Here is a 218,244-nt window from a genome sequence, read left to right as displayed (position 1 = left end):
GAGCTGGTGGAGGCCGCGGTGGACGTTCGAGTTGTAGGTGCGGTAGTACTCGACGATGGCGTCGACCACCTGATCGGGCGTCTGACTCGTCGCCGCGTTGTCGAGATAGACCAGCGGCGTCCCGTCGAACTCCCGTTCGAGGATCGGGAAGTCCGCCCGAATATCCTCGACGGCGAGCGGCGCTGATTCAGTGGTTCCCATTACCAGTACGGAGGGGTTCCGGACCCAACACTCCTTCGGTCCCGCCAGGTACTGCTAGCTGCTGGCGGTTACTCGCCGCCCAGACCCGGTTCGAACGCCCGGATCGCCCCGCGCCACTCCGCGGGCAGTGCCGTCGGTGTGCCGTCCTCGCCCATGTAGACCTGTGTCGTCTCCCCCGTCGCCGCGAGGGTCCCGTCCTTTTCCATCCGGTAGGCCAGCGTCAGGCTCGACTCGCCCATCTCGGCGGCCCGGACGGCGACCTCGACGCCGCCGCCCTCGTAGGTGATCGGCGCGTGGTAGTCCAGTTCGAGGTTGGCCAGTACGAAGTTGCGGGTCCCGAGGTCCTCGGCGTCGAACGCGCGTTCGAGGTACTCGCCCCGCGCCTCCTCCATGTAGGTCGCGAAGACGGCGTTGTTGACGTGATCCCAGGGGTCGATGTCGCGGTAGCGGATCGGCACTGTCGTCGTGAACGCGAACTCACTCATCGCGTCGGGAGAACCCTCGGAGACTCCTCTCACTTACGATCCCTGCCGTCTTTGCGGATCGGTGACGCAGGTCACCGCTCTCATCCCTCCAGCAACGAATCGTCAATCTCGACCCCGAGCCCCGGTCCCTCGGGTGGGGTGACCACGCCGTCCTCGTGGTCGACGGTCTCGGACAGCAGGAAGTCCCGCACGTCGGGCGTCCACGGCGGTTCCATCGGGAACTCACACCACGGCGAGTCGTTGGCGGCCATGACGTGGAGGTTCGCGACGAACCCGATCCCGTTGGTCCAGGTGTGGGGCACGTATTCGAGGCCGTGCTGACGGGCCATCGCCGCCACCTCGTCGGCGCGTTTGATCCCCGTCGCCAGCGCGGCGTCCGGTTGCAGGACGTCGAGCGATCCCTGTTTCACGAACTCACGGAAGTGGTGGATGCCGTCGTTGAACTCCCCGCCGGCGATGGGCACGTCCGTCGCATCGCGCAGGCGGGCGTACTGTTCGTAGTCGTGGCGCGGAAGCGGTTCCTCCAGCCAGCGGACGTTGCCCACGTCCTCCAGCCCGCGGGCGAACTCCAGGGCCTCCCGGAACGACCACTGGCGCTCGTGTTCCATCACCCGCACCGCCCACCCCTTGTTCGCGTCGACCATCAGCGGCAGGTCGGGGTAGGCCTCGCGAACCTCGCGGACGATCTCGATGTGATCGGGCTCGGTCACCCGGAGTTTGACCGCGCCCACACCCGCATCGATCACGTCTCCGACGTAGTCGATGCGCTCCTCGGCCGGCATCACTTCGCCCGTCGAGGCGTAGACGGGAATCTCGCTCGCCGACCCGCCGAGCAGTTCGTAGATCGGCTTGCCGGCGTCCTTGCCGATGAGGTCCCACATGGCGATCTCGACGCCCCACGGCCGCGGGCCGACGAGGTTGATGCTGTCGAGTTTTCGCAAGATCCCCTCCACGTCGTGCGGGTCCTCGCCGAGCAGGAAGTACGACAGCGGCTCCGAGAAGTCCATCCCGCCGGCGAAACTCGGCATCGCGCCGTAGCCGGTCAGGCCGGTGTCGGTCTCGATCTCGAACAGTTCGACCTCGTGGGTCCCCTGCGGGTAGCCCGGAATCCACGTCGGTTCGAAACTCCCCTCGGCCTGGTGTTCCAGGTGGTACTGGTCGACGCCAGTGATCTGCATGCGAGGTGGGCCACCCGGCGGGCACAAAAGCGTTCAGCCGGAGCGGTGAGGGACGAAAAGTGGGTGTCGACGGCGGGCGGTGGTCACATCCGCAACAGCTGGGCGTGGCGCGTGTCCTCGATGTCGAGGACGTTGGCCTCCTCGACGAAGCCGTGTTCGATGGCGATCTCGACGGCCCGGGTGCCGACGATGTTGGCCACGGCACAGCGGGCGAGGCTGTCGACGACGGCGTCCTCGTCGACTTCCTCGCCGTCGTAGAAGTCGGCCTCGACGGTGAGGGACACCTGGCCGTTCTCGAAGGTCTCGCCGAGTACGTCGGGGTCACAGACCGATACGAGCAGTCCCTCGTCGGTTTCGCGCTCGTTGAGGATCATTCGAGTTGTTGCTGTTGTTGCTCGTCGACGAGGTCGGCCTCGGCCTCCTCGCGCATCTCCTCGGCCTCCTGGGCGATCTCCTCGGCGCGGTCGAACTCGCCCATCTCCTCGAGTGCGCGGGCCTTCTCCTCAAGGATGCGGGTGTTGCGCTCGCCCAGGCGGATCGCGTTGTCGAAGGCGTTCAGCGCGTCCTCGGCGAGGCCCCGTTCGAGCAGGAAGAAGCCGCGGTTGTACCAGGCTTCGGCGAAGCGCTCGTCGATCTCGACGGCGCGTTCGGCGTGTTCCAGGGCCTCCTCGGTGCGCCCGAACTCCCACAGCGCGTACGCGAGGTTGGTCTCGGCGGTCGCGGCGTGTTCGCTCGAATCGTCGATGTCGATGGCCTCCCGATACGCGCCGATGGCCATGTCGTACTCCTCGAGTTCGGCGTGGGCCGCGCCCTTGTTGACCCAGGCCTCCTGTTCGATCCGGTCGTCCTCGGCGAACTGGGCGACCCGCTCGAAGGCGTCGGCGGCCTGCTCGAAGCGGTTGATCTGCATGTACGACAGCGCCACGTCGAGCAACTCCTCGGCGTCGACCTGATCGCTCGCGAGGTTGCGCTCGTCGAGCATGTCCGTGAGCGCCCGGGAGTCGATGGGGTCGACCTTGTCCGGGTCCACGTCGAGTTCCGGCGGATCCAGATCGAACTCGTCGTAGGGGTCCTCGAACCCCTGCCCCTCCGAGAACTCGTAGTCGTCGGGCTCTCTGTCTGTCATACCGACCGATTGGACGGGCAGGCGGTTAAGGCCTACGTCCACGGGACAGCCGCGAAAAAACGGCGTGTCGAGTTCTCGGCTCGCGGTTTTTACCGCTCGCCCGTTCGGCGAGACTCACTCCGTTCGTCTCGCCTAATCGTCGGCGGGCGCTTCCGTCTCCTCGGTCGGCCCGAGCGGTTCCTTGGGCTTGATCGGGTCGCCCGACTCCAGTCCCTGGTCGGCCAGCGCCATGCTTCCCAGCACTTCGATGATGAGGCGGTTGGCGAAGCCGCTGGTGATCCCGCCGTTGTAGGAGTTGGTGTCGCTCACGTCGTAGGCCGGCGAGACCTCGACCACGTCGAAGCCGAAGTCGTCCGGATCGAGCGCCTTGACGACCTCCCGGACCATGTAGATGGCTTCCCGGGGGATCAGGCCGCCGGGCTCGGGTTCGCCGGTGCCGGGCGCGAAGGCGGGCTCCATCACGTCCACGTCGAAGGACACCCAGACGGCGTCGGTTCCGTCCTGTGCGCGCTGGACCGCGTCGGTCACGATGTCGTCGAGATCCATGTTCCCGACCTCCATCGCGGTGTACCACTTCATGCCTTCCTCGCGCATCTCCTCGTAGATCTCCGGCCCGGGCCAGAACCCGCGCGGGCCGATCAGCGTGTAGTTCTCGCCGGTCACGAGGTCGTCGTCGAACACGCGCTTGACCCACGCGCCGTGGTCGTACTCGAAACCGGTCAGGCCCTCGTCGCCGGTGTCGGCGTGGCAGTCGAAGTGGATCAACCCGACGTCCTCGTAGCCGTTGGCTTCGGCCCACCCCTTGATGTCCGGGTAGCTGATGGAGTGGTCGCCGCCGATCACGATGGGCGTGGCCTGTTCGCTGATCTCGGAGACGGCGTCCTCGATGTTCAGCTGGCTCTGGCGGGTGTCGCCCGGCGAGACCGCCGCGTCGCCCGTGTCGGCGACGCTGAAGTGGTCGAAGGGATCGACGCCCGTCTCGATGTTGAAGTGCTGGTACGGCGGCGAAGGGACCGTGGAGGCGGCCCGCACCGCGCGGGGCCCGTACCGGGTGCCCGGCCGGATCGTCGTCGCCGTGTCCAGCGGCGCACCGATGATCCCCACGTCCACGTCCTCCTCGTCGAGGTTCTCGCGGTCCACTTCGGGGAGTTTGAGGAAGGAGGGGATGCCCGAGAAGATGGGTTCGTTCGCCTCGTCGTACGCCTCGCCGTAGATGTCGCGGCCTGATCTATCGTCGGTCATGGTTTGTGTATCTGAATGCTCGAACGCGAATCGCATGTCGCGTTTTCGTCGACGTTTCTGTGTGATCGACCAGTATGCAAAAGCGTTCCCTGAGATGTGTAATACCGTCCCCCATGTACCGCTGGGTCCAGTGGTTGTCACTGGGTGATTAAGGTCCTAGAGGTAGCCGTCGCTCGGCGTGCGAGCGTCCGGAAAACCGGTCGGGCAGTCACTCGGCGGTGACCAGGTCGGGGTCCTCGCGGAAGGCGAGGTGGGTGGCGACGGCGAGGGTGTCCCGGGTGTGGCGGGCGCTCCGTTCGAGCATGTCGACGGCGCGCTGGAGGACGAGCAGTGGCTCGGGGCGGCGGTCGCGGAGGTAGTCGTTGACTTCGACCACGTGGTCGTCGACACTGCCGAGTGCCGTCCGGGCCTCGCAGGTCGTGTCGTAGTCGGGCGTGACGACCGCGGTCCGGGTGGCCTCCGCGGCCGTGTCGAGGGCGTCCGCGAGCGCGTCGACGTGAGCGGCGGTCCCCTCGTCGAGCGCCGACACGTCGTGGTCCCGGACCAGCGCGGCGATCTCGGTGGCGGCGTCGGCCATCAACACGATGTCCTGGACCGCCGACCGGTAGCCGATCAGGGGAAACCCCGTGTCGAGGCCGACCGCCCGGTTGAGCCGGGGGTTGCGGTAGGTCGCGAAGACGATCCGGAGGAACAAGTAGAACAGTTTCCGGACCTGTGACTGCCGGTCGATGACCCGTTCGGCCGCCGCGGCGTCACCCTCCCGGAGGGCGGTCAGGGCGTCCCGACGCATCGTCGCCTCCGTCCGGTAGAGTCGGCCCAGCAGCGTCGCCAACTCGAAATCGGTCGGCGCGATGGAACACCGGACCGTGATCTCGGTCTCGCGTTCCTCGACGATCCCCAGTCCCATGAGCCAGCGTTCCGCGCTGAGGACGGCGTCGCGCTGTGGTCCGGTCAGGGGTTCGGTCCCGGCGATGCGGATGAGTTGCCGACCGAGGACGTACTGGGTCTCGATGGCCCGCTCCAGGGCGTCGGCACCCAGCGAGTCCGCGTCGACCGTCGCTTCCTCGTCGGCGATGGTCGGGTCCTCGGGGACGAGCAACAGTGACCCACCGCTCTCGTCGCGTTGCATGATGAGTTCGTCGCCCTTCTCGATGCCGTGGTGACGCACCCAGTCGGCCGGCACCGTCACGCCGAGTGTCGACGACCCCAACTGCTGGACCTTCCGCTTCATCCGGATCGGGTCCCGATTCACGCCCGCTCACTCCGTCGGCCGGGAACGCTCGGTCGATGATCGTCCATCTATTCTCGATTTCGTGTTTTGGTCCGCGGCATAAGCGATTACTGGTTCAGGAAAACGTACGAAATGGCCGAACAAATAGACGAACGTGTTATTCGTCGCTGTCGTCACCGCCGGCGACGATGGTCCGGTGACCCTCCTCGTCGAGCGACCGGCTCCCGTAGCTGTCGCGGGTGGCGTAACCGACGGCCACGAAGACGACGAGGCTCACCGCGGCGGCGATGAACGTCGGCAGGCCGTCGAACGACGCCGTGAAGATGTCGTTGGGGATGTACAGCAGCGTGTTCTCGTAGGCGTAGGTCGTCGGGACGAGGACGAAAAAGACCAGGCGAGTGACCGACCCGGCGACCATCGAGGTCAGCGCTGCGGGCGTGTTCGCCAGACTCGGCCAGTAGAGGCCGAACACGAGCGGCACCAGCGCCCCGGCGAGCATGATGTCGAACGCCAGCACGAGCAACATGCCGGTCGCAGAGACGCGCAGCGCGAAGAAGATGCCCAGCAGCGTGATCGGGACGGCCATCAGCCGCGTCACTTTGAGCAGTTTGTCGCTCTCGCCGCTGAAGAAGCCGCTGGAACCGCCGTCGGTCGCCACGGCCTCGCCCGAACGCCGTTCCTCGTCGACACGGATGCCGACGATGTTGCGGGCCATCACCGAGGAGGTGCCGAGGATGGCACCGTCACTGGTCGAGAACGAAGCGGCGACGATCCCCGCGATGACGACGGCCGCGAGCCACGGCGGCACGGCGTTTTGCAGGAGGACGTACAGCACCGCCTGACTCCCGGGTTCGATCCCCAGACTCGCCAGGATCGACCCCGAGGACAGCGCGACGATGGAGAAGGGGATGCCGATGATCAGCGTGCCCGCCGAGCCGATGAAACAGGCCCGCTGGGCCGTCTCGGGGCTGTCGGCGGCGAACACCCGTTCCATGAAGTCGATGGCGACGATGTCGCCCAGCCCCAGCGCGACGATGGTGGCGAGGTTGATGTACGCGCCCTGGCCCGGGTCGGTCAGCTGGCCCAGCGCCATCGGCCCCATTCCGTCCGGGATGGTGATGCCGTACTGGGTCGCGACGAAGACGATCAGGCCGATGGAACCGAAGAAGGCCACGAACGCCTGGATCACGTCGGTGTACGCGACCGCGAACAGGCCGCCGGCGATGGTGTAGACGAACACGATGGCCGCGATCAACACGACGCCCGTCGCGTAGCTGGTGCCGACGAACGTCCGAAAGAGGTAGCCACCGGCCACGAGGTTCCCGGCCAGCAGGAAGGCGTAACTGATGACCATGATGAAACTCGCCAGCATCTCGACCGTGCGGCCGTACTTGCGCCGGAAGAAGTCCGGGAGCGTCGTGAGGTTCATCCGGTTCATCGGCTTGGCGAAAAAGAGGCCCGTGATGAACAGACACAGCGCCAGTCCGATTGGCAGTGCCGCGCCGGCCCAGAACCCGGCGGCGGCCACCAGGTCGGTGTTGCCGAGCGTCGCGTTCGCGTCCAGCGACTGGGCCATCAACGTCGCCGCCGCCAGCGGGAGGATCAACCCCCGCCCCGCGACGATGTAGTTGATGCTGTCGCCGTCGATCTTCCGGGAGACGTACAGGCCGACCGCCAACATCACGACGATGGCCCCACCGACGCCATAGAGGATGACGCTCACACCACCACCCCCCGTCTCACGGTGCCCGAATCGTCACCGAATCCGGTTCGAAATCGAACTTCTCCAATCGTATCGCCGAAGTGCGCCACGTTCAGGCTCATTTTCGCTACAAAACTTAGGGTCTGATCACAACTGAAAGGCTTTCCCATATGATTGTATATCGAATTCCGTACTGATGCAACGACTCCCGTCGCACATGGCGAATACCTGGACGTACGCACAGATCGGGAGGGTACTGTCTCGACAGGATCGATATAAGGTGTGTTAGGACAGTCGCGGGAGCGAGTGCCACTCGCCGGGGTCGGTGCCGTCGCGGCCGACGGGGAGTTCCTGCCAGCGGAGCAGGCCGCGCTGGAACAGCCGGTAACTGTGTGGCGTTCCGTGCGGCGCGAACACGACGAGGGCGTACCGTTCGGGAATCTTCCGGCGGTCGAGGTCCGTCAGGCCCGAGGGGGTCGACGCCGACGTGTGGGAGTGATAGCAGATCCGGGGTTCGGGCGGTGCGCGCTCGTCGACGGTCGCGACGAACCGCCGTTCCGGCGTGGCCGCCTCGTTGGGTAGGGGGACGTGTTCGGTCGCGTGGAGTCGCCCGCCGCGGCGCTCACAGGCCAGGAAGCCGCCGGCCTCCCTGGGGTGTTCGGCCGCGACGTGTTCGTCGACGGCGCGAACGAGTCCCCGCGGGATCGTCACGCGTCTGATACGGGTGAGCGCTACCACGCGGTCGTCCTCGGCGCGATTTGGGACGGCCCACTTAGGACGATTTCGTTCGTGTCACGTGCCGAGTCGGGTCCGAACGTTCAACTCGCCGTCGCCACTGGATCCCGTATGGGCAAACGACTGTTCGTTAGCGTCGATCTCGACGGCCTCGCCGGGGCCGTCGCGGACGTACAGGACCTGTTCGCCGAGGCGTCGGGGCTGAACGTCACCGATCCGGACCAGGCACACGTCACGCTCTTTTTCCTCGGCGACACCGACCCCGCCCGCCTCGACGAGATCACGGCCACACTCGACACCGCGGTCGCCGAGGCCGACGTCGACCCGTTCACCGCCGAGTTCGGTGGTCTCGGTGTGTTCCCCTCACTGGAGTACATCAGCGTCGTCTGGCTCGGCGTCGAGTCCGGCAGTGAGCAGTTGACGGCGCTCCACGAGGCGGTCGCGCCGCGACTGGTCGAGCTGGGCTTCGAACCGCCCGATCACGAGTTCACGCCCCACGTCACGCTCGCCCGAATGGAACACGCCGGCGGCAAAGAACTGGTCCAGGAGGTCGTCCGCGAACGCGAGCCCACGGCGGGCCAACTCCGCGTCGACGAGGTCCGCCTCACCGAGAGCGTCCTCACCGACGCGGGGCCCGAATACGAGACGGTCGAACGGTTCGAGCTGTGACCCCGACGGTGTGGCTACTGGTACCACTCGACAACATATACTGTCGGTGTCAACAATAGCGTCTCTATAGATACCTTACCATTCGGACGTTGAAATAACATTCCGGCTATCGGACGATATAATGCCCGGGGAAGGCCTTTACATCCACTCTCCTGGGCTGAGGACGATGCTCAGTAGGCGAACCGAAGTTCCTGTCGGGGCTCGCGGCGTCACGGGCCGCGATCCGATTCGACGAGTGGCCGCATTCTTGCGAATAGGGTTAGATTGTAGTAATATAGTAGAAATTGACAGTAACTCCCGACCGGACGCCGAGACGGTCGCTCGTCCGGGGTGGCCGTAACCATGGACGGCGACGGTGCCGACGACTCGCGGATCGGCCGCCGGGACTGGCTCAAACTCGCAGGGCTGGCGACGCTCGGCGCCGCCGGGGCGGCCGGGTGTGTCGGCGACGACACGGAGGCACCCGAACGGCCACGGGAACGGCGGTTCGGCTACGGCGGCGTACCCGTCGGCGCGGCGTCGGTGGCCGCCGTCGGCACCGCGACGGCCGAACAGGAACCGAACGACGTTCGCGCCGACGCGACGCCGGTGGCGAAAAACACCGCCATCGCGGGCACGCTGGCGGCCGGCGAGGTCGACTGGTACGCCGTCAGCGTGACTGCCGGCGAACCGCTGACCGTGGAGTACGCCACCGCGGACGCGACGGGGGTCTCCCTCGTCGCGATCTACGACGACGGCGGAAACTTCCTGGATCAGGTCTACGCCAGTTCGTCGACACCGGTCGAACTCGCAGAGACCGCCACGAGCGACGGGACCTGCTACGTCCAGATCGTCGACGTCGAGGACGGTGGCGGGTCCTACACCGTGACGGTCCACTCGGCCACGGACGCGACCACGGAGACGCCGACGACCACGACCGAGGTCCCGCAGACGACGACGCCCACGGCGTCCGATTCCTACGGGACACAGGGGTACGGCGAGTACGGCTACGGCGGGACGGTCTGACGCCCCACTCGGACACGCCGGCCGCTCACACCCCACGAGTCGACGGCCCCATCGGTGTCCGGGTGATCCACGAGCCCGCGGCTATCGAATTCGGAACGAGAGGAGAAGGTGCAGGAACGCCAGTGTGCCACCCCTGGCTGCCGCCGTGACGCCGTCGCGCCGGCGCGTCGCTCAGTCCGCGCCGAATCCCAGCGAGGGCCCACCCGGGAGGAGTCGGGTGAGCGAGTACGTCCCGTCGTCGGTCGGCGTCAGCTCCAGCCGCGCCGTCGCGCCCGGCGAGAGCGTCTTCGCGCGCTCCCGGAGCAACTCGTCGGCGTAATCGACCACTTCGACCGTCTCGCCGGTCGTCGGCTTCGTGACTGTCAGGGTACCGCGCTCGTCCATCGCCGATACGATAGTGACCGTTTCTCCACTTCCAGTCGCCTTCGTCGTTGACATCGAATAGTGAAATGCGAAATCAGAATATAAACGTTGGGTACTAGGCGATAGAAATGCGTGGATGTCTGCAGAACACTCGAAAGGCCCTACGAGTGTTTAAGGATCACCCCGACACGCCCTCCGTCGCCCGTTTAGGTCGACCAAAAACAATCAGGTTCGTGATAATTCTTAAGCCGGCGACGTTCGAAGCTCGCCCATGGGAACGCTCGCGAATCTGACGCTGGTGTTCGTCGCGGGGCTGATCACGGCCCTGGCCACAGGGCTGGGCGCGCTCCCGTTCTTTTTCATCTCGGAGGTGAGCGACCGGTTGCAGGTCGGCCTCTGGGGGCTGGCTTCGGGGATCATGATCTCGGCGTCGACGTTCGGGCTGATCCTGGAGGGGATGGCCGAGGCCGACGGCCGGGGCGACTACCTCCTGATCGCCGTCGGGCTGATGGCGGGCGTCGCGCTCGTGATCGTCGCCAACCGGATCATCTCCGATCACCACTTCGACCCCAAGCAGTACGAGGAGGCCGACTTCCAGAAGCTCGTCCTGATCCTGGGCATCCTGACGGTCCACAGCTTTCCCGAGGGGGTCGCCGTCGGCGTCTCCTTCGCCGAGCTGAACCTCGAAGGCGGACTCGCGTTCGGGCCCTTCGTCGTCCCGCTGTTGGCGGTGTTCATGACCGTCGCCATCTCCATCCACAACGTCCCGGAGGGGCTGGCGATCTCGATTCCGCTCCGGTCGATGGACGTGCCCAGCTGGAAGATGGTCTGGTGGGCGGTGTTCTCCAGTCTGCCCCAGCCCATCGGCGCGGTGCTGGCCTTCTACTTCGTGCGGATCGCCCGCGAGTTCCTGCCGGCCGGGTTCGGCTTCGCCGCGGGCGCGATGATCTATCTGGTGCTCTCGGAGTTCGTCCCCGAGGCTCTGGAGATGGGCAGTGGACTCCCGGGCCGTGGCTATCGGGAACTGGCCACGGGACTGGTTCTCGGCTTCGCGGTGATGGTGCCGCTGGCGTTTCTGTAGGGGGCAGTGCGGTGCGGTTGCTGTGCGGTGGCGGTGCGGTGGCGGTGCGGTCGCGGTGCGGTTGCTTTGCGGTCGGGCACGAAGTCGTCGTACCGGACGCGAGCGGAGCGAGCGTCCGGCTTTTTCGCCCACGTTTTTGCGCGGGGGGTCGCCTGCGACCCCCCGCGGAAAAAGGTGGGGACGAAAGAACACAAATTTAAGCGGCGGCGGGGTAGAAGCGGGCACTATGGGTAAGAAGTCGAAGGCCAAGAAAAAGCGTCTCGCCAAGAAGGACCGCCAGAACAGCCGAATTCCGGCGTGGGTCATGCTCAAGACGGACCGCGAGGTCCAGCGCAACCCCCAGCGTCGTAGCTGGCGTAACAGCGACACCGACGAATAATGAGCGCGAGTGATTTCGAGGAGCGGGTCATCACCGTCCCGCTCCGAGACGTGAACAAGGAACCGAAACACGAACGCGCCGGCAAAGCGATGACGCTGATCCGCGAACACCTCGCCCAGCACTTCAGCGTCGAGGGCGACGCCGTCCGGCTGGACCCCTCGATCAACGAGGAGATCTGGGAACGCGGCCAGAAAAAGCCCCCGAGCAAGCTTCGCGTGCGGGCCGCCCGCTTCGAGGAGGAGGGCGAGGCCGTCGTCGAAGCAGAGACGGCATAGCTTTGCTCCGCGCGGCCTTCGCCGGTTCGGCGTACGTCGGCGTCTTCGCCCGGGCCACCGACGACTGTCTGCTGGTCCGCCCCGACGTCGACGACGACCTCCGCGAGGATCTCGCCGACGAACTCGCGGTTCCGGCCGTCCCGACGACGGTCGGCGGATCGGGCACCGTCGGTGCGCTGGCGACCGGTAACGAGAACGGCCTGCTGGTCAGCGGCCGCGCTACCGACCGCGAACGCGAGGCGATCACCGAGGCCGTCGACCTGCCGGTCACCGAACTCCCGGGCCGGATCACTGCCGCCGGCAACGTCGTCCTGGCCAACGACACCGGCGCGTACCTCCACCCGGACCTCTCCCGTGAGGCCGTCCAGACGGTGAAAGACGCGCTGGACGTGCCCGTCGAACGCGGCACGCTGGCCGGCGTTCGAACTGTGGGCACCGCCGCCGTCGCCACGAACCGCGGCGTCCTCTGTCACCCCAAGACGACCGACGAGGAACTGGACTTCCTCGAGGACTTGCTCGACGTGCCCGCCGACATCGGGACGATCAACTACGGCGGCCCGCTCGTCGGGTCGGGCCTGCTGGCCAACGAGAACGGCTACGTCGTCGGCGAGGACACCACCGGCCCGGAACTGGGTCGGATCGAGGACGCCCTGGGCTACATCTGACGCGCTCAGAACCGCTGTTTTTCGACGCTCTCGCGGATCTCGCGGGCCCGATCTACCTGCTCGCGGTTGGCGGTGGCGATCGCCTCGATGTCGGCGGCGATCTCGTCGGCCTGATCGACGGCCTCGTCGATCATGCTGGCGATCTCCTCGGTCGAGGCGGCCTGGTCGTCGGTGGCGTCGGCCACTTCCTGAATCCCCTGTGAGGCCTCGCTGATCGCCTGGACGATGTCTTCCAGCCGAGCCATCGCGTCCTCGACCTGGCCGTTCACCTCGCTGATTCGGTCGGTCGTCGACGCCAGGTTCGCGACGGTCTCGTCGGTATCGGCCTGAATCCCGTCGATGAGCTGTTCGATCTCCGCGGCGTTCTGCTGGGACTCCTCGGCCAGCTGTTTGACCTCGTCGGCGACGACGGCGAACCCTTCGCCGGCTTCGCCCGCACGAGCGGCCTCGATGGAGGCGTTCAGCGCGAGGATGTTCGTCTGGTCGGCGATGTCGTTGATGACCTCGACGATGTCGTTGATCTCGGTGATGCGGTCCTGCAGGTGGTCCACGTCGTCGGCCACGTCGTCGGCCGAGGTCTCGACCTCGTTCAGGAGGGAGACGGCTTCCTGGGCCGACGCCTGGCCCTCGCGGGCGATCTCCTCGGCCTCCGAGCTGGTGGTGTCGACCTCGGAGGCGCTGGCGGCGACCTCCTCGACGCTGGCCGAGAGCGTCGAGATCTCGCTCGCCAGCTGTGTCATCGTCTCGCTCTGGTCGGCGGCGGCGGTCGTGATGTCGTTCGACCGGTCGGTCACCGTCTCGGCCTGGGCACGGAGGTCGTCGACGTCGCTGGCGACGCTGTCGGCCAGCGACTGGAACTGCTCGGCCAGGTCGTTGAGCGCGTCGACGACCGACACCAGTTCCCCGTCGACGACGCCCTCGTGTTCGAAAGCGGCGCGGGCGTCGTAGTCGCCGCCCTGGATCGCTTCGATGGTGGACTGGAGTTCCACGAGGAGGTCGGTCGTCCGCTCGCGCCGGACGGTATCGGCCGTCCGATCCTGTACCATCTCCACGACGCCCACGAGGTCGCCGTCGCCGGACTGCGTCCGGCTGCCAGAGGGACCCTCTCCCTCGCTGTCCGCGTACAGTGGCGCGGCGCTGAACGAGATGTGCCGTTCCTCGCCGTCCGCGTCGGTCATCGTACTCCGGTCGCGGTACAGCGTGAACTCGTAGTCCTCGACCCGGGGCACGCCGTAGGCCTCGTCGGCCGATTCGGGTGCGTCGAGGACCTTGTCCGCCAGGGTCTTGGCCCGTCGCCCGTCGTGGTAGAACGCCTCGCTCGCCATGTCGGCCGCGTAGGCCTCCTGCGCGGAGACGCCAGTCAACTCCTCGGCGCCGCGGTTCCAGACGACCACGTCGCCCGTCTCGTCCAGCACGAACAGACAGGTCCCGACGTGGTCGAACAGTTCCCGCGCGGCGAGGGGTACCGGCGGCTCCCCGGCGTCCGGTTCCGGTGGCTCCGGTCCCGATTCGAGACCCGTCTCGCCGCCGGCCGGTGCGGTCCCGCCGTCGGCCGCCGCTGTTGGTTCGACGGCGTCGACACCGGTTTCGAGCGACGCGAACAGGCCGTCCAGTGTCGCCGACAGCGAGGCCTCTACCCGGTCGATGGCCGCCTCGTCACCGAGGTCGGCTCTGAGTTCCTCGAAGGCCGCCGCCACCGCCGCCTCGACCGCGACGCCGTGATCAGCGACGACATCGCCGGCCGCCGCGGCGTCGTAGGCGTCCGCGAGCGTCGCCCGATCCGCCTCCGAAGGTGCCGCCAGCACACCGTCGAGATCCGATCCGGTCGTCCACTGGTTCGCGAGTCGATCCGCGAGCGTCGACGCGTACCGCCGCCGATACGTCGATCCCTCGCCCGTGGACCCCGAGGGGTCGGAACGACCGAGCAACCGCCGCAACGTGTCACCTGACATGGAACGAGTACCATTGTGTTGGTCTTGCACTCCTTATGCGTGGCGAGCCAGTTATCAGTCACAATAACTGCGCTGCTATTGTCACATTACCGCAATGTTTCGTGGTGGGGCGAGGATCGTTCGGCCGGCGTCGAGTGACTGCGAGAGTCTGTGAACGTTTTATACCTCGCCGCATATGCGACAGTATGGCCACAGATACGGAGACGAACACCCTCGTCGCGTTCGTCCGTGAGCGAGCGGTCCTCATCGCCCTCGGGCTTCTCGTCGCCCTCCTGGCTGCGGACCTGCTCCGCAAACTCGGGACGGGCGCGCTGACGACCGCGAGCCTCGCCGGATTCGTCAAGGACGGCACCGTTCTCGGGTTGTCGCTCGGCCTCGCTGGCATCGGACTGGCGATGACCTACAGCATTCTCAACTTCGCCAACTTCGCACACGGTGACTACATCACCGTCGGTGGCGTGGTCGGCTGGATCACCGCGTTCCTCGTCACCGGACTGGGTTCGTTCGAGGCCCAGCCACTCGTGTTGTTGCGGGCGTCGTCGCGGACGCTCGGCATCAGCGTCACGACCGCACCGGTCGCCATCGTTCTCGGCTTGCTCGTCTCGGTGGTGGTGACCGCCGGGCTCGCGCTCCTGGTCGACCGGATCGTCTTTCGACCGATGCGGGGCCAGCGCGGGATCGCCCTGCTGATCGCGAGCGTCGGCGTCGCGCTCGCGGTGCGATACCTGCTCGTGTTCACGCTCCAGACGGGGCCGCGCGGGCTGACCGCCGGCCAGGCCACGCCCTCGTGGAGCCTTCCCGTCGGGGCCGGATCGGTGACGATCACCGCTCACGAGGCCACGCTGGCGGTGCTGGCGGTGGCGCTGATGCTCGGTACACACGTCCTCCTGCGGTACACCACGTTCGGCACCGCCATGCGCGCCATGGCCGACAACGAGGACCTCGCACAGGTCAGCGGCATCCCGACCGAGCGGGTGATCCGCACGACCTGGCTGCTGGGTGCCGGGCTGACGGGCGCGGCCGGGTTCCTGATCGCGCTCGAACGCGGTGCCCTCACCATGAGCTTCGGCTGGCAACTCCTCTTGCTCGTGTTCGCGGCGGTCATCCTCGGCGGCATCGGCTCCGTCTACGGCGCGATGGTCGGCGGGCTCGTGATCGGGCTCGCGAGCCGGCTCTCGCTCGTGTGGCTCCCCGAGAGTTTCATCATCGCGGCGGCGTTCGTCGTGATGATCGTCATGCTGCTGGTTCGGCCCCAGGGCCTGCTCGGGGGGGTGACGACCGTATGAGTGTCCTCGACGACGGCAAGGCTGCCGTCTCCGAGTGGTTCGACGGTCGGAGCGACGCCGCGCTCCTGCTGGTGCTGGCCGTCGGACTGTACGCGCTGTTCACGGGCGTCTCGCTCGTGCTGGGATACGATCTCGGCGGGATCGTCAACACGCTCCGCCGGATCACGTTCCTCTCGGCCATCTACGCGATGCTCGTGCTGGCGTTGAACCTCCAGTGGGGGTACACGGGCCTGTTCAACCTCGGCGTCGCCGGATTCATGGCCGTCGGCGTCTACACGATGGGGATGCTCAGCACCGCGCCCACGACGAACCCGCCGGGGCTCGGCCTTCCCCTCCCCATCGGCATCCTCGGTGGCGTCGTCGCCGCCGCACTGGTCGGGGCGGTCGCCTCGTTGCCGGCCCTGCGCCTGCGCGGGGACTATCTGGCTATCGTCACGCTCGCCTTTTCGGAGATCGTCCGGCTGACCTATCGCTCGCCGGTGTTCGAGACGTTCTCGGTCGCTGGCCTGTCGCTCGGGACCGGCGGCTCGACGGGGATGTCACTCCCCACCAACCCGATCCGGATGCTGTTCTACGAGAACCCACAGGAGGTCACGTCGCCGCCCTCTGCCTTCGGCGAGGCGGTGTTCGGGACCTTCGAGGCCCTGGGCGTTCGCGCCCCGGTCGTCGAGGGGACGGCGTACGCCATCGTTCTCCTGTTCGTCGTCGCTGGCGTGTACGCGCTGTTGCGCCGCGTCGGCAACTCGCCGTTCGGCCGCGTGCTGAAGGCCATCCGCGAGGACGAGACCGTCGCCGGTGCCCTCGGGAAAGACACCCGCCTGTTCAAGGTGAAGGTGTTCGCGCTGGGCTGTGCGCTGATGGGGCTGGCGGCCATCCTCTGGCGGATCGGCGGCCTCGCCTCGACGGAGGACTTCCGGCCGATCACGACCTTCTACGTGTTCGTCGCGCTCATCATCGGCGGTGCCGGGTCCAACACCGGGAGCGTGGTGGGCGGCGCGGTGTTCGCCAGCCTGCTGTTCGAGGGTCCGAACTTCGTCCGCCGGGTCGTCACGCAGTACGTCGACATCGGCATCGGCCAGACGCCCAACACCATCTTCGAGGCCGTGGGGCCGCTGGCGTCGCTGGACGTGACGCCCCTGCTCGCGTACACCATCTCGGACGTGAACGTCTCCGCGCTCCGTCTCGTCCTGCTCGGCGTCGTCCTCATCTACCTCATCCAGAACCGGCCGGAGGGCCTGCTCGGCCATCGGACGGAGACGGCCGCGAGCGTCGATCTCGGGGAGCGCCCCGGAGGTGAGGACCGATGACGACCACCGCGCCCGACGCCGACGAGGCGGCCGCCGACGAATCGGCCGCGACGACCGACGCGGACGCCGACGACCCGCTCTTGCAGGTCCAGGATCTGGAGAAGTCCTTCGGCGGGATCACGGCCGTCGACGGCGCGACCTTCGACGTGGAACGGGGCACGATCACCGGTCTGATCGGCCCCAACGGCGCGGGCAAATCGACCACCTTCGACCTCGTGACCGGCGTGCAGACGCCCGACAGCGGACAGGTGGTCTTCGACGGCACCGACATCACGGGATGGCGACCCCACCGGTCGGCCAACCGCGGTCTCGTCCGCACCTTCCAGATCGCCCGTGAACTCGACGAGATGACCGTCCTGGAGAACGCGATGCTCGCCCCGCGCGGCCAGGTCGGCGAGAAACTCTGGCGGGCCGTCCTCCCCGGTGCCCGGCAGGAGGTCGTCCGGCAGGAGGAGCGACTGCGCGAGCAGGCCTGGGAGACCCTGGAGTTCCTCGAACTCGATCACCTGGCCGAGGAGTACGCCGGCGCGCTGTCGGGTGGCCAGCGCAAACTGCTGGAGCTGGCCCGGGTCCTGATGATCGAACCCGAGATGATCCTGCTCGACGAGCCACTGGCCGGCGTCAACCCGACGCTCGAAGAGAAACTCCTCGACCGGCTCCACGCCCTGCGCGAGGACGGGTACACCTTCCTGCTGGTCGAACACGACATGGACGTCATCATGAACCACTGTGAGCCGGTGATCGTCCTCCACCAGGGGTCGGTCCTGGTCGAGGGGACGCCCGAGCAGGTCAAAAACGACGACCGTGTGCTGGAGGCGTACCTCGGAGGTGAGGTCTGATGGCGCTGCTGGAAATCCGGGATCTGGACGCCGGCTACGGCGACCTGCAGATCCTCGACGGCGTCGACATGGACGTGGGCGGCGAGGAGTACGTCTCCATCGTCGGCCCCAACGGCGCCGGCAAATCCACCGTGATGAAGTCCGTCTTCGGGCTGACGACCTACATGGGCGGGTCGATCGAGTTTGCCGGCGAGGAGATCAGCGGGCTGGGCCCCTCCGAGATCATCACGCGCGGGCTGAGTTACGTCCCGCAGACCGACAACGTGTTCGCCGGGCTCACAGTCAAGGAGAACCTGGAGATGGGTGCCTACACGCTCGACGGCGTGCCCGAGTCCCGGGTCGAAGCGGTGTTCGAGCGGTTCCCAATCCTCGAAGAACGGCAGGGCCAGCGGGCCGGGTCGCTCTCGGGCGGGCAACAGCAGATGCTCGCGATGGGACGGGCGCTGATGCTCGACCCCGATCTGCTCTTGCTCGACGAACCCAGCGCGGGGCTGGCCCCCGACCTCGTAGAGGAGATGTTCGACCGCATCGACGAGATCAACGAGGCGGGGACGGCCGTGCTGATCGTCGAGCAAAACGCGAAGGAGGCCCTGCGTCGGTGTGACCGCGGGTACGTCCTAGTGCAGGGACAGAACCGCCACGAGGACACCGGCCGGGCCCTGCTCGACGACGAGCAGGTCCGCGCGGACTTCCTCGGCGGGTAATCAGGGCGTGATCGTCTCGATGGTCTCCACGCCGGAGTCGGTGAACTCGAAGTACTCGTAGGTGGCCGCCGCCAGGTCGCCGGCGTCGTCGAACGCTACCGGCCCGGAGACGCCCTGGTAGTTGACGGCGTCGCCGTTTGCCGCCATCTCGATGCCGTCGACGAGGTTGCTCGGCGTGACCTCCTGGCCGTCACCCTGTGCGACCGTGCGCATATTGTCCCGGACCGCCGCGCCCGAGTTCTCGCCGGCCGCGGCGTTTGCCAGCACCAGCACGGCCGCGGCGTCGTAGGACTGCCGCGTGAACGGCTGTCCCGCCGGGTCCGAGTCGTAGGTGTTCTGGAACTGCTCCGAGAAGAATTCGACGCCGGGCCCCTCGCCGAGCGGCGCGGTCCCGGTGACGTTGTCCATGCTCTGTCCCACGTTGCCCGGGAGATCGGCCGACTGGAGGCCGTCCGAGACGAGGATGTCCCGGTCGGCGCTGTAGTCGTTGTAGTAGTCCCGGAAGATGGTGACGCCGCTGCCGGGGTAGCCGACGACCAGCAACACGTCGGGGTCGTCGCTCAGCGCCTGGCTCAACTGCGAACTGTAGGAGTTCTGCCCCTCCGAGTACGACACCGACGCGGTGACGGTCCCGCCGTACTCGTTCTCGAAGGAGTCCACGAACCCGGCCGAGAGCCCGTTCCCGTACGCGTTGTTGAGATACAGCGTCGCCGCGCTGCTGTGGCCCTGTCGCTCCGAGGCGATCTGGGCCAGAACCTGCCCCTGGAGGGCGTCGGTCGGCGGCGTCCGGAAGAAGTAGTCGTTGTCCTCGAGCGTCGTGAAGTCCGGCGCGGTACTGGCCGGGGAACACATCGTGATCCCGTTGGGGATCGCGACCTGGTTGGCCACCTGCAGGCTGACTTCCGAACTCAGGGCCCCACAGATCATCGGGTAGCCGGCGTTGACAAGCGCGTTCCCACCGCTGACGCCCTGACTCGCTGCCGTGGCCGTGTCCTCGAACTGCACGTCGACCTCGAAGTCCGTGTCGGCGTCGTTGACCTGCTGGGGCACCAGCTGGGCGGCGTTGCGGATCGGCGGCCCGAGGTCGCTCAGCCCACCGGTGACGCCCATCAGCAGGCCCATCCTGATCGTGCGGCCGCTCCCGCCGCCGTCGCCGCCGGTACACCCGGCCAGGCCGGCGACACCGGCCCCTGCGATTCCTCCGAGTACCTCGCGTCTCCGTATTCGTCGTACCATATCCGGTATGTGTTACACCCTCACATTATAAATACTGCCGTGTCACTGGCTCACAATACCCGGTCGAACAGCCCCGGGTAGTCTCGACCGTTCAGTCCGTCACCGGGACCGGGGTCGCGTCGGCCAGGTCGGCCAGCCGTTCGGGATCGACGGGGAACACCGTCCGTGGCGTCCCGGCGGCCGCCCACACCTCGTCGTGGTCGAGCAACGTCTCGTCGATGTAGGTCCGTATCTCCGAGTCGTGACAGAACGGCGGGACGCCGCCGATCCCGTACCCCGTCGCCTCCCGGACGCGGTCGGGGTCGGCCATCGCAACCTCCTCGGCACCGATTTCGTCGGCCAGGTGTGCCTCGTCAACGCGGTTGGCCCCGCTGGTGACGACCATGATCGGCTCGTCGTCAGCGGTGAACACGAGCCCGCTGGCGATCTGCGCCACGTCACACCCGACCACCTCGGCCGCGTCCGCGGCCGTCTTGGTCCCCTCGTCGAACTCGTGGACGTCGATCTCGATACCGTACCGGTCGGCGGCCGTCTCGGCGAACTCCGCGGCTCGGGGATGCATACGCCCGCTGAGGTGTGGGGGGCTGAAAATTCTGCTGGGGTCGATCCCGCCGACCCACCCCACTTAAGTCCGACAACGAGAATCGACGGACGGCAGCGGGGGCCGTTCAGGTGCTGAACGAACTTCGAAATCCGAGATGCAGAATGGATCTGAGAACCGACCACAGAGGGGACGAGGCGGTGACGGTTCGGACTTTTCGGTAGAAGTCCTGAAACGACGGTTTTCGCACGGGCACGGTGGGATATTGAACTACGCGAAGACGGTCACCCTCACTTCGTTCGGGTGCTGCGACTTCTCTCGTTCAAATCCCACTGGCCGCTTCGCTCGGCGCGGTGTGCGCCTCGCAGAAGCGGGCACGGTGGGATTTGAACCCACGACCGTCGGATGGCTTCCACCGGCAGATGACTGCAGGTGATAGAAGTCCGACGCTCTAGTCCGGACTGAGCTACGTGCCCTCGCTTCGGACTGTACCGCGATGGACAAAAAGAACCTCGGTTTCGGGGATGCGTTTCGACCGCCACGGCCAGTCACAGCCCTTAAGCGCGCCTCGGGACTACCGACTGGCAATGACCGTTATCGGGACAGTCGGCCTCCCCGGCAGTGGCAAAGGCGAGGCGGCGGAAGTTGCCCGCGAGCTGGGCGTGCCGGTCGTGACGATGGGCGACGTGATCCGCCGGGAGTGCCGGGACCGCGGGCTGGACCCGGCCAGCCATCACGGCGAGATCGCCCAGACACTCCGCGAGGAGAACGGGCCCGCGGCCATCGCCGAGCGATCCCTGCCGTTGATCGAGGAGCGACTCGCCGGCGAGGACACCGACACCGTCCTCGTGGACGGCCTCCGGTCGGACGTGGAACTCGACGCGTTCCGCGACCGGTTCGGCGAGGAGTTCTATCTCGTGAGCATCGAAGCGCCGTTCGAGGTGCGCCGCGAGCGGATCACCGACCGCGGCCGTGACGACACCGAGGACGGGGAGAGCCTGCGGGAACGCGACGAGCGCGAACTCGGGTTCGGGATGGGGGAAGCGATGGAGCGGGCCGACGTGACCATCGAGAACACCGACACGCTCGAACGGTTCCGCAAGCAGATTCGGACGGTCTTCGACGAGGGACCGGAGGCGATCCGATGATCTACAGCGTCGACGTGCAGATCACCGCGCCGGTCAACGACACGGAGGTCACCGACCGGGTGGCCGACGCGATCCACAATCTCTTTCCGGACGCCGAGATCGAGGAGCGGCCGGGCGAGTTGCTGGCCGAGACCCACAGTCTCGAAGCGCTCTCGGAGGCGCTGCACCGCCAGGAGATCCTCGACGCCGCCCGCAAGGTCTTCTTCGAGAACCGGCAGGGTGACACCTTCAGCTTCGACCTGAAGAAACAGCCGGCCTTCGAGGGTGTGGTCACCTTCGCGGTGGGGAACCCGAGCGAACTCGGCGACCTCCACGTCCGGGTGCGGGTCGAGGAACCGTCCGTCGAGGAGTACATCGACCACGTCGCGCCGCCGACCGAGGAGGGGCGGCCGGTCCAGCCCGACGACCGATGACGGCGGCCATCTTCTTCGCGGTCGACGGCACCCTGCTCTCTCACACTGCCGACCGCGAGACCGTCGTCGAGCGCGGGCTCGACGCGGTTCTCGGGGAGGCCGATCCGGAACTCGTCGAGACGTACCTGGACACACTCGACGAGCGGCGGGCGGCGCTCGATCCCGGGGCCGAGCGGGCGGGTGCGGAGGCGGTCGCGGCGGCGGTCGACGGCGACTTCGCGCCGGAGGCACTCACCGACGCGCTCCGCGAGGCCGAGATCGCGGCGACGACGGTGCCGGAGGCCGCGCCGTCGGCGCTGGCGGCGCTCGCCGAGACCGATCACCTCGGCATTCTCACGAACGGGAGTCGCGACCGACAGACGGCCAAACTTGCGGCGCACGACCTCGACGGATTCTTCGAGACGGTCGTGACCGCGCCGGCGGCCGGCGCGGCGAAACCCGATCCGGCGATCTACGAGTACGCCCGCGAGCAGGTCGACGCCGACGAGTACGTGATGGTCGGTGACGATTACGAGGCGGATGTCGAGGCCGCACGCGAGGCGGGGTTCGTCCCGATCCACTACGAGGACGACGGGCCCAGTCTCTGGGGGGCGCTGGACGCCCTAATCTAGGCCGCTGACGAAGATGGCGACCCACTGGCCCAGATCCTGGCGGTGGGTGACCTCGACGCTTTCGACCCACTTGACCCACTGGAAGCCGCGACGGCCGGGCGCGACGAGTCGGAGCGGGAAGCCGTGGCCGTGTGCGAGGGTCTCCCCGTCGACGCGGGTCGCCAGCAGGGCGTCGCGGGCCTCCTCGATGGGCAGGCTCCAGTAGTAGCCCGTCACGGAGCGAAAGCGGACCCAGGCGGCGTCGTCGGTCGGCCCCGCTCGATCCAGCAGGTCGCCGACACGGACGCCCGCCCAGTCGTGTTCGGAGTACCAGCCGCTGGTGCAGTCCAGGACGGCGCGCTCGCCGGCTCCCTCGACGGGCGTGTCGGCGGCCGATCCGTCGCGTCGGCGCGGTGCCGAGCGGGATTCGGGCGGGAGGGCGTCGAAGTCGAGTTCCAGGGGTGTCTCGACCGCGCCGGCGACGGTGAGAGTCCAGTCGTCCGGGTCGACCGGGTCGGGATCGTCGGCCACCCAGCTGGTGACCGGGAAGGCGTTGCCGTCGTCGCTCCCCTCGGCCTTGGAGCCGGTGAACCGGCGGTCCCGGCCGGGGAGCGAGAGGGCGTCGCCGGCGACCTGCTGGGCCTTCCAGGAGAGCGCACCGAAGCCGAGCAGGGCCCCGTACTGGAGGGTCGTCCGTCGTCCGTCCACGCCGGCGGTCGAGGGGAGGCGGAACCGGTGGCGCAGGTGCCACAGCAAGACGGGGGCGACGAGCGTGCCCAGGACCATGTGGAGAAAGAGGAGCGGCCAGCCGGCGATCCGGACGGGGCCCGACAGCGCCCAGTAGATGCCCGTCGCGAGCGTCGCCAAGACGAGCGTGCCGAGCAGGAGCGAGATGGGGGTCCCGCCGTCCCACAGGTCCCGGTCGGTGACGCGGCGGCGGACGCGGCGGAACTTCCAGCCCAGCAGGGCGACCAGCGTGAAGCCGGCCAGCGCGTGGAGGGTGAACAGCCACGCGCCCGAGGGCTGGCCGACGGTGAGACTCACCAGTCCCGACCCGACCTCGAACGCGACGAGGGCGAGGATCGACCAGTCGACCAGCGACGGGGGCGGTGCCAGGCGGGCGAGGACGCCCATACCCCTCCTCGGGGCTGGACGGGCTTGGATGCTCGGGCGGCTAATAGCCTCGGCGCGCCATCACCGTCCCGTTCTCGGCCCGCACGGTCACCGTGTCGCCGTCGTTGTTCCAGACCGGCGAACCCTGCCCCCAGTACAGCGTGGTCGCCGAGTCGGTCCCGCTCCCGGTCCGGAGCGTGAGCCGTGCGCCGGGGTCGACCGTCGTCCCGTCGGGGAACCGGAAACGGTGGTCGGCCGCGTCGGAGACGGTCCACCCAGAGAGGTCGAGGTCGGTCTCGCCGCGGTTCTCGAAGCGCACGAACTCGTCGTTCAGGTTCTCGCGGTCGTCGCCGGCGGCGTCCGCATGGATGTCGGTGATCGCGAGCGCGCCCGTGACCGTGCCGCCGTCCGCGGCGACGGTGTCGCCGCCCGTTCCGGTCGCTGTCACCGGGTTCTCGGTCGCGCAGGTCCACAGACCGGTGCCGTTGGCCCGGGCCCGCTGTTCGGCGGCGTCGAAGGCCGCCCGTTCGGTGAACTGGCTGTCGTAGACGCGGGCGTGGCCTTCGGTGAGCAACCAGTAGTTGACGTTCTCGCCGTCCTGGTAGATGTAGCCCAGCAGGCGACCGTAGTAGCCCCGGCGGTCGCTCTCGGCGTCGACGCCGATGGTGACGGTCTCACCCAGCAGGCGCTGGGTCATCGCGCGGGTGGCGTCGTGGCCGGCCTCGCCGAGACACGACCGGCCGGCCGCGGTTTCGGGGACGCCCTCGAACTCCGCGGGGTCGTTCTCGCCGCTGGTCTCGGGCGTGTCGACGCCGAGCAGGCGGACGGTGTCCTGCGTGCCGTTGCGATAGCGGATCTTCACGGTGTCGCCGTCGACTACGGCCGTGACGGTCACCGCGTAGCTGTCCCGGAGGTCGGCGTCCGCGGGCGGTGCGGGCGTCCCCGGCGCGGGCGAGCCGTCCGGGGAGAGCCCGAGGCAACCGCTGGCGGCGACGAGGACGACGAGCGCGAGGACGGCACGGTCCATACGTCGCCTGTGGGGGCCAGCTACTTGAGCGGCGAGGCCGACCGGTGGTGGGGTGACCCCAAGGCATAGGGAGAGTGGCCCCGGAGATGTCACCGAATGCTCGTCCCCGTCACCATCCGCGAGGTAATGAACCCGACAGTCGAGACGATCGGTCCGGACCTCGACGCCGCCGCCGTCGCCGAGTTGCTCCACGGGAAAGACATCGGCTCGGCGGTCGTCGTCGAAGATGGCGACCCCGTCGGCATCGTCACCGAATCGGACGTGGTCGGCCTCGTGGCCGAGGGGTACGACGCCGACACGGTGACCGCCGCCGACTGCATGTCCACCCCGGTCGTCACCATCGACGCCGACGACTCCATCGAGGCGGCCGTCGACCGCTTCCGCGAGCACACGATCAAGAAACTCCCGGTGACCGACGAGGGGGACCTCGTGGGCATCGTCACGACGACCGACATCTCCTACTATCTGCCCCACTTCACGCGGCGCACGACTACCAGCAGCGGCTCGACCGCCGACCGTCACCACCGCGAGCGCGTCGACACCGCCTACGAGCGCGAGGGCTGGGAGTTCGAGAGCCTCGGCCCTCACGACGACCGCATCGAAACCGGCGACGTGGTGAAGTTCACCAAGACCCTCTCCCAGGAGGACGTGGAGGCCTTCGCCGAGGCCAGCGGCGACACCAACCGCCTCCACCTCGACCCGGACTACGCCCAGGGCACCCGCTTCGGCCGCCCCATCGCCCACGGGACGCTCGTCGTCGGCGTCGTCAGCGCCGCGCTGGCCCGCCTCCCCGGACTCATCGTCTACCTCTCGCAGGACACCTCCTTCCTCGGCCCCGTCGACATCGGGAGCGAGGTCACCGCCGAGTGTGAGGTCGTCGAGGACCTCGGCAACGGCCGTTACCGGCTGACGACCCGCGCCACCGCCGACGGCGACGAGGTGATCGACGGCGAAGCCGTCGTCATCGCCGACCCCATCCCCGACACGGCCTGAGCGTCCCTGGCCGCCACTCTCCTCGTGGTATTCGCCCGATCAGTCCCCTGTCCCCGAAAACACTCTCTCGGTTCCTCCCGGTTTGTTACTCGATGCCGTGAGACAGTTCACCATACCTATCAGATGCAAAGAATTAAGGTCACCGGTAGCCCTTATACAATCATAATGTATTGCCCACAGTGCGGGACCCGGATGGCTCTGAACGACGAGACGACGAAGTTGAACGAGTACACCTGCAACACCTGCTACAACACGGAAATCGAGACCAAGCAGCCGGTCGCCGGCCACGCGCTCTGAGGGCGACACTTCTCTCCGTTTTTGACGGCCGCGAGCGGCCGCGCCGTACTCCGCGCCCCGCCGCTCAGATCGCCGTCGGCGCGAGCAGGACGACCAGCGCCACGGCGATGAACACGACCTTGAGGACCGTGTTGACGACGATCACTTTCGAGCCGAACTCGCGGCCCCAGATGCCGTACTGGAAGGGGATCGACCGCTTGAACGTCGAGACCGCGAAGGAGACGATCCCGCCCACGAGCATCGTCGCGACCGCCGCCCGCGCGGTGAAGGTCCCGTTCTCGATCAGCGGCGCGACGAAGATCGCCCCGTTGGTCGTGTCGACCGCGAACACCGCGACGGCCGGGATCGCCGCGCTCGGCAACCCGAGCGCTCCGGTGATTGGTGCGACCGCGCCGGCGATGCCGAGCGCGTCCGGACTGCCAAAGAGGACGGTGACGATCTCCTCGTAGTAGGCCACCAGCGTCGCGACGACCAGGTAGACGACCAGCAGGCGCGGCACGATGTCCCGGACCTTCTCGACGGTACTCTCGGCGGCGGCCCGGAGCCTGGCGCGACGGTCCCGCGCCCCGCCGCTCCCGTCGGCTTCGACGGCGGCCCCCTCGTCCACGTCGGCCTCGACGGTAGTGTCGACGTTTCGCTCCGAGAGCAGGAGTGCGCCCGCCAGAACACCGGTTCCGGTGATGGCGAGCGAGATCAGCGCCCGCGCGCCGACGTACATGAGGCCGACCTTCAGGCCGAGAATGGGGATCAACACGGGCGCGTAGAAGGTGAAGATGTGCTGGGCGAACCCGAAGAACGTGTTCATCGTGACGGCGACGAGCGTCGCGCGGTCGTCGAGCAGGCCGGCCTCCCGATACTCGGCGAGCATGCCGTACCCCGCGGTGGGGGAGGCCGTCGTCGCCAGAATCGCCGTCCCGACCTCCGGCGGGAGGTTCGCCGGCTGGGTCAGCGGCCGCGCCAAGCCCGCGATGTACTGGACCGCGCCGAACTCGACGGCGACGCTGGCCAGGCCGACCCCGAGGGCGATGAAGACGGTGATCGACGCCACCCGGACCAGCACCTCCGCGAGCAACGCCGTCGGCTCCGGTGCCATTTGGCGTCCCTTGGAATCTGGCGGTCAAAGCCCTGACTATCCAGCGTCAGACCACCAGCCGGACCACCAGAAAGAGGACCACCACGCCCAGCACGTCACAGACGTTCGTGACGACGGGAATCACCACGTCGTCGGGGTCCAGCCCGAACCGGTAGGCGGCGTAGGTCGTCACCAGCGTCACGAAAACCGCCAGCACCGCCAGCACCGCACCGCTCCCGAACGCCACCAGCACGACGGTCCCGACGCCCAGTCGGGACCCACTCACGAGCGTCTGGCAGACCCACGCGCCGGCCCCGACCAGCGGGAACAGCGTCAGCGCCAGCCCGAACGTCGCGACGGCGTTGCCCAGCAGGTACTCGTCGTCGGGCTCGAAGGAGAGCAGCCCGAGGTGGACCACCGTCGAGAGCCGCGCGGCGAGGATGCTCCCCAGGTTACCCGCCATCCCGATGGTGACGGGCACCAGCACCAGCAGGGAGGGGTACCTGAGGAGCGTGCCCTCGAAGGTATCGAGGACGAAGCCGCTGGCGAGTTCGATGCCCGTCAGCACCAGCAGGATGGGCAGCATCGTGCGCATGATCGCCCGGGGGGACCAGCGCGTCTCCATCAGAGGCCACCCAGCCCGAGGACGATTCGCGTGGCGAGCAAGAGCGTGGCGACGCCGACCACGTCGCCGGTGGTCGTGACCACCGGCCCAGCCAGCGTGTCGGGGTTGTAGCCGCGGCGATACCCGAGGAAGACGACGCCGACGACCGCCGCCGTCAGCAGGAGCCCGGAGATCAGCCCGGCGATGCCGGCGATGCCGAGGAGCGTGGTGACGGGTGCGACCCGCCGCCCCAGCACCGCGAGGACGACGAACGCCAGCACGGCCGCGAAGCAACTGACGAGGATGCCGTTGGCCAGCGCCGCCGCGACCGCACCCCGCAACCGCTCGTCGTCCAGATTCAGCGTCGGCTCGATCAGCCCCTGGTGGAGCGCGGAGGCGAGCCGCGCGCCCAGCGAGCCGTAGACGTTCCCGCGGGTCGCCAGCAGGGCGGGGACGAGCATCAGGAGCCCGGGGACCGCCTGCAGTTCCGCCTCCATCCCGCCGAGGACGACGCCGGCGAACAGGCCACCAACCGCGCTCACGGCCAGCACCGGGAGCGCCTCGCGGTAGGCCTCGGCGGCGACCTCGCGGACGGTCATTGGCGGGCCAACGAACCCCCGAGATAAAAACCCCGGTAGCCCGACCGACCGCCGTGGTGCGTGTGGGCAGGGGTCACGACAGGCCCGAAAGACTGACGCGTCGGGGCCCCAACCACCGACCGTGACTGCCCCCCACGTGCTGTTGACGAACGACGACGGCATCGACGCCCCCGGGCTGGCGGCCCTCTACGAGGAGCTGACGGGGGTCGCCGAGGTGACCGTCGTCGCACCGACGGACAACCAGAGCGGGACGGGGCGGACCCGGACCCACCGCACCACCCGCGAGGACCACCCCTGGGGCTACGCCATCGACGGGACGCCCGCCGACTGCGTGGCCTACGGCGTCGGCGGCCTCGACGCCGACTTCGATTTCGTCGTCGCCGGCTGTAACCACGGCCCCAACGCCGGCAACTACGTCGTCGGCCGTTCCGGTACCGTGGGTGCCTGCATCGAAGCCGCCTTCCTCGACATCCCGGGCATCGCCATCTCCGCGTACCACGCCCAGGACTTCTTCGTCCACCCGCCCGAGGAGTATGACTTCGGCCGCCCCGCGAAGGTGGCCCGGGAACTGCTCGTCCGGAGCCAGAGCGCCCCGGTGTTCGACGAGGCCGACGTGTTGAACGTCAACGCCCCCGTCGACGTGCCCGAGTCCGCGATGCGGCTCACCGAACCCCACCACGACTACGCGGTCGACGTGGAACACGAGGCCACCGACCGCGACGAGGTCGACCTCGGGAAACCACGGGAGGGCGACATCGCCATCCGGGACGTCGTCTGGCCCAACACGGTCGGCTGGGAGAGTCCGTTCCCCGCCGACGAGGACCTCCGGGAGCGCTATCCCGAGGGCTCGGACCGCCGCGCCCTCGTGGAGGGCGAGGTCAGCGTCTCGCCGTTGACCGCGCCCGCCCTGTCCGTCGAGACGGGGTCGCTCCAGCAGGTCGTCGACGGCTACAACGACAGCGAGCGCGCCCGGGAGCGCGCCCACGAGGAACAGCGCCGCGACGACGGGGCCTGAGTCGCGCATTCCGGGCCGCGCCGCGCCCACTCTTATACTGCCCGCCTCACGAGGGGGTTCCTTTACCGGACCGGAGCCGTTCCCGTCCGATAGCATGATACGACGGGTAGCAGGGGAACGAATCGAGCATCGGTCGACGACTGCTGGGGAGGGCCGCTGACCGTGCGCGCCGCACGCTTCCACGGTCCCGACGAGGGGCTGGTCGTCGAGGAAGTCCCCCGGCCGGAACCGGGACCCGGCGAGGTGCTGATCGACGTGTCCGCCTGCGGGCTCTGTCACTCCGATCTCCACCTGATGCACGGCGACCTGCCGATCCCGACGCCGCGGACGCTGGGCCACGAGGCCGCCGGCGAGGTCGCCGCGACCGGCCCCGGCGTCGACCACCTCGACCCCGGCACGAGCGCCGTCGTCTTCGGCGGCTGGGGCTGTGGTCACTGCGAGGTCTGCACTCGCGGGGACGACCAGCTCTGTAACGTGCTGGAGTGGGCCGGCATCGGCCAGGACGGCGCGCTCGCGGACTTCGTGGTCGTCCCCGACGCCAAGTACGTCCTCCCGACCGAGATCGACCCGGTCGAGGCCGCGCCGCTGACCGACGCCGCGCTCACGCCCTACCGCGCGGTCCAGCGCGCCCGCGAACACCTCTCGCCGACCGACACCCTCCTGATCGTGGGGATCGGCGGCCTCGGCCAGTTCGGCGTCCAGTTCGCCGCCATGACCGGCGCGCAGGTCGTCGCCGCCGACCAGGACGCCGCGAAACTCGCGCTCGCCGAGGAGTTGGGCGCGGACGTGACCATCGACGTGACCGAGGAGTCCATCCAGAGCGCCGTCCGCCGGGTCACCGACGACGGGGCCGACGCCGCCATCGACTTCGTCGGCAAAGACGAGACCCTGCAGGCCTGCGGGAACGCGCTCGGCACGCAGGGCCGGCTCTACATCGTCGGCATCGGCGGCGGCTCCTTCGAGCTATCTTTCAACCCCCTCGTGGGCAGCGAACTCGTCTGTACGAACGTGTTCTGGGGCAGTATCGACCAGCTCCGGGACGTGCTGGACCTGGCCGAGGCCGGCCGACTGGACGTGGGCGTCGAACCCGTCGGCTTCGCGGATCTGGCCGCGACCTACGACCGGCTGGCGGACGGCGACGTGGACCGGCGGGCTGTACTCGTGCCCGAGTGACTGAAATTAAGTCCCCGGCGACCCATCGACCGGTATGGTCGACACGAACGTCGGCGGCATCGACCGGACGGGCCGCGCAGTGCTGGCGGTCGTCCTGACGGTCGTCGCCGTCGCCACGTTGCGGAAGGGGAACCGGACGGCTGGACTGCTCGCGGGTATCGGCGCGCTCGCCTTTGGATTCAACGCCACGACCTGTTTCTGTGGCCTGAACGCGGCACTGGGCATCGACACGACCGAGGAGTAACGGAGAGGAGAGGTCGGTACATTCTTCCCCGTCGGTCCCGCACGTCCCGAACATGACCGAGTTTACCGTGAGTGGTCGATGGCAGGCCCGAGATGGGTGGGAGAGCTTCGAGAAGACGATCGAGGCCGAAAACGAGGACGTCGCGGTCGAACACACCTACGCCGAGTTCGGCTCCAAGCACGGCCTGAAGCGCACACAGGTCGAAGTCAGTGAGGTGGCCCAATGAGCCTCGGTGGCGGCGGTGGCGGCGGCCAGCTCCAGCAGCTCGCCGAGGAGATCCAGGCACTCGAAGAGGAGAAGGAAGCCCTCGAAGCCGAGATCGAGGACCTGCAGGCCGAACAGAGCGAGATCGACGAGGCCATCGAGGCTATTCAAACGCTGGACACGGGCGAGACGGTGCAGGTGCCCCTCGGCGGCGACGCGTACGTCCGCGCCGAGATCCAGGACATCGACGAGATCATCGTCTCGCTTGGCGGCGGGTACGCGGCCGAGCGCGACCAGAACGACGCCGTCGACACCCTGGAGAACAAGAAAGACACCCTCGACGACCGGATCGAGGACATCCGCGAGGAGATCAGCGAGGTCGAGGCCGAGAGCGACGAACTCGAGGAGAAGGCCCAGCAGATGCAACAACAGCAGATGCAACAGCAGATGGCCCAGATGCAACAGCAGGAAGGCGACGACGAGTAAGGGGCCATGTTCGACGGACTGAAAGACAAGCTCAACAGCTTCAAAGAGAACGTCGAGGAGGAGGCCGAACCGGCCGAGGAGGCCGCGGACGCCGACGCCGAGACTGAACCGGCGGACGCCGACCAGCCGGCCGAGCGGGAAGAACCGGTCGAGGGGGAACCCGAGACGGAACCCGAACCCGAGGCCGACGCGGACGACGGCGGCAGCGACCGCGGGTTGATGGAGCGGGCGAAACTCGCAGCCACGGGCAAAGAGGTCATCGAGGAAGATGACCTCGAAGGCCCGCTGGAGGAACTGGAGCTGGCCCTGCTCTCCTCGGACGTGGAGATGAGCGTCGCCCAGGAGATCCTGCGGGGCATCCGCGAGAACCTGATCGGCGAGACGCGCTCGAAGGTCAAGACCACGGGACTGGTGGTCGAGGAAGCGCTGCGCGACGCGCTGATCGACGTGATCAGCGTCGGGCAGTTCGACTTCGAGCAGCGGATCGCCGAGGCCGACAAGCCCGTCTCGATCATCTTCACGGGCGTCAACGGCGTCGGGAAGACGACGACCATCGCCAAGCTGTCGCAGTGGCTCGACGAGCGGGGCTACTCGACGGTGCTGGCCAACGGCGACACCTACCGGGCCGGCGCGAACGAACAGCTCCAGCAACACGCCGACGCGCTGGACGAGCGGCTGATCTCCCACGAGCAGGGTTCGGACCCGGCGGCGGTCATCTACGACGCCGTCGAGTACGCCGAGGCCAACGACGTTGACGTGGTGCTGGGCGACACGGCCGGTCGGCTCCACACCAGCAACGACCTGATGGACCAGCTGGAGAAGATCGACCGCGTGATCGAGCCGGACATGACCATCTTCGTTGACGAGGCGGTGGCCGGGCAAGACGCCGTCAACCGCGCCCGGGAGTTCGACGACGCCGCCGCCATCGACGGCGCGGTCCTCACCAAGGCCGACGCCGATCCGCAGGGCGGCGCGGCCATCTCCATCGCCCAGGTCACGGGCAAACCCATCCTCTTTCTGGGGACCGGGCAGGACTACGACGACCTCGAACCGTTCGACCCCGAGGTCATCGTCGACCGCCTGCTGGGCCACGACGAGGAGGAGCCGGGTCCCGACGAAGCCGCGGCCTGACTACTCCTCCCGGTCGGCCGAGAGCCGTTCCCAGACGCCCGTACAGCCGACCCCGTCCTCGAGGTCGTCGAGGTGGTCGGGCCGCTCGTCGTCGTCCACCGGGTCGTCGTCTGCAACGCTCGAATCTCCCGAATCTGCCATACCAGCAGTACGAACGGCACACGCAAAAGGCCTCGCACGAACCGCCCCACTCGCCAGTGCCCACCGGTGGAAGCAAATGTGTCCGGAATGCTGACGCGGGGACGGCGGCCGGACCGACCACGCGCTCCGTCTCCTCTCGGGCGATTTCTCCCGGCGGTGGGTCCGGCGACTGTCACCGGTAACGAACGTCTCGGCTGACGGCCACGGAGCGACCGTGGACCGGTCGACGACGGGGGGTGTGTCGACTGGTACCGCGTCACACATAGCGGCAAGCGCTGTCGGTTTCGTGCGGCACTGGCAGCAGCGGCCGGAAGGCGAGGGCCTACGTCCGTGCGTGGGAGTCACAGCCACACGCGGACGCACGGGAGTCGGTGCTGGAGTTCGGTCGGAACGTGACTGCGTTCGCCCGGAGGCACCATGAACACGGTCGAACGATGGAAACAGGAGAAACACCCGCTGGAAGTGGTCGCGGACGTACGCGAGTACGCCGAGGACGGATTGACCTTCGACGAAATCGAGGCGCGAGCGGGTGACGGCGAGTGGGAACGGCTGAAGTGGGCCGGCATGTACGCCCACGGACGACAGCGCGGCTACTTCATGCTCCGGACGAAGGTGCCCGGCGGGCACCTGACGCCCGAGCAGGCCGAAGTGATCGGTGAGGTAGCCGACGAGTACGCCACCGCGCCCGAGGAGTACGGCGGCGAGAGCCAGAACGAACTGTGGGGTGACGCCTTCCTCGACATCACGACCCGGCAGGACGTCCAGATGCACTGGATCGAACTCGAGGACGTGCCCGACATCTGGGAGCGGTACGGCGAGGTCGGACTGACGACGATCCAGGGCTGTGGCGACTCGGCCCGGAACGTGCTGGGCTGTCCCGCGGCCGGCCTGGCCGACCACGAGTGTTTCGACGCCCAGCCCGTGGTCGAGGCCGTCTCCGACTTTTTCACCGAGAACCGCGAGTACGCCAACCTCCCCCGGAAGTTCAAGATGACCATCACCGGCTGTCGGGCCGACTGCGCCCAGTCCCAGATCAACGACGTGGGACTGACGCCCGCGCGGAAGGAGATTGGCGGCGACCCGCACTACGGCTTCCACGTCCGGGTCGGGGGCGGGCTCTCGGACGGCCCCCGGATGGCCTCGGACCTGGACGTGTTCGTCCCCCCGGCCGACGCCGTGGAGTTCTGCCGGGCCGTCGCCCAGACGTTCAAGGAACTGGGCGACCGGTCGAACCGGGGCGTCTGCCGGATGCGCTACCTCGTCGAGCAGCTGGGCGCGGAGAACTTCGAGGAAGCCGTCCGGGACCGCTGTACCGTCGACCTTCCCGAGCGTGGTACCGACCTCACGGAGGGGTACCGCGGCGACCACGTCGGCGTCCACGACCAGCGCGAAGCGGGCCTGCAGTACGTCGGGTTCAACGTCGTCGGCGGGCGGATGGGCGGCGACGAGTTCGCCCGGGCCGCCCGCGCCGCCCGCGAGTACGGGACCGACGACGCCACCGTCCGCCTCGCCACCGACCAGAACTTCCTCGTCACGCACGTCCCAGCGGGGACCGTCGAGGACCTTCTGGCGGAGCCGTTCGCCGCAGACTACCAGCCCGACCCCGGCCCGTTCGCGCGGGGCGCGGTCGGCTGCACAGGGAGCGAGTTCTGCAACTACGGCATCGTCGAGACGAAACAACGGATCAAGCGGTGGGCGCGCGAACTCGACGAACGGGTGGACACGCCGGAGGACCTCGACGTGGTTCGGATGCACCTGTCGGGCTGTTCGGCCTCCTGTGCCCAGCCACAGATCGCCGATATCGGGTTCCGCGGCGAGACCGTCCAAGTCGGGGGAACGGACGCCGGTGCCGACCCCGGCGAAGACGACATCGTCGAGGGGATGGACTTCGGCCTCGGCGGGAGCCTCGGCGCGGACAACGCCTTCCTCGACTGGGTCGAGACGGCGGTGCCTGCCGACGCCGTCATCCCGGCCATCGAGGAACTGTTCGCGGCCTACGTCGACGAGCGCCGGGCGGGAGAGCGGTTCTACCAGTGGACGCGCCGGGTAGCCGACGACCGCCTCCGCGAGATCATGCGACGGGCCGACGCCAACGTCGCCGGCGGCGTCGCCCACGAGGAGGGTGCGGCCGATGACTGACGACGCCGACCCGCCCGCCGACGCCGCGCCGGAACTGGCCGAGGACGCGGCAGACGACGGTTCTGGTTCCTTCGAGGGCGATAGGAATACGACCGACAGTGGAGGCGACCGTCCACTCCCGGGTGTCCCCGGAGACGGTGGCGACGCCGACGAGTGCTGTGGGACCGGTGCGTGTGCGTGTGGCGTGTCGAGACCACGTTCCGACGGCGGCGCGACGCCGGCCAACGTCGACGCCGACGGGAGCCTCGGGGACGTGACGTTCACCGACCCCGCCGAGGGCGTCAGTCAGGACGTGGACGGACACGACGGCGACCCGCCGGACCAGCGGGTGAATCCGCCCGAAGGGGTCGATCTGGACACGCCCGGCTACGGCATCCGCGAGGAGATGAACGACGTGGAGACGCCAGACGAGAAGACGTGGTTCATGGAACTGGACGAGGCGGTCATCCAGGACGGCCGGTGCATCCAGTGCGGGACCTGCGTGGCGGCCTGTCCCTCAGACTCCATCGGCGTCGGCGAGGACGACCTGCCCGAACTCGTCAAGATGTGTACGGGGTGTTCGCTGTGCTGGGACTTCTGTCCCCGGGGTGGCCTCCGGTACGAGCGCCAGTGGAAGATCACCGGCGGCGAGGACAACGTGAAAGGCGCGGGCGACCCCATCACGGAGTTCTCCGCGCGGGTCACGGACGACTGGCGTGCGGACGCACAGGACGGCGGCGTGGTCACCGCCATCCTGACGCACCTGCTGGCGGCCGACGAGATAGACGGCGCGCTGATCGCCACGGAGAGCGACGACGAGCCCTGGAAGGCCGAGTCGTTCCTCGCGACGACACCCGAGGAGTGCGTCGAGAACGCCGGGAGTTTCTACAACCAGACCCTCGCACTCGGGAACCTCGACCTCGACCGGTGGGCGCACAAACTCGACGTGCCGCTCGACGAGGCGTCCGTCGCCCTCGTGGGCACACCCTGTGAGATCGAGGGGATACGCGCCCTGCAGGACTTCGGGTGGGACTACGGGGGCCAGGAGGCCGGTGTCCGCGCCGTCGAGTACACTATCGCGCTGATGTGTACGAAGAACTTCAACTACCACCGGCTCATCGGCGAGCAACTGGCGGAAAAGCGCGGTATCTCTCCGGAAGACATAGGCAAACTCGACGTGCTGGACGGGGAGATGCGCGTCTACGACCACGACGGCGCGGCGCTACTGGTCGAGGACGTCGAGGCGTTCCACGACGCGGCCCTCAAGGGCTGTGACGAGTGTGCGGACTTCACCGGGTACGCCGCCGACCTGACCGTCGGTTCCGTGGGGTCGAGCGACGAGTACTCCAGCGTCATCGTCCGGACCGAGCGTGGGATGGAGGCCTGGGAACTGACCGAACCCGACCTGGACTACCACGACCTGGAGGACCGCGGGGCCATCGGCGGCCTCCAGTCCTGGGACAAGAAGAAGGCCTTCGAGTCGCTGGAGCGCCCGTTCGACCCGGACGCACCGCGGTTCATCGACTACACCGACCACGCCGACCAGTACGGGACGACCGTGAACCCCCACGAGAGCGACCACTGAGCGAGCGCCACGCCCCGAACCGGCAGTGTTCCGACCCCAGCCGGTGCCTCGATCGGCCCTCCTCGGCGGCCGGGGTCGTCGTGCCCGAGCGGGTCCGCCAGTACGTCACGAGTCCGGTGATGGGACCGGTAGACCACTGCGGCCACACCAGCGTGAAATCGGGCACGGAACGACCGGCACTCGATACGTCCCGTGCTAGCGACACGGCTGCTCGAACTCGTCGGCCTGTGCCTGGAGGAACGCGACCAGGTCGTCGAGGGGGTCCGGGATCTCCGCCGTCGGGTCGAACCCCGTCTCGTGCGGGGTCCCGTCGACGGTGAGTGTGACCCTCGTCACCGGCACGTCGGTCGGGCACGGCCCCTCGCAGTCGTAGTATCTCGCCCACGACGACGGGTCGGCCGCCGCGACCAGCCGTTCGAGTCGGGCGAGTTGCTCCCTGGTCAACCGCCCTTCGAGCCGGTCGGTCTCGCCGGTGTCGGTCAGCAGTCGCCCGCAGTCGTACGTGTAGGTGAGCCGACCGTCCGGGGCAACCGAGAGGGCCTCGTTCCAGCCCGTGTACCCGCTCCCGTATCGGTAGGTCACAGCCACGTCCGACGCTGCCGTGGGCGACCGGACTGTCGTGTCGGTCGGTGCCCGACCCTCCGACGGCGAATCGGCCGCGGGCGCGTCGGTGTCCGGGTCGGTGTCTCCGGCACATCCGGCTGTCAGCGGCAGGGCGACGGCGAGCGCGCCGACGAACGCACGGCGGTTCATGCTCTCACCGAGTCGCGGGGCGAAAAAAGCCGTGGCGGTGGCTCAAACGGCCCTTTGACTCTCCCGCGGGCGCCCGACCCTGTGCCGCCGTCGGTCGCCGACAGAAAAAGCCTTTACCGCTTGGCTAGCGTATCTCGGGTAACTAACCATGGTACTCGATGATCTGGGGAGTTCGCTTCGGGGGACGCTGGACGACCTCCGGGGGAAATCCCGCATCGACGAGGACGACGTGGCCGACGTCGTCAAGGAGATCCAGCGCTCGCTGTTGCAGGCCGACGTGGACACGAGCCTGGTGATGGAGCTGTCGGACAACATCGAACAGCGGGCGCTCGAAGAGGAACCGCCCAGCAGCACCTCCGCCCGCGACTGGGTGCTCCGGGTCGTCTACGAGGAGATGGTCGATCTGGTCGGCGACTCCACCGAGTTGCCCCTCGAAGAGCAGACCATCCTGCTCGCCGGTCTCTACGGGTCAGGGAAGACCACCACCGCGGCCAAGATGGCCTGGTGGTTCTCGAAGAAGGGGCTCCGTCCCGCGGTCATCCAGACCGACACCGACCGCCCCGGCGCGTACGACCAGGCCAAGCAGATGGCCGACAACGCCGAGGTCGACTTCTACGGCGACCCCGACGCCGAGGACCCCGTCGAGATCGCGGAGGCCGGCCTGGAGGAGACCCAGGAAGCCGACGTGCGCATCGTCGACACCGCCGGTCGTGACGGCCTGAACCAGGAACTCATCGACCAGATCGAGCGCATCGACGACGCCGTGAACCCCGACCGGAACCTGCTCGTGATCGACGCCGCGATGGGCCAGTCCGCCAAGGACCAGGCCCGCGAGTTCGAGGAGGCCATCGGCATCGACGGCGTCGCCATCACCAAGCTCGACGGGACGGCGAAAGGTGGCGGCGCGCTGGCCGCCGTCAACGAGACCGGCTCGTCCATCGCCTTCCTCGGGACCGGCGAGACGGTCCAGGACATCGAGCGGTTCGAGCCCTCCGGGTTCATCTCCCGCCTGCTCGGGATGGGCGACCTCAAACAGCTCACGGAGCGCGTCGAGCGCGCGATGGAGGAGACCCAGGACGAGGAGGACTGGGACCCCGAGGACCTGATGGAAGGGGAGTTCACCCTCCGGGACATGCGCCACCAGATGAAGGCCATGGACAACATGGGCCCGCTCGACCAGGTGATGGACATGATCCCCGGCATGGGCGGCGGGCTGATGGACCAGTTGCCCGACAACGCCATGGACGTGACCAAGGATCGGATGCGCTCCTTCGAGGTCATCATGGACTCGATGACCGAGGACGAACTCGAACACCCCCGCTCCATCGGCCAGAGCCAGATCAAACGCATCGCCAAGGGGTCGGGGACCAGCGAGGACCGCGTGCGCGAACTGCTCGAACAGCACAAGATGATGGCCAAGACCCTCAACCAGTTCCAGGGCATGGGCGACGCCGACATGGAGCGGATGATGAAACAGATGCAACAGGGCGGCGGCGGTCCCGGCGGCCCCGGCGGCGGCATGGGCGGCATGGGCGGCGGTGGCGGTCCGTTCGGCGACTAGGACGACCTGTTTTCTGCACTCGGCTGTTCGAGACGAGGTTCAATATGTCTCTACCGACACGCTTAGCGTCTCGAAGTCGCCCACGTTGTCCGTGAGAACCGTGTCGTCGAGAATCTCGGCCATCGCCGCGATGTACGCGTCGTTCGATCCGACGCTTGCGTTCCCGCCCGTCCGGTCGTCTGCCTCCGCGAGTAGTCTCCCGGCGACGCGAGCGACTTCCTCGTCGACTTCGATCCGTGGATAGCCGAGCAGGCGATTCCGAACTTCCTGTTCGGTCGTATCGCTCCGTGCCGTCGCCATACCGTAGTACGTCTCGGCGACGACCGGCGTCGGCAACCACTGCATCTCGCCGCGTTCGACCAGTTCCGTCCCCTTGGCGAACGCGTCGTGATCGTCTGCCATCAGATCGAACAGATACGACGAATCGAGAATCACGAGTCCTCGTCCTCGCTCTCGAAGGCGTCGCTGGCGGCGTCGAACCGACTGCGATCACGGCTCCGGAGATCGGAAACCGCTTCCTTCGCTTCTTCGGCCTCGTCCTCGCTGAGGAGGCCCGCTACGTCTTCGGGATTCGGCCCACGTGTCATCCGCCGGAGCGTCTCCTCCATCGTCTCGTCGTCTCGCTTGTGGCCGCGCAACCACTCGTGGTACTCCTCGGAGACGCGAATCGTCTTGACCATATATCCGGATATACGCCTCTGCGGACTTAGTTTCTCGCCCCACGTCCGTCCCTATCCTTCGAAGCCGTCTTCGAACCGGAAGACGCCGTCCTTCTGCACCACCTCGCCGTCGACTTCGATCCGCGAATCCTCGCTCATATCCACGATCATGTCCACGTGCTGGGCGCTCTGGTTCTGTTCGTTGTCCTCGCCGACGGTCTCCTCGTAGGCTCGGCCGACGGCCATGTGGACGGTGTCGCCCATCTTCTCGTCGAACAGCATGTTGTAGGTGAACTGGTCGATGTCGCGGTTCATCCCGATGCCGAGTTCGCCGAGTCGTTTCGCGCCGGGGTCGGTTTCGAGGATCGACTCCAGCACCTCGCCGTTCTTCTCGGCGTCGTACTCGACGACTTCGCCGTCCTCGAAGACGAGTCGCGCCCCGAGGACTTCCCGGCCGTTCTGGTAGACCGGTTTGTCGAACAGGACCTCACCCTCGACGGAGTCGGGGACGGGCGCGGTGAACACTTCGCCGCCGGGGATGTTGTGGACGTTCGTGTCGTTGAGGGCGTGGTTGCCGGCGATGGACATGGTCACGTCGGTCGTCTCGCCCGAGACGATGCGGACTTCCGCGCCGTCTTCGAGGATGTCGACCATGTTCGACTGGAACTGCTCCTGTTCGTCCCAGTCTTTCAGGATGGCGTCGTAGACGAAGTTCTCGTAGGCTTCGGTGGACATCTCCGCGAGTTGCGCGTTGGCGGGCGTGGGGTGCTGGGTGAGCGTCCAGCGGTCGGAGAGCCGCTCGTTCAGGATGGGGCTGTGGGCCTGCTGGTACTCGGCGGTGGTGTCGCTGTCCACGTCGTCCATCTCGGTGACGTTCTCGTTGGCCCGGATGACGACGTGACAGTCGGCTTCCTCCACGAGGGCCTGCTCGTGGCCGGGCGTCTCGAACTCGACGCCGGCCTGGTCGGCCGAGCGGAGGTAGCCACGGATGGCGCGGCCGCTCCGGTTGGTCCGGAGCGTGACGGGGTGGGCACCGCGGTCGCCGGCGAGTTCGTAGAGAGCGACGATCAGGTCGTCGGCGGCCGGTTCGGCCTTGATCACGAGGTTGTCGCCGGTGTCGAGGTCGATGGCGTCTGCGAGTACCTGCGCGTGTTCGCGGATGCGTGGGTCCATGTCACGGTGGAAGGCCGGTCGCCGGTAATCGGTTTCGAAAGGGGTGGTTGTGGTCGCGTCCTGTGGCTACCGCTTCCCTTTCCCTTCGTTCATCCCTTCTTTGAGTGCCGTGGCGGTCCGGCGGAAAAAGAGGTACACGAGGAAGACGAAGCCCAGCATGACGGCGACCATCCCCCAGAGTACGAGATCGGCCATGTCGCGACGTAGCTCACGCGGCGGCAAAGCCCTTTTCCTCCGGTGGGGGCCGGAGAGACGTAACAAAGTTGATGCCGATTGCTATCATAGCCGGCGAACGATGTCGCTGTTGCCCTCCGAACCCGACACGTCCGCGGCCGAGGAGGCCGAGCCGCGCGTCATCGGCGTCGATTCAGAGGACGCCGACGACGTACTCTCGGCACTGACCTCCGAGACGGCCCGCTCGGTCCTGTCGGAACTCCACGACGACCCCGCCCCGCCCGCCGCCCTCGCCGACCGCGTCGACACCTCCCTCCAGAACGTCCAGTACCACCTCAACAAGCTGGAGGACGCCGGTGCCATCGAGGTGATCGACACGATCTACTCCGAGAAGGGCCGCGAGATGAACGTCTACGCCCCCGCCGACCGCCCGCTGGTCATCATGGCTGGCGGTGACGACGACGACAAGTCCACGCTCCGGAGCGCCCTGTCGCGCTTTCTCGGCAGTCTCGGGATCATCGGGATCGCCAGCCTCGCGATCCAGGCGGCCGTCGGCGACGGCGGCTTCCTGAACCCGATGGGGAGCCGGGATTCCGCCGGCTCCGAGTCGGGTGCCGCACCGCCCGCTGGCAACGACACCGGGACCGCGACGGGGACACCCGGAGCGGAGAGCTATCGCTCGACCGACGGCGGCGGTGGTGGCATGGAGGCCGCCGACGTGACCAGTCAGAACGCTACCGAGGCACCCGTGGCCACCCGGCCGGAGACGGCCAGACCCGAGGCCACCGACGGCGGTACCTTCGACACCGCCACCGAGGCCGCGCGAACGGCGACCGAGACGGCCGCCTCGGGGGCCGGCGACGCCGTGGCCGGCGCGCTCTCGCTCCCGCCGGGGTTGCTCTTCTTCCTCGGCGGTGTGACCGCGCTGGCCGTCGTCGCGGGCGTCTGGTACCTCACGGACTGACGGGGGCAAATCCGACCGCTGGCGGCCGGTTTTCGCGGATGGGTAAAACGCTCGTTTGAGCTTCCGCTGGCTACTTTTAAGTAGGGTCTGTAGTGTGCGGTGCGCCCGCTCGCTTCGGCCCTCCCCACGAGACCTGACTCGTCTCCGACTCGTCTCCGAAGCCCTCCGACTCGTCCCGGGCGCGCCCGTCTTTTCAGACCGTGAACTCCTCGAAGACGGTGCCGTCCGGGTCGACCAGCCGTCCCTCGACCGCGTCGCCGTCGGTCTCCAGTTCCGCGTGGGCCGGTCGGTACCGCCGGGGCTGGGCGTGACTGCCGGGATTCAGCAGCGTCACGCCGTCGCCCTCGTGGACGCCGGGCCGGTGGGAGTGGCCGAAGACGACGAGGTCGGCGGCTTCCTGTCGGCCCAAAAGCGAGAGGGCGGTGTCGCTGTGTTCGTGGCCGTGGACGACGACCAGCCGGAGTCCCTCGTGGTCGACGACGCGCCGGTCGGGCAAGCGGTCCTGGACGGCGGGGCGGTCGTTGTTGCCGACGACGCCGTACAGCCGGTCGGCCTCGGCCTGGAAGGCGTCCAGGACCGGTTCCGTCATGAAGTCGCCCGCGTGGACCACGGCGTCCGCCTCGCGGACGGCTTCGAGGGTTCGGCCGTCCAGCCGGTGGTCATCGCGGCTGTGCGTGTCGGAGACGACGGTGAGCATGCCCGCGCGTACGACGGGGCCGTGTAAACCTCCGACGGATCGGGGCGGTCGGCCCGAGTGGGTCGGTTCGGACGGTGGACTGGTCGGTTCCAGAACAGCTTTGGGTCTGCCGGGGGAGCCACTCCGTAATGGCAGGCAACAGCAAGGGGGTCGTCGTCGCGGCGTTGATCGCCAACGGGGCCATCGCGATACTGAAATTCCTGGGGTATCTGCTGACGCTCAGCCCGGCGATGCTATCCGAGACGTACCACTCCATCTCGGACACGGGCAACCAGGTGTTCCTGCTGATCGGCATCCGCTACGGCGCGCAGGACGCCGACCGACGCCATCCCTTCGGCTACGGGAAGGCCCAGTTCTTCTACAGCTTTCTCGTCTCCGTGCTGCTCTTTGGCATCGCGGGCTGGGAGTCGGCCAAGCACGGCTACGACGCCCTGATGCACGGAACCGAGCACGCGGCCCGCCAGCCGACGATCCCGTTCACCGACATCACGCTCTCCTTTCCGCCCGTCTACGTCAACTACGCCGTCCTGATCGGGGCCATCGTCTTCGAGACCTACGCCTTCTGGAAGGCCCGGAAGGAACTCAAACGCCAGATCGACGTCCACGGCTGGAGCGGGTACAAGGAGGCGTTCCGGAAGACCTCCGACGTGACCACCCTCACGGCGTTCACCGAGGACTTCATCGCGCTCGCGGGCGCGGGCATCGCGCTCTTTGGCATCTATCTCTCACGAGTCACCGACAACCCGGTCTTCGACGCGGCCTCGGCGCTGCTCATCGGCCTCATGCTGATGGGCTTTGCCATCGCGCTGGCCTGGGAGAACAAACGGCTCCTGCTCGGCGAGAGCATGCCCGAGGAGGACGAACGCGAGCTACGGGACCTCATCACGGGCTGGGACGGCGTCGACGAGGTCGTCGACTTCCGCACCGTGTACTTCGGCCCGGGCGAGGTGATGGTCGCGACCGAGGTGGCCTTCGCCGACGACCTCACCGCCGACGTGCGCCCCGACGTGATCGACGACATCGAGGCCGCCATCCGCGAGGCCGAACCCCACGCCAACCGGATCTACGTCGAACCGGTCGACTGAGCTACCGGAACGCCGAGTACCACGTCTCCGCGTGCATCACCGCGACGACGAGCCGGTCGGCCGTCGGATCGGAGAGGGTCGGCCGGAGTGTCTGTTCCGGCCCGCCGCCGGAGCTGTACCTGACCGGCGGCCCGCGGCTGGCGACGGCCGCGTTCGCCTCCGCGTCCAGCGAGGTGTTCAGCGGCAGGTACGTCTGCAGTGACTCGTTGTAGACGAACACGGCCAGCCCCTGCTCGCTGGCACCCTCCGGGAGCGCGGCGGGGTCGTAGCCGACCCTGACGGTCGCGTTCGTGACCTGCCCCGCGATATCCAGGTCGATCAGCGGCGACGCCCGCGACTCGTCGACGTGGTCGCTCCCGAGCACCGCGTCGTTGCGGAGACGTTCGACGCTCGCGTCCACGTCGGTGCCCGTCACGCGGAAACGCGTGTCGAGGTCCGCGTGGTCGACCACGGTCGTCTCCGGCCCGTCCGAGTCCGTCGTCCGGAGGTCGGTCAGCCAGTCGGGTTCGGCGACCGTCGTCGCCCCGACGTTCGAGAGGTCGAACCAGCGCGAGACGAGAAGCCCCTCGGTCGGCCGCTCGCTCTCGGGCGGGACGTACTCCCCGCTCGTGTAGTTGTGGATCAGGCCGCGCTCGTCCACGACCGCGCGGCGATAGGGGAGCGCCCGGTCCGCGCTCTCGTAGTCGAGTCCGGCGGTGAGGACGTACCGCCGTTCGCCGTCCCGCTGGATCGTGTCGGTGACCGTCAGCGACTCGACGCCGACCAGCGCCTGCCGCCCCGTCGGCACCGCGGTCCGGTTGGGCTGGGCGACCGTCTTCGTCACCGGCCCGTCCTCGAACCGGACGTACTCGCGCCCATCGCGGGCGTACAGCGCCGTGGCCTCGCCGCGGAGCGGGTGGTACTGGAAGCGCTCGATCTCGAACAGTCCCTCGTCGGCCCTGACGACCGTCGACGCGCGCTCCCGTGCGCCGGAGGGCAATCCGAAGCCCGACCGGAACACGTAGCTCTCGTTGGCCAGCGCGGTCTCGTGGGCTCTCAGCAGTGCTGACGCCTCGACCTCCGCGCCGACCGAGAGGCCCAGACCCGTCGTCTCGTTCGGTTCGCCGTCGCCGTCCGCGGGCGTCGCCGTCGGGGTCGCGTCGTCGGCCGTCGGTGTCGGACCGCCCGCGCCGCCGGAACAGCCCGCCAGCGCGACCAGCGCCAGACAGCACGCCACCAGCAGTCTCCGGTCCATAGACTGTCACAACGAGCACGGGAAAATCAGTGCTGTGGACGGCGAGACTTTTTGTCCGGGAGCGAACAAGGGGTGAGTGTGTCGAGCGACGGAGACGAGGCCGGCTACGTCCGATTCTTCCCCTACGACGAGCCCTACGACCACCAGCGCGACGCGATGGATCGCATCTACGACGCGCTGGGCGAGGGATCGGACGTGCTGTTCGAGGGTGCGACCGGGACGGGCAAGACCCTGGCCGCGCTGGTGCCGGCCCTGGAGTACGCCCGGGAGGAAGACAAGACGGTCGTCATCACGACGAACGTCCACCAGCAGATGCGCCAGTTCGTTCAGGAGGCCCGCGCCATCACCCAGCAGGAACCGATCCGCGCGGTCGTCTTCCGCGGCAAGGGGTCGATGTGCCACATCGACGTGGGCTACGAGGAGTGTCAGGCCCTGCGGGACACGACCCGCGAGATCGTCGAGAAAGAGCGGGACCTCGCTGAACTGAACGAGCGCGAGTCGACGCTCCTGGAGGACAGTCAGGCCGGGAGCGAGGAGGCCGCCGAGGCCCGCGGGGCGGTGCTGGAGGAACTCGATTCGGTCGAGGCGGAACTCGAAGACCTGCGGGAGAACGGGAACACCTGCGACTACTACTATCACAATCTCACCGGGAATACGGACGACTTCTACCAGTGGCTGTTCGCGGACGTGCGCGACCCCGACGACATCTACGAGTACGCCGAGATGGAGGGCTTCTGCGGGTACGAACTCCTCAAGGAGGGGATGGAGGGCGTCGATCTGGTGGTCTGTAACTACCACCACCTGCTCGATCCGGGCATCCGCGAACACTTCTTCCGGTGGCTCGGCCGGGACCCCGAGGACGTGATCACGGTCTTCGACGAGGCCCACAACGTCGAGGACGCGGCCCGGGACCACGCGACCCGCACGCTCACCGAGACCACGCTGGACAGCGCGCTGGACGAACTCGCCGAACAGGACGACCCCGCGGCCGAAGCCGCACAGAACGTCGTCCGAGCCTTCCGCTCGGCGCTGATCGAGACCTACGACGACGCGCTGGGCTTTGGCGACCGCGAACGGATCGAGGAGAACTGGGAGGACCTCACCATCGCCAACGAGGACGGCCGGGACGATCTGACGATCAACTTCCTGCAGGCCTACACCGGGCCGGGCTACGACGTGGACCTCCAGGCCGCGCTGAAGTTCGCCCGGGCCTTGGACGAGCAGTACGAGGAGGCCTACAAGAACGGCGAGACCAGCACGCGACAGGACTGTCAGACCCTCCAAACTATTCAGTTCGTGATGGCCTGGATGGACGAGGGCGACACGCAGGGCCACTATCCGGTCGTGAGCGTCCGCCGGGACGAGAAAAGCGGCGACGTGTACGGCCGGGCGGAACTCTACCGGTGTATCCCTCAGGAGGTGACCCGCTCGCTGTTCGACGAACTCCACGCCAGTGTCCTGATGAGCGCGACCCTGCGCCCCTTCGAGGTCACCGAGGACGTGCTGGGGCTCGACGAGCCCGAGACGATGGCCTACGGCGCGCAGTTCCCCGAGGAGCGCCGCCGCACCTACGCCGTCGAAGCGCCCGCGCTGTTTTCGAGCGAGCGCGACGACCCCGCGGTGCAGGCCACCGTGACGGACGTGCTGGAGGACGCCATCAGGTTCACGCCGGGCAACACGCTCGCCTTCTTCCCCAGCTACAGCGAGGCCGAGCGCTACCACGACCGGGTGCAGGCCGACGCCGAGTGGTTCCTGGACAGGCCCGCGACCAGCGCCACGGAACTCCGCGAGGCGTTCACCGACAGCGACGAGGGCGTCCTCTTTACCTCGCTGTGGGGGACCCTCACGGAGGGGGTGAGCTTCGACGACGGCGACGCCCGGACGGTCGTCGTCGTGGGCGTGCCCTACCCGCACCTGGACGACCGGATGGACGCCGTCCAGGAGGCCTACGACGAGACCTTCGGCGACGGCGGCGGGGAGTGGATGGGCACGGAGGACGCGGGCTGGGCCTACGCCGTCGAGATTCCGACCGTTCGGAAGACCCGGCAGGCCCTGGGGCGGGTGGTGCGCTCGCCGGCGGACTTCGGGGCGCGCGTGCTGGTGGACAAACGCTACACGCAGGTCGGCGAACGGGAACTGGGCAACTACACGGTCCGGGAGACGTTCCCGCCGGAGGAGCGGGCGGAGATGATCGACATCGATCCCGCGAAGCTGAAGTTCGCGATGCTGAACTTCTACGGCGACATGGACGCCTGGGACGGGGCGCCGCCGAAGCCGTAGCCTGACGACGAATACGTCCGGTTTAACTGGTTCTAGCGCGAAGCGCGCCCCAGCAAATGCCGAGGGAACGTGGATACGGTCGGACACTCCTCGAAGACGCGCCCGACGGGATGGCGCTCGTCGACCCGGAGACCGGGCACATTCGCGACGCGAACGAACGACTGTGTGCGATGCACGGCTACTCGCGGTCGACGTTGCTCGGCCGCCCCGTCGGGACGCTCACCGCCGACGAGTGGACGGCCGACGTGCCGTTACTGGACCGTCTCAGGCGGACGCCCGACGGTGAAGGGTTCACGTGGCGCACCGAACACGAAACCGGGGACCTGCTCCGGGTCGAGATGGCCGTCGCTCACGTCGAGCGGGACGGTGCGACGCGACTCGTCAGGGTGACCGAACGCGACGAGACCACCGACCGGAAGCGACAGAAGCGGGAGCTACAGCGGTTCCGGCGGCTCTTCGACCGACTGCCGGTCGGGGCGTTCCGTGTGACCGATGGCGGCGACGGCGAGTTCGTCGACGTCAACCAGGCGCTGGTGTCGATGTTCCGTGCCGAGTCCGAAGCGGCACTGCTGGGCCGGGAGGCGTCCGAACTGTGTCGAGCCACGGACGACCGGACGGCCATCGCCGACCGCCTCGACGCCGACGGGGAAGTGATCGAACAGGAACTGCGCCTCCGTCGCCTCGACGGTGACCCGTTCTGGGGTTCGGTCAGCGCGGTCCTCGTCGAGGAGGCGGGCGCGGTGTACCTCGACGGCGTGGTCCACGACGTCACGACGCGGAAACAGTACCAGCAACGCCTCGAAGAACAGCGCGACGGGCTCGAAATCCTCAACCGGGTCGTCCGGCACGACATCCGCAACGACCTGCAACTGCTCGTCGCCTACGGCGACCTCCTGGCCGACCACGTCACCGACGAGGGCGCGTCGTACCTGTCGTCGATGAGCGAGAGCGTCGACAACGCCATCGGCCTCACGCGGACCGCACGGGACATCGCCGAGACGATGCTCCGGACCGACGCCGACCCGGAAGCCGTCGCGCTCGGCCCGATACTCGACGAGCAGATCGACGCGGCCGACTCGGCCCACGACGCGACGGTCACCGTCGAGGGATCGGTTCCGGCGGTGCAGGTGCTCGCCGACGAGATGCTGGGATCGGTCTTCCGGAACCTGCTGAACAACGCGGTCCAGCACAACGACACCGACGACCCGACGGTGCGGGTGTCGGTGACCGAGCGCGACGACCGGGTCCGCGTCCGCGTGGTGGACGACGGGCCGGGGATTCCCGACGAGCGAAAGGAGAGCGTCTTCGGGAAGGGCCAGAAGGGCCTCGACAGCGACGGCACCGGAATCGGACTGTACCTCGTCCACACGCTGGTCGAGCAGTACGGCGGCGAGGTCTGGATCGACGACGCGGAGCCACGGGGTGCAGTGATCACCGTCGAACTCCGCACGGCGTAGTTACGCCGGCAGTGAGACGCCGCTGACCTGCGTGATGCGCTCGGAATCCCAGAAGACGAGTTCGTCGACGGTCCACTCGATGGGATCGATCTCCCGGGCCTGCAGTTGCTCGGCGGCGGCCGGATCACCGCCGCGGGCGATGGTGACGTGAGGGCTGTAGCCGTCGCCTTCGATGTCGTCGACGGGATCGAACACCGTACAGAGCTCGTCGTGGAGGGCGTGGAGCCCCTCGCTCTCGACGTTCAGGTAGACGACGGGAGAACTGCCGACGGGTGCCTCCTCGAAGATCTCGATCCCGGTGATCCGGGCGTCGAACGGGGCGGTGCCGGCGAGGGCTTCCCGGGTGCGGGCCTCCAGGCGGGCGTACTCGCTGGGACCGTCGCCGCCGAGTCGCTTGACGCCCAGCGTGTGGCGGCCCCGGTCGCGGGTGTGTGCGGTCGGGAGTTCCGTCGCTAACTCGCCCGCGAGGGCCGCGACGGACGACGGGACCGGAACGTTCAGACTGTACACGCGTGTCTCCATCCACGGCCCTGGCGGTCAAAGGACTGCTGGTCGCGACCGCTCAGAAGTTCGCGATGAACAACAGCCCCGCCGAGACGAACCCCAGCAGGACCAGCAACAGCGGGAACAACGGAATCACGATCCCCCAGTAGTTGGCCAGTCCCTCGAAGATGACCATCAACTGGAGTAACCCCAACCCCAGGAAGATAAAGAGGTTTCTGACCTTCGTCGCCGTAACACGGCCCTCGCTGGCCGTCGTAACTTGCCCCTCGCCCATATCGGTGATATCTACCGGTTTCAGCTTAAATCCCATGGTTCGACAGGCGCGGTCGTCAGATACGGTCGAGGAAGTAGAGGACGATGAGGGCGACGACCACCAGCGCGAGGACGGGGCCCGCGAGGCCGACGACGAAGCCGACCAGTTCCTCGACGACCTCGACGACGAGCAGGACGATCACCAGTATCAGCACGATCTTGAGCAGGTCGTCGGTGTCGAGCGCGCCGCGGAGGTTCATGTCGAGTGCTGGGAGCGATGGGGGCAAAGGGATTGTGGCCATCGGGTGCCGTGGGCCGGGACCGACGCTCTGTCCGGAATCGTGGTGTGTCACCGCGGGCCACGGGCTCGGTATCTCGGAAGGTTTTAATACGAATCTCCGGTAGTGGCGAGTACATGACACGGACCTGTGGAACCGGCTCGCTGGCGGGCGAGACCGGCGGGTCCGTCCACCTTCTCCCGCGACCGCGACGTTTCCGACGACGGGGCCGTTAGGCCCACCTCATTCCCACTTCACCCCACGGTCGTTTCGTCTCGAACCGCCCACTGACTGGTGCCGGGCGGTCCGCACTATACCCCGACTCACCACACCACACACATGCCAGAACCCGACGACATCGAAGGAACCGTCGCGCTCGCCTTCTCGGGCGGGCTCGACACGACAGTCTGTGTACCGCTACTGAAAGAAGAATACGGCTACGACGACGTGATCGGCGTCACCGTCGACGTGGGCCAACCGGCCGAGGAGTTCGACGAGGCCGAGGAGACCGCCGAGGCGCTGGGCCTCGATCACTACGTGGTCGACGCGAAAGCCGAGTTCGCCGACCTCTGTCTGGACGCCGTCAAGGCCAACGCCACCTACCAGGGCTACCCCCTCGGGACCGCGCTGGCCCGCCCGGTCATCGCCACCGCCATCCTCGAAGTCGCCGAGGAGCAGGGCTGTACCGCCCTCGCACACGGCTGTACCGGGAAGGGCAACGACCAGTTGCGCTTCGAGACGGTCTGGCGGGACTCGGACCTGAACGTCCACGCGCCCGTCCGCGAACTCGGCCTGACCCGCGAGTGGGAACAGGAGTACGCCGAGGAGAAAGACCTGCCCGTGGAGGGCGGCGACGGCGGCCGCTGGAGCATCGACACGAACCTCTGGAGCCGCTCGGTCGAGGGCTCGGAACTGGAAGACCCCAGCCACGTCCCCGGCGACGAGATCTACGACTGGACGGAGAGCCCCAGCGGCAAGGAGGCCGAACTGGTCGACATCGAGTTCGAGCAGGGCGAGGTCGTCGCCGTCGACGGCGAGGAGCTGAGCCCCGTCGAAATCATCGAACAGCTGAACGAGCAGGCGGGTGCCCACGGCATCGGTCGCACCGACACGATGGAAGACCGCATGCTCGGCCTGAAAGTGCGCGAGAACTACGAGCACCCAGCCGCGACGGTCCTGTTGGCGGCCCACGAGGCCCTCGAAGGGCTCGTCCTCACCAAGGAAGAACGCAGTTTCAAGACACAGATCGACCAGGAGTGGGCCGAGAAGGGCTACCAGGGCCTCGTCAAAGCGCCGCTGTTCCGCGCGCTCGAAGGGTTCATCGAGGAGACCCAGAAACGCGTCACCGGTACCGTCACTGTCAAACTCGAAGGCGGGCAGGCCCGCCCGGTCGCCCGCGAGAGCGAGTACGCCTGCTACGCGGAGGGCCAGGCCTCGTTCAACACGGAAGCGGTCACCGACGACATCGAACAGGCCGACGCCACGGGCGTCGCCAAGTACCACGGCTTCCAGGAGCGCCTGGCGAACAAGGTCAGCGAGTCCGTCGACAGTGCGGCCGCCGAGGCCGTGACCGACGGCGGTCCCGCGAGCACCGCGAGCGGGACGCCGTCGGACGGAACGTCCGACGGAAGTAACGACGACAACTGAACCATGAGCGAGGAACCCACTGACGGCGGGTCGAACGAGGCGAACACGGACAGCGAGGAGCAAGGCTCCTCGAACCCCCGCTCGCAAGCTCGCGGGGACACCGTCGGAGCAAGCTCCGACGAGCCCCCGGTCGCTGACGCTCCCGGGGACGTGGTCCGCCGGGACCGCTTTTCCGGCGGCCCCGCCCGTGGGTTCCTCTCCTCGCTCGCGGCCGACGAGCGCATCTTCGCCGCCGACCTCGCCGTGGACCGGGCCCACGTCGTGATGCTGGCCGAGCAGGGCATCGTCGACGCCGACGACGCCGGGGCGATCCTCGCGGCGCTGGACGAGATCGAGGACGCGGGCCACGGCGCACTGCCCGACGGCGAGGACGTACACGCCGCCATCGAGACGGCGGTGATCGAGCGCGTCGGTCCCGAGGGCGGGCGGATGCACACCGCCCGCTCGCGCAACGACGAGGTGGCGGCCTGTATCCGCTACCGCCTGCGCGAGGACCTGCTCGACGCGGTCGAGACGGTCGTCGGGGCGCGCGAGCAACTGCTCGACGCGGCCGACGAGTACGCGGAGACGCTGATGCCCGGGTTCACCCACCTCCAGTACGCACAGCCGACGACGGTGGGTCACTACCTGCTCTCCTACGAGCGGGCGCTGGCCCGGGATACGGAGCGGTTGCTCGGGGCCTACGCCCGGACCAACCGCTCGCCGCTGGGCGGGGCGGCCTTCGCCGGGACGCCCTTCGACATCGACCGCGAGCGGACCGCCGAGTTGCTCGGGTTCGACTCCGTACTCGGGAACTCGATGGATGCCGCCTCCGCGCGCGATTTCCTGCTAGAGGCGACGACGGCCTTCGCCAACCTGGCGACCACGCTGTCGGGACTTTCCGAGGACATCGTGATCTTCGCGAACGACGGGTACGTGGACCTCTCGGACGATTACGCCTCGACCTCGTCGATCATGCCCCAGAAGAAGAACCCGGACACGCTGGAACTGGTTCGGGCCCGCGCGGGCGACGCCCACAGCGCGGTCTCCGGACTCCTGACGACGCTGAAGGGACTGCCTCGCGCGTACAACCGCGACCTCCAGCGGGCGGGCCAGTACGGCTGGGAGTCGGTCGATGCAGTGATCGAGGCAACCGAGGTCGCCGCGGGCGCGGTCGCGACCGCCGAGTGGAACGAGGATCTGCTGGCCGCGGAGGCCGGCGCGGGCTTCTCGACGGCGACGGGCGTCGCGGACCTGCTGGCGATGGCGGGGTTGCCCTTCCGGACGGCGCACGAACTGGTCGCAGTCGCGGCCGAGCGGTCGGCCGATCCCGACTACGAGACGCTGGACGCGGCCGCCCGGGAAGTACTCGACGAGTCGCTGTCGGCGCTGGTCGACCGCGAGGCCGTCGAGGACGCACTCGACCCCGCCGCGAGCGTGGCGAGCCGGGACTCGGCCGGCGGCCCTGCGCCCGACGCAGTGGCCGACCAGCTAGACGCGGCGCGGGCGGACCTCGCCACCGACCGCGAGCGGCTGGTCGACGAGCGGAACGCGCTGGCCGACGCCGAAAAGCGGCTCCGCGAGGAGGTGGCTGGCTATGTCTGAGTCCCGACCCGTTCGGCTGCGACGCGAACTCCCGCGAGTCCGGGGCGCAGCGGCCCCCGCACCGCGACCGCCATCCCCGCGAGGGGATGAATTACCAGAATCATGATACAGGATTCATGAAACGCCGCCACGGTCGCTTTTCCTACGGTTAGACGGTAGTTTGGGTCGTTAATTCTTCTCGACAAGTCCGAAGGGTTTAAGTGGTAACGAGCGTGACTTGCAGGTACCAATGACGGAATGCATCGAGTGTGGGGCCGAGGTTACCCTGCACGACGACCTGGAAGTTGGAGAGATCGTCGACTGTTCGACCTGCGGTGCGGAGCTGGAAGTCGTCGACACCGACCCCGTCGAGCTGGACTCGGCACCCGAGCTCGAAGAGGACTGGGGCGAGTGAGCGTGCGTTCGGCCGCGCGGTCCGGTCGCCGCCGGCCGGTGATACAATGAACTTCGGCATACTCTACTCGCGCATCCGCAAAGACGAGAAGCTCCTCCTCTCGGAGCTTCGTGACCGGGATCACGAGGTCACGAAGATCGACGTTCGCAAACAGCAGTTCGGACTGTCCGAGCCGCCTGCTGACTTCGAGGGCGTCGACCTCGTGGTCGACCGGTGTCTCGCGACCAGCCGGAGCGTCTACGCCACGCAGTTCGTGGACGCCTACGACATCCCCGTCGTCAACCACCCCGACACTGCCGGGGTGTGTGCCGACAAGGCCAAAAACAGTCTCGCGCTGGTCGAGAACGAGGTGCCCACGCCCGAGACGACCGTCGCGTTCACCAAGGACGCGGCCATGGAGGCCATCGAGGAGTTCGGCTACCCCTGCGTTTTGAAGCCCGTCGTGGGCTCGTGGGGCCGCCTGATGGCCAAGATCGACAGCCGGACGGCCGCCGAGGCCATCCTCGAACACAAAGAGACTCTGGGCCACTACGAGCACAAGGTGTTCTACGTCCAGGAGTACGTCGAGAAGGGCGGCGAGGACATCCGCGTCCTCGCCACCGACGGCGAACCCGTCGCCGCGATGGTCCGCTCCTCGGACCACTGGATCACCAACGCCGCGAAGGGAGCCGAGACCGACGAATTCGGCCTCGACGACGAGGCGCTCGACCTCGTGGAGCGGGCCTCCGACGCGGTCGGTGGCGGCCTGCTGGGTGTCGACCTCATGGGTACCGAAGACGGGTACACCGTCCACGAGGTCAACCACAACGTCGAGTTCAAGGCGCTGAACGAGGCGACCGACGTGGACGTGCCCGCTCGCGTCGTCGACTGGCTGGAGACGAAGGCCGAGCAGGAACAGGAGGTGAGTGCCTGATGAGTTCGGATACCTCCCTCACTGCGTCGGTCGTGGGCGGCACCGGCTTCACCGGCGGCGAACTCCTGCGCCTGCTCGCTGGCCACCCCGAGTTCGAGATCGTCCAGGCGACGAGTCGCTCGAAGGCCAACAAGACGGTCGGCCACCAGCACCCGAACCTGCGGGATCTGGACCTGCGCTTTTCGGATCCGGAGGACCTCGAATCGGTCGACGTGCTGTTCGCCGCGACGCCCCACGGCGTCACGATGGAACAGATCGACAAGTTCCGCGAGGCCGCCGGCACCGTCGTCGACCTGTCGGCGGACTTCCGGCTCGACACCGAGGCACAGTACGACGAGTGGTACGACGGCCACAGCAGACCCGAACTGCTGGAGAAAGCCGAGTACGCACTGCCCGAGTTGAACCGTGAGAACCTCGAAGGGGCCGAGATCGTCGCTTCGGGCGGCTGTAACGCCACCGCGACGATCATGGGGCTCATGCCCCTGTTCGAGGAGGGCGTCCTCGACGGGGACGAGCAGATCGTCGTCGACGTGAAAGTCGGGTCCTCGGAGGGCGGTGCCGGCGGCGGGGAGGCCTCCAGCCACCCCGAGCGGTCCGGCGTCGTCCGCCCGTACGCGCCCACCGGCCACCGACACGAGGCCGAGATCGAGCAGTTCCTCGGCGTGAACGTCTCGTTCACCGTCCACGCAGTGGAGATGATCCGCGGCGCGAGCGCGACCTGTCACGTCTTCCCGAACGGCCCCGTCTCGAAGGGCGACCTCTGGTCTGCCTACCGGGGCCAGTACGAGGACGAACCGTTCGTCGAACTCGTCGCGGGCGGCGGTGGCGTCTACCGCTACCCCGAGCCCAAGGCCGTCGCAGGGACCAACAAGGCGGAGGTCGGCTTCGAACTCGACCCCGGCAACAAGCGCCTGGTCGTGTTCTCGGCCATCGACAACATGATGAAGGGCTCGGCCGGGCAGGCCGTCCACGCCGCCAACGTCGCCCTGGGGCTGGAGGAGACGGCAGGACTGGACTTCCAGGGCCTGCACCCCGTGGGTTCCCCGTAGCAACTGGAGAGGTGTTTTCGTAATGACTACAGTTATCAAAGTCGGTGGCGCTCGCGCGGTCGACCCCGCGGGTGCCCTTTCGGATGTCGCAGCACTGGACGACGACGGCGAGGACGTGGCGGTCGTCCACGGCGGATCGACCGCTGTCGACGACACGCTGGAGCGACTCGGCATCGAACCGGAGTACGTCGAGACGCCGAGCGGCGTCGTCGGTCGGTTCACCGACGCCGAGACGATGGAGGTGTTCGAGATGGTCTTTGGCCACCTCAACACGCAACTCGTGGCCGGCCTGCAGAGCCTCGACGTGGACGCCGTCGGTCTCAACGGCGTCGACGGGAAACTCCTGCACGGGCCCCGGAAGTCCGCCGTGCGGGTCGTCGAGGACGGCAAGAAGAAGATCAAACGGGGCGACCACTCCGGGACGATCAAGCAGGTCAACGGCGACCTGCTGGAATCGCTCCTGAGTGATGGCTACGTCCCGGTCGCGGCCCCGCCGATGGCCGGCGCGGATGATGGGGACGTGATCCCCGTCAACACGGACGCCGACCGGTCGGCGGCGGCGATTGCGGGCGAACTCGGCGGCACCCTCGTGTTGCTGACCGACGTGGCAGGCGTCTACGAAGATCCCGACGATCCCGACACGCTGATCGAGACCGTCGAGACGAGCGCGGAGTGGACGGCGCTGGAAGACGCCGCCGAGGGCTTCATGAGCCGGAAGATCATGGCGGCCGAGGAGGCTCTCGACGCGGGGGCCGACGAGGTCGTGATCGCGGACGCCAACGCCGACGAGCCGATTCTCTCGGCACTCGACGGTGGCGGTACACACCTGTATCAGGAGGCACTACAATGAGCGGATTCGTCTTCAACGAGAAACCCATACAGATCGAACGCGGCGAGGGAGCGTACCTCTACGGCGACGACGGCACCGAGTACCTCGACATGGGGGCCAGTTACGCCTGCGTCCCGCTGGGGCACAACCATCCCGCGGTCGACGAGGCCGTCCGCGAGCAGTTCGCGGACCTGACCTACGTGCAGGCGTCCTACCCCGTCGAGGCCCGCACGCGGCTGTACGACCTGCTGGCCGACACCGCGCCCGGCGACATCGACTACACGTGGCTCTGTAACTCGGGCACGGAGGCCAACGAGGCGGCGCTGAAGTTCGCCCGCTCGGCCACGGGCAACTCCAAGATCGTCGCGACGATGCAGGGGTTCCACGGCCGGACGATGGGCGCACTCGCCACGACGTGGAAAGACAAGTACAAGAAGCCCTACGAGCCGCTGATCGGCGACGTGGAGTTCGTCCCCTACGACGACTCCGAGGCAATGGAAGACGCCGTCGACGACGACACCGCGGCGGTCATCGTCGAACCCGTCCAGGGCGAGGGCGGTATCAACCCCGCGAGTCGGGACTTCCTCCAGCGGACACGGGAGGTCACCGAGGACGTGGGCGCGGCGCTGATCTTCGACGAGGTCCAGACCGGCATGGGCCGGACGGGCAGTCTGTGGGCCTCGGAGTGGGCCGACGTGGTGCCCGACATGATCACGAGCGCCAAGGGGCTGGGCAACGGCCTGCCCGTCGGCGCGACGCTGTGCCGGGAGTGGATCGCCGAGAACTACGGCTCGCACGCCTCGACGTTCTCCGGTGGTCCCGTCGTCAGCGCCGCGTCCGAGGCGACCGTCGAGACGATCCTCGACGAGGGGATCACCGAGAACGCGGCTCACATGGGGTCGTACATTCAGGAACGCCTCCACGTCGAACTCGACGAGCACGTCCGGGAAGTGCGGGGCGAGGGCCTGATGATCGGCGTCGAGGTCGGCCGCGGGGCCAACCGCGTGCTGAAGGACCTGGCGCTCGACCACGGTGTGCTGGCGCTGCCGGCCGGCCGGACGGTCGTCAGACTCCTCCCGCCGCTGACGATCACCGAGGACCACGCCGACGAGGTCGTCGACGCGCTCACTGCCACCATCGCGGAGGCAGACGGATGAGCGAAACCCAGTTCACCAGCCAGAGCAGTATCGACGTGGACGGGGAGGCCCGCCAGCTGCTCGTCGACCTCGTCTCGACGCCCTCGGTGTCGGGGGAGGAACGCCGCTGTGCGGAGGTGCTGGTCTCGTACTTCGAGGAACACGACCGCGAGGTCTGGATCGACGAGGCCGGCAACGTCCGCGCGCCCGCCGACGACGGCGTCCTGCTGACCTCTCACATCGACACCGTGCCCGGCGACATCCCCGTCGAGATCCGCGACGCCGAGGACGGCGACGACGACGCCCTCTGGGGCCGCGGGAGCGTCGACGCGAAGGGGCCGCTGGCGGCGATGGCCGTCGCCGCGGTCGAGACGGGCGCGTCCTTCGTCGGCGTCGTCGGCGAGGAGGTCGACTCCCGCGGCGGGCGCTTCCTCGTCGAGGACCGGGAGTCGGCACCCGACGCCGTGATCAACGGCGAACCCTCCGGCTGGGAGGGGATCACGCTGGGCTACCGTGGCCTCGTCGCGGGGACGTACGTCGCGACCAGCGAGTCGGGACACACCTCCCGTCCGGAGAACAACGCCGTGCAGGACGCTATCGCCTGGTGGTCCAGCGTCGAGGAGGAGTTCGCGACCGACGAGTGGGAGGCCGTCTTCGAGCGGGTGACGCCCAAACCCACGAAGATCGAGGGCGGACTCACCGACGACGGGCTCTCCGTCGAGGCGACGATGGAGGTCCAGTTGCGCGTGCCCCCGAGCATGAACACCGAGGAGGTCATCGAGATCACCGAGGGGTATCTGGACGTGGCCGACCGGGTCCACTGGAAAGACCGGGTCGAACCCGTGATGATGTCGCCCCGGACGGACGTGGCGCGGGCGTTCCGCGCGGCCATCCGCCAGACCGGGGGCGATCCTCGCCTGCTCCGGAAGACCGGCACAAGCGATATGAACGTGTACGCACAGGAGTGGGACTGTCCCATGGTCACCTACGGTCCCGGCGACTCAGACCTCGATCACGCGCCCAACGAACACCTCGAACTCGCCGAGTACGACCGTTCGGTCGAGGTGCTGGAGACGGTCGCCCGGCGGCTCCTGGAGGAGTAGCCATGGCGCGCGCACTCCTGGACGTCGACGACCTGACGGGCGACGAACTGACGGCGGTGCTCGACCGCGCCGCGGCGCTGAAGGCGGCCGACGACGGCCGGCAACCCCTCGAAGATCGGACGCTGGGGATGATCTTCGAGAAACCGTCGACGCGGACACGGGTCTCCTTCGAGACCGGGATGACCCAGCTCGGCGGGCACGCCATCTTCCTCGGGCCGGACGACATCCACCTCGGCCACGGCGAGCCGATCAAGGACACGGCGCGTGCGGTGTCGCGGTACGTCGATTTCATCATGGCCCGGGTGTTCGACCACGCGGACGTGGTGGAACTGGGCGAGTTCGCGACCGTGCCGGTGATCAACGGGCTGACCGACGACGCTCACCCCTGCCAGACGCTGGCGGATCTGTTGACCATCCGCGAGCGGTTCGGCGGGTTCGACGTGGAGGTGGCCTGGGTCGGCGACGGTAACAACGTCGCCCAGTCGTTCGTGCTGGGCGCGGCGATGGCCGGCATCGACCTGACCGTCGCCACGCCGGAGGGGTACGGCATCGACGACGACGTACTCAAGCGTGCGGCCGGGCTGGGCAGTGAACCCGAGACGACGACGGACCCGGCGGCGGCCGTCGAAGACGCCGACGTGGTCTACACCGACGTGTGGGTCAGCATGGGCCAGGAGGACAAGCGCGAGCAGAAACTCGCCGATTTCGACGGCTTCCAGGTCACGACCGACCTGCTCGGCGACCGGCCGCTGATGCACTGCCTGCCGGCTCACCGCGGCGAGGAAGTGACCGACGAGGCCCTGGAGAGCGAGAACGCCATCGTCTGGGACCAGGCGGAGAATCGGATGCACGCCCAGAACGGCTTGCTGGTGTGGCTGTCCGAGCAGTAGCACCGGCCACGAACGGAGTGAGTGGCCGCTTTTTCGCCCACGTTTTTGCCGCGAGCGGTGGCCGCAGGCCACCCGAGCGGGAAAAAGGTGGAGGTGGAGTACCGGATGCACGCCCAGAACGGGTTGCTGGTGTGGCTGTCCGAGCAGTAGCACCGGCGAGCGGCGTAGCTGCGAGCCAGCGAGCCGTTCGTTTCAACGCTGTTGCTGACGACGTGACGCCCGGAGCGGCCGCACCACGCCTGCCCACGCGACGAACAGGAGCATGAGGGCGATCTCGATGCTCGGCAGCGACACGAGTTCCATCTGTCCTGTCGCGACCAGCCAGGCGAGCGCGCCGCTGGCCGCGAGGACGGAGAGGGCGACCGGGACGGGACCCGGTGCAGGGATGTCCGTAAGCCGCGGGACCATGTTTCCCCATCGTGTTGCTCAAACGATCAATCTGGCGTCTGACTTTTGCAGACGAGGCTCGGCACACCTGAAGCGAAAATCGAATTTATATCGCTGGCGGTGCGACGGGACGGTGAGATGACGCCCGATCCAGCCCGGCGTGTCGAATCTGATCGGGCCAGGCGGATACAGCAGGTGGCGGTCTACGTCGGATCGACCGTCTTCGCGCTCACCATCATCGGCGGGGCGTTCGTCCTCACACCGGGGCTCCCGGACTGTCCGCCGTACGGTCGGTTCGGGTGTCTGTACACGCCCTGGACTCGTCGGTTCGTGATCAACGGGCTCCTGATCTTCGGCGTCTTCGTGATCGTGTTGGTTCCGATCCGGATCGCCCTCAGCCTCGTGCAGGCGGCCCGCGAGCAGTGAAGCTCAAACGTCCGTTTGAGTCTCCGGAACCACTGTTATCCCGCCGCGACAAACGACGAGTGGGTGGGCCACCACCCGCACACCACCCTGCCTGCCCTTCCGGCCCCGCTGCCCTCCTGCCCCGTCTCTCATGGAGGAGTTCCGGGGGCTCGTCCTCCGTTTTTACGCGTGATCGCTCGCAGTGGTCTCCATCTCCACCTCGGGGTGAAACACGTCCTCGACGGGACACTCGAAGAACGCGGCGAGTTTGAAGACGAGTTCGACGGATGGGTCGTACCGGTTGCCTTCGACGGCATTTATGGTCTGGCGCGTGACGCCGACGTGTTCGGCCAGCTCGCGCTGGCTCAGTCCGTACCGTTCCCGGTGTTCCTGCAGTGAGTTTTTCATGCTGATCGCTGGCGTCCGAGTGCGAACGTGAGTGCGCCGTAGGTCAGGTACAGCACCGCGACGAACAGCGCGATGGCGACGCTCCAGGGTTGCCACTCGAACAGGCCGAGGCCCCACGCGACGGTCAGCGCGGGGAACACGCCGGCGGAGGCCCAGCCGAAGATCGTGAGCGTCCAGCGCGCGGCGTCGCGGGAGATGTCGACGTCCCGTTCGTCGAACACCGGAACGTCGGCGGTCGCCTGGAGGCCCACCGCACCCGCCAGTGCGACGGCGTAGACGCCGACGGCGACGAACGGCCGGTTCAGGACGGTAAACGCCGCGAGACCGAGCCCGGAGACGGCCGCCAGCCCCGCGACCGCCGAGCGAATCCGGCCCGCGCGGCCGAGCAGTCCCGTCACGCGGCGGCCCCCCGGACCTGCCGTCCCACTGTGACCGCGCCGTACAGGACGAAGACCGCGGCGATGGTCAGCCCGATGCCGGCCGTGAGCGGGGTCCACGTGAAGTACCCCAGGCCGGTAGCGGCCACGAGGCCCGGGAACACGACTGCGGCTGCCAGGCCTCCGACCGCGAGCGTCGTGTCCGCAGGTGATCGTGCCCGGTTCGGTGTGTCCGAGCCGTCGTCGGTCGCGAACCGGACGGCGGCGGCGAGCAGGGCCGCCACCGCGTAGACCGCCGCACCGACCAGTGGGCGGGTCGGTGCCAGCAGTCCGAGAACGGCCGCTCCAGCGCCGAACAGGAGGCCAGCGCCGATCTGTGCGTTCGCGTCGAGGGAGTGCTGTGTCGTTGCCATGTGTGCCACCTCGTCAAACGCTCTTGTCGTAAAGAGCGTTTTACAGTAAAACGTCTTTGACGTAGTAAAATAAGTTTTACGCCCGGTGGTGTGGCTGGCGAGAACACCGGTAACAGGGGCTTAGGACTGTACTTTGACCCGGTTGGCCGAGAAAAATTGGAGTGCGGTGCGGGTGCGGTGCAGGTGCGGTGTGGGTGCGGTCCACACACCGCGTCGCACCGAGCGCGAACGCAGTGAGCGCTCGGCCTTTTTCCCCAAGTTTTTGCACGAGGGGGTCGCTCTGCGACCCCCTCGTTTAAAAAGTGGGTCTTATTCGTCCATCAGGCCGCCTTCCTCGACGCGCATGACGCCCTCGCCGTCGGGGAGGTTGGGGGCGTCGACGAGTTTGACGATCCGCTTGTCGCCCTTGGATTTCCGGAGGTAGATGCGGAACGTGGAGGTGTGGCCCAGGATGTTCCCGCCGATGGGCTGGGTGGGGTCGCCGAAGAACGAATCGGGGTTGGAGGCGACCTGGTTGGTGACGACGACGGCGGTGTTGTTGAGGTCGCCGACGCGCATCAGGTCGTGGAGGTGTTTGTTCAGCTTCTGCTGGCGTTCGGCGAGTTCGCCACGGCCGACGTACTCGGCGCGGAAGTGCGCGGTCAGGGAGTCGACACAGAGCAGGCGGACGGGGAACTCGCCGTCCTGGCTCTCGCTGGCGATCTCCTTGGCCTTCTCCGCGAGCAGGATCTGGTGGTTGGAGTTGAACGCCTTCGCGACGTGGATGTTGTCGAGGAACCGCTCGACCAGTTCCTCCAGGTCTTCCTCGTTGTCGACGCTCGCGTCCTCCATCCCGAACAGCTCCATCGTGTCCTGGAGCACGTCGTCGTCGTGGCCGCGGACCATCTGGTCGATCCGCTCGGGGCGGAAGGTGTCCTCGGAGTCGACGAAGATGGCGCTGCCTTCGAGGCCGCCGTGTTCCTTGGGGAGCTGGACGTTGACCGCGAGCTGGTGGGTCACCTGGGACTTGCCGGCCCCGAACTCGCCGTACACTTCGGTGATCGACTGGGTCTCGACGCCGCCGCCGAGCAACTCGTCGACCTCCTCGACGCCCCAGGTGAGCTTCCCGATCTGTTCGCGGCGTTCGAGTACCTGCGCGCCGGACTCGAAGCCGCCGATGTCGGCGGCCTCGCGGGCGGCCTGGATGATGTCGGCGGCACTCGATTCGCCGATGTCGGCGGTGTTCGACAGTTCGCCGGGGCTCGCGACCGCGATGCCCTGATAGCCGTCGAATCCGTTCTCTTTCAGTTTCTCCGCTGTCGCCGGTCCCACACCCGGCAGCTCTTCGAGGTCTTCGTTCGTTGCCATACGCCGCCCTTCTGCCCCCTCCCACATAAACCCTCGTTAACACCGTAGTGAAAGTGAAACTGGTGGTCAGCGCCGCGGTGATCGGGAGTTCGACCCGAAGGGTAAGGTGTCAAGAAACGTGCGAGAAGTTCGCATGGCAATTGCAATATTTATATGCATGTCTACTGATAATGGACACTGGGGGATTCGGTGTGGCAATTGAACTAACACCATACACGATACCGCTGTGGGTCGTCGCCGTCGTGGGGAGCGGGCTCGCAGCACTGACCGCGTATTATCACGAACAGAAAGGCGCGTACGCGCTGTTCGCCGTGTTCATCGGTGCCGTCCTCTGGGCGGGCGGGTACGCCATGGAGATGAGTACACCGCCGTCACAGATGGCGATTTTCTGGTACAAGATCCACTTCATCGGGAGTGCCATCGTGCCGACGGCGATCCTCGTCATGGCGTTCCGGTTCACCGGGCGGGACGATTGGATCCGGGCCCGAAACATCGCGTTGCTGGCCGTCATGCCCGTCGTGACGACGGTGCTGATCATCACGAGTCACGACATCTGGATTCAGGGACACATCGCCAACACTGGACCGGAAGCGGTGTTGCCGCTGACCTATCAGTTCGGGCCGTGGTTCCCGATCTACGCCTACTACTCGCTGGCCATCGCGGTCGTCGCCATCGGGATGTTCGCCCAGGCGGCCCTGGAACGGAGCGACGAATCGTGGGTCAACACGACCACCGCCTTCCTGGTCGCCACGATCCTGCCGACGGTCGGGACGGGAATCTACGTGATCGGCAACACGACTATCGACTACGGTCCCTTCGCGTTCCTGGTCTCGGGCGTGTGCATCATGGCCGCGATGTTCTACCTCTAGTCCCAGGGATGACCCCGGGATGATTCGGGCCAGAGCGGGTACCAGTAGCGCTCGTCGTCTTCGACGTCGAGTTCGCCGTCGAGGACGCTCGCGAGTTTGAACTCGGTGGTGTCGTCGCGCTCGTGATCGCCCGCGGGGGCGAAGGGATAGTACGCGCCGCGCCGGAACGAGTACACCCAGTACAGCGGGCGGTCGGCGGTGTCGCCAGCGAGCGCGGTTTCGGGCCGCTCGAAGGCAAAGAGCGCCGCGAGCAACCGGGAGCCGTAGCCCCGTTCGACGAGGGTGTCGGCGGCGAAGTGGATGCTCGTCAGGAGGTCGTCCACGTCGTCGTCCCGGAGGACGACCCAGTCGTAGCCGTGCCGGTCCGCGCGGAACGTCGCGGCGGTGCCGGTCTCGGCTTCGCCGGCGTCGAGGATGGCCGCGACCTCGTCGACGGCGTCGGTGAAGTCGGTGCTGTCGACGCTGGCAAAGCAGAGCGCGGCGACGCCGGCCGACTCGAACCCCAGATCGGCCGCCATCGTGACGTAGGCGGTACTCATCCCGAACAGGTCCTCGGGATCGGCCGGTCGGGTGGCGGCGGCCTCGGCCTCGACCCCGAGGACCCGTCGGAGTTGCTCGAACAGTCCCATACTCACATCGTCGGAGCGGACGCTCTTGGCTCTGCTCACTGTCGTTTCGGCAGTCGTTTCTCGACTCGGGTTTAAGCCCTGTCAGTTCGGGAGTGTTGATACCATGGCCGCACAGGGCGTCCCGGCAGTGACGGCACTCTCGCTGTGCAGTGCCGTCGCGTTCGCGGCTGTCGCGATCCGGGCCGCCCGCCGACGCCCCGGGGCCGGGGCACAGTGGTTCGCGGCCACGATCGGGTTACTGGCCGTCGGCGCGGCCGGGACCGCCGTCGCCTACTACTCGGCGGGGACGGTCGACCTAGCGACGGGTATCTATCCGCTGATCGTCGTCGTGATGCCGGTCGTGTGGGCGCGCTTCGCCTTCGAGTACTACGGGCTGTTCGAGTTCACCTCCCGGCGGCGGACGGTCGCGTTGATCGCGCCGGCCGTCGTCGCCGCCCTGGCCGGGACGTGGGTGGGGCTGGTGGAAGTCGGCCTGTTCCCCACGGTTTCCGAGACACTCGTCCTCAGCGTGTACAGCGGCTACGTGGCGATGCATTTCTACTCGGCGACCGTCCTGCTCGTCGCGGTCGGCCTGCTCGTCCGAACGAGTCTGCGCCGGGACCACCTCGGCCTGTCGCTCGGGGGCGCGCTGGCGGTGATCGTCCTCGGGCCCTGGGTCGGGAACTTCATCCACGGGGCGTTTCGGGTGACCGACACGACCGTCCCGGGCGTCGCCGACGAGATGATCCGTGTCGGCGCGATCGCCGTCGGTGCCGTCGCCGCCGTCGCCGCCGTCTCTCGCTACCGTCTGTTCGAGGGATTGCCCGCCGCCGGGACCATCGGCCCGGAGACCGTCCTCGAGGAGATGGACGACCTCGTTGTCGTCACCGACAGGGCCGGACGCGTCGTCCGACTCAACGAACGGGCACGCCGGGCCTTCGCCGACGACGGGGCGCCCGTCGACCGGACCATCGACGACGTGCTGGGCACCTCGGTCGACGCCCTCGCCGACCGCGACGGCGTGCGTCTGGACACCACGACGGGTCCTCGACAGTTCGACCCCTCGGTGTCCGAACTCACGAACGAACAGGGTCACTGTATCGGCCACGCCCTCGTCTTCCGGGACGTGACCGAGCGGTACACCCGCCGCCAGCGGCTCTCGGTGCTCAACCGGGTCCTGCGGCACAATCTCCGCAACGAGACCGCGACCATCGTCACCCGCGCGGAGGTGATCGCCGAGCAGGTCGACGACGACACCGCCGGGCTCGCCGACGAGGTCGTCGATACCGCGCTGTCGATCGCCGAGACCGGCGACAAGGCCCGCCGGATCGAGCGGATGATGGCCGTCCCGGTGACGCCCGACCCCCGGACCGACGTAGCCAGCGTCGTCCGGGACGTCGTCGATACGATCCGGGAGGAGACGGGGTGTGCGGTCTCCTGGTCGGCCCCAGAGGGCGTCGTCGCCCGGGCCGACCACCGGGTCCTCCACCCCGTCCTCGAAGATCTCGTCGAGAACGCCGTGGAGCACAACGACGCGGTCGACCCGACCGTCGACGTGTCCGTCACCGTCGACCCCGAGGCCGACCTGCCGGTCGAGATCACCGTCACCGACGATGGCCCCGGTATCCCCGAGTCCGAGCGTTCGCCGGTCGTCGACGGGGCCGAGGCCCCTCTCGAACACGGGAGCGGGCTGGGCCTCTGGGGCGTCAAGTGGGGCGTCACCCGGATGGGTGGCTCGCTCACCTTCGAGGACAACGATCCCCGCGGGACCATCGTTCGCGTCCGCGTCCCGACGCCGGCCGACGCCGACGACGCGGCGGCCGTCGACGAGGCGGTCGCGCAGACGGAGGTCCCGCCACGGACGCCGCCGGCGGTCCCGCCCGGCACCATCCGGGACCTGGACGCCTCGACGGACGGGTCGTCCTAGCGACCTGCCAGTTCACGTTCGAGGTCCTGCAACCGCTCGATCCGGCGCTCGGTCGCGGGGTGGGTCCGGGCGAGTCGCCCGATGAACCCCCGGCTGATCGGGATCACGAAGAAGGCGTTCATTTCGGCCTGTTCCCGGAGGTCCTCCTTGGGGACCCGATCCATCCGGCCGTCGATGGTCGCCAGCGCCGAGGCCAGCGCGGCGGGGTTGCCCGTGATGAGCGCGCCGCCGCGGTCGGCCGCGAACTCCCGGTAGCGGCTGAGTGCGCGGATCAACAGGAAGGAGACGACCCACACGACAAGCGAGACGGCGATGGCGACGACGACGCCCCCGCCGCGGCGGTTGCGCCCGCCGAACAGCCAGCCCCACCGGACGATCAGGAAGGCGATGGTCGAGAGGAACGAGGCGATGGTCATCACCGCCACGTCCCGGTTCTTGATGTGGGCGAGTTCGTGGGCCAGCACGCCGTCGAGTTCGTCCGGGTCGAGTGCCGCCAGCAGGCCGGTGGTCACGCAGACGGTGGCGTTCTGCTGGGACCGGCCGGTCGCGAAGGCGTTTGGTACCCCCGACTCGGCGACGGCGACCGTCGGCATCGGCAGGTCCGCCTGCTGTGAGAGCCGCCGGACCGACCGGTAGAGGTCGGGGTACTCCGATTCCTCGACCTCGCTCGCGCCCATACTCCGGAGCGCCAGTTTGTCGCTGAAGAAAAACTGCGCGCCCATGAACGCGCCCATCACCAGCAGGATGGGGAGGATGCCCTGGACGTACAGCGAGAGCACGCCGACGAACAGGACGTAGAGGCCGCCGAGCAAGAGCATGGTCAGCACCATGCGACCCCGGAGGCCCCAGTCTGTCTGCCACTCCATACGGCGTGTAGGGGCCGCGTCCAATTAAGCACCGCGTGGCGGGGGGTAGCCCACGTGATGGTGCGGCCGAGAGCGCGAGGCTTAACCGGTCGAATCGAGTACGAGGGGCCAATGAGCGAGTCACGCGAGTTCTGTCCGCGCTGCGGGGAGACCATCCCGGAGCGGCCGGAACCCCGCCCCGGCGAGCCCAGAGATCCGGACCGCGTGCTCTGTAACGACTGTTACTTCGAGGAGTTCGACCTCGTGGACGCCCCGGATCGCATCGAGATCCGGGTCTGTGCCCAGTGTGGCGCGGTCCATCGGGGGAACCGCTGGGTGGACGTGGGGGCCGACGACTACGTGGACGTGGCCGTCGAGGAGGTCAGCGAAGCCCTGGCGGTCCACCTCGAAGCCGAGGCCGTCGACTGGGAGGTCGCGCCCGAACAGGTCGACGCGACGACGATCAAGATGCACTGCCGGTTCTCGGGGATCGTCCGGGACACGCCGGTCGTCGAGGACGTGCTGGTGCCCGTGAAGATCTCCCGCGAGACCTGCAAGCGGTGTGGCCGCATCGCCGGCGGCTCGTACGCCGCCATCGTGCAGGTGCGAGCCGACGAGCGCGACCCGAGCGACGGCGAACTCGAACAGGCCGAGCGCATCGCCCGGGAGTACATCGCGGACCGGGAGGAGAAAGGCGACCGCAACGCCTACATCACCGAGGTCAGCCACGTCGAGGGCGGCCTCGACATGAAGATCTCGACCACGCAGATGGGCGGCGGCATCGCGGAGCGAATCATCCGCCAGCTCGGGGGGTCCTACACGTCGAACGAGACCCTCGTGACCGAGGACAGCGACGGTAACGAGGTCTACCGGGTGACCTACGCCATCCGCCTGCCTCGCTACCGACCCGGCGAGGTCATCGACCCCGATGACGACGACGGTCCCGTCCTCGTCCGCAGCGTTCGGGGCAACCTCAAGGGGCGGCGCGTCACGACCGGCGAGCCCTTCGAGGCCAGTTTCGAGGACGAGAACGCCCCGGACGCCCGGCGGCTGGGGACCCGCGAGGAGGCCGACGAGACGACGCTGGTCGCCGTCGAAGACGAAAACGCCGTGCAGGTGCTGGACCCCGAGACCTACGAGGCCAAGACCGTCGCTCGCCCGGACTACCTCGACCCCGACGCCGACAGCGTGCCCGTCCTCAAGAGTCGTGCCGGCCTGCACGTCCTGCCCGAAAGCGACGGGGACGCAGAGGACGACGAGGCATGACCGGCCAGACCGACGACGCCGACCCTCTCGCCGCGGTCGTCGCGCGGGGCCGCGCCGAGTCCGCGGCCGACGCCCTCCGCGAGGAAGGGGTCTACGACGACGACCGGAGTGTCAGACCGTTCGGCGAGGACGCCGTCGCGCTCCCGGTGACGGCCCCGCCCGAGGAGACGGCGGTCCGGGAGGTCGTCCGACAGGCGGCCGAGCCACGCCTCCGGAACCTGGACGATCACCTCCGCGAGCGGGGCTGGACGGCCGAGGAACGCGAGCGAGCGCCGAGTTCGTGGGCCGTCATCGGCACTGTCGTCCTCGTGGAAACCGGCGACGCGCCCCGTCCCGAGGAGGTCGGCGAGGCCCTGCTGGACCTGCACGCCAACGCCGACACCGTGCTGGCTCGTCACGGAATCGACGGCCAGCAACGTGAACCCGACGTGGCGGTGATCGCCGGCGCGGGCGACACCGAGACGATTCATACAGAGCACGGGACCCGATACGCGCTCGACCTGGCCGAAGTGATGTTCTCGCCCGGCAACAAGGCCGAACGCAAGCGGATGGGCGAGGTGGTTGCCGAGGGTGATCGAGTCTTCGACATGTTCGCCGGCGTCGGCTACTTCACGCTCCCGATGGCCCGGGCCGGCGCGCGGGTCACCGCCGCGGAGATCAACCCCACCTCCTTCCGCTACCTGCTGGAGAACGCCAAACTCAACGACGTACACGAACGGGTCGACCTGTATCGGGCGGACTGCCGGGACGTGGCCGAGGGCGTCGAGGCCGACCGGGTGGTGATGGGCTACTACGACGCCCACGAGTACCTGGACGCGGCCCTCGACGCCCTCGTTTCCGGTGGCATCGTCCACATGCACGAGGCCACGCCCGAGTCGCTGGTGTACGACCGCCCCGTCGAACGGCTGGAGGCGGCCGCCGCCGAGCGCGGTCGGGCGGTGGAGATTCTGGACCGGCGCACGGTCAAGGGCTACAGCGAGGGGGTCGCACACGTGGTCGTGGACGCGCGGCTCGAGTGACTCTCGGCGATAATTTGGGGGCAAATTACTTTCCGCCGGCCGACGTACCGTCGAACATGTCCCACGACGTGGAGGACGAAACGACCGTGAACGACAGCTACTCCGTCACGGTCCCGGCGGCGGTTCGGGAGGAGGCGGGAATCGAAGCCGGCGACAAACTTCGCTGGCGGGTCGACGACGAAGGACGGCTCTCGGTCGAACTAGTCAAACAGCGGTACGGGGCGTTCTCGGATCTCGAACCGGTAGACATCGGCGAGCAGACGGACGCAGCCGAAGATCACGACCTCGTCGCGGGCGACTACTGATGGCCCGCGTCGTCGTCGATGCGAACGTTCTCATCGCCGCTCGACTGTCTCGTGACCAGAACCACGACCGCGGGAGCAGGATCACCCGCGCGTTCGATCAGGGCTCGCTCCCGACGGCTCTCGTTCTGAGCGACGTTCTCGAAGAGGTCTGTAATTACTTACAGGAGCGTGGAACACACGACGTTGCGACGGCGACGCTCGATGCACTCGTCGAGAGCAGTGGCTTCGAGCTCGTCTACACGCCGAAATCCGACTTCGGGGCCGGACGGTCCCTGTTCCGGAAATACGACTCGCTCTCACTGACCGACGCGGTCGTCGCCGCGTCGATGCACCGCCAGGACCTCGAATATCTCTACTCCTTCGACGACGACTTCGACGCCGTCGAGGGGCTGACACGGCTGACGACACCCGACGACCCGTTCTCTTGAGAGCGCCGTCGGGGCGGAGCTGTACGGCTCGGCCCGAAAACCCTAATTCCCGTGGTCACGAACCGGAGGTATGGACCGAAAACAGATCATCGCGATCATCTTCGTGATCCTGATGATCGGCTCGCCCGTCGCCTACGCGACGGTGTCGTTCTTCTAGCTGTCCCAGACGTCCGACAGGGGGTGGGAGCCGTCGGAGTCACGGGTCGACGAGCGACGCGACCGTGATCGGGACCGCGACCGACTCCGCTCGCTCGTCTCGCCGACCGCCGCCCCCGAATCCAGGTCCGGCAGGTCCGGCTTCGACATCCGGTCGACCTGTTCGGCGAACCAGTCGGGCATGTCCGTGCGAGCGCGCTCGAACAGGTCCAGCAGCGAGGAATCGCCGAGATACGTCGCGCCGTAGTCGTCCGGGGCGCGAACCACGCGGCCACAGGCCTGGATGACCGTCCGGAGCGCCGCGCGGTAGTACCAGCCCCACTGGCCGTCCTCCAGTCGCTGGGCGACCCGCGAGTCTCGCGTGTTGGGGTAGGGCGCTTTACAGAGCAGTTGCCAGCGCGCCAGGTCCCCCTCAAGATCGAGGGCCTCCTCCATCTTGACCGAGAGAAATACCTCGTTGCCGTCGCTTCGCTTCCACGTCGAGAGGACGGCGTCGCGGTTCTCGCGGTCGTGGACCCGGATTCGCTCGTCGACGCCGTACTCGCCGAGCAGGTCGACCAGTCGCTCCTGAATCCCGTAGGAGTGGCAGTGGACCAGTCCCTTCTCCGACGGGTGGGCCTGCATGATCCGCACCAGCGTCTCGGCCATGCGCGGGAGGGTCCGATCCCGTTTCTCGTAGGTCATCTTCCCCTGTGTCACGTCGTACAGCGGGCGGTTCTCGACGGGGAAGGTGTGGTCGACCTCCACGAGCGCCACGCGCGAGGGGTCCAGTCCCGCGCCGGCACAGAAGGCGTCCTTGCTCAAGATCGTGGCCGACAGCAGGGCGAACTTCTGGCCGCGGTCCCAGACGGTGTGTTTGAGGTACCGCTCGGGGTTCATCGGCTTGATCGTCACGGCCGTCCCCGCGCCGTCGGGCTGATCGACGACCCACGTCGTCGCGCTGTCGGGGTCCCGGTAGTCCTCGAGGAACCACTGGAGTTCCGAGATCAACTCGGTCAGGCGGTCGCGTTCGGCCACCTCGTCGGGGTCGAGTTCGGCGTTACCCCGCAACTCCTCCTGGCGGCGCGAGGCGATTCGCATGACTTTCTCGGCGTACCCCTCGGCGTCGTCGGGGCCGTCGATGTCCGGGGGCTGTACGTCGCCCCAGACTGGCACTCTGCGCGGCGAGAGATCGATAGTCGCGTACATCTCGGCCCACTCGGCGAGGCCGTGGGCCTCGTCGATGACCACCACGTCGCGCTGGCCGAACACGTCAGAGCCGGCGGTCTGCATGAAGTACGCGAGCGTCATCGCGGCGATGGGGCGGTTGGCGGCGATGGAGCGGTCCGAGAAGTACGGACAGCGGTGTTTGACCTGGCAGTCGAACATCCGCTCGCGGTTGCAGGGGGCCTGATCGACGGGGGTATCGGTCTCGCCCGGCAGGATACAGGAGTAGTTGTTCTTCCCGCGGATGATCTCCAGGTCTTCCAGCAGGTCGTCCGAGGCCACGTCGTCCAGCTGGGAGACCTGGGGTGTGGTGTAGTACGCGCCGATGGGCTCGTTGGCATCGGCTTCCCCGGCAGTCCGGGCCGCGCCCGCGATGGACCGGGCGAGCAGGGACTTGCCGCTCCCGGTCGGGGCGCGCACCAGCACCACGTCGTTACCGGCCTCGAACGCGGCGCGGATGTCCGCCAGGGCCTGCTCCTGGTTCCCGCGGTAGGCGGGCGCGGGAAACTCCGACTCGATCCGGGCGGGGTTCACGTCACTCGATGGGCACCTCCGGGGCTAAAGTCGTTCGGCTCGGACTACCCACCGGAGTTAAGTTACAGCTAATCGTCACGTTCGCGCATGGACGAGTCCCCGCGCCGTCGCGTCCTCCGAACAGGCACTGCCCTCCTCGCCGGCGGCCTGACGGTCGGCCTCGGCGGCTGTCTGCAGCGTGACGACACCGACACGCCGACCGACGACGGCGGCGACGGCGGCGACGACCTGCCCGCCTACACCGACTGGTTGCCCGCGCCCGACGCACTGAACGGGCAACGGTACCCGATCACGGTGATCGACGTTGCGGCGGCCCGCGACCACGCCGCCGTTATCGAGGGCACGCGGTTCGACGGGCTGACCTCCTCGGGGGTGCAGTACCCGGGGATCGAACCGGACGCGTTCACGCGCATGGTCGGCGTCGGGCAGGTGCAGGTCCTCACCGGCGACTTCGAGTCCGACACGTTCGCCGGGCTCCTCGACGACCGCGCGCTCACCGAGGCGGGCACGGCCGGTGACTACACGCTCTACGACGGCGGTGCCGGTGCCGCCGCTCTCACCACCGACGTGGCCGTCGTCACTCGCAACGGATCGCTCGCCGACGTTCGGGCGGTTCTCGACGCGAAACGCGGCGCGGCCGACCGGTTCACCGCAGTCGACGACGATTGCCGCCGACTCGTGACGGCGCTGGGTGACGCGACGCTCGTGTTCGGTCTGCCACATCCCGGTCCGTCCGGGATCGACGGCGTCGTCGCGTACGGCGGGGCGTTCACCGTCGCGGGCGAGCGAACGACGCTCGACGCACCGCTCGTCTTCGAGAACCGGGGGGCGGCCGCCGTCGACGCGGTCGAGACGGCCCTCGCCGACGAAGACTACTTCGACCCGGCAACCTCGACGAGCGTCACGCGCCGGGGCCGGAGCGTCGTCGTCACGGCCTCGTTTCCGACGGACGCGGTGCAGTCCCTCTCGCCGCCGTACCTGTGGGCCGACCGACAGCGACGGACGCCGAAGGTACAGTTCGCCTACGACTACGACCACCGCGGCGACGACGCGGGGGTCCTCACGATCCAGCACGACGGCGGTGACTCGATCAGGGCGGCCGAACTGTTCCTCCGCGGGGCCGGGTTCCTGTCCGCCGACGGGATTCCCGACACCGCCCCAGCCGATCTGGACGTGAGCGAACCCGGTGCGCAGTGGCCGAACGACGCGGCGTCCGGGGAGATCGACGACGCCCCCGCCGTCGTCGGCGGCGACGAGGTCCGGATCGGTGTCGCCAGCGACTACGAGATCTCGGTCGTCTGGGAACCCATCGACGGTGACACGTCGGCGACGCTCGGTGATGGCGCGGGTCCGGACGCCTGAAGACGGACGGACCGATTCCCCGGCCCGTCCGGTGGAACTAAGTATTTTCTCGCGGTCATGTCTCTTACTATGCACGATGCCCCGCGCCGTCGCGTCCTCCGGACGGGCGGCACCCTCCTCGCCGGCGGCCTGACGGTGGGCCTCGGCGGCTGTCTGCAGAGCGATGGCACCGACACGCCGACCGACGACGGTGACGACGACGGCGACGACGGTGGCGGCGGTGGCGGATCGGTCCCCGCCTTCGCCGACTGGTTGCCCGCACCGGCCGCGATGGGGACCGATCACTACGAGTTCACCGCGGCCGACCCAGGTGAAATCTTCGAACACGAGTCGGCCGTAGAAGGGAGCGCGTTCGGCGGCCTGACGGGTGCGACGAGGCAACTGGAGGGGATCACGCTGTCTGACCTCTCCGGCCTGTACCTGATCGGCGGCGCGATGGTCCTGACCGGCGACATCGACGCCGACGCGTTCCGCTCGTTCCTCTCGGCCAACGGCTACGCCGAGGGCGAGGCGTACCACGGCTACACGTTCTACACGGGCGGGCCGGGCGGGACCGCCGCGGTCTCCTCGGACACGGCCATCCGGGCCGGGACCCTCGGCGACGCCGAGGGGAAGATCGAGGCGATCATCGACGCCAAGCAGGGGATGGCCGACCGCTACGCCGACGCGAACCCCGACTGCCGGACGCTGCTGTCCCGGCTGGGCTCGGGAGCCGTCGCCGGCGGCCGGACCCACGACGAGGCCTCGTTCCTCGACGGCGTGGTCGCCGACGGCTTCCGCTGGCGGCTGGATGGTAGTTCCGCCGCCTTCACCGGCGCGTTCGTGTTCGAGAGCCAGTCGGCGGTCGACACCGCGGCGGTCGAGCGTCTGGTCGCCGACCACGCCGTGTTCGACCCGCTCTCCTCGCCGTCGGTCACGTCGGACGGCCGAACCGCCGTCGTCGACGGCACCGCCGACACGGCGTCGGTCAGCAGGCTCGGGCCCCGGTACGGCTCCTCGGGCGGCGGGAGCGACCGCCCGCCACAGGTGTCGTTCTCCTTCGAGTACGAGAGCCGCGGCGACGGCGTGGGCGTGATGACCGTCTCCCACGACGGTGGGGACTCGGTCAGAGCGAGCGAACTCGTCTTCCGCGGACGCGGGTTCGTCGGTGCCGGTTCGATCCCAGACACGGCAACCGGCGAACTGGACGTGACCGAGAGCGGCGGGCAGTGGCCCGCGGCCAACGCCTCCGGGAACATCGAGGGCGAGGCCGCCGTCGTCGCGGGCAACCAGGCCCGCCTCGGCGTCGCCAGTGACGCCGAGATCTCGGTGGTCTGGGAGTCGACCGACGGCGACGTGTCGGCGACGCTGGCCGCGTACGAGGGGCCGGACGCCTAGAGATTCTCCACGTCCTCGGCGGTCGCATCCCGGTCGTCGGGCAACCGCTCGATGCACTCGCTACAGAGGAGCCACTCCGAGCCGTCGGCCAGTTCCAGCGCCAGCCCCGCGGCACGGTCACCGCCGAACGACCAGATGTCCGCGATGCCGCCCGCCACCTCGACGCGCTCCCCACAGCCGTCACAGGGCTCGTGTGCCATACCGGCCGTTGGGTCGCCCGCGGCTTGGCGGTTCCGGCCTACAGCAGTCCCTCCTCGGGGAAGTCGAGGCCCAGTTCGGTGTCGAGGACGGTCTCGACGGCGGCGGCGACCGCCGGCGCGAACTCGGTGTCGGGGTCGGCCGAGACCGGCAGGTCCGCGACCGTCCGCACGTCGCTCTCTGGGACGGTGGCGTCGGCGGGGTCGACGGCACCCTCAGCGCGGGTCGCGATCACGGTGTCGACCGGCGCACCCAGATCGTGAAGCCGGTCGCGCATCGTCGGGAGCCGGTCCAGCCCGCGCTCGGTGTCGGGCGCGACCAGCGCCACGCGGTCGGCGCTGGTGACGGCCGCGACGGCCTGGTTGGCCGCGACCGGCGGCGTGTCCACGAGGACGTGATCGAACCGCGTGGACGCCGATTCGAGCATCCCCTCGAACCGCCGGGCCGCCTCGGGCGTTTTCGCCCGGGCCAGTCGCTCGAAGGGCGCGCGAGCGGGACAGGCGGCCAGCCGACCCGGCACGTCGAGGGCGAGGTCGACGAGGCCGTCGGTCAACTCGCCAGCGCCAGTACAGAGCGCGGTCAGGTCCGGGTCGATGCGGCCGGGGACGTGGGCCGCCAGCCCCTGCGTGGCGAAAGCGGCGTCCAGCAGGGCCACGTCCCGGCCGGCCCGCGCGAGGGTCGCGCCGAACTCCACCGTCGTCCGCGTCGTGCCCGCGCCGCCGACCACGCCGGCGAGCGCGAGCGTCGATCCGCTGGTCACGGCCGGGTCTGGCCCCCTTTTCGGATAAAAACCTACGCGTCGGTGGCTCAGTGCTGTGCCGCGATGTCCTCGGCGATGTCGGCCATCTCGTCGTCGTCGAGGTCGGGCGCGGTCCCGCCGACGGCGTGGATCGGACTGCCGCCGTCGTCGGCGAAGCGCGGGATCACGTGGCCGTGGACGTGGGGCACTTCCTGCCCGCTCTCCGCGCCGTTGTTGAAGCCGACGTTGCTGGCCGGGGCGTCGACGGCGGCCTCGGCGGCCGGCACGAGGTCGTGGACGGCGGCGTAGAGCGCGTCGGCGGTGTCGTCGGGCAGGTCGTTCAGCCGCTCGTGGTGCTCCTTCGGGATGACCAGCGTGTGACCCGGTGCGAGCGGGTTCACGTCGAGGAACGCGAACACGTGGTCGTCCTCGTAGACGGTGTGGCTCGGAATCTCCCCCGCGACGATCTGACAGAAGATACAGTCGTCTGGCATCGCCCGGGTGTTCGACCGCCGGCCTCAAAAAGCGTACGCGGGACGGCCAGCGCGGGCGTCAGGCCAACAGCAGGGTGGCGTTGACCAGCGTCGCGCCCACCCACGGCAGACAGAGGCCCAGCGGGACGACCGCCCGCTCGTGGCCGGAAAGCGCCAGCCAGAGCGTCAGGCCGACACTGACGGCACCGACCTTCAGCGCGCCGAGCATGCCGATCCCGGCGTCAGCGATCGCGGCCCGGGCCACGGGATTGCCCTCGGTCAGCCCCTGCTGGAGACCCAACTGTGTCAGCGCGATGTCGGCCAACAGCGAGACGGCGACCAGCGTCCAGAGCCACCCCTCGTGTCGGCTCGCCGTCAGCACTGCCCGGTCGATGTACTGTCGGTGCGACTGCTGTCCGTCGGGCACCCCACCCGTGTCGTAGGCGTCTGTTGCCATGTCCGTCGACCCCACCACGTCGCCGGGCCCACCCCACCAGAGCGGCCCGCGGCGTCGCGTGTCGTGTTCGTTACTCGCCGATCTGGCGGAAATAAGCTTTCGATCCGTCACACGGGGCCAGAGGGCGGCGTTTCGATCCGCAGTCGTGTTCACCGTGCCGGGGCAAACAGTTAATAGCAATTCGTCTGAAAACTGCACGAGAATGACTCGCATTGTTGGTCGTCCGACACGGACGGCTGCCCTCGGATTCGGTCTGCTCTGGGTCGCAAGTGTTGCGTTCACGACGCCCGCACTGGCACAGAGCGGGGGCGCAGGGTCGGGTGGCCCCGGCTTCTGGTACGCGACGAGCCTCATCGCACAGGTGATGCTCTCTATCGGCGCGGTCGGGTTCGTCGTCCAGGCCGCCCGGGCCTACGGCGGTGAGATCGGGAAAGCGCTCTACGTCGCCGGTGGCGGTGTCATCGTCTTCGCCGTCTGGCGACTGCTCGACGGCGCGGTCAAGATCCTGGACCTCCAGAGCCCCGGCGAGAGCATCGAGAGTACCGTGTATCTCGTGACGACGGCACTGTTGCTGGCCGGCTTTTACATGCTCTGGGAGACGATGAGCGAACACAGTCCGGCCTGAGATGACCAGCTACGAACGCCTCGCCGAGCGGCTGATCGAGACCCAGCGGACCATGATCGGCAAGCGCGCCGTCGACATCGCCCGCTCGGTCGACGGGCTCTCGATCACCGACGACGGCGCGGTCGAAGACGTCGTCGACGACGACCGCACCGTACTGGACGATCTGGTCCGGTCCTACACCGACGTGATGGGCGACTCCGCCCGCACCAGGCTCACCGAGGTGGCCAGCGAGTACGACGACCTGACGCTCCCGGCGACGCTGGGCGGGCCACCGGCGGCGGACGACACGGCGGACACAACCGAACAGTCCGCGGACGACCCGCCGGCACCCGACGAGGAGGCGACCGCCGCGGACGTGGACGAGGCCGTCACGGCCGCCGAGGACAGCACACAGCGCGAGGACGTGGTCACGAACATCTGGGGCGACGACGTGGCCGCCGAGGTCGAGTCGTCGGCCGATCCCTCCCCCATCGACGTGGTCGAGGGGTCGTTCGCCACCATCTACGTCAACGTCACGGGCGACCGCGGCCAGGGCCCCGTCCCGGTCGGCCAGTTGATCGTCGACGCCGTCCTCGCCGAGACGGACCTCGAACCCGACGACCTGGACCACCTCTCTGCGTACGTCTCCGCCGACGAGATCGTCGCCCTGGCGGAAGACCCGAACCGCGACGAGGTCTCGTTCTCCGTCGAAGGCCACGCGGTCCGCCTGGACGGGGACGGGTCCGTTACGGTGGAGTAACCTCACAAGACGGGAGAAACACCTATCGGTCTCGATCCGGTAACGAGTCTCACATGAGAGACGCACTCATCGTCGACGCGGTGCGAACGCCTTTCGGCAAGCAGAACGGCTCGTTCCGGGACACGCACCCTCAGGATCTGGCGGCGGAACCGCTGACGGCGCTGGCCGACCGCAACGACTTCGACGGCGAACAGACGGTCGAGGACGTGATCTACGGCTGTGTCACGCCGGTCGACGAGCAGGGGCTCAACATCGCCCGCCTCGCGCCGATGGTCGCGGGCTGGGGCGACCGGGTGCCCGGCGTCCAGTTGAACCGCATGTGTGGCTCCGGCCAGCAGGCGGTCAACTTCGCCGCCACGAACGTCATGGCCGGGCAACACGACGTGCTCGTCGCGGGCGGCGTCGAACACATGACCCGCGTCCCGATGGGCTCGGACGGCAACAGCGTCACCGAGACCTACTTCGAGCACTTCGACGAGGTGACCACGCAGGGTGAAGGCGCAGAGCGGATCGCCGAGGAGTACGGTTTCAGCCGGCAGGAACTCGACGAGATCGCCGCCGACTCCCAGCAACGCTGGGGCGAGGCCTGGGAAGCCGGCCACTACGACGACCAGATCACGCCCGTCGAGACGGAACTCGACGGCGAGACCGTCACCGTCGAGCAGGACGAACACCCACGCCCCGAGACCGACGTGGAGACGCTCTCGGGACTGCCCCTCTCCTTCCGCCAGGAGGGTAACGGCGTCCACCACGCCGGGAACTCCTCGGGCATCGTCGACGGCTCGGCGGGCCTGCTGGTCGCCAGCGAGGACGCCGTCGACGAACACGGCTGGGACCCGATGGCCCGTATCGTCGCCACGGAGGTCGTCGGCGTCGACCCGATCACCATGCTGAAGGGGCCGATTCCGGCGACCGAACAGGTGCTGGACAAGGCGGACATGTCCGTCGAGGACATCGACATCTTCGAGGTCAACGAGGCGTTCGCCGCCGTCGTCGCCGCGTGGCTCGAAGAGACCGGCGCGTCCTGGGAGGACACCAACGTCAACGGCGGGGCCATCGCCCACGGCCACCCGCTGGGCGCGACCGGCGGCGCGCTCCTGACGAAACTCGCCCACGAACTCCAGCGGACCGGCCAGGACTACGCCCTCTCGACCATGTGCATCGGGTTCGGACAGGGCGTCGCGACGATAATCGAGCGGGTATAGCGCCCACTTTTTCCATCGGGGGGTCGCGGGGCGACCCCCCGAAGCAAAAACTTGGGGAAAAAGGCCGAGCGCGCGCCATCGGCGCGCGCTCGGTACAACACCCGAGACTCACCCGCCTGCCGCTCCGAACCGTTTCTCGTACCGTCTGATGGCCAGGAAGATGGCGGGCGTCCCGACGAGTGTCGGCCAGAGCCAGCGGAGGACGGTCGGGAGAAAGAGGAAGTTCACCGTCGAGAAGGCAGTGACGGTGGCGATGTAGCCCGCGCCCATCCGCGTGAGGTGTTCGTAGAACCAGGCGCGGGGCTCGGACTCGCCCGTCCGGAACTCGCGGAGGTCCCGGACGCCGAAGACCGCGCTAATGGCACCGAAGACGACGAGGACGGTGCCGAAACTCGACTCGCCGCGCAGTTCGAACCCGCCCATCGCCAGCAGGCCGAGGCCGGCGAGACAGAGCAGTCCCGCGGCGGCCCAGTCGAGCGCCGCCGGCTCGTCCGCGGGCCGCTTGCGCGAGAGTACCCGGTAGCCCGAGAAGACGAAGTAGAAGCTGAAGACGGCGATCAACGCGAGAAACTGCCGGTCCGGGGTCGGCGCGAGGGCGAACAGCAGGAGCGCCGATCCGGAGACGAACGCCATCGAGCCGACGTAAACCCGGCCGAACCGCCGGTGACGGCGACCCCCTTTCTCGGTCAGGATGGCCCCGAGGCCGGCGAACAGCGCGAGGAAGCCGGCGGCGATGTGGGCACCGAGCGTGGCGCTCTCGATAGTGACCATTCACTCGGATGTCACGGGACAGGAGGATAAACGCACGGCGTGGTTCGACGGTCGGAACGCCAGCGGTTACCGGGCGCTGGGCGTCGTCTCGTGGTCGCTCGCCGGTGTCGCGTCCGTCAGCCGGAGGGCGGCCGAGCAGACGAGGGCGACGGCGAGGCCGGTGACCGCCACGAGCGCCAGCAGTTCGGGTTCGCCCGTCGCGGCCGCCCACAGCGACGCGGTGCCGACGAGCAACGCGAGCGCGAACGCGATATCCGTGATCGTGAACTGTACTCGCCGCCGGACAGCACCCGTATCGGGGACCATACCCGGACCGTCGGCCCGCTCGTACAAATACCTTCTTCCTGATTGACCAGATCGGCTGAACGTTCCGTACGCTCCCGGTTCACTCCTCGCTGGCGTTCAACACGTCGGTCTCGATGGTTGACTCCTGGCCCAGCGAGTCCAGCGCGACGCGCTCGCGCTGGCCGAGGACGGAGACGGTGGCGGTCACGTCCACGTCGAAGGTGGACTGCTCGCCGTTCCGGACGTGGCGCACCCACCAGCGGTCCATCTTGGAGTTGTCCAGTACCAGCCGCGCCCTGACGGTGTCGCTGGACTGGGGGTCGATCACCTGCCCGACGCGGGTGCTCCGGTCGGCCAGCGTCACGCCGTTGGTCGTCACGGTGTACTGGATCGACTCCACCGTGACCGGCGACGCGAGTTCGTTGCGGACCGACGTGCGCGTCTCGATGGGTGCCGTATCGGCGGTCGCCTTACCCCACTCGGAGTTGACGCCGGTGACGACCAGCGCGGTCCGGCCCTGCACCTGGACTTCCTCGTCCCGGTCGCCGTTCATGCCCGCGAGCAGGTCGGTCCTGAACGTGCTCTCGCGGGTGCCGAGGTCGGCGTCGAACTTGGTCGCGCCCACGTCGGCGGTCGCGGCGGGCGTGGTCACCACCTGCGAGCGCTCGCCGTCGTTGAGGTGGCGGGCCCACCACTCGGGTACCTCGCCGTTGTCCTTCAGGCTGGTCAAAGAGAGGGTGTCACTGCCGGGTTCCACAGTATCGAGGACGGTCGAACCCTGCGCGACCTGGATGCCGTTGATCGTCGTCGTCTGGGTCACGTCCAGCGAGAGGAGGGCGGCCAGCCCCGGATCGTCGGGCGTGTCGAGGCTGGCGTCGGTCAGGATTTCGGTGGTCTCGTCGGTGACCGCGCCCCACTGCTGGTCGGTGTCGGTGACCGACGGCGGTTCGAAGTCACCCGCCTGCTGGGGGGTCTCGACCGGTTCGACGCTCGTTGCCCCGCCGCCGAGCATGTCGGTCTCCAGGCGCAGGGTGCGGTCGAACACGCGCATCGGGACGCGCTGGCGCTCGCCGTCCCGGACGACGTAGCCGTACATCCGGACCGAGAGGTTGCTCACCTCGTCGTCGGTGACGTGTTCGCGCCACCAGTCGGCCATCTTGGGCGTGTCCAGGGCGACGGTCACGTCGATGGACCCGGACTCGCCGGGCGCGACGTTCAGCCCCGCCTCGCGCTGGCCGCGGCCGAGTTCGACGCCGTTCATCTCGACCACGTACTCCACGCCGTCGAGGGTCACCGCGTAGTCGTGGACGTTCTCCACGTCGGCGGCGAAGGAGAGCGGCGTCGTCTCCGCGGTCGCCTCGCCCCAGCTGGCGCGCTGGTTCCGCAGCGTCAGGAGCGGATCGCCCTGGAAGTCGACCTCCCGGGCTCCCTCTGCCGTGAACCCGCCGAGGATGTCCGTCTCGACGGTCGAGGACTTGGCGGGAATCTTCCGGGAGAACCCGGGGGCGTTCACCGTCGCGTCGACGGTGAGTTCCGACTGTTCGCCGCCGTTGACGTGGGTCACCCACCAGTCGGCGATCTTCGTGTTTTGCATCTCCGCGGTGAGGCTGATCGTGTTCCGCCCGGGGCCGAACCCGACGCCGGAGCGCTGGCCGCGGGCCAGCGTCACGTCGTTCAGCCGTGCGGTGTACGCGACGTTCACCACGCCGGGCACGCCGACGGGATTGGGATTGTCAACCGTGACCCTCGTGACGATCTCGGTGGTCTCGTCGGTGACGGCGCCCCACTCGTAGCTGGTCGATTCGACCGTCGGCGCGGCGAAGGCCCCGGTCGCCGCCAGCGCGCCGACCGCCACGAGACCGAGGACGAGTACCGCCGCGACGACGCCGCCGACCTTCAGCGCGACTGTACGTGACACCATTTCGAGAAACTATGGACAACCCAAACATAGTTTCGTCGGCCGAATCGACGGTCGATGTCGGTCGTGGTGGCGGCTCACCCGAGGGACACGTCCAGGTACAGCATGATGATGACGCCGAGCATGGTGCCGAGGGTGGCGATGCGTTCGTTGCCCCGGACGTGGGTCTCGGGGACGATCTCGTCGGAGATGACGAACAGCATCGCACCGGCGGCAAAGCCCATCGCGTAGGGGAGCAGGGGTTCGACGAGCGCCACGGCCAGCACGCCCAGCAGGACCAGGGGCAGTTCGACGATGCCCGACCGGAGGCCGGCGACGACCGCGTAGAAGCGCCTGTCCAGCCCGGCGTTGATCGCCGCGACCGACACGGCCAGCCCCTCCGGGACGTTCTGGATGCCGATGGCGAGCATCAGCGAGATGGCCTGGCCAAGCGCCGCCTCCGTCGCCGCGGGGTCGGTGGCCTGTGCGACCGCACCGAAGCCGACCCCCACGGCCAGTCCCTCGGGCATGTTGTGGAGCGTGATCGCGAGGATGAACAGGACGACGGGGGCCAGTCGCTCGCTGTCGACGCCGGGGACGGATTCGCCGGGGTCGGCGGCGTCGGTCCGGCGCTCGCCGGTCAGCAGGTAGTGGGCGTGTGGCACCAGCCGGTCGGCCTGGTCGAGAAAGAGGACGCCCAGCGCGAGGCCGACGAGGACGGGCACCGGGTCGCCGCCGGCGTAGTCGTCGATGCCGGGGACGATGAGACTCGTGAACGCGGCCGCGAGCATGACGCCGGCGGCGAAGCCCAGCGCCCCGTCGAGGCCCCGTTCGCTGGGGTCCCGCCAGACGAACACGAGGGAGGCACCGAGCAGGTTGAGGCCGGCGATGACCAGTCCCCCGACCAGCCCCATCACGACCGGGTTCGTTCCGACGACGCTCCGGAACGCCTCGACGACTGCCGTCATTGCTCGTCCGTTCTCACAGCACGGCTAAATACCCCCGGTCGCGGTGCTGGCCGGGCGGTCGAACGGCGATCAACTGTTGTCGGTCCCGCTATCGCCGAGCAGCGCCGCCAGAATGCGCCCTTCGGCCGCCCGGAGGTGCTGGTGGAAGGTCGGCGGTGAGATCCCGAGCGCGTCGGCGACCTCCTCGCCGGTACTCTCGCGGGGCCACTCGAAAAAGCCCGCGTAGTAGGACGCCTCGACGGCGGCCAGTTGCCGCTCGGTCAGGATCGCGTCGAGGTCGAGTCCGTGGTGGCCGCCGTCGCGGCCGTCGAGGGTCGTCCGGCGCTGGACGAGCATCTCGGCCTCCGGGTAGACCGCCTGCACGCCGTCGACGACCGTTCGAACGGACGCGTCGGGCGGGAGTTCGACCGTCATGTGGTAGTCGCCGTCGGTGATCCGGGCGGTCTTGACGCGGCCGCCGTGGGCGCTCAGCAGCGACAGGATCGGCGGATCGTCGAGGTGGATCTCGAACCGGGGGTCGCCCCCGACCGTTCCGACGTAGGTCAGGTCCCGCCAGTGCGGGATCACGTCGACGAGCCTCTCGAGCCACGCCTGTGCCCCGTCGCTGGCGCTCCCGTAGGCCAGATACGTGTCCCCGCCGGTCGGGATGGTCTCGGCGACGGTGACGGTGCCGGTCGGCTCCGCCTCCAGCCCGAAGTTCTCGAGTAGGTCCCGGATGCGGAACTCGACCTCGGTGATCTCGTCGCTCATCAGCAGTCGCTGGCGCTCGATGGCGTTGATGGCGTGGCCCATCACGTCGCCGAGGCCGCCCAGCACGGCCCGCTCCTCGGTGCCGAAGGCGTCCGCCCGTTCGGTGTAGACGTTCAACACGCCGTAGACGGTGTTCTCGGCGCTGATCGGGACCGCCGCCGACGCACGGTAGCCGTACTCCCTGGCCCGGTCGCGCCACTGCGCGTAGTCGGGATCCGACCGGACGTTCTGACAGACCTGTAACTCGCCGGTCCTGAACGCCTGGCCGGTCGGTCCCTGTGCGTCCTCGCTGTCGTCGACACGAATCGTCGTGTCGCCGAGGTAGTCGGTGACACCGGCCTCGGCCCGGGCGACGACAACGTCCTCGGTCTCGTCGACCGCGCCGACCCAGGCGAACGCGTAGGAGTCGGAGTCGGCCAGTCGCTCACAGACCAGCGTCTCGACCTCCTCGCGGGTCGACTGCCGGAGCAGGGCGCGGATGATGTCCCGCCCGACCGCGTTGAGGTTGTTCAGCGCGGCGAGTTGCTCGCGCTGGCGGCGCAGTTTTCGCTCGTTCCCGACCCGCTCGATGGCGGTCGTGAGGATGTTCGCGACCGCCTGCACGAAGGCCACGTCCTGCTCGCTGAACTGCTCGGGGTCGGTGTCGTGGGTGCCCAGGACGCCCCACGGCCGTTCCGGCGTGCCGACGACGACGCTCACGCCGCTTCGCACGTCGTGGCTCGTGAGCAGGTCCGGGCCGGAGAACCGCGTCTCTGTCCGGAGGTCGTCGACGACGACCGGTTCCTCCGAGAGGAGCGTGTAGCCGGCCTGTGAGTCGCGGTCGGTGCCGACGGTCGCGGTGCCGACGAGGCCGTCGCGCCACCCGACGCCGGCCCGCAGGTGCATCTCGCCGTCGGACTGCAGTTCCAGCACCTTGCAGTAGTCCGTGTCGAGCGTCTCCGCGACGGCCGTGACCGCTTCCGCGAACAGCGTGTCGAGGTCCTCGGCGGCGAGCGCGTACTGGCCCAGTTCCGTGACGACGGCCTGCTGGCGGACCCGGGTTTCGAGTTCCCGCTCCCGGCGGCGCTGCTCGGTCACGTCCTGTGACATCCCCATGCCGGCGACGACACGGCCGTCTCCGTCGCGAACCGGGACCGCGTGGAACTGGAGGACGCGACCGCGGAAGGTCACCTCGAAACATCGCTCCTCCCCGTCGAAGACGGCCTCGTAGTGGGGGCGGACCTGTTCGGCCAGTGCCGGCGGCACGCACTCGTCGACCCGCTCGCCCTCCAGATCGCCGGCGTCGAACGGGTAGTCCGCGAAGCCCTCGCCGCCCGCGAGCAGGTACCGCAGATTCTCGTCGAACAGCGTGACGACGCCGTTGGGGAACTGCTCGACGAGCGTCCGGTAGCGCCGCCGGGAGCGATCGAGTTCCTGCTCGCGCTCCTTGCGCTCGGTCACGTCCCGGAAGTACACCGAGAGGCCGGTCTCAGTCGGGTAGATCGTGTTCTCGAACCAGGCGTCGAGTGGCGGGTAGTAGTCCTCGATGGTGACTGTCGTCTGCTCGTCGAGGGCCTCCTCCAGCGCGGCCTCGAACCGCTCGGTGGGGTCGAGTTCGTCGCGGATGTCGTTCCCCAGAACCTCGTGCTCGGCGATCCCGAGTAGTTCGGCCGCGCGTTCGTTGACGAACGAGAACCGCAACTCCGCGTCGAGCCCGTAGAACCCGTCGCTGATCCGGGCGAACACGTCGTCGAGTTCGGCCCGCAACTCGTCGCGTTCGCGTTCGAGCTGTTTCGCCTGCGATTTCAGCCGGGTCACGTCCTCGACGATGACGACCGCCCGGTCGACACGCCCCTCGTCGTCGGTGAGTGGCACCGCGGTGACCGACAGGAACAGCCGTCCCCGTTCGGGGAGTTCGACGCGCAGCTCCCGGTCGTACACCGGGTCGCCGGTCTCGAAGACCGTCCGCGAGGGTCGCTGCTCCGGCGGGATCGGATCGCCGTCGACGGTGTACACGTCGTGCTCGGTGAGGTTTTCGAGCGGCTGTCTGGTCACGTCTTCGGGCGTGTTCGTCCGGATCACGTCGCCGTCGGCGTCGACGACGAGGATGTCGACCGGCGCGGCGTCGAGGACCTGCTCGAACAGGTTCCGCTCCCGCTCGATCCGGCGGGCCTGCTCGCGTCGCTCGGTCATGTCCCGGGTGATCTTGATGAACCCGTCGAGGTCGCCGTCGTCGTCCCGGATCGCCGTGATGACGACGTTCGCCCAGAACTGGCCCCCGTCCTTCCGGACGCGCCACCCCTCGTCCTCGACTCGTCCCTCGGCGACCGCCTCCGCGAGGTTGCGCCCCGGCACGCCCGCTTCCCGGTCCGCATCGGTGTAGAACACGTCGAACTGCTCGCCGATGATCTCCTCGGCCGCGTACCCCTTGATCCGCTCCGCGCCGGTGTTCCAGCTGACGACGGTCCCGTCGGTGTCGAGCGCGAAGATGGCGTAATCCGCCACGTAGTCGACCATCTCCTCGAACTGCGCGTGGGCCACGTCGTCGCGGTCCTCGTGGGGTTGCAACACGCCGACGACACCCGCCTCGGCCCGCCCCAGCCTGAGCGTGCAGGGCGTGGTCGCACCGTCGGCCGTGACCGTCACCGCGACCGACTCCACCCCCTCGCCGTCCGCCGCCAGCCGCCGGAGACCGATCTCGGCCCGGGCCGCGTCCGCCGGGTCGAACAGCGCGTCGACGTGTTCGCCCAGAAGCGCCTCGCGGCTCTGCCCGGTCAGGTCGACGACGCGCTCCGTGACCGCCCGGAGCCGCCGGTCGCTGTCGAGTCGGAAACAGGCCACGCCGGCCGTCCTCGCCAGCGTCCCGACGAGGCCCGGATCCTCCTGCCAGCCCGACACGGGAGCCTCGGCTCCCGTCGATTCGTCCGCCATCCTACCTCCGCTTTCGCTCCGACGGAGATAAGTTCAGTTGCGGAGTTCCCGTCGGACTCCTCTGTCAGCACTCCTCGACCGCTTGCCGGATGGCGTCGACGTACCCCGGACGCGTGTACCCGAGCCGCGAGAGCCACACGTCCTGATAGGAGGGATGCAGGAGCGGCAGGATCGTCGTCGACAGGGCGGGACAGTCCATCGGCGACAGCACGGCGTCGAGGAAGCCGTCGATCTCTCGCCCCGTCATCGCCAGCACCGACTGCGTGGCGTGTTTCCCGGTCGCGACCACGGTACGGGGCGCGACCGTCTCGATCTCCTCGCGCAGGTGGGGTCGGCAGTTCGCCCGTTCCTCGGCCGTCGGCTCCCGGTTGGTCGTCGGATCGTCGGGGTCGGCCGGGAAGCACTTCACGGCGTTCGTAAAATAGCAGTCTCCATGCCCGTAGCCGGCGTCGGCCAGCAACTCACGGATGCGCCGTCCGGAGTGTCGCGACGTGTAGGCCAGCCCGGTCCAGTTGCCCCCGCACCAGCGGTCGGCCTCGGGGTCGCCGTACCCCGGTGCCTCCCCCACGACGACGAGGTCGGCGTCGAGCGGGCCGTTACCCCACGAGATACACTCCCGATCCTCGACGAGTGCGGGACAGCGCCGGCAGTCGTCGGCGAGCGCGTGGCGGTCGTCGGGGTCGGGAAACTCCGCCATCGGGCGGTGCTACTGGCCGGTCGTACTCCACGATGACGGTTCGCGTTCAGCTCGCGGTCAGTCGCTCCTCGACGATCACGGCACCCGAGGGGGTGTGGACGATCCGGACCGTGATCCGGTCGCCGGGGTCGAGTTCGCAGGCACCGCTGGCCAGCCGGAAGTCGAACACGTCGCCGGCGGCGAAGACCTCGTCGTCGAGTGCGCCCTTCGCCTGCCCGGTACGGCCGTCGAAGATGTCCGCGCCCCGGACGTTCTCGTCGGCGTCGATGGTGTTGGTCGGGAGGCCGACGATCCGCCCGCGTTTCTCGCAGGCGTCGGACGCGTCGACGGCGATCTCGACGTTCTCGACCCGGACGGGGTCGCCCGCCTCGTGATAGATCCTGACGCGCTGGTTGTCGAAGCCGCCGTCGTCGGCGACGAGTTCGCCGCTGGACTCGGCGACCGTCGGTGCCGGGTCGTCGACCTCCTCGCCGAACCCCAGTGCGCCCAGCGTCAGGACGGCCGCGACGACGACGGCGACGCCGACCAGCAACACCTCGCCGAGGACCTCCGACTGGCCGCGTTCGGCTCCGAACACGCCGTCCGGTTGCCGCTCGCGCCGGATAAACGGACGGTTCGGCTCGGGCCTCCGTAGCGCGGGACCGATTTGCCTTTAGTCCCGGCTCCGAATGGGATTCACATGAGCAGGTTCGAGCCGGTGGACGACCAGTACGAGCCCCACGCGCTCGAAGACGAGGTCTTCGAGTACTGGGACGCGGTCGACGCCTACGAACAGACCAAACGACACCGGGCCGACGGCGAGACCTACTTCTTCGTCGACGGGCCGCCCTACACCTCCGGGTCGGCGCACATGGGGACGACCTGGAACAAGACCCTCAAGGACTGTTACATCCGCTATCTCCGCATGCAGGGGTACGACGTGACCGACCGCCCGGGCTACGACATGCACGGGCTCCCCATCGAGACCAAGGTGGAGGAGAAACTCGGCTTCGAGAACAAGAAAGACATCGAGGAGTTCGGCGAGCAGAACTTCATCGACGAGTGCAAGGCGTTCGCCGAGGAGCAGTTGGAGGGCCTGCAGGAGGACTTCAAGTCCTTCGGCGTCTGGATGGACTGGGACGACCCGTACAAGACCGTCCGACCGGAGTACATGGAAGCCGCGTGGTGGGGCTTCGAGAAGGCCCACGAGCGCGGCCTGGTCGAGCAGGGCAAACGCTCGATCAACCAGTGTCCCCGGTGTGAGACCGCCATCGCCAACAACGAGGTCGAGTACCACCAGGTCGGCAAGCCCTCGATCTACGTCAAGTTCCCACTCGCGGAGCGTGAGGGAAGTCTCGTCATCTGGACCACGACGCCCTGGACCATCGTCGCCAACACCTTCGTCGCCGTGGACGGCGATCTCGACTACGTCGGCGTCGACGCCACCAAGGACGGCGAGACCGAGCGCCTGTACGTCGCCGAGGCCCGCGTCGAGGACGTACTGAAGGCCGGCCGCTACGACGACTACGAGGTCGTCGAGGAACTCGGCGGCGAGGAGATGGTCGGCTGGGCGTACGACCACCCGCTCGCCGAGCAGGTCCCCGACCACGCCCAGGCCGAGGGCTCCCAGCAGGTCTACACCGCCGACTACGTGGAGGCCGACCGCACCGGACTGGTCCACTCCGCGCCCGGCCACGGTGAGGAGGACTTCGAGCGCGGGCAGGAACTCGACCTGGAAGTCTTCTGTCCCGTCGGCAACGACGGCGTCTACACCGCCGAAGCCGGCAAGTACGAGGGCGAGTTCGTCCGGGACGCCAACGACGAGATCATCGGCGACCTCGACGCTGGCGGCCACCTCCTGTCGAGCGAACAGGGCCACTCCGTCCGGGAGGGGCAGTGCTGGCGGTGTGACACGGACATCGTTCGCCTCGTCACCGACCAGTGGTTCATCACGGTCACCGACATCAAAGACGAACTGCTCGACAACATCGAGGACAGCGAGTGGTACCCACAGAGTGCCCGGGACAACCGCTTCCGGGACTTCGTGGAGGACTCGCCGGACTGGAACGTCTCCCGCCAGCGCTACTGGGGGATTCCGATTCCGATCTGGACGCCTGAAGATTGGAATGGGGGCATGGACGAGGCCATCGTGATCGGCACGCGCGAGGAACTCGCCGAGCGGGTCGATCAGGACATCGACCCCGACGAGGTGGACCTGCACAAGGGCACGGTCGACGACCTGACGATCACCGAGGACGGCCGGACCTACACCCGCGTCGGCGACGTGTTCGACGTGTGGCTCGATTCGTCGGTCGCGACGTGGGGGACGCTCGACTACCCCGAGGACGAGGAGCGGTTCGAGGAACTGTGGCCGGCCGACCTCATCATCGAGGCCCACGACCAGACGCGGGGCTGGTTCTGGTCGCAACTCGGCATGGGCACCGCCGCGCTCGGCGAGGTGCCCTACGATCAGGTGCTGATGCACGGCTGGGCACTGGACTCCGATGGCCGGAAGATGTCCAAGTCCATCGGGAACATCGTCGAACCCGGCGAGGCCATCGAGCGCCACGGCCGGGACCCGATGCGCCTGTTCCTGCTCTCGGTGACGGGGCAGGCCGACGACATGAAGTTCTCCTGGGAGGAGATGGCCGAGATGCAGCGCCGGCTCAACATCCTCTGGAACGTGTTCCGCTTCCCCCTGCCGTACATGCGGATGGACGAGTTCGACCCTGCTACTGTGGACCTCGAAGACGCCGAGACGGAACTCGTCGACGAGTGGGTCCTCTCGCGACTCCAGTCCGTCGAGGAGACCATGACCGAACACTTCGAGGCCTTCGAGCAGGACAAGGCGCTGGACGAACTGCTCTCGTTCGTCGTCGAGGACGTGTCTCGCTTCTACGTGCAGGTCGTCCGCGAACGGATGTGGGCGGAAGGCGACAGCGCGTCCAAGGAAGCGGCCTACGCCACGCTCTACCGCGTGCTGGAGGAGACGGTCGCGCTGATCGCGCCCTTCGCACCCTTCGTCGCCGAGGAGATCTACGGCAACCTCACCGGTGACGCGGGCCACGACACCGTCCACATGTGCGACTGGCCCGAACCCGACGCGTTCTGGCAGGACGAGGCCCTCGAAGCGGAGGTCGAAGTCGCCCGGGCCGTCGAGGAGGCGGGCTCGAACGCCCGCCAGCAGGCCGAGCGGAGCCTCCGCTGGCCGATCACGCGGGTCGTCGTCGCGGCCGACGACGAGGAGACCGCCGCAGCCGTCGAGAGCCAGCGCGACCTGCTGACCGAGCGACTCAACGCCCGCGAACTCGAACTGATCGAGCCCGGCGAGAGCTGGGACGAACTGTCCTACTCCGCCGAGGCCGACATGAGCCTGCTGGGGCCGGAGTTCGGCGACGACGCCGGCCGCGTCATGAACGCCATGAACGAGGCCAGCGTCGACGAGCCGACCGTCGATGCGCTGGAAGCCGCGGTCGAAGACGCGCTCGGCGAGGCCGTCGACCTGACCGAGGAGATGGTCGAGTTCGTCACGCAGACGCCCGACGACGTGACGGGTGTGGCCTTCGACGTGGCCGGCGACGAACTGGGTGTCGTCTACATCGACGCCGGCCTGACCGAGGACATCGAGAGCGAGGGGTACGCCCGCGAGGTGATCCGCCGGGTTCAGGAGATGCGCAAGGACCTCGAACTCGATCTGGAGGAGCGCATCCGCGTCGACCTCGACATCGACGACGACCGCGTGGCCGACCTCGTGGCCGACCACGAGGCCCTGATCGCCGACGAGGTCCGCGCCGACGAGTTCGGGCCGGTCGAGGACGGCCACCGGAAAGAGTGGGAGGTCGAAGGTGTCGAGATGGAGATCGCAGTGGAAGCGGTGGCGGCGGCCGAGGCATCGGATTGAGGAGCGGCCACGAACGCAGTGAGTGGCCGTTTTTCGCCCACGTTTTTCGAGGCGCGGATCGCGACCAGCGGGAGCGATCCCAACGAGAAAAAGGTGGGAGTATCGCAGTGGAAGCGGTGGCGGCGGCCGAGGCATCGGATTGAGGAGCGGCCACGAACGCAGTGAGTGGCCGTTTTTCGCCCACGTTTTTCGAGGCGCGGATCGCGACCAGCGGGAGCGATCCCAACGAGAAAAAGGTGGGAGTATCGCAGTGGAAGCGGTGGCGGCGGCGGAAGCGTCGGACTAGTCTGTCGTCCCGGTCGCGACCGAAGGGAGCGACCGGCTTTTTCGCCACCGGAAGACTCAGTTGGTTCGTCTTCCGAGTGCTCACGAGAGCTTGGCTCTCGTGGCATACCGAAAACCGGCGGTTTTCGTGGACCCCCGCTCGCTCCGCTCACGTGGGTTGGACTACGGTCGTTCAGGAGACTCCTCTGGGGCGGGGAGTCGAAGGGTGGCTTCGGTACCCCGGTCGGTCCGGTCGACGGTGATACCGCCGCCGGAGGCGTTGGCGACGGTCGCGGCCAGCCACAGGCCGGCCCCGCTCCCGTGTTCGAGGGCGGTCTCCTCCCGCCGTTCGAGGATGGCGACTTCCTCCGGGGAGATGCCGGGGCCGTCGTCGGCCACGCGGATCGTGACCGTCTTGTCGTCCCGCTCGATGTCGATCCCGACCCACGGCTCGGGGCTGTCGTTGTGCTTGACGGCGTTCTCGACGAGGTTCTCGATGGCCAGGTCGATGTCGTCGTGGGCCCGGGCCGTGACGGACGCGGGGCCGGTCCGCTCGACGGTCGCGTTCGGGTGGTTTCGGTCGGCACGGGCGGCGATCTCGGAGACGAGGTCGCCGATGTCGGTTTCGGTCACGTCGCCGTCCCGCAGGATGGCCCGCTCGATGCGGGTGGCTTTCTGACTGGTGTCGGTGAGCGAGTCGCACTTCTCGACGATCTGCTGGGCCAGATCGCGGACCTCGTCGTCGGCCGAGTCCGCGAGCAACTCGGCACAGGCCCGGATGACGTTGATATCGTTGCGGAGGTTGTGCCGCATCACTCGGGTCAGGACCTGCTTGAGTTCCGAGAGCTGGCGTTCGCGTTCCTTGCGCTTGGTCACGTCGCGGGCGATGCCGACGACCCCCTCGACCGCCCCGTCGCGTTCCAGGGGCGTGAGTCTGTGTTCGCCGGTGACGGTCCGGGGGCCGATCTCGGACTCCATCTCGACGGCCGCGTCCGTGCGGTCGCCGGTGAGGATGCCCTCGACCGCGTCGGCGTAGCGGGCGAACGTCTCGGCGTCGACGACCGACGCGAAATCGAGGAGGTAGGTCCCCTCCAGCGCCGCGACCGGAATGCCGGTGAACTCGGTGACGCGCTGGTTGACGAGTTCGGTGCGACCGTCCGGTCCGTACACGTAGGCGATGTCGCGGCTGTTCTCGACGATCGCTCGGTAGAGGCTCGCCGCGTCCGTCCGGCGGTCGTCCCGTTCGAGGACGACCGACATCGCCGCCGGGGCGCCCTCGTACTCGACCGTCGTGCCGTGGATCTCGACCGCGCGTTCGCTGCCGTCGGCACCGATCACGGTACAGGTGAACTCCTGCCGCTCGTCGGGTGTCGTACGGCCCGCCGCGAGTGCCGTCTCGACGGCCGGCCGATCCGCGTCGTCGACGAACGACAGGAACGACTCCCCGGACAGGTCGGCTGCCGGAACGCCGAGCAGATCGCTCAGAGTCTCGTTCGCGTGGACGACGGTCCCGTCCTGGACGAGGCAGACGGCCACGAGGTCGCGGGTCAGCAGTCGCTGTTGCCAGGGGGACGCGCCGTCGACGGCATCCAGTCCAGTCACACTCCTACCTGTGGGTCAGGCTGACATGGCTTAATAGTTAGAGGTGTGCGGGGAGGACGCCCCTCAGAGCGCGTCGGCGATGGCGGGCGCGACGCTGACGGTACTCGCGGCCCGTTCCAGCGTGTCGGTGCCGTAGATGGCCTCGACGCCGGCGCGGGCGAGTTTCGTCGTCGCGTCGGCGGCCAGCATCGGGTGGACGCAGGTCACGTACACCCGGGCGGCACCCATGTCGTCCAGCGCGGCGACCGATTCGGCCATCGTCGACCCGGTGGCCACGATGTCGTCGGTCAGCACCACGTCCCGGCCGTCCACGTCGGCGTCGCGGGGCTCGATCTCGACCTCCGAGCCCGAGAGCCGGGTCTTCTCGAAGTAGTCGACGCGGCCGCGACCGTAAGCGGTCTGTACCGTCTCGGCGATGTCGACGGCCCCCTCGTCGGGTGAGAGGAAGACCGGCTCGGTGAGGTCCGCGGGGAGCGGGTCGGCCAGCTGGGCGGCGGCGTCGACGGTCTCGGCCGGCACGTCGAAGTGGTCGGTGATCGACGGTTCGTGGGGATTGACGGTCAACACGCGGTCGGTCCCGGGGCTCAGTGCCTTGGCCATCGCACGGGCGGAGACGGGCTGGCCCGGCTCGAAGGCCGCGTCCTGGCGGGCGTAGCCCATGTAGGGGATGACAGTCGTGACGTGATCGGCCCCGGCTTCGCGGACTGCGTCCTGCAACTGGAGCAACTCGACGTGTGCGTCGCTGGAGTCGGTCGACGCGACGATCACGGCCTCGTCCGCGTCGAAGTACGGGACCTGTGCCATGAGTTCCCCGTCGGGGAACCGCTCGAAGGAGACGGGCGCGAGGTCCGCGTCGGTCGCCGCGGCCAGTGCCGCGGACAGCGACTGCGAACTGGACCCACTGACGATCATATTCGGCCCCTCGCCACGGCGGCTAAACCACTTTTCGCTTCCGTCCGCCCCGAAGCGGAAGCGATTAGTGACACTCGGGTGATCGCTCTGCCGTGAACCCCTACGCCCTCCTCGCCGCCGCAATCGCCTCGGAACTGGTCGCCACCGTGTCGCTGAAACTCTCCGAGGGGTTCTCGAACCCCCTCCCCAGCGTCGTCGTCGTCGTCGGCTACGGCGCGGCGTTCGTCCTGCTCTCGCTGGTCCTCGAAGAACTCCCCGTCGGGCTGGTCTACGCGACGTGGGCCGCGCTGGGCATCGTCGGCATCGCCGCGGTCGGCGTCGTCGCCTTCGGCGAACAGGTCGATCCCGCCGGGGTGGCCGGCATCGCCTGTATCATCCTCGGTGTCGTCCTGCTGAACGTCGTCTCGGGGATGTCCGCCCACTGATCACGACTCGGGCGCGACGGCCAGCCCGCTCACGCCGGGCAGACCGAGCGCCCGGGAGCGCCAGCCGTCGCCGGCGTTCACGAGGACGGTGCCCTGGGCCGTGACGGCGTAGGTCCCCGTGCCGTGGGTCACCGCCACGACGGACTCGCCGGTCGGGACCTCGCACTCGCGCCAGTCCTCGCCGTCGCCTTCGTAGAGCGCGTCGGCCGTCGCGGCGTGGCCCCGCTCGGGACTGCTGGCGACTGCGGTGAACGCACCGTCCATCCCCGTCGCCCAGCCCGGGCCGAGGTAGTAGAGGCCGTCGTCGGTCGCGGCCAGCGGCGTCCCGCCCGTCGCCACGTCCCGGGCGTCGGCGAGGCCGACGTGGTCGAGGCCGTCGCCGACGCGGTAGACGCCCGCCGCAGAGGCCAGCAGGTCCCCGTCGATGGCGCGCACGTCCTCGACCGTGCCGAGCGTCGTCCACTCGTCGCCACCGGCCTCTCGGCGGGCCACCGTCCCGTCGGGACCGGCCGCGAGCACGTCGTCGTCGTCGAACCCTACGGCGACGGCGGGACCGAACCCCGTTTCGGCGTAGCCGCCGTCGGCGCTCTCCAGCACGTCCTCGTCGGTGGCGACGGCCAGTGAGTCGGGACCGGCCGCCACGTCCCGGGCGGTACAGCGGTGGGCCAGCGAGAACTCGCCGACGATGTCCGCCGAGACGGCGACGACGGCCACGCCGAGGTCGGCGGCGACGTACAGCTCCGTCGTCCCGGTCTTCTCGCCGTAGACCCGCTTCTCGTCCAGACTGATGTCCGCGTCGCTCATGTCCAACTCTCGAACCGCCCCGGTCGAAAGGCTACCGGCTCGACGGTCTCACAGCGCTTCCTTGTACGCTTCCAGCGTGTCCGCCACGTCCTGGTCGGTGTGGGCGTACGTGACGAACTGGGACTCGAACTGGTTCTGGCTGAGGAACACGCCCTCGTCTTTCATCTTGGGCCAGAAGACGCGCCGCCAGCGGTCGGTCTCGCCGGCGGCCACGTCCGCGCCGGTCTTGGGACAGTGCTCGAACCGGGGACAGTCCGCGCGCTGTTTGCAGGCACCCTCGCAGTGACCCTCGAAGCTGTCGGGGGCCTCGCGCGTGAACACGAGCTTGAACATCCCGTCGGTCCCGGTGACGGTGTAGGACGGGGCCTGGTCTTCGACGATCTCGGCGAGCCCCGTCCGCAACCGCTCGCCGAGGTCGTGGATGTGGTCGTGTACGTCGTGTTCGGCGGCGTAGCGCAGCGATTCCAGCCCGGCGGCCATCGTGACGGGGTGGCCCGAGAACGTGCCGGCCTGGAACACGTCGCCCGAGGGGGTGAACTGCTCCATGAGCCGGGCGGGACCGCCGATGGCACCGACGGGGAAGCCGCCGCCGATGAGCTTGCCGAACGTCGTCAGGTCCGGTTCGATGCCGAACTTGCCCTGGGCACACTGGAGGCCGCCGACGCGGAAGCCCGTGATCACCTCGTCGAAGATCAACAGGGAGTCGTGGTCGTCGGTCAGGTCGCGCAGGGTCTCGTGGTAGCCCTCGATGGGCCGGACGATGCCGTAGTTGGCGAGGATCGGTTCGACGAGGACGCCCGCGATCTCGTCGCCGTAGTCCTCGAAGACCCGGTGGGCGGCCTCCTCGTCGTTGAACGGGATGGCCAGCGTCTCGTCGGCGAACGACTGTGGGATGCCCGGACTCGACGGGCGAGTGTCGTCGTACTCGCCCTCGACGAGGGTGGTCTCCTGTGCGCCGTGGTAGCCGCCCTGCATGACGACGATCTTGTCGCGGCCGGTGTGGGCGCGGGCGAGTCGGCAGGCAGAGACGGTGGCTTCGGTGCCGGAGTTGACGAACCGCAGCATCTCGACCGAGGGGACGTGCCGGGCGACGAACTCGGCGTGTTCGACCTCGATCTCGGTGGGCATCCCGTACATCGGGCCCTCGCTGGCGTGGGACTGGATGGACGACTCGACGGGCTGGGGCGTGTCGTGGCCGTACAGCAGCGGGCCCAGGCCCATCACCCAGTCGATGTAGCGGTTCCCGTCGGCGTCGATGACGTGGCCGCCGTCGCCCCGCTCGATGAACGGCGGATATGGCTCGATTGCCGCCCGCACCGCGGAGTTGACGCCGCCGGGCAACACCGACAGCGCCCGGTCGTACAGATCGCGCGACTGCTCGTGGCTCATACCCCGACCTTGGCCCGCCCGTACCAAAGACCTGACTCACTCGCCCGGAACGCGGGCACGCGCGGCCGGTACCGAACTCCCACCGCGACCGGCCGAATCGCCTGAACGTACGTCGAATATTCGTCCGCCAATCTGGGGAATTATATCCTTAAACAGACCATATTCTATTGCAAACCAGCCGCGCGTCCACGTTTCGAGTACAAAATTGCGATTTTGTTTTGGACAGCGTTTTACCAGTGGAAATAGAGGGAATAAACGACACGAAATGACGACGAACCATCAGGGTGTTGGAGATAGGAGAAACAACCGTCCACTTCTGTCCCGGAAGTGGCTCTCTTTCGACGATTACGACGCATGAGCGAGTGGGTACCGACCACGTGCATGCGGTGTGCCGTCGGCTGTGGGCACAAACAGCTCGGGGTCGACGAGGGGTACGGGGTCGACGTAGTTCGCGGTGATGGTGAGCACCCGGTCAACCGGGGGCTGGCCTGCCAGCGCGGCATCGAGGAGAGCGCCGATCCCGACGGGCAGTGGCTCTCGAAGCCGCTGGTCCGCAAGGGCGGGGAGCTCGTCGAGACCTCGTGGCCCGACGCGCTGGAGCGCGTCGCCGAGCGGTTCGACGCGGCGCTGAGTCGGGACCGCGACGCCGTGGCAGTGCTGGGTAGCGGGCAACAGACCAACGAGGCGGCCTACGCGCTGGGCAAGTTGGCCCGCGGCGGCTTCGGGACGCGGTACTACGACGCCAACACGACGCTGTGCATGGCCAGCGCCGTCACGGCCTACTACGAGGCGTTCGGCAGCGACGCGCCGCCGACGACCTACGACGACATCCCCGAGGCCGAAACGCACGTCGTGTGGGGGGCCAACCCGGCCATCGCCCACCCCGTCATGTTCCGGTGGATTCGCGAGAGCGCCGGCGAGGACGACAGCCGGATGATCGTCGTCGATCCCGTCGAGACGGACACGGCGACGACGGCCGACGAACACGTCCAGCTCGACCCCGGCGAAGACCTCGCGCTGGCCCGGGCGGTGCTGGCCGAGATCGTCGACCGCGGCGCGGTCGACCGCGAGTTCGTCGACGAAGCGACCGACGGATTCGACGAGCTGGTCGCGGACCTCCCCGACCCAGCGGCGGCGGCCGCCGACGCGGGCGTCACGCCCGAGACCGTCGCGGACCTGGCCGCGGCCTTCGAGGACCGGACGCTGATCTACTGGGGCATGGGGATCAACCAGAGCGTCCGGGGCACCGACGCCGCACGGGCGCTGATCGACCTGTGTCTCGCGTCGGGTAATCTCAAGCCCGGAAGCGGGCCGTTCTCGCTGACCGGCCAGGCCAACTCGATGGGGACCCGCGTGGTCTCCTGCAAGGGGTCCTGGCCCGGCCAGCGGCCGTTCGACGACCCGATCCACAGGTCGGAAATCGCCGACGAGTGGGGCGTCCCCGTCGGCCGACTGCCCGACGACGTGGGTCCGGGACCGGTGGGGACGATGGAGGCCATCGAGGACGGCCCCGTCGAGGCGGTCTACGCGGTGGCGACCAATCCCGTCGCCGGGATGCCAGACGCGACGGCGGTCGCGGAGAAACTGGACGACGCCTTCCTCGTCGTGCAGGACAGCTTCCGGACCGAGACGACGGACCTCGCCGACGTGGTCCTGCCGGCCGCGACCTGGGGCGAGTCCGAGGGGACCGTGATGAACATGGAACGGACGGTCTCGCGGGTCCGCCCGGCCTCGGACACGCCGCCGACGGTCCAGCAGGACATCGACATCATCGCGGCCGTCGCCAACGAGATCGTCCCCGGCCTGTTGCCCGACCCCCCGGTCGATCCGGCCGCGATGTTCGACGAGTTCGCCGCCCTGACCGAGGGCACGAAGGCGGACTGTTCGGGCATCGCCTACGAGCGGCTCGACCACGAACTCGGCGTCCGCTGGCCGGCCCCCGAACCCGACGCCGAGGGCGGCTACCGCTACCACGAGTCCACCGACGACGGGGACGACTGGCAGTTCGCCACGCCCGACGGCACGGCGAACTTCTCGGACCCGCCCGAACCCGATCCGCTCCCGGAGCCGACCGACGAGGCCTACCCCCTCACGCTGACGACCGCCCGGGAGGCCGACGGCTACAACACGGGCGTCCGATCCCGGTCGGTCGACGACCCGGGACCGGTCACGGCCCGGATCAACCCCGAGACGGCCGCGAACGAACTCGCCGATCCGTCGGGAGCCGACGACGAACCCACGGTGGGCCTGGAGACGCGGCGGGGGGCGATCATCGCACAGGTCGATCCCGATCCGGCGGTCCCGGCGGGACTGGTGTGGCTCCCGATCCACCACCCGGCGACCAACGACCTGACCGTGCCGGCGACGGACCCCCGGTCGGACGAACCGAACCTCAAACAGTGTGCAGTCCGGGTCGTCGCGGACCCGTCGCTCGCGGCGTACGGAAGCACGGAACGGCGTTCCGTGGACCAGTCGAGCGGCGACGAGCCGCGAGACGGCGAGGGCGCGACCGACCCAGAACCGGTCGAACTCACCGACGGAGGTGAGCCACGATGACGAACAAGATAGAGCAACTCATCATCGCCACGGTCGCCTTCTTCTGGGCGTTCCTGATGTGGTTCTCGACGGCAGCGTTCAGTCCGAGTATCGCGGAGTTTTACAGCCTCTCGACCGAGCAACTGGCACTGCTCGCCAGCTCTGCGATCTGGCTCGCACCACCCGGCCGCGTGCTGGCGGGGTGGGCGGCCGACCGCCTCGGCGCGCACAACGTCTTCGCGATCATCCTGACCTACTCGGGCGCGGTGAGCATCCTCTCGGGGATGCCCTCGCTCGTCGGGTCGTTCGACGTCCTGTTCGTCGAGCGGATGATCGTCGCCTCGGCCGGCATCAGCTTCGTCGTCGGCATCCAGCACGTCGCCCAGTGGTTCGAGGACCACGAGATGGGCACCGCGGAGGGGCTGTACGCCGGCACCGGCAACGTCGGGGCGGGCGTGGGCGCCCTGCTGTTGCCCCGCATCTACGGGACGAACTTCTCGGACGCGTTCGTCCACCTCGGGATCGTCGCCCTGCTCATCGCGTTCGTCTACAAGTGGCGGGGTGAACCGGCGAAAAACCGGGCCAAGGCCCAGGCCGCCAAGGACAACTCCGGGCTGAAAGACACGATGTTCGTCTGGACGCGCTGGAGCGCCATCGCTCTGATGCTGGCTTACGCCATGTCCTTCGGCCTCGAAATCGCGATGAACTCCTGGCTGCCCGCCTACTACGCGGAGGGCTTCGGGGGCGCTATCGCCGACCTCGGGTTCGACAGCACGGCCGCCATCCAGACTGCGGCCGGGACGTTCGCGGCCGTCCAGTCGTTCAACGCCAGCCTGTTCAGACCGTTCTCGGGCTACATGTCCGATCTCTGGCAACGCAAGGGGTGGACGCCTTACCCCGTGATCTCCGATCAACACGACTACTCGCCGCGGGTCCACTGGCTGATGACCGCGCTGATCCTCATCACCTGTACGATGATCGGACTGACGATCATCGGCCTCGCGGGTATCCTGCCCGCGTCCGTGGTGATACTGGCCGTGTTCGGGATCACCGTGAGCTTCGGGACCGGCGGCGTGTTCGCCATCGTGCCCGTCATCTTCAAAGACCGGCCCGGGACCGCCTCGGGGTTCATCGGCGGCATCTCGACGGCCGGCGGGATCGTCTACCCGCTGGTGTACGGCAACCTGCCCAACATCCACACGGGGTACGCGGTGGTCGCCATCGTGTTCTTCCTGCCCTTCATCGGCTTCTTCGTGTGGGCGATGCGGTACGACGACGACCCCCGCGACCACGGCATCGGCACGGAGTCCAGCTGGCTCGGCACGCCGGAAAAGCCTGCAGGGGGTGACGACTGATGGGTGGACACGCCGGCGAACCGACCGGTGACTGGTACAAGTACGGGAAGGCCGTGCTGTACCTGGAGATGGTCATCGCGATTCTGGTGACCGTCTTCTCGCTGTACCTGGCCTTCCAGGGACAGGCGGGCTTCATCGCCTGAGGATGGGTCGTACTGCCGGTGTCGTCCTCGCCGGCGGTCGCTCGACCCGGTTCGAGGACGGGACCGCCCTCGCGACCGTCGACGGGACGGCCACCGTCCGCCGCGTCGCCGACCGCATCGCGACAGTCGCGGACGCCGTCGTCGTCAACTGCCGGCGCGACCAGCGACCGGCCGTCGAGCGCGTCCTCGACGACGCCGACTACGACCTGCGGTTCGCCGTCGATCCCGTCCCCGACCGCGGACCGGCCTACGGTCTCCGGACTGGACTGCGCGTGGCGGCGGCCGAGTACGCCATCGTCTGCGCGTGTGACCTGCCCTTCGTCGATCCGACGCTGCTGTCCTATCTCCACAACCGGGCGCGGGTCGAGCGGATCGACGCCGTCCTTCCCCGGGTCGACGGCTGTGTCCAGCCCCACTGTGGCGTCTACCACGTCGACCGCGGGCGGGACGCTTGCGAGTCGGCCGTCGACCGTGGCGGCGCGTCCCTGCAGACGGTCGCCGACGCGCTCGATCCCGTCGTCGTCCCCGAACCGACCGTCCGAGAGTACGCCGACGAGGACGCGTTCGTCGACGCCGAACGCGCGGCCGACCGATCCGGCGCGCCCGGCGATCCGATTTAGTCGGTCGCCGCCCCGACGTGTTCGCGGGCCTCCTCGCGCGTCATCCCGCGCACGCCACAGGCACAGGAGAGCAACTCCGGGTCCGCGAGGTCGTCCACCTGCTCGCGTCGCTCTCGCTCCAGCGTGTCCGTCTCGTCGTCGTACTCGAAGTACACCCGATAGCTGACCTGCGTGACACCCTCGATCCGGTGGTCTTCGTCGGGGTCGGGCTCGGCGATCTGGGCCTCGTGTTCGGCCTGCATCTCCCGTTTCCAGTCCTCCAGCGTCTTCTCCGGGTCCCGGTCGTCGGTCATGGCCGTGGCCTCACGGCCCCAGGACAAAAACGCTCCCCACACGCGGCCCCGCCGCTCGCGCGCGCCCGCGGCCTCGCCACCACGCCTCGACCAGTCGGCTCGACCCGAGATAACCGACTGTTCGTCCAACTGAACGTCCGTTTACTGCACGCTTTACGTCCTTAAACACACTTACGGTCATGATAAAGTAGACGAACGTCCCGCCGCCTCTCTTGGTTCTGTATATGTTCAACGATTAGTGTTATACGGGCGAAACTGGATCATTATGACGTAAACAGCTGGAAGTTCGTTTCGGTATTCCAGAGAAATCGTGACGCACACGTAATTCAGTGATCGACCATGCCACACAAGAAAGAAGGGATCAAAGACGAACTGTACGGCGACGAGGTACGGGAGAAACTCCTCGAATTCGCCGAGAAGGGGTGGGATTCGATTCCCGAGGACGAACGCGAGGAGTGGTTCACGCGCTTCAAGTTCTGGGGCATCTTCCACCAGCGGTCGGGCCAGGAGAGTTACTTCATGATGCGGCTGACCAACTGCGGCGGGGTCCTCGAACCCGGGCAACTCCGCGCCATCGGTGAGGTCGCCCGCGACTACGCGAAAGGACCCGTCGACAACCCCGAGTTCGGGAACGGGTGGATCGACCTCACGACCCGCCAGTCGATCCAGCTCCACTGGATCAAACTGGAGGACGTGCCCGAGATCTGGGAGAAACTGGAAGCCGTCGGCGTCTCCAGTCGCTCCTCGGGCGGCGACACCATGCGCAACATCTCGGGCTGTCCGGTCGCCGGCAAGGCCGAGGAGTACGTCGAGAGTCGCGAACTGCTCGACGAGATTCAGGACGACATCCGGGGCGACGACGCCCTCTCGAACATGCCCCGGAAGTTCAACATCTCCGTCTCGGGCTGTCGGCAGGGATGCGCCCAGGATTCGATCAACGACGTGGGGCTGGAACCGGCCCACAAGCTGATCGACGGCGAGGAGGTCGAGGGGTTCAACGTCCGCGTCGGCGGCGGTCTCGGCGGCCGCGAGCCCCGCCCGGCGCGTCCGCTGGACATCTTCGTCCGGCCGGAACACGCCAAGGAGACCGTCCGGGCGTTCGTCGAACTCTACCACGAGGAGGGCAACCGCGAGAACCGCCAGAAGAACCGTGCGCGCTTCTTCGTCGACGAGTGGGGGACCGAGGACATCCGCGAGGCGATGGCCGAGCGCCTGGACTTCGACCTCGAACGCGCGGGCACGGACTTCCGCGGCGACTACACCTACAACGCCGGCAGACCCGCCGAGCGCGGAGCCCACGACCACGTCGGCGTCTACGACCAGAAAGACGGCAAGAACTACGTCGGCCTGTCGGTCGCCGTCGGGCGACTCCCCGCCGAGGAAGCGATCGAGCTGGCCGACCTCGCCGACGAGTACGGCAGCGGTGAAGTCCGGCTCACCCGCCGGCAGAACCCGCTGATCATGGACGTGCCCGACGAGGACCTGGACGACCTGCTCGCCGAGCCGTTGCTCGACACGCACACGCCCGAACCGAACCCCTTCGTGCAGGGGGCGATGGCCTGTACCGGCACGGAGTTCTGTTCCATCGCGCTGACCGAGACGAAAGGCCGGACCGCCCGGATGCTCCGCTGGCTCCGGGACAACGTCGAACTCCCCGAGGACGTGGATCGGATCAAGATCCACTACTCGGGCTGTACGGCCGACTGCGGCCAGGCCATGACCGCCGACATCGGGCTTCAGGGGATGCGCGCCCGCAAGGACGGCGAGATGGTCGAGGCCATGGACGTGGGCGTCGGCGGCGGCGTCGGCGAGGAACCCAGCTTCGTCGACTGGGTGCGCCAGCGCGTGCCCGCCGACGAAGTGCCGGGCCTCATCAGAAACCTCGTCGAGGCCTACGCCGCGCTCCGCGAGGAGGGACAGACCTTCCGCGAGTGGGTCGACGCCACCGGCCAGGAGAACCTCGTCACGCTGGCCGAACCCGAGGAGACCAGTTACGAGGACCCCTGGCTACACGACGCGAAACAGTCGTGGTACCCCTTCGACGACGGCGAGAGTCCCGCGCCGACCGCCCCCGACGGGACGCCCCTCTCGGCCGATGACTGAGGACTCATCCCCTCGCGAGGACGTGGACCGACGGCGGACTGCATCGGCACCCGCCACCACGGCTGAGGATGCCGTGGCGGCTCCCGCCGACGCCGCGCCGGAACTCCTTCCGGCCGGGTCAGGCGAGTAACGACTTCCGGGTTTCGCTCACCCGCTTTTCGACGCCTCCGAGCGACAGCTACGCGACCGTCACTGCCGTCGGCCAGCGTCCCCGGACGAATCAGCCGCGGTACCGCAAGCAGTTGGGATTTTACCCGGCCGCGCCGACAGTCGGTGCATGCTCGGCCAAGTTTCGATCCCGGAGTGGGTGCGTGGGTTTCTGCTGGCGTACGATCAGGTACTCTCGGAGCTGTTCTGGTTCGTCGTCGGTTTCGTGGTGGTCTATCTCGTCGGGCAGGTCGTTCTCGCCCCGGTCGCCACCCGGGTCGTCCGGTCGCGGAATCGCAACAACCCGACCATCGTGTCCGCGACGGAGACGTACCTGCGGGTGTTCCTGATCGGGTTCGCGACGATCACGGGGATCATCGCCGCCGGCTACGGGTTCGTCTTCTCGGAGTCGGCGGTCATCATCGCGGCCATCACCTTCGTCTTCGGCATCGCGGGCCAGCAGGTCTTCGGCTCGCTCATCAGCGGACTCTTCCTCGTCACCGATCCCGACTTCAACGTCGGCGACTGGATCTCCTGGTCCGGCGGCGAGGGGACCGTCGAGGCGGTCGACTTTCGCGTCACGCGAGTCCGGACACCGAACAACGGGACGATCTCCGTCCCGAACACGGAACTCACGAGCAACGCCCTCACTCGTCCCTACGGCCGGGACCAGTACCGCGTCACGGAACGGGTGTTTCTCTCCTACGCCGAGGACACCGAACGGGCCCTGCTGGAACTCCAGCAGATCGCCACGAACCACGAGTCGGTCCTCGACGATCCCGCACCGAACGCACGGGTCCTCGACCTCGGAGAGAACGCCATCACGGTCCAGGTGGAGTTCTGGATCGACGACCCGAGCAACAGCGACATCGTGACGCTCCGTTCGGATTTCCGCCGCGTAGTGAAACGCCGATTCGACGAGGAGGGGATCACGATTGCACCACCCTCGGCGCAGTCGCTCTCGGGTGAAATCACCGTGACGGATCGGTCGGGCGACGAACCGCACCCCAGCGGGGAGTGAGGCACACACGGCCACCGGACCAGTGGTTCGGGGGTCGCGTGGAACCCGAAAAAAGCGCGTCGGTCAGTCCTCGGTTTCGAGGTCGACGGCGAACTGCGCGTTCTCCCGGACCACGTCGAGGACGACGCTGGTGTTCGCCGCCTCGACGTCGGGATCGGTCAGCAGGTCCTTGATCTTGCGGTTCATCTCGTCGGTGTTTTTGAACTTCCCGACCGCGACCACGTCGTGACCGCCGGTCACCTCGTAGACGCTGACCATCCGCTCGTGGTCACGCAGGCGGTCGACGACTGCGTTGAGGCCGTTGCCGTCCACGCTGAGGTGGAAGACCGCGGTCACGTCGTACCCGAGCCGGTCGTAGTCGACGACCGGTCGGTAGCTCTCGATGATCGCTTCGTCTTCGAGATCCGACAGCCGCTTCGAGACCGTCGTCGCCGCGAGACCGGTTTCGCTGGCGATCTCGCGGGCGCTGGCCCGGCCGTCGGCAAGCAGCGCGTTCACGATACGACGGTCGGTGTCGTCGACTGCCATCCGTCAGACCGCGTCGCGACCACGTTTGTCGGTCCGGATCTGGACGGCGTCGTCGACGTCGACGACGAAGACCTTGCCGTCCCCAGGTTCGCCGGTGTGAGCGGCGTCCTGAATCGCGTCGACGACGTCTTCGGCCGGCACGTCGGCGACGACCGTCTCCAGCTTGACCTTCTCGTGCAGATCGACGACGTACTCCTCGCCGCGCCACTGGCCTTTCTTGACCGGCTGGCTCCCGCGGCCGCGGACGTTCGTCACCGTCAGCGAGGGCGCGCCGACCTCGGCGAGCCCCTTCTTGACATCCGACAGCTTGCCGGGTCGGATGAACGCGATCACCATCTTGATACCGCCGTCGTTGGGTTCGTCACTCATCAGTTCTCACCTCCTTCGATCTCGCGACCGCCGTCCGACTGCAGGTCGGACGAGCTGTCGCTCGCGCCGCTCACGACACCGCCGTCGGTCTTGTACGGGCCGGTACCACCGTCAGTCATCGTCGCGTCGTCACCGAGCGAGAACTCGGGGTAGGTTTCGACGCCGTGTTCCGCGATGTCGAGGCCCTCGCGCTCGTGGCTCTCGGAGACGCGTGCCTGTCCGAGTGCCTTCAGCACGCCGAACACCAGGCCGGTCGCGAGGACCGTCCAGACCGTGATCGCCAGCACGCCAGCGACCTGCGTGATGACCGCGTTCACACCGGCGAAGCCGCCGGCGGCGACGAACGGGTACGCGAGCGTCCCGAGGACACCGGCGCTCCCGTGGACGGGGAAGACTGCACACACGTCGTCGATCTTGAGCGTCTTCTCGACGAAGCCGAAGACGATGGGGAGCTGCGCGCCGGCGAGTGCGCCGACCACGATTGCGCCCCACCAGCTGGCGACGTTGGGGATCGCCGTGATCCCGACGAGGCCGGCCAGCAGCCCGTTCGCGACGTACAGCGTGTCGACTTTGCCGGTCTTGGCGAGTGCGACTGCGCCGGCACCGATGGCACCCATCGCCATCGCCAGGGTCGTCGTCAGCGCGACGCGACCGAGAACGGCACCGTTGAACAGCATGCCGCTGTCACCGCTCGTGAAGATCGCGGCCGTGCCCACGTTGAACCCGTACCAGCCGAAGGCCAGGATCAGGGTTCCGAGCACGGCGAACGTCAGCGAGTGACCGGGGATGACGTTGACGCTGCCGTCACTGTTGTACCGGTCGATCCGCGGTCCGAGGACGTAGGCGGCCGTGAGGCCGGCGATGCCGCCCATCCCGTGGACGATCATCCCACCCGCGAAGTCCTGGAAGGTCGTCCCGAGGTACTGGGAGAAGTACGCACCGGACCAGGTGATGCCCGTGACGACGGGGTAGATGATCGCCGCCAGCAGGAACGTGTAGGTCACGTACGCACGGAGCTTCGCGCGGCCGGCCACCGCCCCGGAGACGATGGTCGCCGCCGTCATGGCGAAGACGGCGCCGTAGAGCCAGCTGCTGGCCCACGAGGACGGATCGGCACCGGCAGTCCAGGCGAACCCGGACCCGCCGACGAAGCTACTGACTCCCGCACCGATCAGGAAGAACGCCATCACCCCGACCGACCAGGTCAGCAGGTTCTTGGTCAGCTGGTTGGCGACGTTCTTCGAGCGTACCTGCCCCGCCTCCAGCATTGCGAAGCCGGCGTGCATGAAGAAGATCAGGAAGGAGACCACCAGAATCCACGTGAAGTTCACCGCGCTGGCGACCTCGCTCACGCCGACCTGCAACAGGATCGGGTCCATCAGGCCGACACCTCCGTTACACGGATTCCGGAATTACCCGCGTGTTTGTCTAACTTTTCACCGAAACGCGCTATGCTCGTTTGGTATTTCACGAGAGAAGGTCATGGAATCCCACTACATAAGGCTTAGCTTGAACATCGGGCAGTTTTCAACTCTTGGGTAGACGAACGTTGGAATTACAAGAGACTATTATCGATATAAGGTTGTATTCCGTCCAGTCTCTGGGCACTTGTTCGCGCCATTTCCGGACGTTCGTCAACCGGGGTTCGGACGGATTACCCGTTCGTAGCCGGTGCGCGCGCTCTGGATCACGATACGTTGTCTCGAACGCCTGTTTGGTACTGATTCGTTTCGACTCTCGCTCCATCTGGTGTATTTTTTCGAATTTTCTGCGCTGATCGACCGTTCGGACAGTTCCAGCGCGCACCCCGTCTGACGGTGTCACACGATCTCCGCTGGCGTGAGTGCGAGCGCGGTCGTCAGACAGATGCCGCCGACGAGCAGGAGGCCGACGCCGACCGGTGTGGTCTCGACTTCCACGACCGTGGGTGTGATCGCGACGCCGGCCGCCGCCAGCGCGACGGCGGTGGTCCCGGCGGCGTGGGTCGCCTCCAGCCGATGGGCGTCGGCTCCCTCGTCCAGCGCCGTCCGGAGTTCGGTGGCCGTCCGCCCGACCGTCCAGGCGACGACGACGGCCGCGCCGGCACCCACCAGCTGTGGGGCCCCGGCACCCGCCACACCGCCGGTCACGACCGCGCCGAACTGCCCGAGACTGCCGACCGTGACGAGGGTCGCCCGGCCGCGGACCGCTCCGACGGCGATCCCCGCCAGCCCGAGCGCCCCCAGCACCGTGGCGAGCGCTCCGACGCCCGCGAGGACGAACGCCACGAGGGCCGCGCCCGTCGCGTACCCGGCGGCGAGCCGACCGGGCCTCACCGCGACCACCCCGCGGTCGCCAGCGCCCGTTCGATCCCCTCGCTCGGTCCGACTTCCACGACGGGGACGCCGCTGGCGCGAACGTCGGCGAGCCGATCCCGGCGCTCGAACTGGACGAGCGTCCGGCCCGCCGAGTCGTCGGCCGTCGGATCCGGGCTGACGACGCTGATCGGCGTGCCCAGCGCGGCGATCCCCTCGATCAGCCCCACCACGGCGTCGTCGACCGCCGGCGTGAGCACGATCACCTCGGCCGTTCCCGGGAGCCGTTCCCGGAGCCACCCGCGACCGGCGTCGGTCGCGTCCCGCTCTCCCCCGCGCTCGACCGACTGGGTGAACAGTTCCCGTGCGCGCTGCTCGTGTGCGCGCCCGCGACCGGGCGCGAGCCACGCCCGCTCCGGACCCAGCGTCGCGACGCCGACCCGGTGGTCGTCGGCCGAGAGACCACCGAACAGCGCGGCGGCCGCCGACAGCGACCGCTCGATTGCGGTTTCGCCCTCTGGAGTCGGTGCCACCGCCGCCACGGCGCGGGTGTCGATCACGAGGACGACCGGGAGCGACCGTTCGGGGTGGAATTCGACCGTCGCCAGCTCTCCCGTTTTCGCTCGCCGCCGCCAGTCGACCCGGCTCAGCGGATCGCCCCGCCGGTACTCCCGGATCGTCCGGAAGGTCAGGCCGTCCCCGGAGCCGTCGACGGTCCGCCGGCCGGCGTAGGGGGCGGTCGCGGCCCGGAGCGGGAGCCGCTGGCCGTCGTCGAGTCGGGGCGGCTCGCCGACCGCCGTCGCGTCGTCGGCCGCGATCTCGACTCGCCGTTCGATCACGCCCGCGGCGTCCCGGAGGAGCGCCGTCGCCGGCTGGAACTCGTGGACGCCCGAGGCGGCCTCGACGGTGTAGGACAGCGTCGCCGTCCCGCCGGGCCGCAGGCTCGTCCCGAGACTCGGCGCGCCGTCGACGACCCGGAGCGCGGACGGCACACCGTCGACCAGCCGGCACTCCGGAATCGTCCGGTCACCGACGTTCTCGACCGCGAGCCGGACCGTCACCTCGTCGCCGGGCTCTGGGTCCGGATCGTTCACTGTCCGGGTGAGCGCGAGCGTCGCGGCCGGCGGCGCGACCACGCGCCCGTACGCCAGCAGTGCGACCGCGAGGGCGGCGACGGGCAACAGCGCCGGCGTCCAGGTGAGGAGGCCGAGCGCGCCCGCGAGCAGTGCCGCGGCGCTCAGTCCGCGCCACCGCCCGGTTCGCTGGACTGTCCCGGTCACGCCGCCACCTCCCGCAGTGCCGCGAGCGCGGCGCGGGCCCGCCGCGAGAACGTCGGCTCGCCGCGCAACACGGTCCGCACCCGGTCCCGCCGCGACGGCGGCCGTTCCTCGAAGAACGCCAGCGCGGCGTCGTCGTCGGTCCAGTCCCCTGCGGTCAACCGCTCGCGCGCTTCGGCCCGCGAACAGTCCAACCGGTCGGCGAGGACGGACGCGGCGACGGTCTCGATCCGGGCCCGCAACCGCGCCTGTTCGTCCTCGTCACGCGTCGAGAGGGCGGTTAACTGCCGATCGACCTCGTCGCCGGGTACCGGCCGCCCCCTGTCACCGGGGTTCGGGAGCGACCCGTCGGCGACCGTCGTCGACGAGCGGTCGAGCGCGGCCAGTCCGCCGACGCCCCCGGCCAGGAGCGCCGACCCGACGAGGACGACCACCGCCAGCCCGCTCCCGCCGACCGACAGCGGCGTGAACACCAGCACCGCGCCGGCGGCCGTCGCCGCGAACCCGACCGCGAGCAGGACCCGCTGCATCAGTCTTCGCCCTCCTCCACGAGCGCGGCCAGCGCGTCGCGGGCGCGGTCCTCGCGCTCCTCGGTCGGCTCGGCCGTGCCGTAGCGCACCCGGTCGAACAGGTCGGTCAGCCGTTCGACCGGCTCGGTGGCCGCGCCGGCGCGGGCCGCCTCGCGGGCGAACTCCCGTGGCGTGGTCGTCTCGCCGTAGGGCACGTCGAGTTCCGTCACCATCGTCCGCCAGGCGCGGTACACCTCGTTGTCCGCCGCGGCGTCCGGGACGAGTGGGGCCGAATCGGTCGCCCCGTCGTCGCCGTCGTCGTGGTCGACTCGCACGTCGGGTTCCGGGCGCTCGTCGGCGTCGCCGCGGCGGCGTCGCAGTCCGGCCAGCGCGAGGCCGGCGACGACCAGCGCCGTGACGGCCAGCAAGAGCAGGGGATTCACCGTGGGGAGCAGTCCCGCGACGAGGCCGTAGACGCCGCCGAGGGAACCGAGCAGGCTGACGCCGCCCGGGCCACTGCCCCCGAGACCGCCACCGCTGGTCGCGTTCGCGCTCACGTTGGTCGTGTTCACGGGTCCGCTCGCCACGCTGGGCGGGTCGAGGTCGGTGACGGCGGTAGCACCGACGGCGAACGCCAGCGCGGCCGAGAGGGCGATCAGGGCGATCAGGGGAGGGCGTTGCTGCACGACCGGCGGTTCGGTCGCCCGGCGTTTGAACACTGGCCGACGGTTTCCGGGTCAGAAAATCGTCGAAACTCGGTGACTACAACTGCGCGGCCACGTCCTCGGCGAAGTACGTCAGGATCAGGTCCGCGCCGGCCCGCTTGATCGACAGCAGTGACTCGTGGGCGACCGCTTCGAGGTCGAGCCAGCCCTTCTCGGCGGCGGCGTGGAGCATGGCGTACTCCCCGGAGACGTTGTAGGCCGCGACGGGATGGTCGAACTCCCGGCGGACCGCGCTCACGATATCCAGATAGGGCAGGGCGGGCTTGACCATCAACACGTCCGCGCCCTGTTCCACGTCCAGTTCGACCTCGCGCATCGCCTCGCGGGCGTTGGCGGGGTCCATCTGGTAGTGTCGGCGGTCGCCGAAGGCTGGCGCGCCGTCCGCCGCGTCCCGGAACGGGCCGTAGAAGGCGCTCTCGTACTTGGCCGCGTAGCTCATGATCGGCACGTCCGGGTAGCCCGCGCCGTCCAGTCCCTCGCGAATCGCACCGACCATCCCGTCGGTCATCGAGGAGGGTGCGACCATGTCCGCGCCGGCCTCGGCGTGGGAGACCGCCGTCTTCGAGAGGAGATCGAGCGTCTCGTCGTTCTTGACCGTGAGCGTCGGGTCGTCGGCCGCGTTCTCCTCCACGACCCCACAGTGGCCGTGGTCGGTGTACTCGCACATGCACACGTCCGTGATAACGTAGGCGTCGGTCTCGTCGGTGATCGCCCGGACTGCGCGCTGGACGACGCCGTCCGCGGCCCAGGCCCGGGTTCCTCGCGGGTCTTTCTCCTCGGGGATGCCGAAGACGATGACCGCCTCGACGCCGGTGTCGCGGATCTCCTCGACGCGGGCGACGGCCTCGTCGACGGGCACGCGCTCGTGGCCGGGCATCGAGGGGATCGGCTGGCGGTCGTCGGTCGTCGCGTCGACGAACACGGGCGCGATCAGGTCGCTCGCCGAGAGGTCGACCTCGCTGACGAGTGACCGGACGCCGTCCCGGCGGAGCCGACGGGGCCGGTGTGTGAGGTGGTCCATACCCGGCCGTATCAGCGGTATCGGCAAAAACGCACTGTTCTAGAGGGTGACCACGCCGAACTCCACCAGGAAGTAGCCGCTGGCCATGATCAACGAGTTGTAGAGGCCGTGCAGCCCGATGGGTACCCAGATCGACCCGGTCCGCTCGTAGCTGTAGCCGAACCCGAGGCCGACGACGAACACGATGCCGACCATCGCGGCCGCCCACTCCATCGAGTAGGACAGATACGAGGGGAGATGCAGGACCGCAAAGAGGACGCCCGCGCCCAGAATCGCGCCCGCACTCGACACCACCTCCCCGAGATACTGCTGGATGACGCCCCGGAACAGCGCCTCCTCACAGGGTGCGACGACGAACAGCGACAGCGGGATCATCGCGAGCATGAGCGCCTGCGGATCGATGGACACCTCCGTGACCCGTGCCGGGAGCAGGGGGAACCCCAGCTGGAGGGCGACGAGTACCGCGACCGACCGGACGGTGAACAGCGCGACCGCACCACCCGCGACGTACGTCACCAGTCGGCTCCGATCCGGGAGCGCCAGTCCCACGTACCCCACCCCGCGGTCGGTCGCCTTGACGAACGTCAGCGCCGCGACACCGAAGCCGAGTTCGGCGATCCCGAGCGCGAAGGCGACCGTCACCACCGACGTGGGCAGGAACACCGTCGGGACGATCAACACGGCGCTACAGACGGCCGCGAAGACGGTCAGGCCGACCGCGACCGCACTGCGTTTCAAGCGGGGCCAGTCGCGTCCCTCCGCGAGCGATCCGGCGTCGGTCCGATCCGGTCGGTCGGTCGGGTCGGACATGTGTCTCTACCTTCTCCGTCGACTGAAATACAGTTTTCTCCACACGAGACGGCCCGCGGTGCGGGACCGAGGCGGGGCTGTGCGGTCGTGGTGGCGGTCCGAGGACGAGCACAGCAACCGCGAGCGCGCCAGTGACGCGCTCGCGGCTTTTTCCCCACGTTTTTGCTCGGGGGGTGCGCGCCGCGCACCCCCCGATGGAAAAAGTGGGTGCCGTTAGTCGTCAGCGGGCGCGGACTCGCCGCCGGCGGCCGCGCCGGCGGTGATGCCGTCCTGTTCGACGGCTTCGACGAGCAGTTCGGCCACGTCGACGATCTCGATGTCGTCCTCGAAGTTGCCGGTCTTGCGGCCGTCCTCGTACATCGTCATGCACATCGGGCAGGCGACGACGAACTTCTCGACGGCGTTGCCGGCCTCCGTGTCTTCCAGCGCCTCCCGGAGGCGTTCCTCGCTGGGTTTCTCCTCCTCTTCGAGTTCCATCCAGAGGCCACCGCCACCGCCACCGCAACAGAACGAGTCGTCGCGGTTGCGGGGCATCTCGTGGAGGTCACAGCCCGTCGCACGGATCAGGTCGCGCGGGGCCTCGTACTCGTCGTTGTACCGGCCCAGGTGACACGGGTCGTGGTACGTGACGGTGTAGTCGAGTTCCGTGCCGGTGAGGCCGAGTTTCCCGCGGTCGACGAGTTCCTCGACGGCCTGGGTCCAGTGGTAGATGCCCGCGTCGGGGTTCCAGTCGTCGTCCTCGATGTCGAAGTCCATCATCGGGTCGTCGGCGAACTCCGCGAAGTCGACCTCCGGATACTCGTTCTTGAAGGTGTTGAACGAGTGGGGGTCGGTACAGACGATCTTCTCGAAGTTCACGTCCTGGAAGTTCTCGACCATCGTCGCGGCCTGCTCGACGAACAGGAACTCCTCGCCCACGCGACGGATGTCGTTGGCGTCGTAGACCTCGTCGTCGTAGAGGATGCCGAAGTCCACGTCGGCCTCCTGGAACAGTTTCGCCAGCGACCTGGCGACCTGCTTGTTGCGGTCGTCGAAGGAGGGGTAGTCGCCGACGTACCAGAGGAACTCCACGTCCTCCTCGCGGGCGTCGGCCACGTCGAATTCGAGGTCCTCGGTCCAGTCGCCACGGTTGCGCTGGCTGTTGCCGAAGGTGTTGCCCTTCTGCATGACGTTCTGGAACACGTCCTGCAGGCTGGGCTGGATCTCGCCCTCGTCGGTGAGCTGGCGGTTCAACCGGGTGAAGGTCTTGAGGTGCTCGATCTCGACCGGGCAGGCGTCCATGCAGGCCATGCAGGCCATACAGGACTCCATCGTCTCGGCCTGGATCACCGCGTCGTCCGAGTCGGCGACGATGTCTTTCTCGTCGCCGCCCGACTCGACCTGTTCGCGGTAGTTCTTCAGGTCGAGGATCACGTCCCGCGGCGAGAGGTTGCGCCCGGAGTTGTTGGCCGGACAGACGGAGGTACAGCGGCCACACTTCGTACAGGCGTCCTGATCGAGAATCTCCTTCCAGGAGAACGAGTCCATGGATTCGGCGCCGGTGTCGGCGTCCAGATCGGCGGGGATGCCGGGCAGGCGCTTGCCGGCTTTCTCGTCGCGCGTGACGACGTTGGCGAACGACGAGATCATGTGGAACGGCTTGGCGTAGGGGATGGCCGCGATGAAGACGAACGCGATGATGGCGTGGGACCACCACGCGAGCGGGTAGGCGGCCGTCGCCATCTCCGGGGTCATCCCGGCCGCGGCGAACACGTCCTTGAGGAACCAGCCGACGAAGCTCACGGTCTCGAAGGACACGTCACGGGTGGCGCTGGTGCCCAGAATGCGGATCGCCTCGGTGACGAACCCGCCGACGCCGAGCAGGAACAGCGACCAGATGAACAGGTGGTCTTCGAGACTGGAGTTGGGGCCCCAGAGCCGTTCGTTCCGGACGACGTAGCGCCGGTACAGCGCCATGCCGATCCCGACGACAAAGAGCAGGCCCATGAAGTCCATCACGAGGGAGTAGGAGAGATAGAAGTCTCCCTTGAAGATGGAGAAGCTCTGGCCCGTCAGGAGCTTCCCGCCCTTCTCGAGGAAGTCCATGTCGATGGCCAGGATCGTCGTCCCGATGAGCAGGGTCAGAAAGCCCCACATGATGAACGAGTGCATCAGGCCGCCGTAGAGGTCACGGTCGAACTGTTTCTGATTCGTGAAGACGATCTTGGACGCCTCACGGATTCGCCCGCCGAGGTCGTCCATGCGCTCGAACCAGTCCTCGTCACCCTGTGCGTACCGGTCGAACCGACGGTACACACCCCAGATGAGAACTGCGATCGTCAGCGCCGCCAGGTAATAAAAGACGACCTCACCGATGTGGCTGATCTGCCACATCGTAGGACGTGTGACGGTGTCACCCGCCTGCAACGGTAGTACCATGTTGTGGTTGTGTGGAAGTTACGCGCTTAAGTCTTGCCAAGCGCCAGCATACCCACGGTACACAACCCGTCGACGATTTCTCCCCATCCGTGGCCCGGCCCGAACCGGCCCCGGATATGGCCGGCAATACCTTTTTGTCCGCGCGTCGACCGTCCAGTGACGATGGACGATAAAACCGAGGAACTCCGGGACATCTTCGTCGAGGTCACCGACGAGGAGACGGTGACCGAACGCCAGGAGGAGGGGCCGGGGTCGCTCGCCGACGCCGACGAGGCCGCCGTCGCCGACCGCATCGCGGCCGTCGTCGCGGACATGCGCGAGCGCTACGATTTCCTGACCGACCTCGACGACGACGCCCTCGCAACCGTCGTCCGCGGGTTCTACGACGGCGCGGACGACGCCGCCATCGCCGAGACCGTCGACGAAACCCCCGACGAGGTCTTCCGCGCCCGCATGGACCTCCACCTGCTCGACGACGAAGACACCGAGTTTCCCTTCGCGCTGTCCGCCCTCCGGGACGCCCGTGCGGACGGCGCGGACCCCGACCCCGAAGCACTGGCCGACACGCTCGATACCGACCCCGAGACCGTCGAGCGCGCCCTGCTCGTCGCCGACGCCCAGGCCGAGACCCGCCGGGTCAGCGGCCGCTTCCGGAGCGCGTTCGAGGACGCCATCCCCGACGCCGCCCTCTCGATCCGCCTGACCGACACCGCCCAGGAGAGCGGTCTCGACGAAGCCGCCGAGGACATCGAGACGGACACTAAATTCTAGTTTACAGGAGGGGGTGCGCGAGCGCACCCCCTCCTCCAAAAACTTGGGGAAAAACACGGGATACGCGCCAACGGCGCGAATCCCGGGAACCGGCGGCTTCGCCGCCGGACGCTTACGGCGTCCGCACCGCACAGCACAGTTTTCTTTTCGCCGGTTGTTCAAATCTCCAATACGATGGGTGTCATCGCTCCCCGCAACTGGCTCTCCACGGACTCGCCGAGCGGGACCGCCCTGCTCATCGCGGCGCTGGCGGTGCCCGTCGTGGTCCAGAACCTGCTCCTCCCGGGCTCTCTCGCCTGGCTCTGGGTCGCCGTTGGCTTCGTTGCGTTCGCGGTTGCGATTGGGCCGGTCGCCGCGTCCTCACTCGGCGAGCGCGTCGGTGCCTGGTTCCGTGGGATCGGCGTCGAGGGGCGGATACTCGCCCTCGTTGCCGTCGTCGCGGCTGTCTGGCTGGTGACCGAGGTCGTCGAGGGTGCGTTCACGCCGCTCCACAGCATCGGCACGGGTGGGTTGCTCGCCGTCGTCGTGTTCGTCACGGTCCGGACGGTCTACGCGCGGATCGCGGGCTGAGGCGCACCGCCGAACGGACCGGGCGGTACGAACGTTCAAATACCAGTCCGGGACCAGCCCCGACCATGCACACGTTCCGGGACGTGGAGACGGCCGCGTACTGCCCGCGAAAGCTCTACTACCGCCGCCGCGCCGGCCCGCCGGACGTACCCGACGAGGTGGCCACCTGCCGGAGCCTGGCCTTCGAGTACGAGCGCCTGCTCGATTCCGACGCCGACCTGCTGGCCGCGCCCGTCGAAGTCTCGCCCACGCAGTTCCGATCACGGCTCGGCCGCGCGAAAGCCCGACTCGACGCCTGGGACGAACTGGTCGACCCGCCCATCCGCGAGCGCACGCTCGAAGGCCGTGAGTGTCGCGGCGTCGCGCACAAGGTTCTCGAAGATCCGCTGGCTCCCTCGCTCGTGTTCGCCGGTCGGCCCCCCGACGAAGGGGTCTGGGAGCCCCAGACCGTGCGACTGGTCGCGGCGGCGAAGGCGCTGTCCTGGGAGCGTGAGACCGCCGTCGAGCGCGCCTACGCGGAGTATCCGGCCTACGGCGTCGTCCGGTCCGTGCCGCTGACGACTCGCCGGAAGGCCGCCTACCGGAGCGCCGTCCGGACGGCCGACGCCGTCGACGGCCCACCCGCCCGGATCGACAACGACGCGAAGTGTTCCCCCTGCGAGTTCCGCGAGCAGTGTGGCGTCCGCACTCGCTCACTTCGGTCACTCCTCTAACCATTTATATAGTTGGACGCCCGTCAGCTACCCGTCTGACACAGGTCATATACGGGCGCTGTATGCCGGTTTTGCGGTGCCAGAATGTCCGCGGGGTTTAAGTATCTCGGGGGTGCGATTAGAAATGCAGTCACACGCTCCACTCCGTTTTTGCCGACTGCCAGACGGCGCGGGAGTGCGCCGATCAGCCCGCCGCGGTCGCGGGCCGGGAAATACCTAACTCCGCGTAGTTGAAAGACCGGCTATGCTCGAACTCGCCGACGTGGAGGCCGCCAGAGAGCGGGTCGCCGAGACTGCCAGACACACGCCGCTGGAGTACTCCCACACGTTCTCCGCGATGACCGGCGCGGCGGTCCACCTGAAACTGGAGACGTTCCAGCGGACGGGCGCGTTCAAGATCCGCGGGGCGACCAACCGCATCGCGACGCTGACCGACGCCGAGCGCGAGGCCGGCGTCGTGACGGCCAGCGCCGGCAACCACGCACAGGGGGTCGCGCTGGCGGCCACGCGCTCCGGCGTCGACTCGAAGATCGTCATGCCCGAACCCGCCCCGGTCTCGAAGGTGAAGGCCACCCGAAACTACGGGGCCGAGGTCGTCCTCCACGGCGAGGACTACAGCGAGGCCGCCGACCACGCCCACGAGATCGAACGCGAGGAGGGCCGCACCTACGTCCACGCCTTCGACGACCCGATGGTGATGGCCGGGCAGGGGACCATCGGCCTCGAAATCGTCGAGGACTGTCCCGAAGTCGAGACGGTCGTCGTTCCCATCGGCGGCGGGGGGCTCATCAGCGGGATCGCCACCGCGATCAAGGGCCGGAATCCGGACGTCCGCGTGATCGGCGTCCAGGCCGAGGGGGCCTCCAGCGCGGCCGCGTCGCTGGCGAAGGGCGAGATCGTCGAGCGCGACAGCGTCGAGACCATCGCCGACGGCATCGCCACCCGCCGGATCGGCGACGAGACCTTCCCGATCATCCGGGAACGCGTCGACGAGGTGGTGACGGTCAGCGACGAGGAGATCGCCGTCGCGCTCACCAAACTGCTGGAACGCTCGAAGACCCTCGTGGAAGGCGCGGGTGCGGTCCCGCTGGCGGCCGTCCTCGAAGACCAGTTCGAGTACGCCGACGACGAGGTGATCGTCCCGACGCTCTGTGGCGGGAACATCGACCTCAACACCCTCACGACGGTGATCCTGCGGGGGCTGGTCAAGACCGGTCGCTACCTGCGCCTCCGCACGGTCCTGAAGGACCGGCCCGGCACGCTGGAGGAGCTGACGAACATCCTCTCGCGGCACCGGGCGAACATCTACGCCATCCGCCACGACCGCACGTCCCGGAACGTGGCGCTGAACGACGCCGAGGTCGAACTCGATCTGGAGACCCGCGGTCACGACCACGTCGAGACCGTGCTGGACGCCCTCGAAGACGCGGGCTACGAGACCGAAGTGCTACTGTAGCCCCTCAGAGCCCGTCGAGAAAGTCGGTCGCTCGCTCGCGTCCCGTCTCGATCAGCTCGTCGACGAACTCGGGGCTGCGGTCGAGTTTCGAGGCGTACCCCAGGTCGCCGTCGAAGCCGACCCGGCGGACCTCGGTGTGGCGGAACTCGTCGTCGGGCAGGTAGCCCTCGGCGACGAACTCGTTGATCTGCTCGACGAGGTGGAGTTCCTGGTTGAGCGAGAGGTTGCCCGCGAGTTCGTTGCGGCGGTCGGCGATCTCCCGCATCGAGGTCGGCTCGCCCTCGCGAGTCTGGGGGTTGATCTGGACGACCCACAGCTCGTCGGGTTTGCGCTCCGGTGGGACGTGATAGAGGTCACGGATCGGCGGATTCTGCGAGAACAGGCCGTCCCAGTGTTCGTCGCCGTCGATCTCGACGGCCGGGAACAGTGCAGGGACCGCCGCCGACGCCAGCACCGCCGCGGGCGTCACGTCTGCGTTGGCGAACGTCTCGAACGTCCCGGCCTCGATGTCGACCGTGCCCACGACCAGTTCGGGGGCCGCGGCGGTCGCCAGCCCGGGGAGTGCGTCGAAGTCGACGACCGATTCCAGCGCCCGCCGGAGCCGGGCCTGTCCCCAGCCCGTGAACGGGTGCTGGTGCGGACTGACCTCCGGGAACGGGACGCCCATGTTCTCGAGCCGAGTCGTCCAGACCAGCGTGTCGTTGCCCGCCCTGTCGGCGGGGGCCGAGGCCGACAGTTCCGTCCAGAGATCGGACAGCACCGCCGGCGCGGTCGTGTCGTCGGCGAGGTGGCCGTACCAGCCGGCCAGCGCCGCGAACGCACCCCCCGACGTGCCGCTGAGGCCGACCAACCGGTCGCCCCGCTCGTCGACGGCGGGCAGCAACTCCGAGAGGACGCCGGCGGTGAACGCGGTGTGACTGCCCCCGCCCTGGCACGCGATTGCGACGTTCGCCTCGTCGCTCATGTCACTGCTTCGACGGCCGACCCACGTAACTCTACTCGTACGTCGAGAGGTGGCCGCCGTCCCAGGTGAGGTCCTCGCCGTCGAGGTGCTGGCCGTACTTCGAGAACCCGAACGTGAAGAGGTTCGCCACGTCGACCGGCTCCATCATCTCTGTGACCTGTGACTCCCCGAGCATCACGTCCTCGACGACCTCCTGCTCGGAGATGCCCCGTTCCTCGGCGGTGTCTGGGATCTGGTCGGTCACCAGCGGCGTCTTCACGTACCCCGTCGAGACGGTGAACGCGCGCAGGGGACCGTCGCCCTCCGCCGCGATGGATTTCGTCAGCCCGCGCAGGCCGAACTTGGAGGTGATGTAGCCGGCCTTGTCCTGTGTCGCCGTGTGGCCGTGGATCGAACACATGTTGCCGATAGCGCCCACGCCGTCGTCGGTCTCGCGGATGTGGGGCATGACGAGTTTGGCGATCAGGAACGGGGCCCGGAGCATTACGTCGTGCATCAGGTCGTACTTCTCCATCGGGAACTCCGGCAGCGGCGAGATGTGCTGGAGGCCCGCGATGTTGGCGACGTAACGCAGGTCGCCCACCTCGGCGGCCTCGTCGACGATCCGCCGCACGTCCTCGTCGTCGGTCAGGTCGCCGGCGATCTCGTGGATCTCGCCGCTCGTGTCCAGTTCCGCGGCCTTCTCGGTCGTGTTCGCCAGTCCCTCCTCGTCCACGTCGGTCGCCGCGACGGCGAGACCGTTCTGGGCCAGTGCCACCGCGGTCGCGCGGCCGATGCCCGAGCCCGCGCCGGTCACCAGCGCCACGCTGTCGGTCGTGAAGCGGTCGTCGTCCAGAGTCAGAATGCGGTCGGCCGTGAGTTCCGGGGGTTCGACGCCATCGGTCATGCCTAGATCCTCACCGGCCAGCCGAAAAAGCAGGTGGGTGCCGGCAGGCCTCTCTACCGCCGGTGTTTAAGTCCGCGCCGGCCCGGGTGAGGGGTATGAAACGCACCGTCACCACCGACGACGCACCCGCGGCGGTCGGGGCCTACAGCCAGGCCACCGCCACCGACTCGCTGGTGTTCACCGCCGGCCAGATTCCCCTGACGCCCGACGGCGACCTGCTCGACGACGCCCCCATCGCCGATCAGACCGAACAGGCCCTGGACAACCTCGCCGCCATCCTCGACGAGGCCGGCGCCGGCATGGACGACGTGCTGAAAGTCACCGTCTACCTCGCCGACATCGACGACTTCGAGGCCATGAACGACACCTACGCCACCTACTTCGAGGACGAACCGCCGGCTCGTAGCGCCGTCGAGGTGGCCAACCTCCCGAAAGGCGTCGGCGTCGAGATCGAGGCCGTCGCCACGACCTGATGGACCCCCGTCTCAAGTCGAGCCTGCTGTGGGGCCTGGTCGGCGGGCTGGCCTTTCTGGTCCTGTTGCAGGGGTACGAACTCGTGAGTACCGAACGGGTGGCCTGGCTGGTGAAGTTCGCCGTGGCCGCCCTCGTCGTGGTCGGCGCGACCGGGGTGAGCTACCTCTATCAGTTCGGCGTTCCCGCGGACGCCCCAAAGGGTAAACGTTAAACGCGGAACGGCGATAGGCTCACGTGAGCCAGGATGGCCGAACGGTAAGGCGCACGCCTGGAAAGCGTGTTCCCTTCCGGGATTCTGGGTTCAAATTCCGATAGACTCGCTCCGCTCGTCTATCGGCGTTCGCGAACGCGGTGCGTTCGCTCACTCCCAGTCCTGGCGCTTGGACCGTCCGGCCACGTTCCGACGCGGAACGAAAGTGCTTAACCGACCGACCTGAGTAAATCAAACCGAGCCAGGATGGCCGAACGGTAAGGCGCACGCCTGGAAAGCGTGTTCCCTTCCGGGATTCTGGGTTCAAATCCCAGTCCTGGCGCTTTTGCCACGAACAACTCGTGAGTGGCAAAACGACTTTCTGGGATTTGAATTAGGGAGTGGGAGGTGAGCGAGTGCAACGAGCGAACGGGAACGACCGTGGTTCAAATCCCAGTCCTGGCGCACCACCTTTTTTCACGGGGGTCGTTCGAGAGAGCGAAGCTCTCTCGTGATCACGAAAGAGCGCTCCGCGCTCTTTCGGACGACCTCGCCGCGAGCCGGGGGCTCGCGGCTCAACCCCCGCCAAAAAACGTGGGCGAAAAAAGCCGAACTCGTGGCACCGCCGCGAGTTCGGTACAATAACTCGCCGCACAGCCACCGCAGCGCTCCCGCACAGCCACCGCACCGATCCCGCACAGCCACCGCTCCCGCCACGACCGCAAACGCGACAATCCAAAACAGATATGTGATTTCTGCGTCAAAAGAACCCGTATGGGGATCTTTAGCCGCCTGAAGATGGGCTGGAACCTGTCGATGGACAGCCTCCGCGTCCTCCGCAAGGAGCCGGAACTGACACTGTTCCCGGTGATCAGCGGGGTTGCAGGGTTGCTGTTTATCGCACTGCTGTTCGGTGGATCGTACGTCTTGAACCTGTTCGAGGGAACGATGGCGTTCGTCGTCCTCTTCGTGTTCTACCTGGGGACGGCCTTCATCGCCTCGTTTTTCAACGCCGGGCTGGTCTACAGCGCTCGCGAGAGCTTCGAGGGACGCGAGCCCTCCGTCAAGTCCGGGCTGAAGGCCGCCTGGCGACACAAGACGCCGCTGTTCGTCTGGGCGGTCATCTCGGCGACAGTCGGCATGTTGCTCCGGGCCATCGAGAGCGACGACAGCATCGTCAGCAGTATCATCGCCCTGGTCGTCAGCGTCGCCTGGTCGATCATCACCTACTTCATCATCCCGGTGATCGTCTTCGAGGACGTTGGCCCGCTGGAGATGTTCAAGCGCAGCGGCGAGACGTTCAAGAACACCTGGGGCGAGACCGCGGGCGCGAACTTCGGCGTCGGCCTGGTCTCGGTCGTGTTCGTGCTGATCGGCCTCGCCATCGCCGCCGTCGTGTTCTTCGCACTCGGTGGGCTCAGCGGCGGGGCTGGCTTCTTCGTCGCCGTCGCCATCGCGGCGGTCGTCATCCTCGGGGCCGCCCTCCTCTCGACGGCGCTCGGTGCCATCGCCAAGACCGCACTGTACGTCTACGCGACCGAGGGCAAGCGTCCGCCCGAATTCGATAACGTCGACTTCGACCGCGGCGCGCGCTGACGCCCGCCGACCCTCGGGATTCTTGTAGGCTGAATAGCAACTTTCGCTATGAGCGAGCAGTCTCGCGCCGACTACCGCCTGCTGGAAGTGCGCGAACATCTGGGAGAGAATCCGAACGCGCTCGACGTCCCGTGGGCGGAGTTCGTCGGTGATCGGTCCACGGAGCAGTCCTTTCGGGTCCCGACTGCCGAGGCCACCGACGCGTATCTCGAACTCCAGGCCTACGGCGTCGACGCCTACGGCCACGAGATCGTCGTCAACGACCGGGCGCTCTCGGGCTTCGACGTGCCGCCCGGCGACGGCTGGCAGTACTGGATGACGACGATTCGGGTCCCCGACCTCCGCGAGGGGGAGAACACCCTCCGCATCCGCCGCGATCCCGCGACCCACGACGAGTTCGTCGTCGGGACGGTCACGGTGAACTGGCGGGAACCGGTATAAACGCCCTCACGTCTCGGGAGACAGGCCAATCCGGGCCGGTAGTGTGGCCTGACACATGCCGACGCCAGCAGTTACCGAGACGACGCTCGACACGACCGGACTGGAGTTCGCGGCGCTTTCCTGTGGGGACGGGGATCGCGACGCCCTGCTCTTGCACGGCTTCCCGGACGCGCCGCGGACGTTCGTGCCGCTGATGGAACGACTCGCCGACGCGGGCTACACGTGCTACGCCCCGTACATGCGGGGGTACGGCGAGACCGAGCGCCCGCCGACCGAGCCGGGCAACTACTCCCCGATGCTGCTCGCCTCCGACGTGTTCGCGCTGACCGGCGAACTCGACGACCCCGACCCCCTCGTGGTCGGCCACGACTGGGGCGGGATGGCCGTCACGACGGCGGCGGTCACCGGCGGTCGCGGGCTTGGGACCTGCGTCTCGATGGCCATCCCGCCGAACTTCTGGTCGCAGTTCGACGACTACGCCACGCAGGCCGTGCGGAGCTGGTACATGAACCAGTTCCAGGTCCCCGGCCACGGCGAGGAGATACTCCGCAAGAACGACTTCGCGCTGATCGAGCGGCTCTGGCAACTCTGGAGCCCCGACTGGGACTACGACGAGGACCACCTCGAAACCGTGAAGGACACGTTCCGCACCGGCGAGACCGTCGAGGCCGCGCTGCGGTACTACCGGGACTTCTTCGACATGTTCCTGCCGCGTCGCCGGTCCGAACAGGAGATCGCCGGGATCGACGTGCCCACGCTCGTCCTCGCGGGCGCGCACGACGGCTGTATCGGGGCCGACCTCTTCGAGGGCGTCACCGACTGCTTCGACGCCCGCGCCGACCTCGACGTGCTGAACAACGCCGGCCACTTCCTGCACGCCGAACGCCCCGACGCCGTCGCCGACCGAATCCTCGACTTCGCCGACTGATCACTTAAACAGGCCCCGATTTCGGAGTCCGGTCGACGACCAGCAGTGTGCGAATCCGACACACGGTCGACCGAAACCCGTCGCAGGCGACCGGATCCGGTTCTCGGATGGCTCCGCGCGACAGTCGCCCGCTCGCCACCGGGACGACACTTTTTTATAGAAGCACTTTCAATCATTCGCCTGATTATGAGCCAGCAGCAGCGAATGCAAGGGCAGCCGATGATCATCATGGGCGAGGACGCCCAGCGGATGAAAGACAAGGACGCACAGGAACACAACATCGCGGCTGCTCGCGCGGTCGCGGAGTCGGTACAGTCCACACTCGGTCCGAAGGGGATGGACAAGATGCTCGTCTCCTCGATGGGGTCGGTCACCGTCACCAACGACGGCGTGACCATCCTCCAGGAGATGGACATCGACAACCCGACTGCGGAGATGATCGTCGAAGTCGCCGAGACCCAGGAGGACGAGGCCGGCGACGGGACGACGACGGCCGTCGCCATCGCTGGCGAACTCCTCAAGCAGGCCCAGGACCTGCTCGACCAGGACATCCACCCGACGGCGATGATCCGCGGCTTCGACATCGCCAGCAAACACGCCCAGGCCGAGATCGACGACATCGCCGAGTCGGTCGACCCCACCGACGAGGAGACCATCCGCAAAGTCGCCGAGACCTCCATGACCGGCAAGGGCGCGGAACTCAACAAGGAACATCTCAGCCAGCTTATCTACGAGGCCGTCCAGGCCGTCACCGTCGAGGCCGAGGACGGCTCCCACGTCGTCGATCTGGAGTTCCTCAACATCGAGACTCAGGAAGGCAGTTCCGCGGGCAACTCCGAACTGCTCGAGGGCGCAGTCATCGACAAGGACCCCGTCCACGAGGACATGCCGACCGACCTCGAGGACGCCTCGGTCATGCTGCTCGACCAGCCCATCGAGATCGAGGAGGCCGAGGCCGACGCCTCCCTCTCGGTCGACAGCCCGGACCAGCTCCAGTCGTTCATCGAGCAGGAAGAAGAACAGCTCCGCGCGAAGGTCGACCGGATCGTCGACAGCGGGGCCGACGTGGTCGTCTGCCAGAAGGGCATCGACGACATGGCCCAGCACTACCTCGCCAAGGAGGGCGTGCTGGCCCTGCGCCGCGTCAAGAAGACCGACATGCAGTTCCTCGCCGAAGTGCTGGGCGCGAACATCGTCTCCGACCTCGACGGTGTCGAGGCCGACGACCTCGGCACCGGTGACTTCACCCGCGACGACGACGCCGAGCTGTTCTACGTCGAAGGGACGGACAGTCACGGCGTGACGCTCCTGCTGCGTGGCTCGACCGAACACGTCGTCGACGAACTCGAACGCGGTATCTCCGACGCGCTCGACGTGGTCGCCGCCACCGTCTCGGACGGCCGCGTGCTGGCCGGCGGCGGTGCCATCGAGGTCGAACTCGCCCGCCGCGTGCGTGACTACGCCGACTCCGTCGAAGGCCGCGAACAGCTGGCCGTCGAGGCCTTCGCCGACGCGCTGGAACTCGTCCCCCGCGTCCTCGCCGAGAACGCCGGCCTCGACCCCATCGACACGCTGGTCGACCTGCGCGCCGCCCACGACGACGGCGACAGTCGGGCCGGCCTGAACGTCTTCACCGGCGACGTCGAGGACACCTACGAGGCCGGCGTCGTCGAACCGGCCCACGCCAAGGAACAGGCCCTCTCGTCGGCCACCGAGGCCGCGAACCTGGTCCTCAAGATCGACGACATCATCGCCGCCTCCGAGCTTTCCACCGAAGGCGACGAGGAGGAAGGCGGCCCCGGCGGCCCCGGCGGTATGGGCGGCATGGGCGGCATGGGCGGCGGTATGGGCGGGATGATGTAAGACGACCTTTTTGCACTTCTCTCGCGCCCCTCCGGGGCGCTCGGTCAGGCAAAAAGCTCGGCCAAAAATCGGCGCGCCCTCCCGTTCGTCGGGCGCGCCGGTTCCGCGCGCTCGGGCCTGACGGCCCTCGCGTGCGGTTCGACGACTTGCTGTCCGCCGCACCGCACCACTACCGCACCCGCACCGCGCACGTTCGATAGCGGTGTCGGGCGCGTTCGGCACGTAAAGCGGGTCGGTCGGGGACTCAATTCGACACTTCGATCTCCGGGATCGCCTCGAACTCCCGACCACCCCACCGGCTCCCGAACTGGAGCAACGTGCGGTTCTCGAAGCCGAAATCGAGTGTCCAGTCGTAGCTCCCGTTCCGGAGGTCGGCCACGTCGACGGTCGTCGCGAACCGGTCCGACGACGGTGCGTAGGATAGGCTGAACGTGACCGGGTCCCGATCTTCGTGGACGAGCTCCCCGTCGACCGAGAGGTCTCGCGGAAGTCCCTGCCGGGGCACCCACAGTCGAATCTCGCCGCTCGTGCCGGACTGCTGGAGTAGCCCGGAGTAGCCGACGACGACCCGCTGGGTCCCGGTCTCGTATCGCGTCTCGCCGTCGGACAGGTACCGGATCCGAAGCGGCGGGGCCATCCCGTCGAACACGTCCGCAACCGATCCCGAGACGCGGACGGGGTAGCGCTCTCGCGTGTCGACTTTCTGGATCAACTTCGGGCTCTCGGTGGGCGTCCCGTCGGCACCGTAGAGCAACAGTCGGACGGAGGCCTGCGTGCCCAGCGTGATCGAGTCCGACGGGACGACGGCGAGCGTCGCGCCCGTCTCTGCGTTCTCGACCTCGAACCGGCCGGTAGACGGCCCCAGCTCCGCCCGCTCCTCCTCGAACACGACGCCGGGGTGGGTCGAGTGATACTGCTCGTTGTCGGAGATGGTCAGACTATCGCCGACGTGGTGGAACGCGGGCGGCGGCCCGGTCGGCGACGCCGTCGCCGACTCCGTGGCCGTCGGTCGCGCCGTCGCCGGAGGCGCGGATTCGGTCGTCGGATCCTCTGCACTCTGACAGCCGCTCAGCCCCAGGACACCCAGCGCCCCGAGGACACCGAGATACGAACGTCGCGAGCGCATTCGAGTACGCCGAACCAGACAGTCGAGTGGCAAAAACCCACGGCACTCGAGCCGTGCCCCTTCGGTAGCGAACGACCGCGCCAGGATACCGCGACCGACTCTCACCCGTGGCTTCTCCCTCACCCACTCTATTGAGAGTATAGAGCCATCTGTCCCGCTCTGAGCGAAACGTATCAGAATTACTTAAACTAAAGCGGTGGCGCGGTCGAACTCCGGATATGTCCCATCAAGTGGACCAGGCCGCTGACACCGAGGAGACCGTCTACGAGGAGTACATCATGGGTGTCCGGGTCGTCGAACTGACCGATGGCGAGGATACCCGGTATCGGTTCGAGGCACCGGACCACTGCGGCAAGACCTTCGAAGACCCCGAGGTCGCGACGCTGTACGCCGCCGTCTACTTCGACGTGAACGGCTTCGTCGAGGCGGACACGGGCGAGCGCGGCGTGCCGCCGGCCATCGTCTCGGCGGGGCGGGACACGATGGCGGCGTACATGCGGACGCTCCCCGGCGCGGACACCGAGTGGCTGAGCTGTTACTTCGCGGAGCGCCCCGAGAAGATCCGGCGACTGCTCCGGAACGTCCGGGCACGCGCCGAGAAGATTCAGCGCAAAGCCGTCGAGCAGGGCATCGAGGACGACCCCGACGAGTCAGCGGCCGAAGGATAGCGGCCAGGACACGGCGCCGCCCCCACCGTTCCTCCGTCTCGGTCGTCGACCGTCCGGTTTTTTTGCTGTCGTCCGACTCCCGCTCGTCGTCCGTCGCCGTCCCGACGTGTCCGACCGTGGCGTCAGTGCCGATTGTCAAACACTCGCAAACGTAGTCGCACGTACTGCCCCGCGTTGCACTTACGGGAACGTACCTTCTTCTTTCCAACATACTGGTAATATAAAGCGGTTTTGTACGTGCATCCTGCTCTCCGCCTGCATGGTGGATCTAACTCGGCGAAACCTGATGGAATCGTCAGTCGCGGCCGCACTGGGTGCCAGTGTGGTGGGGATCGCGACCGGTTCAGAGACAGAGATTTCCGAAACGGATACTGCGGGCGCGCCCGGCGTCGTCGGCAGCATCAAGCGGTTCTCGACGACCGCCTTCGGCGCGGAGGTCACGGGCCCGTTCGTGTTCGAGAACGGCGGTCTGCTGTACAGCCTCCAGCACCCGGCGACGGGCGTGCGCGGTGACGGCGTTTCGAGCCCGGACGCGAAGGCCAACCAGCCGCCCTACGACCGGGCCGGTGTCGGCTACTTCAGCGGTTTCACCTTCGAGTTCGACGGCGACAACGACGACTTCGAGGAACTGCCCGTTCCCTCGACCGTCGAGGAGCAAGGCCAGGTCCTCTCGGCCAACCACGAGTTCGTGATGCTCGCCCAGGCTCGCGAACAGATCAACGGCGGGAGCGAACTGCTCGGCGTGACCCAGACGCCGGACGGGACCAACGTCACGCAGGACAACTTCGAGGGGACCCAGTACGGGGCCGCCGCGACCAACCCGGACTGTAACCAGTTCGTGCCCACGAACGACGCGGGCACCGAGGGGTACCTGTTCACCAACTGGGAGAACAGCCCCGGGAACGTCAGCCGCGTCCCGATCAGCCAGACCGACGACGGCGAGTGGGAGGCCGACATGGACGAGGCCATCAACCTCGCCAACACCGAGCCCCTGCGCGAACTCGGCGGGACCCGGATCAACTGTTACGGCGACCGTAGCCCGTGGAACACGATGATCTCCTCCGAGGAGAACTACGCCCACCCGCGGGTCTCCCTGACCAACACGGTCGGCGACATCGTCGAGGCCGGCACCGGCAAGGGGATGATCGGCGGCTGCCAGTTCTGGAACCGACCGAACCCGACCGGCATCAACGGTGCCGTCGGTGACTACTACGACGACGGCTGGTACGTCCAGGGCTACTGGGCGCTGGACGGCGTCGAGTTCCTGGCCTACTACCTCGGTGCCGACCAGGTCGATCAGGGCGACGGCGAGAACACGACCGAACCCATCGGGGACGTCTACCCGAACCCGTACCGCTACGGCTACCACGTCGACTTCCGCGAGCCGGCCGCCGACCCGCCCCAGCCGGTCAAGTACTACGTCATGGGCCGTGCCTCCTGGGAAGCGCCGAACATCCAGGCCGACAGGAAGACCGTCTACGGCTGTTCCGACGGCGACAACAAGGGGATCTACAAGTTCGTCGCCGACGAGGCGATCGACAGCTACGACGACCCGATGGACGTCGAGGGCACCCTGTACGCCCCGAAGATCACCAACGACGCGGCGTCGGCCGCCGAGTCGGACGACCGGAACAACCCGGCACAGACCGACCTCGAAGTCGAGTGGCTCCCGCTGGGTCACGCCAGCAACCGGGAGTGTGAGGAGTGGATCGCCCAGTACGACGACGTGACCCAGGTCGACTACCTCGAAGCCCACACCGAGAACTGGAGCGAGGGCGACGAGGTCACCGACGCGGTCCTCGAAGAGGCCGACAGGACCGTCGTCGAGAACGGCAACCAGAACTACATCACCAACGAGGAGATCGTCGAGTGGGCCCGCCAGTACGAGGCGAACGGCCACGACGGCGTCGACGAGGACCTCCGGATGGTCCCGTTCCTCGAAACGCGTGCCGCCGCCAAGGAGATCGGCGCGTCCATCGAGTTCAACAAGGCCGAGGGCGTCGACAGCCGCGACGGTGCCGGTCCCGGCGAGTACGTCTACTTCGGTATCTCCGAGTTCAACGACGCGCTGGCCGACGAGGAGGGCGACATCCAACTCGAACGGATCGACGGCGGGATCGTCTTCCGCGGCGAACTCGAACAGGATTACAACGTCTCCCGGCTCGAACCGGTCATCGTCGGTCCCGACTTCGGCGTGGGGAGCGACCAGCGTCCCGACGGCGACGACGGCGTCGCCAACATCGACAACGTCTACGCCATGGAAGACGGCCGGGTGCTGTGCTGTGAGGACGGCTTCAACGAGGGCCCCGCCTCCTTCCCGAACGACGCGCTCTACGTCTACCAGCCGCCGGTCGATATCGACGTCGAGTCCGCCGCGCTCAGCCAGACCGGCACCGCCGAGGTCGACCTCACGGTGTCCTCGCTGCCGAAGGGCTTCTCGGGTGCGCGGCTCACCGTCTCGACCAGCGACGACGGCGTCGCCGAGATCACGGGCGTCGACTACAACGACGCGCTCGGACTCACCGCCGAGCCCAAACTGGCCGCTGACGGCCAGGCGGCCGAACTCCGCGTCGCGGACCTCGACGGCGAGGTCCAGCCCGGCGCACAGAACGTCACGCTCGCCACGCTCGAACTCGAAGCCGCCGGCACCGGCACGACCGACCTCCGGATCGACGTCCACAACATGGACGCCGAGGGCGGCGACGAGATCGACGTGCAGGAACGGATGGGCGTCGTCGTGACCGGCCCGCCCGCGCTGGGGAGCGGCCCCGCCGGCAAGGCCCCGACCGACCCCGACGGCGACGGCAAGTACGAGGACGTGAACGGCAACGGCCGCATGGACTACGCCGACATCGAACTCCTGTTCGAGAACCTCGACAGCGACGCGGTGACGATGAACGTCGAGGCCTACGACTTCAACGAGAACGGCAAGATCGACTACGACGACGTGGTCGAACTGTACGAGGAACAGTAAGCCGACCGACTCCCGACACCCCCTCTCACCCCGACAGCCATGACACGAACCCAGACGGTCGCCGCCCTCGCACTCCTCGCCGGCCTGCTGCTGGTCGGCGGGACCGGGACGGCGACGGCCGACGACGGCGCACAGCTGACCGTCACGAACGCGACGGTCGAGGACAACGAGACGAGCACGCTCCGGCTCGCGCTCTCGCGCGCCCCGGCCGGGCTGTCGGGCTACGAGGTGACCCTCGAACTCTCCGAGGGCGGCGTCGCCGAGATCACGAACGCCAGCTATCCGGACGCGTTCCGGCTGTCGACCGATCCCGCAATCGCCGGCGACAGCCAGCGCGTGACGCTGGAAGCCGCCGTCACCGACACGCCGCCCGGCGCGACGAACGTCACGCTGGCGACCGTCGAAGTGACCGGCACCGGCGGCGGGACCACCGCCGTCCGCGTCACCGACGCGCAGGTCGACGCCGACAACGGCAGTCGAGTCGCGCCCGCCTACAGCCCCGGCTCGGTCGCCGTCGAACCGCTGTCGAACGACGGGGGTGGCACCGCCAGCGGTGACGAGACCGACGGCGAGGACGCACCGGCCGACTCGTCGCCCGCCGACCCGGCCGACGACCCCGGCGGTGACGGGTCGACGACCGAGGCGGCCGGTCCCGGCTTCGGTGTGGTCGTCGCGTTCGCGGCGCTGCTGGCCGTGGCGCTGCTGGCTCGGCGGCGCTGACTGTTCCCCCACACGCTTCCAGTTCTCTGCACGCTCCCCTTCCTCTGTCTTCGCCCGCCGCGGATCGTAATCGTTGACTCGCGGCCGGGGTTCACCTCGAACGTGTCGTTGGTTTCGGTACTGGGGTCGGCTGTCCTGCCGGTCGTGACCGTCGCCGCGGTCGGGTTCGGGCTCGGCCGGAGCAGAGACGTGGCCGTCGAACCCCTTTCGGATATCACGCTGTACGTTCTCGCGCCGGCGCTCGTGTTCTACAGTCTGGTGACCACGCCCATCGCCGGACCGACGGTGGCTCGGCTGTTCGCCGGCGTCGCGGCCTTCACCGTCGGGATGGTCGTCCTCGCGGAACTGGTCGGGCGGGCGCTGGGCGAGGACGAACCCGTCCTCGGTGCGCTCGTCCTGACGAGTACGTTCTCGAACGCGGGCAACTACGGGATTCCGCTGTCGGCCTTCGCCTTCGGCGCACTCGGGCGGAGTACGGCCGTCCTCTACATCGTCGCCCAGTCCGTGTTGATGTACACCGTCGGGGTCTACGTCGCCGCCCGCGGAGAGGCCGGCTCGGCGCTGGGCGCGGCCACGCGTGTCTTTCGCCTGCCGCTGGTGTACGCGCTGGCCGCCGCGGCCGTGGTCCGCGTGACCGACCTCGCGCCGCCGACCGATTCGGCGGTGATGGAGACGATCAAACTCACCGGCGACGCCGCGATTCCCGTGATGTTGCTCATGCTGGGCATCCAGCTCGCCGACTCCGGCGGCGGGAGTTCCGTCGCCCGGACCGCGCCGGCGAGCGCGCTCAAACTGCTGGTCGCGCCCGTCCTCGCCGTCGGCGTCGCGCTCGCCGTCGGGCTGACGGGGACGGTCGGCCGGGTGTTCGTCCTCGAATGTGCGATGCCGGCGGCGGTGACGCCGCTGATGCTCACCATCGAGTTCACCGGCAGTGGGTCTGCCGACGGCCTCGCCGCCGCGGACTACGTGAGTACGACGATCCTCGTCACCACGCTCGCGAGTCTGGTGACGCTGACCGGACTGATCGCCCTGCTACGAGCGGGAGTGTTCCTCTAGTCGTCGGTCGCGGCCGCGGGGCTCCCGAGGTCGGCCTCCTCGCCGCCTTCGCCCTCGTCGTCTGTGAGGTCGGCCTCGCGCCAGGTGCCCCGCCTGAACCAGAGGTAGGCGACGGTCGCGGCCAGGACGTTCGAGATGGCGAAGGAGGCCCAGATGCCGCTCGGGCCGTAGACCTGCGCGCCGAACCAGGCGATAGGGAGGCGGATGAGCCCCAGCATGAGGACCGTGATTCCGGCGGCGGTCAACACCTTGCCTGCACCGCGGAAGCCGCCGCTGTACGCGCGGGTCACGCCCATGAACCCGAAGGTTGGCGCGACGATCCGGAGGAAGTTCGCCCCCTCGGCGATCACTGCCGGGTTGTCCGAGAACAGGTCCATGATCGCGGGTGCGGCCACGAAGGTCACGACCCCCAGCGCCGCGAGGATCACGAACGAGGCCTTCGCGGCGAAGTGGTTGGCAGTGGCCGCGCGGTCGGGCTTGCCCGCGCCGATGTTCTGGCCGGTCATCGTCTCGACGCCCCGATCCACCGCGATGGCGGGCATGAAGATCGTCGAGAACACCCGGATTCCGACGCCGAACGCGGCCTCCACGGTCACCGAGAAGGTCGCGACGATCACCAGCAGGAGGTTGACCGACACCGCACGTCCGGTCCCCTCGACGGAAGCCGGAATCCCGATCCGCAGGAGTCGGCGCGCGTAGGCCAGGTCGGGCACCATGTCCCGGACGTTGATCTGGATGCCCCGCCGCCCGCCGATCATGATCGCGACGCCGACGGCCATCGCCAGCCCCCGCGAGAAGACCGTCGCGATGGCCGCCCCCTGCACGCCGAGTTCGGGGAAGGGGCCCCACCCGAAGATCAGGAACGGGTCCAGCGCGACGTTGAGGATCACGGTCCCGAGCATGACCAGCATCGGCGTGATCGTGTCACCGGAGCCCCGCATCAGCGCGATGAACACGATGAACCCGAACATGAACGGCAGGCCGAGCGTGACGACCTCCATGTAGTCGGTCGCGGGCGGCAAGACTGCGCCGGAGGCCCCGATCAGTGCCAGGAAATCCTCGACGACGAAGAAGCCGGCCAGGCCCAGCATCGCCGAGAACAGCAGGGCGAAGGTCACGGTCTGGGAGGCGGCGTACTGGGCGTCCTCGGTCTCCTCGGCCCCGGTGTACTGGGCGACCAGCACGCTCCCCGCGACGGAGAGGCCCATCCCCAGGGAGATCAGCAGGAACACGAGGGGAAACCCGAAGGTGATCGCCGCGAGCGCCACGGTGCTGTACTGGCCCAGCCAGAACGTGTCCGCCAGGTTGTAGGTGACCTGCAGGAGGTTGGTGATGACGATCGGCAGGGAGAGATAGAACAGGGGCTTGGCGATGGGGCCGTCGGTCAGGTTCAGCTCGTCCTGGCCTTTGAACAGCCGGCTCATTCGGGACCGACCTCCTGCGGTTCGCGGTCCTCGCCGTCGGCCGTCAGCGTCCGCTCGATGTAGGCGGTGAGCATCCGGCGCGCGCAGTCGGGGTCCTGCCCGACCGCGACCTGCTTCGTACTCGCGCCGTCGAGCGCGGTCACGAGGAACCGCGCGGCGTCGTCGGGGTCGATCTCGTCACGGATCGCCCCCGACTCGATGCCGTCCGCGAGGACCGTCTCGAACTCGTCGTGGAGGAACGCGTCGAACCGCTGGAGACGCTCGCGGATCCCCTCGTCGTAGGGGGCCTGCGCTTTCAACTCGAGAATCGCGGTCTTGAACGCCACGCGCTCGTCGTCGTCCTCGACGGGCGGGGAGAGGACCTTCTCGACCAGCGCGCGAAGGCGCTCGGGCGCGGTCTCGCCTTCGGGGTCGCCCACGCGCTCGGTGAACTCGTCGTAGAGGAAATCGAGAAACGACTCCAGCAGTTCCTGCTTGCTGTCGTAGTGGTAGTGCAGCGCCGCCTTGCTCAACTCGGTCTCGTCGGCGATGTCCTGCATCGTCAGGTCCGCGTACCCGTGGGCACAGAGCGCGCGGTAGGTCGCAGACATAATCTCGTCGCGAGTCTCGCTCATCTACACGCACTTACTGACTGGTCAGTCAAAAGGGTTGGGAACCCGCCGTGTCACGGTTTCACGCCCCACCGTTTCGGGTCGAGCGGACTCAGGAGGCTTATGCGGGCGGCACTCGCGCTCGCGGCGCTGGCAGTACTCGCGGCCCGCAGAAACGGCGATTGATCGCGCGCTATTCTACGTCGAGCGTGAACTGCTCGTGTTCGCTGGCGGCGTTGAGCACGACGCTCGTGTTGGACTCCTTGATCTCGGGGTCGATCAGGAGTTCCTTGATCTGGTCGTTCATGCCGTCGGTGTCGGTGAACTTGCCGATGGCGATGATGTCGTAGTCGCCGGTGACCTCGTAGACCGAGATCATCTGCTTGTGTTCCTGCAGGCGGTCGGTCACGTCCGGCAGGGCCGACCCCTCGACTTTCAGCTGGACGACGGCGGTCACGTCGTAGCCCAGCGCGTCGTAGTCGACTTTTGGTGTATACCCGGAGATGATCCCGTCTTCTTCGAGGTCTTTGAGGTGATTCGAGACGGTCGTGACGGAAACGTCCAGTTCCTCGGCAAGGCTTCGCAAGCTCGCTCGTCCGTCGCCCAGCAGGGCATTCACCAACTTTCGGTCCAGATTTTCGTACGTCATTATGTCTGGACAGACGCCCCACCCTTTAGAATTTTACGAATATTCAATTTCAGCGCGTCGAAGGAAGACTTGCACAAATCAGTAGGGTTTTTGTATCTCGGGTATTCCCTACCGATGACGAGAAAGATGACAAACCCGAACATCAAGGCTGACGGCGGGTTGACAGCAGACGCACAGGCAGTGGTCGACGAGATCGAGGAGAAAAACGTCGATTTCCTCCGGCTGCAGTTCACGGACATTCTGGGGACCGTGAAGAACGTCTCCGTGCCGGCAGAGCAGGCCGAGAAGGCGTTCTCCGAGGGTATCTACTTCGACGGCTCCTCCATCGAGGGGTTCGTCCGGATTCAGGAGTCGGACATGCGGCTCGTGCCGGACCCGGACACGTTCGCGATCCTCCCGTGGAAAAACAGCGAGGAACACGCGAGCGGGCGGCTGATCTGTGACGTCATCAACACCTCGACCGGCGAGCCCTTCGAGGGCGACCCGCGCCGCGTCCTGAAGAACGCGCTCGAACGCGCCGAGGAACTGGGCTATACGGTCAACGCCGCGCCCGAACCCGAGTTCTTCCTGTTCGAGGAAGACGAGGACGGCCGTGCCACGACCAAGACCAGCGACGCCGGTGGCTACTTCGACGTCGCGCCCAAGGACCTCGCCTCCGACGTGCGCCGTGACATCATCTACGGGCTGGAGGACATGGGCTTCGAGATCGAAGCCAGTCACCACGAGGTCGCCCAGGGGCAACACGAGATCAACTTCGAGTACGACGACGCCCTGTCGACGGCCGACAACGTCGCGACCTTCCGGACGGTCGTGCGGGCCATCGCGGCCGAACACGATCTGCACGCCACCTTCATGCCCAAGCCGATCCCGCGGATCAACGGCTCGGGGATGCACACCCACATCTCGCTGTTCGAGGACGGCGAGAACGCCTTCCACGACGAGGACGACGAGTTCGACCTCAGCGAGGAAGCCCACCAGTTCATCGCCGGCATCCTCGAACACGCGCCCGCGCTGGCGGCGGTCACGAACCCGACCGTGAACTCATACAAGCGCCTGGTGCCCGGCTACGAGGCACCCGTCTACGTCGCCTGGTCGGACCGCAACCGCTCGGCGCTGATCCGCAAGCCGGCCGCGCGCATCCCGGCCGCCAGCCGGATCGAGGCCCGGTTCCCCGACCCGTCGTGTAACCCCTATCTCGCCTTCGCGGCGCTCATCCACGCCGGTCTGGACGGCATCGAGCGCGGCCTCGAGTGCCCCGACCCCGTCCGGGAGAACATCTACGAGTTCGACGAGGAGAAACGCGAGGAGTACGGCATCGAGACCCTCCCCGAGAACCTCGGCGAGGCCGTCGACGCCCTCGAAGCCGACGAGACCGTCTACAACGCGCTCGGCGAACACGTCGGTCCGAAGTTCGTCGAGGCGAAAAACCAGGAACACGAGGACTACCTCGTCGACGTCTCCGAGTGGGAGATCGACCGGTACCTCGAGAAGTTCTAACCCGACAACACACGTCTTTTTTCGACCCACATCCGCCGCGTCCGAGTGCCAACAGGACCCGGTATCGCTCGCCGGCCGGCCACTGTCCGCCCCTGCCGCGCCGGATCGATTCGCGCGGCCGTCACCCGAGTCGGGCGTCGAGACGCGGCCCCGCGACCGGCACCGCCACGAGCGCGCCGATGACGACCGCCGTGGCGAGAACGCCCGGAAGCGGCGGGGGATCGAGCGCCGCGACGACGGCCATGAGTCCGCCGACGACGAGAACCCCGAGTCCGGCCGTCACCAGTGCCGTCCGCCCGCTCTGTGCGGTCGCGGGAATCCAATCGTCCAGCGTCCACCAGGCCACCGAGCCGCCCAGCGACGCGCCCAGGCCGAACAGGAGGTACTCGGTCGGCCCGGCGACGACCAGTCCCGCCGCGGCCAGCGCCCCGGCCGCGGGGAAGGAACGGCGTGGCGTCGGGAGGTATCGAACGGCGACGGCCAGCCAGAGGACGCCAAGCGCCACCCCGGCGAGCACGTCCCCGAGGTAGTGGACGCCGACGACGATCCGGGACAGGGAGATCAGGACCGCCAGGGTCGCGCCGAGGTACAGCGGTCGGCGGTCGCCCTGTTCCGAGGTCAGCCAGCCGAGGCCGCCGTAGACGGCTGTGCTACCGAAGGCGTGGCCGCTCGGGAACCCGTAGCCGTCGTCGACGGTCGCGTCGGCCACGACCGAGCGGAGTACTTCCGGGACGCCCGCGACGGTCACGGGCTGGCCGGCTCCGGGCGGTCGCGGCAACGCGAAGACGTGTTTCAGCAGTGCCACCAGGGCGAGCGCACCGAACCCGAGCGCGACGACCTGGACGATCAGCGGTCGGTCGATCCGGTCGCCGAGGACGGGCGTCCGGTCGCCAAGCCAGTACAACAGCGAGAAGACGAGGAAGTAGGCGGCCACGTCGCCGAGCAGTGTCACCAGCGCGAACGCGGCGACCAGCGGATCCGGTAGCGCACCGAGTGCCTCGACGGCGCCGGCGTCGCGGAGCGGCATCTCAGCTCCGGAAACTCTCCACGGTGTTGCGGAGGCGGCCGGGGAGGCCGGCCATCGTGACGCCGATGCCGACGAGGACCATCAGCGTGTACAGCCCCAGCGTCGACAGCCAGATGACGAGCATGGCGAGGATGGCCCAGCCGCCGCCGAGGAAGTAGAACGCGCCGATGGTCATGGCGGTGCCGTACAGCAAGACCAGGTACGGGCCCCAGCCGGTCGCGTGGCCACGGCCCACGCGACGGCGGACGTACCGCTTCAGGTCGCGTTCGATCTCCTCGCGGTGGACCGTCCGGTCGTCGATGTCCGCCTCGAACGCGTCGAGTTTCGAGCGGAGTTCCGCCAGCTCTTCCTCGATGTCCTCGTCCGGTGTCGTGCTCGCGTCGGCGTCGTCGTCGCCGTCGTCCGGCGCGCCCCCGTGTTCCTCGGACATGCCTCGTTGGCCGACACCTCGTGGGCGTTCCTGTTGTAGTTGCCGGTTGCCGTCCTCCCGCCCGGCCAGCACGGCGTTCAACACGACCCCCGCGAGCAAGACGAGACTCCCGACGTAGAACCAGGTGACCAGCAACAGGACGCCGCCGATGACGCCGTACAGCTGGAAACTCCCCGCGCTCGCGGCATAGAGCCGGAAGACCGTACTCAGGAGGGCCCAGCCACCGCCCGCGAGGACGGCCCCGGGCAGGGCCTCCCGGACGCCGACCGGCACGTCCGGGAGGATCACGTACAGCGGGAGGAACGTGATGGTGAGCGTCAGCGCAAGCACGGGCGTCCCGAGGGCGTCGGCCAAGCGTCCCGGAACGAACCCGACGAGGACGTTCACGGCCGCCGCGACGCCCACGCCGACCCCGACCGCCACCAGCGCGACGGTGGCGTCGGTCACCTGGTCGACGAACGAACTCGACTCGGCGGTCCCGTACACCTGTCCGAAGGCCACGTTGAGGCCGCGGAACAGTTTCAACGCGCCCCACACGAGGACCGCCACACCGGCGACGGTCGCGCCGGCGCGACCGCTCGCACCGGTCAGCGATTCGAGCAGGACCTGCTCGCCCGACGGCGAGAGAACGCTCCCCAGCTGGGCGACCACGGTCCCGGCCAGCGCCTCCCCGCCCAGCGCCGAGGCGACGACGAGCGCCAGCAAGAGGAGTGGCATCAGCGAGACGAACGTGTAGTAGGCGAGGCTGGCGGCCAGAAACGTGATCTGCTCGGACCGCGCGGCGGTGACGACCGCCCGTGCGACACCCGCGGCGTCGGCGTTCCGTGACACGACACCCACTTCGACCTCCGGGTCCAATACCGCACCGGAAGCCGAACCCCTTCGAGTCGGGGCCCTGTGGGACCGAAAACCCATTTAGTCCCGGGCCTGCAGGAGTCGGTATGGACGAGAAATACGAACGGGGGATCCTGCGCATCTCGGCCGTGTTCCTGCTCGCGGCCGCGCTCCTCATCCCGGTCGGCTACGCCGGGATCGGAGCGTCACCGATTCTGCCCGTCGGCTTCGCGGTCCTGGCCGCCGGGCTGTACGTCGCCTGGCAGCGCAGCGACGAGTACGGCGTCTACCTCTCCGGGCTCTGGCTCGGTCCGGTCCTGGCGGCCATCGTCGCCGTCGCCGGGTTCGTCATCGGAGCTTCACCCGGCGAACTCCAGGCGCTGGGCGGTATCGTCGGCCTCGTGGGCGTGTTCAACCTCATCCTCCGCCCCGTCTACCGGGTCGTCCACTACGTCGTCGCCGGCGCGGTCCAGATCGGCCGCGAGATCCAGGAAGAACGCTCCTCCTAGTGCAGTGCCGTCTCGATCTCGGCCACGTCCGCCGTCGTCTTGAACGTCGTGCCCCCGTAGTGGGTTCTGGAGGCCTCGTGTCCCGCGTCGCGAAGCGCCGCGAGGAAGTCGTCCATGCCCACCGCCGATTCGTTCCAGCGCTTGTAGAGGCGGTGCTGGTCGTAGTGGGTCGGCGTGGATAGCTCCCCCTCGACGGTCGAGAGGAGGTCTCGCGCCCGGTCTGCGGTCCCGAACTCGTCGGTGACCTGTTCGCGGACGCCGGCGACGAACTCGGGGTCGTGGGGGTCGCCCAGCCAGAGCGGTCCGGCGGTCTGGAGGTGGTGGCCGCAGTTGGGGCACTCCTCGCCAGGGTCCGCGAGCAGGCCGCGTTCGTGGTCGCGGTAGAGACAGTGCTGGCAGTGGTCGACGTGGCCGAGTTCGTCCAGCAGGCCGTTCGCGGCGCGGGCCCCCTGTTCGACGTCGAGGTAGGTCCGGGCGTAGTGGTCGGTGACGTGGCTGAACACGGGTCGGGCCGCCACGTCGAACTTCGCGGCGGTGCGGACCAGCGCCGAGAGCAGGACTCGGAGCCCCATCTCCGCGTGGTACTCGGTGTTGCGCGGGACCGCGCCGTACTTGCGGACGCCGCTCTCGAAGTGTGCGCCACACAGCGGCGCGGTGTCGGTCGCGGTGACGGCGAGGAGGCCCTGCGCGCTCCGGGCCGCGGCGTCTGCGAAGGGGATCGGCGTCCCGAACGGGTCCACGTCCACCACGTCGAACCGCTCCTGGTGCATGAGAACGTTCGCGTCGCCGTGGACGGTCTCTCCCTCTACCCCGTTGCGCTCGAAGTTCGCGGCGGCCAGGTCGACGGCCTCGGGGTCCACGTCGCAGGTCGTCGCCGTCCAGCCGTCGGCCGCGGCCCGGACGCCCCGGATTCCGCTGGCCGCCGTCGCATCGAGATAGGTGGTCGGCTCTCGGCCCTCGTCCCCCTCGCGCTCCCGGTAGGCCCGCAGCGTCGCCACCGTCAGGTCACGGTTGAGTTCCATCTCCGGATTGTAGAACACCTCGCCTTCCTTCCCGTCGGTGGCCTCTCCGGGGACCTCGACCTCGACACTGCCCTCCTCGATTCGCATACCTCCGATCCGGACGCGGGGGCGAAAAGGGATGCGTTCCGACCCGGACCACAACTGTTAGTTCGTTCACCTGTATAGGGATTGCCATGCCTCGGTACCTACTCGCGGTGCTGGCCGCGCTCGCGCTGGTGGGGTGTGCCGGCCTGTCCGGCGGGCCAACGCCGACCGAGACGGAGACAGCGGAGACGCCGATGCCGTCCATCGCGGAACCGACGAGCGCACCGGACACCACGGCGCTGATCGACACGTACCGAACGCGGTTCGGGGCCGCCGACTCGGGGACTATCGTCCGGAACACGACTGTGAGGGCCGGCGAGCGCGCCATCGAGGCCGATAGCGTCGTGCGGTTCGACCGTGGCGGTGAGCAAGCCATCGAGATCACCGAGGAGCGAATCCTCGACGATCCGACTCGACGTGTGACCTACACCGCGGGGTCGGAGACCTACCGGCGGTCGGGTACGGGTGCCGACGCTACGTACACCGCCGACGTTAGGCCGGTCCGGCCCACGAACTGGTCGTCGATGGCCGACACGACCGGGCTAATCGCCGCACCGGACTGGGAACCCGCCGGGACGGGGACCGTTCGCGGTGTCGCGGTCCGACAGTACACCGCCTCGTCGTTCGCCAACGCTTCCCGGTTCGGTGCCGACGAGTTCGAGAACCTCACGCTGTCGTCGGCGCGGTTGTCGGTCGACCGGGACGGTCTGATCCGGGAACTGCGAGTCACGTTCGGCGGGCGGCTCTCGGTCGGGCCGCGGGAAGTGACGCTCCGCGTCGTCGTCGCCGACCTCGGCGGGACGACCGTCTCGCCGCCGGACTGGCTGTCGACGGCCCAGGAGCGGACCCGCTAGGGGCATCGAACCTGTTTTGGCAGTCCGGGACTATTTCGAGTCCGTGACAGCGGTCGACGACTGGGTGGCCGATCTGGCCGCCGCCGGCGAACTCACTCCGGAGAGCGTCGACCGTATCGTCTCGCTCCACGGCGAGCGCGGCCAGCGCGCCATCGAGGCCGTCGGCGAACACCGGGTCAAGGAGTACCGCGACTTCACCGTCGTCGTCGGCTACGAGGACGAGTACATCGTCGAGGCCGGGGACTGCAACTGCGCCGACTCCGAGTACAACCTCGATACCGACGATCCGACCCAGTTGTGCTGGCACGCCCTGGCCGTTCGGGTCGCCGAGGCCATCGACGAGGTGGACCACCACGACATGTGGTACAGCGACGTGCGGGACTTTCTGTAGTCAATACGACCGCACTTCGATCCCGTCTACGGACTCGAAGTGGGCGTCGCGCGTGACGAGGGTCGCGCCGTGGTGCCGGCAGATACCGGCGACGAGAACGTCACCGAGATTGATCGGTTCGCCGTCGTTCAGGAGTTCCGCCTCCACCAGCGCTGCCTCCTCGGCCGCACCGTCAGTCAACGGGAGTGGATCGAGCCAGTCGAGTGCAGCCACCACACGCTCGACGCCCGCCGGTCCGTCGGTGCGTGCTGCACCACGATACGTCTCGAATAGCGCGAGCGACGGCGCGAAGAAGGGTTTCCCGTCGTACGATTCGATGACCTCACGGGTCGCCTCGACGCCGTCCAAGTAGTCGATCAGGAAACTGGCATCGAAGGCGATCATCGTTCCGCCCGCGTCCGCAGGTCATCGTCCAGTTCCTCGCGTGCCCCTTCGGCCGCCTCGCGGAACCCGTCCACGTCCGACATCGCACCGAACCCTTTCAGCGGATCCCGATCCTCGCCGCTCAACCGCAGTATCGTGTCCGTGAAGCTCTCGCCCGCTCGCTTGTGCTCTTTCAGGCGCTCGTAGGCCTCCTCGGTAATCGTGAGACTCTTGGTCCCCATACGTCTAGGTATAGACGTACGTCTACTTAGTGGCTTGGTCGCTCGCGACGCCCGGCCAAGCCTATAACTGAAGCCGAGTCGTCCTGCGAACCATGCCCGACATCCCCGAGGCGTACCACGACCTGTTCGAGAAAGCGACGTTCGCCCACGTGACGACGATGCTCCCCGACGGCCGCCCGCACACCACGCCGGTCTGGGTCGACTACGACGCCGACGCGGACCGACTGCTGGTCAACACCGAACGCCACCGCCGGAAGGCGAAAAACGTCGAGCGGGACCCGACCGTCTCGGCGAGCATGACCGACCCCGAGAACCCCTATCGGTTCCTCTCGGTTACGGGGGAAGTCGAGGAAATAACCACCGAGGGCGCGCGTGACCACATCGACGAACTGGCGATGCGGTACATGGGCGAAGACGAGTATCCACAACCGATAGAGAGCGAGCGGGTGATTCTCCGCATCCGCGCCGACGAGGTCTACTCGATGGACCCGTCCTGACGGGTCAATCGCCCGCCGCTTGCTTGTCGATCCCTTCGAGGTCCTCGCCCCCGACCGAGGAGCGCAGGGCGTCCATCCCGTCGTCGCGGTCGACGCCGAAGTTCTCCTCCCGGAGGTCCTCGACGCGCTGGAACTCCTCCTCGGAGAGAGCGGGCGTGTCGGCCGCACCGGCCCACTCGTCGATGTCGTCGGTGGTCCGGAAAGTCGGTGTCACACTGGCCACTTCGTCGAAGGCAAGCAGCCACTGGATCGAGGCCTGCCCCATCGTGCGCTCGCCGTCGCGTTCGAGGAAGCGCAGGTTGTCGACTTTCTCCCAGCCCGTCTCGTACCACTCCTGGGGCCGGTGGGCGCGGTGGTCACCCTCGCCGAGTTCCGTGTCGGGCGTGACCTGCTCGTTCAGGAGGCCCGAGGAGTGGGGGACCCGCGGGAGGATGGAGGTGTCGGCGTCGAGCCGGCGGACCTCCTCGATGGCGTGGCGGCCGGGCGTCTGCTCGAACATATTGAACACGAGCTGGAGGGCGTCGAACTCCTGTTCGACGGCCTCCGTCGCCTCGGCGAGCCAGCCGATGGAGGGCCCGAGCGCCCAGCCGATGGCCTCGACCTTCCCCTCCTCGCGGAGTTCGTCCAGCGTCTCCAGCACGTCCGGCGTGACCTCGTCGACGTTGGCGTTGTGCAGCATCAACACGTCGACGTAGTCCATGTCCAACCGGTCGAGCGAGCGGTCCAGCGCCGTCCTGATCCACTCGGGGTCGACGCGCTTGGGGAGTTCGCCGTGGCCGGCCTGCGGGTTGTTGTAGAAGTCGTAGCCGACCTTCGTGGAGACGGTGACCTCCTCGCGGTGTTCGCTCAGGGCCTCGCCGACGAGTTCTTCGGAGTCGCCGTGACCGTACACGTCGCCGGTGTCGAAGAAGGTGATCCCCCGGTCGAGGGCGTGCTGGACCATGTCGACGGCCTGCTCGCGGGAGCGGTCGCCCCACCAGTCGGTGCCGACGACCCAGGCCCCGAAGCCGACTTCGCTGACCTCGACGCCCGAGTTTCCGAGTTCGCGCTGGTTCATGCCCCCTCGTTGGCACGCGGCCCACTTAGCGCGTACGATTCGACGGCCCATCGGGCACCCGATCGAGCGTCGACGCCTGGAACGGGGCTGCGTGGGCGCGAAACCCCGATCCCGACCCTTGACCTGACCAGCCACCTGACCTCACGGCCAGGCGGTGCAGGTCCAGCCGCGTCGCTTAGGTCGTATAGATGAGATACACACCGCCGACGTAGATACCGACCAGTGCGATCGCGGTGAGCGAATACCGCAGTCCTCTGGCCGTGTACCGGACGGTGAGTGACTGCCACGGTCTGTCGGAGAGGAGGACGGGGCCATCCGAGCCCGTAATCATCTCCGTGTCGGTCCCGTCTGGCGCACGTCTGGCGGGCCCGTAGAGTCTGATGGTGTCGTCGGTCGTGAGTCGCCGCTCGACGCAGGTGAGCCAGCGGGTCAGCGATCGGAAGCCACTCGTGTAGTCGTCGATCGACTCGAGGACGCGCTCGCCGACGCGGCGACCGGGATCGCGCTCTTCGGGACCGGTGGTGTCGTCGGTTGCGCCGAGTTCCCCGAGCCGCTCGTCGTACTGTGCGACCCACTCGACGGTCTCCTCGTCGACCGATGAACCGCGAGACGACCGTTCGACCGCCCAGCCGAGGTCGCCCCGTTCCAGTCTGTCCACGAGCAGCTGGGGGACCGATGCTCGCCGACCGGCCCGGGTTTTCGTGCGGTTCGCCCGGGACACGGATAGTTCCGTGTCGGCCGTACACCGGACCGTGATCCGTCCGGTTCCATCTCCGAGGACGAACTCGGTCGGCGAGCCGTCTCGGAGGAGCCGTTTCGAGTGGTTCTGGTGTTTCCGTAGTACGTCGACGCCGGCGAGTTCGTACTCGTATGCCAGACACTCTCGACCGCTGATCGGAGCCTGTACGGGTCCGGTCGATCGCACGATCTCTCCCTCGACTCTGGCCGTCGGTTCGGTGGCCGCCGAAATTCCCGTCAGTGGGATCCGAAGGATCCCGAATCCGAGGCGCAGATCGTGTGCCGCACGCTTCCCGAACCACCACACCCAGTACAGAATGAGGAGCGCGGCGACCGCGAGAAACGCGATACGTACATACGACATGTCAACCGAACAATCACAGCAGGCACAAAAATAACGACCGGTCGATCCCCCTCCCCCTCATACTTGGCGGGTGTGATTGCCAAAAGTTACGTTTCGGTGACACCATGGGTGCGGTATGGACGACGCCCTCCACCGACGGCTCACGCTCGTGGTCGCCATGCTCGCGGGGACGCTCGGCGCACTGCTCGGAATCGCGTACCTCGCATGGGGGAGCGACGTAGTGATCGTCGCGTTCGTGGCGCTCTGCTTCTCGCTGAGTACCTGGACGGCCCTCGCGTGGCGACGGCGGGGTAGCCTGCTCGCTCGCTGATCGCTACTCCCGCAGGGTCGGCACCGCCACGGACTCCCGGAGCGCAAGATCGCCGTACGCCCGGCGGACCCACCACGCGGTCAGGCCGGTGCCGACGACGAGCGCGAGCAGGACGAACAGGCCGCCCTCCGGGCCGAACGCACCGCCGGTGAGGAGCGCGGGGCCGGTCGTCTCCGTCGCCAGCACCGCCACGCCGACGGTGATCCCGCTGACGGGGAGGCCGTACACCGCGCCGACGACGGCGTTCCAGGCGAGATGGAGGCCGATGGCGATTCCAAGGCGGTCGGTCCAGACGTACGCCAGCCCGAGCAGGATGCCGAAGAGCGTGATGTTCGTGATCGAGAGGACGCTCGCGTTCGGGTTCGTCGCGTGGAGCAGGCCGAACAGGGCGGCCGTCGCGAGTGTCGCGATCAGGATGGCCCAGCGACGGCCGATCCGCTCGAACCCGCCCAGCGCCTCCGCGAGGTTCGTCAGGAGGTAGCCCCGCACGAGCAGTTCTTCCGAGACCGCGACGCCGAGGAAGAAGACCGCGACCGCGAGCAGACTCGCCGGCGTCGAGAGGGAGCCGAAGGCGATGCCGGCGTCGGCGTCCTGAACGAACGTTCCCGTGACGCGCAGCCAGCCGGCGAGGAAGGTGACGCCGACCAGCAGGGTCGGGAGGACAGCGCCCAGCGCCAGCCCGAAGCCGGCGTCGCGGAGCCACTGGCGGTCCACGTCCAGCCCGAGTTCCCGGATCGGCCGCCGTCCGACGAGGTAACTCGCCGTGGGCAGCGAAATCACGACCGTCACGAAAAACAGGCTCTGCCCGACGACGCCACCGATGCCGCCCAGCGTCGCGATCAGGACCGAGCCGAGGAGGAGGTTGGTGAACACGAGCAGGCCGGCACCGACGGCGAACCGCCAGGGGAGCCGGAGGCGGCGCTCCCGGCGGTTCCAGAAGACGCTCACGACGTGGCCGACGACGCCGCGTCCGTCGGCTCCCTGCGTCGTCGGTTCGCCCGAGCCAGATTCCGTCCCGGCGCGTTCGTCCTCGCTCGGCGTCGCGTCGTCCGGGTCCGGCGCCCCCTCGTCGGACACGCGCTCGTCGGCCATGGCCGGTGTGTCGGCCGCCGAGGGGATGAACGTGAGGGTCGCGCTCGCGTCGGAACGAGCCGAACGTGTGCGGCGGTTACCTTCCGGTAACGGTCCGGAGAGTAACGAAAACCCCTATGAACGCGGGTTCCAATGAGAGGGGTATGACGAAGCGTCACGTCTCGTTGCCGCCCCTGGCCGAACAGGGGCTCCGGGCGTTCATCGACGAGGTCGACGAGCGCCTGAGCAGTGACGAGAACACATGCGACGTGGTCGAAGACGTGCTGGTGGACCTCCACGGCGACCGCCAGGCCTACGACCGCTGGCAGTCCGGCGAGTCGGTGTCGCCGGCCGAACGCGTCCGCCTGCAGGGGTACGACCCCTGTAACGCGACCCTGGAGAGCGAGTACTACGCCGAGGTCGCGGCGATGGACGAGGGCGAGTACGAGCGCTCGAAGTACCTCCAGTGGCTCTGGCGGCAGTTCGACGCGACGCCGATGGCCGACAACATCGCGTTCGCCCTGCGCTTCCGGCAGATGCTCGCCGACCACCTGTTCGCCGACGCAGGCGAGAACCTCCGGCTGTTCAAGGGGATCACGTTCACCTTCGGCCACAACATCGAGTTGGGCGACAACGTGGTCGTCCACGACGACGTGCATCTGGATGACCGCGGGAAACTCACTATCGGCGACCGGGTGTCGATCTCCGACAACGCCCACGTCTACACCCACGACCACGACGTGGTCGACCAGACCGAAGTCACCAACTACCACACGATCATCGAGGACGACGTGCGCGTCACCTACGACTCGATGGTGCGGGCGGGCGTCCGGATGGGCGAGAACTCCATTCTCGCGGCGAAATCCATCGCCGGCAAGGACGTGCCGGCTCACCACATCGCCGCCGGCCAGCCGGCCAAATCCATCGCGATCAAGGAGGGGTGGGAGTCCGTCGCCGACCCCGTCGAGGACGCCAACGTCGACCGTAGCGACGAGCGCGTCGTCGAGTACGACGTGCCCGACGTGGAGGTGTTCGACGAGTTCCAGCGGGACCTCTCGCCGCCCGACGCCTGAGACGGCCTCCGGAGACGGTCGCTAGTCGGCCCCGACTCAGACGGTCCTGTCGACTCGCCGGCGGTCCCGTTCTCTCTCCGATTGCTCGAAGACGTAATCGAGGACGCGGTCGAGAACTTCGACCAGTGAGGGGTCCCGGCCGTCGATCCGTCCCGTATACGAGTGCAACTCCTCGCCGTCCGGGTAGAAGACGGCGATGTCGTGATGCCCACGGCCACTCGACAGGAACTCCCCCTCGAAGTGGTCGCCGGCGTCCCCGGCCCGAAGTCTCTCCAGCAGCGTCGTCACTGCCGGTTCACCGTAGACCCCCGACGGAACCCCCTCTCGCAACCACTGGACCACCGTCGCGCCAGGGACCGTCGTGTCGGCGGCGACGAGAGCGACGTCCGCCGCCCGCGCGTCCTCGACGACGGTGACGAACGCCGGGACTTCCTCGGTGATGTCCGGTCCGAGATAGACGCTCCCCTCCCGTGCCGCAGTGTAGGCCGGTGTCTCCGCTGAATCGTCCGTCTCCTCGGGTGACTGGAGACAGCCCGCCGCGACCCCCGCGAGACCCGACCCACCGATCTCGAGCGCCCTTCGGCGTGTCGTCGGCTCGAATCGCATGGCCACTCTGTTCGATCCGACACCCCGGGGCCGCTAATACCTGTCCGTGTCCGGACCGACGAGTCGAATGGGCCGACCGGCTACCCCTCGGCCCTTGCAACCGACGGAAAAGCCAAGTACCGTGACACCCTATCACATGGCATGGAGGTCTGGACCTGGATCGTGGCGTACATCGTCGGGTTCAGTCTGCTCCAGTTGCTGGTGTACCGGTATTTCCGGGACAGCGACCCGTCGGTCGAGGGAGCCTCGACGGGCTCGGGCGAGCAGTACTCGGCCGCGACCGACGGACTGGAGCGAGACCAGACGAGTCGCCGGACCCGTGACGACGATGGCACGGTGTGCCAACACTGCGGCACGTTCAACGAACACGAAGCGACGTATCGGTACTGCAAACACTGCGTCTCGCCGCTCCGGTAGCGACGAGGTTTTGCCCCACTGCGCCGACAGGCAGGTATGCGAAGCGTCGCGATCAACGTCGCCGCCAACACCAACGAGCCCGGCGTCCGCGGCCCGCTCTTTTCCGACGGCAGTTTCGAGTACGTCCCCATCCCCGAGGCAGAACCCACTCGCGCCGACGCGACCGTCCCCACCTACGCCGACCTCGATCTGACCACCGACGTGCCCGAGGACTACCGGTCTCACCCGGTCCACCTCGACCCGGAGTTCGCCGAGTACCCCGGCTGTGAACGCTACACCTACGGCGACCCCAACGGCGTGAAAGCCGGCCCCATCCTCGACCTGTCGGCCGGCGACTACCTGCTGTTCTACGCCACACTCGCCACCGACGGGGACCGGCCCGACTGGGCCCCGCCCGAGTGGGGCGCGTTCCTGATCGGCCAGTTCCGGCTGGCCCGGGACCCCCTGACGGGCGACGCGTACCACGATTTGCCCGCCGATGCCGAGGCCCGAGCCGCCTTCGCCAACAACGCCCACGTCAAACGCGACCCGTTCGACGCGCGCGTGCTGGTCCAGGGTGCGCCCGACGCGTCGGGGCTGTATGATACCGCCGTCCCGCTGAGTGATCCGTCTGCCGGGAGCGAGGCCAACGCCGTCGTGACCGCCCTCTCGGCCGACTCCGGGAAGGGCCCGTGGTGGCGTCGCCCGCTCCGGTTCGAGCCCGACGCGACCGGCCGGCTCCTGGCCCTCGATCCCGCCGACGCCGCCCGATTGTCGGGCCGGTGAGACCGCCGACGACCCCGCCCGTGACCCCCTACCGTTCTCAATCGTGAGAACACAGCAGGAACACCTATATTCCGAGATGGATCTGTTCCGGGTATGCGCGTTTCGAGCGGCGTCCCGGGTTTCGACGAGATCGTCGAGGGCGGCCTCCCGGCGAACCGGCTGTACGTGGTCAGTGGCCCGCCGGGGAGCGGCAAGACGACGTTTTCCTCACAGTTCATCACGGAGGGGGCCCGCAACGGCGAGAACTGTCTGTACGTCACGATGCACGAGTCGAAAGACGAACTCATCAACGACATGTCGAACTTCGATTTCGGCTTCGAGAAGGTGATGCGCTCGGATCGAGTGCAGTTTCTCAACCTCGTGACCGAGGCCGGCAAGCGGACCATCACCCAGTTCGGCACCGACGGCGGTCTGACCAACCGGCTGAAGGCCTTCATCGAGTCCAACGACATCGACCGCGCGGTCATCGACTCGACGATGCTCCTCCAGCACTTCTTCGCGGACATGTCCGAGGAGATCACGGGCTTTCTCTCCTCGCTGAAACAGACCGACACCACCATCCTGCTCATCTCGGAGATGACCGACCCCACCTCCTACTCCGACGAGCACTACCTCGCCCACGGGGTGATCTTCTTCCACAACTACATGGAGGCCGGCGGGATGACACGCGGCGTCCAGACGATCAAGATGCGCGGGACGGCCATCGACTGTGACATCCACAAGATCAGCTTCTCGGACAAAGGGTTGCGAGTCCATCCCAACGAGAAAGTACAGCGATGACCCTCTACGAGGACCGCTTCGACACCGACTGGGACCACCTCGACCGCGACGAGGCCATGGAGCGTGCCTTCGCGCTCGGCGTCGCCGCCTCGCTGGGCCAGCGCAACCAGGACGAGTACGAGGACATCCACCAGGCGATGGGGACCAACTACGACGCCAGCATCGTCGAACTCGCCTACAAGGAGGGCAAACAGAAAGGCACCAAACGGAAACGGGCCGTCGACAACGCGACCGACGTCGAGGACATCTGGGAGGCCGTCATCAGCGCGGAACTGGACGACGTCGACCCCGCCGATGACGACGACACGACCAGTCGGGCCACCGACCTCCCCTCCGCCGTCTCCGACCCACCCGAGATGACCGAGCAACCGGATCGGGACCCCGAACAGACCGAGTTCCCCGACTTCCTGGAGTAGCTAGCGGGGCAGTTCGAGGTTCACGACGGCTCCGTCCCCCCTGTCGCCGATCCAGGCGCGCCCACCGTACTGTTCGAGGACCGACGCCGTCAGGAAGAGCCCGAGGCCCTCGCCGTCGCTGTCGAGTCCCCGCTCGCTGGGCTCGAACACGTCCGTCTGTACCTCGTCGGGAATGCCGGGGCCGTTGTCGGCCACCGAGAGGACGACCACGTCCTCCCGTTTCGTGACCGACACCTCTACCCGCGGGTCCTCGCTGTCGTTGTGTTCGACGGCGTTGGCCAGGACGTTCGCGATGGCCCGTCCGAGCAGGTCGTTGGCCTGGACGGTGCAGTCGTCCGGAACCGAGCCGACCACCTCGAAGGTACCCTCGGGAAACGTCTCCCGGGCCGCCGACAGTTCCTCGGTCAGGACGGCCCCGAGGTCAACCGGCAACAGGTTCGGCTCCTCGGTGAGCGTCCGCGTGATGTCCCTGATCTCCTCGATGGTCGCCGTCATCTCGTCGGCGCGGTCGATCACCGTCTCGGCGTGGTCGGCCCCGTCGTCGTCGACGCGCGCTTCCAGCAACTGTGCCTGCCCCCGGATGACCGTCAGCCCGTTCAGCAGGTGGTGTCGCAGGATGCGGTTCAGCACCTCGTTGGTCTCCTGCTGGCGCTCGACGAACTCCTGTTCCAGTTTGGCCTGGGTCGCCGCCTCCGCGTTCTGTTTGGCCCTGACCTGTGCGATCCCCACCAGCAGTCCGAAGAACCCGCCGGCGACGATCTCCGTCATCGACGCGACGCTCATCGGCACGTCCTGACCCAGCAGTCCCAGCAGAACCGACCACCCGGCCAGCCCGACCATCGTGTAGATCCCCAGCGCGTACCAGACCGCGACCGTTCGCCGGCCCTCCGTCGTCAGGTTCTGCTCGTGGAGCTTCAGCCCCTGCCAGACGATCAGCGTCACGAACAGCGCCGGCAGCACGAGATCGAGCGCCCGAAAGAACGGCTCGTCCACGCGCATCCGGACCAGCCCGACGAACAACACGAGCAAGACGAGACTCACGACGGGAACGATCCACTCGAAGAACGTGTCGATGACCCACTCGTCGACGTCGGCCCAGTCCATGTCCCCTGGTTTTCCCTGTCCGACTCGCCGCCTTATGTGTATCGGAGTGGCAGACGCGAGTCGGACGGGCACCCGCTCCCTCGGATGTGAGGACGAACCTTTTACTTAGATGCTGACGTTGGTGGTAGCAACGGAAGCATCGAGTGGGTGTCGTGGGGACGACAACGCGGTGACCGCTTCCGGGGGGTCAACGGATGGAACAGACACGCGACGACGGAACCGTGTACAGTGTGATCGACCGAGCGGCGCGACTGGCGCTCGCGCTCGCCGTTCTCGGACTGGCCGTCTCCGGCGTGGCCGCCGCCGACAACGCGACGACGCCGGCACCCGCCACGCCGGCCCCGGCCGCCGACGATCCCGGCGCGACCGAACCCGTCGACGCGAACGCCGGCATGGCGATTCCGTCCGCGACCGGTCCCGTCGCCGGTGCCGGCATCGCCGCGGGCATCGCCATCGGCGTCGGCCTGTTCTCCCGGTTCGGCCGGGAGCAGTGAGCCAGGGCTGGCGAATTGTTCGTCGCAGGATGCGCCGGCCGGGAGTTCACCGAGTACCGCGAGGTGAACGCCGACCGACATCGTCGGTCGGCAATTGAACTACGCGAAGACGGTCGCTCCCTTCGGCCGCGCTGCGTCTTTTCTCGTTCAATTCCTGGCCTGCTCGTTCGCTCGCAGGCTCGCTCACTGCGCCGGCCGGGAATTGAACCCGGGCTATGAGCTTGGGAAGCTCATGTCCTACCACTAGACCACCGGCGCTCGTTCGCTTCGCTCACTCACGCCGAGCACCATCTCGCTTCGCTCGATGGCACACCGGCGCGCTCATTTCATTCGCGCCCCGAGCCCTGCGTCGCTTCGCTCCGCAGGACACCGGCGCTCACATCCCAGCGTACCGCGTCCCGGCACTTGAACGTAGCGCTTCGCCCGACCGGCACCGGACACTGTTGCACGCGCTCTAAGCCGAGCCAAATCCGCCCACCACCAGACCGACCGGCGCACAACAGTTGCAGCCCGTTGCTATCCCGTGAATAACCAAGCCGTCGTCGTCCCTGGCATCGGTGCATGCTAGCCAACAATCCACGCCGCGCCGCCGGTGTCGTTCTGGTGGCCGTACTCCTCGGGACCGTCCTGGTCGCCGGGGCGACAGCGGGCGTCGCACAGGACGAGACACCGGCGAACGAGACCGACGACGGGACGGCACAGGTCCGGATCGTCCACGCGGTCCCGAACGCGCCGGCCGTCGACGTACAGATCGACGACGAAACCGTCCTCGAAAACGTCACGTTCGGAAACGTCAGCGACTACCTGTCGGTCGACGCTGGCGACCGACGGGTGACCGTCACGGCCGCGAACGACTCCGATGCGGTCTACTACGACGAGACGCTGCCGATCCAGCCCGGTACCTACACCGTCGCCGCGGCGGGTGAGGTCGGTGACGACGCCGCCGAACCGTTCACGCCCGTCATCCTCCTCGACGAAGGCACCGAACCCGACGAGAACGAGTCGCTGGTCCGGCTCGCTCACCTCGCACCCGACGCGCCCGCCGTGGACGTGACCGTCGCCGAGACCGACGAGACGCCGTTCGAGAACGTGAGCTTCGCCAACAGTTCGGAGTACCAGAGCGTACCGCCCGGCGACTACACCCTCGAAGTGCGGCCCGCCGACGACGAGGACGCCGATCCGGTCGCGACGGTGAACGTCACGCTCGACAACGGAACCGCGTACAGCGCCTTCGCCACGGGCTACCTCGACCCCGAGGCGGCGGCCGGTGACGAACCGTTCGACGTGGTGTTCGAGACCGACCAGCTCACGGCACCGACCGTCGAGAACGAGACCGGCGAGACGCCCGAGATCGCCGTCGAAACCATCGCGGAGACGACGACCGGGGCGGACGACGCCGAGGAGTGAACAGGCGGCTCGGCCGACCACCTGCGTGCCCCTCCGACGCGTTCTTTTCTGCCGGCTCGAACCGGACGCGCGTCCGGAAATCGGGATGCGTCGGGACGTATTAGTCCATCGGGGTCGAACGGGCAGGCATGGCAGAAACGGACGCCATCGCACGTGCCGATCAGCCGCTCGATCTCTCCCTGTCGACGGCGGAACTGGACGCCCGTCGGGATCACATCACGTCGTTCATCAGCGACCAGCTGGACGCGGCGGGGGTCGAGGACGCCATCGTCGCGCTCTCGGGTGGGATCGACAGCACGCTGACCGCGTACCTGGCCGTCGAGGCGCTGGGGACCGACAGCGTTCACGGGCTGGTGATGCCCAGCGAGGTCAACCGCGAACGGAACATGAGCGACGCCGAACGCGTCGCGGAGACGCTCGGGATCGAGTACGACGTGGTGCCGGTCGAACCCATCGTCGACACGATTCTGGACGTGGTGCCGGGGATCGACCCCGAAACCGACGTGGAGACCGACCCCGTCCGGACGGCCGTCGGGAACCTCCGGGTCCGGGCGCGTGCGGTCCTGAACTACTTCTACGCGAACCGGGAGGACGCGCTCGTGCTGGGGACGGGCAACCGCAGTGAAGCACTCGTCGGCTACTACACCAAGTACGGCGACGGCGCGGTCGACTGTCACCCCATCGCCAACCTCTACAAGGGACAGGTGCGCCAGCTGGCCAAACACCTCGGCGTCGACGACGATCTCGCGGAGAAGACCGCCAGCGCCGAGATGTGGTCGGGCCAGACCGACGAACAGGAACTCGGGCTGACTTACGAGACGCTCGACTCCGTGCTCGCGCTGCACGTCGACGGCCCGCTGTCGAAGTCCGCGACCGCCCGCGAGATCGGGGTCGACCCGTCGGTCATCGACCGGGTTCGCGGGCTGTACGAGCGGAGCGCGCACAAGCGACGGATGCCGCCGGGGCCGGAGCCGCTGTCCTAGGAACCGTTGGCGACGATCCGAATGTGATCGCCGTCCTGGAGGACGTACGACGACGGGTCGACGTCGTTGCCGTTGACGGCGACCGTGACGTTCCCGTCGCTCTCGTCGTAGGTCGTCCCCCGGAAGGTGACCGACGAGTCGGTGACGCCGATGCCCAGCGTCGACATGGCGTACTCCAGGGTCACGCCCTGCGCGTGTTTGTGCCAGCGCTGACCGTTGCCGCTCTCGAAGTGGAACGCGTCGGCCTGGAGCTGGTACTGCTGCTGACTGAAGTCGAGCGTGTTCCCGCCGATGGTCACGTCGATGGTCCCGTGCTGGTGGACGGTCTGGAGCCCGTACGGCGTCTGTTCGACCTCGTCGACGCTCCCGCTGGCGGCCGCGGGCCCGCTCCCGCCGCCGATGTTCAGGAAGAACACGACGTAGACGAGGACGCCCACCGTCAACAGGAGGACGCCGCCGATGATGGCCGGTCCCGTCGGGAACTCCCCCTCCTCGTCGTCGCCGACGTGGTTAGCCACCCGACGACGGTCGATCCGGCTCAGCTCCGATTCGTCGTGTTCGGTGTGCAGGTGTTCGAGATACGCCCCCTCTTGCTCGAACGACGCGTCGCAGTAGTTACATTCCGGCATGAAATTCCCCGTGTCGTACCCCCACACTTGGAGACTCCACGATTCAACCTTTTCGGTCCGGCAGTCCCGTCCCCGCGGCGCTACGTCCGGTCGAAGTCGGCCGCGGCGTGCAGGTCCGCGAACGCGTCCGCCTCCCGACGCTCCTGCTCGGTCGTGCCGGCGTCGTCGCGCAGTCGGCGCTTGAGGACGGCGAGCGCGCCGTGGTCGTTGGCCGCGATCTCCTCGGCCACCGCCCGCGGATCGGCAGTGATCCGGGAGAGCAGTCCCATCCGGAGCGCCGCCTCGGCGTCGACGACCCGTCCCGAGAGCGCGATGTCCATGGCCTCGCCCTCCCCGACCACGCGGGGGAGGCGCGCGGTACCGCCCCAGGCACCGAACAGGCCGAGTTCCACGCCGGTCTCGGCGAAACTCGCGTCCGCGGTGCCGACCCGGAGGTCACACGCGAGCGCGAGTTCGACGCCACCGCCCCGGGCGGGGCCGTCGATCCCCGCGACGACGACGGGCTCGCTGTCCTCGATGGCGCGAGCGACCACCTGGCCGTGGGCGGCGAACTCGCGGGGGTCGTCGAGGCCGGCGACCACGTTCAGGTCGGCCCCGGCACAGAAGGCGTCACCCGCCCCCTGCAGGTAGACGACGGGGGAATCGGCGTCGGTGACGGCCGCTTCCAGCGCGTCCAGCCCCGACGGGGTGAGGGCGTTGCGTCGCTCGGGCCGGTCGAGCGTGACGACCAGCACCTCGTCGGCCCGTTCGGTCGTTATCATGCCGGGTCCGTGGTCGGTCGTTTCCAAAGGTCTTTGCCTTTCCCCCCGCTAGTTCGGCGTAATGGACGAAGCCGCTGCGGTTCGGCGAGCGGCGCTGGAGGCCGTCGACGACGTCGATCCGGATCGTCTCTTCGAGCGCATCGAACAGCGCATCGAGGGTGGATCGATGGCGCCGGGCGCGCTGACGCTGTGCAGTGCAGCGGCCGTCGCCGAGGGGGCCTCGGCCGGATCCGACGAGGTCGGCACCGACGGCATCGACGACCGCGCCGCCGGTGTCCAGCTCATCTACGAGGGACTCCGCCTCACCCGCTCGCTGGCCCACGCCGAACCGTGGGCCGGCCACGGCCGACTCGACGACTGGTCGACTTCGGCGGTCGCGGCGGCCCGATCCGGCGACGGCGACGGGAAAGAACGGGCGGCCGCCGCGGCCGATCTCGACGTACTTGTCGCGGACATCCTCGTCGCCCGCGGCTTCTACCTCCTGGCGCGGACCGAGGCCGCCGAGGCCGCCGTCACGGTCGTCCGCTCGTTCGGGCAGGATCAAACTGTGCGCCGGGAGACCGACGACCCCACGCTCGACGGCAACCTCGAAGCCGACGTGTTCGAGCTGGCCGTCGTCGCCGGGACCACCGCCGCCGGCGGGAGCGCCCCCGTCGGCTGTCGGGAGTTCGTCACCGACCTCGCGACGGTCGAGGGCGACCTCCCACAGGCCGAGGCCGTCCTCACCGGCGAGGTCCGCGACCGACTCGGCGGACTCGTCGGGACCGAACCCTCGCCCGCGGGCGGTGCGCGGACCTCCGCGGACCACTGACGCCCGAGAATCGACGATTCTGGACTCGCTCTGAGTGGTACGTCACGGTTCGCCACGGCGACGTGGTTTCATTACATATTTATAGAGCAGCCCAGTAGAACCGGGCACAGCGGATGGACGCCCCGTCCGACGCGCCTGGGTAGCTTAGCGGTAAAGCGCGTCCTTGGTAAGGACGAGACCGCGGGTTCAATTCCCGCCTCAGGCTCTCTCGAATTTTCGTTGCCGACCCGTACTGGTCGTAACCGCCAGAACCCCGACTGCTGGCGCTCCGGTCGGGGGTGCGAGAGTAGAATTGCCGAACTGTTGTTTCACCGTCAGATTAACGTAACCGCCGGACAACAACGGACCCGTGGCGGACGACTACGTGTATCGGACCGCGATCACTCGTCTCGAAGTTTCCGACGAGCAGCGCGCGCTCCTCGAAGGGACGATATCCGAGTGGAAGCGCGGATGTCAGATCGCGACCGACCTCGCGTGGAACTGCTGTCGGGCGAAGTCGGATGTCCAGTCACTCGCCTACGACACCCTGCGGGAGGAGACCGGCCTCGGAAGTCAACACGCGGTTCTGGCCACACACCACGCCGCACAGGCGATAACTGGCTGTGTCGAACGTAGATCGAGGGGAGAAAAAACCAGTAAACCACGGTTCACTGCGCCGACAGTGAAATACGACTCTCGAACGTTGACGCTGTTCGACGACGAGACAGTGTCTCTCAGTACGACCGAAGCCCGGATTCGCTGTCCGCTCGCCCTTCCGGAAGACGACGGGTATCAGTGGCAATTTCTTGATTCGGAACGCTGGGAGGTGACCGAAAGCACGCTCACTGCCGACGGGGACGACTACTTCCTCCATCTCGGTTTTCGACGCCCGAAATCGAACGACCAACCGAACACCGCCGAGGACGGAACGGTTCTCGGGGTCGACCTCGGTGTCGAAAACATCGCTGTCACAAGCACTGCGCGGTTCTTTTCGGGACGAGAGCTACATCACACACTCAGCGAATTCGAGGAGACACGTGCTGGGTTGCAACGTACTGGAACGCGAAGCGCCCACCGAACGCTCGAACAGGCGAGCGGCCGCCAACTGCGAACCGTTCGCGACGAGATGCATCGTGTCTCCAAGGGAATCGTCACCGAAGCTGTCCGATACGAGTGCGATCGCATCGTCTTCGAGGACCTCACACACATCCGGAAACGAACGGACGATGCGTGGGGGCACAGGTGGGCTTACAGAAAACTCTACCAGTTCGTCGAGTACAAGGCTGAACGGCACGGCATCGCGGTCGAACAGGTCGATCCTGCCGACACGTCGAAACGGTGTGGCGAGTGTGGGTTTGTCTCCGATGCGAACCGTCCCACTCGTGAGCGGTTCGAGTGCCGAGCCTGTGAGACGGGAGCGAACGCGGATTACAACGCAGCGAAAAATATCGGATTGCGGTACGTCCGCCGGGGCCAACAGTCGTCCCGGCGGACGGGCGACGGTCAACTCGCCCTGAAGTCCGGAACGGTGACACCGAACAGCGGATTTACCGCTTACCCCGATGGGTTCGAGGCCGAGTTCACGGACAAGCGCCGGTGTGGTACCAGGCCGCCGACACCATCGGATCCCGCTTGATGGTCACACCGACGCAGTCGATATTCCGGCCTAGGCTCTTCTCGCGACTCGACGCCCACAGAGTGACAGCGACGGGCACAGAGTCACGAGATCGAAACGGGGCGGAAAGAACATCTACTGCCCGTTCTACCGCAACGACCCCGACGTTCACTCCACTTGAATTTTATTGCTGATAATCGGGCACAAGATACTTTACCCACCCGCACATATCGGTGAGTAGGCACCAACACGGTGCCACCCCCACCCCCCACCCCCCACCGATCCCCCACCCTTTCTACTTCGACGCCACACCTCCGAGCGACGGCTGTGTCCGGACGCTCGGCCGAGATCGAACGACCGCCAAATCCCGTGCTAGAGAACCACAATCCCTTATATTCGTTAGCTCGCTCTAGGTCCGGGAGGGCGATTAAAGAGTTTTAACATTATAGACCATAACATTTTTCTGCTGATGTATACTCGTGACGGATGCGTACGAACAGACACCGCGGCAACGCGGGCGGAGTTCCATGTTACCGGGTACGATCCGTCGCAGATTCCAGTCGTCAGCCGCTGTCGGCACGTGGGCACAGTGGGCGGTTCGCGCCGCTGCTGGCCCCCAGAGTGGGGTCGACCGGCTGGGTCGAACACGGATGCCGACCGGAACTGGAACCCTCCCGCACGGTCTTCGGGCGGCAGCTAGGTCCCACCGTTCGCGGACCGTTTCGACAGAGATAAACCGATTCTACTGGAGGACCTAAACGCAATAACCATGGCACACGATTCAGATGGGGACGACCCCGTTGCGAGCAGCGTCAAGAGCACAGAACCCTACATCAAGGACGTCGACAACAAGAAGGCGCGCGAACTGCGCGAGCAGCTGAACAACCAGGACTACGTCTTCGCGCCCGGTCTCTACCACGCGCTCGACGCCCGACTGGCCGAGATGGCCGGTCTGGACGCCGCGTACATGTCGGGGTACTCGACGGTCCTCGGCCAGTTCGGCTTCCCGGACCTCGAGATGGTCGACATGCGCGAGATGGTCGAGAACGCGAAGCGCATCGTCGAGGCCACGGAACTGCCCGTCATCGCGGACTGTGACACCGGCTACGGTGGCATCCACAACGTCCGCCGTGCGGTCCGAGAGTACGAGAAGGTCGGCGTCGCTGCGGTCCACATCGAGGACCAGACGACGCCCAAGCGCTGTGGGCACATCGCCGGCAAGAAGATCGTCTCCCGCGAAGACGCCAAGGCCCGCTTCGAGGCCGCCGTCGACGCGAAGCAGGACGAGGACACCATCATCATCGCCCGGACCGACGCCTACGGCTCGGCCAACGGTGACTGGGAGGAACACCTCGAGCGCGGTCGGATGTACGCCGACGCCGGCGTCGACCTGGTCTGGCCCGAGATGCCCGACCCGTCCCGCGAGGACGCCGTCAACTACGCCGAGACCATCCACGAGACCCACCCCGACCTGAAGCTGGCCTTCAACTACTCCAGCTCCTTCGCGTGGTCCGAGGAGGACGACCCGCTCACGTTCCAGGAACTGGGCGACCTCGGCTACAAGTACCAGTTCATCACGCTGTACGCCCTGCACTCGGGCGCACACGCCGTCTACGAGGACATGGTCAACATCGCCGAGAACGACGAAGAAGCTCAGTGGGACCTCGAAGACCGCTACCTGGGTCACGAGACCGAGAGTCACCACCAGCTCTCCTTCGTCCCGCGCTTCCAGAACATCGAAGCGCAGTTCGACCCCGAAGCCAAGAAGCGCCAGCAGGAGTCCGCCGGCTTCAGCGACGACGAGGAAGAAGCCGTCATCAACTCCGACCAGGACTGAGCGGGCGCTTCTCGAAGCGCCGGACGCGCGAGCGGGCCACTGGCCCGCGAGCACAGCGGTCTCTAACCGACGCTTTTCTTTCGACGCTCGCCGGATAGCGACGGCTCCGTCCGCCCGCAACCGTCGAAAAACCAGTCGCCCGCTCAGTCGTCGGCAGTCCGTTCGACGACGGTCACCACCACGTCCCAGTCGGGATGGCCGTCCTCGCCGTCCACGTCCCACCCGCCCTCGACCTCGATGCCGTTTTGATGTGCCGTCCGCAACAACTCGGTGAGCAGCGTCTCGAACGTCGACTCGTCGGTGACGCGCAGGTTGGGGTCATCCATTGTGTCCTCACGGGGTATGCAGTGACTTCGGCAGAACTGGTGCCTCGTCTGCCCCGCGGAGGTCCCTGGCAGTGTGCAATGTCCGTACCTCGATTTGTGGACCTGACGGTAACAACCTATCGATTAGCATGGTATACCATGCCACCAGCCCGGTCCGGTCGCCGCCTCCGATTTCGTATCACTGGAGCAAAACCATACCCCGACTCCTTATACCTCGGTGACGTACCCTCGTATACCAAGGCACCCACATTTGACCCGGGAAACAGAATTACCAGACACTGACCGGTTCATGAGTGTCATCGTGGAGATGGAGGTCGTCACGAGTGATTTCGAGTTGGGTCGCATCCTCGATGTCGTCCCCGGTGTTCGGATCGAGGTCGAAACGATGGTGCCTGCCGGAGAGCGAGCTGTGCCGCTGTTCTGGGTCTACGACGGGAACCGGAGCTCCTTCGAGTCTCGCGTCCGGGATCACCCGGCTGTCGATGCGGTCACCGAGATCGACGAGTTCGACGACCGGACGCTGTACGCTATCGACTGGAACGTCGAATTCGATCACCTCTTCGAGGCCATCGTGGCCAACGACGGGCACGTCCTGGCCGCGACGGGCCACAGCGATGCCTGGCAGTTCGAGGTCCGGTTTCCCAGTCACGACAGCCTGTCGTCGTTCCGGGAGTCGCTGGACGACGCCCGGATCAACTTCGAGGTGATCCGGGTGTACAACCCCACGCGACCCGATGCCGGTCCCTGGTTCGGACTGACGCCGACCCAGCGCGAAGCGCTGGTACTGGCCGTCGAGTCCGGGTACTACGACATCCCCCGGACCTGTACGACCGTCGAGCTGGCCGAGAAACTGGGCATCTCCGATCAGGCCGTCACCGAACGGCTCCGCCGGGCCATCGTCAACCTCGTCGACCACTCGCTTCTCGTGACGCCCGACGAGACGGACTGACGGATCGTTCGGACCCGTTCGCCGCTGGACATGTATAGGGACACAGTATGGTCAGCCATGCGCGGATTACAACCGACTTCATGTCGATACTCCCACTGGGATGAGTTCTCCGGGACCCGAGGACGACCGTCCGGCGCTGGGGGAGTCGGCAGACCCGTCGTTCGACAGGTGGCTCGAACTGCTCGCTCACCGTGACCGCCGCCTCGTCGTCTCGACCCTTCTGGAGAACGGGGACGACAGGCTCCCGGTCGGTGTCCTCACCGACGTGATCGTCCGCGAACGCGCCGACGACGTGCGTCCGCAGTCCGTCCTGATCGACCTCCATCACGTCCACCTGCCGAAGCTCCAGCGCGCGGACGTGATCGAGTACGAGAGGGAGGCGTCGCTGGTCGTCTATCGCGGAAACGAGGAACTGGAACGGTGTCTGCGGGCCATCGAGGACGTGGCGGCCGACTGACTCGCTCCGGACGGTATGCACCCGCACAGCGGGCTTGCGACTCGATTCGGCCAGCTTTAAGAACCGCGGAGTAATCCCTTCGAGTGACTACAATGACTGCAATCGACAAGCGTCTCCACGACCGAAAGTTCGTGCGGACGTTCTTTACGACCCCGACAGCAGAGAGCGGTGCCGACGACTCCGCCAAGAAGCTCCGGAGCGCCATCGGTCTGCGCGGGATGCAGGCCCCCGACGTGTGGGTCCCGGACAACGAGGACGCCACCGCGCCCAACATGCGCGACGAGGGTGCCGAGAACATCGCCGAGGTCGTCGCCGAGGAGGGTGACGAGTTCCCCGGTGAGATCCACCCCCGCGTCGTCTGGCACCGCGACAGCCCCGAGACGCGCTATCAGGGCTTCCAGCACATGCTCGAGATCGCCGACCCCGAGAACGGAGCCGTCGAGAACATCGACGGGTTCGTCATCCCCGAGGTCGGCGACATCGACGACTGGAAGAAGGCCGACGAGTTCATCACCATCGTCGAGAACGAGTACGGTCTCGAAGAGGGCTCGCTCGCGATGAGCGTCATCATCGAGTCCGGCTCCGCCGAGCTGGCCATGGGCAAGCTCCGCGACGAGATGGGCAAGGCCGACAACAACCTCGAACGCCTGTTCCTGCTGGTCGACGGTGAGGTCGACTACACCAAGGACATGCGCGCGATCACGCCGACCGGCGGCCTCCCCGAGTGGAAGGAACTGCGCCACAACACCTCCCGCGCGGCCAGTGCCGCCGGCTGTATCTCCGTCGACGGTCCCTACGACGACATCCGCGACGTGGACGGCTACCACGAGCGCATCACCGCCAACAACGCGATGGGCATGCTCGGCATCTGGTCGCTGACCCCCGGGCAGGTCGTCGAGGCCAACAAGTCCCCGCTCCCGCCGGAGGAGGGCTACTGGATCATCGACGCCGACGGTCGCGAGGTCGAACTCGACAGCCAGGACGGCGTCGAGGTCTACAGCGGCGACCGGATCGAACTCGAAGAAGAGGACGGCGGCTACGAACTCGAAGTCGGCAGCGACGAGATCTTCGTCGAGACAGAGGAGGACCTCGCCGACGAACTGCTCGACCTCGTGGACTACGTCCCGAGCATGGACGACATCGTCGACTCCATGGAGGAGTTCGAGGCGGCCAAGGAGGCCGGCAAGGGTGCCATCGCGATGACCCGCGCGGCCACCATCGAGATCGACGGCGTGCAGGTCGACGTCAGCAGTGACCGCATGTGGGACGAGGCGACCTACCAGGCCCTCATGACCCCCGTCGCGCTGTTCCAGGACGTCTACGAGAACCGTCCGGACCAGCACGACGACCTCGCGGAGCTGTACGGCGAGGACGTCGTCGACCGCGCGATGGACGTCGGGAACTAAACGGCAACTCCCTTCGTTTTTTTACAGCCAGTCGGACAGATCGGCCGCAGGACCGCCGTTCGCGAACGGCGTCTCCGCGAAGGGGACGGGCCGGGGCCGGTCCCGTTCGGCCAGGAGCGACTCCGCGCGTGCCCTGTCGGCCGCGCCGGCGTCGACGACGCCCCAGGGCGGCCAGAACGCGGCGTAGACGAAACTCCCCAGCGAGCGGTCCCACCGCAGGTACATGTCGGCCTCGTCGGCTCTGGTTACCAGGCACACGTCGCCGTCGGTCACTCGCGTCACCTCGACGTAGTCGGCCAGGTCGAGATCGGCCAGATCGCCGCCGTCGCCCAGGGCCCCCCAGAGGAGTCGGCAGGGCCGGCTATCGGTGTACTGGAACAACACGTCACGCACAGCATCCCGATCGGACATCAGCCTGTGTAAAGTGACCAATACGCATAAGCATCCGGGTCCCCCCGGATACCGCCTCGATACGGGGCCGGTACGGGGCGACCGGCCGGCCACACTCCCGCCGACGGCGGGGCTAGTGTTTTTACCCATGGTGGCATACCACACACCTATGAAGTTCGTCATCGTCGGCTTCGGCCGGGTCGGGATGCGCACCGCACGGAACCTCCAGTCCGAGGGCCACGAGGTCGTCATCGTCGAGAACGATCACGACAAGATCGCTCGCGCCGAGTCCGAGGGCTTCGCGGTCGTCGAGGGCGACGGGGCCGAGGAGGACGTGCTGGAAGCTGCCGGACTCGAAGCCGCCGACGCCATCGCCGCGCTCACGGGCGATCTCAACACGAATTTCGCGGCCTGTATGGTCGGGAAACACCACGGCTGTCGCACAGTCTTGCGGATCGACGAGGACTACCGCGAGGAGATCTACGCGAAGTACGCCGAGGACGTCGACGAGATCATCTACCCCGAACGGCTCGGGGCCGCCGGCGCGAAGACCGCGTTGCTCGGCGGTGACTTCAACGTTCTGGCGGACATCACCGAGCAACTCTCGGCGGCCACGATCCGAATCCCGGACGACTCGCCGATGATCGGCAAACGCGTCGTGGAGATCGACCTCCCGGCCGACGCCCGCCTGTACGCGCACGGCCGCGCGAACGAACCCATGACCATCCCCCTGCCACAGACCGAGATCGAGGCCGACGACAGCGTCGCCCTGATCTCACACCCGGACTCGCTGGCGGCCGCTCGCGAACAGTTGCGTGGCGAGAGCGCCTGAGCCGTCCCTCTCGGCGTCGGTGAAAGGAAAGTGGGGTGGGGTCAACGGTGTCCGGGCGCGCGAAAGGATGGGAGACTGAGGCCGCCTGAGCGCGCCCTAATTTTCAGCAGGTGCGGGTAGTACTTAAAATCGCGTCAGACATCCGTCACACCCGCGGGAAACCGCACGAGGGCGACCGCCCCACAGATCCGAGCGGCCGGCCCAGCGACGGACCAGCTAGCCGATACTGGGCACGTCCGACGAGTCACGGAACGTCGAACGGTTGCTGATAACGCTGATATGCCGCGGGTTCCGAGGGCGTGTCGTGGCCGTATCGACCGTCGAACGCGTCGAGCAGTGGCTTCCCGTCGCCGTCGGGGACCTGACGGGCGCGTTAGGGGATTCGGTTACGGTGTTGCCCCTCGTGGTGGCGCTGGGCGCGCTGACGCCCGCGTCGCTCGCGCACGTCCTCGTGGGCTTTGGCGTCTTCCAGATCGTCTGGGGGCTCCGGTACGGCCTCCCGCTGTCGGTCGAGCCGATGAAGGCGCTGGCAGGGCTGGCCATCGCCGGTGCGCTGACCTACGGCGAACTCGTCGCCGCCGGCCTGCTCGCGGGCGGCGTCTTGCTCGTCGTCGGTGCGACGGGGACGCTCTCCCGCCTCCAGACCGTGATCGGCCGGCCGGTCATCCGCGGCGTCCAGTTCGCCGTCGCTCTCCTGCTCGCCCAGGCCGGTCTCGACCTCGCGCTGGGCGATCCGGCCGTGGCGGCCGTCGGCGCGGCGCTGGCTGGCGTGGTCGCCGTCGCCGGCTACCGCCGCGCCGCCGCGCTGGTCGTCCTCGCGGCCGGCACCGTCTGGACCGCGGTCGTCGCTGGCGTCCCCGCACCCGCACTGCCCGCTGCGTCGCTGTTCCCGACCGGCGGCCCCGCCTTCACGATTGGCGCCCTCGAAGGTACTGTGGCACAGCTGGCGATGACCGTGGGCAACGCCGCGGTCGCGACCTCGCTGCTCTGTGCCGACCTGTTCGACCGCGACGTGTCGCCGGACCGCCTCGCCCGGAGCATGGGCGGGATGTCCCTGGCCGCGGTGCCGCTGGGCGGCCTGCCGATGTGTCACGGCAGCGGCGGCCTCGCCGGGAAGTACGCCTTCGGCGCGCGCAGTGGGACCGCCAACGTCGTCCTCGGCGTCTGCTATCTCGCCGGCGCGCTGGTGGCCGGCCTCTGGCTGTCTTTCCCCATGGCACTCCTGGGTACCCTGCTCGGCGTCGTCGCCGTCCAGCTCGGCCGGGTCGCGCTGGACACCGACCACCTGCCGCTGGTCGGTGCCATCGGCCTGCTCGCCGTGGCCACCAACGTCGGCGTCGCCTTCCTCGCCGGCCTGGGGTACTGGCTCGCCCGCGAGCGCTGGCTCGCCTGAGCGGTGGCTTTTCGGCGCGTGCCCACCCAGAGGGCGTATGACCTGGGCCGAGTTGTTCGACCGCGCCGACGAGTACGAGGTCGACCTCGCGACCGTCCGCGACCGGCTGGCGGCCCGGAGGGCTGAGGATGACTGAGGGCCCCAACCCCGCCCGGTTCGTCGCGGACGCGGACGTGCTGGCGGCCGACCTGCTCGTGGACGGGCCCGCCCGCGAGGCGCTCGACATCGCGCGGGCCCACGACTGGGTACGGCTGGTCGCCAGCGATCCCCTCCTCTCGGACGCCGAGGCCGTGATCGCCGACTGCGCCGACGCCGACCTCGCCGCCGACTGGCGCGAGCGGATCGATGCGCTGCGCGAACCCGTCGAACATCCCGATGGCGACCACCCCGCGCTGGCCTCGGCCTACAACGGCGACGCCCCGCACCTCCTCACCTTCGACGAGGGGCTCCGATCGGTTGAGGCGGGCGCAGCCCTCCGGAAACACGTCGACGTGAGCGTCCGTGACCCGCGGGCGTTCGTCTCGCTGTTCGATCCCGAAGGGATGTACGAGGTCGTCGTCGGCGGTACGTATCCCGGGCCGGACCGGGACCCGCGGACGTGATGCCCGGACCTCGTTCCCTCGGCGCGCCCGAACTGCGACTGGCCTGATATACCTCGCTACCGCTCGGCGAACTTCCGAAAGACTCGCTTCGCTCGTCTTTCGACGTTTCAGTCGCTCACTCCGTTCGCTCCCGGTACCACGCCCAGACAGTTCGGGGTGCTCGCTGTCGCTGCGCTCCCGGACTGCGGCTGGTCTGGTTCGCTTCGCTAGCGCTCAGCGAACTTCCGAACGACTCGCTTCGCTCGTCTTTCGACGTTTCAGTCGCTCACTCCGTTCGCTCCTGAAACCACTCGGAGAACTTCGCCAGCGCCCGCCCGCGGTGAGAGACCGCGTTCTTCTCCTCGGGCGTCATCTCGGCGAAGGTCGTCCCGTCGTGCTCGAAGATGGGATCGTAGCCGAACCCACCCTCACCCCGCGGCGCGACGATCTCGCCGGGGACGTACCCCTCGAAGATCCTCACCGGCAGGTCGCCCCCGGCCACCTGGTCGTCCGTCGTCGCCGCCGCGCGTTCCTCGGCGCTCTGGTCCTGCCCGCGGCGCTCACGGGTCGCACCGCTCCCCGTTCGCTCGTCCCGAGACTCGTCTTCCGTTCGGGTCTCGTGCTCGACCGGTTCCGGCGACGGGTCGAAGCCCTCGCCGTCGCAGTAAGCCAGCACGGTCCTGAACGACGCCGCGCGGTCGTCTTCCTCGCGGGTGAGCCGCCAGACGCGCTCGACGCCCACCGTGTCCTCGACGTAGGATGAGTAGGGGCCGGGGAAGCCGTCGAAGGCGTCGACGAACAGGCCGGCGTCGTCGACCAGGACTGGCTCCTCGACGTGGCGATACGCCTCCCGCGCGCCGTGGGCGGCCACGGTCGCGAGGTCGTCGGCCTGGATCTCCGTGTAGTCGAAATCGAGCTGTTCGACCGTCTCGTCGCCGAGATACTCGCGGGCTTCCCGCACCTTCCCCTGATTGGTCGTCACGAACCGGAGCATACCCGGCGGTCCGCGCCGCCGGTCAAAAGACGCGTCGATTCAGTCGACGATGACTTCGACGGGCTCGTCCTCGTCGCCGGCTTCGCTCTCCTCGCTCGACTGCCGACCCTGGTAGAACAGGAGGCCGGCGACGGCCAGCACGATCCAGGACCGCCAGTTGGCCAGGTTCAGCGTGTAGCCGATGCCGAAGGGCTTCTCGACGAGCATCCCCTCGCCGGGCCGCCAGTACGACGAGAGCAGACGCTTGATGCTCGGCCGCTCGAAGTTGTACGGTACCCCGAAGATCTCACCGGACTCCGGCTTGTCAGCCATACTCCGTGTTTCGTCTGGCCCCGTTAAGACGTTTGTCCTGACGAGGCAGACCGGGACCTGTCTTTATCTCACTCCGCCACATCTGTTGACACATGTCACAGCCGTCCCGAGTCGCCGCCGTGCGCGAGGCCGTCTGGGAGCGCCACGCCAACCCGAAAAGCGGCTGGTCACGCGTCGCCAGCCTCCCCCTGCTCATGCTGGCGATCTACCGCCGGGACGAGCGCCTGCTGGTCGGCACCGTGCTGTTCGTCGCCATCAATCCCGTCCTGTTCCCGCCCCCGTCCGACGACGACGCGTGGATGACCCGCGTCGTCTACGGCGAACGGCTCTGGCTCGAACACGGGAACCGCTGGCATCCGATCCAGTTGCTGAACGTCTGTAACGCCGCCTGCACGATCTACGCCGTCCGCGCGGCCGTCCGCCGCCAGCCCGTCCGGACCGCCGTCGCCACCGCCGGCGCGATGGCGCTGAAGTTCCTGTTCGTCGCCTTCGTCGCCGATTACTACGACCGCCACGCCGCCGACGTGACGCCCGAGTAATCACTGATAGCGGCCGCGCCCCTCGATCTCCCGCAGGTGATCGAGGACGCGCTCGTCGCCGACGGCTCCGTACGCGTCCTCGGCGGCCCCGAGGAGACTCTCGGCATCGTCGGCCGTCCCCGCGAGCGACTGGGCCAGCACGTGCAGGTCCATCGCGTAGTCCTCGCGGTCGTCGGTGTAGTAGCCCAGTCCGAAGTCGATGAGGTACGTGCGGCCATCGTCACTACTGGTTCCCTCGAAGGAAATCCTCACGTTCCGCGTCGTCGGATCGCCGTGGACGAACCCGGCCTCGTGGATCGTCGCCAGGTGCCGCCCCACGTCACGGACGTTGGCCTCGGTCAACCGCTCGCGGAGGTCCGCGTCGCCGACGCGCTCGAAGACCAGCCGGGTCTCCCAGGGGTCCACGTCCAGCACGACCGGCGTGGGGACGCCGTGGCGGCGCGCGTCGGCGGTGAGCCGGGCCTCCTCTCTGGTGCGCTCGACCCGCAACCGCTCGTCCAGTTGCGGGTGGCGGTAGCTCCGCGGGCGTCGGTGTTTGACCACGCGGTCGCCGTCGATCTCGACGGTCGCCTCCGCGCCCTGCAGTTCGTCGGCTCGCGGCGTTTCGCCGCTCGCTCGTTCGGCGGGCGTCGTGTCCGACGCCCGCCCGCGCCAACTGACTTCGACCTGATCCGGCCGGAAGTCCGCGTCGATGCCCGACTCCGCTATCGAGAGCGTGTCGCCCGCGTCGTACATCTTCGCGCCCAGCACCGCGATCATCCCGGCGTTGTCCCGCAGGAAGCGCGGTTCGGGGGCGAAGAAGTCAGCGCCGCGTTGCTCGCACATCTCCCCCAGCATCTCCCGCAGGCGGGCGTTCTGGCCCACCCCGCCGCCGAGGACGAGTTCGTCGCTGCCTGTCAGCGAGAGGGCGCGCTCGCTGACTTCCGTCAGCATCGCGAAGACGCTCTCCTGCAGGCCGTGACACACGTCTTCGACGGGAACCCCATCGTCCACGGCGTCCTTGGCCGCGCTCATCACGCCCGAGAAGGAGAAGTCCATCCCCTTGACGACGTAGGGGAGTTCGTGGTACGCGCCGTCCTTTGCGGCTTCCTCGACCTTCGGCCCGCCGGGGTGGGACCAGTCGAGGTGGCGGGTGAACTTGTCGATGGCGTTGCCGACGCCGGTGTCCATCGTCTCGCCCAGCACGCGGTAGCGGCCGTTCCGGTAGGCCAGGACGTGGGCGTTCGCGCCGCTGGCGTTCAGACAGACCGGCGAGGAAAAGCCCGAGCGGTGCCGGCCGATCTCCAGGTGGGCCACCATGTGGTTGACGCCCACGAGGGGCACGTCCAGTCGCTGGGCGACCGCGCGGGCCGCCGTCGCGACGATACGCAGACAGGGGCCGAGTCCCGGCCCCCGGGAGAAGGCCACGCAGTCGACGGGTGGGTCGTCGGTTTCGCGGTCGGGGTCCTCGGCCGCCAGTTCACGGGCGTGACCGAGCGCCCGCTCGACGACCGGGGGAACGTTGTCGCCCATGTGTTCGGCGGCTTCGCGCGGGTGGATACCGCCGCTGTCGGGCTGGTAGGCCTCGGTCTCGATCTCGACGGCATCGGTCGCGCTGTCGTAGACGGCCGCGCTGGCCGCCCAGGCGGTCCCCTCGATGCCCAGCACGCGCGTGTCCGGCGTCACTCTTGCCAGTCGGGAGGCGACGAGCGGGCAAATGGGTTGTCATCCGGGCTGCCCTCCTCGCCGCTGAACCCCCTCCGTCCAAACGTTGAAATACGAAGGCGGAACCAGCCCGGCCCAGCACATGCGACGGACAGTGCGACGACGGCGGTTGCTCGCCACACTCGCCGGCGGGGCCGTCGGCGCGACGGCGATCAGTAGCGTCGGAGCGGTACGGACGACCGGACAGGACGGCACGGCGGAGTCGGCGAACGGCGACCTCGCGTGGACGCGAACTCACTCGGGCGACGGCACTCGACTGACCGCCGCGAACACGGCTGTCGAGGCTGGAGGCGACGGTTACCTCGTCGCCGGGCGGCAGGCGACTGGCGAGCAGGGGGCGGACGCCTGGGTGGCGTCGTTCGACGGCGACGGCCGGTACCAGTGGGGCCGTCGATACGAGGGTGGCGTGCGCGGACGCATCGAGACGGTCGTCGCCAACGACGACGGCACGTACTTCCTGGCGGGCGGCCGCGCGAGCGAGAACACGACCGGCGCCTGGGCCGCGACCGTCGCCGCCGACGGGTCGATCCGGTGGGAAGAGCGGTTCCAGTCGGCGGCCATGATCCGCTCGGCGACCGCCACCGACGGGGGCTATCTCCTGATCGGTGCGACGCCGGCGCAGTCCCTCTGGCTCGCGGCCATCGACGAGACGGGTGCCATCGAGTGGAAACAGACGGACCGCGGGCAGTTCGGCTACAGCGTCGTCCCGGACGGCGACGGCAGGTATCTCCTCGCCGGTGCCGAAATCGGCGACGACCGTAATCTCCACCCCTGGATCGCGTCCATCGTCGATACCGGACGACAGCGCTGGGCCAGATCCTACGAGACACAGGGAGTCGCCTACGACCTCGCCCCGACCGACGACGGGTTCTATCTGGCCGGACTCGCGCGTGGCCCCGGCGAGGCGACGACGGCCGCGTACGTCGCGAACCTCGACCGGAACGGCCAGCAGCGGTGGCACCGGACCTACGGTCCCAACGAACGGAACATCCTCTTTGCGGCAACCACGGTCGAGAATACGGCACTGGTTGGCGGCTGGACCGGCGTCGAATCGACCGGCGACGCCTGGCTGATCGCCGTCGACGACGCGGGCGACCGGAAGTGGGACCGGACCTACGGTCCGGGTGCGTGGGACCGGTTCAACGACCTCGTACCGACCGACGACGGCGTCCTCCTGCCCGGCGGGAGCGGGACGGACGCCCTCTTCGGCCTGTACGACCCATCGGGCCAGTCGGGCGGGCAGTCGACACGGACGACGGCGTCCCCAGTTCCGGACACGCCGACGACCGACGAGCGAACGGACTCGACGGCTCCCCGGTCGACAGCAGGACCCGGTAGTGCGCCGACGCCGACGGTCGACGAGTCGACTGCTGGCGCGGCCGACGACCCCGGGTCGACGACCACGTCCGGCTCGGGGCCGGGACTGGGCGTCGCGAGCGCGCTCGCGGGCGTCGGTAGTGCTGCCGCTCTGCTCCGGCGGGATCGGCAGGACGAAAACTGAACGGAGTCCTACTGCCACTCGGTGTAGCTACACCGGCCGCAGTGGAGGCGGTCGCCGTGATCCGCGAGGAAGGAGTCGCCACAGCGCGGGCACGTTTCCTTCTCGGTCGTCCCGTCGTCTTCGTAGAGTTCGTGGCGGGGCATCTATGCCTCCTCGGCCTCCTCGTCGGCCTCGCCGTCGCCGTCGGCCGTGATCTTGTTGCGTTCGAGCATGTGATCCTGCTCCACGTCGGCGGCGAACTCGGGGCTGTCGTACACCTTCGCGTAGCCCACGGTCTTGCGCATCCCGTATTTCGTGTCGAGTTCGTGGACGACGACCTCCTCGGCGTCCTTGTTGAGCTTGGCGGCGAGACTGTCACGAACCGAGAGCCGCGAGGGGGTCGCGTCCTCGTGGACCATCTCGAACCGAACGTCGGTTCGGTGTAACATCGGATTCTCCGTCTCCTCGATGATGTCGATATCCATGGTTCTTGGTGGTACTCCCCGCGAAACGAGTAAAAGGATTTCGAAGCCCGTACCGTCACCGTGTCGGTGGGTGAATGCCCGGCTCAGCCGTCGAGCAGGTCCCACAGCCGCTCGTCGTCGCCGTCCATCCGCTCGAACAGGTCCGACACTCGGGCTTTGATCTCCTCGTCACACTCCACGAGGACCATCCCCTCGTCGGGCTGGCCGTAGACGACGCTCGCGCCCGACGGTGCGGCGGCGATAGCCGGCAGCGTCGCCAGATCCTCCTCGCCGTCGACGACGATCACCGTCGACTCGCCCTCGCCGGCGGCGTCGATGGCCGTCGCGAGCGCCGACAGGAGGCCCGCGCTCAGTCCCGCCGCGGCGTTTTCCACCTCGACCTCGCGGTCGAATACGCCCGCGTCGATGGCCTCCTGGATGTGGTCCTCGATGGCCGAGCGCTTGGTCTGGCCGTCGATCAGCGCCACGTCCGGCCGGTGGTCGGCCTCGATCAGGTGGTAGGTGACGATGTCACCGACCGCGATCAGGGGCGGGTCGGCGGCCGCGAACAGCGCCTCGGCCTCGGTGTAGACCTCGCCCATCGGGTCTTTGAGCTCGCCGCGCAGTGCCTCCTGCAGGCGCACGACGACCTCGGTGTCTGTGTCGTCGGTCACGTCACCGAACCTTCAGCGCGTATTTGCCGGGCTCGTCGACCTGCATCTCCTCGGCGACCTCGCTCTCCTCGGGGTGTGCGATGATGACGTAGCCGGCCCAGTCTTCGGTCAGCGAGCTGGAGCCACAGGAGACACACGCCTCCTCCTCGCCGGACTGCTGGACGCGGTGACACTCCCGGCAGACGAGTCTGTCAGCCATGACTACTCACCCGTGGTCGCCTCGCTCTTGCGTTCCTGGCGCTCGGCTTCGAGCCAGCCGTGTTTCCCGAGCCCGACCTGCTTGGCGGTGAGGCCGATCTTCGAGTCACGGGGGTTGCGCTCGTCGATGCTCTTGGTGACGATGCGGGCCCGCACCGCGTCGCCGACCGTCAGCGTGTCGTTGGAGTCCCGGGAGGCCAACTGCTGGTTCTCCTCGTCGTATGCGAGATACTCGTCGGAGATCTGGGAGACGTGCAGCAGTCCGTCGACCGGTCCGATACCGACGAACGCGCCGAAATTGACGACCTCGACGATCTCCCCGTCGACGACCTCCTGCATCTGGGGGTCGAACGTCAGCGCGTCGAACTCTGCCTCGTAGTAGACGCCCGGCTCGTTCGGGAGGACCGCGCCCTCACCGATGTCCTGGACCTCGATGACCGAGACGACGCTACCAACGTCCTCGTCCATCCGGCCTTCGAGCTTGTCCTGCAGGAGTCGCTTGACGAGTCCCGGAGTCACGTCTGCGAGGTGTTCCGGGGGCACCTCTACTGTGTCGCGAAGTCGAACCCGTTTGTACATGTTATGGTTGAGTAATGGCGAGTTTGTTCTGGCCCCTTAAACCAATTACTGGAACGCCACGGTCCAGTACGCGGTCTCGCAGGGGGCGGTCGTTCGTGACGACACAATCGCACTCGCCGGCGGCGGCGAGTTCGACGATGGCGTCGTCGGCGTACGATTCCTCGTGGTCGAGGACGCGAGCGCGGTCGGCCAGATCCCGGCCGACACTGGCGGCCGTCCCCTCCTCGCCGCCGCCGGCCGACAGTGAATCGAGTTCGGTGACCACGGCCCGTGGCACGGCCAGGTCGTGGTCGCCCAGCACGCGGTCGAGTTCCTCGAACAGTCGCACGTCGCATTCGACCGGCATCATCAGCGCGCTCGTGTCCAGACACACCGTCATTCCCGAAGCGTCCCGACGCCGATCAGTCGCCAGCGCGCGCCGACCCGGCGGTTGATGGCGATCTTCGCGCCCGGCTCGGCACACACCGGCCGTTTCAGCGCGACCTCACACTCGCCGCCGCGGGCACTGGTGACCGACCCGACGGTCGTGGCCGTCCCGACGGTGAGCATCAGCGGCTCGCCCGTCGAGATCTCCTCGACCTCGTCGGTCTCGCCGACGATCCGTTCCAGCAGGTCCACGTCCATCTCGAACTGCTCGAAGGTCGGCGGGAGCGTCCCCGGCGGGCCGGCGACCTGTCCCGCGAGCGCGTCGCCCTTCGTCAGCGACGGATCGAGGCCGGTCCCGACGCCGAGCAGGCCACCCGGCGTGGCCTCCTCGACGTCTTCGCCGCCGGCCTGGAGCGACCTGACGGTGGTCTCGACGGGCCGCCACTCGGTCTGGCCGCCCTCCTCGACTTCCCGGCCGGGGCGGAGTTCGATGTCCTCGCCGTCGTGGAGCTGGCCCTGGACGAGGCTGCCGCCCAGGACGCCGCCCATCAGCGAGTCCCAGGTCGTGCCCGGACGGTTGATGTCGAAACTGCGCGCGACCAGCATCTGGGCGTCCTCGCTGGGGTCGCGGTCGGGCGTCGGAATCTCCTCCTCGATGGCCTGGATCAGCACGTCCATGTTGACGCCCTGCTGGGCCGAGACGGGGACGATGGGTGCGCCCTCCGCGACCGTGCCCGAGACGAACTCCTTGATCTGTTCGTAGTTGTCGGCCGCGGTCTCGCGGTCGACGAGGTCGACCTTGTTCTGGGCGATGACGATGTTGTCGATGCCGATGATGTCCAGCGCCATCAGGTGTTCTTCGGTCTGGGCCTGCGGGACGGGTTCCGAGGCGCTGACGACCAGCACCGCGCCGTCCATGATCGAGGCCCCCGAGAGCATCGTCGCCATCAGCGTCTCGTGACCGGGTGCGTCGACGAACGACACGGTCCTGAGAGGCTCGCTCGGCGAGCCGTCCGGACACTCCTCGTCGACGGTGTACTTCTCGGGTTCGTCTTCGTCGGGGCACTGCCGGAAAGTCGCGTCGGCGTACCCGAGGCGGATGGAGATGCCGCGTTTCATCTCCTCGGAGTGCTGGTCGGTCCACTCCCCACTCAGCGCCTGGACCAGCGTCGTCTTGCCGTGGTCGACGTGGCCAACGAGCCCGATGTTCACCTCCGGTTGTCGGTGTTCGTCTGTCATTTCGAGAGTAATCTTACCGTCCTTTCGCCGCCTGCACCTGATAAAGTTGCTGTTCTCGCCCGCCGACGGCGGGATCGCCCCGGCTCGACGACCCCGGATCGGCCCCAGGGATTATCCACTTGCTGGCCCATTCGCCGCCCATGCCCTTCGATCCCGACCGCGTCACGACCGTCACGTTCGACTCCTACAGTACCGTCGTCGACGTCGAGGCCGCCGCGACCGCGCTGGCCGACGTCGTCCCCGACCCCGAACCCGTCTCGAACCTCTGGCGCGCCCACTCGTTGATGTACACCATGGTCGCCAACCACGTCGACGCGTACCAGCCGTTCTACGAGATGAACCGCGACGCCCTCACCCACGCGCTGGACGTGTTCGGCGTCGAGTACACCGCCGACGAGCGCGACGACATCCTCGCCGTCTACCACGAACTCGACGTGTTCGAAGACGTTCGTGCGGGCATGGAACGACTCGCCGATGCCGGCTACGACCTCTACATCGTCTCGAACGGCAACCCCGAGATGCTCGACTCGATGGTCGCCCACGCCGGCGTCGACGACCTGCTCGAAGACACCGTCAGCGCCGACGAGGTGGAGCGATTCAAGCCCGATTCGGCCCTCTACCGCCACGCCGCCGCCCGGACCGGGACGCCCATCGACGAGATCGCCCACGCCACCGCGGGCTGGTTCGACGTACAGGGGGCCAGTCACGCCGGGATGCAGGGCGTCTGGGTCGACCGGAAGGACGACCCCTGGGTGACCTTCGACGGCGAACCCGACCTCACGGTCGCGGACTTCCACGGCCTCGCGGACACACTCGACGCTTGAGTCGGTCCCGTTCCCGACCGTTTTGAAAACATACTAACCAGTCGCGGCGAACGTCGAGTTATGACAGACAGCTGGCACTCGCGGCGACGCGTGTTGCAGGCACTGGGGACCGGTGCGGTGGCGACGGTTGCAGGCTGTTCCGGCTCGGACTCGACCGGCGATGGGACCGACACGAGAGGTGGGGTCGACACCACGGCGACGACCGGCGAGTCGGATACGGACGCGGGCGACGGCGAGGACCCTGCTCCTGCCGAGACGGACGCAACCACTCACACGGCGAAACTCGTCGCCAGCGACGGTTCGGCGGACGACCACCTGGGGTACACCGTCGCCGTCGACGGGGACACGGCCCTCGTCGGCGCGCCCGGGGCGACACCGGAGGATCAGTACACGGCCGGTCGCGCGTACGTGTTCGAACGCGGCGCTGACGGCTGGACGCAGACGACCGAACTCGCCCCGGAAGTCGGGGACCCACGGAGCTTCGGCGAGTCGGTCGCACTCGACGGCGACATGGCGCTCGTCGGTGACCCCGGCGACCGCGACCCTCGCGGCGACGGCGTCGAGCGCTCGGTGTACAGCATCGGTTCGGTCTACGTGTTCGAGCGCGGGTCCGACGGCTGGACACAGACGACCAAGCTCTACGCGGCCGACGGCGACGAGAACGACGCGTTCGGCAACGCGGTCGCGCTGACCGCCACCACCGCACTGGTCGGGGCGGCCAACGACGAGGACCCGAACGGAATGGCCGAAGACGAGCGATACGGTGGCGCCGGCTCAGCCTACGTGTTCGAAGGCGACACCGGGTCGTGGACGCAGGTGGCCAAGCTCGCCCCCGACGACGGGGGCCCGGGCGAGAACTTCGGTGCCAACGTCGCACTCGCGGACGGCGTCGCGCTGGTCGGTGCGCCCGAAGACGACGTGAACGCCACGAACAGCGGCTCGGCGTACGTCTTCGAGCGAACGAGCGGAAACTGGCGACAGCAGGCCAAACTCGCTCCCAGCGGGGGAGACGAGCGCGACGAGTTCGGCGTCGGACTGGCCGTTGCACCGACCATGGCGCTGGTCGGTGCACATTACGAGGACAAGCCAAACGGCACCATGGCGGGCGCGGTCTACGTCTACGAGCGCACTGGCGGCGAGTGGAACCCCCAGGAGAAGTTCGCGCCCCCGAACGGCGAGACCACCGACGAGTTCGGCAGTCGGATCGCCCTCGACGGGGAGACGGCCCTGATCACCGCGCCGGGCGAAGATGTCTCGGGAACAAGCCTCGTCGGTGCCGCCTACCTGTTCCAGCGCCGTGACGGTGCGTGGACTCAGCGTGACCGACTCGTCGCCGGGGACGCCCAGAAACAGGACGACTTCGGCGAGGCGGTCGCGCTGACTGACGGCCGCGCCCTCCTCGGAGCACCCGACTACGACACCCGGGACGCCGAGGGGGCCGGCTCGGCGTACGTCTTCGACCTGTGAACGGGTGGGCTTTCGCCTCGCTACCGCTGTAGCCCGAGCGCGACGCTTTTGCTCGCCGCGCCCCTGCACCCGGTGTGTCCGAGTTCGCGTTCGAGGTCGCCCTGTCGGCCCGCCTGGAGAGCGACCGCGAGGCCGTCATCGCCAGACAACTCGGTACCGCCTGCCACGGCAACCGGGTGATGGACCTCGTGGTGGTCGAACCCGGTCCCGGACTCGACGAGCGGGCGGCCATCACGCCCGAGCGCATCCCGGGACCGGCCATCGAGAGCGCGGTCGGACCAGGGACGGCCCGGTACTGGAAGGACGCCTTCGAGATCCGCCCCGAGCGCGCCGAGGCGGTCGTCGAGCGGGCGGTCGACCTCGGCTTCTTCGAGCGCGAACGCCGCAACGGCCGCACGTACGTCCGCCAGACCGCCCGCTACCCCGAGGACTGGTTCGATTCCCTCGTGGGCATCGAGAACAAGCCCGACCTCGGGCGGCCCGGCGACCTCGAAACCCAGCTCCGCAAAGACGTGAGCCTCGGCCTGCTGGACGCGGTGATCCTGGCGACCGAATCCCACGTCACCGGCGCACACCTCAATCGCATTCCCGAGGCGGTCGGCGTCTGGCGCTTCCATCCGGACTCCGGCGAGCGCGAGGTGATCCGGGAGCCGACGCCGCTGGACACCGACGAGACGGGGATCGACGTGCTGGACCGGCGCACCGCCCGGACGGACGTGGCGGTCGTCACCGCCGCCGAGAAACGCCGCCAGCGCCGCCGCGTGGCCGAACGCGCCTACGGCAAGGGCTGGCGGACCTACGACTTCCCGGACTGCGCGGAAGTCGAGACCCGCGAGCGGTTCGACCGCGGGGGGCTCCCCTACTGCGCCTGGAAGGGCCGGATCGTCGACCCCGCCCGGGAGTGTGGCCCCGACTGCGACGGGTACGATTCGGCGGACCCGCCCGACGTGGACGCGGCCGCCGAGCGCGCCACCGGCCAGCCCTGGGACCCCGATCCCGAAGGGCGACAGCGCCGCCAGTCCGGGCTGGATCGGTTCACGTGATCCCGAGCCGCCGGGAGACGACGACCGCACCCATGTAGCACGCGGTGAAGGCGACGACGAACGCGAGGACTGGCACTGGCTCGACGGATCGCCCGAACAGCGCGGTCGGGACGGCGTAGCCCACCGCGCCCACCGCCGCGACGAGGCCGGTCGCGACCAGCGGGTGGTCGGTCGGGAACTGCTCGGCGTCGGTCATCGTCCGTTGCAGGGGAGTCCGCGACAAAAGCACCGGGCTGATTTCAGAGTTCGTACCGCTCGCCGTCGACGGCCAGGTCCTCGTCGAAGGCCTCGTCGGCCGGGATGAAGTGCGAGAGGTGGACGATCCGTGTCTCGTCGGCGCCCAGCTCCGCGCCGAGCGAGCGCGCCCCCTCGATTGTCATGTGTTTGGTCCCGAACGTCCGTGGCACGCCGTCCTCGTCTTCGTGTTTCCCGCCGTAGGGGTGGTGTTCACAGAGGTGGGCCGGGACGATGCCGTCGGCCAGCAACAGATCGGGGTCGGTCAGCGCCTCGCGGGACTCGTCGGGAATCCCGAAGCTCGTGTCGCCCGACAGCGAGAGCTTCGCGCCCGTCTCCGGGTCCTCGACGACGAGACCGTAGCACACCAGCGGCGGGTGATCGACCGGAACCAGCGTGACCTCGAACCCGCAGGTCTCGAACGGCTCGAAGGGAGACTGCGCGGAGACCGTCACGGCGTCGAGGTAGTCGTACCGCCGGCGAACGGTCTCCGCGACGCTCTCGCCGGTTTCGGGGTCGGTCTCGTCGGCGGCGTACACCGGGAGGTCGCCGAACAGCCGGTAGGCGTTGCCGAGGCCGTCGAGGTGGTCGAAGTGGATGTGACTGATCACGGCGGCGTCGGGCAGGTCCACGTCACGTTCGAGGAACTGGTGGCGAAAGTCGGGGCTGGCGTCGACCAGCAGCGCCTCGTCGGTCCGCTCGTTGCGGACGTGGACGGAGTAGCGGGTGCGCTCGACGCCGCGCTCGCGCGCTCGCTCGCAGGTGTCACAGGAACACCCGGGCGTCGGTGTGCCGGTCGTGTCGCCGGTGCCGAGCAGCGTGACCTCCATTCGCCCGCCGAAAAGAGTTCTGGGGCCCTAAACCCCGCGGCTTCGGGGTGCCATCGGGAACCGTCCCTCCAGCCGATCCAGGAACGCCTCACCCCGCCGAGTCGACTTGAGGTATCGGACGACCCGCGATTCCGCGCCGGCCTCGTCGACCGCCTGCCGAGTCGAGGCATCTAGATCGTTCAGTTGCGCGGCCACGCGCTGTTTGGTGGTGATCGCCGAACTGGATCCTTTTTGATAAGTCTCGTTACGATTCTCTATGATCGATTTCGTCTACCTTGCTCCGGATCGCACAGATTGACTCGTTGTCGGCGAGTTCTGGGTTGCGGTTCTGAACCTCTTTAACGAAATCCCTGGCAACCCTGACGACTTCATTCTCCCACGCGTCTTTCGGGACTGTGTAGGCTCTGTCAATATTGAGCCGCTCGTCTGGATCTTTCGCGGCTTTGAACGTTGCACAGCGGACGATTTTTATTGTCTGTTCTCCATCCGGCTCTGCAGTCAGCCACGAGGGACCGAATTCGAATTCGACGATGTAGCGCTCGCCGCGATTTATCGCCTCGACTGACTCCAAGAGTTCGAGCGTAGTAGTACAGGCCCGACCTGTCACTCCGCCATTATCACGGCCGTAGACCTGTTCAGAATCGACCGATATCGACACTTGTGTCCAGCTGTTTGGATTATTTTGATCGACATTTTCCCAGTATTCCGTGTCATGGCGGTACGTTATCTGGACGTTATCGTATTTTGATTCGCTCATTATTTTGTCTCCACGAACCCTCCAGCACCGTCATTTAGATCTGGGACGTATCTGAGCACGTCATCACCGCTCAGGGGATACGCGGTATCTACAGTCCCGTCTTCGACGATAATCCTCATATCATCTACTCCACTGTCTGGATACCCGTTTTCGACCGGCTCGAAATAGTATTTCGCGCCGTTTGGTCGGGTGGTTTCATCACCTTGCTTGATCCCATCGTATATCAGTCTCTGAACCTTGGATTTGCTGAGGCTGTCTGGGAGGTTCGTTCCTCTTACACTTGCCCCAGTCGGAAAGAGGCTGGTCCCACCTTCTGCGTCGATTCTGTAGGTTCCTTCGACGTGTCGAACAACCACGTGATTCCATCCTGTTGCTCGGTTGCCTTCTGGAATACTTATCGTTCTCCCTCCTCGCTGAACAGCACCGATTGTCTCACTGAGACCTCCTCTTTCAGCGATGTCAAGCAACTCCTCTGATTTTAGATCACCGTCGATCAGCGGGTTCGTTTCCTTCGATTCGAGCATGCCCAGCATCCGCTGCACATCAGCCCGATCCATGTCGCCGCTATCGAGCAACTCGTCGATCCGCTGGAGGTTCGCATCAGTAACGTCACCGTCGCCGTAGCGCTTGATGAGGCGATATCGCGTTCCAGCATCGTTCTTGAGAAGCCGCGACAGCTCTCCAGCCCCCGAGTCGGAGAGTCGTGTAACTTCGTCGAGGAAGTTCTTCGCCTTCGTCTCAGTGAGGTCACCGCGTCGCACGGCGGCACTGAGGTCCCTCCCGAGGTCTGGGAAGCCGTCGCGGTCGACATCACAGGCGCCACCGCTCTGGGTGGCGACGGTCCCAGCAGCGGACGCCGTGACGCCCGCGGTCATAGCCAGCGCCGCACTGCCTGCGGCGCCACGTCGCGAGCTACAGGGGAACAGCGCTTTCAGATCGTCACTGTCCAACTGGTCGAGGAAGTCTCCGTCGCCCCTGGTCTCTGCGAGATACCGCGCGACAGGCTGTTCGATCCCTGCCTCGTTGATCGTCGTCCGTGTTGCAGAGTCGAGATTCCGGAATTTGGCCGCCACCCGCTGTTTGGTGGTGGTCGCGGAGTTCGAGAGCGCGCGGCGGACGGCCGTCGCGTCGAGTTCGGGCGCTTTCGAGCGCAGGCCCCTGGCGACGCGGATGCCCGCACGGGCGGCGGCACTCTCGGCGCGGCCGAGGGTGGCCGCCCGGACCTTGCCGGCCGCGTCGAGGGCTTTGCTGCCGATCTTGGAGTTGGCTCGGATGACGTTCTTGACCTTGGTCGCGCCCTTCGAACCGGCGATGGCTTCGACGATGAAGCCGCCGACGTAGCCGGCGTACCAGCCGACAGCGAACCGGTTGTAGGTGTTGCCGATCTCGGTGATCGCACCGAAGTTACCGCTGGTGAGATCGCTGAGCGTGTTCGACCGGTCGAAGGGGTTGTGCCTGCGCTGGGCCTGCTGGATGGAGCCGAGCGCGCCGGTGATGAGACTCCCGATGACGGTGAAGTCGTTGACGATGGCTTTGGCCAGGTCGATCAGCGCCAGGATCTGGCTGGGGTTCTTGACGAGCTGGATCAGCCCCTGGATCGACTTCCCGATGGCGTGGGACAGTCCCGAGAACACGGCCAGAACCGCGATCGGATCGTAGCCGCCGATCCGCTGATCGAGACTGAGTGTGATGTCGAGTTCTTCGATAGTCAGCTCCGCGCTCGCGACTTGCTTCGCCAGTTCGCCGTAGACGTTCGAGCTGAAATACTCCCCGCTGTTCTCGTTCCCGTGAACGTCGTTGGCGATGATCGTCGCCTTCTCGCCGGTCAACGTCTCCAGCGCGCCCGTGATCGGACTGTCGACGAGCAGCGTCGCGGTCGTGCGACAGGTGGCATCCTGACAGCCGCCGCCGAACTGGACGGTGTTCGTGTTGTCCCCCTTCTTGAGGACGACTTCGCCGACGCCGCTGGGATCGGTCACCGCGAACGTAATCCGGTACTCGGAGGCCAGCGGATCGATCTCGTCCGGCACGTCGAAGTCCGGTGTGGCGGCCGCCGATCCGCCGCTCACGCTGGCAGCGGCCCCACCTGCGCTGGTGGATGCTGCCGGCGTGAGGACGTGTGGGGACTGCGATCCGGCGGCGACACTGGCGCGGGTCCGTACCGGCGTCGTGACGCCGGCCCCGGCCATCATCGAGGCCGACAGGTAGCCGAAGGTCACGGTGTCGACGAACTTGTCACCGGCGTAACTCACGCCACTGACGACGCTGTCGACGAACCCGCGGAAGTCACTGATCGAGTTCCCGATCGCGTCCGCGCCTTCGCCGATGACACCCCTGACCGCATCGATTTTCTCCTCGCCGAGTGCGAGGATGTCACCGGCGCCCCAACTCTGGAGTTCCGCGATCTGACTCGTGCTCCAGTTACTGAACGCAGACCACTGGGCGCTTCCCCACTGCTGGAATTTCTCGAGCCCGCTGTTGGCTATCGACAGGAAGGTCCCGATCTTGTTGGCGTTCCAGGACGCGATCTCCTGGATCTTGCTCTGCCCGAGGCTGAGGAGCGTCCCCAGCTTCCTGTCGAGTCGCCAGGCGGTGATCCGGTCGATGATCCGCTGTGGCATCGACTCGATGGCCCGAATGAATTCGAGGGACCTGATACCGTACTCCTCGAGCTTCTGGAGTAGGTCCTTCGGCATCGAGAAGTACAGCTCGGTGGAGATGTGGACGTTCGAGACCTCCGGCCCGGTGTAGTCGTGGAGCGTCGGGTCCTGGCCGACATCGAACGCCGCGGCGTCGCCCAGCCCGTCGTCGACGGTGTACTCCCGCGTGGGGTCGGTCCGGTTCGTGAACTCGTCGAAGTCGTCGACCCCGTCACCGTCGGTGTCCTCGGCCAGTGGGTCGGAGTAGACGGTCCGATCTTCCAGCCCCTCCACGTCGTCGGCGGTGGTCTGTTTCGCGGCCGTTTCGGCCTCGCCACGGTCGGTCGTGTACTCGACGGTCCAGCCCTCCTCGTGTTCCTCGTAGTCCGAGAGGCCGTCTCCGTCGGAGTCGTACTCGGTGGGATTCGCGACCGCGTTCTCGATGACGACCGACCCACCGACCTGTTCGAAGGTGACTTCCGCACCGTCGTCGATACCGTCACCGTCGGTGTCGGCGTCGTACGGCGAGGTACTGAACCGCTCGCCCGATCCTGCGGGGAGTACCCACTCGCGTTTCTCGATGTAATCGGGGATGCCGTCGCCGTCGGTATCCTGCCCGGACGACGCCGTCTGGACCGGCGCGAACTGAATCTTCAGGTCGACGCCGTCCGCAGAGGCCTCAATGGTGACCTCGTCGCCGCTCAGCCCGGTGAGATTGAGCGGCTCCTGCACCGTCCCTGCCGTTCCGATGTTGAGCTGTTGCCGGACCGTGTTACCGGCGTCGTCGCTCGCGACGACCTCGACACTCGGATCCTGCGCGGTCTGTTCGGTCTTGTACAACAGCGTCAGCTGGTCGGTGTCGCTGTCGGCCAGCGAGTAGGTCCACGAGGCCGATCCGGTGTCACCGGCAGTCTCGTTCGACTCGCCGCTGTCGCTCGGTGCCGACGGGATCCGAAGCGTCACCGGCTCGTCCATGTCGAGTTGCTCCTTGCGTGGATCGGTCGCCTTCCCGACGAGGAGCTGCCAGGCGTCGATCGACCCGGACGTTATCGGCTCCTCCGACGCAGCGTCGTTGAAGTACGGCGTGACGGTTATCGTCTGGTTCCGCAGGCCGCCTCTGAACGCCCCGCCGTCGGTGCGTATGTCGTTCCACGTCCAGTGCGGACGCGTCCGTGAGCCGCGGTCGAAGTCCGGAGGATCGTCTCTGACCACCCACTCGCCGTCCGAGAACGGAAGCCCGCTGAAGCCGAGGTCGACCGCTCCCCCCGAGCCGTCGTCCGGCTTGTCGTGGAGGGCGACGAGACTCAGCCCCTCTGGCCCCGACCAGAAGAACAGCTGACTCTTGTCCGACTCCGCGAGTTCGATCGGCGAGTTGATCTCGTTGTTCCCGTAGTTGTAGAACTCCGTGATGCTTTGATCGTTCTGCAACGGCACGATTTCGTAGGTTTCGCCTGCCTGCTCCGCCACGATCTTCCGGGTCGTCGGCTCGCCACCCAGCACGAGACTCGTCTCGTTGGTGATCGTACACGCCTGCTGACAGCTGAAGTCGGACTGACTCTCGAAGGCGATCGGATCGCCCGTCGCGTTGCCGACCGTGCCCTGTGCCTTCGCCGTCGTGAGGTTCACCCACTCGTCGGTGTCGATCACCGTGAAATACGAGAACGAACCGACCGTCGCCGTGGCGGTACCGTTCCGGTTATTCACGGCCGTTTCGAGCTGGTGCCACGTGTCGTTCGCCGAGCCGTTCCACTTGTACACCGCCAGGTCCTCGTACTCGCTTTCGGGAACCGACTCGTTGATCGGAAGCCGGACGGTCGCGCTCTCGAACGCGGATCGGTTCCGGAGGCGCACCGTCGGCCCCGCACGCACCCCACTGTCCGCGAAGAAGGTGGGTTTGGGCGCGATCTCGACGGTCGAAGCCACGTCACCCTCGCCACTGACCGTCACCGACACGTTGGTCGCGTCGTCCGTCGCGGTCGTGGTATACGACTCCTCGCCGTCGGGGACGCCATCACCGTCGGAGTCCGCGACGAGCGGATCGGTGCCCAGCCGGATCTCCTCGCCGTCGAGCAACCCGTCGCCGTCGGTGTCGGGTGTGAGCGCCTCGGTCCCGTACTCGGTGACTTCGGCACCGTCATCGAGGTCGTCGGTGTCGGTGTCGGCCGTGAACGGGTCCGTCCCCGCCTCGATCTCCTCGGCGGTAGACAGTCCGTCCCCGTCGGGATCGGCCGCGCCGTCGGGCGTTCCGTCGTCGTCGCTGTCGGCATCGGTCGCCGAGAGCCGCACGTAGGACCGCTCCTCGGCGTCGGTCAGTCCGTCGTCGTCGGTGTCCGCGCTGAACGGGTCCGTCCCGGCGAACTGCTCCGTGAGCGTCTGCAGCGAGTCGTCGTCGAAGTCGTGCTCCCCGTCGAGCAGTCCGTCACCGCCCCGATCACCGGCGATCGCCGTCGCGTTGCTGTCCCAGTACAGCGGATTCGTCCCCGTGACCTCGAGCTCGTACGTGTCCCGGAGCCCGTCACCGTCGAACAGCACCGTGTCCCGCTGTGGGAGGTCCGGCGTCACACCGACGGCCGGTGCGTCGTCACTGTCGCTGGAATCGTCGTCGTCCTCCTCGTCGTCCTCGTCGTCGCTGTCGTGATCACCTTCCTCGTCGTCGTCCTCGTCGCCTCGTTTCCCTTTCTTCTTCCCCCGCTTTCCGTTGCCCTTGCCGCGCTTGCCGGGCTTTTTGTCGTGTCCCGGGGGCGTGTCGTCCTGTTTGTTGCCGTTTCGCGGTGGCCCCGATCCGCCCCGCTGACCCGGCGGTCCGCCGCGTTGCTGGCCGACGGTTCGCCCCGAGTCGATGGCAACCTCGCCGAACCGCAGCGGCCGAACGGCGCTGTCCCGCGGGCCGACACTGGCCTCGGCCCCGGTCTCCGGCGTCCTGTCGTCGGTGACCGTCTCGGTTCCGCTTGGCGTGCTGGTCTGGTTGCCGTCCGGTATCGACTGGTTCTCAGCAGGCGTCGTCTTGTTACCAGTGGGTGTCGTCTGATTGCCGATAGGTGTGGTCTGGTTCTCGCTTCCGGTACTGGTCTGGTTCCCGGATGCGGTCTGATTGCCAGTCAGCTCGCCGCTCTGCTCGTCACTGGTTGCAGTCCGGTTGCCGCCGGAGCCGTCGGACTGGTCGGTTTCCTCGTCGGTCCCGGTGTCCGTGCTGTCCGGGTCCGACTGCTCGGTTTCGTTCGGCTCCGTGGGGTCCTCGCTCGTCGTGTAGTCTTCGAGGACGAGTGTCCCGGTCCGCCGTTCGTCGTCGGCTCCGCCGTTGAGGCTGACGCGCACCGGGTATTCCCCGGGCTCGGAGCCTTGCACCACGGGCCTGTATGTCAGCAGGAGGTAGTCCTCGGGAGCGAGCGTGTAATTCCCGTCGAGCGTGACCGAGAGCGTCGTCCCGTGGTCGTCGACCGACACGGCGCGCACGTCGTCGCTCACGTTCACCTCCGGCGGGATGTCCGCGTCGGTGTCGACGTAGACACCCACCGAGTCGGCCGTGACCGCGGAGAGGTTCACGCCGTCCGCGTATTCGACGGTGAACTGCTGGAGCGTGTCCCCGGCCGCGGACGATTCGTCGTCGGTGCCCACGTCCCAGCCGACGGCGTGTGCCGCCCGCGCGTCGACGGCTCTGATCGCGGTCGCGACCAGCCGGTTCGGATAGCGCACCTCGCGCTCGTTCCCGGCCGGTTCCTCGTTCTCGTACTGGGCGACCACTTCGGGGATCTCGTGATTCGGCTCGGTGTCGCCGAGTGCGGCCGTGACGTTGACACGGCGGTCCTCGAGCGTGACGTTCGCGATGAACGTCGCGTTGCCTGCCGGTCTGGTCCCGTCCATCGTCGAGACGGTGGTCGTCCGGTTCTCGCCGACCCGAATCGTCACGTCGTCCAGTCCCCACGGCCGCACCGCCTGGACCTGCCCGAGCAGCGTCCGGTCGGTGGCCGTCGATCCGTTCCGGATCGGGTCGGCGCGGGTCCGGATGCGAACTCGCGGTTCGGTGTGTTTCGCGAGCGTATCGAGTGCGTGCTGACTGTGCCGCCAGGCAGTCGCGAAGTGCCTGATCGCCCGTGCCCGGTCCTTCGCGGCCGTCTCGACGCTTCGTCCCTGGCCGCCCAGCGCGTCCTGTCCGCGCTCGTAGGCTCGCTCGGCGTTGGTCAGCTTCCGCTGGATCTTGCGGCGCTGTCCCGGATTGTCGACGGCGTCGCCGAACACGGCCCACGCGCGCTGGGCGTCCTCGATCGACGTATTCGCCGTCCGCGCGTCGGCGCGAGCCACCCGCCAGCTCGCCTCGTCGACGACGAACGGATCCGACGTGGCGTATCCCGAGAGTTGCTGGAGGGCCCTGGCGTCGTCACGGAAGACCGACTCCGATTCGACACGGTCCGGGCCACGGTACGTTCCGAGCGTCTCCCGAATCGTCGTGACCGGTTCGGGCACGTCACGCTCCGTCTCGTTCCAGTCGCGCCGATCCAGATCGCCCGGATCGGGCCGGCTGACGTTCGGATCGTCCGACTCCGTCTCGTCCTCGTCCACCCCGAGTCCGGTTAGATACGCCAGCGCCGTCGTCTTGAGGCCGATGGCAGTCCGATTCTCCTGCTCGACCTGTGAGGGCGGCCCCCGGTCGATCGCCTGATACGTCCCGCCGGGAACGGCCTGCACTACGGGCGCGAAACTCCCCACCACCATGAGGAAGGTAAACAACACCGCGAGTATCCGATTCGATATGTCTCTCATTAATGACAGCCGAGAAACCACTACGTATTATAATTTTACCTTCGGAATAGCTTATATAAAACTTCCAATTAACAGTGCTTTATACATAGGGCCGAGCGGTTCGTCGCGCCCGTACGCTGCGGAGTCTGCCGGTGGCCGCTTCCGTCACGAGCGGGGCTGGCTGGAAGAAACCGATAGTGCCGATCCGGGTTCGTCAGTCGTCCGCGTGATCGTGGCCGTGCCCGTCGGCGGCCGCTTCCTCGTCGGTGCCGGAGATGTCGCCGCCGGCGACCAGCGCGTCGGCGTCGCCGTCGATCATGTCGAGGTTCTTCAGGTTGTCCCGTTCCTCGAAGTCGGCGACGGCGTCTTCCAGATCCTGCTGGGTGAGCGTCGTCCGTTCCTCGGTCAGGGCGCTCAACACCGCCTCGCGGAGGACCAGCCGGAGGTCGCTGCCGGTCAGTCCTTCGGTCATCTCCGCGAGCGTCTCGGGGTCGAAGTCCGCGATCTCCATCTCCCGGGTGACGACCCGGAGGATGTCCGAGCGCATCGAGCGGTCGGGCTTGGGGAAGTTGACGATCTCGTCGAAGCGCCGCCAGGCCGCGGCGTCGAGCTGGTCGGGGTGGTTGGTCGCCCCGATCAGCAACACGTCGTCCTCGATGAGGCTGATGTCGTCGATGCTCTTGAGGAGGGTGTTGACCGCGCGTTTGATCGCGGCGTGTTCGTCCGAGGAGCGCGTCTTGGCCACGAAGTCGAACTCGTCCATGAAGAAGATACACGGGGAGAGCCGCCGCGCGACCTCGAAGGACTTCTCGACGTTCTTGGCCGTCTCGCCGAGGTACTGGCTGGTGATCATCGACAGCTTCACCTCGACGAACGGCAGGTCGAGTTCCCGGGCCAGCGCGCGGGCCACGGAGGTCTTCCCGGTGCCCGGCGGGCCGACGAACAGCAGCTTCCCGATCTCCCGGAGCCCGATCTGGGCGAGGTAGTCCCGGTGTTCGATGGCCTTGACGATCTTGTGGATCTCGCCCTCCTGATCCTCTGTGAGGACGAGATCGTCCATCGTCATCTCGACTTCTTCGGGGGCGCGGATGTCCACGAGGTCGAGCATCTCCTCCTCTTCCTCGTCGTCGAAGTACTCGTCGAGCAGGCTGTCGATCCAGGCCCGATCCGCCCGCGCCGGGCGGTTCAGCTCGTGGGCCTGCTCGTAGTCGACGCCGAACTCGTCGCCGTACGCGGCGGCCAGCGTGGGGTTCTCGCGGATCCGCTCCTCGTCCGCGCGGTCGAGGAACCACTCCTCGGCCATGTCTTCGTCGGTGAACTCGATGTCGCCCGAGAAGTCGTCGCGGTCGGTGAACATCAGCCCCGAGATGGCGTCCCAGGGTCGCTCGACGCCGGTCGCGTCCGCGGCCGTCGTCGCGGTCGCAGAGAGCGGTCGCTCGATGCGGCCGTCGCTCCAGAACACAGTCCGGTAGGTCGGCGGGAGATCGTCCGGCTCTAACTCGCGGTCGTCGTTGTACGCTGTCGCTGTCAACAGGAACTCGACGACGTCCAGCTCCGGGTCACTCATTCCCACCGAGATTCGACCGCGACGGACATAAGCCCCCCGGACTCCGGCCGCGAACGCCCCGCTCACTCCCCCGCACACCGGGCCCGTCCCCACCGAACTCCCGCGACTGGCGTGTGAGGTGTTCACCGAATCCCTCGACAACACTTCAACTGTAAGCCATCTATGCGAGGTGGTTAACATAGGAACGGCGCGGACGGGCCGCCGCCGACAACTGGTAGTGCCAGCGGTGGGAGTTCGACGGGATTTAACACGAACGACCCTGATGGGCTACACATGGCAGATAACACGCCAGTCGTTGTCAAAGCGTACCGTACACCGCAGGGGAAGGAGGACGGCGTCTACTCGGACGTCCGTAGCGAGGACCTCTCGATCCCGCTGATCAACCAGATGCTCGACGAGACCGGCCTCGACGGCGAGGACGTCGACGACCTGATCTGGGGCTGTGCCCAGCAGCGTGGCGAGCAGGGGAACAACATGGCCCGGGTCATCGCGCTGCTGTCGGATCTGGGCGAGAGCGTGCCCGCGACGACCGTCAACCGCTGGTGTGCCTCCTCCGCGCAGGCCATCATCTCCGCGGCCGACGCCGTCCGCGCCGGCCAGCGCGACGTGCTCATCGCCGGCGGTGTCGAGAGCATGTCCCGCGTCGAGATGGGTGAGAACACGGCCAACGTCCACCCCGCGCTCAACGACCACTACAACGTCATGGACCTCCAGATGGGGATGACCGCCGAGAAGGTCGCCGAGGAGTACGACATCTCCCGGGACACCCAGGACGAGTACGCCGCCCGCTCCCAGCAGCGCGCCGTCGAGGCCACCGAGGAGGGCCGCTTCGACGACGAGATCGTCCCCATCGAGGGCACCGACGACGAGGGCAACGAGATCACCGTCGAGAAAGACGAGGGCCTGCGCCCGGGCACCACCAAGGAGAAACTCGAAGGCCTCCCGACCGTGTTCAAGGCCGACGGGACCGTCACGCCCGGTAACTCCAGCCAGATCTCCGACGGCGCGGCCGCCACCATGATCACGAGCAAGGAGTTCGCCGAGGACCACGGCCTGGACATCCTCGCCGAGGTCGGCGGCAACAACGTCGCCGGCGTCGACCCCACCGTGATGGGTATCGGTCCGATCCCCGCCGTCGAGGGCCTGTGTGAGCGCACCGGCCGCGACCCCGAGGACTACGACCTGGTCGAACTCAACGAGGCCTTCGCCTCCCAGTGTTACTACTGCCAGCAGCAACTCGGCTTCGACGACGACATCTACAACGTCAACGGCGGCGCAATCGCCATCGGCCACCCGCTCGGTGCCTCCGGTGCCCGCCTGCCCGTGACGCTCATCCACGAGATGAACAAGCGGGACGCCGAACTCGGCCTCGCGACCGAGTGTGTCGGCTTCGGGCAGGGCGCGGCCATCGAGTTCGAGCTGCCCTAGACTGGCCGTCATCAATCGTCGATTACGAGCCGGCTTAATTCAACTACTCCGCCGCTTCTTTCAACCGCAGACGCACAATACCGCTCCCCGTCGCTGTAGACCCCTCATAGCAACTGCTTACCGGCCGAATTCGGAATCGACCCGTGATGAGCGAGACTCCGACCACTGCGTTCCGGACCGAGTTCACCGATGTCTCCGACCGCTACTTCGACCGACTCGCCGACTGCGCCGAGAGCGTGCGGCCCGGCGTCGAGTACTACGGCCGTGACGAGGCGGCCTTCTGCGGCGAACTCGAACGGGCTCGGCGGCTGGAATCGGACTGTGACGACCTGCTCGACACCATTCGGACGACGGTCGGGCAGTCGATGGGTCCCAACTTCACCCGCGTCTACTTCCAGCCCGGTGGCGTCCTCGAACTGTTCGCCTGTGCGGACGAGACCGCCAATCACGTCGAGACGTTCTTCGGCGAACTGGCCGCGATGGAGCCGACGCTCTCGGCGGCTACCACCGCTGATTTCGCCAGAATGGGGGATCTCGTCGTCGAGGCGGTCGGGGCACTCGCCGCGGCCATCGGCGACCTGTTCGCCGGCCCCGCACACCGGACAGTCGACGCCGTCCACGATGCCCGGGCGACCGTCGCGGATCTGGAGTCACGCTGTGACACGGTCCGGCAGAAACTGGTCTCGGAGGCGTTCGCGACCGACGACACCGCCGCCGCGCTGGTCGTCCGGGAACTCGCGCTGTGGCTCGACCGGGCGATGGACGCCGTCGAGGACGCCGCCGAACAGGCGGTCTACCTCGACAGTACGGCCGTCGCGACGAGCGAAACCGCCGGACCGGACTGACCCCCTCGACCGCTAGTCCGCGAGCTGGGCTTCTTTGTCCCCGTAGATCCGGTCGACTTTCTCGGCGTGTTCGGCCAGGATGTTCCGCCGTTTCTTCTTCAGCGAGGGGGTGAGCATGTCGTTTTCCGGCGTCCACTCCTCGGGGACGAGTTCGACCTCCTTGATCGTCTCGTGTTTCTCCAGCGTCCGGTTGACGAGGTTCACGTCCTCGACGACCCACTCCTTGACACGGGCGTCCTCACAGATGGCGTTGCGCCCGGCCGGCAGGTCGAGGTTCCGGTTGTCGGCCCACCGCCGGATGGCGTCGAAGTTCGGGACGATCAGGGCGGAGACGAACTTCTCGTCGTCGCCCATCACCATGATCTGCTCGACCCGCGAGGAGGTCGAGAACTCGTCTTCGATGGGTTCGGGAGCGACGTTTTTCCCCGTGTCCAGCACGAGGAGGTTCTTCAGCCGGTCGTGATAGATGAGGTAGTCGCCGTCGACCCGTTCCACGATGTCGCCGGTCTGGAACCAGCCGTCTGCGGTGAAGGCGTCGTCGGTCTTCTCGGGCATCTCCCAGTAGCCCTCCGTGACGTTGGGGCCTTTGACCAGGAGTTCGCCGACGTACCCCTCGGCGTCCGCGAACTGCTCGTCGGACACCTTCGAGGGGTCGATCCGGATGTCCATGTCGACCAGCGGCCGGCCGAGCGTGCCGGTCCGGTGGTCCTCCGGGGTGTTCGCCGTGACGACCGGCGCGGCCTCGGTCAGGCCGTATCCCTCGAAGATGGGGATGCCCATGCCGTCGAACAGCTCCGCGAGGCGGTCGCTCAGGCTCCCGCCGCCGCTGACCATCAGGATGATGTTCCCGCCGAGTTCCTCCTTGACCTTGCTGTAGACCAGCCGTTCGGAGATGCCACGTTTGACCCGGAGGCCGAGCCCGGGATCGTCGGCGCGGCTGTACTGGCGGGCCACGTCGACGGCCCACTCGAAGACCCGCTCTTTGACCTCCGAGCCGCTGGCCTGCTCGCGGGCCTGGGCGAAGATGCGCTCGTACACCCGCGGCACGCTCGCGCCGCCGTGGGGCTGGATCTTCTTCAGGTCCTCGTCGACCGTGTCGGTACTCTGGGCGTACCCCACCGTCGCGCCGGCCGCGAACATCAGGAAGTGCCCGACCGTCCGCTCGAAGACGTGGGCGAGCGGGAGGAGCGAGATCGTTCGTTTGTCCGAGTCCAGCACCGGCATGTCGTCGTCCTTGTCGGGTCGCGGACCCACGCGCTTCCAGAGCTGGTTGATGTTCGACCGGAAGTTGTGGTGGGTCAGCTTCACGCCCTTCGGCTTCCCCGTCGTCCCGGAGGTGTAGACGAGACTCGCCAGGTCGTGGCTGTCCAGGTCGTCGAGCCACCCGCGGAACTCGTCTTCGTCGTAGTGCTCGACGCCCATGTCGTAGACGTCCTTGAGCGTGCGGATCTGGTCGACGTGGTCGTACCGGTCGAGTTCGTCGATGACGACCACGAAGTCCAGACTCAGGTCGTCCTGGACCCTGACGAGTCTGTCGAGCAGTCGCTCGTTCTCCACGATCACGCCGGTCGCACCCGGGTCGTTGAGCAGGTACTTGATCTGTTTGGGCGAGGACTCCGTGTAGATCGTCGTGACCACGCCGCCGCTGGACAGGAGGGCGAAATCGGTCAGTGCCCACTCCATCCGGGAGTCGGACATGATCCCGACGCGATCACCCGACGTGACACCCAGCTCGCGGAAGCCTGCCGCCAGATACCGGACGAGTTCCCCCATCTTCTCGTACGTGATCGACGTGTACGTCCCCGGCTCGGGTTCGTCGACGACCGCCGGCGTCAGCGACCGCGGATAGATGCCCCCCTTGTACATCTGTGCCTCGCCGTCGCCGTTGCGTTCGACGCTCGCCGCGAACAGCTCGGGGATCGTATCGTCCCCGATCACCTCGTCGGTGTACTCCCGTTCGGACTCGAGCCACCCCGGATCCCCAGATTTGGTCATAACATCAAATACCAACTGGCAGAAATATAAATCTTCAGTTGCGACAGCTACGCTGGCGCGCCCGGGACGGTACCGCGGAATTGGGCACCGAAGTCGGCCAAACAGACTAGTGGATGGGCACCCTGTGTCCCGAGACATGCCCGTTCTCGAAGACATGTGTGCGATCACCCGAGAACACGCGGGGGAGTCGCTCCGGTACTTCTGTCGGGTGGACCCCGAGACCGGCACCGTCGACGTTCTCCACCTCCGCGAGGACCTGTCCTGGACCGACCGCCGCAACGACGAGGTCGAGGGCGAACTCCACGAAGTGACCGCGAAAGTCTCCTACGAGTCGATGATGGACGTCGACAACGTCAACCAGCTCATCAAGGTCGCCGACTCGAAGGTCCTGTTTACCGGGTTCGTCGAGGACGAACTCGCGGTGGCCGCCTTCGAACGGGGTATCTTCGCCAAGCTCCCCCCAATCGTCGCCGACTTCCGGGACTACATGCAGGACCACGACGTCGATTTCGTCTCGCTGTCGCTGGAGTAAGCGCCCCATAGTCCGCCAGGCCCGCCGCCGACCCGCGCGACAGGAACGCCTTATCGCGAGACCTGCTCCCGATTACTGGTAAAAACTGCCGGGTAACTACGGACCTGGACGCTCGCTCTCCGATGGGGGTCGTCGCTGGCGGCGTGTCACCGCTCGGTGGCCACGCGACACCTCCCGGCGGGACCGTCGACCCCGGCCCGTCCCCGGTCTCTCCCCCTCTCCCGTTTCCGGACGGCCAGCGCTGTGGCTGTCGGGGTTGGCGACCGCGAAAAATGGAAGCGGTTGGTATCCGACTTAGTCGTCGGCGGGCGCGCCGGAACCGCTGTCGGCCTGCTTCTTGGTGTGGGAGAGCTTCCCACCGTCGGCGAGGATTTCACGTTCGCGCTCGGAGGCGTCCAGCGTGGCGGTGAGTTCCCAGTCGTCGTTGACGCGGACGGTGAACTCCTCCTGCCCGGAGCGGACGGCCTCGGCGACGTCGTCGACGACTTCGATGTCGTCGCCCTGCTCGATCTTCTCGTAGTCGTCTTCGTCGATCTCCAGGGGCAGAAGACCGAAGTTGAACAGGTTCGCCTTGTGGATGCGGGCGAAGCTCTGTGCGAGGACGCCCTCGATGCCGAGGTACATCGGACAGAGGGCCGCGTGTTCACGCGAGGAGCCCTGGCCGTAGTTCTCGCCGGCGACGAGGAAGCCGCCGTCGCTGTCGAGTGCGCGCTGGGCGAACGTGTCGTCGACACGCGAGAGCGTGAACTCGCTCAGCTTGGGGATGTTCGACCGGTACATCAGGATGTCCTGCGTCGCAGGGATGATGTGGTCGGTCGTGATGTTGTCCTCCATCTTCAGGAGGGCTTCCCCTTCGAGCTCGGCGTCGAGTTCGTCCTTCAGCGGGACGTCGCCGATGTTGGGCCCTTTGACGAGCGAGTCGTCGACGGGGTCGTCGGGCGTGATGATGTCGTTCTCGGCACCCTCGTACTGGTCGGGAAGCTCGAAGCCGGGCGCTTCGAGGTCGCCGAGCTCGTCGGCGAGGTTGCGCGGATCGACGATCTCGCCCTTGATGGCCGCCGCGGTGGCGACTTCCGGCGAGCAGAGGTAGACGTTGTCGTCCTCGATGCCCGAACGGCCCTCGAAGTTGCGGTTGAACGTCCGCAGCGAGACCGAATCCGAGCCGGGGACGTGGCCGATGCCGATACAGGCACCACACGTCGCCTCGGAGTAGTTGACGCCGGCCGCCATCATCTCGGCGGTCCAGCCCTCACGGGCGAGCATCTCGCTGGCCTTCTTGGAACCGGGCGCGACGATCATCTCGGTGTCGGGCTGGATGGAACGACCCTCCAGCATCTTCGCGGCCGGGAGGATGTCCTCGTAGCCACCGTTCGTACAGGAACCGATCATGACCTGGTCGACGTCGACGCCCTCGACCTCGCTGACCGGGACGACGTTGTCCGGCATCGACGGCTCGGCGATGAGCGGCTCCAGATCCGAGAGGTCGATGGTGAGCTGGTCGTCGTACTCGGCGTCCTCGTCGGGCTGGAGCTCGACGTACTCGTCTTCGCGGCCCTGGCGCGCGAGGTAGTCCTCGGTCTTCTCGTCGGTCGGGAAGATCGAGGAGGTCGCGCCCAGTTCGGTCCCCATGTTGGTGATCGTCGTCCGCTCGGGGACGCTGAGGCTCTCGACACCGGGTCCGGTGTACTCGAAGATCTTGTTGACCCCGCCCTTCACGCTGAGGCGGCGCAGCATCTCGAGGATGACGTCCTTGGCGGTGGCCCACTCGGGCAGCTCGCCTTCCAGACGGACGTTGACGACCTCGGGCATGTCGATGTAGTAGGCACCGCCGCCCATGGCGACGGCCACGTCGAGCCCACCGGAACCGATGGCCAGCTGACCGAGGCCGCCGGGGGTCGGCGTGTGGGAGTCACTGCCCAGGAGCGTCTTGCCGGGCGCGGCGAAGTTCTCCTTGTGGACGTTGTGACAGATACCGTTGCCCGGACGCGAGAAGTACGCGCCGAACGTCCCTGCGGCCGAACGCAGGAAGCGGTGGTCGTCCGTGTTCTTGAAGTCGAACTGGTAGGTCTGGTGGTCACAGTACTGCGCGGCCAGTTCCGTCTGGACTTCGTCGAGGCCCAGCGCCTCGAACTGCAGCCACACCAGCGTGCCGGTCGTGTCCTGTGTCAGGACCTGATCGATCTCGATCCCGATCTCCTCGCCGGTCTCCAATTCGCCTTCGACGAGGTGATCGTCGAGAATTTTTTCCGTAAGCGTCTGTCCCATAACGTCTGTCCGTCGATGGTCCGCGGACATAAATCATGCGAGTTTCCGATATCAGGTCTCCAGCATCCCTAGTACCCCTTGGATGTCATCCATTGTCGTGCGAAACCACGTGCGTGCGCGGTGGTGGCTGATTCCCGTTCAGTCGAGGGTGACCCAGGTGAGAAAGCCGATGGCAAGCGTCTCCAGCACGTGAAAGAGGAGCATCGCGCGCCAGGCGACCGCGGGGACCGCATCGCTGCTGAACCACGAGGACAGGGCCGGATCGATCAGGTAGACGTAGAGCGCGAACAGGTTCTCGCCGAACAGGAGGCCGGCGAACACGAGCATGCCGAGGGTGTGTTTCGAGCGCAGTCGCAGGTAGTTGCGCGCCCAGACGGTCCCCAGCACCGCGAGCAAGACGACGTTGACGGCGGCCGCCACTCGCGCCGCGTCGATCCAGATGCTCATCGTCCCGTCCTCCTGCTCGGTGGCCGCTCGTGGTCTCGGTCGGTCATGGTTCCGTTTGCTCGATGATTTCCTCGACGACGTCCCAGTGGTGTCGGGCGGTCTCCGACGGGAGATACACCGCGCCGTAGTCGTCGCCGCTCGACCGGACGACGTCGTTGTCGGTCAGCACGTCGAGGTGATGCCGGACGGTGTCGTAGTTGAGGTCCAGGTCCTCGGCGAGCTGGTTGGGGTTGCGGGGGCGCTCCTCCAGCGCCCGGAGCAGGCGCGCGCGGTTGACGCCGCCCCGCGTGCCCGCCAGCACGTACCAGAGGACTGCCTCCATTACGGGAACCCATCACAACCACCCTACGTAAGAGCGTCGCCACGGGGCGGCCGACGCGCCCACCTCAGCTCTCCACGATGAACTGGCCCGCGACCTGGGTGACTTCCTGCATCGTCATCGGCTCGTCGACACCCCTGGGGAACGGGGATTCGGTGTTGAGTTCGTTGAGGAAGGCGGCGTGGCGCGCCTCGACGCTGTGGATGCCGATGGCCGCCGAGAACACCGCGTCGCTGGACACGGTCGGGGCCGCGCCCTTGTAGGCGGCGACGCCGGTGTTCTCCAGGGCCTGCGCGACGCCGAGGAACTCGCTGGGCGTCTCGTAGCCGAAGTCGTAGGTGGCCTCCTCGACGGGCGTCCCGCCGAACTGGTTCACCGTGTCCGTGATCGCGCTGACGTGAGCGGCCTCGTGCTGGCCGACGGCCCGCAGGTGGTCGGGGACCGCCATCCGCACCTCGTCGCTGAACGACGAGAGCACGTCGGCGTTCATGAGCTGTTCGTCGCTGAAAGTGTCCAGCCCTTCGCGGTAGAAGGCGTTTTCGAGGTGTTCGAGCGTCAGCGCGTAGTTCAGGACGCCGAGGTCGCTCGTGTCGTCGTCGGCCTTCCGGTCGGGCTGGGGGCGGTCGTCGCCCGTCTCGTACACCGAGGGGTCGACCTCGCTGGTGACGAACTGGCCGGCGACCTCGAGGACCTCGTCGATGCTCATCGCTTCGTCGACGGCCGCCGGAAACGGCGACTCGTCGTTGACGAGGTTGAGGAAGGCGGCGTGACGCGCCTCGACGCTGTGGATGCCCGCCGCGGCCGCCAGCACGTCGTTGTTCACGACCTGCGGCGCGGCCCCCGCGTAGGCGGCGACACCGGTGTTCTCCAGAGCCTGGGCGACCGCGAGGAACTCACTCGGCGTCTCGTAGCCGAAGTCGTACTCGCCCTCCGCGACGGGCGTGCCGCCCAGTTGCTCGACGGTGTCGGTGATGGCGGTGACGTGGGCGGCCTCGTGAGCCCCGACCGTCCGGAGGTAGTCGGGGACTTCCGCTCGAACAGAGCCGGTGAACGACGCGAGCGCGTCGGCGTTCATCAACTCGTCGTCGCTGAAGGTGTCCAGCCCCTCGCGGTAGAATGCGTTTTCGAGGTGTTCGAGCGTCAGCGCGTAGTTCAGGAGCGGCACGTCGGGCGCGGCCATGGACTCGTCTTCGCCCGTAGGCGTGTCCGTGTCCATCGTCTCGGTCGTCGTGCCCATCTCGGTGTCCGTCGGCGTCCCGTCGCCGCTGTTCCCGGAACAGCCAGCCAGGCCGAGCGCACCCACGGTCGCAGTGGCTCCGAGGATGCGGCGGCGTGAGAAGCGCGAGTCGTCGTCGGTGGTGTCGTCGGTCGGGTTCATTGCTCCACCAGTCCCCAGCCCGTCACCCACAAAAGGGATTGTCCGAACTGTGACAGGAATCCGCCGGGACTCCCGCGGAACTCCGCCCGGAGCGAGGGGGAACTCTCTCCCAATTTCGAAGTCGTCTGGCACCCCTGTCAGCCCTCCCGCGCACCGAGACCGGCAGAGATTTGGGCGCGCTGGTCGGGTACTCGCCCATGTTCAGAAGCGGCGCGTTCCTGGCCGATCATCTCGGCGACCTCCGGGAGTCACAGGTCCAGCCCAACGGCGTCGACCTCACGCTCGGGGCCGTCTTCGAGCAAGAGAGCGTCGGACGGATCGAACGCGGCGGCAAGACCATCGGCGACCGCCGGGAACTGGAACCGGACGACGACGGGTTCTACCACCTCGAACCCGGCGGGTACGTCGTCCGGTACGCCGAGCGCATCGCGATCCCCGAGGAACACGTCGGCTTCCTCTACCCCCGATCCTCACTGCTACGCAACTCCTGTATGCTCGACACGGCGGTCTGGGACGCCGGCTACGAGGGCCGCGGCGAGGGCCTGCTGGAGGTCCACCACGAGATCGACCTCCAGCAGGGGGCTCGCATCGCCCAGTTGACCCTGGCGGCGGCCGACCACGAGGGGACCTACGACGGCTCGTACCAGCGCGAGAACCTCTAGCCCCGGCGGCGCTCGACCGCGCGCCGGAGCGCGACCACTTCCTCGCGGACGGCGACCCACTGCTCGGTCGTGCCGGGCAGTGACCCGCCGCCGCTGGCTCCGATCCCGCCGCCGAAGCCGTCCCCGCCGCCGTACCGGGCGCGCCGTTGCTCGACCAACTGCTGGACGGCGCTCGGGTCGTCCACGTTGCTGAAGGCCAGTTCCGTCCCGCTGCCGCCCGCGGTGTCGAAGGCTACCGTCCCGTGGTCGAACAGCGTCCCGGTGATTCCCTGGGCGTAGGAGACGTTCTGGACCGTCTCGTGCCCGACGGTCGTGACCCGCCGCCCGAGGACCCCCGATTTCCGGTAGAGGTGCCGGTCGGTCACGACGTATTCCGTGTTCCTGATCCTGAGGAGCGACCAGATCGGGGTCAGGACGCCGCTCAGCACGGTCAGCACGCCAAGCGCCGCCAGCACGACGCTGCCCGCTTCGGTCGCGGTGTACCACAGCAAGCCCGCACCGATCAGGACGAACGCCAGCCCGACGACGAGGGACGGAATGATCGTCTGGATGCGCGGCCCGCCCTGCCATTCGACGGTCTCCTCGCCCGTCAGCGGGAGCCACGCCGGCGGCGGCCCCTCCGCACCGGGCGCACCGTCAGCTTCGCTCGCCATCCTCGCCCTCCGACTCGCCGCTGGCCACGTCGCGACCGTCGGCCTCGACGGCGCTCCGGATCGCGCGCAACTCGGTGCGGATGTCGTCGAGTATCTGCCCGGGGTCCTCGCTCGCGTCGTCGCCGTCCCCGCCACCGCCCTTCCCCCGCGACCGGCGGCTCTGTTCGTTGATGCGTTGCTGGACCGCCTTCGGGTCGGGGACGGCCCGGAACTGCATCTCGACGCCGGTGCCCCCGGCCGTGGAGATGTCGACGGTCCCGTAGCCGAAGTAGTTCCCCAGCGCCCCCTGCGAGTAGGAGATGTTCTGGACCTTCTCGAACTCGATCTTCTGCACGTCCCGCGACAGGATGCCGCTCTTGCGGTAGAGCGCGTCGTTCGTCAGCAGGTACACCGTGTTCTCGCGGTTCAGGTACGCGCCGACGACGATGGGAATCCCGATCAAAAAGAGCGAGAGCGGGAGCCCCACGATCAACGCGGGGACGATGCTGTAGACGTGGGGCTTTCCGGACCACTGTACCTGCTCGTCGTCGTCGAGCGTGAGCCAGTCGAACTCGCTCGCCGCAGCGTCGGAGGGCTCGGGCGTGTCGGTCGCCATACGACCCGGTTGTTGGGGGACCTACATAATCGGTGCTGTCGTCGGGGCGCGGTGGTCGCCGGCGGCCACCGGTGACCTGAGAGCTCTACACCTACCGACACGTCCGGTGATTTTACACATCGGTTCCCCGTTCGGCGGATATGGACGACCGAGTTCGACTCGACCGGCGCGCACTCCTGCGAGCGGGGCTCGCCGGAAGCGGGCTCCTGCTGGCGGGCTGTACGAGTGATTCCGGTTCGGGGACGCCGACCGACGACGGCACCGACGACGCACCCGCGGCGACGACCACGACCGGACCCACCGGCCCCATGTCCGGGCCGCTCCACGAGACGTTCGAGGACGGGAACTACGACAGCGACCCCAGATGGCAGGCCGACTACGAGGAGGGGATCGGCGAGGTGGCCGTCATCGACCGCGAGGGACCCGACGGCGGCGGGAAGGCCCTGCGGATCAGCGACGCGACCGACGAGGAGTTGAACGAGAGCGGGAACCGGGCCAGCGCGACGCTCGCTCGCCGGATCACCGGCTGGGACGGCGCGTGGACGCTCGACGGGCAGTTCTACGCCGCCGACGTTCCGGGCGGCGAGTACGCCGACGACGGCCACGTCGCCATCGGGCTCTACGAGTCGAACGTGGAACTCCTGTTGAATCCGCGCGTCGAACTCCTCTTTTTCGACGCCGAGCGCGGGAACCGGGAGGCCGAGACCCGGGAATCGGTCCTCGACGAGGGCCGCTGGTACAACTACGAACTGACGCACGACGGGACGGGGACGTACGAGGCGACCCGCTGGCGGGCCGGCGACGACCCGTCGACCGGGCTCTCGGTGACGGCCGACCGCCAGCCGCCCAGCGCCGAGGAGACACTCGCCCTGGTGACCTACGGCGGCTATCCGGAGTTCATCGACCAGCCCACGCCCTCGCCGCGGCCGGAACCGGGGAGTTATCGACTGACCGCCGACCACGCCTACGTCCGGTGGCGACCCGGGGAGTGACGGTGCTGGCGAGCTGTTCGACAGCCGGTTGCGCGAGGCCCTGGAGGGAGATCTCGCGTCATCGGTCCTCGACCCGTCCACCAAGCTGATATGCCCGCTCGTGGAACGGGCGTGGTAGATGCGCCCACGTCGGACGGCCGTGACGACGGTGTTGGCTCTCCTCGCGCTCGTCGCGGGCGCTGGCGTCGCGAACGCGTCCTCGACCGCCGACGCGACACAGACCGGTGACGGCAACGTGACCACGTTCGTCGCGCCGGGCGACACGCTCGAAGCGCTCCGGGCCGGGACGGCCACGGGCGTCCTCACGAAACGACAGCGCGTGGCGCTCTCGGACGTACTCGTCGTGCGCGTGTCGACGCCCGGTCTGGGAGCGTCGGTGGCCGACCAGCCCGGCAACACCACGACCGAGCGTTTCCGGGCGTTGCTGTCGAGCCCGGACGCGACACTCACCGCCGTCGAGATCACGTCCGGTGACGACCCGCCGCGAGCCATCGACCTGACCGCCGAGCAGCTCGTGGTGCGTCGCGTCGACGAGGACACGTTCGATCTGGTCTACGACACCGGCCGGTTGCGCGCGACCGACGACACGAACGGCAACGGCCTCGCCGACGAGGGCCCTGGGACGGCCGTCGCCCCCGTCAAGGTGTTCGAGTTCGAGTTCACGCACGACGGGGTGTCCGCCGCGTCCTCGCTGGGGATCTTCCCTGCCGCGGTGACCTTCTCGACGCCGCCGGACGACGGCGTTGTGCTGTACCCGTTACCCGCCCAGCGGCTGGTCGGGCAGACACTGCTGGCACCCGGGACGACGCTCACCGTCTCGCTCGACGGCGTGGGACGCCCCTTCTCGGTCGAGCGGACGACGACCGTCACCGGCCGCCAGCAGTCGTTCGCCAACCTGACGCTGGACCTGGCCGACGCGCCCGCCGGCATCCCCCTCGCCGTCACGGCCAGCCTCGACGGGCAACGCCTCCGGCAGACACGGGGCCGGCTCGCCGAGCTGACCGCCTCGTTCACCCCGGTCCCGACGGACGCCCCCCGAAACCGGCTCCGGTTCCGGAACGTCTCGCTGTCCAGCGGTGGCTTCCTCGTGGTCAGGAACGGGCCGGACGGCCCGCTCGTCGCCAACCGGTACGTCGCGGCCGGCGAGTACGACTCGCTGACGGTCCAGTACCGGCGACCGGTGACGGCCGATTCGGTGGTCGTGACCGCCTACGTCGACGTGGACGGTGACCGCCTTTTCGAGGGCGGCGGCATCGACCGCCCCTTCCGACGGAACGGCGAGCCGGTCTCGACGGTCGTCGATCTCGAGGAATCGACACCGGCCACACCCGGCACCCGAACCGACGCGCCGACCACCGAACCGACGACACCGCCGTCGACCGACACGGCGACGGCGGCTCCCTCGTCACCGACCACGGCCGGCACGCCGTCACAGTACCGGATCACCGACGCCAGCGGCGACGGGTTCGGCCCGGGCGTCGCGCTCGCGGCCCTCCTGCTCAGCCTCGCGGCGCTCGCCCGTCGCGACTAGTCGGCGGTGTGGCCGGCGAACTTCTCGCGGACCTTCTGGACCTTGGGCCGGACGTTGGCCGCGCAGTAGGGCTTGTTCGGATTCTTCTCGAAGTAGTCCTGGTGGTACGCCTCGGCCTCCCAGAACCGCTCTAAGGGTTCGATCTCGGTCACGATGGGGTCGTCGTAGACGCCCTCGGCTTCGAGTTCGTCGACGAACCGCTCGACGGTCTCGCGCTGGCCGTCGTCGTGGTAGTAGACGGCCGACCGGTACTGGGTGCCCACGTCCGGCCCTTCACGGTCCTTCGTCGTCGGGTTGTGGATACTGAAAAACACCTCCAGCAGGTCCTCGTAGGCCAGCACGTCGGGGTCGTAGGTCACCTGTACCGCCTCGGCGTGGCCGGTCTCGCCGCGACAGACCGCCTCGTAGGTCGGGTCGTCGACGTGGCCGCCACAGTAGCCCGAGACGGCCGACTCGACGCCGTCGAGTTGCTTGAACGCCGCCTCGATACACCAGAAACACCCGCCCGCCAGGGTCGCCCGGTCGCTCTCGCTCATCACCCGGGATAGGGGTCCCAGCGCCGTAAGTTCCTCGCCCACTCGTCCCGGCGTCGACTCCCGTCCCGCCGTCAGGGCTCCTCCCGGTCGACAGCTGGGTCTCCGTGGTCGCCCTCGCCCTCGATGATCTCGGCTTTCCGCTCGATGTCCCGGAGCGCTCGTTCCTGCTCGCCGCGGGCGATCCCACCGGACTCGGCGTGTCGGCCGCTGTACTGGCGACCGGGGATGAAGTCCCAGACGGAACCGGTGTCGTCGCCCCGTCCCGCGTCGTCCGACTCCGTCCCGTCGTCGCCCGCCGACCGCTCGCGACCGAGGCCGATCCGTTCGAGGACCGCTCGCAGAGCCCCGAGCATACTTCCAGCTTGCTCATCCACCGCCAAGTCGCTTCCCCCGCTGGCTGACCGTGGCCGGACCGTCCCGGTATAAAGGACCTCGTTTCGACAGGAGTGGTCATTAGTGTCTCCGAGTTGAACGAATACCCGTCACGGGACCCCGCCGTCCGCTGCCTGCGCGACGCGTGCCTGCACGGTCCCCGTGACGAGGGGTCGATTCTCCTCTGGAATCGGTTGCCCCCCTCCGCTGTCGGGGTCCGACACGGACAGACCACAAGCCACGTATCCGTCGGTGTGGTACGGTCGACACACGATGTCAGAAGACGATCCCACATCCGATTCCGACGACGAGCGCACGCTCATCAGGACCGGTCGCGACTTCGAGCAGGAGTACCGTCTCGACGCGGACGAGGCGGGTCGGTTCCTGATCGACCTCGGCGAACAGCTCCGCGAGGGCGACGAGTTGACCATCGCGACCGACGAGTGGGAACTCCCCTTCGCGTTCGGCGAACCCGTCGGACTGGAAGTCGACTTCGAGGGCGTCGACGACCCCGAACTGGAGATCGAACTGGAACTGCCGGGCCGCCCCGACGAGCGCGCGCCAGACGTGGAGTGAGGCGCCGTTGCTCTCCGCCCGTCACCACCCCGGCACCGTCGGCTTCTTCGGCGTAACCCGATAACCGACTGTAACCCGATACGGCGTCCGACAGCTGATTTAGTATAACTTTCCTGAAAGATATTGCCGTCGGCCGTCTCGTCGGAACCGTATGACGGCCAACACGGCAAAACCGACGGTGACACAGTTCACGGACCCGATGTGTACGTGGTGCTGGGGGTCGGAACCGTTCCTCAGACACCTGCAGACGGCCTACGGGGACCAGTTCCGACTCCGGTTCGTCATGGGTGGGCTGATCGAGGACTTCGAGACGTTCTACGATGCGGCCAACGACATCGGCGAGCCCGGCGAGGTCGGGCCACACTGGGTCGAGGCCTCCGACCACCACGGGATGCCGGTCGATACGGCTATCTTCGAGACGGACCCGGCGCGGTCGACGTACCCCGCCAGCGTCGCCTACGTGGCCGCCCGCCAGCAGGATCGGAACCTGGCGCATCGCTACCTCCGCCGGCTCCGGGCGGCGTACGCCACGGAGGTCAGAAACGTCAACCGCCGGGACGAACAGCGCCGGATCGCCGAGACCGTCGGTCTCGACCTCGACGCGTTCACCACGGCGCTGGACGACGGCACCGCCCGCGAGGGGTTCGAGGCCGACCTGGCACGGACCCGCGAGGCCGGCGTCCGCTCGTTCCCGACCTACCACATCGAGGGACCCGACGGCCGGCGTCGCGTCGAGGGGTTCCAGTCCTTCGACGAGTTGGCGACCGAACTCCAGGCCGTCGCGCCCACACTCCAGCAGTCGTCCCCGCCGCCGGTCCGCCGGTTCGTCGCGGAGTACGGCCCCGTCGCGACACAGGAGGTCGCGGAGGTCTACGAGATCACCCACGGCGAGGCCAGACAGTCCCTCCAGTCGCTGGTCGACGAGGGTGTCCTCCGCCGCGAACGCCGCGGGAACGGCTTCTTCTGGCACCGGTAGACCGAGGACTGACGGCGGTTCCGGAACTCGGTGCCCCCGCCACGGTCTCACCCGCTATCCTGTCGGCACGCCCCCGAGTATCGCCCACTCGGCCGCCGCTGTAGCGCGGGAAACCTGCTTTCGTATAACTTGCCTGAAACATTTTTGGGACCCATCCGTCGCTTCGGGTGTGACGATGTCACCGAACGACTGTCGACGCGCGACGCTCGCATCGAATCGGACGACCAGTACCGACGCCGCGGCCGGTTCGGCCGGAGGTGCGGACTGATGGCGTTTTTCTCGACGCTCGCTGGCGCGGCGTTCCTGGCCGGACGGGCGCTGTTCGCGCTCGTCGTCGGCTACCTCGCGCTCGGGAATCTGCTCGATCTGGAAGCGTCGGTCGGGTACGCACGGAGCAAGGGAGCGCCGCTGGCCGGCGTCACGGTCCCGCTGGGGAGTCTCGGACTGGTGGTCGGTGCGCTCGCGGTCCTCGTCGGCGTCTACCCCGCGGTCGGGGCGCTCGTCGTCCTGGCGTTTCTCACGCCGATCACCGTCGTCATGCACGACTTCTGGACGATGGACGGGCAGGATCGGCAGAACGAGCGGATCCACTTCCTGAAGAACGTCGGCCTGCTCGGCGGGGCGCTGGTCTTCCTGGCGCTGTCGACGACGACGTGGCCGTACGCGGTCGGTCTCGGGCTCTGACGACCGATGGGGACGACCGAGACGAGCGAGGTCGGCGTCCCGTGGCGGTCGCCGGCGCTGGTCGCCATCCTCGCGGCCACCCTGATGACGCCGATGGACGTGCCGCTGATCAGTCCGGCGCTCACCGAGGTCCAGTCGGTCTTCGGCGTCTCGGCCTCCCGGGCCGGCCTGTTCGTCACGGCCTACGCGCTCCCGGGCATCCTGCTGGCACCGGTCATCGGTGCGCTCGCCGACCGACTCGGCCGCCGATACGTCCTCGCTGGCTGTCTGACCGTCTTCGGCCTCGCCGGCACCGCGATTGGCCTCACCACGGCCTTCCGGACCGCACTGGCGCTGCGCGTCGTGCAGGGGTTCGCCGCCGGGAGCATCCTCTCCGCGCTGGCGATGACCGTCGTCGGCGACCGCTACGCCGGCCGCCAACACGACGCCGTGATGGGCGTCACGTCGGCGATGCTCTCGCTGGGGACGGCCGCCTACCCCGTCGTCGGCGGCTACCTCGCCGAACACGCCTGGAACGCGCCGTTTCTCCTGTACGCGTCGACTCTCCCGGTCGCGGGGCTCGTACTGGTCGCGTTCGACGACGGGGACACCGCCCGCGAGGGACGCGGGGGCGGCTACGTCCGCGAAGCGCTCCGTGCCGTTCCGACCCGGCGGGCGCTCGCGCTGTACGGCGTCATGTTCCTGTCCTTCGCGCTCCTGTTCGGCGGGATCTACACCGCACTGCCGTTCTACCTCGCGGGCGCGTTCGGGTTCGCGCCGACGACCGTCGGCCTGGTCACGAGCGCCGTCCTCCTGGTGACCGCCCTCGTCTCGACGCAGAACGGGCGACTGGCCGCTCGGTACGCCACGTCGACGCTCCTCGTCGTCGGGTTCGCCCTGTACGCGGTCGGTTTCCTCGGTGCCGCCCTCGCCGGCGAGCCACCCCTGCTGATCGGGGCCCTGCTCGTGTTCGGCGCCGGGAGCGGGCTGGTCACCCCGACGCTGTTCGCCGGCATCAGCTCGCTGGCTCCGGATCACGTCCGCGCGGGCGTGATGAGCCTCCAGACGACGACCATCGGAGCGAGCCAGGCCGCCGGCCCGGTGGTGTTCACCCTCCTCGGCGCCGCGGTGGGCTACCGGACCACGATCCTCGTCGCCAGCGGCGGCGCGACCGTCTGCATGGCGGCGCTGGCAGTGGTCGCTCCCGACGCGTGAAATATACGATTCCTTACTGAAACTGCCTTCACCGAGCGCTTAACTGGGTGCTGTCCGTGTGTTTCGCTGCGTCATGAACGTGACTGCAAACGGAGACGGAATCGCGGTCGAGGGGCGACACGGAACGGAGGTCGACGGGTCGTGACCGCCGAAACCGAGGCCCGGCAGGAGGAGATCGAGACGCACAACGCGTCGGCCTGCCCCGTCGTGGAGGCCATCGACCAGGTCGGCACGCCCTGGCGGCTGAACGTCGTGTACGCGCTCCAGGACGGCGAACAGCGGTTCAACGAACTCAAACGCGCGACGGACGCTCGCTCGAAGACGCTGTCGGACGCGCTCGACGCGCTCGCCGCGGCGGACATCGTCGACCGGCGGATGGAGGCGGACGCGCCGGTCGCGGTCTACTACAGTCTCACGGAGAAAGGAACGGAACTCTCGGCCGTGCTGGCGGAACTGGGTGCGTGGGCGCAGCGGTGGGGCGAAGACGTGCCGAACGGCTTCGACCGACAACGTCGGGGACCGTGACTGCTGGCCGGTCGCCCGGGCCTCGTATCGCCGACGGTCGCGGTCGGCGGGTTCAGCTCCCGCCCAGCCCTCGCTCGTCGACGGTCTCCAGAAAGGCAAGGATCGGGCTGCCGTCGGTCTCGACGTACTCGTAGTCGACGGCGTCGAGCCCCTCGAGGATCTCGACGCGGACGTGGGCGCGGATGCGCTCCGGGTCGGTCGTGTCGGCGTCGATGTCGCCGACCAGCGCGGTGTCGTGGGTCACGAAGCCGAACCGCTCGATGTCGATGTCCGGCAGACTCTCCGAGAGCCGGATCGCGTTCTCCACGTCCTGTTCGGTGTACTCGTCGGTCGTCCGGTAGGCGTACCCCTCCGTCACGGGGTTGTCGACCGCCAGCACGACCACGCTGTCGCCGTCCCGTGCGCGCACGTCGAGGTACGGCTGGTCGAGGCTCGTCCCCCCGGGCTCCGCGGTCACGGTGTACGGTGCGTCCTCGGCGAGCGTGCTGAACACGTCGCGATGGAAGGCAGTCAGGCGCTCCCGTGCGGTCCGCTGGTCGTCGGCCAGTTCGCGGTAGGCGTCCTCCCACTCCGGGAGGAGCCTGACCGGCCCCGCCGTCTCTCGCCTGACCGCGCGCTTCTCCGGCCTGCTGAGCGGATAGTCTCGCTGGTCGGCGTCGTGGAGCGTGTCGGCGTTGGCTCGCCTGAACGCCGCCGTCAACTCCGTCCGGAGCGCCGTCCGCTGGTCGTGGAGCTCGCGCTCGACGGCCCGCAACTCCCGTTCGAGCTCGAACACCTCCTCGAAGTCCAGTTCGGAATCCATCGGTCTCGTCGGACGGTCTGGCGACACTACCAGTCGCCGCGACTTGTGCGTTCGGGCGAGTTCGGGCGTCGGGACCGCGGCCCGAATCGACCCGTCCGGCCCCGTACAGCCGACATTCCTTTGGCGGAGACGACTGAAATCCCCCCATGGCCGACGAGGAGATCGACGACGTGGACAGGGCGATCCTCCGGGCGCTCCAGGAGGACGCACGGAACATGTCCTCGGGGGACATCGCGGAGCGAACGGGGACCTCGGACAGCACGGTTCGCAAGCGCATCCAGCGACTGGAGTCCGAGGGGATCGTCAAGGGGTACAGCGCCGACGTGGACTACGCGAAGTCGGGGTATCCGCTCCGGATGTTGCTGTTCTGTACCGCCTCGATCCCCGAGCGTGGGGAGCAGATCCCGGAGATCCTCGCCATCGACGGCGTCGTGTCGGTCCAGGAACTGGTCACCGGCGAACAGAACCTGCTCGTGACCGTCGTGGGTGAGTCCGACGACGACATCACGCCGGTCGCACAGGAACTGCTGGAGATGGGGCTGACCGTCGCCGACGAGGTTCTCGTGCGGAGCCACGAGACGACGCCATTCGGCGGGTTCGAACCCGACGCGGAGTCATCGTAGGACCACGCGTTTCACGTCGAGCGGCGTCGCACGGCGGACCACGGCCCGGATCGGGTCCGCGGTGGCGGCCAGGTTGTCCGACTCGCCGTCGAGTACCAGCAGGGCCGCGTCCCGGCCCGGTTCGACGACGCCGCAGTTCAGCCCGACGGCCTCGGCACCGGCCGCCGTCGCCATCCGGAGGACCTCCCGGGCGGTCACGTCGAATGCCTTCGCGGTGACGGCCATCTCGCGGAACATCGAGGGCGGATTGAGCATCACGTTGTCCGTCCCGAGCGCGACCGTCGTGTGGTCCAGCAGGTCGCGGATCGGCGGGCGACCGACGCCCAGTACCTGGTTCGCACGCGGGCACACGGCGACCGGCACGTCCTGGTCGGCGACCCGTTCGAGGTGGTCCGCCTCCGCGTGGACCATGTGGACGAGCAGGTCGGGGTCGAGATCGAGCGCGGGGTGGATGTCGGTCGCGTCCGGCTCGCCGGCGTGGATGGCGAACGGAACCCCCGCGTCGCGGGCGGCCGCCCGCTCGGTCTCGAAGTCGTCGTCGTTCGCACCGCTCGCGCCGTACCCGTCCGCCACGTCGAGGACGCTCGTCGGCCCGCTCCCGAAGACGAACGGCGTAACCGAGGTCCCGTCCGCGGCCGCCCGGAGCGCCCGAGCGCCCGCCGGTCCGGACTCGCGGAAGTCGAGACACGCCGCCGTCCCGGTCTGTTCCATGAACTGGAGCGTGCGGCGCATCTCGGTGACGAGGGTGTCCCGGTCGGCGGCCGCCAGCCGCCGGTGTTTCAGGCTGTCCGGCGGTGCGACGGCCGCTTCGAGTCCGAGGTCGACGGCCGCCTCCTTGGCCACCGAATCCCCGAGGTGGGTGTGTGCGTTGACGAACGCCGGCACGACGATGTCCGACGCGTCCACGCTGGCCCGCTCGACGGCCGTTATCCGGCCGTCCTCGACGACGACGCGGCCCTCGACGGGCTCGAACGACGATCCGGCTACGACCGTCCCCTCGAACTGTTGCATACGCAACGCTCGTCTGGCTGCACAATATCGCTTTCTAACTGGGAGTGACGAACGGGCCGGTAACGAAACCCGATTTCACGACCGATTCGTCCGCGACTCTCTGCCAGCGGCGCCACGACGGCGACGGATCCCGCCCGCGACAGCCAGCCGGGCGAGACCGGATGCCGCCGTATTCCGCCCCTAACACCGGCGAACGGTCGCTGAACGTTCCTCCGGAGGGATCGCTGTGCCGTGTGATGGCGTACCATCATTTAGATCATAATGTTCTATAATGCGGCTTTGAGAGAACAATTTGATCGTATAGAAGGATTTAATACACAGTTCGTTCGTACTATGGGTGAACGCGGCGACATCAGTTCGCCGGGGTCGCGGTGGTCCCGGTGGGCTGGTGTACCGCCGCTCACAGAGCAAACGATGACAGGACAGAGCGGGCCGAAAACGGTGGGACAGCTCCCGAATACGTCGACGTCGACGCCGCGTACGCCGGCGGTGTTCACGCGATTCGTGTGGGCACTGTTCGTCGCGAGTCTGGGTGCGCTCGTCGCGCGACAGCTGACCGGCGGGAGCTGGGAGATTCCCGGACTGGTGGCCGTCGACGGGTTGACCGTCCTGCTGTGGGTCGTGGTCACCTTCTTCAGTGGTATCGTCCACAGTTACTCGCGGCGCTACATGGCCGGGAGCGAACACATCACGCGCTTTTTCACGCGCCTGTTCGCGTTCACGCTTTCCGTGATGGTGCTGGTCGCCGCCGACCACGTCGCCCTGTTCGGGGTCGCCTGGCTGGCGATGGGGCTGGTGATGGCCGACCTGATCGGGACCGTCCGCGGCTGGCCACAGGCCCAGGCCGCCGCGGCGCTCGCCCGCCGGTACTTCGTCGCCAGTAGCCTGTTGCTGGGCGCCGCCCTCGCGACGCTCTCCTGGGCGACGGGCGCGACGACGGTCTCGGGCATCCTGTCGGCCGTCGGGTCGGTTCCGAAGTCGATCCTGCTCGTGGCCGCGGGCCTGCTCCTGCTGGCCGCGATGGTCCAGTCCGCACTCGTCCCCTTCCACACCTGGTTGCTCTCCTCGATGACTGCGCCGACGCCGGCCTCGGCGCTGATGCACGCCGGCTTCGTCAACGCGGGCGGCATCCTCCTGCTCCGTTTCGCCCCCGTCGTCACCGTCGACGCGACGTTCATGCTCCTGGTCACGGTCGTCGGCGCGGCCAGCGCACTGCTGGGGAAACTCCTGAAGGCCGTCCAGACCGACGTGAAGCGCAAACTCGGCTGTTCGACCACCGGGCAGATGGGCTTCATGATCGCCCAGGCCGGCCTCGGCTTCTTCGGGGCCGCCATCGCCCACCTGATCCTCCACGGGTTCTACAAGGCCTACCTGTTCCTCTCGGCCGGCGAACAGGTCGAACACACCAGCCCGGAGAAATCGACGACCGGGACGGCGACCCTCGTCGGCGGTGCCGTGACGCTCCTCACGGCCGTCGCCGGCGGTGTCCTGTTCGCCCTCCTCACGGGCAAGGGTACCCACCTCGACAGCGGACTCTTGCTGACGGGCCTGATCACGCTGACGACGCTGCACGCGACCTGGACCGTGGTCAACAACACCGACGTTCCGGCCGCGGTCCGCTACGGTGTCGTCCCGCTGGTCTTCCTGCCCGCCATCGCCGTCTACGCCGGCGTCTACACCGCGGTCACCGCGGTCCTGTCCGGCGTCCCGCTCGTGACGGCACCGGCCGACCTGACGCTGGTCCACGGCCTCGTCGCGGTCGCCTTCCTCGCGGCGTACGTCGCCATCGAGACGGGGCTCTATCAGCGGAGCCGTCGCCTCTACGTGGCGCTGGTCAACGCCTCACAGCCGTCGCCCGGAACCCTGCTGACCTCCACGGAGGACTACAATGAATACTGACTCAGCGATCACCGAGAGCGTCGAACAGGCAGCAGACAGCGTCGGCTCGGTCTGGCCGCTCCACTCGTTCGTGACGGCCAACCCCCTCGCCGGATTCGAGGACCAGCCGTTCCACGAGGCCGTCGACCGGGCCGAGGACCTGCTCGGCGGCGACGGCTACCCGAGTCCCGACGTGTTCCGCCGGGCGTGGGAGACGGGCCGGATCGATCCCGACGTGCTGGCCGAGCAACTCGACGAACACGGCTACGACGCCGACCCCGAGGCGACACTCGACCGGATGGAAGCGACCGCCGACTCGACACCGGACGTGGACACGGCCGAGACGCCCGCGGATCGCGTCGACGCCGTCCTGACGAAGTGGCTCGCGGCCTTCCTGGACCAGGGGACGGCCACCTGGTCGATGCCCGACCGCGAGCAGGGCTTCTACGCCGCCGTCCGGTCGGTCGTCCCCCACGACGGCGACATCCCCGACGGGTCCGCCGACGCGTGGCCCGAGACCCCCGCCGACGCCATCGAGCGCGTCCTCGCCGACCACCCGAGAGACGAGTGGCCGGCGATCTTCGAGCACCACCTCACCGCGCTCCCGGGCTGGACCGGGTTCGTCAAGCAACGCGCCGCGGACGACGACGCCTGGCAGTCGACGTACCCGATCACACTGGCCGGCTACCTCGCCGTGCGTCTCACGCTGACCGACCTGTTCGACGCGCAGGTTCTGCCCGCCGAGCCGTCGACCGACGCCGAGGTGACCGAGGAGGCGGTCCCGCTGGAAGAAGTCTGGCTCTCGGCGTGGGAGGCCAGCTACCGCTCGGAACTGGTCGACGCCGTGGCCGACCGCAGTGCCGCGGCCGCCGAGACCGACGCCGACGGCCGCCCCGACGCCCAGTTCGTGTTCTGTATCGACACGCGCTCGGAGATAATCCGCCGCCACATCGAGGCCGCGGGCGACTACGAGACCCACGGCTACGCCGGCTTCTTCGGCATCCCCATGCGGTACGAAGGGTACGACGCCGACGTGAGCGTCGACGCGTGCCCGCCCATCCTCGACGCCCAGCACCGCATCACCGACCGCCCGACCGCCGACGCCGGCGACCAGGCGACCTACGACCGCTGGTCGAGCGCGAGCGAGGCGGGCGGCAAACTGGTGAAGTCGCTCAAATCCAACGCCGCGACCGCGTTCAGCTACGTCGAGAGCGCGGGCAGTGGCTACGGGCTGGCCCTGGCCGCCCGGACGCTCCTGCCCGGCCGCGTCTACGACGCCCACGAAGCCACCGACGAGCGCGTCCCCGACGCCCACGAGTTCTGTGAGCCCTCCGTCGACTACAACCCCGACGCCGTGACCGAGATTCGGGAAGGCCTCACGCTCGACGAGCAGGTCGAGTACGCCGAGACGGCCTTCGACCTGATGGGCTGGGAGCAGTTCGCCCGCCTCGTCGTCTTCGCCGGTCACGCCAGCCAGACCGCGAACAACCCGTTCGATTCGAGTCTGGACTGCGGGGCCTGCGCCGGCAACCCCGGCGGTCCGAACGCCCGCGTCCTCGCGACCATCTGCAACGACGAGGAAGTCAGGGCCGAACTCCGCGAGCGCGGCCACGACATCCCCGAGGACACCGTCTTCGTCGCCGGCGAACACAACACGACGACCGACGAAGTCGAACTGTACGACGGTGCGGTCCCCGAGAGCCACGCCGACGACCTCGAACAACTCCACGCCGACCTGGAGACCGCTCGCGCCGGCGCGGCCGCCGAACGCGCCGACGACATGGGTGCAGGCGAGAACGCTGGCGTCCGCGAGACCGAGCGCCGCGCCGCCGACTGGGCCGAGACCCGCCCCGAGTGGGGGCTGGCCGGCAACGCCGGCTTCGTCGTCGGCCCGCGCGACCTCACCGAGAACCTGGATCTGGACGGTCGGTCGTTCCTCCACTCCTACGACTGGTCGACCGACGACGACGGCGACGCGCTCGAAGCCATCGTGACCGGCCCCATGGTCGTCACGCAGTGGATCAACACCCAGTACTACTTCGCCACCGTCGACAACGGCGTCTACGGCAGCGGCTCGAAGGTCACCCACAATCCCGTCGGCAACGTCGGCGTCTACCAGGGCAACGGTGGCGACCTGATGACCGGCCTCCCGCTCCAGTCGCTCATGGCCGCCGACGACGAACCCTACCACCAGCCGCTCCGCCTCTCGACCGTGATCCACGCCCCGGTCGAGCGCGTCACCGACATCCTCGCCGACAACGAGGCCGTCACCGAACTGCTGGACAACGGCTGGCTCTCCCTGACCGTCGTCGATCCCGAACAGGACCACCGCGCGTTCCACTACGACGGCGAACTCAGCTGGACCGACCACGAGACCGCGACGACGGTGACGCCGACCCCGACCGACGAGGCGACCGCCGAAGCGACCGCCGACGACTGATCGGCGTTCGGATCCACTCGTTTCCCTGGGACTCCAGTCGGTTCGCCGACACCACGAGACCTGCGGTCTGCAACGTTTATGCCGCTCTCGGGACTGAGTACCAGCATGCCCGGCGATCGTGTCACTGTCTCTCTCACGGACGACGCACAGTCGTCGCTCGAACAGCTCACCGAACGAACCGACGAGAACAGAAGCGAGATCATCCGTGAGGCGATCTCGTTCTACGCCGCCAACTTCGAGTCGGCACGGGCGAGCGACAGCGACGACCTCCAGACGTACTACCGGATGCTGACGACGGGCGAACACGTGTTGCTCGACGTGGATCTGTTGCACGCCTTCCTCGACAACGTCGAGGGCGAGGACGGACCGGACCCGGAGTTCCTCGAGACCGTCGACCGCGTCGCCGAGTATCACACTCAGGAGTACGCACAGCGGTTCGATTCGCTTGGGGAGATCCTCGAATGGCTCTCCTTCTGTGGCTTTCTGACGGTCCGTCAGACCGAGGGGAACAGTTATCAGGTCGTGTTTCCCTCGGAGTCGGTCCGCTGGTTCATGGTGCGGTTCATTCAGGGGAGCATCGGTGACCTCCCCTTCGAGGTCGAGATCGAGGAGAGCGTCTCGAAAGTGTTACTGAGAGAGTGTGAGCGGTGAGGGCGTCTTCTCACGATTTCATACGTCTGATGCGCTGAATGCACAGTTCTCTCAACAACCCTTTTCTCCTGCTGGTAGTATCGTGATAACAGCTCACAATACAGAATCATGAACGTTATCCAACGGCTCAAAGCGATCGGTCCCGGTGCGATGGTTGCGGCGGCGTTCATCGGTCCGGGGACGGTAACGACGGCGAGTGTGACTGGTGCCCGGCTCGGCTACGCGCTACTGTGGACGATCGCGTTCTCGATCGTCGCGACGATCGTCCTGCAGGAGATGTCGGCCCGGCTCGGGCTGGTCTCGGGCGAGGGGCTCGGCGAGGCGCTCCGGAACCGCTTCGACAACCCGCTCGTCGAGTACGTCAGCATCTTCCTCGTCGTCGGTGCCATCGGCATCGGGACCGCGGCCTACGAGGCCGGGAACATCCTGGGCGGGGCCGCCGGACTGGCGACGATCACCGGCGTGAGTTCGACGGTCTGGGGCGTCGTGATGGGGCTGGTCGCCGGGGCCCTGCTGTTCACCGGCAAGTACAAACTGATCGAGCGGGCGCTGGTCGGCCTCGTGATCGTCATGGCGCTCTCCTTCGTCGCCTCGGCGGTCCTGATCGGCCCGGATCTGGGGGCCATCGCCGTCGGCTTCGTCCCCGGGATTCCGGACGGCTCACTCTACCTCATCACCGGGTTGATCGGGACCACCATCGTCGGCTACAACCTCTTCCTGCACGCGAGCAACGTTCAGGAGCGGTGGTCCGGGCCCGCGGATATCTCCGAGTCACGGACGGACACGATCCTCTCGATCGCCGTCGGGGGGTTCATCACGATCACGATCATGGTCACCGCGGCGGCCGCGTTCCCGCTGGGCACCGAGATCAGCGACGTCGGCCAGATGGCCCAGCAACTCGAACCGCTGGCGGGGCCCTACGCGAAGATCTTCTTCAGCATCGGGCTGTTCGCCGCCGGCTTCACCAGCGCGACGACCGCGCCGCTGGCCGGCGCGTGGGCGACGACGGGTGCCCTCGGCTGGGATTCCGACCTCAAGAGTCCGAAGTTCCGCGCGGTCTGGGGGACGATCCTGGCGGTCGGCGTCGGGTCGGTCCTGCTCGGCGGGAGTCCGGTCCAGATCATCGTCTTCGCGCAGGTCGTCAACGGTATCCTGCTCCCCATCGTCGCGATCTTCCTCATCTACGCGATGAACGAGACCGACCTCCTCGGGGAGTACACGAACGGCCCGGTCGCGAACGCGCTCGGGGCCGTCGTGACTATCATCGTCGTCTGGCTCGGCCTTCGAACGCTGTTGAGTGTCGCCGGGGTGTTGTAGATGAGCGACCGCGTCGTCGGCGTCGACGTGGGGGGCACGTTCACCGACGTGACTCTGCTGGTCGACGGCGACCTCGTCACGGCCAAGGTCCCGAGTACGGACGATCAGAGCGACGGCGTCATGGCCGGCATCGAGAAGGCCTGTGCCGACGCCGGGATCGACCCGGGAGAGATCGAGGGCTTCTCCCACGCCATGACCGTCTCGCTGAACGCCCTCCTCGAAGAATCGGGAGCCAGAACCGCGCTCGTGACGACCGAAGGGTTCCGGGACGTGCTGGAGATCGGCCGGCAGGACCGCCCCGACCTGTACGATCTCGACGCGGAGAAACCCGCGCCGCTCGTGCCCCGCCGTCGACGGTACGAGATCGACGAGCGAACGACGACCGAGGGCGTCGAACGGCCGGTCGACGCGGCCGAGGTCCGGGCGGTCGCGGACGCGATCCGGGAGAGCGACGCCGAGGCCGTCGCCGTGTCGCTGTTGCACGCCTACGCCCACCCCGAGAACGAGCGGACGGTCGCCCGCGTCCTCCGCGAGGAACTGGACGTGCCCGTCTCGGCCTCCCACGAGGTGCTGGCGGAGTTCCGGGAGTACGAGCGGACTTCGACGACCGTCGTGGACGCGTACCTGCGGCCCGCCATCGACCGGTACGTCGGCCACCTCTCGGAGCGGGCCACCGACGCCGGCCTGCCCGAACCTCGAATCATGCAGGCAAACGGCGGCATCACCGACGCCGAGACGGTCCGGCACAACGCCGTCCTGACGGCGCTGTCGGGTCCGGCCGCGGGCGTCGTCGGCGCGAACGAGATGGCGACTGCCGAAGACGACGACAGCGCACGACTCGTCACGTTCGACATGGGCGGGACCTCCAGCGACGTGAGCCTCGTCCGCGACGGCGAGGTCGAGCGCACGACCGACGGCGAGATCAACGACCGCCCGATCAAGACGCCGCTGGTCGACATCGAGACGGTCGGTGCTGGCGGTGGCTCCATCGCGTGGGTCGACTCGGGCGGTGCGCTCCGCATCGGCCCCCGGTCGGCCGGCGCTGAGCCGGGCCCGGCCTGTTACGGTCGCGGCGGGACGGAACCGACCGTCACGGACGCCAATCTCGTGCTGGGCTACATCGGATCGAGTACCAGTCTCGGCGGGGAACTTTCCCTCGACGAGGAGGCGGCCCACGACGCGATGGCCGACCTCGCAGAGCAGGCCGGGATGGACGGCCCGGTCGAAGCGGCCCGGGGCGTCTACCGGGTCGCCAACGCGAACATGACGCGTGCGATCCGGTCGGTCACGGTCGAACGCGGCTTCGACCCCCGGAAGTTCGGCCTCGTCGCCTTCGGCGGTGCCGGGCCGATGCACGCCGTCTCGATCGCGAGCAATCTCGACATGGAGCGGGTGGTCATCCCCCGCGCATCGGGCGTCCTCTCGGCGTACGGCCTGCTTGCCGCCGACGAGAAACAGGACGCGGTCCGGACCTACCAGCGCCCGCTCGAATCCGTCGACCCGGACGCCGTCGACAGCATCTACGACGAGCTGGCCGACGAGGCGCTGGCCGAGATAACCGACCCGGAGCGGGCGACCGTGACCTACTCGGCCGATCTGCGGTACGCCGGACAGAGCTTCGAACTCACCGTCGAGGTCGGCGACTCCTTCGACCCGGCGGACGCCAGAACCCGGTTCGAGGCGGCACACGAGGTCGCGTACGGCTACCGGATGGACGAACCGGTCCAGCTGGTCAACTGCCGCGTGACGGCGACGGTCGACCGCGACGTACCGACCATCGACTACGACGCGACCGGCGACCCGCTCAAGGGGGCCCGGGACGCGACCTTCGAGGACGGCGTGTACGAGACGCCGGTGTACGCCCGCGAGCGCCTCCAGCCGGGCCGAACACTGGGCGGCCCGGCGATCATCGAACAGGACGAGAGTACGGTCGTCGTTCCCCCCGCCTGGGACGTGCGGGTGCGTGACGACGGCGCCCTCGTCTCCGAGGTGACCGAACCATGACCGACGATATCGACCCCGTAACCCTCGAAATCCTGCGAAATCAGCTCGAAAGCATCGCCGAGGAGATGGGACACGTTCTCATCACCGGCTCGTACTCGCCCAACATCAAGGAGCGACAGGACTGCTCGACCGCGCTGTTCGACGCCGACGGAAAGATGATCGCACAGGCCGAACACATCCCGGTCCACCTCGGCGCGATGCCCGACGCCGTCGACGCGATCATCGACGACGACCCGAAACCGGGCGACGTGTTCATCGTCAACGACCCCTTCGCGGGCGGGACCCACCTCCCCGACATCACGCTCGTCTCGACCATCGCACCCGAGGACGAGGTGATCGGGTTCGCGGTCTCGCGGGCCCACCACGCCGACGTGGGCGGGAGCGCGCCCGGCAGCATGCCGCCGGGTGCCCAGGAGATCTACGAAGAAGGGCTCCGCCTCCCCGCCGTCCGCCTCGTCGACGGCGGCGACCTGAACGAGGCGGTGCTGGACGTGTTGCTGGCCAACGTCCGGACGCCCGACGAGCGCCGCGCGGATCTGCGGGCCCAGCGGGCCGCCAACGAGCGGGCCGAGGAGCGGATCGGCGAACTGCTCGACGACCACGGCTCGCTGTTGCTCGACGCGTTCGACGCCGTCGTCGACTACTCGCGGGCCCGTATCGAGTCCGAGATCGCCGACCTCCCCGACGGCGAGTACCACGCCCAGGACATCCTCGAAGGCGACGGCGTGACCGACGACGACATCCCGATCGAGGTGACGGTCACCGTCGACGGCGACCGGATCGCGGTCGACTTCGCGGGCACCGCTCCGCAGGTGGCCGGCAATCTCAACGCGCCGCT

At 67.8% G+C, this 218,244-nt stretch carries 226 protein-coding genes and 5 tRNA genes (2 of these 231 cut by a window edge); 120 read left to right on the top strand and 111 right to left on the bottom strand.

Annotated elements, in window-relative coordinates; translation table 11 throughout:
• From ACOZ4N_RS13710 to ACOZ4N_RS13670, 9 genes are all read right to left on the bottom strand, one after another.
• On the bottom strand, nt 1-201 hold the beginning of the coding sequence (locus ACOZ4N_RS13710) for an aminotransferase class V-fold PLP-dependent enzyme (protein WP_424016927.1). 1,044 nt of this gene lie to the left of the window's left edge; only the first 201 of its 1,245 coding nucleotides appear in the window; it begins with the start codon at nt 199-201; its stop codon lies beyond the left edge, outside the window.
• A gap of 68 nt (nt 202-269) precedes the next feature.
• A complete protein-coding gene (locus tag ACOZ4N_RS13705; RefSeq protein ID WP_424016926.1) occupies nt 270-686 on the bottom strand; it encodes an acyl-CoA thioesterase in 417 nt (138 codons plus the stop codon).
• 80 nt (nt 687-766) lie between these two features.
• A complete protein-coding gene (locus tag ACOZ4N_RS13700; RefSeq protein WP_424016925.1) occupies nt 767-1,864 on the bottom strand; it encodes a mandelate racemase/muconate lactonizing enzyme family protein in 1,098 nt (365 codons plus the stop codon).
• 83 nt (nt 1,865-1,947) lie between these two features.
• On the bottom strand, nt 1,948-2,238 hold the full coding sequence (locus ACOZ4N_RS13695; RefSeq protein ID WP_424016924.1) for a DUF424 domain-containing protein: 291 nt from the start codon (nt 2,236-2,238) through the stop codon (nt 1,948-1,950).
• Nucleotides 2,235-2,990, bottom strand: a complete 756-nt coding sequence (locus tag ACOZ4N_RS13690) for a tetratricopeptide repeat protein (RefSeq protein ID WP_424016923.1) — start codon at nt 2,988-2,990, stop codon at nt 2,235-2,237. The genes ACOZ4N_RS13695 and ACOZ4N_RS13690 overlap by 4 nt, the downstream gene beginning before the upstream one ends.
• Nucleotides 2,991-3,122: 132 nt before the next feature.
• Nucleotides 3,123-4,232, bottom strand: a complete 1,110-nt coding sequence (locus tag ACOZ4N_RS13685) for an agmatinase family protein (protein WP_424016922.1) — start codon at nt 4,230-4,232, stop codon at nt 3,123-3,125.
• 208 nt (nt 4,233-4,440) lie between these two features.
• Nucleotides 4,441-5,463 carry an AbrB/MazE/SpoVT family DNA-binding domain-containing protein gene (locus tag ACOZ4N_RS13680; protein ID WP_424019956.1) on the bottom strand — a complete coding sequence of 341 codons (1,023 nt, stop codon included), beginning with the start codon at nt 5,461-5,463 and terminating at the stop codon, nt 4,441-4,443.
• A gap of 157 nt (nt 5,464-5,620) precedes the next feature.
• The gene (locus tag ACOZ4N_RS13675; RefSeq protein WP_424016921.1) at nt 5,621-7,186 is read right to left on the bottom strand and encodes a sodium:solute symporter family protein; all 1,566 of its coding nucleotides are present in this window, start codon (nt 7,184-7,186) and stop codon (nt 5,621-5,623) included.
• A 264-nt stretch (nt 7,187-7,450) separates the two neighbouring features.
• Nucleotides 7,451-7,903, bottom strand: a complete 453-nt coding sequence (locus ACOZ4N_RS13670; RefSeq protein ID WP_424016920.1) for a Mov34/MPN/PAD-1 family protein — start codon at nt 7,901-7,903, stop codon at nt 7,451-7,453.
• A 108-nt stretch (nt 7,904-8,011) separates the two neighbouring features.
• Between ACOZ4N_RS13670 and thpR the strand changes: the two genes are divergently transcribed.
• The gene (gene thpR / locus ACOZ4N_RS13665; RefSeq protein WP_424016919.1) at nt 8,012-8,569 is read left to right on the top strand and encodes an RNA 2',3'-cyclic phosphodiesterase; all 558 of its coding nucleotides are present in this window, start codon (nt 8,012-8,014) and stop codon (nt 8,567-8,569) included.
• A 342-nt stretch (nt 8,570-8,911) separates the two neighbouring features.
• Nucleotides 8,912-9,574 carry a hypothetical protein gene (locus ACOZ4N_RS13660; protein WP_424016918.1) on the top strand — a complete coding sequence of 221 codons (663 nt, stop codon included), beginning with the start codon at nt 8,912-8,914 and terminating at the stop codon, nt 9,572-9,574.
• Nucleotides 9,575-9,745: 171 nt separating this feature from the next.
• Here the strand turns inward: ACOZ4N_RS13660 and ACOZ4N_RS13655 are convergent, their stop codons facing one another.
• Nucleotides 9,746-10,012, bottom strand: coding sequence for a hypothetical protein (locus ACOZ4N_RS13655; RefSeq protein WP_424016917.1), 267 nt, complete (start codon nt 10,010-10,012; stop codon nt 9,746-9,748).
• Between the two features lie 196 nt (nt 10,013-10,208).
• Here ACOZ4N_RS13655 and ACOZ4N_RS13650 point away from each other — a divergent pair, with 196 nt between their 5' ends.
• From ACOZ4N_RS13650 to ACOZ4N_RS13635, 4 genes are all read left to right on the top strand, one after another.
• Entirely contained in the window at nt 10,209-11,018 is an 810-nt protein-coding gene (locus ACOZ4N_RS13650) for a ZIP family metal transporter (protein ID WP_424016916.1), read from the top strand.
• A gap of 226 nt (nt 11,019-11,244) precedes the next feature.
• The gene (locus tag ACOZ4N_RS13645; protein WP_077206110.1) at nt 11,245-11,397 is read left to right on the top strand and encodes a 50S ribosomal protein L39e; all 153 of its coding nucleotides are present in this window, start codon (nt 11,245-11,247) and stop codon (nt 11,395-11,397) included.
• The gene (locus ACOZ4N_RS13640; RefSeq protein ID WP_424016915.1) at nt 11,397-11,672 is read left to right on the top strand and encodes a 50S ribosomal protein L31e; all 276 of its coding nucleotides are present in this window, start codon (nt 11,397-11,399) and stop codon (nt 11,670-11,672) included. The genes ACOZ4N_RS13645 and ACOZ4N_RS13640 overlap by 1 nt, the downstream gene beginning before the upstream one ends.
• A 2-nt stretch (nt 11,673-11,674) precedes the next feature.
• On the top strand, nt 11,675-12,337 hold the full coding sequence (locus tag ACOZ4N_RS13635; RefSeq protein WP_424016914.1) for a translation initiation factor IF-6: 663 nt from the start codon (nt 11,675-11,677) through the stop codon (nt 12,335-12,337).
• Nucleotides 12,338-12,342: 5 nt separating this feature from the next.
• Here ACOZ4N_RS13635 and ACOZ4N_RS13630 read toward each other — a convergent pair whose 3' ends face one another.
• Nucleotides 12,343-14,289 carry a methyl-accepting chemotaxis protein gene (locus ACOZ4N_RS13630; RefSeq protein WP_424016913.1) on the bottom strand — a complete coding sequence of 649 codons (1,947 nt, stop codon included), beginning with the start codon at nt 14,287-14,289 and terminating at the stop codon, nt 12,343-12,345.
• A gap of 185 nt (nt 14,290-14,474) precedes the next feature.
• Between ACOZ4N_RS13630 and ACOZ4N_RS13625 the strand changes: the two genes are divergently transcribed.
• Genes ACOZ4N_RS13625 through ACOZ4N_RS13610 form a run of 4 tightly spaced genes read left to right on the top strand, consistent with a single transcriptional unit; the run spans nt 14,475 to nt 18,425 of the window.
• Nucleotides 14,475-15,575, top strand: coding sequence for a branched-chain amino acid ABC transporter permease (locus ACOZ4N_RS13625; RefSeq protein WP_424016912.1), 1,101 nt, complete (start codon nt 14,475-14,477; stop codon nt 15,573-15,575).
• Nucleotides 15,572-16,882, top strand: coding sequence for a branched-chain amino acid ABC transporter permease (locus ACOZ4N_RS13620; RefSeq protein WP_424016911.1), 1,311 nt, complete (start codon nt 15,572-15,574; stop codon nt 16,880-16,882). The genes ACOZ4N_RS13625 and ACOZ4N_RS13620 overlap by 4 nt, the downstream gene beginning before the upstream one ends.
• On the top strand, nt 16,879-17,721 hold the full coding sequence (locus ACOZ4N_RS13615; RefSeq protein WP_424016910.1) for an ABC transporter ATP-binding protein: 843 nt from the start codon (nt 16,879-16,881) through the stop codon (nt 17,719-17,721). Before ACOZ4N_RS13620 ends, ACOZ4N_RS13615 begins: the two co-directional genes overlap by 4 nt.
• Entirely contained in the window at nt 17,721-18,425 is a 705-nt protein-coding gene (locus tag ACOZ4N_RS13610) for an ABC transporter ATP-binding protein (protein WP_424016909.1), read from the top strand. The genes ACOZ4N_RS13615 and ACOZ4N_RS13610 overlap by 1 nt, the downstream gene beginning before the upstream one ends.
• Here the strand turns inward: ACOZ4N_RS13610 and ACOZ4N_RS13605 are convergent, their stop codons facing one another.
• The 3 genes from ACOZ4N_RS13605 to ACOZ4N_RS13595 all read right to left on the bottom strand — a co-directional run bounded on the left by ACOZ4N_RS13605 (nt 18,426) and on the right by ACOZ4N_RS13595 (nt 20,678).
• Nucleotides 18,426-19,661, bottom strand: coding sequence for an ABC transporter substrate-binding protein (locus ACOZ4N_RS13605; RefSeq protein WP_424016908.1), 1,236 nt, complete (start codon nt 19,659-19,661; stop codon nt 18,426-18,428).
• A 91-nt stretch (nt 19,662-19,752) separates the two neighbouring features.
• Nucleotides 19,753-20,223 (bottom strand): YbaK/EbsC family protein, encoded by a 471-nt coding sequence (locus tag ACOZ4N_RS13600; protein WP_424016907.1) that lies wholly within the window; start codon nt 20,221-20,223, stop codon nt 19,753-19,755.
• Nucleotides 20,224-20,573: 350 nt separating this feature from the next.
• A tRNA-Arg gene (locus tag ACOZ4N_RS13595) sits at nt 20,574-20,678 on the bottom strand.
• A 111-nt stretch (nt 20,679-20,789) separates the two neighbouring features.
• On the opposite strand from ACOZ4N_RS13595, the gene ACOZ4N_RS13590 reads away from it, so the two are divergent.
• Genes ACOZ4N_RS13590 through ACOZ4N_RS13580 form a run of 3 tightly spaced genes read left to right on the top strand, consistent with a single transcriptional unit; the run spans nt 20,790 to nt 22,374 of the window.
• Nucleotides 20,790-21,350, top strand: a complete 561-nt coding sequence (locus tag ACOZ4N_RS13590; RefSeq protein ID WP_424016906.1) for a nucleoside monophosphate kinase — start codon at nt 20,790-20,792, stop codon at nt 21,348-21,350.
• A complete protein-coding gene (locus ACOZ4N_RS13585; RefSeq protein ID WP_424016905.1) occupies nt 21,347-21,763 on the top strand; it encodes an RNA-binding domain-containing protein in 417 nt (138 codons plus the stop codon). Before ACOZ4N_RS13590 ends, ACOZ4N_RS13585 begins: the two co-directional genes overlap by 4 nt.
• Nucleotides 21,760-22,374, top strand: a complete 615-nt coding sequence (locus tag ACOZ4N_RS13580; RefSeq protein ID WP_424016904.1) for an HAD family hydrolase — start codon at nt 21,760-21,762, stop codon at nt 22,372-22,374. The genes ACOZ4N_RS13585 and ACOZ4N_RS13580 overlap by 4 nt, the downstream gene beginning before the upstream one ends.
• Here the strand turns inward: ACOZ4N_RS13580 and ACOZ4N_RS13575 are convergent.
• Both ACOZ4N_RS13575 and ACOZ4N_RS13570 read right to left on the bottom strand, forming a co-directional pair.
• Nucleotides 22,366-23,487, bottom strand: coding sequence for a molybdopterin-dependent oxidoreductase (locus tag ACOZ4N_RS13575; RefSeq protein ID WP_424016903.1), 1,122 nt, complete (start codon nt 23,485-23,487; stop codon nt 22,366-22,368). The two genes, ACOZ4N_RS13580 and ACOZ4N_RS13575, sit on opposite strands and share 9 nt — an antisense overlap.
• Nucleotides 23,488-23,527: 40 nt before the next feature.
• A complete protein-coding gene (locus tag ACOZ4N_RS13570) occupies nt 23,528-24,493 on the bottom strand; it encodes a lamin tail domain-containing protein (RefSeq protein WP_424016902.1) in 966 nt (321 codons plus the stop codon).
• A gap of 96 nt (nt 24,494-24,589) precedes the next feature.
• Here ACOZ4N_RS13570 and ACOZ4N_RS13565 point away from each other — a divergent pair, with 96 nt between their 5' ends.
• Nucleotides 24,590-25,486, top strand: coding sequence for a CBS domain-containing protein (locus ACOZ4N_RS13565; protein WP_424016901.1), 897 nt, complete (start codon nt 24,590-24,592; stop codon nt 25,484-25,486).
• A gap of 361 nt (nt 25,487-25,847) precedes the next feature.
• On the opposite strand, the gene ACOZ4N_RS13560 is transcribed toward ACOZ4N_RS13565, so the two are convergent.
• From ACOZ4N_RS13560 to ACOZ4N_RS13550, 3 genes are read right to left on the bottom strand one after another with little or no spacing between them, the layout of a single operon-like run.
• Complete coding sequence (locus tag ACOZ4N_RS13560) at nt 25,848-26,876, bottom strand: nucleoside recognition domain-containing protein (protein ID WP_424016900.1); 1,029 nt, start codon at nt 26,874-26,876, stop codon at nt 25,848-25,850.
• 46 nt (nt 26,877-26,922) lie between these two features.
• Nucleotides 26,923-27,480, bottom strand: coding sequence for a magnesium transporter (locus ACOZ4N_RS13555; protein WP_424016899.1), 558 nt, complete (start codon nt 27,478-27,480; stop codon nt 26,923-26,925).
• Nucleotides 27,480-28,058 (bottom strand): magnesium transporter, encoded by a 579-nt coding sequence (locus ACOZ4N_RS13550; protein ID WP_424016898.1) that lies wholly within the window; start codon nt 28,056-28,058, stop codon nt 27,480-27,482. Before ACOZ4N_RS13550 ends, ACOZ4N_RS13555 begins: the two co-directional genes overlap by 1 nt.
• A gap of 121 nt (nt 28,059-28,179) precedes the next feature.
• Between ACOZ4N_RS13550 and surE the strand changes: the two genes are divergently transcribed.
• The 6 genes from surE to ftsY all read left to right on the top strand — a co-directional run bounded on the left by surE (nt 28,180) and on the right by ftsY (nt 32,311).
• Nucleotides 28,180-29,073 carry a 5'/3'-nucleotidase SurE gene (surE, locus tag ACOZ4N_RS13545; RefSeq protein ID WP_424016897.1) on the top strand — a complete coding sequence of 298 codons (894 nt, stop codon included), beginning with the start codon at nt 28,180-28,182 and terminating at the stop codon, nt 29,071-29,073.
• Between the two features lie 162 nt (nt 29,074-29,235).
• Entirely contained in the window at nt 29,236-30,246 is a 1,011-nt protein-coding gene (locus tag ACOZ4N_RS13540; protein ID WP_424016896.1) for an NAD(P)-dependent alcohol dehydrogenase, read from the top strand.
• 34 nt (nt 30,247-30,280) lie between these two features.
• Nucleotides 30,281-30,490 (top strand): YgaP-like transmembrane domain, encoded by a 210-nt coding sequence (locus ACOZ4N_RS13535; RefSeq protein WP_424016895.1) that lies wholly within the window; start codon nt 30,281-30,283, stop codon nt 30,488-30,490.
• 52 nt (nt 30,491-30,542) lie between these two features.
• Nucleotides 30,543-30,716: a 50S ribosomal protein L18Ae gene (gene rpl18a / locus ACOZ4N_RS13530; protein ID WP_424016894.1), complete on the top strand. Its 174-nt coding sequence runs from the start codon at nt 30,543-30,545 to the stop codon at nt 30,714-30,716.
• Nucleotides 30,713-31,180, top strand: coding sequence for a prefoldin subunit alpha (gene pfdA / locus ACOZ4N_RS13525; RefSeq protein WP_424016893.1), 468 nt, complete (start codon nt 30,713-30,715; stop codon nt 31,178-31,180). Before rpl18a ends, pfdA begins: the two co-directional genes overlap by 4 nt.
• A 6-nt stretch (nt 31,181-31,186) precedes the next feature.
• Complete coding sequence (gene ftsY / locus ACOZ4N_RS13520; RefSeq protein WP_424016892.1) at nt 31,187-32,311, top strand: signal recognition particle-docking protein FtsY; 1,125 nt, start codon at nt 31,187-31,189, stop codon at nt 32,309-32,311.
• Here ftsY and ACOZ4N_RS13515 read toward each other — a convergent pair whose 3' ends face one another.
• Complete coding sequence (locus tag ACOZ4N_RS13515; RefSeq protein ID WP_424016891.1) at nt 32,312-32,452, bottom strand: hypothetical protein; 141 nt, start codon at nt 32,450-32,452, stop codon at nt 32,312-32,314.
• Nucleotides 32,453-32,869: 417 nt separating this feature from the next.
• Here ACOZ4N_RS13515 and ACOZ4N_RS13510 point away from each other — a divergent pair, with 417 nt between their 5' ends.
• Nucleotides 32,870-34,591 carry a nitrite/sulfite reductase gene (locus ACOZ4N_RS13510; RefSeq protein WP_424016890.1) on the top strand — a complete coding sequence of 574 codons (1,722 nt, stop codon included), beginning with the start codon at nt 32,870-32,872 and terminating at the stop codon, nt 34,589-34,591.
• Nucleotides 34,584-36,155 (top strand): Coenzyme F420 hydrogenase/dehydrogenase, beta subunit C-terminal domain, encoded by a 1,572-nt coding sequence (locus tag ACOZ4N_RS13505; protein ID WP_424016889.1) that lies wholly within the window; start codon nt 34,584-34,586, stop codon nt 36,153-36,155. Before ACOZ4N_RS13510 ends, ACOZ4N_RS13505 begins: the two co-directional genes overlap by 8 nt.
• A 195-nt stretch (nt 36,156-36,350) precedes the next feature.
• On the opposite strand, the gene ACOZ4N_RS13500 is transcribed toward ACOZ4N_RS13505, so the two are convergent.
• A complete protein-coding gene (locus tag ACOZ4N_RS13500) occupies nt 36,351-36,908 on the bottom strand; it encodes a hypothetical protein (protein ID WP_424016888.1) in 558 nt (185 codons plus the stop codon).
• 148 nt (nt 36,909-37,056) lie between these two features.
• On the opposite strand from ACOZ4N_RS13500, the gene ACOZ4N_RS13495 reads away from it, so the two are divergent.
• Nucleotides 37,057-38,469, top strand: coding sequence for a signal recognition particle protein Srp54 (locus ACOZ4N_RS13495; protein ID WP_424016887.1), 1,413 nt, complete (start codon nt 37,057-37,059; stop codon nt 38,467-38,469).
• Nucleotides 38,470-38,508: 39 nt separating this feature from the next.
• Here ACOZ4N_RS13495 and ACOZ4N_RS13490 read toward each other — a convergent pair whose 3' ends face one another.
• From ACOZ4N_RS13490 to ACOZ4N_RS13475, 4 genes are all read right to left on the bottom strand, one after another.
• A complete protein-coding gene (locus tag ACOZ4N_RS13490) occupies nt 38,509-38,871 on the bottom strand; it encodes a type II toxin-antitoxin system VapC family toxin (RefSeq protein WP_424016886.1) in 363 nt (120 codons plus the stop codon).
• 29 nt (nt 38,872-38,900) lie between these two features.
• Nucleotides 38,901-39,149 (bottom strand): hypothetical protein, encoded by a 249-nt coding sequence (locus ACOZ4N_RS13485; protein WP_424016885.1) that lies wholly within the window; start codon nt 39,147-39,149, stop codon nt 38,901-38,903.
• 51 nt (nt 39,150-39,200) lie between these two features.
• On the bottom strand, nt 39,201-40,301 hold the full coding sequence (locus ACOZ4N_RS13480; protein ID WP_424016884.1) for an aminopeptidase: 1,101 nt from the start codon (nt 40,299-40,301) through the stop codon (nt 39,201-39,203).
• Between the two features lie 66 nt (nt 40,302-40,367).
• Nucleotides 40,368-40,496 (bottom strand): hypothetical protein, encoded by a 129-nt coding sequence (locus tag ACOZ4N_RS13475; protein WP_281187032.1) that lies wholly within the window; start codon nt 40,494-40,496, stop codon nt 40,368-40,370.
• Between the two features lie 100 nt (nt 40,497-40,596).
• Between ACOZ4N_RS13475 and ACOZ4N_RS13470 the strand changes: the two genes are divergently transcribed.
• On the top strand, nt 40,597-41,439 hold the full coding sequence (locus ACOZ4N_RS13470) for an ArsR/SmtB family transcription factor (RefSeq protein WP_424016883.1): 843 nt from the start codon (nt 40,597-40,599) through the stop codon (nt 41,437-41,439).
• Nucleotides 41,440-41,632: 193 nt separating this feature from the next.
• Here the strand turns inward: ACOZ4N_RS13470 and ACOZ4N_RS13465 are convergent, their stop codons facing one another.
• Nucleotides 41,633-42,136, bottom strand: coding sequence for a metallophosphoesterase (locus ACOZ4N_RS13465; RefSeq protein ID WP_424016882.1), 504 nt, complete (start codon nt 42,134-42,136; stop codon nt 41,633-41,635).
• Nucleotides 42,137-42,264: 128 nt separating this feature from the next.
• Between ACOZ4N_RS13465 and ACOZ4N_RS13460 the strand changes: the two genes are divergently transcribed.
• On the top strand, nt 42,265-43,221 hold the full coding sequence (locus tag ACOZ4N_RS13460) for a cation diffusion facilitator family transporter (protein WP_424016881.1): 957 nt from the start codon (nt 42,265-42,267) through the stop codon (nt 43,219-43,221).
• Between the two features lies 1 nt (nt 43,222).
• On the opposite strand, the gene ACOZ4N_RS13455 is transcribed toward ACOZ4N_RS13460, so the two are convergent.
• Nucleotides 43,223-44,455 carry a hypothetical protein gene (locus tag ACOZ4N_RS13455; RefSeq protein WP_424016880.1) on the bottom strand — a complete coding sequence of 411 codons (1,233 nt, stop codon included), beginning with the start codon at nt 44,453-44,455 and terminating at the stop codon, nt 43,223-43,225.
• Nucleotides 44,456-44,533: 78 nt separating this feature from the next.
• Between ACOZ4N_RS13455 and ACOZ4N_RS13450 the strand changes: the two genes are divergently transcribed.
• Nucleotides 44,534-46,735: an ATP-dependent DNA helicase gene (locus ACOZ4N_RS13450; RefSeq protein ID WP_424016879.1), complete on the top strand. Its 2,202-nt coding sequence runs from the start codon at nt 44,534-44,536 to the stop codon at nt 46,733-46,735.
• A gap of 56 nt (nt 46,736-46,791) precedes the next feature.
• Nucleotides 46,792-48,192, top strand: a complete 1,401-nt coding sequence (locus ACOZ4N_RS13445) for a PAS domain S-box protein (protein WP_424016878.1) — start codon at nt 46,792-46,794, stop codon at nt 48,190-48,192.
• Here the strand turns inward: ACOZ4N_RS13445 and ACOZ4N_RS13440 are convergent, their stop codons facing one another.
• From ACOZ4N_RS13440 to ACOZ4N_RS13430, 3 genes are read right to left on the bottom strand one after another with little or no spacing between them, the layout of a single operon-like run.
• A complete protein-coding gene (locus ACOZ4N_RS13440) occupies nt 48,193-48,714 on the bottom strand; it encodes a 2'-5' RNA ligase family protein (protein ID WP_424016877.1) in 522 nt (173 codons plus the stop codon).
• Nucleotides 48,715-48,754: 40 nt separating this feature from the next.
• Nucleotides 48,755-48,970 (bottom strand): hypothetical protein, encoded by a 216-nt coding sequence (locus tag ACOZ4N_RS13435; protein WP_424016876.1) that lies wholly within the window; start codon nt 48,968-48,970, stop codon nt 48,755-48,757.
• 55 nt (nt 48,971-49,025) lie between these two features.
• Nucleotides 49,026-49,208: a DUF7554 family protein gene (locus ACOZ4N_RS13430; protein ID WP_424016875.1), complete on the bottom strand. Its 183-nt coding sequence runs from the start codon at nt 49,206-49,208 to the stop codon at nt 49,026-49,028.
• Nucleotides 49,209-49,565: 357 nt separating this feature from the next.
• Between ACOZ4N_RS13430 and ACOZ4N_RS13425 the strand changes: the two genes are divergently transcribed.
• The 9 genes from ACOZ4N_RS13425 to argF all read left to right on the top strand — a co-directional run bounded on the left by ACOZ4N_RS13425 (nt 49,566) and on the right by argF (nt 58,771).
• Nucleotides 49,566-50,873, top strand: coding sequence for an argininosuccinate synthase (locus ACOZ4N_RS13425; RefSeq protein ID WP_424016874.1), 1,308 nt, complete (start codon nt 49,566-49,568; stop codon nt 50,871-50,873).
• Nucleotides 50,874-50,876: 3 nt separating this feature from the next.
• Nucleotides 50,877-52,457, top strand: a complete 1,581-nt coding sequence (gene argH / locus ACOZ4N_RS13420) for an argininosuccinate lyase (protein WP_424016873.1) — start codon at nt 50,877-50,879, stop codon at nt 52,455-52,457.
• Nucleotides 52,458-52,686: 229 nt separating this feature from the next.
• Nucleotides 52,687-52,851: a lysine biosynthesis protein LysW gene (gene lysW, locus ACOZ4N_RS13415; protein ID WP_092658131.1), complete on the top strand. Its 165-nt coding sequence runs from the start codon at nt 52,687-52,689 to the stop codon at nt 52,849-52,851.
• A gap of 46 nt (nt 52,852-52,897) precedes the next feature.
• Complete coding sequence (gene lysX / locus ACOZ4N_RS13410) at nt 52,898-53,764, top strand: lysine biosynthesis protein LysX (protein WP_424016872.1); 867 nt, start codon at nt 52,898-52,900, stop codon at nt 53,762-53,764.
• On the top strand, nt 53,764-54,813 hold the full coding sequence (gene argC / locus ACOZ4N_RS13405) for an N-acetyl-gamma-glutamyl-phosphate reductase (protein ID WP_424016871.1): 1,050 nt from the start codon (nt 53,764-53,766) through the stop codon (nt 54,811-54,813). Before lysX ends, argC begins: the two co-directional genes overlap by 1 nt.
• 22 nt (nt 54,814-54,835) lie before the next feature.
• The gene (locus ACOZ4N_RS13400; protein ID WP_424016870.1) at nt 54,836-55,663 is read left to right on the top strand and encodes an acetylglutamate/acetylaminoadipate kinase; all 828 of its coding nucleotides are present in this window, start codon (nt 54,836-54,838) and stop codon (nt 55,661-55,663) included.
• On the top strand, nt 55,660-56,799 hold the full coding sequence (locus tag ACOZ4N_RS13395) for an aspartate aminotransferase family protein (protein ID WP_424016869.1): 1,140 nt from the start codon (nt 55,660-55,662) through the stop codon (nt 56,797-56,799). Before ACOZ4N_RS13400 ends, ACOZ4N_RS13395 begins: the two co-directional genes overlap by 4 nt.
• Complete coding sequence (locus tag ACOZ4N_RS13390) at nt 56,796-57,881, top strand: [LysW]-lysine hydrolase (protein WP_424016868.1); 1,086 nt, start codon at nt 56,796-56,798, stop codon at nt 57,879-57,881. Before ACOZ4N_RS13395 ends, ACOZ4N_RS13390 begins: the two co-directional genes overlap by 4 nt.
• Nucleotides 57,882-57,883: 2 nt before the next feature.
• Nucleotides 57,884-58,771 carry an ornithine carbamoyltransferase gene (argF, locus tag ACOZ4N_RS13385; RefSeq protein ID WP_424016867.1) on the top strand — a complete coding sequence of 296 codons (888 nt, stop codon included), beginning with the start codon at nt 57,884-57,886 and terminating at the stop codon, nt 58,769-58,771.
• A gap of 192 nt (nt 58,772-58,963) precedes the next feature.
• On the opposite strand, the gene ACOZ4N_RS13380 is transcribed toward argF, so the two are convergent.
• On the bottom strand, nt 58,964-59,179 hold the full coding sequence (locus tag ACOZ4N_RS13380) for a hypothetical protein (protein ID WP_424016866.1): 216 nt from the start codon (nt 59,177-59,179) through the stop codon (nt 58,964-58,966).
• Between the two features lie 117 nt (nt 59,180-59,296).
• On the opposite strand from ACOZ4N_RS13380, the gene ACOZ4N_RS13375 reads away from it, so the two are divergent.
• A complete protein-coding gene (locus ACOZ4N_RS13375; protein WP_424016865.1) occupies nt 59,297-59,584 on the top strand; it encodes a hypothetical protein in 288 nt (95 codons plus the stop codon).
• Between the two features lie 162 nt (nt 59,585-59,746).
• Here ACOZ4N_RS13375 and ACOZ4N_RS13370 read toward each other — a convergent pair whose 3' ends face one another.
• From ACOZ4N_RS13370 to radA, 4 genes are all read right to left on the bottom strand, one after another.
• Complete coding sequence (locus ACOZ4N_RS13370; RefSeq protein ID WP_424016864.1) at nt 59,747-59,971, bottom strand: helix-turn-helix transcriptional regulator; 225 nt, start codon at nt 59,969-59,971, stop codon at nt 59,747-59,749.
• Complete coding sequence (locus tag ACOZ4N_RS13365) at nt 59,968-60,369, bottom strand: DUF2178 domain-containing protein (RefSeq protein WP_424016863.1); 402 nt, start codon at nt 60,367-60,369, stop codon at nt 59,968-59,970. Before ACOZ4N_RS13365 ends, ACOZ4N_RS13370 begins: the two co-directional genes overlap by 4 nt.
• Nucleotides 60,366-60,761, bottom strand: coding sequence for a hypothetical protein (locus ACOZ4N_RS13360; protein ID WP_424016862.1), 396 nt, complete (start codon nt 60,759-60,761; stop codon nt 60,366-60,368). The genes ACOZ4N_RS13365 and ACOZ4N_RS13360 overlap by 4 nt, the downstream gene beginning before the upstream one ends.
• 309 nt (nt 60,762-61,070) lie before the next feature.
• Nucleotides 61,071-62,108: a DNA repair and recombination protein RadA gene (radA, locus tag ACOZ4N_RS13355; RefSeq protein ID WP_424016861.1), complete on the bottom strand. Its 1,038-nt coding sequence runs from the start codon at nt 62,106-62,108 to the stop codon at nt 61,071-61,073.
• A gap of 191 nt (nt 62,109-62,299) precedes the next feature.
• Here radA and ACOZ4N_RS13350 point away from each other — a divergent pair, with 191 nt between their 5' ends.
• Nucleotides 62,300-62,977, top strand: a complete 678-nt coding sequence (locus ACOZ4N_RS13350) for a histidine kinase N-terminal 7TM domain-containing protein (RefSeq protein WP_424016860.1) — start codon at nt 62,300-62,302, stop codon at nt 62,975-62,977.
• Here the strand turns inward: ACOZ4N_RS13350 and pspAB are convergent.
• Nucleotides 62,974-63,606: a PspA-associated protein PspAB gene (gene pspAB / locus ACOZ4N_RS13345; RefSeq protein WP_424016859.1), complete on the bottom strand. Its 633-nt coding sequence runs from the start codon at nt 63,604-63,606 to the stop codon at nt 62,974-62,976. The two genes, ACOZ4N_RS13350 and pspAB, sit on opposite strands and share 4 nt — an antisense overlap.
• A gap of 103 nt (nt 63,607-63,709) precedes the next feature.
• Between pspAB and ACOZ4N_RS13340 the strand changes: the two genes are divergently transcribed.
• On the top strand, nt 63,710-65,512 hold the full coding sequence (locus ACOZ4N_RS13340; protein WP_424016858.1) for an ATP-binding protein: 1,803 nt from the start codon (nt 63,710-63,712) through the stop codon (nt 65,510-65,512).
• On the opposite strand, the gene htpX is transcribed toward ACOZ4N_RS13340, so the two are convergent.
• Nucleotides 65,509-66,378 (bottom strand): zinc metalloprotease HtpX, encoded by an 870-nt coding sequence (gene htpX / locus ACOZ4N_RS13335; RefSeq protein WP_424016857.1) that lies wholly within the window; start codon nt 66,376-66,378, stop codon nt 65,509-65,511. The two genes, ACOZ4N_RS13340 and htpX, sit on opposite strands and share 4 nt — an antisense overlap.
• Nucleotides 66,379-66,489: 111 nt before the next feature.
• Between htpX and ACOZ4N_RS13330 the strand changes: the two genes are divergently transcribed.
• From ACOZ4N_RS13330 to ACOZ4N_RS13315, 4 genes are read left to right on the top strand one after another with little or no spacing between them, the layout of a single operon-like run.
• Nucleotides 66,490-67,623 (top strand): 60S ribosomal export protein NMD3, encoded by a 1,134-nt coding sequence (locus ACOZ4N_RS13330; protein ID WP_424016856.1) that lies wholly within the window; start codon nt 66,490-66,492, stop codon nt 67,621-67,623.
• Nucleotides 67,620-68,642 (top strand): class I SAM-dependent methyltransferase, encoded by a 1,023-nt coding sequence (locus ACOZ4N_RS13325; protein ID WP_424016855.1) that lies wholly within the window; start codon nt 67,620-67,622, stop codon nt 68,640-68,642. Before ACOZ4N_RS13330 ends, ACOZ4N_RS13325 begins: the two co-directional genes overlap by 4 nt.
• 56 nt (nt 68,643-68,698) lie before the next feature.
• On the top strand, nt 68,699-68,947 hold the full coding sequence (locus ACOZ4N_RS13320; RefSeq protein ID WP_424016854.1) for an AbrB/MazE/SpoVT family DNA-binding domain-containing protein: 249 nt from the start codon (nt 68,699-68,701) through the stop codon (nt 68,945-68,947).
• Nucleotides 68,947-69,375, top strand: coding sequence for a type II toxin-antitoxin system VapC family toxin (locus ACOZ4N_RS13315; RefSeq protein WP_424016853.1), 429 nt, complete (start codon nt 68,947-68,949; stop codon nt 69,373-69,375). The genes ACOZ4N_RS13320 and ACOZ4N_RS13315 overlap by 1 nt, the downstream gene beginning before the upstream one ends.
• A 153-nt stretch (nt 69,376-69,528) precedes the next feature.
• Here the strand turns inward: ACOZ4N_RS13315 and ACOZ4N_RS13310 are convergent, their stop codons facing one another.
• A complete protein-coding gene (locus ACOZ4N_RS13310) occupies nt 69,529-71,271 on the bottom strand; it encodes a helicase C-terminal domain-containing protein (protein ID WP_424016852.1) in 1,743 nt (580 codons plus the stop codon).
• 87 nt (nt 71,272-71,358) lie between these two features.
• Here ACOZ4N_RS13310 and ACOZ4N_RS13305 point away from each other — a divergent pair, with 87 nt between their 5' ends.
• Complete coding sequence (locus ACOZ4N_RS13305; RefSeq protein WP_424016851.1) at nt 71,359-72,633, top strand: hypothetical protein; 1,275 nt, start codon at nt 71,359-71,361, stop codon at nt 72,631-72,633.
• 69 nt (nt 72,634-72,702) lie between these two features.
• Nucleotides 72,703-74,010, top strand: a complete 1,308-nt coding sequence (locus ACOZ4N_RS13300; protein WP_424016850.1) for a hypothetical protein — start codon at nt 72,703-72,705, stop codon at nt 74,008-74,010.
• Here ACOZ4N_RS13300 and ACOZ4N_RS13295 read toward each other — a convergent pair.
• The 4 genes from ACOZ4N_RS13295 to ACOZ4N_RS13280 are packed head-to-tail and all read right to left on the bottom strand — an operon-like array spanning nt 74,007 to nt 75,877.
• On the bottom strand, nt 74,007-74,210 hold the full coding sequence (locus ACOZ4N_RS13295) for a DUF7561 family protein (RefSeq protein WP_424016849.1): 204 nt from the start codon (nt 74,208-74,210) through the stop codon (nt 74,007-74,009). The two genes, ACOZ4N_RS13300 and ACOZ4N_RS13295, sit on opposite strands and share 4 nt — an antisense overlap.
• Before the next feature lie 38 nt (nt 74,211-74,248).
• On the bottom strand, nt 74,249-74,968 hold the full coding sequence (locus ACOZ4N_RS13290; protein WP_424016848.1) for a MinD/ParA family ATP-binding protein: 720 nt from the start codon (nt 74,966-74,968) through the stop codon (nt 74,249-74,251).
• Between the two features lie 47 nt (nt 74,969-75,015).
• Nucleotides 75,016-75,441 carry an HIT family protein gene (locus tag ACOZ4N_RS13285; RefSeq protein ID WP_424016847.1) on the bottom strand — a complete coding sequence of 142 codons (426 nt, stop codon included), beginning with the start codon at nt 75,439-75,441 and terminating at the stop codon, nt 75,016-75,018.
• A 58-nt stretch (nt 75,442-75,499) separates the two neighbouring features.
• Nucleotides 75,500-75,877: a DUF5658 family protein gene (locus ACOZ4N_RS13280; RefSeq protein ID WP_424016846.1), complete on the bottom strand. Its 378-nt coding sequence runs from the start codon at nt 75,875-75,877 to the stop codon at nt 75,500-75,502.
• A gap of 202 nt (nt 75,878-76,079) precedes the next feature.
• Here ACOZ4N_RS13280 and ACOZ4N_RS13275 point away from each other — a divergent pair, with 202 nt between their 5' ends.
• The 3 genes from ACOZ4N_RS13275 to ACOZ4N_RS13265 are packed head-to-tail and all read left to right on the top strand — an operon-like array spanning nt 76,080 to nt 78,446.
• Nucleotides 76,080-76,502 (top strand): hypothetical protein, encoded by a 423-nt coding sequence (locus ACOZ4N_RS13275; protein ID WP_092695157.1) that lies wholly within the window; start codon nt 76,080-76,082, stop codon nt 76,500-76,502.
• 1 nt (nt 76,503) lies between these two features.
• Nucleotides 76,504-77,241 (top strand): HalOD1 output domain-containing protein, encoded by a 738-nt coding sequence (locus ACOZ4N_RS13270; protein ID WP_424016845.1) that lies wholly within the window; start codon nt 76,504-76,506, stop codon nt 77,239-77,241.
• 53 nt (nt 77,242-77,294) lie between these two features.
• Nucleotides 77,295-78,446 (top strand): thiolase family protein, encoded by a 1,152-nt coding sequence (locus ACOZ4N_RS13265; protein WP_424016844.1) that lies wholly within the window; start codon nt 77,295-77,297, stop codon nt 78,444-78,446.
• Nucleotides 78,447-78,554: 108 nt separating this feature from the next.
• Here ACOZ4N_RS13265 and ACOZ4N_RS13260 read toward each other — a convergent pair whose 3' ends face one another.
• From ACOZ4N_RS13260 to ACOZ4N_RS13230, 7 genes are all read right to left on the bottom strand, one after another.
• A complete protein-coding gene (locus ACOZ4N_RS13260) occupies nt 78,555-79,217 on the bottom strand; it encodes a DUF2306 domain-containing protein (protein WP_424016843.1) in 663 nt (220 codons plus the stop codon).
• Between the two features lie 66 nt (nt 79,218-79,283).
• Entirely contained in the window at nt 79,284-79,523 is a 240-nt protein-coding gene (locus ACOZ4N_RS13255; RefSeq protein ID WP_424016842.1) for a hypothetical protein, read from the bottom strand.
• 79 nt (nt 79,524-79,602) lie between these two features.
• On the bottom strand, nt 79,603-81,423 hold the full coding sequence (locus ACOZ4N_RS13250) for an LEA type 2 family protein (RefSeq protein WP_424016841.1): 1,821 nt from the start codon (nt 81,421-81,423) through the stop codon (nt 79,603-79,605).
• Nucleotides 81,424-81,497: 74 nt separating this feature from the next.
• The gene (locus ACOZ4N_RS13245; protein WP_424016840.1) at nt 81,498-82,367 is read right to left on the bottom strand and encodes a ZIP family metal transporter; all 870 of its coding nucleotides are present in this window, start codon (nt 82,365-82,367) and stop codon (nt 81,498-81,500) included.
• 69 nt (nt 82,368-82,436) lie between these two features.
• The gene (locus ACOZ4N_RS13240) at nt 82,437-86,027 is read right to left on the bottom strand and encodes a PAS domain-containing protein (protein ID WP_424016839.1); all 3,591 of its coding nucleotides are present in this window, start codon (nt 86,025-86,027) and stop codon (nt 82,437-82,439) included.
• A gap of 64 nt (nt 86,028-86,091) precedes the next feature.
• Entirely contained in the window at nt 86,092-86,724 is a 633-nt protein-coding gene (locus ACOZ4N_RS13235) for a uracil-DNA glycosylase (RefSeq protein WP_424016838.1), read from the bottom strand.
• Between the two features lie 46 nt (nt 86,725-86,770).
• A complete protein-coding gene (locus ACOZ4N_RS13230) occupies nt 86,771-87,301 on the bottom strand; it encodes a type IV pilin (protein ID WP_424016837.1) in 531 nt (176 codons plus the stop codon).
• Between the two features lie 102 nt (nt 87,302-87,403).
• Between ACOZ4N_RS13230 and ileS the strand changes: the two genes are divergently transcribed.
• Entirely contained in the window at nt 87,404-90,604 is a 3,201-nt protein-coding gene (gene ileS / locus ACOZ4N_RS13225) for an isoleucine--tRNA ligase (protein ID WP_424016836.1), read from the top strand.
• 447 nt (nt 90,605-91,051) lie between these two features.
• On the opposite strand, the gene ACOZ4N_RS13220 is transcribed toward ileS, so the two are convergent.
• Together ACOZ4N_RS13220 and ACOZ4N_RS13215 are read right to left on the bottom strand one after the other, a co-directional pair.
• Entirely contained in the window at nt 91,052-92,470 is a 1,419-nt protein-coding gene (locus ACOZ4N_RS13220; protein ID WP_424016835.1) for a PAS domain S-box protein, read from the bottom strand.
• A gap of 63 nt (nt 92,471-92,533) precedes the next feature.
• Entirely contained in the window at nt 92,534-93,382 is an 849-nt protein-coding gene (locus ACOZ4N_RS13215; RefSeq protein ID WP_424016834.1) for a ribose-phosphate diphosphokinase, read from the bottom strand.
• A 92-nt stretch (nt 93,383-93,474) separates the two neighbouring features.
• Here ACOZ4N_RS13215 and ACOZ4N_RS13210 point away from each other — a divergent pair, with 92 nt between their 5' ends.
• A complete protein-coding gene (locus ACOZ4N_RS13210) occupies nt 93,475-93,807 on the top strand; it encodes a DMT family transporter (RefSeq protein WP_424016833.1) in 333 nt (110 codons plus the stop codon).
• Here the strand turns inward: ACOZ4N_RS13210 and ACOZ4N_RS13205 are convergent, their stop codons facing one another.
• Both ACOZ4N_RS13205 and hemL read right to left on the bottom strand, forming a co-directional pair.
• A complete protein-coding gene (locus tag ACOZ4N_RS13205; RefSeq protein ID WP_424016832.1) occupies nt 93,808-94,611 on the bottom strand; it encodes an HVO_0234 family beta-propeller protein in 804 nt (267 codons plus the stop codon).
• A gap of 48 nt (nt 94,612-94,659) precedes the next feature.
• Complete coding sequence (gene hemL, locus ACOZ4N_RS13200) at nt 94,660-96,000, bottom strand: glutamate-1-semialdehyde 2,1-aminomutase (RefSeq protein ID WP_424016831.1); 1,341 nt, start codon at nt 95,998-96,000, stop codon at nt 94,660-94,662.
• Between the two features lie 354 nt (nt 96,001-96,354).
• On the opposite strand from hemL, the gene nasA reads away from it, so the two are divergent.
• The 4 genes from nasA to mobA are packed head-to-tail and all read left to right on the top strand — an operon-like array spanning nt 96,355 to nt 100,653.
• A complete protein-coding gene (gene nasA / locus ACOZ4N_RS13195; protein ID WP_424016830.1) occupies nt 96,355-98,556 on the top strand; it encodes an assimilatory nitrate reductase NasA in 2,202 nt (733 codons plus the stop codon).
• Entirely contained in the window at nt 98,553-99,890 is a 1,338-nt protein-coding gene (locus tag ACOZ4N_RS13190; protein ID WP_424016829.1) for an MFS transporter, read from the top strand. The genes nasA and ACOZ4N_RS13190 overlap by 4 nt, the downstream gene beginning before the upstream one ends.
• Nucleotides 99,890-100,033 (top strand): hypothetical protein, encoded by a 144-nt coding sequence (locus tag ACOZ4N_RS13185; RefSeq protein WP_424016828.1) that lies wholly within the window; start codon nt 99,890-99,892, stop codon nt 100,031-100,033. Before ACOZ4N_RS13190 ends, ACOZ4N_RS13185 begins: the two co-directional genes overlap by 1 nt.
• 2 nt (nt 100,034-100,035) lie before the next feature.
• Nucleotides 100,036-100,653, top strand: coding sequence for a molybdenum cofactor guanylyltransferase (gene mobA / locus ACOZ4N_RS13180; protein WP_424016827.1), 618 nt, complete (start codon nt 100,036-100,038; stop codon nt 100,651-100,653).
• On the opposite strand, the gene ACOZ4N_RS13175 is transcribed toward mobA, so the two are convergent.
• Nucleotides 100,650-100,946: a hypothetical protein gene (locus tag ACOZ4N_RS13175; protein ID WP_424016826.1), complete on the bottom strand. Its 297-nt coding sequence runs from the start codon at nt 100,944-100,946 to the stop codon at nt 100,650-100,652. The two genes, mobA and ACOZ4N_RS13175, sit on opposite strands and share 4 nt — an antisense overlap.
• A 339-nt stretch (nt 100,947-101,285) precedes the next feature.
• On the opposite strand from ACOZ4N_RS13175, the gene ACOZ4N_RS13170 reads away from it, so the two are divergent.
• The 3 genes from ACOZ4N_RS13170 to ACOZ4N_RS13160 all read left to right on the top strand — a co-directional run bounded on the left by ACOZ4N_RS13170 (nt 101,286) and on the right by ACOZ4N_RS13160 (nt 104,217).
• Nucleotides 101,286-103,049, top strand: coding sequence for a nitrite/sulfite reductase (locus ACOZ4N_RS13170; protein WP_424016825.1), 1,764 nt, complete (start codon nt 101,286-101,288; stop codon nt 103,047-103,049).
• Entirely contained in the window at nt 103,042-103,179 is a 138-nt protein-coding gene (locus ACOZ4N_RS13165; RefSeq protein WP_424016824.1) for a hypothetical protein, read from the top strand. The genes ACOZ4N_RS13170 and ACOZ4N_RS13165 overlap by 8 nt, the downstream gene beginning before the upstream one ends.
• 147 nt (nt 103,180-103,326) lie before the next feature.
• Nucleotides 103,327-104,217, top strand: a complete 891-nt coding sequence (locus ACOZ4N_RS13160; protein ID WP_424016823.1) for a mechanosensitive ion channel family protein — start codon at nt 103,327-103,329, stop codon at nt 104,215-104,217.
• A 63-nt stretch (nt 104,218-104,280) separates the two neighbouring features.
• Here ACOZ4N_RS13160 and lrp (ACOZ4N_RS13155) read toward each other — a convergent pair whose 3' ends face one another.
• The 10 genes from lrp (ACOZ4N_RS13155) to ACOZ4N_RS13110 all read right to left on the bottom strand — a co-directional run bounded on the left by lrp (ACOZ4N_RS13155) (nt 104,281) and on the right by ACOZ4N_RS13110 (nt 114,168).
• Nucleotides 104,281-104,745: an HTH-type transcriptional regulator Lrp gene (lrp, locus tag ACOZ4N_RS13155; protein ID WP_424016822.1), complete on the bottom strand. Its 465-nt coding sequence runs from the start codon at nt 104,743-104,745 to the stop codon at nt 104,281-104,283.
• 3 nt (nt 104,746-104,748) lie between these two features.
• Nucleotides 104,749-105,114: a P-II family nitrogen regulator gene (locus ACOZ4N_RS13150; RefSeq protein ID WP_424016821.1), complete on the bottom strand. Its 366-nt coding sequence runs from the start codon at nt 105,112-105,114 to the stop codon at nt 104,749-104,751.
• On the bottom strand, nt 105,114-106,493 hold the full coding sequence (locus ACOZ4N_RS13145) for an ammonium transporter (RefSeq protein WP_424016820.1): 1,380 nt from the start codon (nt 106,491-106,493) through the stop codon (nt 105,114-105,116). The genes ACOZ4N_RS13150 and ACOZ4N_RS13145 overlap by 1 nt, the downstream gene beginning before the upstream one ends.
• A 441-nt stretch (nt 106,494-106,934) precedes the next feature.
• Nucleotides 106,935-107,429, bottom strand: a complete 495-nt coding sequence (locus tag ACOZ4N_RS13140) for a DUF7519 family protein (RefSeq protein ID WP_424016819.1) — start codon at nt 107,427-107,429, stop codon at nt 106,935-106,937.
• The gene (locus ACOZ4N_RS13135) at nt 107,426-108,688 is read right to left on the bottom strand and encodes a DUF58 domain-containing protein (RefSeq protein ID WP_424016818.1); all 1,263 of its coding nucleotides are present in this window, start codon (nt 108,686-108,688) and stop codon (nt 107,426-107,428) included. The genes ACOZ4N_RS13140 and ACOZ4N_RS13135 overlap by 4 nt, the downstream gene beginning before the upstream one ends.
• Nucleotides 108,685-109,215: a DUF7269 family protein gene (locus ACOZ4N_RS13130; protein WP_424016817.1), complete on the bottom strand. Its 531-nt coding sequence runs from the start codon at nt 109,213-109,215 to the stop codon at nt 108,685-108,687. Before ACOZ4N_RS13130 ends, ACOZ4N_RS13135 begins: the two co-directional genes overlap by 4 nt.
• The gene (locus tag ACOZ4N_RS13125; protein ID WP_424016816.1) at nt 109,215-109,880 is read right to left on the bottom strand and encodes a DUF4129 domain-containing protein; all 666 of its coding nucleotides are present in this window, start codon (nt 109,878-109,880) and stop codon (nt 109,215-109,217) included. The genes ACOZ4N_RS13130 and ACOZ4N_RS13125 overlap by 1 nt, the downstream gene beginning before the upstream one ends.
• Before the next feature lie 76 nt (nt 109,881-109,956).
• Nucleotides 109,957-110,940 (bottom strand): porphobilinogen synthase, encoded by a 984-nt coding sequence (gene hemB / locus ACOZ4N_RS13120; RefSeq protein WP_424016815.1) that lies wholly within the window; start codon nt 110,938-110,940, stop codon nt 109,957-109,959.
• 39 nt (nt 110,941-110,979) lie between these two features.
• Nucleotides 110,980-111,750, bottom strand: a complete 771-nt coding sequence (locus tag ACOZ4N_RS13115) for a lysostaphin resistance A-like protein (RefSeq protein ID WP_424016814.1) — start codon at nt 111,748-111,750, stop codon at nt 110,980-110,982.
• 213 nt (nt 111,751-111,963) lie between these two features.
• Nucleotides 111,964-114,168 (bottom strand): heterodisulfide reductase-related iron-sulfur binding cluster, encoded by a 2,205-nt coding sequence (locus tag ACOZ4N_RS13110; protein WP_424016813.1) that lies wholly within the window; start codon nt 114,166-114,168, stop codon nt 111,964-111,966.
• Nucleotides 114,169-114,330: 162 nt separating this feature from the next.
• On the opposite strand from ACOZ4N_RS13110, the gene ACOZ4N_RS13105 reads away from it, so the two are divergent.
• The 4 genes from ACOZ4N_RS13105 (at nt 114,331) to ilvA (ending at nt 117,678) form a co-directional block, all read left to right on the top strand.
• Nucleotides 114,331-114,939 carry a conditioned medium-induced protein 4 gene (locus ACOZ4N_RS13105; protein WP_424016812.1) on the top strand — a complete coding sequence of 203 codons (609 nt, stop codon included), beginning with the start codon at nt 114,331-114,333 and terminating at the stop codon, nt 114,937-114,939.
• 174 nt (nt 114,940-115,113) lie between these two features.
• Nucleotides 115,114-115,509, top strand: a complete 396-nt coding sequence (locus ACOZ4N_RS13100; protein WP_424016811.1) for a hypothetical protein — start codon at nt 115,114-115,116, stop codon at nt 115,507-115,509.
• Between the two features lie 65 nt (nt 115,510-115,574).
• On the top strand, nt 115,575-116,222 hold the full coding sequence (locus tag ACOZ4N_RS13095; RefSeq protein ID WP_424016810.1) for a CRISPR-associated protein Cas4: 648 nt from the start codon (nt 115,575-115,577) through the stop codon (nt 116,220-116,222).
• A 244-nt stretch (nt 116,223-116,466) separates the two neighbouring features.
• Nucleotides 116,467-117,678 carry a threonine ammonia-lyase gene (gene ilvA, locus ACOZ4N_RS13090; RefSeq protein ID WP_424016809.1) on the top strand — a complete coding sequence of 404 codons (1,212 nt, stop codon included), beginning with the start codon at nt 116,467-116,469 and terminating at the stop codon, nt 117,676-117,678.
• Nucleotides 117,679-117,682: 4 nt separating this feature from the next.
• On the opposite strand, the gene ACOZ4N_RS13085 is transcribed toward ilvA, so the two are convergent.
• Together ACOZ4N_RS13085 and ACOZ4N_RS13080 are read right to left on the bottom strand one after the other, a co-directional pair.
• Nucleotides 117,683-118,642, bottom strand: coding sequence for a patatin-like phospholipase family protein (locus ACOZ4N_RS13085; RefSeq protein ID WP_424016808.1), 960 nt, complete (start codon nt 118,640-118,642; stop codon nt 117,683-117,685).
• Nucleotides 118,643-118,673: 31 nt separating this feature from the next.
• Nucleotides 118,674-119,528, bottom strand: coding sequence for an SDR family NAD(P)-dependent oxidoreductase (locus tag ACOZ4N_RS13080; protein WP_424016807.1), 855 nt, complete (start codon nt 119,526-119,528; stop codon nt 118,674-118,676).
• 95 nt (nt 119,529-119,623) lie between these two features.
• Between ACOZ4N_RS13080 and ACOZ4N_RS13075 the strand changes: the two genes are divergently transcribed.
• From ACOZ4N_RS13075 to thsB, 8 genes are all read left to right on the top strand, one after another.
• Nucleotides 119,624-120,001, top strand: a complete 378-nt coding sequence (locus ACOZ4N_RS13075) for a Rid family detoxifying hydrolase (RefSeq protein ID WP_424016806.1) — start codon at nt 119,624-119,626, stop codon at nt 119,999-120,001.
• Entirely contained in the window at nt 120,001-120,213 is a 213-nt protein-coding gene (locus ACOZ4N_RS13070) for a hypothetical protein (RefSeq protein WP_424016805.1), read from the top strand. The genes ACOZ4N_RS13075 and ACOZ4N_RS13070 overlap by 1 nt, the downstream gene beginning before the upstream one ends.
• Nucleotides 120,214-120,240: 27 nt before the next feature.
• Nucleotides 120,241-120,381: transfer RNA gene (locus ACOZ4N_RS13065), tRNA-Ser, on the top strand.
• A gap of 72 nt (nt 120,382-120,453) precedes the next feature.
• Nucleotides 120,454-120,535: transfer RNA gene (locus ACOZ4N_RS13060), tRNA-Ser, on the top strand.
• 431 nt (nt 120,536-120,966) lie between these two features.
• Nucleotides 120,967-121,788, top strand: coding sequence for a DUF6159 family protein (locus ACOZ4N_RS13055; protein ID WP_424016804.1), 822 nt, complete (start codon nt 120,967-120,969; stop codon nt 121,786-121,788).
• A 48-nt stretch (nt 121,789-121,836) separates the two neighbouring features.
• Nucleotides 121,837-122,229 (top strand): DUF7383 domain-containing protein, encoded by a 393-nt coding sequence (locus ACOZ4N_RS13050; protein WP_424016803.1) that lies wholly within the window; start codon nt 121,837-121,839, stop codon nt 122,227-122,229.
• Between the two features lie 55 nt (nt 122,230-122,284).
• The gene (locus ACOZ4N_RS13045; protein WP_424016802.1) at nt 122,285-123,157 is read left to right on the top strand and encodes an alpha/beta fold hydrolase; all 873 of its coding nucleotides are present in this window, start codon (nt 122,285-122,287) and stop codon (nt 123,155-123,157) included.
• A gap of 186 nt (nt 123,158-123,343) precedes the next feature.
• Nucleotides 123,344-125,020: a thermosome subunit beta gene (thsB, locus tag ACOZ4N_RS13040; protein WP_424016801.1), complete on the top strand. Its 1,677-nt coding sequence runs from the start codon at nt 123,344-123,346 to the stop codon at nt 125,018-125,020.
• 244 nt (nt 125,021-125,264) lie between these two features.
• On the opposite strand, the gene ACOZ4N_RS13035 is transcribed toward thsB, so the two are convergent.
• Nucleotides 125,265-126,146, bottom strand: coding sequence for a hypothetical protein (locus ACOZ4N_RS13035; RefSeq protein WP_424016800.1), 882 nt, complete (start codon nt 126,144-126,146; stop codon nt 125,265-125,267).
• A 218-nt stretch (nt 126,147-126,364) separates the two neighbouring features.
• Between ACOZ4N_RS13035 and ACOZ4N_RS13030 the strand changes: the two genes are divergently transcribed.
• From ACOZ4N_RS13030 to ACOZ4N_RS13015, 4 genes are all read left to right on the top strand, one after another.
• On the top strand, nt 126,365-126,814 hold the full coding sequence (locus ACOZ4N_RS13030; protein ID WP_424016799.1) for a hypothetical protein: 450 nt from the start codon (nt 126,365-126,367) through the stop codon (nt 126,812-126,814).
• Between the two features lie 259 nt (nt 126,815-127,073).
• The gene (locus ACOZ4N_RS13025; protein ID WP_424016798.1) at nt 127,074-129,788 is read left to right on the top strand and encodes an alkaline phosphatase PhoX; all 2,715 of its coding nucleotides are present in this window, start codon (nt 127,074-127,076) and stop codon (nt 129,786-129,788) included.
• A gap of 39 nt (nt 129,789-129,827) precedes the next feature.
• Nucleotides 129,828-130,508 carry a PGF-CTERM sorting domain-containing protein gene (locus ACOZ4N_RS13020; protein WP_424016797.1) on the top strand — a complete coding sequence of 227 codons (681 nt, stop codon included), beginning with the start codon at nt 129,828-129,830 and terminating at the stop codon, nt 130,506-130,508.
• A gap of 102 nt (nt 130,509-130,610) precedes the next feature.
• On the top strand, nt 130,611-131,564 hold the full coding sequence (locus ACOZ4N_RS13015) for an AEC family transporter (RefSeq protein ID WP_424016796.1): 954 nt from the start codon (nt 130,611-130,613) through the stop codon (nt 131,562-131,564).
• Here ACOZ4N_RS13015 and ACOZ4N_RS13010 read toward each other — a convergent pair.
• The 3 genes from ACOZ4N_RS13010 to lrp (ACOZ4N_RS13000) all read right to left on the bottom strand — a co-directional run bounded on the left by ACOZ4N_RS13010 (nt 131,561) and on the right by lrp (ACOZ4N_RS13000) (nt 134,227).
• Nucleotides 131,561-132,988 (bottom strand): MATE family efflux transporter, encoded by a 1,428-nt coding sequence (locus ACOZ4N_RS13010; protein WP_424016795.1) that lies wholly within the window; start codon nt 132,986-132,988, stop codon nt 131,561-131,563. The genes ACOZ4N_RS13015 and ACOZ4N_RS13010 overlap by 4 nt on opposite strands.
• Nucleotides 132,985-133,602, bottom strand: coding sequence for a TetR/AcrR family transcriptional regulator (locus ACOZ4N_RS13005; RefSeq protein WP_424016794.1), 618 nt, complete (start codon nt 133,600-133,602; stop codon nt 132,985-132,987). Before ACOZ4N_RS13005 ends, ACOZ4N_RS13010 begins: the two co-directional genes overlap by 4 nt.
• A gap of 169 nt (nt 133,603-133,771) precedes the next feature.
• The gene (gene lrp, locus ACOZ4N_RS13000) at nt 133,772-134,227 is read right to left on the bottom strand and encodes an HTH-type transcriptional regulator Lrp (protein ID WP_424016793.1); all 456 of its coding nucleotides are present in this window, start codon (nt 134,225-134,227) and stop codon (nt 133,772-133,774) included.
• Between the two features lie 126 nt (nt 134,228-134,353).
• On the opposite strand from lrp (ACOZ4N_RS13000), the gene glnA reads away from it, so the two are divergent.
• Nucleotides 134,354-135,724: a type I glutamate--ammonia ligase gene (gene glnA, locus ACOZ4N_RS12995; RefSeq protein ID WP_424016792.1), complete on the top strand. Its 1,371-nt coding sequence runs from the start codon at nt 134,354-134,356 to the stop codon at nt 135,722-135,724.
• 121 nt (nt 135,725-135,845) lie between these two features.
• Here glnA and ACOZ4N_RS12990 read toward each other — a convergent pair whose 3' ends face one another.
• Both ACOZ4N_RS12990 and ACOZ4N_RS12985 read right to left on the bottom strand, forming a co-directional pair.
• The gene (locus ACOZ4N_RS12990) at nt 135,846-136,751 is read right to left on the bottom strand and encodes a phosphatase PAP2 family protein (RefSeq protein ID WP_424016791.1); all 906 of its coding nucleotides are present in this window, start codon (nt 136,749-136,751) and stop codon (nt 135,846-135,848) included.
• Between the two features lies 1 nt (nt 136,752).
• Nucleotides 136,753-138,012 carry a YihY/virulence factor BrkB family protein gene (locus tag ACOZ4N_RS12985; protein ID WP_424016790.1) on the bottom strand — a complete coding sequence of 420 codons (1,260 nt, stop codon included), beginning with the start codon at nt 138,010-138,012 and terminating at the stop codon, nt 136,753-136,755.
• Between the two features lie 110 nt (nt 138,013-138,122).
• On the opposite strand from ACOZ4N_RS12985, the gene ACOZ4N_RS12980 reads away from it, so the two are divergent.
• On the top strand, nt 138,123-138,524 hold the full coding sequence (locus tag ACOZ4N_RS12980) for a hypothetical protein (RefSeq protein WP_424016789.1): 402 nt from the start codon (nt 138,123-138,125) through the stop codon (nt 138,522-138,524).
• Here ACOZ4N_RS12980 and ACOZ4N_RS12975 read toward each other — a convergent pair.
• Nucleotides 138,521-139,633 carry a tRNA (guanine(26)-N(2))-dimethyltransferase gene (locus ACOZ4N_RS12975; protein WP_424016788.1) on the bottom strand — a complete coding sequence of 371 codons (1,113 nt, stop codon included), beginning with the start codon at nt 139,631-139,633 and terminating at the stop codon, nt 138,521-138,523. The two genes, ACOZ4N_RS12980 and ACOZ4N_RS12975, sit on opposite strands and share 4 nt — an antisense overlap.
• An 86-nt stretch (nt 139,634-139,719) precedes the next feature.
• Between ACOZ4N_RS12975 and ACOZ4N_RS12970 the strand changes: the two genes are divergently transcribed.
• Both ACOZ4N_RS12970 and ACOZ4N_RS12965 read left to right on the top strand, forming a co-directional pair.
• On the top strand, nt 139,720-140,484 hold the full coding sequence (locus ACOZ4N_RS12970) for a DUF7537 family lipoprotein (protein WP_424016787.1): 765 nt from the start codon (nt 139,720-139,722) through the stop codon (nt 140,482-140,484).
• Between the two features lie 43 nt (nt 140,485-140,527).
• Nucleotides 140,528-140,875: a hypothetical protein gene (locus tag ACOZ4N_RS12965; RefSeq protein ID WP_092694014.1), complete on the top strand. Its 348-nt coding sequence runs from the start codon at nt 140,528-140,530 to the stop codon at nt 140,873-140,875.
• Here the strand turns inward: ACOZ4N_RS12965 and ACOZ4N_RS12960 are convergent, their stop codons facing one another.
• Nucleotides 140,876-141,259: a PIN domain-containing protein gene (locus ACOZ4N_RS12960; RefSeq protein WP_424016786.1), complete on the bottom strand. Its 384-nt coding sequence runs from the start codon at nt 141,257-141,259 to the stop codon at nt 140,876-140,878. It abuts the gene before it with no gap.
• Nucleotides 141,256-141,480: an antitoxin VapB family protein gene (locus ACOZ4N_RS12955; RefSeq protein ID WP_424016785.1), complete on the bottom strand. Its 225-nt coding sequence runs from the start codon at nt 141,478-141,480 to the stop codon at nt 141,256-141,258. Before ACOZ4N_RS12955 ends, ACOZ4N_RS12960 begins: the two co-directional genes overlap by 4 nt.
• Before the next feature lie 92 nt (nt 141,481-141,572).
• Here ACOZ4N_RS12955 and ACOZ4N_RS12950 point away from each other — a divergent pair, with 92 nt between their 5' ends.
• The gene (locus tag ACOZ4N_RS12950; RefSeq protein WP_424016784.1) at nt 141,573-141,977 is read left to right on the top strand and encodes a PPOX class F420-dependent oxidoreductase; all 405 of its coding nucleotides are present in this window, start codon (nt 141,573-141,575) and stop codon (nt 141,975-141,977) included.
• Between the two features lie 4 nt (nt 141,978-141,981).
• Here the strand turns inward: ACOZ4N_RS12950 and ACOZ4N_RS12945 are convergent, their stop codons facing one another.
• Together ACOZ4N_RS12945 and ACOZ4N_RS12940 are read right to left on the bottom strand one after the other, a co-directional pair.
• Complete coding sequence (locus ACOZ4N_RS12945; RefSeq protein WP_424016783.1) at nt 141,982-143,034, bottom strand: aldo/keto reductase; 1,053 nt, start codon at nt 143,032-143,034, stop codon at nt 141,982-141,984.
• Between the two features lie 175 nt (nt 143,035-143,209).
• Nucleotides 143,210-144,136, bottom strand: coding sequence for a hypothetical protein (locus tag ACOZ4N_RS12940; RefSeq protein ID WP_424016782.1), 927 nt, complete (start codon nt 144,134-144,136; stop codon nt 143,210-143,212).
• A gap of 115 nt (nt 144,137-144,251) precedes the next feature.
• On the opposite strand from ACOZ4N_RS12940, the gene ACOZ4N_RS12935 reads away from it, so the two are divergent.
• Nucleotides 144,252-144,446, top strand: coding sequence for a hypothetical protein (locus ACOZ4N_RS12935; RefSeq protein WP_424016781.1), 195 nt, complete (start codon nt 144,252-144,254; stop codon nt 144,444-144,446).
• 3 nt (nt 144,447-144,449) lie between these two features.
• On the opposite strand, the gene ACOZ4N_RS12930 is transcribed toward ACOZ4N_RS12935, so the two are convergent.
• Nucleotides 144,450-145,538: a lysostaphin resistance A-like protein gene (locus tag ACOZ4N_RS12930; RefSeq protein WP_424016780.1), complete on the bottom strand. Its 1,089-nt coding sequence runs from the start codon at nt 145,536-145,538 to the stop codon at nt 144,450-144,452.
• A gap of 143 nt (nt 145,539-145,681) precedes the next feature.
• Here ACOZ4N_RS12930 and ACOZ4N_RS12925 point away from each other — a divergent pair, with 143 nt between their 5' ends.
• A complete protein-coding gene (locus ACOZ4N_RS12925) occupies nt 145,682-146,590 on the top strand; it encodes an acyltransferase (RefSeq protein ID WP_424016779.1) in 909 nt (302 codons plus the stop codon).
• Nucleotides 146,591-146,626: 36 nt separating this feature from the next.
• On the opposite strand, the gene ACOZ4N_RS12920 is transcribed toward ACOZ4N_RS12925, so the two are convergent.
• Complete coding sequence (locus ACOZ4N_RS12920) at nt 146,627-147,202, bottom strand: hypothetical protein (RefSeq protein WP_424016778.1); 576 nt, start codon at nt 147,200-147,202, stop codon at nt 146,627-146,629.
• A 135-nt stretch (nt 147,203-147,337) separates the two neighbouring features.
• On the opposite strand from ACOZ4N_RS12920, the gene ACOZ4N_RS12915 reads away from it, so the two are divergent.
• The 4 genes from ACOZ4N_RS12915 (at nt 147,338) to ACOZ4N_RS12900 (ending at nt 149,574) form a co-directional block, all read left to right on the top strand.
• Nucleotides 147,338-147,613 carry a DUF7577 domain-containing protein gene (locus tag ACOZ4N_RS12915; RefSeq protein ID WP_092658290.1) on the top strand — a complete coding sequence of 92 codons (276 nt, stop codon included), beginning with the start codon at nt 147,338-147,340 and terminating at the stop codon, nt 147,611-147,613.
• A gap of 36 nt (nt 147,614-147,649) precedes the next feature.
• Entirely contained in the window at nt 147,650-148,378 is a 729-nt protein-coding gene (locus ACOZ4N_RS12910) for a hypothetical protein (protein WP_424016777.1), read from the top strand.
• A gap of 93 nt (nt 148,379-148,471) precedes the next feature.
• Nucleotides 148,472-149,158 (top strand): RAD55 family ATPase, encoded by a 687-nt coding sequence (locus ACOZ4N_RS12905; RefSeq protein WP_424016776.1) that lies wholly within the window; start codon nt 148,472-148,474, stop codon nt 149,156-149,158.
• Complete coding sequence (locus tag ACOZ4N_RS12900) at nt 149,155-149,574, top strand: hypothetical protein (protein WP_424016775.1); 420 nt, start codon at nt 149,155-149,157, stop codon at nt 149,572-149,574. Before ACOZ4N_RS12905 ends, ACOZ4N_RS12900 begins: the two co-directional genes overlap by 4 nt.
• Here ACOZ4N_RS12900 and ACOZ4N_RS12895 read toward each other — a convergent pair whose 3' ends face one another.
• Nucleotides 149,575-150,678, bottom strand: coding sequence for an ATP-binding protein (locus ACOZ4N_RS12895; RefSeq protein WP_424016774.1), 1,104 nt, complete (start codon nt 150,676-150,678; stop codon nt 149,575-149,577).
• 194 nt (nt 150,679-150,872) lie between these two features.
• On the opposite strand from ACOZ4N_RS12895, the gene ACOZ4N_RS12890 reads away from it, so the two are divergent.
• Nucleotides 150,873-151,172, top strand: coding sequence for a hypothetical protein (locus ACOZ4N_RS12890; protein WP_424016773.1), 300 nt, complete (start codon nt 150,873-150,875; stop codon nt 151,170-151,172).
• A 187-nt stretch (nt 151,173-151,359) separates the two neighbouring features.
• On the opposite strand, the gene ACOZ4N_RS12885 is transcribed toward ACOZ4N_RS12890, so the two are convergent.
• Nucleotides 151,360-151,430: transfer RNA gene (locus tag ACOZ4N_RS12885), tRNA-Gly, on the bottom strand.
• Between the two features lie 345 nt (nt 151,431-151,775).
• Between ACOZ4N_RS12885 and ACOZ4N_RS12880 the strand changes: the two genes are divergently transcribed.
• Together ACOZ4N_RS12880 and ACOZ4N_RS12875 are read left to right on the top strand one after the other, a co-directional pair.
• Nucleotides 151,776-152,579, top strand: coding sequence for a DUF4397 domain-containing protein (locus tag ACOZ4N_RS12880; protein WP_424016772.1), 804 nt, complete (start codon nt 151,776-151,778; stop codon nt 152,577-152,579).
• A gap of 128 nt (nt 152,580-152,707) precedes the next feature.
• Nucleotides 152,708-153,562, top strand: coding sequence for an NAD+ synthase (locus tag ACOZ4N_RS12875; RefSeq protein WP_424016771.1), 855 nt, complete (start codon nt 152,708-152,710; stop codon nt 153,560-153,562).
• On the opposite strand, the gene ACOZ4N_RS12870 is transcribed toward ACOZ4N_RS12875, so the two are convergent.
• The gene (locus tag ACOZ4N_RS12870; RefSeq protein WP_424016770.1) at nt 153,559-154,191 is read right to left on the bottom strand and encodes a hypothetical protein; all 633 of its coding nucleotides are present in this window, start codon (nt 154,189-154,191) and stop codon (nt 153,559-153,561) included. The genes ACOZ4N_RS12875 and ACOZ4N_RS12870 overlap by 4 nt on opposite strands.
• An 80-nt stretch (nt 154,192-154,271) precedes the next feature.
• Nucleotides 154,272-154,952 carry an enoyl-CoA hydratase/isomerase family protein gene (locus ACOZ4N_RS12865; RefSeq protein WP_424016769.1) on the bottom strand — a complete coding sequence of 227 codons (681 nt, stop codon included), beginning with the start codon at nt 154,950-154,952 and terminating at the stop codon, nt 154,272-154,274.
• 61 nt (nt 154,953-155,013) lie between these two features.
• Here ACOZ4N_RS12865 and ACOZ4N_RS12860 point away from each other — a divergent pair, with 61 nt between their 5' ends.
• The 4 genes from ACOZ4N_RS12860 to aceA all read left to right on the top strand — a co-directional run bounded on the left by ACOZ4N_RS12860 (nt 155,014) and on the right by aceA (nt 159,194).
• Nucleotides 155,014-155,763, top strand: a complete 750-nt coding sequence (locus ACOZ4N_RS12860) for a DUF7114 family protein (RefSeq protein ID WP_424016768.1) — start codon at nt 155,014-155,016, stop codon at nt 155,761-155,763.
• A 133-nt stretch (nt 155,764-155,896) separates the two neighbouring features.
• A tRNA-Thr gene (locus ACOZ4N_RS12855) sits at nt 155,897-155,968 on the top strand.
• A 144-nt stretch (nt 155,969-156,112) separates the two neighbouring features.
• A complete protein-coding gene (locus tag ACOZ4N_RS12850; RefSeq protein WP_424016767.1) occupies nt 156,113-157,378 on the top strand; it encodes an RNA-guided endonuclease InsQ/TnpB family protein in 1,266 nt (421 codons plus the stop codon).
• Nucleotides 157,379-158,126: 748 nt separating this feature from the next.
• Nucleotides 158,127-159,194, top strand: coding sequence for an isocitrate lyase (aceA, locus tag ACOZ4N_RS12845; protein ID WP_424016766.1), 1,068 nt, complete (start codon nt 158,127-158,129; stop codon nt 159,192-159,194).
• 143 nt (nt 159,195-159,337) lie between these two features.
• Here aceA and ACOZ4N_RS12840 read toward each other — a convergent pair whose 3' ends face one another.
• Nucleotides 159,338-159,520 carry a hypothetical protein gene (locus ACOZ4N_RS12840; protein ID WP_424016765.1) on the bottom strand — a complete coding sequence of 61 codons (183 nt, stop codon included), beginning with the start codon at nt 159,518-159,520 and terminating at the stop codon, nt 159,338-159,340.
• A 289-nt stretch (nt 159,521-159,809) separates the two neighbouring features.
• Here ACOZ4N_RS12840 and ACOZ4N_RS12835 point away from each other — a divergent pair, with 289 nt between their 5' ends.
• The 3 genes from ACOZ4N_RS12835 (at nt 159,810) to aceB (ending at nt 162,332) form a co-directional block, all read left to right on the top strand.
• On the top strand, nt 159,810-160,469 hold the full coding sequence (locus tag ACOZ4N_RS12835; protein WP_424016764.1) for a helix-turn-helix domain-containing protein: 660 nt from the start codon (nt 159,810-159,812) through the stop codon (nt 160,467-160,469).
• A 100-nt stretch (nt 160,470-160,569) separates the two neighbouring features.
• Nucleotides 160,570-160,926, top strand: a complete 357-nt coding sequence (locus tag ACOZ4N_RS12830; RefSeq protein ID WP_424016763.1) for a DUF7344 domain-containing protein — start codon at nt 160,570-160,572, stop codon at nt 160,924-160,926.
• A gap of 101 nt (nt 160,927-161,027) precedes the next feature.
• On the top strand, nt 161,028-162,332 hold the full coding sequence (gene aceB, locus ACOZ4N_RS12825; protein WP_424019955.1) for a malate synthase AceB: 1,305 nt from the start codon (nt 161,028-161,030) through the stop codon (nt 162,330-162,332).
• Nucleotides 162,333-162,353: 21 nt separating this feature from the next.
• On the opposite strand, the gene ACOZ4N_RS12820 is transcribed toward aceB, so the two are convergent.
• Entirely contained in the window at nt 162,354-162,743 is a 390-nt protein-coding gene (locus ACOZ4N_RS12820; protein ID WP_424016762.1) for a hypothetical protein, read from the bottom strand.
• A 148-nt stretch (nt 162,744-162,891) separates the two neighbouring features.
• Between ACOZ4N_RS12820 and ACOZ4N_RS12815 the strand changes: the two genes are divergently transcribed.
• The 3 genes from ACOZ4N_RS12815 (at nt 162,892) to ACOZ4N_RS12805 (ending at nt 165,549) form a co-directional block, all read left to right on the top strand.
• Entirely contained in the window at nt 162,892-163,554 is a 663-nt protein-coding gene (locus tag ACOZ4N_RS12815; protein ID WP_424016761.1) for a potassium channel family protein, read from the top strand.
• Between the two features lie 304 nt (nt 163,555-163,858).
• Nucleotides 163,859-164,947, top strand: a complete 1,089-nt coding sequence (locus tag ACOZ4N_RS12810; protein ID WP_424016760.1) for a putative sulfate/molybdate transporter — start codon at nt 163,859-163,861, stop codon at nt 164,945-164,947.
• A 128-nt stretch (nt 164,948-165,075) separates the two neighbouring features.
• Complete coding sequence (locus tag ACOZ4N_RS12805; protein ID WP_424016759.1) at nt 165,076-165,549, top strand: DUF7384 family protein; 474 nt, start codon at nt 165,076-165,078, stop codon at nt 165,547-165,549.
• 265 nt (nt 165,550-165,814) lie between these two features.
• On the opposite strand, the gene ACOZ4N_RS12800 is transcribed toward ACOZ4N_RS12805, so the two are convergent.
• Both ACOZ4N_RS12800 and ACOZ4N_RS12795 read right to left on the bottom strand, forming a co-directional pair.
• Nucleotides 165,815-166,522 (bottom strand): non-canonical purine NTP pyrophosphatase, encoded by a 708-nt coding sequence (locus ACOZ4N_RS12800; protein WP_424016758.1) that lies wholly within the window; start codon nt 166,520-166,522, stop codon nt 165,815-165,817.
• 39 nt (nt 166,523-166,561) lie between these two features.
• Complete coding sequence (locus ACOZ4N_RS12795) at nt 166,562-166,834, bottom strand: DUF5808 domain-containing protein (RefSeq protein WP_424016757.1); 273 nt, start codon at nt 166,832-166,834, stop codon at nt 166,562-166,564.
• Nucleotides 166,835-166,926: 92 nt separating this feature from the next.
• Between ACOZ4N_RS12795 and ACOZ4N_RS12790 the strand changes: the two genes are divergently transcribed.
• Complete coding sequence (locus tag ACOZ4N_RS12790; RefSeq protein ID WP_424016756.1) at nt 166,927-167,373, top strand: DUF6653 family protein; 447 nt, start codon at nt 166,927-166,929, stop codon at nt 167,371-167,373.
• Here ACOZ4N_RS12790 and ACOZ4N_RS12785 read toward each other — a convergent pair whose 3' ends face one another.
• Entirely contained in the window at nt 167,374-169,038 is a 1,665-nt protein-coding gene (locus ACOZ4N_RS12785; protein WP_424016755.1) for a bifunctional N(6)-L-threonylcarbamoyladenine synthase/serine/threonine protein kinase, read from the bottom strand.
• A 121-nt stretch (nt 169,039-169,159) separates the two neighbouring features.
• Here ACOZ4N_RS12785 and ACOZ4N_RS12780 point away from each other — a divergent pair, with 121 nt between their 5' ends.
• Nucleotides 169,160-170,578, top strand: a complete 1,419-nt coding sequence (locus ACOZ4N_RS12780) for a hypothetical protein (protein ID WP_424016754.1) — start codon at nt 169,160-169,162, stop codon at nt 170,576-170,578.
• Between the two features lie 8 nt (nt 170,579-170,586).
• Here ACOZ4N_RS12780 and ACOZ4N_RS12775 read toward each other — a convergent pair whose 3' ends face one another.
• The 7 genes from ACOZ4N_RS12775 to ACOZ4N_RS12745 all read right to left on the bottom strand — a co-directional run bounded on the left by ACOZ4N_RS12775 (nt 170,587) and on the right by ACOZ4N_RS12745 (nt 174,077).
• The gene (locus ACOZ4N_RS12775; RefSeq protein WP_092658338.1) at nt 170,587-170,721 is read right to left on the bottom strand and encodes a 30S ribosomal protein S27ae; all 135 of its coding nucleotides are present in this window, start codon (nt 170,719-170,721) and stop codon (nt 170,587-170,589) included.
• The gene (locus ACOZ4N_RS12770; protein WP_424016753.1) at nt 170,722-171,042 is read right to left on the bottom strand and encodes a 30S ribosomal protein S24e; all 321 of its coding nucleotides are present in this window, start codon (nt 171,040-171,042) and stop codon (nt 170,722-170,724) included.
• A gap of 83 nt (nt 171,043-171,125) precedes the next feature.
• On the bottom strand, nt 171,126-171,623 hold the full coding sequence (locus tag ACOZ4N_RS12765; RefSeq protein WP_424019954.1) for a GTP-dependent dephospho-CoA kinase family protein: 498 nt from the start codon (nt 171,621-171,623) through the stop codon (nt 171,126-171,128).
• 73 nt (nt 171,624-171,696) lie between these two features.
• Complete coding sequence (gene spt4 / locus ACOZ4N_RS12760; RefSeq protein WP_077206065.1) at nt 171,697-171,894, bottom strand: transcription elongation factor subunit Spt4; 198 nt, start codon at nt 171,892-171,894, stop codon at nt 171,697-171,699.
• Nucleotides 171,895-171,896: 2 nt separating this feature from the next.
• The gene (locus ACOZ4N_RS12755; protein ID WP_424016752.1) at nt 171,897-172,472 is read right to left on the bottom strand and encodes a DNA-directed RNA polymerase; all 576 of its coding nucleotides are present in this window, start codon (nt 172,470-172,472) and stop codon (nt 171,897-171,899) included.
• Nucleotide 172,473: 1 nt separating this feature from the next.
• On the bottom strand, nt 172,474-172,851 hold the full coding sequence (locus tag ACOZ4N_RS12750) for a PIN domain-containing protein (protein ID WP_424016751.1): 378 nt from the start codon (nt 172,849-172,851) through the stop codon (nt 172,474-172,476).
• On the bottom strand, nt 172,848-174,077 hold the full coding sequence (locus ACOZ4N_RS12745; RefSeq protein ID WP_424016750.1) for a translation initiation factor IF-2 subunit gamma: 1,230 nt from the start codon (nt 174,075-174,077) through the stop codon (nt 172,848-172,850). The genes ACOZ4N_RS12750 and ACOZ4N_RS12745 overlap by 4 nt, the downstream gene beginning before the upstream one ends.
• 140 nt (nt 174,078-174,217) lie before the next feature.
• On the opposite strand from ACOZ4N_RS12745, the gene ACOZ4N_RS12740 reads away from it, so the two are divergent.
• The 3 genes from ACOZ4N_RS12740 (at nt 174,218) to ACOZ4N_RS12730 (ending at nt 177,411) form a co-directional block, all read left to right on the top strand.
• A complete protein-coding gene (locus ACOZ4N_RS12740) occupies nt 174,218-174,901 on the top strand; it encodes a haloacid dehalogenase type II (RefSeq protein WP_424016749.1) in 684 nt (227 codons plus the stop codon).
• A 60-nt stretch (nt 174,902-174,961) separates the two neighbouring features.
• Nucleotides 174,962-176,368, top strand: coding sequence for a PKD domain-containing protein (locus tag ACOZ4N_RS12735; protein ID WP_424016748.1), 1,407 nt, complete (start codon nt 174,962-174,964; stop codon nt 176,366-176,368).
• Between the two features lie 74 nt (nt 176,369-176,442).
• The gene (locus tag ACOZ4N_RS12730) at nt 176,443-177,411 is read left to right on the top strand and encodes a DUF5787 family protein (protein WP_424016747.1); all 969 of its coding nucleotides are present in this window, start codon (nt 176,443-176,445) and stop codon (nt 177,409-177,411) included.
• On the opposite strand, the gene ACOZ4N_RS12725 is transcribed toward ACOZ4N_RS12730, so the two are convergent.
• The 5 genes from ACOZ4N_RS12725 to ACOZ4N_RS12705 all read right to left on the bottom strand — a co-directional run bounded on the left by ACOZ4N_RS12725 (nt 177,404) and on the right by ACOZ4N_RS12705 (nt 188,175).
• Nucleotides 177,404-177,607 carry a hypothetical protein gene (locus tag ACOZ4N_RS12725; protein WP_092694086.1) on the bottom strand — a complete coding sequence of 68 codons (204 nt, stop codon included), beginning with the start codon at nt 177,605-177,607 and terminating at the stop codon, nt 177,404-177,406. The two genes, ACOZ4N_RS12730 and ACOZ4N_RS12725, sit on opposite strands and share 8 nt — an antisense overlap.
• Before the next feature lie 43 nt (nt 177,608-177,650).
• Nucleotides 177,651-178,475, bottom strand: a complete 825-nt coding sequence (locus ACOZ4N_RS12720; RefSeq protein WP_424016746.1) for an MBL fold metallo-hydrolase — start codon at nt 178,473-178,475, stop codon at nt 177,651-177,653.
• Between the two features lie 244 nt (nt 178,476-178,719).
• Complete coding sequence (locus tag ACOZ4N_RS12715; RefSeq protein WP_424016745.1) at nt 178,720-179,232, bottom strand: hypothetical protein; 513 nt, start codon at nt 179,230-179,232, stop codon at nt 178,720-178,722.
• On the bottom strand, nt 179,232-186,629 hold the full coding sequence (locus tag ACOZ4N_RS12710; RefSeq protein WP_424016744.1) for a hypothetical protein: 7,398 nt from the start codon (nt 186,627-186,629) through the stop codon (nt 179,232-179,234). The genes ACOZ4N_RS12715 and ACOZ4N_RS12710 overlap by 1 nt, the downstream gene beginning before the upstream one ends.
• A gap of 193 nt (nt 186,630-186,822) precedes the next feature.
• The gene (locus ACOZ4N_RS12705) at nt 186,823-188,175 is read right to left on the bottom strand and encodes an ATP-binding protein (protein WP_424016743.1); all 1,353 of its coding nucleotides are present in this window, start codon (nt 188,173-188,175) and stop codon (nt 186,823-186,825) included.
• Nucleotides 188,176-188,448: 273 nt separating this feature from the next.
• Here ACOZ4N_RS12705 and ACOZ4N_RS12700 point away from each other — a divergent pair, with 273 nt between their 5' ends.
• Together ACOZ4N_RS12700 and ACOZ4N_RS12695 are read left to right on the top strand one after the other, a co-directional pair.
• Nucleotides 188,449-189,603, top strand: a complete 1,155-nt coding sequence (locus ACOZ4N_RS12700) for a thiolase family protein (protein WP_424016742.1) — start codon at nt 188,449-188,451, stop codon at nt 189,601-189,603.
• A gap of 146 nt (nt 189,604-189,749) precedes the next feature.
• Nucleotides 189,750-190,448, top strand: coding sequence for a hypothetical protein (locus ACOZ4N_RS12695; RefSeq protein WP_424016741.1), 699 nt, complete (start codon nt 189,750-189,752; stop codon nt 190,446-190,448).
• A gap of 12 nt (nt 190,449-190,460) precedes the next feature.
• Here the strand turns inward: ACOZ4N_RS12695 and ACOZ4N_RS12690 are convergent, their stop codons facing one another.
• Complete coding sequence (locus ACOZ4N_RS12690; protein ID WP_424016740.1) at nt 190,461-192,443, bottom strand: AMP-dependent synthetase/ligase; 1,983 nt, start codon at nt 192,441-192,443, stop codon at nt 190,461-190,463.
• Nucleotides 192,444-192,579: 136 nt separating this feature from the next.
• On the opposite strand from ACOZ4N_RS12690, the gene ACOZ4N_RS12685 reads away from it, so the two are divergent.
• On the top strand, nt 192,580-192,975 hold the full coding sequence (locus ACOZ4N_RS12685; RefSeq protein ID WP_424016739.1) for a hypothetical protein: 396 nt from the start codon (nt 192,580-192,582) through the stop codon (nt 192,973-192,975).
• A gap of 294 nt (nt 192,976-193,269) precedes the next feature.
• On the opposite strand, the gene ACOZ4N_RS12680 is transcribed toward ACOZ4N_RS12685, so the two are convergent.
• The 4 genes from ACOZ4N_RS12680 to ACOZ4N_RS12665 all read right to left on the bottom strand — a co-directional run bounded on the left by ACOZ4N_RS12680 (nt 193,270) and on the right by ACOZ4N_RS12665 (nt 197,384).
• Nucleotides 193,270-195,240, bottom strand: coding sequence for an aconitate hydratase (locus ACOZ4N_RS12680; RefSeq protein ID WP_424016738.1), 1,971 nt, complete (start codon nt 195,238-195,240; stop codon nt 193,270-193,272).
• Between the two features lie 138 nt (nt 195,241-195,378).
• Nucleotides 195,379-195,687 (bottom strand): hypothetical protein, encoded by a 309-nt coding sequence (locus tag ACOZ4N_RS12675; protein WP_424016737.1) that lies wholly within the window; start codon nt 195,685-195,687, stop codon nt 195,379-195,381.
• Between the two features lie 43 nt (nt 195,688-195,730).
• On the bottom strand, nt 195,731-196,009 hold the full coding sequence (locus ACOZ4N_RS12670; RefSeq protein WP_424016736.1) for a winged helix-turn-helix domain-containing protein: 279 nt from the start codon (nt 196,007-196,009) through the stop codon (nt 195,731-195,733).
• Nucleotides 196,010-196,073: 64 nt separating this feature from the next.
• On the bottom strand, nt 196,074-197,384 hold the full coding sequence (locus ACOZ4N_RS12665; RefSeq protein WP_424016735.1) for a ferritin-like domain-containing protein: 1,311 nt from the start codon (nt 197,382-197,384) through the stop codon (nt 196,074-196,076).
• A 197-nt stretch (nt 197,385-197,581) separates the two neighbouring features.
• Between ACOZ4N_RS12665 and ACOZ4N_RS12660 the strand changes: the two genes are divergently transcribed.
• A complete protein-coding gene (locus ACOZ4N_RS12660) occupies nt 197,582-198,046 on the top strand; it encodes a deoxyuridine 5'-triphosphate nucleotidohydrolase (protein ID WP_424016734.1) in 465 nt (154 codons plus the stop codon).
• Here the strand turns inward: ACOZ4N_RS12660 and ACOZ4N_RS12655 are convergent.
• On the bottom strand, nt 198,043-198,699 hold the full coding sequence (locus ACOZ4N_RS12655) for a PH domain-containing protein (RefSeq protein ID WP_424016733.1): 657 nt from the start codon (nt 198,697-198,699) through the stop codon (nt 198,043-198,045). The genes ACOZ4N_RS12660 and ACOZ4N_RS12655 overlap by 4 nt on opposite strands.
• Nucleotides 198,683-199,294 carry a PH domain-containing protein gene (locus ACOZ4N_RS12650; protein WP_424016732.1) on the bottom strand — a complete coding sequence of 204 codons (612 nt, stop codon included), beginning with the start codon at nt 199,292-199,294 and terminating at the stop codon, nt 198,683-198,685. Before ACOZ4N_RS12650 ends, ACOZ4N_RS12655 begins: the two co-directional genes overlap by 17 nt.
• 140 nt (nt 199,295-199,434) lie before the next feature.
• On the opposite strand from ACOZ4N_RS12650, the gene ACOZ4N_RS12645 reads away from it, so the two are divergent.
• Both ACOZ4N_RS12645 and ACOZ4N_RS12640 read left to right on the top strand, forming a co-directional pair.
• Nucleotides 199,435-200,286, top strand: a complete 852-nt coding sequence (locus ACOZ4N_RS12645) for a hypothetical protein (RefSeq protein ID WP_424016731.1) — start codon at nt 199,435-199,437, stop codon at nt 200,284-200,286.
• A gap of 118 nt (nt 200,287-200,404) precedes the next feature.
• Nucleotides 200,405-201,817: a DUF7282 domain-containing protein gene (locus tag ACOZ4N_RS12640; RefSeq protein WP_424016730.1), complete on the top strand. Its 1,413-nt coding sequence runs from the start codon at nt 200,405-200,407 to the stop codon at nt 201,815-201,817.
• On the opposite strand, the gene msrA is transcribed toward ACOZ4N_RS12640, so the two are convergent.
• Together msrA and ACOZ4N_RS12630 are read right to left on the bottom strand one after the other, a co-directional pair.
• A complete protein-coding gene (gene msrA, locus ACOZ4N_RS12635) occupies nt 201,814-202,353 on the bottom strand; it encodes a peptide-methionine (S)-S-oxide reductase MsrA (RefSeq protein WP_424016729.1) in 540 nt (179 codons plus the stop codon). The two genes, ACOZ4N_RS12640 and msrA, sit on opposite strands and share 4 nt — an antisense overlap.
• 71 nt (nt 202,354-202,424) lie before the next feature.
• Nucleotides 202,425-202,706, bottom strand: coding sequence for a hypothetical protein (locus tag ACOZ4N_RS12630; RefSeq protein ID WP_424016728.1), 282 nt, complete (start codon nt 202,704-202,706; stop codon nt 202,425-202,427).
• 292 nt (nt 202,707-202,998) lie between these two features.
• Between ACOZ4N_RS12630 and ACOZ4N_RS12625 the strand changes: the two genes are divergently transcribed.
• From ACOZ4N_RS12625 to ACOZ4N_RS12605, 5 genes are all read left to right on the top strand, one after another.
• Nucleotides 202,999-203,301, top strand: a complete 303-nt coding sequence (locus ACOZ4N_RS12625) for an amphi-Trp domain-containing protein (RefSeq protein WP_424016727.1) — start codon at nt 202,999-203,001, stop codon at nt 203,299-203,301.
• 151 nt (nt 203,302-203,452) lie between these two features.
• On the top strand, nt 203,453-204,277 hold the full coding sequence (locus ACOZ4N_RS12620; RefSeq protein WP_424016726.1) for a DsbA family oxidoreductase: 825 nt from the start codon (nt 203,453-203,455) through the stop codon (nt 204,275-204,277).
• Nucleotides 204,278-204,544: 267 nt separating this feature from the next.
• A complete protein-coding gene (locus ACOZ4N_RS12615; protein WP_424016725.1) occupies nt 204,545-204,961 on the top strand; it encodes a DoxX family protein in 417 nt (138 codons plus the stop codon).
• Nucleotides 204,962-204,967: 6 nt separating this feature from the next.
• The gene (locus tag ACOZ4N_RS12610; protein WP_424016724.1) at nt 204,968-206,155 is read left to right on the top strand and encodes an MFS transporter; all 1,188 of its coding nucleotides are present in this window, start codon (nt 204,968-204,970) and stop codon (nt 206,153-206,155) included.
• 141 nt (nt 206,156-206,296) lie between these two features.
• On the top strand, nt 206,297-206,680 hold the full coding sequence (locus ACOZ4N_RS12605; protein ID WP_424016723.1) for a winged helix-turn-helix transcriptional regulator: 384 nt from the start codon (nt 206,297-206,299) through the stop codon (nt 206,678-206,680).
• A gap of 52 nt (nt 206,681-206,732) precedes the next feature.
• Here ACOZ4N_RS12605 and ACOZ4N_RS12600 read toward each other — a convergent pair whose 3' ends face one another.
• Nucleotides 206,733-207,482, bottom strand: coding sequence for a hypothetical protein (locus ACOZ4N_RS12600; protein ID WP_424016722.1), 750 nt, complete (start codon nt 207,480-207,482; stop codon nt 206,733-206,735).
• A gap of 146 nt (nt 207,483-207,628) precedes the next feature.
• Here ACOZ4N_RS12600 and ACOZ4N_RS12595 point away from each other — a divergent pair, with 146 nt between their 5' ends.
• Nucleotides 207,629-208,105, top strand: coding sequence for an Lrp/AsnC family transcriptional regulator (locus ACOZ4N_RS12595; protein ID WP_424016721.1), 477 nt, complete (start codon nt 207,629-207,631; stop codon nt 208,103-208,105).
• On the opposite strand, the gene ACOZ4N_RS12590 is transcribed toward ACOZ4N_RS12595, so the two are convergent.
• Complete coding sequence (locus ACOZ4N_RS12590) at nt 208,097-209,116, bottom strand: amidohydrolase family protein (RefSeq protein WP_424016720.1); 1,020 nt, start codon at nt 209,114-209,116, stop codon at nt 208,097-208,099. The two genes, ACOZ4N_RS12595 and ACOZ4N_RS12590, sit on opposite strands and share 9 nt — an antisense overlap.
• A 414-nt stretch (nt 209,117-209,530) precedes the next feature.
• Between ACOZ4N_RS12590 and ACOZ4N_RS12585 the strand changes: the two genes are divergently transcribed.
• From ACOZ4N_RS12585 to ACOZ4N_RS12560, 6 genes are all read left to right on the top strand, one after another.
• Complete coding sequence (locus tag ACOZ4N_RS12585) at nt 209,531-211,015, top strand: proton-conducting transporter membrane subunit (RefSeq protein WP_424016719.1); 1,485 nt, start codon at nt 209,531-209,533, stop codon at nt 211,013-211,015.
• Nucleotides 211,005-213,434, top strand: coding sequence for a DUF2309 domain-containing protein (locus ACOZ4N_RS12580; protein ID WP_424016718.1), 2,430 nt, complete (start codon nt 211,005-211,007; stop codon nt 213,432-213,434). Before ACOZ4N_RS12585 ends, ACOZ4N_RS12580 begins: the two co-directional genes overlap by 11 nt.
• Nucleotides 213,435-213,539: 105 nt before the next feature.
• Nucleotides 213,540-214,085 carry a ribbon-helix-helix protein, CopG family gene (locus tag ACOZ4N_RS12575; protein WP_424016717.1) on the top strand — a complete coding sequence of 182 codons (546 nt, stop codon included), beginning with the start codon at nt 213,540-213,542 and terminating at the stop codon, nt 214,083-214,085.
• A gap of 108 nt (nt 214,086-214,193) precedes the next feature.
• On the top strand, nt 214,194-215,402 hold the full coding sequence (locus tag ACOZ4N_RS12570) for an Nramp family divalent metal transporter (RefSeq protein ID WP_424016716.1): 1,209 nt from the start codon (nt 214,194-214,196) through the stop codon (nt 215,400-215,402).
• Nucleotides 215,403-217,406 carry a hydantoinase/oxoprolinase family protein gene (locus ACOZ4N_RS12565; protein WP_424016715.1) on the top strand — a complete coding sequence of 668 codons (2,004 nt, stop codon included), beginning with the start codon at nt 215,403-215,405 and terminating at the stop codon, nt 217,404-217,406.
• Nucleotides 217,403-218,244 carry the 5' portion of a hydantoinase B/oxoprolinase family protein gene (locus tag ACOZ4N_RS12560; RefSeq protein ID WP_424016714.1) on the top strand. 754 nt of this gene lie beyond the right edge of the window, so the window shows 842 of its 1,596 coding nt (coding positions 1-842); its start codon is at nt 217,403-217,405; its stop codon lies off the right edge, out of view. Before ACOZ4N_RS12565 ends, ACOZ4N_RS12560 begins: the two co-directional genes overlap by 4 nt.

The sequence above is a fragment of the Halorientalis pallida genome (genome assembly GCF_049605515.1).
Lineage (GTDB): Archaea > Halobacteriota > Halobacteria > Halobacteriales > Haloarculaceae > Halorientalis > Halorientalis pallida_A.
The sequence above is the reverse complement of the archived record's forward strand: the minus strand, read 5'-3'. Positions and strand labels throughout refer to the sequence as shown.

Excerpts from the sequence above, each read along its gene's own strand:
- ACOZ4N_RS13705 (WP_424016926.1), bottom strand. The coding sequence starts at position 686 with ATGAGTGAGTTCGCGTTCACGACGACAGTGCCGATCCGCTACCGCGAC.
- ACOZ4N_RS13700 (WP_424016925.1), bottom strand. The coding sequence starts at position 1,864 with ATGCAGATCACTGGCGTCGACCAGTACCACCTGGAACACCAGGCCGAG.
- ACOZ4N_RS13695 (WP_424016924.1), bottom strand. The coding sequence starts at position 2,238 with ATGATCCTCAACGAGCGCGAAACCGACGAGGGACTGCTCGTATCGGTC.
- ACOZ4N_RS13690 (WP_424016923.1), bottom strand. The coding sequence starts at position 2,990 with ATGACAGACAGAGAGCCCGACGACTACGAGTTCTCGGAGGGGCAGGGG.
- ACOZ4N_RS13685 (WP_424016922.1), bottom strand. The coding sequence starts at position 4,232 with ATGACCGACGATAGATCAGGCCGCGACATCTACGGCGAGGCGTACGAC.
- ACOZ4N_RS13680 (WP_424019956.1), bottom strand. The coding sequence starts at position 5,463 with ATGAAGCGGAAGGTCCAGCAGTTGGGGTCGTCGACACTCGGCGTGACG.
- thpR (WP_424016919.1), top strand. The coding sequence starts at position 8,012 with ATGGGCAAACGACTGTTCGTTAGCGTCGATCTCGACGGCCTCGCCGGG.
- ACOZ4N_RS13660 (WP_424016918.1), top strand. The coding sequence starts at position 8,912 with ATGGACGGCGACGGTGCCGACGACTCGCGGATCGGCCGCCGGGACTGG.
- ACOZ4N_RS13655 (WP_424016917.1), bottom strand. The coding sequence starts at position 10,012 with ATGTCAACGACGAAGGCGACTGGAAGTGGAGAAACGGTCACTATCGTA.
- ACOZ4N_RS13650 (WP_424016916.1), top strand. The coding sequence starts at position 10,209 with ATGGGAACGCTCGCGAATCTGACGCTGGTGTTCGTCGCGGGGCTGATC.
- ACOZ4N_RS13645 (WP_077206110.1), top strand. The coding sequence starts at position 11,245 with ATGGGTAAGAAGTCGAAGGCCAAGAAAAAGCGTCTCGCCAAGAAGGAC.
- ACOZ4N_RS13640 (WP_424016915.1), top strand. The coding sequence starts at position 11,397 with ATGAGCGCGAGTGATTTCGAGGAGCGGGTCATCACCGTCCCGCTCCGA.
- ACOZ4N_RS13630 (WP_424016913.1), bottom strand. The coding sequence starts at position 14,289 with ATGTCAGGTGACACGTTGCGGCGGTTGCTCGGTCGTTCCGACCCCTCG.
- ACOZ4N_RS13625 (WP_424016912.1), top strand. The coding sequence starts at position 14,475 with ATGGCCACAGATACGGAGACGAACACCCTCGTCGCGTTCGTCCGTGAG.
- ACOZ4N_RS13620 (WP_424016911.1), top strand. The coding sequence starts at position 15,572 with ATGAGTGTCCTCGACGACGGCAAGGCTGCCGTCTCCGAGTGGTTCGAC.
- ACOZ4N_RS13615 (WP_424016910.1), top strand. The coding sequence starts at position 16,879 with ATGACGACCACCGCGCCCGACGCCGACGAGGCGGCCGCCGACGAATCG.
- ACOZ4N_RS13610 (WP_424016909.1), top strand. The coding sequence starts at position 17,721 with ATGGCGCTGCTGGAAATCCGGGATCTGGACGCCGGCTACGGCGACCTG.
- ACOZ4N_RS13605 (WP_424016908.1), bottom strand. The coding sequence starts at position 19,661 with ATGGTACGACGAATACGGAGACGCGAGGTACTCGGAGGAATCGCAGGG.
- ACOZ4N_RS13600 (WP_424016907.1), bottom strand. The coding sequence starts at position 20,223 with ATGCATCCCCGAGCCGCGGAGTTCGCCGAGACGGCCGCCGACCGGTAC.
- ACOZ4N_RS13590 (WP_424016906.1), top strand. The coding sequence starts at position 20,790 with ATGACCGTTATCGGGACAGTCGGCCTCCCCGGCAGTGGCAAAGGCGAG.
- ACOZ4N_RS13585 (WP_424016905.1), top strand. The coding sequence starts at position 21,347 with ATGATCTACAGCGTCGACGTGCAGATCACCGCGCCGGTCAACGACACG.
- ACOZ4N_RS13580 (WP_424016904.1), top strand. The coding sequence starts at position 21,760 with ATGACGGCGGCCATCTTCTTCGCGGTCGACGGCACCCTGCTCTCTCAC.
- ACOZ4N_RS13575 (WP_424016903.1), bottom strand. The coding sequence starts at position 23,487 with ATGGGCGTCCTCGCCCGCCTGGCACCGCCCCCGTCGCTGGTCGACTGG.
- ACOZ4N_RS13570 (WP_424016902.1), bottom strand. The coding sequence starts at position 24,493 with ATGGACCGTGCCGTCCTCGCGCTCGTCGTCCTCGTCGCCGCCAGCGGT.
- ACOZ4N_RS13565 (WP_424016901.1), top strand. The coding sequence starts at position 24,590 with ATGCTCGTCCCCGTCACCATCCGCGAGGTAATGAACCCGACAGTCGAG.
- ACOZ4N_RS13560 (WP_424016900.1), bottom strand. The coding sequence starts at position 26,876 with ATGGCACCGGAGCCGACGGCGTTGCTCGCGGAGGTGCTGGTCCGGGTG.
- ACOZ4N_RS13555 (WP_424016899.1), bottom strand. The coding sequence starts at position 27,480 with ATGGAGACGCGCTGGTCCCCCCGGGCGATCATGCGCACGATGCTGCCC.
- ACOZ4N_RS13550 (WP_424016898.1), bottom strand. The coding sequence starts at position 28,058 with ATGACCGTCCGCGAGGTCGCCGCCGAGGCCTACCGCGAGGCGCTCCCG.
- ACOZ4N_RS13535 (WP_424016895.1), top strand. The coding sequence starts at position 30,281 with ATGGTCGACACGAACGTCGGCGGCATCGACCGGACGGGCCGCGCAGTG.
- rpl18a (WP_424016894.1), top strand. The coding sequence starts at position 30,543 with ATGACCGAGTTTACCGTGAGTGGTCGATGGCAGGCCCGAGATGGGTGG.
- pfdA (WP_424016893.1), top strand. The coding sequence starts at position 30,713 with ATGAGCCTCGGTGGCGGCGGTGGCGGCGGCCAGCTCCAGCAGCTCGCC.
- ftsY (WP_424016892.1), top strand. The coding sequence starts at position 31,187 with ATGTTCGACGGACTGAAAGACAAGCTCAACAGCTTCAAAGAGAACGTC.
- ACOZ4N_RS13515 (WP_424016891.1), bottom strand. The coding sequence starts at position 32,452 with ATGGCAGATTCGGGAGATTCGAGCGTTGCAGACGACGACCCGGTGGAC.
- ACOZ4N_RS13510 (WP_424016890.1), top strand. The coding sequence starts at position 32,870 with ATGAACACGGTCGAACGATGGAAACAGGAGAAACACCCGCTGGAAGTG.
- ACOZ4N_RS13505 (WP_424016889.1), top strand. The coding sequence starts at position 34,584 with ATGACTGACGACGCCGACCCGCCCGCCGACGCCGCGCCGGAACTGGCC.
- ACOZ4N_RS13500 (WP_424016888.1), bottom strand. The coding sequence starts at position 36,908 with ATGAACCGCCGTGCGTTCGTCGGCGCGCTCGCCGTCGCCCTGCCGCTG.
- ACOZ4N_RS13495 (WP_424016887.1), top strand. The coding sequence starts at position 37,057 with ATGGTACTCGATGATCTGGGGAGTTCGCTTCGGGGGACGCTGGACGAC.
- ACOZ4N_RS13490 (WP_424016886.1), bottom strand. The coding sequence starts at position 38,871 with ATGGCAGACGATCACGACGCGTTCGCCAAGGGGACGGAACTGGTCGAA.
- ACOZ4N_RS13485 (WP_424016885.1), bottom strand. The coding sequence starts at position 39,149 with ATGGTCAAGACGATTCGCGTCTCCGAGGAGTACCACGAGTGGTTGCGC.
- ACOZ4N_RS13480 (WP_424016884.1), bottom strand. The coding sequence starts at position 40,301 with ATGGACCCACGCATCCGCGAACACGCGCAGGTACTCGCAGACGCCATC.
- ACOZ4N_RS13475 (WP_281187032.1), bottom strand. The coding sequence starts at position 40,496 with ATGGCCGATCTCGTACTCTGGGGGATGGTCGCCGTCATGCTGGGCTTC.
- ACOZ4N_RS13470 (WP_424016883.1), top strand. The coding sequence starts at position 40,597 with ATGTCGCTGTTGCCCTCCGAACCCGACACGTCCGCGGCCGAGGAGGCC.
- ACOZ4N_RS13465 (WP_424016882.1), bottom strand. The coding sequence starts at position 42,136 with ATGCTCACCGTCGTCTCCGACACGCACAGCCGCGATGACCACCGGCTG.
- ACOZ4N_RS13460 (WP_424016881.1), top strand. The coding sequence starts at position 42,265 with ATGGCAGGCAACAGCAAGGGGGTCGTCGTCGCGGCGTTGATCGCCAAC.
- ACOZ4N_RS13455 (WP_424016880.1), bottom strand. The coding sequence starts at position 44,455 with ATGGACCGGAGACTGCTGGTGGCGTGCTGTCTGGCGCTGGTCGCGCTG.
- ACOZ4N_RS13445 (WP_424016878.1), top strand. The coding sequence starts at position 46,792 with ATGCCGAGGGAACGTGGATACGGTCGGACACTCCTCGAAGACGCGCCC.
- ACOZ4N_RS13440 (WP_424016877.1), bottom strand. The coding sequence starts at position 48,714 with ATGGAGACACGCGTGTACAGTCTGAACGTTCCGGTCCCGTCGTCCGTC.
- ACOZ4N_RS13435 (WP_424016876.1), bottom strand. The coding sequence starts at position 48,970 with ATGGGCGAGGGGCAAGTTACGACGGCCAGCGAGGGCCGTGTTACGGCG.
- ACOZ4N_RS13430 (WP_424016875.1), bottom strand. The coding sequence starts at position 49,208 with ATGAACCTCCGCGGCGCGCTCGACACCGACGACCTGCTCAAGATCGTG.
- ACOZ4N_RS13425 (WP_424016874.1), top strand. The coding sequence starts at position 49,566 with ATGCCAGAACCCGACGACATCGAAGGAACCGTCGCGCTCGCCTTCTCG.
- argH (WP_424016873.1), top strand. The coding sequence starts at position 50,877 with ATGAGCGAGGAACCCACTGACGGCGGGTCGAACGAGGCGAACACGGAC.
- lysW (WP_092658131.1), top strand. The coding sequence starts at position 52,687 with ATGACGGAATGCATCGAGTGTGGGGCCGAGGTTACCCTGCACGACGAC.
- lysX (WP_424016872.1), top strand. The coding sequence starts at position 52,898 with ATGAACTTCGGCATACTCTACTCGCGCATCCGCAAAGACGAGAAGCTC.
- argC (WP_424016871.1), top strand. The coding sequence starts at position 53,764 with ATGAGTTCGGATACCTCCCTCACTGCGTCGGTCGTGGGCGGCACCGGC.
- ACOZ4N_RS13400 (WP_424016870.1), top strand. The coding sequence starts at position 54,836 with ATGACTACAGTTATCAAAGTCGGTGGCGCTCGCGCGGTCGACCCCGCG.
- ACOZ4N_RS13395 (WP_424016869.1), top strand. The coding sequence starts at position 55,660 with ATGAGCGGATTCGTCTTCAACGAGAAACCCATACAGATCGAACGCGGC.
- ACOZ4N_RS13390 (WP_424016868.1), top strand. The coding sequence starts at position 56,796 with ATGAGCGAAACCCAGTTCACCAGCCAGAGCAGTATCGACGTGGACGGG.
- argF (WP_424016867.1), top strand. The coding sequence starts at position 57,884 with ATGGCGCGCGCACTCCTGGACGTCGACGACCTGACGGGCGACGAACTG.
- ACOZ4N_RS13380 (WP_424016866.1), bottom strand. The coding sequence starts at position 59,179 with ATGGTCCCGCGGCTTACGGACATCCCTGCACCGGGTCCCGTCCCGGTC.
- ACOZ4N_RS13375 (WP_424016865.1), top strand. The coding sequence starts at position 59,297 with ATGACGCCCGATCCAGCCCGGCGTGTCGAATCTGATCGGGCCAGGCGG.
- ACOZ4N_RS13370 (WP_424016864.1), bottom strand. The coding sequence starts at position 59,971 with ATGAAAAACTCACTGCAGGAACACCGGGAACGGTACGGACTGAGCCAG.
- ACOZ4N_RS13360 (WP_424016862.1), bottom strand. The coding sequence starts at position 60,761 with ATGGCAACGACACAGCACTCCCTCGACGCGAACGCACAGATCGGCGCT.
- radA (WP_424016861.1), bottom strand. The coding sequence starts at position 62,108 with ATGGCAACGAACGAAGACCTCGAAGAGCTGCCGGGTGTGGGACCGGCG.
- pspAB (WP_424016859.1), bottom strand. The coding sequence starts at position 63,606 with ATGGGACTGTTCGAGCAACTCCGACGGGTCCTCGGGGTCGAGGCCGAG.
- ACOZ4N_RS13340 (WP_424016858.1), top strand. The coding sequence starts at position 63,710 with ATGGCCGCACAGGGCGTCCCGGCAGTGACGGCACTCTCGCTGTGCAGT.
- htpX (WP_424016857.1), bottom strand. The coding sequence starts at position 66,378 with ATGGAGTGGCAGACAGACTGGGGCCTCCGGGGTCGCATGGTGCTGACC.
- ACOZ4N_RS13330 (WP_424016856.1), top strand. The coding sequence starts at position 66,490 with ATGAGCGAGTCACGCGAGTTCTGTCCGCGCTGCGGGGAGACCATCCCG.
- ACOZ4N_RS13325 (WP_424016855.1), top strand. The coding sequence starts at position 67,620 with ATGACCGGCCAGACCGACGACGCCGACCCTCTCGCCGCGGTCGTCGCG.
- ACOZ4N_RS13320 (WP_424016854.1), top strand. The coding sequence starts at position 68,699 with ATGTCCCACGACGTGGAGGACGAAACGACCGTGAACGACAGCTACTCC.
- ACOZ4N_RS13315 (WP_424016853.1), top strand. The coding sequence starts at position 68,947 with ATGGCCCGCGTCGTCGTCGATGCGAACGTTCTCATCGCCGCTCGACTG.
- ACOZ4N_RS13305 (WP_424016851.1), top strand. The coding sequence starts at position 71,359 with ATGGACGAGTCCCCGCGCCGTCGCGTCCTCCGAACAGGCACTGCCCTC.
- ACOZ4N_RS13300 (WP_424016850.1), top strand. The coding sequence starts at position 72,703 with ATGCACGATGCCCCGCGCCGTCGCGTCCTCCGGACGGGCGGCACCCTC.
- ACOZ4N_RS13295 (WP_424016849.1), bottom strand. The coding sequence starts at position 74,210 with ATGGCACACGAGCCCTGTGACGGCTGTGGGGAGCGCGTCGAGGTGGCG.
- ACOZ4N_RS13285 (WP_424016847.1), bottom strand. The coding sequence starts at position 75,441 with ATGCCAGACGACTGTATCTTCTGTCAGATCGTCGCGGGGGAGATTCCG.
- ACOZ4N_RS13280 (WP_424016846.1), bottom strand. The coding sequence starts at position 75,877 with ATGGCAACAGACGCCTACGACACGGGTGGGGTGCCCGACGGACAGCAG.
- ACOZ4N_RS13275 (WP_092695157.1), top strand. The coding sequence starts at position 76,080 with ATGACTCGCATTGTTGGTCGTCCGACACGGACGGCTGCCCTCGGATTC.
- ACOZ4N_RS13270 (WP_424016845.1), top strand. The coding sequence starts at position 76,504 with ATGACCAGCTACGAACGCCTCGCCGAGCGGCTGATCGAGACCCAGCGG.
- ACOZ4N_RS13265 (WP_424016844.1), top strand. The coding sequence starts at position 77,295 with ATGAGAGACGCACTCATCGTCGACGCGGTGCGAACGCCTTTCGGCAAG.
- ACOZ4N_RS13260 (WP_424016843.1), bottom strand. The coding sequence starts at position 79,217 with ATGGTCACTATCGAGAGCGCCACGCTCGGTGCCCACATCGCCGCCGGC.
- ACOZ4N_RS13255 (WP_424016842.1), bottom strand. The coding sequence starts at position 79,523 with ATGGTCCCCGATACGGGTGCTGTCCGGCGGCGAGTACAGTTCACGATC.
- ACOZ4N_RS13250 (WP_424016841.1), bottom strand. The coding sequence starts at position 81,423 with ATGGTGTCACGTACAGTCGCGCTGAAGGTCGGCGGCGTCGTCGCGGCG.
- ACOZ4N_RS13245 (WP_424016840.1), bottom strand. The coding sequence starts at position 82,367 with ATGACGGCAGTCGTCGAGGCGTTCCGGAGCGTCGTCGGAACGAACCCG.
- ACOZ4N_RS13240 (WP_424016839.1), bottom strand. The coding sequence starts at position 86,027 with ATGGCGGACGAATCGACGGGAGCCGAGGCTCCCGTGTCGGGCTGGCAG.
- ACOZ4N_RS13235 (WP_424016838.1), bottom strand. The coding sequence starts at position 86,724 with ATGGCGGAGTTTCCCGACCCCGACGACCGCCACGCGCTCGCCGACGAC.
- ileS (WP_424016836.1), top strand. The coding sequence starts at position 87,404 with ATGAGCAGGTTCGAGCCGGTGGACGACCAGTACGAGCCCCACGCGCTC.
- ACOZ4N_RS13215 (WP_424016834.1), bottom strand. The coding sequence starts at position 93,382 with ATGATCGTCAGTGGGTCCAGTTCGCAGTCGCTGTCCGCGGCACTGGCC.
- ACOZ4N_RS13205 (WP_424016832.1), bottom strand. The coding sequence starts at position 94,611 with ATGAGCGACGCGGACATCAGTCTGGACGAGAAGCGGGTCTACGGCGAG.
- hemL (WP_424016831.1), bottom strand. The coding sequence starts at position 96,000 with ATGAGCCACGAGCAGTCGCGCGATCTGTACGACCGGGCGCTGTCGGTG.
- nasA (WP_424016830.1), top strand. The coding sequence starts at position 96,355 with ATGAGCGAGTGGGTACCGACCACGTGCATGCGGTGTGCCGTCGGCTGT.
- ACOZ4N_RS13190 (WP_424016829.1), top strand. The coding sequence starts at position 98,553 with ATGACGAACAAGATAGAGCAACTCATCATCGCCACGGTCGCCTTCTTC.
- ACOZ4N_RS13185 (WP_424016828.1), top strand. The coding sequence starts at position 99,890 with ATGGGTGGACACGCCGGCGAACCGACCGGTGACTGGTACAAGTACGGG.
- mobA (WP_424016827.1), top strand. The coding sequence starts at position 100,036 with ATGGGTCGTACTGCCGGTGTCGTCCTCGCCGGCGGTCGCTCGACCCGG.
- ACOZ4N_RS13175 (WP_424016826.1), bottom strand. The coding sequence starts at position 100,946 with ATGACCGACGACCGGGACCCGGAGAAGACGCTGGAGGACTGGAAACGG.
- ACOZ4N_RS13170 (WP_424016825.1), top strand. The coding sequence starts at position 101,286 with ATGCCACACAAGAAAGAAGGGATCAAAGACGAACTGTACGGCGACGAG.
- ACOZ4N_RS13165 (WP_424016824.1), top strand. The coding sequence starts at position 103,042 with ATGACTGAGGACTCATCCCCTCGCGAGGACGTGGACCGACGGCGGACT.
- ACOZ4N_RS13160 (WP_424016823.1), top strand. The coding sequence starts at position 103,327 with ATGCTCGGCCAAGTTTCGATCCCGGAGTGGGTGCGTGGGTTTCTGCTG.
- lrp (WP_424016822.1), bottom strand. The coding sequence starts at position 104,745 with ATGGCAGTCGACGACACCGACCGTCGTATCGTGAACGCGCTGCTTGCC.
- ACOZ4N_RS13150 (WP_424016821.1), bottom strand. The coding sequence starts at position 105,114 with ATGAGTGACGAACCCAACGACGGCGGTATCAAGATGGTGATCGCGTTC.
- ACOZ4N_RS13145 (WP_424016820.1), bottom strand. The coding sequence starts at position 106,493 with ATGGACCCGATCCTGTTGCAGGTCGGCGTGAGCGAGGTCGCCAGCGCG.
- ACOZ4N_RS13130 (WP_424016817.1), bottom strand. The coding sequence starts at position 109,215 with ATGCAGCGGGTCCTGCTCGCGGTCGGGTTCGCGGCGACGGCCGCCGGC.
- hemB (WP_424016815.1), bottom strand. The coding sequence starts at position 110,940 with ATGGACCACCTCACACACCGGCCCCGTCGGCTCCGCCGGGACGGCGTC.
- ACOZ4N_RS13115 (WP_424016814.1), bottom strand. The coding sequence starts at position 111,750 with ATGTCCGACCCGACCGACCGACCGGATCGGACCGACGCCGGATCGCTC.
- ACOZ4N_RS13110 (WP_424016813.1), bottom strand. The coding sequence starts at position 114,168 with ATGGTACTACCGTTGCAGGCGGGTGACACCGTCACACGTCCTACGATG.
- ACOZ4N_RS13105 (WP_424016812.1), top strand. The coding sequence starts at position 114,331 with ATGGACGATAAAACCGAGGAACTCCGGGACATCTTCGTCGAGGTCACC.
- ACOZ4N_RS13100 (WP_424016811.1), top strand. The coding sequence starts at position 115,114 with ATGGGTGTCATCGCTCCCCGCAACTGGCTCTCCACGGACTCGCCGAGC.
- ACOZ4N_RS13095 (WP_424016810.1), top strand. The coding sequence starts at position 115,575 with ATGCACACGTTCCGGGACGTGGAGACGGCCGCGTACTGCCCGCGAAAG.
- ilvA (WP_424016809.1), top strand. The coding sequence starts at position 116,467 with ATGCTCGAACTCGCCGACGTGGAGGCCGCCAGAGAGCGGGTCGCCGAG.
- ACOZ4N_RS13085 (WP_424016808.1), bottom strand. The coding sequence starts at position 118,642 with ATGAGCGACGAGGCGAACGTCGCAATCGCGTGCCAGGGCGGGGGCAGT.
- ACOZ4N_RS13080 (WP_424016807.1), bottom strand. The coding sequence starts at position 119,528 with ATGACCGATGGCGTCGAACCCCCGGAACTCACGGCCGACCGCATTCTG.
- ACOZ4N_RS13075 (WP_424016806.1), top strand. The coding sequence starts at position 119,624 with ATGAAACGCACCGTCACCACCGACGACGCACCCGCGGCGGTCGGGGCC.
- ACOZ4N_RS13070 (WP_424016805.1), top strand. The coding sequence starts at position 120,001 with ATGGACCCCCGTCTCAAGTCGAGCCTGCTGTGGGGCCTGGTCGGCGGG.
- ACOZ4N_RS13055 (WP_424016804.1), top strand. The coding sequence starts at position 120,967 with ATGGGGATCTTTAGCCGCCTGAAGATGGGCTGGAACCTGTCGATGGAC.
- ACOZ4N_RS13050 (WP_424016803.1), top strand. The coding sequence starts at position 121,837 with ATGAGCGAGCAGTCTCGCGCCGACTACCGCCTGCTGGAAGTGCGCGAA.
- ACOZ4N_RS13045 (WP_424016802.1), top strand. The coding sequence starts at position 122,285 with ATGCCGACGCCAGCAGTTACCGAGACGACGCTCGACACGACCGGACTG.
- thsB (WP_424016801.1), top strand. The coding sequence starts at position 123,344 with ATGAGCCAGCAGCAGCGAATGCAAGGGCAGCCGATGATCATCATGGGC.
- ACOZ4N_RS13035 (WP_424016800.1), bottom strand. The coding sequence starts at position 126,146 with ATGCGCTCGCGACGTTCGTATCTCGGTGTCCTCGGGGCGCTGGGTGTC.
- ACOZ4N_RS13030 (WP_424016799.1), top strand. The coding sequence starts at position 126,365 with ATGTCCCATCAAGTGGACCAGGCCGCTGACACCGAGGAGACCGTCTAC.
- ACOZ4N_RS13025 (WP_424016798.1), top strand. The coding sequence starts at position 127,074 with ATGGTGGATCTAACTCGGCGAAACCTGATGGAATCGTCAGTCGCGGCC.
- ACOZ4N_RS13020 (WP_424016797.1), top strand. The coding sequence starts at position 129,828 with ATGACACGAACCCAGACGGTCGCCGCCCTCGCACTCCTCGCCGGCCTG.
- ACOZ4N_RS13010 (WP_424016795.1), bottom strand. The coding sequence starts at position 132,988 with ATGAGCCGGCTGTTCAAAGGCCAGGACGAGCTGAACCTGACCGACGGC.
- ACOZ4N_RS13005 (WP_424016794.1), bottom strand. The coding sequence starts at position 133,602 with ATGAGCGAGACTCGCGACGAGATTATGTCTGCGACCTACCGCGCGCTC.
- lrp (WP_424016793.1), bottom strand. The coding sequence starts at position 134,227 with ATGACGTACGAAAATCTGGACCGAAAGTTGGTGAATGCCCTGCTGGGC.
- glnA (WP_424016792.1), top strand. The coding sequence starts at position 134,354 with ATGACAAACCCGAACATCAAGGCTGACGGCGGGTTGACAGCAGACGCA.
- ACOZ4N_RS12990 (WP_424016791.1), bottom strand. The coding sequence starts at position 136,751 with ATGCCGCTCCGCGACGCCGGCGCCGTCGAGGCACTCGGTGCGCTACCG.
- ACOZ4N_RS12980 (WP_424016789.1), top strand. The coding sequence starts at position 138,123 with ATGGACGAGAAATACGAACGGGGGATCCTGCGCATCTCGGCCGTGTTC.
- ACOZ4N_RS12975 (WP_424016788.1), bottom strand. The coding sequence starts at position 139,633 with ATGCGAATCGAGGAGGGCAGTGTCGAGGTCGAGGTCCCCGGAGAGGCC.
- ACOZ4N_RS12970 (WP_424016787.1), top strand. The coding sequence starts at position 139,720 with ATGCCTCGGTACCTACTCGCGGTGCTGGCCGCGCTCGCGCTGGTGGGG.
- ACOZ4N_RS12960 (WP_424016786.1), bottom strand. The coding sequence starts at position 141,259 with ATGATCGCCTTCGATGCCAGTTTCCTGATCGACTACTTGGACGGCGTC.
- ACOZ4N_RS12955 (WP_424016785.1), bottom strand. The coding sequence starts at position 141,480 with ATGGGGACCAAGAGTCTCACGATTACCGAGGAGGCCTACGAGCGCCTG.
- ACOZ4N_RS12950 (WP_424016784.1), top strand. The coding sequence starts at position 141,573 with ATGCCCGACATCCCCGAGGCGTACCACGACCTGTTCGAGAAAGCGACG.
- ACOZ4N_RS12945 (WP_424016783.1), bottom strand. The coding sequence starts at position 143,034 with ATGAACCAGCGCGAACTCGGAAACTCGGGCGTCGAGGTCAGCGAAGTC.
- ACOZ4N_RS12940 (WP_424016782.1), bottom strand. The coding sequence starts at position 144,136 with ATGTCGTATGTACGTATCGCGTTTCTCGCGGTCGCCGCGCTCCTCATT.
- ACOZ4N_RS12935 (WP_424016781.1), top strand. The coding sequence starts at position 144,252 with ATGGACGACGCCCTCCACCGACGGCTCACGCTCGTGGTCGCCATGCTC.
- ACOZ4N_RS12930 (WP_424016780.1), bottom strand. The coding sequence starts at position 145,538 with ATGGCCGACGAGCGCGTGTCCGACGAGGGGGCGCCGGACCCGGACGAC.
- ACOZ4N_RS12925 (WP_424016779.1), top strand. The coding sequence starts at position 145,682 with ATGACGAAGCGTCACGTCTCGTTGCCGCCCCTGGCCGAACAGGGGCTC.
- ACOZ4N_RS12915 (WP_092658290.1), top strand. The coding sequence starts at position 147,338 with ATGGAGGTCTGGACCTGGATCGTGGCGTACATCGTCGGGTTCAGTCTG.
- ACOZ4N_RS12910 (WP_424016777.1), top strand. The coding sequence starts at position 147,650 with ATGCGAAGCGTCGCGATCAACGTCGCCGCCAACACCAACGAGCCCGGC.
- ACOZ4N_RS12905 (WP_424016776.1), top strand. The coding sequence starts at position 148,472 with ATGCGCGTTTCGAGCGGCGTCCCGGGTTTCGACGAGATCGTCGAGGGC.
- ACOZ4N_RS12900 (WP_424016775.1), top strand. The coding sequence starts at position 149,155 with ATGACCCTCTACGAGGACCGCTTCGACACCGACTGGGACCACCTCGAC.
- ACOZ4N_RS12895 (WP_424016774.1), bottom strand. The coding sequence starts at position 150,678 with ATGGACTGGGCCGACGTCGACGAGTGGGTCATCGACACGTTCTTCGAG.
- ACOZ4N_RS12890 (WP_424016773.1), top strand. The coding sequence starts at position 150,873 with ATGGAACAGACACGCGACGACGGAACCGTGTACAGTGTGATCGACCGA.
- ACOZ4N_RS12875 (WP_424016771.1), top strand. The coding sequence starts at position 152,708 with ATGGCAGAAACGGACGCCATCGCACGTGCCGATCAGCCGCTCGATCTC.
- ACOZ4N_RS12870 (WP_424016770.1), bottom strand. The coding sequence starts at position 154,191 with ATGCCGGAATGTAACTACTGCGACGCGTCGTTCGAGCAAGAGGGGGCG.
- ACOZ4N_RS12865 (WP_424016769.1), bottom strand. The coding sequence starts at position 154,952 with ATGATAACGACCGAACGGGCCGACGAGGTGCTGGTCGTCACGCTCGAC.
- ACOZ4N_RS12860 (WP_424016768.1), top strand. The coding sequence starts at position 155,014 with ATGGACGAAGCCGCTGCGGTTCGGCGAGCGGCGCTGGAGGCCGTCGAC.
- aceA (WP_424016766.1), top strand. The coding sequence starts at position 158,127 with ATGGCACACGATTCAGATGGGGACGACCCCGTTGCGAGCAGCGTCAAG.
- ACOZ4N_RS12840 (WP_424016765.1), bottom strand. The coding sequence starts at position 159,520 with ATGGATGACCCCAACCTGCGCGTCACCGACGAGTCGACGTTCGAGACG.
- ACOZ4N_RS12835 (WP_424016764.1), top strand. The coding sequence starts at position 159,810 with ATGAGTGTCATCGTGGAGATGGAGGTCGTCACGAGTGATTTCGAGTTG.
- ACOZ4N_RS12830 (WP_424016763.1), top strand. The coding sequence starts at position 160,570 with ATGAGTTCTCCGGGACCCGAGGACGACCGTCCGGCGCTGGGGGAGTCG.
- ACOZ4N_RS12820 (WP_424016762.1), bottom strand. The coding sequence starts at position 162,743 with ATGTCCGATCGGGATGCTGTGCGTGACGTGTTGTTCCAGTACACCGAT.
- ACOZ4N_RS12815 (WP_424016761.1), top strand. The coding sequence starts at position 162,892 with ATGAAGTTCGTCATCGTCGGCTTCGGCCGGGTCGGGATGCGCACCGCA.
- ACOZ4N_RS12805 (WP_424016759.1), top strand. The coding sequence starts at position 165,076 with ATGACTGAGGGCCCCAACCCCGCCCGGTTCGTCGCGGACGCGGACGTG.
- ACOZ4N_RS12800 (WP_424016758.1), bottom strand. The coding sequence starts at position 166,522 with ATGCTCCGGTTCGTGACGACCAATCAGGGGAAGGTGCGGGAAGCCCGC.
- ACOZ4N_RS12795 (WP_424016757.1), bottom strand. The coding sequence starts at position 166,834 with ATGGCTGACAAGCCGGAGTCCGGTGAGATCTTCGGGGTACCGTACAAC.
- ACOZ4N_RS12790 (WP_424016756.1), top strand. The coding sequence starts at position 166,927 with ATGTCACAGCCGTCCCGAGTCGCCGCCGTGCGCGAGGCCGTCTGGGAG.
- ACOZ4N_RS12780 (WP_424016754.1), top strand. The coding sequence starts at position 169,160 with ATGCGACGGACAGTGCGACGACGGCGGTTGCTCGCCACACTCGCCGGC.
- ACOZ4N_RS12775 (WP_092658338.1), bottom strand. The coding sequence starts at position 170,721 with ATGCCCCGCCACGAACTCTACGAAGACGACGGGACGACCGAGAAGGAA.
- ACOZ4N_RS12770 (WP_424016753.1), bottom strand. The coding sequence starts at position 171,042 with ATGGATATCGACATCATCGAGGAGACGGAGAATCCGATGTTACACCGA.
- ACOZ4N_RS12765 (WP_424019954.1), bottom strand. The coding sequence starts at position 171,623 with ATGGGCGAGGTCTACACCGAGGCCGAGGCGCTGTTCGCGGCCGCCGAC.
- spt4 (WP_077206065.1), bottom strand. The coding sequence starts at position 171,894 with ATGGCTGACAGACTCGTCTGCCGGGAGTGTCACCGCGTCCAGCAGTCC.
- ACOZ4N_RS12755 (WP_424016752.1), bottom strand. The coding sequence starts at position 172,472 with ATGTACAAACGGGTTCGACTTCGCGACACAGTAGAGGTGCCCCCGGAA.
- ACOZ4N_RS12750 (WP_424016751.1), bottom strand. The coding sequence starts at position 172,851 with ATGACGGTGTGTCTGGACACGAGCGCGCTGATGATGCCGGTCGAATGC.
- ACOZ4N_RS12745 (WP_424016750.1), bottom strand. The coding sequence starts at position 174,077 with ATGACAGACGAACACCGACAACCGGAGGTGAACATCGGGCTCGTTGGC.
- ACOZ4N_RS12740 (WP_424016749.1), top strand. The coding sequence starts at position 174,218 with ATGCCCTTCGATCCCGACCGCGTCACGACCGTCACGTTCGACTCCTAC.
- ACOZ4N_RS12735 (WP_424016748.1), top strand. The coding sequence starts at position 174,962 with ATGACAGACAGCTGGCACTCGCGGCGACGCGTGTTGCAGGCACTGGGG.
- ACOZ4N_RS12725 (WP_092694086.1), bottom strand. The coding sequence starts at position 177,607 with ATGACCGACGCCGAGCAGTTCCCGACCGACCACCCGCTGGTCGCGACC.
- ACOZ4N_RS12720 (WP_424016746.1), bottom strand. The coding sequence starts at position 178,475 with ATGGAGGTCACGCTGCTCGGCACCGGCGACACGACCGGCACACCGACG.
- ACOZ4N_RS12715 (WP_424016745.1), bottom strand. The coding sequence starts at position 179,232 with ATGAGCGAATCAAAATACGATAACGTCCAGATAACGTACCGCCATGAC.
- ACOZ4N_RS12710 (WP_424016744.1), bottom strand. The coding sequence starts at position 186,629 with ATGAGAGACATATCGAATCGGATACTCGCGGTGTTGTTTACCTTCCTC.
- ACOZ4N_RS12705 (WP_424016743.1), bottom strand. The coding sequence starts at position 188,175 with ATGAGTGACCCGGAGCTGGACGTCGTCGAGTTCCTGTTGACAGCGACA.
- ACOZ4N_RS12700 (WP_424016742.1), top strand. The coding sequence starts at position 188,449 with ATGGCAGATAACACGCCAGTCGTTGTCAAAGCGTACCGTACACCGCAG.
- ACOZ4N_RS12695 (WP_424016741.1), top strand. The coding sequence starts at position 189,750 with ATGAGCGAGACTCCGACCACTGCGTTCCGGACCGAGTTCACCGATGTC.
- ACOZ4N_RS12690 (WP_424016740.1), bottom strand. The coding sequence starts at position 192,443 with ATGACCAAATCTGGGGATCCGGGGTGGCTCGAGTCCGAACGGGAGTAC.
- ACOZ4N_RS12685 (WP_424016739.1), top strand. The coding sequence starts at position 192,580 with ATGCCCGTTCTCGAAGACATGTGTGCGATCACCCGAGAACACGCGGGG.
- ACOZ4N_RS12680 (WP_424016738.1), bottom strand. The coding sequence starts at position 195,240 with ATGGGACAGACGCTTACGGAAAAAATTCTCGACGATCACCTCGTCGAA.
- ACOZ4N_RS12675 (WP_424016737.1), bottom strand. The coding sequence starts at position 195,687 with ATGAGCATCTGGATCGACGCGGCGCGAGTGGCGGCCGCCGTCAACGTC.
- ACOZ4N_RS12670 (WP_424016736.1), bottom strand. The coding sequence starts at position 196,009 with ATGGAGGCAGTCCTCTGGTACGTGCTGGCGGGCACGCGGGGCGGCGTC.
- ACOZ4N_RS12665 (WP_424016735.1), bottom strand. The coding sequence starts at position 197,384 with ATGAACCCGACCGACGACACCACCGACGACGACTCGCGCTTCTCACGC.
- ACOZ4N_RS12660 (WP_424016734.1), top strand. The coding sequence starts at position 197,582 with ATGTTCAGAAGCGGCGCGTTCCTGGCCGATCATCTCGGCGACCTCCGG.
- ACOZ4N_RS12655 (WP_424016733.1), bottom strand. The coding sequence starts at position 198,699 with ATGGCGAGCGAAGCTGACGGTGCGCCCGGTGCGGAGGGGCCGCCGCCG.
- ACOZ4N_RS12650 (WP_424016732.1), bottom strand. The coding sequence starts at position 199,294 with ATGGCGACCGACACGCCCGAGCCCTCCGACGCTGCGGCGAGCGAGTTC.
- ACOZ4N_RS12645 (WP_424016731.1), top strand. The coding sequence starts at position 199,435 with ATGGACGACCGAGTTCGACTCGACCGGCGCGCACTCCTGCGAGCGGGG.
- ACOZ4N_RS12640 (WP_424016730.1), top strand. The coding sequence starts at position 200,405 with ATGCGCCCACGTCGGACGGCCGTGACGACGGTGTTGGCTCTCCTCGCG.
- msrA (WP_424016729.1), bottom strand. The coding sequence starts at position 202,353 with ATGAGCGAGAGCGACCGGGCGACCCTGGCGGGCGGGTGTTTCTGGTGT.
- ACOZ4N_RS12630 (WP_424016728.1), bottom strand. The coding sequence starts at position 202,706 with ATGCTCGGGGCTCTGCGAGCGGTCCTCGAACGGATCGGCCTCGGTCGC.
- ACOZ4N_RS12625 (WP_424016727.1), top strand. The coding sequence starts at position 202,999 with ATGTCAGAAGACGATCCCACATCCGATTCCGACGACGAGCGCACGCTC.
- ACOZ4N_RS12620 (WP_424016726.1), top strand. The coding sequence starts at position 203,453 with ATGACGGCCAACACGGCAAAACCGACGGTGACACAGTTCACGGACCCG.
- ACOZ4N_RS12615 (WP_424016725.1), top strand. The coding sequence starts at position 204,545 with ATGGCGTTTTTCTCGACGCTCGCTGGCGCGGCGTTCCTGGCCGGACGG.
- ACOZ4N_RS12610 (WP_424016724.1), top strand. The coding sequence starts at position 204,968 with ATGGGGACGACCGAGACGAGCGAGGTCGGCGTCCCGTGGCGGTCGCCG.
- ACOZ4N_RS12600 (WP_424016722.1), bottom strand. The coding sequence starts at position 207,482 with ATGGATTCCGAACTGGACTTCGAGGAGGTGTTCGAGCTCGAACGGGAG.
- ACOZ4N_RS12595 (WP_424016721.1), top strand. The coding sequence starts at position 207,629 with ATGGCCGACGAGGAGATCGACGACGTGGACAGGGCGATCCTCCGGGCG.
- ACOZ4N_RS12590 (WP_424016720.1), bottom strand. The coding sequence starts at position 209,116 with ATGCAACAGTTCGAGGGGACGGTCGTAGCCGGATCGTCGTTCGAGCCC.
- ACOZ4N_RS12585 (WP_424016719.1), top strand. The coding sequence starts at position 209,531 with ATGACAGGACAGAGCGGGCCGAAAACGGTGGGACAGCTCCCGAATACG.
- ACOZ4N_RS12580 (WP_424016718.1), top strand. The coding sequence starts at position 211,005 with ATGAATACTGACTCAGCGATCACCGAGAGCGTCGAACAGGCAGCAGAC.
- ACOZ4N_RS12575 (WP_424016717.1), top strand. The coding sequence starts at position 213,540 with ATGCCCGGCGATCGTGTCACTGTCTCTCTCACGGACGACGCACAGTCG.
- ACOZ4N_RS12570 (WP_424016716.1), top strand. The coding sequence starts at position 214,194 with ATGAACGTTATCCAACGGCTCAAAGCGATCGGTCCCGGTGCGATGGTT.
- ACOZ4N_RS12565 (WP_424016715.1), top strand. The coding sequence starts at position 215,403 with ATGAGCGACCGCGTCGTCGGCGTCGACGTGGGGGGCACGTTCACCGAC.